We start from the raw sequence: 230,686 nt of genomic DNA, 5'->3' as shown, positions 1-230,686 counted from the left end.
TCGTACGACGACTTGTCGAAGACGAGGGTGCCGACGGCCATCAGCGTGTAGAACCAGCCGCGGGTCTGGTCGATGGCCTCGGAGATGAACTGCGCCGGGTAGCGGCTCTCGAACAGTTCCTTGTTCTTGTACGGGTAGCCCCACTGCGCGAACGGCATCGAACCCGAGTCGTACCAGGCGTCGATGACCTCGGGCACGCGCGTGGCCGTCTTTCCGCAGCCCTCGTGGCGGCAGGCGAAGGTGACCGCGTCGATGTAGGGGCGGTGCGGGTCCAGGTTCGACTGGTCGGTGCCGGACAGCTCGGTCAGCTCCGCGCGGGAGCCGACGACGGTGAGGTGGTCGTCCTCGCAGCGCCAGACGGGCAGCGGGGTGCCCCAGTAGCGGTTGCGGGAGAGCGCCCAGTCGATGTTGTTGTTCAGCCAGTCGCCGTACCGGCCGTGCTTGACCGTCTCGGGGAACCAGTTGGTCTTCTCGTTCTCCTGGACGAGGCGGTCCTTGATCGCCGTCGTGCGGATGTACCAGGACGGCTGTGCGTAGTAGAGCAGCGCGGTGTGGCAGCGCCAGCAGTGCGGGTAGCTGTGCTCGTACGGCAGGTGTCTGAAGAGGAGGTCACGCTGCGACAGGTCCTCGGTGAGCTTTTCGTCCGCCTTCTTGAAGAAGACGCCGCCGACCAGCGGGACGTCCTCCTCGAAGGTGCCGTCCGGGCGGACCGGGTTCACGACCGGCAGGCCGTAGGCGCGGCAGACCTTGAGGTCGTCCTCACCGAAGGCGGGGGACTGGTGGACCAGACCCGTACCGTCCTCGGTCGTCACGTAGTCCGCGTTCACCAGGAAGTGTGCCGGTTCCGGGAACTCCACGAGCTCGAAGGGACGTTGGTACGTCCAGCGCTCCATCTCGGCGCCGGTGAAGGTCTGGCCCGTGGTCTCCCAGCCCTCGCCGAGAGCCTTGGCGAGAAGCGGCTCGGCGACGACGAGCTTCTCCTCGCCGTCGGTCGCGACGACGTAGGTGACCTCCGGGTGCACGGCGACCGCCGTGTTGGACACCAGGGTCCACGGGGTCGTCGTCCACACCAGGAGCGCGGCCTCGCCGGCCAGCGGACCGGAGGTGAGCGGGAAACGGACGTACACGGACGGGTCGACGACCGTCTCGTAGCCCTGCGCCAGTTCGTGGTCGGACAGGCCGGTGCCGCAGCGCGGGCACCAGGGGGCGACGCGGTGGTCCTGGACCAGCAGGCCCTTGGCGAAGATCTCCTTCAGCGACCACCAGACCGATTCCACGTACTCGGGGTCCATGGTGCGGTAGGCGTCGTCCAGGTCGACCCAGTAGCCCATGCGGGTCGTCAGCTCGGCGAAGGCGTCGGTGTGCCGGGTCACCGACTCACGGCACTTGGCGTTGAACTCGGCGATGCCGTACGCCTCGATGTCCTGCTTGCCGGAGAAGCCCAGCTCCTTCTCGACGGCCAGCTCGACGGGCAGGCCGTGGCAGTCCCAGCCGGCCTTGCGGGCCACGTGGTAGCCGCGCATGGTGCGGAAGCGGGGGAAGACGTCCTTGAAGACGCGCGCCTCGATGTGGTGGGCGCCGGGCATGCCGTTCGCGGTGGGCGGGCCCTCGTAGAACACCCACTCGGGGCGGCCCTCGGACTGCTCCAGGCTCTTGGTGAAGATCTTCTGCTCACGCCAGAAGTCGAGCACCGCGTGCTCAAGAGCGGGCAGGTCGACCTGTGCGGGCACCTGGCGGTACGTCGGCGCTGTCATCTGCGAGCATCCTCCAACGGACTTGCTGCCTTCCGTCGGAGGGACGAGAGCCTTCGTTCCTGTCTACGCCGTGTGCGGCGCGCTCCCGCGGTACCACCCTCCTTGGCCCTCCGCCGCGCTGTACGCGTCGGTGAGCCCCCTCATTGGGTCGCGAAGCCGGCTCTACTCGCCGCAGCGCACTGGCTGCGGCTTTCTTCCGGCGGCTCCGGGGTGATCTTCACGTCGCGCTCGCCCCCGGGCTCACACCGTCCCCGGGTCGCTCTGGGCTGCGTACGCCGCTACTCGTCCCCATCCACGCCTTTCGCTCCGCCCAGTGTACGGCGCCGCGCGGACAGTCGCGGACCGGATTTCCGTGGGGCGCGGTCCCGGGCGGTGCGACGGGCCGGGATGACCCGAATGGCGCGAGGCCCGGCGCCCGGGTCCGTGGCGGCCGGGCCCGGCGGCATACCCCGCGGGGAGCTGGGCACAACGGATGCAGGCCCGTTGCGTGGGGGGTGCGGGCGGGCGAATCGGGCGGTGTGCCCCGTTGCCGCGGGACGCAAGTCGATTTATCGTCCCAGAACGATTCGCGAACTAGATCACAATATGTGAAGGGGTCGCGGCCATGGTGGCGAAAAAGACCGCCGTACAGCAGCCGGCGACCGGTCGGCGCGGGGGCGCGGCCGCCTCCGGCGCTACGGCTGCCTCCGGTGGCGAGGCCGAGGGAGCAGCCGGCAAGAAGAAGACCATCGGGGGAAAGGACGCGGCACCGGCCGAGAAGAAGGCGGCCTCGAAGAAGACGGCGGCGAAGGAGACGGCCGCGGGGGAGAAGTCGGCCAGGGGGAAGGCTCCCGAGAAGACCGCGGCCAAGGAGATCAGGGCCAAGAACGCCGAAGTCAGGGAAACCGGAGCCGTGAAGTCCGTGGCCGGGACGGCGGCCGCTGAGAAGACCGGCTCCAGGACCGGCTCCAGGACCGGCACCGGGAAGGCCGCTCCCAAGGAGGCGCCGGGCGAGGAACCCGCGGCGAAGGAGACCGCTGCGAAGGAATCCGCAGCGAAGACCGCAGCGAAGACCGCAGCGAAGGAGACCGTGGCCAAGAAGGCCGTGGCCAAGAAGACTGCCGCGAAGAAGTCCGAGGCGAGGCGAGCCGCTGCCGAGAAGGCGCCGGCCGAGAAGGCCGTAGGGAAGAAGGCGGCGGTGAAGGCGAAGGGGGTGGCGGAGGCGGAGGAGGCGGCCGGCCGGCAGCCGGCGAAGAAGGCCGGCGGCAGGAAGGCGGCCGCCAAGGGCGTCTCCACGGAGACGGCCGACACGAGCACGGCCAAGAAAGCGGGCGCGGCGCGGGCCGCGAAGCAGACGGGAGCCACGACAGTGGTTGCGAAGAAGACTCCTGGCACGGCCACGGCGGAGAGCGCTGTTCCCAAGGCGCGTATCGCCGCGGCGGAACCCGGCGAGCTGGCGGTGCGCCCCGGCGAGGACCCCTGGACCTCGGAGGAGGTCGCCGAGGCCCGTGCCGAGCTGCAGTCCGAGGTGGAGCGGCTGCGCGCCGAGATCAGCTCCTCCGAGGCCTCCATCGTGGGGCTGATGCGGGACTCCGGGGACGGCGCGGGAGACGACCAGGCCGACACGGGCACCAAGAACATCACGCGCGAGCACGAGATGGCGCTGGCCGCCAACGCGCGCGAGATGCTGATCCAGAACGAGCACGCACTGGAGCGGCTGGACGCGGGCACCTACGGTCTGTGCGAGAACTGCGGCAACCCCATCGGCAAGGCCCGGATGCAGGCGTTCCCCAGGGCCACCCTGTGCGTCGAGTGCAAGCAGAAGCAGGAACGCCGCTCCTGACGGTGCCGGGCCGTGCCGTAGTCTCGTCCTCAGTCAGGCACCTAGGTTGAGGGACTCACGTGGCAGAGGCGGAGCGCATCATCAAAACGCCGGACACCCCGGACGACAGCGGTGAGCACACGGCGGCGGGAGCGTCCGCCGGCTCCGGCCCCTCCGCCGTCCCCGGTGCGTCCCGCGCGGGCGAGCGGCAGGCCCCGGCGGCCGCACGGGGCTCCCGCGGGCGCCGGATCGCCCTGCTGTTCGCGGTGGCCTCGTTCGCGTATGCCCTCGACCTGATCAGCAAGACGCTCGTGGTCGCGAAGCTGGAGGGCCGTGCGCCGATCAAGGTCGTCGGGGACTGGCTGGAGCTGAACGCCATCCGCAACCCGGGCGCGGCCTTCGGCTTCGGCGCGGCCTTCACGGTCATCTTCACCCTGATCGCCGCGGCCGTGATCGTGGTGATCATCCGCCTGGCCCGCAAGCTCTACAGCTACCCGTGGGCCATCGCGCTCGGACTGCTGCTCGGCGGCGCCCTCGGCAACCTCACCGACCGGATCTTTCGGTCCCCGGGCGTCTTCGAGGGCAAGGTCGTGGACTTCATCGCGCCCAAGGGCTTCGCGGTCTTCAACCTCGCGGACTCGGCGATCGTGTGCGGCGGCATCCTGATCGTGCTGCTGTCCTTCCGCGGTCTGGACCCGGACGGCACGGTCCACAAGGACTGACGCCAGGGCTCTCGACAGCCGGTTTTCCACAGGCTCGTTCGGGCCTGTTCCGCCCGTCCGGCATACTCGACGGGTGAGCACGATTCCCGAGATCCGTACCCTGCCCGTGCCCGACGGCCTGGAGGGCGAGCGCGTCGACGCCGCCATCTCCCGCATGTTCGGCTTCTCCCGCACCAAGGCGGCGGAGCTGGCCGCGGCCGGCAAGGTCCAGGTCGACGGCGCGGTGGTCGGCAAGTCCGAGCGGGTGAGCGGCGGCGCCTGGCTGGAGGTCGAGATGCCGCAGGCGCCCGCCCCGGTGCAGGTGGTCGCGGAGCCGGTCGAGGGCATGGAGATCGTGCACGACGACGAGGACGTGGTCGTGATCGTCAAGCCGGTCGGCGTGGCCGCGCACCCGTCGCCGGGCTGGAGCGGCCCCACCGTCATCGGCGGCCTGGCCGCCGCCGGGTACCGGATCTCCACCTCCGGCGCCGCCGAGCGCCAGGGCATCGTGCACCGGCTGGACGTCGGCACCTCGGGCCTGATGGTGGTCGCCAAGTCGGAGCGGGCGTACACCTCGCTCAAGCGCCAGTTCAAGGAGCGCACGGTCGACAAGCGTTACCACACCCTGGTCCAGGGCCACCCGGACCCGACGAGCGGCACGATCGACGCCCCGATCGGCCGCCACCCGCACCACGACTACAAGTGGGCGGTCACCGCCGACGGCAAGCCCTCGGTGACGCACTACGACCTCGTCGAGGCGTTCCGCGCCGCCTCCCTGCTGGACGTGAAGCTGGAGACCGGCCGCACGCACCAGATCCGCGTCCATATGTCCGCCCACCGCCACCCCTGCGTCGGCGACCTCACCTACGGTGCCGACCCCACCCTCGCCAAGCGGCTGCGGCTGACCCGCCAGTGGCTGCACGCCGTGCGCCTCGGCTTCGAGCACCCCGGGGACGGCCAGTGGGTGGAGTTCGAGAGCACATACCCCGAGGACCTGCAGCAGGCCCTCGACCAGGTCCGCGAGGAGACGTACGGGTGAGCGCGCCGTACACCGTCCGGGTTGCCGAGGACCCCGCCGACCGCGAGGCCTGCTTCGCCGTCCGCAAGGACGTCTTCGTCGTCGAGCAGGGCGTCGACGAGGACATCGAGTACGACGTCTACGACGCGGTCGCCGTGCATGTGCTGGCGGTCCGCGAGGACGGTGTGCCGCTCGGCACCGGGCGGCTGCTGCACGGCGCGGCCGCGGCGGCGAAGACCGGCGGGGACGCTTCGGTGGGCTCGCTGGGCCGGCTCGCCGTCTCCCGCGCGGCCCGCGGTCTCGGCGTCGGCGTGGCCCTGGTCCGGGCCATCGAGGACGCGGCACGCGCGCGTGGTCTCGCCGCGGTGGACCTGCACGCCCAGACCCAGGCCCTGGGCTTCTACGAACGCCTCGGCTACGCACCGTACGGCCCGGAGTTCCCGGACGCCGGCATCCCGCACCGCGCGATGCGCCGCGCGCTGTAGGCGGCGCAGCGCACCGGGGGCGCGGCAGGCGTCGGGGCCGGTCGGATGGCAGGCTTGAGGCCTGCCGTGTGAGCGTCGACCCCCGGAGCGCCGGCCGTGGACCAGTTGGCTCTGCTGTTCGTCCTGCTGCTCGGGGCCCTGGTGAGCGTCCCGGTGGGCGACCGGTTCGGGGTGCCGGCCCCGGTGCTGATGACGGTGTTCGGCGGGATGCTCGCGGTGGCCGACTTCGTGCCCGATGTCGACATCCCGCCGGAACTGATCCTGCCTGGTCTGCTTCCGCCGCTGCTCTACGCCGCCGTACGGCGCACCTCCTGGCGGCAGTTCGCGGCCAACGTCCGCCCGATCTTCCTGCTGGCCGTCGCCCTGGTGTTCGTGACGACGGTGTGTGTGGCGTTCGTCGCCAACGCGATCGTGCCGGGGCTGCCGATCGCCGCCGCCGTCGCACTGGGCGCCCTGATCGCCCCGCCCGACCCGGTCGCCGCGACCAGCGTCGCCGGGCAGCTCGGGCTGCCGCGCCGGCTGGTGTCGATCCTGGAGGGCGAGGGGCTCTTCAACGACGTCACGGCCATCGTGCTGTACCACGTGGCGATCGCCGCGGTCCTGAGCCGTTCGTTCTCGGTGTGGCAGGCCGGCCTGGACTTCGTGCTGTCCGCGGTCGTCGCGCTGGTCGTGGGCCTGGTGCTCGGCTGGGGTGCGAACAAGCTGATGGACCTGCTGGGCGATCCGACGCTGCAGATCGGCATGACCCTGCTGGTGCCGTACGCCTCCTACGTCCTCGCCGAGAAGCTGCACGGCTCCGGGGTGCTGGCGGTGCTCACCACGGCGCTCTTCCTCGCCGAGTACGCCACCGGCGCCGACGACGTGATGACCCGGCTGGCCGGGCACACCTTCTGGGACATCATCGACACCCTCGTCACCGGAGTCGCCTTCGGGCTCATCGGCCTCGAACTGCACAACGCCATCCGCACGGCCGAGGGGCGCTGGGGCGAGCTGCTCGGCTGGGCCGCCACCGTCGTGGGCGTGGTGATCGTCGTACGGCTGGTGTGGCTGCTGCCCGCGACCTGGCTGACCAAGCGGCTGCACGCGCGGCGGGACTACGACGAGGAGATCCCGGTCAGCTGGCGGGAGACCGTCGTGATGTGGTGGTCGGGGATGCGCGGGGTGGCCTCGGTGGCGCTGGCGCTGGCCATTCCGCTGAGGACCGACGACGGCTCGCCGTTCCCCGACCGGGACGAGATCATCTTCATCGCCTTCGGGGTCATCATCGTCACGCTGGTCCTGCAGGGGCTCACACTGCCGTGGCTGGTGAGGCGGCTCGGGGTGCGGGCCGACTCCGAGCGGGAGAAGGAGTTCGAGAAGGAGCTGGCGGTGCGGGCCGCGAAGGCGGCCAAGCGCAGACTGCGGGAGATCGAGCAGGTGGAGGACCTGCCCGAGGATCTGTCCGAGCAGATGCTGCGGCGGGCCTTCGACATCGGGATCCGGATCAGTCCCGACATGGGCGAGGAGGAGCGGCGGGAGGCACAGCACCAGCGGGTCGGACGGCTGAAGCGGATCCGGAACATCCAGAACGAGATGCTGAGCGCGGCACGGCACGAGGTGCTGGCGGCACGCAGCGAGCCGGGGGCGGATCCGGAGATCGTGGACCGGGTGCTCCGCCATCTCGACGTGCGCAGCCTGCGATGACCTCCACCATGCGGATGAATAGTCATATAAATATGCCGGATCTGTGGATAAATCCCGGCGCCGTCGGCGGCTCGCTCCTACTCTCGGATGCATGACTCGCAACATCGTGATCAGTGGTGGCGGTACGGGAATCGGGCTGGCGACGGCACGGGCGTTCGCGGCGGACGGCGACCGGGTGCTGTTGCTCGGGCGGCGCGCGGAGGTGCTGGAGAAGGCCGGGGTGCCGGGGGCGCTGACCCGCGCGGCGGACCTGTCCGAGCCCGGGGAGGTGCGCGGGGTGGCCCGGTTCGTCGCCGAGGAGCTGGGCACCGTGGACGTCCTGGTGCACAGCGCCGGCGGCGCCGGGCACCTGGAGCCCGCGGGTGGCGGCGAAGACCCCCTGGACCAGGTGGCCCATCGGTGGACCGTCAACTTCCGGCAGAACGTCCTGACCGCCGCGCTCCTCACCGAGGCGCTCAAGGACCGGCTCGCCGCGCCCGGCGGCCGGGTCCTCTTCGTCAGCTCCATCGCCGCCTACCGGGGCTCGGGCACGGGCGCCTACGCGGCGGCCAAGGCCGGGCTGCATCCGTACGCACACGACCTGGCCCGGGAGCTGGGGCCACGCGGCATCACCGTGAACGTGGTCGCGCCGGGGTACATCGAGGACACCGAGTTCTTCGGGGACACCATGGACGAGGCCCGGCGGGCGCGGCTCATCGCCGACACGGTGACGGGCCGCCCCGGGATACCGGGAGATGTGGCCGCGACCCTGCACTGGCTGGCCTCGCCCGGCGCCGGGCATGTCACCTCACAGGTGATCCAGGTCAACGGCGGCGCGGAGCGCGGAAACTGACGGCCCCCGAAGGTCTGTGACGGTCGCTGCGGAGCAGCGGTGCCGGGCGGCAGGAAGCAGCGGTGCCGGGCGGCCGGGAACAGCGGGTCCGGTGTGTTCCCGGGGCCGGCGGGTCCGGTGGTGGCGCACCGGCTGGCACCATGGCCTCATGAACATCATGCTTTTTCACTCGACCTACGGCCTGAGGCCCGCGGTGCGCGAGGCCGCGGACCGGCTGCGCGCGGCCGGCCACGAGGTGTGGACGCCGGACCTCTTCGAGGGGCACACGTTCGACACCGTCGAGGAGGGCATGGAGTTCAAGGAGCGCATCGGCAAGGAGGAGTTGCTGAAGCGGGCCGTGCTCGCGGCGGCGCCGTACTCCGAGCGCGGGCTCGTGTACGCGGGGTTCTCGCTCGGGGCCTCCGTCGCCCAGACCCTGGCCCTCGGCGACGACAAGGCGCGCGGGCTGCTGCTTCTGCACGGCACGTCGGACATCGCGCCGAACGCGGAGGCCGACGAGCTGCCCGTCCAGCTGCATGTGGCCGAGCCGGACCCGTTCGAGACGGACGACTGGCTGAGCGCCTGGTATCTGCAGATGGGCCGGGCGGGCGCCGATGTGGAGGTCTATCGGTACGCCGGGGCCGGGCACCTGTACACCGACCCGGAGCTGCCGGACTACGACGCCGAGGCCGCCGAGGCCACCTGGCGGGTGGCTCTCGGCTTCCTCGACGGTCTGCAGTCCGGGTAGCCGCCGCTACACCGGGTCGTAGGTCCGCTCGACCTTCTGCGTGCCGCTGCGGGTGCGGTACGAACGCTCCCACGCGGACGTCGCGTTCGCGTCGGTGCGGTCGGACAGGACGTAGTAGTCCATCTGCGCGCGGTCGGCGGTGATGTCCAGCACGCCGTAGCCGTGCCGGTCGGTGTCCACCCAGTGGACGTGCCGGTTGGCGGCCTCGATGAGCGGCGCGGCGACCGCGGAGACCACGCCCTCGGGGACCTTCACGATGTCGTCGAGGTTGTCGGAGGTCACCGAGGTGATCACGAACTCGGTGGCCGCCGACGGCGACAGCGGATAGGTGCCCGCGTCCACCGGCACGTCGTTGGCCCAGGACATATGGATGTCACCGGTCAGGAAGACGGTGTTGCCGATGGCGTTCGAGCGCAGATGGTCCAGGAGCTCGCGGCGGTCGTGGGTGTAGCCGTCCCACTGGTCGGTGTTGACGCCGATGCCGTCCTGCGGCAGGTCGAGCAGCTTGGCGAGCGGCTTGAGCAGGTCGGCGGTGAGGGAGCCGATGACGAACGGCGCGATCATCACGGAGTTGCCGACCAGCCGCCACTTGGTGTCGGAGGCCTTGAGCCCCGCCTTCAGCCAGTCGAGCTGGGCGCGGCCGGTCATCGTCCGGTTCGGGTCGTCCACCGAGCCGCTGCCCGCGGACGCCTGCTGGGAGCGGAAGGAGCGCAGGTCCAGCAGCGACAGATCGGCGAGCTTGCCGAAGCGCAGCCGCCGGTAGGTGGTGCCCTCGACGGCGGGCCGGACCGGCATCCACTCGAAGTAGGCCTGCTTGGCGGCCGCCTTGCGGGCGGTCCAGGTGCCCTCGGCGCCCTCGGTGTGGTTGACCGCGCCGCCCGACCAGGCGTTGTCGGCGAACTCGTGGTCGTCCCAGATCGCTATGACCGGCGCCTTCACGTGCAGGGCCTGCAGATCGGGGTCGGTCTTGTACTTGCCGTGCCGGATCCGGTAGTCGGCGAGCGTGATGATCTCGTTGGCGGGCGCGTGCGGGCGGACGACCGTGCCGCGGGCCGCGTACTCGCCGGACTTGTACTCGTAGATGTAGTCGCCGAGGTGCAGCCAGGCGTCCAGGTCGCTCCGGGCGGCGAGGTGACGGTAGGAGGCGAAGTAGCCCGCCTCCCAGTTGGCGCAGGTGACCACGCCGAAGCGCAGGCCCGCGACGGACGCGTCCGCCGCCGGGGCGGTACGGGTGCGGGCCACCGGCGAGTCGGTGCCGCCGGCCGAGAACCGGAACCAGTAGTCGGTCGCCGGCTGCAGACCGCGGACGTCGGCCTTCACGGTGTGGTCGGAGGCGGCAGTCGCTTTGACGGTGCCCTTGGCGACGATGCTGGTGAACGCCTTGTCCTTGGCGACGACCCAGCTCACGTCGGTGTCCGGGCCGATCCCGGAGCCGGGGACGGCCTGCGGGGTCGGGGTCACCCGGGTCCACAGCAGCACGCCGTCGGGCAGCGGGTCGCCGGAGGCGACACCGTGCAGGAAGGCGGGGGCCTGGCCGGCGGCGCGCGCGGGAAGCGCGGCGGCGAGCGGCGCGGCCAGCACAGCGGTCGCCGCCGCGGCCTTGACGACCGTACGGCGGCGGGGCGAGAGGGAGTTGCGGCCTTCGGCGGCCGAAAGTGATCTGCTTCGACTGGTCACAGGCGATCAGGTTACTGACCGGTACGCGCAGAAGAGCGGGCGAACAGCCAATGTTCGCCCGCTCTTCACGCGAAAGTCGAAATCTGACGGAGCGTCAGCTCTTCAGCTCCGCGTCGACCGCCTTGTTGAAATCGGCCACGGTCAAGGGCGGGTTCTTGCCGCCGGGGCCGGTCAGCGTCTTGTCGTCCATCTTCAGGGTCGGCGTGCCCTCGATGCCGTCCTTGTCGAAGATCTTGGACTCCTCCAGCGCCCACCTGTCGTAGGTGCCGTCCTTCACGGCCTTCTGGAACGCCGCGTTGCCCTTCAGGGCGGGGACCGTGTCGGCGATCTTGATCAGATAGGCGTCGTCCTTGAACTTGTCGTCGTTCTCGTCGGGGTGCCACTTCGCCGAGTACATCGAGGACCGGAACTCGAGGAACGCCTCGGGGCTGACGTTGAGCGCGGCGCCGAGGGCGCTCAGCGCGTTCTTGGAGCCCACACCGGGCAGGTTGTTGTCGAGGAAGGTGGCGCCGACGTACCGGAGCTTGTACTTGCCCTCGTCGAGGTCCTTCTTCACGGTCGTACCGACGACCTGCTCGAAATGGGCGCAGATCGGGCAGCGCGGGTCCTCGTAGATGGTGAGGGTCTTCTTGGCGGTGCTCTTGCCGATGATGACGGTCGTGCCGTCCGCGCCCGTGGTGTTGGCCGGCTTCACGAGCTTCTGGTCCTTCGCGGCTTCCCATCCGGTGGGCTTGTTCGCCTGGACGACGGCGTAGCCGATGCCGCCGGCCACGGCCAGCACGGCCACGACCGAGGCGGCCACCATGACCTGCCGCCTGGCCTTGTCCCGCTTGGCCTGGCGCTCGCGCTCCTCGCGCAGCCGCTCTCGGGCCGCCGTCTTCGCCGACTGACTGTTCCGCTTGCTCATACTGATGATCTCCGTGTGGGACGCGCACATGCCGTACGCGGGATACGTGTGGGGGACTGGCTGTGCTCAGATGCCGCCGCCCCGGCGCCGTCCGACGGGGCGCTGCGGAGCCGGCGTCGCTCGGGCGGCGACGCTCAGCAGGGGGCGAGGGCGGATGAGCACGGCGGTCCACGCCGTCCCAGGGAGTGCACGAGAAGCAGATCGCGGGCGGTGGTCCGGCGCGGCGCCGGGCGGGGCAGCCGGCGCACCGGGGTCAGCCGGACGGCGACCGCGGCCGCCGCGAGCAGCAGCGGCCGGAAGGTGGTGGCGGCGACCGCGCGCAGCAGCTGCGTCAGCGCCCGCTCGCCCCGGCGCAGCCAGGCGGCGGCGAGCAGGCCCACGCCGATGTGCGCGGCGAGCAGCAGCCAGGCGGCCGCCGGACTGGTGTGCGCCAGTATCGCCTCGGGGCGGCCGCGGGCGCCGGTCATCTGGGCCAGCGGGGTGCCGACGGCACCGCCCTCGCACAGCACGTTGAAGCCGAACGTGTGCAGCGGGCCGGCGACCGGGCCGCCCGCCCGGCCGTAGCAGGTGTTCTGGCCGGTGGTGAACACCGTGTCGGCGGTCAGCTCCAGCGGGATCAGCAGTACCGCGATCCGGGCGAAGCCGCGCTCGCGGCCCGCCAGCGCGTACGCGCCGGCGAACACGCCCGCGCAGACCGCCAGCACCGTCCCCGTCGGCAGCGGGGCCCGGGACAGCAGCACGTGCGACGCGGTGCTGAGCGTCACGACGACTGCCGTGAACAGCGCCGCGCGCACGGCTCTGAGCTGGGTCCCGGATATGTCCATAGCGGAAAAGAGTCTGTCACGTACGTGAGTAAGAGACCCCTAAAGAGTGCCTGTGATGGTGCGAAGGTCACAGCCCCGGAATTCGGCCGTTGCGGAACAGGTCGACGAAGATCTGGTGGTCGGCACGCGCGCGTGCGCCGTAGCGGTGCGCGAATTCCACCAGGAGGGGCGCGAAACCCTCCTCGTCGGCGGCGAGCGCCGCGTCGATGGCCCGCTCGGTGGAGAACGGCACCAGGGACTCGCCGGAGGTGTCGTCCGCCGCCGCGTGCATCGTCGCGGTGGCCCGGCCCAGGTCGGCGACGACCTGGGCGATCTCCTCCGGGTCGTCGAGCTCGCTCCAGTCCAGGTCGACGGCGTACGGCGAGACCTCGGCGACCAGCTGGCCCGCGCCGTCCAGCTCGGTCCAGCCCAGCCACGGGTCGGCGTGCGCCTGCAGGGCACGCTGGGAGATCACCGTGCGGTGGCCCTCGTGCTCGAAGTAGCCGGCGATGGCGGGATCCGTGATGTGCCGGGAGACGGCCGGGGTCTGGGCCTGCTTGATGTAGATCACGACGTCGTTCTCCAGGGCGTCGCTGTGGCCCTCCAGCAGGATGTTGTACGACGGCAGGCCGGCGGACCCTATGCCGATGCCCCGGCGGCCGACGACGTCCTTGACGCGGTAGGAGTCCGGGCGGGCCAGGGAGGAGTCCGGCAGCGTCTCCAGATAGCCGTCGAAGGCCGCGAGGACCTTGTAGCGAGTGGCCGCGTCCAGCTCGATGGAGCCGCCGCCCGGCGCGAAGCGGCGCTCGAAGTCACGGATCTCGGTCATCGACTCCAGCAGCTCGAAGCGGGTCAGCGACCGGGCGGCCCGCAGGGCGCCCAGCAGCGGGCCCTCGGCGCTGTCCAGGGTGAACGGCGGCACCTCGTCGCGCTTGGCGCCCGTGGCGAGGGCGTGGACGCGCTCGCGGTAGGCGGCGGCGTAGACCGAGACCAGCTCGGTGATCTGCTCGTCGCTGAGTGCTTTCGCGTACCCGATGAGGGCGATCGATGCCGCGAAGCGCTTCAGGTCCCAGGTGAACGGGCCGACGTACGCCTCGTCGAAGTCGTTGACGTTGAAGACCAGGCGGCCGTCCGCGTCCATGTACGTGCCGAAGTTCTCCGCGTGCAGGTCGCCGTGGATCCACACGCGCGAGGTGCGGTCGTCCAGGAACGGGCCGCCGCGCTTCTCGGCGTCGAGGTCGTGGTAGAAGAGGCACGCCGTGCCCCGGTAGAACGCGAAGGCCGAGGCCGCCATCTTCCGGAACTTCACCCGGAACGCGGCCGGGTCGGCGGCCAGGAGCCGGCCGAAGGCGGTGTCGAAGACGGCGAGGATCTCCTCGCCGCGCTGCTCGTCGCTGAGCTGGGGGACCGACATCGCGGGGTGCCTCCTGGTGCAAATACCTGTACGACAGCGTTTCTGCCGTATCAACGGGCGACGCCACGCGGGAGTGCCCGGTTCCCGCATGAAGGTACGGCCGGACTGCCCGCCCGTCTCCCGACCGCCGCCCCTCATCGAGGCGCTTCGCGCCACAGAATCACTCCAGTGTCAGTCCCGGGGCATAGACTTCGACGCTGACCCCAGAACTGTCCGCCCGCCCGTCCCCCAGTGTTTTCCGTTGGAGGCCATACCGTGTCAAAGCCGCCCTTCACGCACCTGCACGTCCACACCCAGTACTCGCTGCTGGACGGTGCCGCGCGGCTCAAGGACATGTTCAATGCCTGCAATGAGATGGGCATGACGCACATCGCCATGTCCGACCACGGCAACCTCCACGGGGCGTACGACTTCTTCCACTCCGCGACAAAGGCCGGAATCACCCCGATCATCGGGATCGAGGCCTATGTCGCCCCCGAGTCCCGGCGCAACAAACGCAAGATCCAGTGGGGCCAGCCGCACCAGAAGCGCGACGACGTCTCCGGCTCCGGCGGTTACACCCACAAGACGATGTGGGCGGTGAACAAGACCGGTCTGCACAACCTCTTCCGGCTCTCCTCCGACGCCTACGCCGAGGGCTGGCTGCAGAAGTGGCCCCGGATGGACAAGGAGACCATCTCCCAGTGGTCCGAGGGCATCGTCGCCTCCACCGGCTGCCCCTCCGGCGAGCTCCAGACCCGGCTCCGCCTCGGCCAGTACGACGAGGCGCTGCAGGCCGCCGCCGACTACCAGGACATCTTCGGCAAGGACCGGTACTTCCTGGAGCTGATGGACCACGGCATCGACATCGAGCACCGGGTCCGCGACGGCCTCCTGGAGATCGGCAAGAAGCTCGGCATCCCCCCGCTGGTCACCAACGACTCGCACTACACGTACGCGCACGAGGCGGGTGCCCACGACGCCCTGCTGTGCATCCAGACCGGCAAGAACCTCTCCGACCCCGACCGCTTCAAGTTCGACGGCACCGGCTACTACCTGAAGTCCACGGACGAGATGTACGCCATCGACTCCTCGGACGCCTGGCAGGAGGGCTGCGCCAACACGCTCCTCGTCGCCGAGATGGTCGACACCACGGGCATGTTCGAGAAGCGCGACCTCATGCCCAAGTTCGACATCCCGGAGGAGGGCTACACCAACGTCACCTGGTTCAAGGAGGAAGTGCGGCGCGGCATGAACCGCCGCTACCCGGGTGGCGTCCCGGAGGACCGCCAGAAGCAGGCGGAGTACGAGATGGACGTCATCATCCAGATGGGGTTCCCGGGCTACTTCCTCGTCGTCGCCGACTTCATCATGTGGGCGAAGAACAACGGCATCGCGGTGGGCCCCGGCCGTGGTTCCGCCGCGGGTTCGATCGTCGCGTACGCGATGGGCATCACCGACCTCGACCCGATCGAGCACGGGCTGATCTTCGAGCGGTTCCTCAACCCCGAGCGCGTCTCCATGCCCGACGTCGACATCGACTTCGACGAGCGCAGGCGCGTCGAGGTGATCAGGTACGTGACCGAGAAGTACGGCGCCGACAAGGTCGCCATGATCGGCACGTACGGCAAGATCAAGGCGAAGAACGCGATCAAGGACTCCGCGCGCGTGCTCGGCTACCCGTACGCGATGGGTGACCGCATCACCAAGGCGATGCCCGCCGACGTCCTCGGCAAGGGCATCGACCTCGACGGCATCACCAACCCCGAACACCCCCGCTACAACGAGGCGGGCGAGGTCCGGGGGATGTACGAGAACGAACCGGATGTCAAGAAGGTCATCGACACCGCGCGCGGTGTGGAGGGCCTGGTCCGGCAGATGGGCGTGCACGCCGCCGGTGTGATCATGTCCAGCGAGCCGATCATCGAGCACGCCCCGATCTGGGTGCGCCACACCGACGGCGTGACCATCACACAGTGGGACTACCCCCAGTGCGAGTCGCTCGGCCTGATCAAGATGGACTTCCTGGGCCTCAGGAACCTCACGATCATGGACGACGCCGTGAAGATGGTGGAGGCCAACAAGGGCGTCAAGCTGCAGCTGCTGGAAGTGCCGCTCGACGACCCGAAGACGTACGAGCTGCTCTGCCGCGGTGACACGCTCGGCGTGTTCCAGTTCGACGGCGGCCCGATGCGTTCCCTGCTGCGCCAGATGCAGCCCGACAACTTCGAGGACATCTCCGCCGTCTCGGCCCTGTACCGGCCGGGCCCGATGGGCATGAACTCGCACATCAACTACGCGGAGCGCAAGAACGGCCGCCAGGAGATCACGCCGATCCACCCGGAGCTGGCGGACCCGCTCAAGGAGACCCTCGGCCTGACCTACGGCCTGATCGTGTACCAGGAGCAGGTGCAGAAGGCCGCCCAGATCATCGCCGGGTACTCGCTCGGCGAGGCCGACATCCTGCGCCGCGTCATGGGCAAGAAGAAGCCCGAGGAACTGGCGAAGAACTTCACCATCTTCCAGGAGGGCGCCCGCAAGAACGGGTTCTCCGACGCGGCGATCCAGGCCCTGTGGGACGTCCTGGTGCCGTTCGCCGGCTACGCGTTCAACAAGGCGCACTCCTCCGCGTACGGCCTGGTCACGTACTGGACCGCCTATCTGAAGGCGAACTACCCCGCCGAGTACATGGCCGCCCTGCTGACCTCCGTCAAGGACGACAAGGACAAGTCGGCGATCTACCTCAACGAGTGCCGCCGCATGGGCATCAAGGTGCTCCCGCCGAACGTCAACGAGTCGGTGCACAACTTCGCCGCCCAGGGCGACGACGTGATCCTCTTCGGCCTCGAAGCCGTGCGCAACGTCGGCACCAACGTGGTGGAGTCGATCATCAGAAGCCGCAAGGCGAAGGGCAAGTACGCCTCCTTCCCCGACTATCTGGACAAGGTCGAGGCGGTCGCGTGCAACAAGCGCACCACGGAATCGCTGATCAAGGCCGGCGCCTTCGACACCATGGGCCACACCCGCAAGGGGCTCACGGCGCAGTACGAGCCGATGATCGACAACGTGGTCGCGGTCAAGCGCAAGGAGGCCGAGGGACAGTTCGATCTCTTCGGCGGCATGGGCGAGGAGACCAGCAGCGAGCCCGGCTTCGGACTCGACGTGGAGTTCACCACCGACGAGTGGGACAAGACCTATCTGCTCGCCCAGGAGCGGGAGATGCTCGGTCTGTACGTCTCCGACCACCCGCTCTTCGGCCTGGAGCACGTGCTGTCGGACAAGGCCGACGCGGGCATCTCCCAGCTCACCGGCGGCGAGCACGCGGACGGCGCGGTCGTCACGATCGGCGGCATCATCTCGGGCCTGCAGCGCAAGATGACCAAGCAGGGCAACGCCTGGGCCATCGCCACCGTCGAGGACCTCGCCGGCTCCATCGAGTGCATGTTCTTCCCGGCGACGTACCAGCTCATCTCGACCCAACTCGTCGAGGACGCCGTGGTGTTCGTCAAGGGACGCCTCGACAAGCGCGAGGACGTGCCCCGGCTCGTCGCCATGGAGCTGATGGTCCCGGACCTGTCCAACGCGGGCACCAACGCGCCGGTCATCCTCACCATCCCGGCCACCAGGGTCACCCCGCCGATGGTCAGCCGCCTCGGCGAGATCCTCAGTCACCACAAGGGCGACAGCGAGGTCCGCATCAAGCTCCAAGGCCCGCGCAAGACGACGGTGCTGCGCCTGGACCGGCACCGGGTCAAGCCCGATCCCGCGCTGTTCGGCGACTTGAAGGTGCTGCTCGGCCCGTCCTGCCTGGCCGGCTGACCCGGCCACCGCACCCGGCCGGGAACACCGGTCACCGCACCAGGTCGTGGACGAAGGGGCGCACCCGCCATGGGTGCGCCCCTCCTGTGTGCCTGGGCTTCAACTGCCCTTTAGTTGTGGCCGAAGGTCTTCTGCTTGCCCTTGCGCGCCACGTCCGAGGGTGTCACGTCGCTCTGCCGGTGCTCGGACTGCGACTCCAGCGACGAACGCTGGGCCTGCTGCTGCGCGTGCTCGGACTGGGACTGCTTACGATCTTGCTTCTTGTTCTTGGCCATGGTGATCTGCCTCCTGTGGGGGATCTAGGGGCCAGGACCGGGACCAGATTCACATACGCTGACATCAGGCGCATGTCGGATAATTACCGTGTGTGACAGGGGTGGTGGGCGAGCGCGAGCCGCAAACGCCACGCCGAAGATCGAGTTCGGGCCGTTAACCTCCGTGCCGTCGGGCAGACTCGAAGGAAGTCCGAAGCAAAACCTCCCGGGAAGAGGGTGAGTCGCGTGGACCGCTGCATCGTCCTGGTGGACGCCGGGTATCTGCTGGGGGCAGCCGCCAGCCTCCTCGCGGGTGAGCCCTCGCGGTCCCGGATCACCGTCGACCACACCGCGCTGATCCAGGCGCTGCGTGAACGCGCCGAGTCGGAGACCGAGCGTCCACTGCTGCGCATCTACTGGTTCGACGGCGCCCCGGACCGGGTTCCCCAGCCGGAGCACCGCCGGCTGCGGGTGATGCCCAGAGTCACGGTCCGGCTGGGCGCCCTCACGCGCAGTGACGGACGCTGGGCGCAGAAGGGCGTCGACGCCGCCATGCACGCCGAGCTGACCGAACTGGCCCGCAATCGCGCCTGCTCCGACGTCGTCCTCGTCACCGGCGACGGTGATCTGCTGCCCGGCATGATGGCCGCCAAGGAACACGGCGTCGCCGTCCACCTGTGGGCCGTACAGGCCGCCGACGGCGACTACAACCAGTCCGAGGACCTGGTCGCCGAGGCCGACGAGCGGCGTGTCCTGGACCGGGCCTGGATCACCCAGGCCGTCCGCGCCAAGGAACTGACCGGCGTCTGCGCCCCGCCGCCCGTGCCCCGGCCAGAGATCGCCGCGATCCTGTCCGCGCCGCTGCCCGAGTCCGCCCTCTCCGCGACGGCCGAGCGGGCCGCCGAGCAGGGCCCGCCCCCGGAGGCCGGCGCGGGGACGGGGAACGGCACCCAGGAGCGGGCCGCCGCCAAGGGCGGCGTTCCCACCCCGAAGGACCTCGCCGGGCTGCGCGCCCCCGGCGCCCAGCCCGTGCAGCACCCCGCGACCGCGACCCTGCGCTGGTCCTCCGACAAGGGCTGGGTGGACCGGCCGGGCGCCGTCGCCGAGCCGCCCGAGGTCGCCTCCATGCCGACGCTCGCCCAGCTCACCACGGCCGAGCAGCGCTGGGCCGACCGCGAGGAGGACATCACCACCGTCGGCGGCGACCCGTACGAGGTGGGGCAGGTCTTCGCCCGCCGCTGGATGTCCCGGCTCGGCGACCAGGGCCATCTGCAGAAGCTGTCGCAGCTGTATCCGCGCATCCCGCACCGCATCGACGGCGAACTGTTGCGGTACGCCGCACGCTTCGGGCTGCTCGCCCACAAGGACGACCAGATCGACGAACACGACCGCTACGCCATTCGGGCGGGGTTCTGGCGGGAGATCGACGTACCGGCCGCGGCGGAGAGCGCGTCGGCGGGGGAGTGAACGGCCCGGGACACGGCGGCGGGGGATTCTTACGGGTCGCGTACGGATGCGCCCCCAAGGGCGGGTAAAGCGCCACCACCCCGTAGTCTCGTCCCTTGTGAGTACGCGCGTGACACCGGCACCTCGGCAGGACGAGGTCGTACGCGTGCGCGGGCTCGGCAAGAGCTATCCGGCCGTGAAGGGCCGGCGTGGCGCGCCCGGCACCCCCGCGGTACGGGCCACCGACGGGGTCGAGCTGGCGGTGCGGCGCGGCGAGGTCTTCGGGCTGCTCGGGCCGAACGGCGCCGGCAAGTCCACCCTCGTACGACAGCTCACCGGGCTGCTCCGGCCGGACACCGGCAGCGTCGAGATCCTCGGGCACGACATCGTCCGCTACCCCGAGCGGGCCGCGCGCCTGCTCGCCTACCTCGGTCAGGAGTCCTCCGCGCTGGACGAGCTGACCGTCTCCCTCGCCGCCGAGACCACCGGACGCCTGCGTGGCCTGGAGGTGACGCGGGCGCGGGCCGAGCGGGACGCCGTACTGGAGGAGCTGGGGCTCACGCCGATCGCCGGGCGACCGCTGAAGAAGCTGTCCGGCGGCCAGCGCAGGCTCGCCTGCCTCGCCGCCGCCCTCGTCGGCGAGCGGCCGCTGCTCGTGCTCGACGAGCCGACCACCGGCATGGACCCGGTCGCCCGGCGCGCGGTCTGGGCGGCCGTGGACCGGCGACGCGCCGAGCGCGGTACGACCGTGCTGCTGGTCACCCACAACGTCATCGAGGCCGAGACCGTGCTCGACCGGGTCGCCGTACTCGACCAGGGGCGGGTCATCGCCTGCGACACCCCCGCCGGACTGAAGGAACAGGTCGCCGGCGAGGTGCGGGTCGAGCTGGTGTGGCGGGAGCGGGCGCCGCTGGAGGTGCCCGAGGTCACCGCGCTGCGCGAGCGCGCGGTCGAGTCCGGCCGGCGCTGGACGCTGCGGCTCGCGCCCGAGGAGGCCCGGGCCGTCGTCGCCACCGTGACCGGCGGGGCCGCCTTCGCCGCCCTGGACGACTTCACCCTCGCCACGCCCAGCCTGGAGGACGTCTATCTGGCGCTCGGCGGTGCGGCCCGGCAGGGGCTGGTGAAGGCGTGAGCGCGGCGGCCGTGCGATGCGTATGGGTCTACGCGACTGCCGTAGGGAGCTACGCGACCGCCGTAGGGAAGAGGAGCAGCTCGACGTGAGTGTCGTACCCGCGGAGGTTCTGCCGGGCGGTGCCCCGGCCGTGACCGAGACGGCACGGGGCGCGGCCGAACTCGGGCCGCCCGCGCGGCTGTGGCCGTCGCTGGCGGCCGTCTACCGGGCGCAGCTGTCCCGGGCCCGGGTGGCGCGGATCCCGCTGCTGTTCGTGGCGACGTTCCAGTCCGTCGGTATCGCCGTGATGATGCGGGGTGTCGTGGACAGCGGCAGTGAGGCCGAGTCCGTGGTGGCGGGCTCGTCGGTGCTGGTCGTCGCGTATGTGGCCCTGAACCTGCTGTCGCAGTACTTCGGCCAGCTGCGGGCCAGCGGCGGGCTCGATCACTACGCCACCCTGCCGGTGCCGCCGGCCGCGGTGGTGCTCGGCGCGGCGGCCGCGTACGCCTCCTTCACGGTGCCGGGAACGCTGGTGACGGCCGCCTTCGGGTGCGCGCTGTTCGGGCTGCCGGTCGCCAACCTGTGGGTCCTGCTGGCCGTGATCCCGCTGGCCGGGGCCGCGCTGTCCGGGCTGGGCGCCGCCTGCGGGCTGCTCGCACCACGGCCCGAGCTGGCCACGCTGCTCGGGCAGCTCGGCATGTCGGCCGCGCTGCTGCTGGGTGTGCTGCCGGCCGACCGGATGCCGGAGATCGTCCGGCTGGCACGGGACCTGCTGCCGTCGACCTACGGCGTCGAGGCCTACGCCCGCACCTTCGAGGCGCACCCGGACTGGGCCGTCGTCCTGGTCGACCTGGGGGTCTGCGCGGGTGTCGGTGTGGTCTCGCTGGCCGTGGCGACCTGGGCGTACCGCCGGGCGGCCGTCCGGTGACGCGGCCCACAGCGCGACCTGGCACGATGTCAGGATGACCGCACCGCTGACTCCGCCACCGCCACCGCACGACGACTCCCCGCACCAGGTCTGGCAGGCGCCGCCGTCCGCCGGGGCCCAGGGCGGGGGCTGGTACGAACAGGACGGCCCCGGGATGAAGACCGAACTGCGGGAGGCCGCCGTCATCACGGTGGCCGTGGCATTGGGCGGGGTGCTGCTGGGGCTGCTGTGGTGGTGGCTGGCGCCGCATGTGCCGCTGGTCGGCGACGAGGTCGACAAGAGCTGGGTCGTCTATCTGAAGGACAGCGAGGGGGAACAGGCGATAGGCGTGGACGGCACGTTCACCCTGTTGGCGCTGGCCTTCGGGGTCGTCAGCGGCGTGGTCGTCTTTCTGTGGCGGCGCGGTGGCGGTGTGCCCGCCGTGGTGGCGCTCGGGGTCGGCGCGCTGCTCGGTTCGGTGCTGGCGTGGCGGCTGGGGGTGTGGCTGGGCCCCGAGTCCGATGTGATCGCGCATGCGAAGCAGGCGGGGAAGGGGGTCGCCTTCTCGGCGCCGTTGAAGCTGGGGGCGAAGGGTGCCCTGCTGGCGTGGCCGCTGGGCGCGCTGGTGGTCCACCTCGGGCTGACGGCGCTGTTCGGACCCCGGGATCCCGAGCCCGAACTGCCGTATCCGCACCAGGCGTAGGACGCACCGGGTGCAGGACGCCGGGCGTAGGACGCACCAGGCGCAGCCCCCTCGGGCGCCTCGGTGGGCGTCCGTCGTCAGCCTCTCCCGATGGGTGCCAGGACGGCGCTCGTCAGCTGTGCCAGGTCTCCCGGCGAGAGCTCCACCTCCAGGCCCCGGCGCCCCGCCGACAAACAGATCGTCCCGTGCGCCTTCGCCGAGTCGTCCAGGACCGTCGGCAGCCGCTTGCGCTGGCCGAGCGGGGAGATGCCGCCCCGCACATACCCGGTGGTGCGTTCCGCCAGAGCCGGGTCCGCCATCGTCGCCCGTTTGCCGCCCACGGCCGCCGCCAGGGCCTTCAGGTCCAGGGAGCCGGAGACCGGGACCACCGCCACCGTCAGGGCGCCGTCGACGTCCGCCACCAGGGTCTTGAAGACGCGGTCGGGGGAGACGCCCATCGCCTCCGCGGCCTCCTCGCCGTAGGAGGGGTGGGAGGGGTCGTGGTCGTAGGAGTGGACCGTGAAGTCCATGCCGGCCGTTGTGAGGGCGACCGTCGCGGGCGTGCCGCCGGACTGCTGCTGCTTCTTCGCCTTCTTCGCCATCCGTCTTCCTCGGCTGTCTTCCCGGACCGTCTTCCTCGGCGCTCTCAGTTCAGGCTCGTCGGTGTCCGGGTCAGTTCGAACGCGGGCAGTGACGGCAGACTACGGATGATCGCCGTCTCGGAGCGAAGGAGTTTCAGCTCGTCGCGGAGGCGGGAGGCGGTGTCGGGTGCCTGGAGCAGCCGCTGCTTGGTCGGGGTGTCGTGCACCATCGCGGCGGCCACCAGATATGACACCACGCTCGGCTCGTCCGGCAGCTCGGCGCTGGTGGACAGCGAACGCTCACGCGCGCCCGCCAGCCGCTTCTGGTACTGGCGGAAGGAGCGCAGCACCCCCTCGGCCAGCGCCCCCGCCTCGTCGCCCGGCTCCTCCGGCAGTTCCTCCAGCTCCGCCGTGAGGAACGGTCCGGACGCGTCGACGGAGAGCAGCCGTACCCGGGTCGTGCCCGTCGCCAGCACCTCGAAGGTGCCGTCGGCGCGCTCCCGGACAGTCGCTGCGTCCGCGACACAGCCCACCCCGTGGAAGGCCTTGAGGGGCTCGGGGCCGAAGCCCGCGGCCGGTCCCCGCGCGGGCTGGGCCGTGGGGTCGGGCATGCCGGGGGCGCTCGGCGCCACTTCGTGGCCGTCGCGGATGGCCACGACGGCGAACCGGCGCGGCTCGTCCTCCGGGGTCTTGAGCAACTCGCGCATCATGGCGCGATAGCGCTCCTCGAAGATGTTCAGCGGCAGCACGAGCCCCGGGAACAGCACGGTGTTCAGCGGGAAGAGCGGGAGACGGACGGTGGTCACGACGCCTCAGCCTAGTGGTCGTCGGCGCGGGCGTGTCCGCCGTGCTCGCCGGGAGGGGGTGCGAGGCAGGCCGCAAGGCCGGTGGGAACCGGCCCGGGGCCGGCCGCCAGGTGCTCGCGCAGCCGCAGGAAGTGGCCGAGCGGATCGTCGGAGAACCGCTCCCACGGGAACGACGTGGCGTACGGGCCGATCAGGCGCAGCTGCGCGCGGGCGTCCTCCCAGCGGTCCAGGCGCAGCAGGACGTACAGGAGCTTGTTGCGGATCTGGGCGGGCCATGGATCGGCCGCCGGGAAGCGCGCGGACAGCGTGAGCGCCCGGTCGGCGGCGGCGTCCAGCCGCTCGCGCGGGATCTCGGGGCCGCAGCCGTCGATCAGATAGCCGAGGACCGCGCGGGCCGGCAGCGCCTGGACGAACGAGTCGGCGGGCGCGTCCTGTGCGGCCCGGTCGGCGAAGTCGAGGCACTCATGGTGCGAGGCACGGGGCCGGTGCGGGGCGTCTCCCCACAGCACACAACAGGAGTCGGCCAGATAGCGCAGCGCGGCCACATGGCAGCCGTAGTGGTGCGGGGCGCGCCGGACGGCCGCCTCCCACAGCTCTTCGAAGTACCGGTGGCCGGCCCGTGAGCCGCGCGCGTGGTCCAGGGCGATCCGCCAGGGCACCGGGTCGCGGTCGTCGGCGCGCGCGGCGGCAGTGATGAGCGGGCTCACCTCGCGGAGCAGCTCGGCGCGGGCCGGCGAGGGCCAGACGCGGTCCACCGCCAGCTGCGCCCCGACCAGCAGGGCGCCGGGATCCTCGGGCGCCCTCGCGCGCCAGGCCTCGAACCACTCGGGCCGGGAGCGGGCGAAGCCGGCGAGATGGAGTGCGTACCGGTCGTGGTTCTCCCACGCCGCTGTGGCGCGGGTGGCGGCCAGCAGGCCGGCCGCGGTCTCGTACTCGCCCCGGCCGGCCGCGACCAGCGCGGGCGAGAGCCGGTCGTCGGGCGCGTCGAGCACGGCCTCGTCCCCGGCCGGACAGAGGCCGGGGACGAGGTGCGCGGAGCGTTTGGCCATCCGCGTGGGGCGGATGAACGAAGGCAGCAGAGCCATGGTGTCGACCATTGAAAGACCGCAGGTCGGGGGCGCGCCAGAGGCTTGGGCGAAGTCGCGGAAAGTTGTACGGCCACAGGTCAAGGACCGGCAAAAGGTGACTGTTCCGGTTTTGTGCCCCCGCTGTGCGGAAAATGCCGCCTATATGCGGAAACCGGGTCGGCCCGGGGCATTCAGCCCCGGCGCAGCAACCGGGTCGCCCCCGCCGCCACCGTCGTCGCCAGTATCCAGCCGATCATGATCATCGCGGCCGCCAGCCACTGCCAGCCCCCGCGCAGCTGCCACTGGCCGGCCTGGCCCAGGTCGATCACCGGCAGCAGCAGATCCAGCGTGAACAGGGCCGGGCTCCAGTACGGGTGGCCGTCGTGGTTCACCGGCGGATGGTCCGCGTGCGCGAACGCCAGCGTGCCCGCCGCCCACAGCACCGCCATCCACACCGCGGCCCGCCCCGGACGGTAGCCGTAGGCCACCGTCCAGTCCTGGACGTACCCCCAGGACTTGGCGGCCAGCGGCAGTGTCTCGCGGCGCCGGCGCTGCTTGGCGAGCAGCACCTCCCGGGCGTCCTCGTCCTCCCCGGCCGCCCGCAGCACCGCCGCCAGCCGCTCGTACGGCTCCGGGGCGTACTCGGCGGTCGCCGCCGCCACCCAGTCCAGCCGGCCGGTCAGCGGGAACGGGCCGCGCGGGACGAGGCTCTCGTAGCCGAAGCCCGCCATGTGCAGATTGCCGGGGCCGGGCCAACTCGCCGCCCGGTCCACCAGGTTGACGACCCGCGCGCCGGACAGCACCACCTTGCCGCGCTGCGGCCTGTCGCAGAGGAAGCGCAGTTCGGGCACGTGGGTCCGGCGCAGCGACAGCTCCTGGTCGTCGGTGAAGGAGAACCGCGCCCGCTCCAGGTCGACGGCGTCCCCGAACCGCCCGTCGTCCAGCCGCAGCCCGCCCCGGCACTCGAACGGCTGGATCCGTGTCCCGCGCGCGGGCGTCGTGCCACTCAGCAGGGGGCTGCCCACACCGGCCGGGGTCAGGTACAGGGTGCGCTCCACGGTCAGCTGGGGCGCGTTCAGGGCGTAGCGGGAGTACGGGTTGTCGAGGACGGCGCCGCGCAGGCTGAGCGAGACCCCGACCTTGGCGCCGCGCAGGCTCAGCTCGCCGTGCGACTCCAGCATCTCCGCCTGGAGGTCCTGGCCGACGGTCATGCCGTCCGCCGCGATCGAGCGCCCGCTGCGGTCGCGGTACACCACCGCCTGGTTGAGCAGCAGATCGGTGCCGATGTGCGCGTCCGTCAGCCGGACCCCGTTCTGGAAGCGGCAGCGCGGCAGATGCAGATCGCCCTCGGTGTGCACCCGGGCCGCCTCCAGCCGGGGCACCGCGCAGTCCACCAGGCGCAGGGTGGTGAACCGGGCCTCCGGCAGCAGCACCTCGTCGTCGAAGCGGCAGCCGCGCAGCTCGACGTACGGCCGTACCGTGCCGCCCGACAGGTCCAGGGTGCCCGTGATCCGCACGCCGGTCAGCTTCAGCGCGGACACCCGGCCCGCGAGCGCGGGCGGGCCGTCCAGCAGCAGCCAGGCCACGATCCGGGCCCGCACCGTGCGCTCCGGGCCCCAGGGATGGCCGCCGTGCGGGTCGTCCACGACGGCGTCGCCGCTGCTCAGGTCGTACACACTGCCGTTGCGGAAGGCCTGCCACATGCCCGCCTCGGCCGCGGTCAGCTCGTCCGGCAGGTCCCCGGCAACCAGGCCGGCCCCCTCGGTCACCGCTCTTCCTCTCCCACTTCTCGCAGCTCAGCCGTTTCGTACAGCCGTTCATGCCCGCTGAGCGACGTCCGGAACACTAGAGGTGAAGGTGATCTTCCGAGTTCGGCCACGTTCTGTATCAGCCATTGATACGTGCCCACGGCTCGCGACGTCGGTCTGCGAGAATTGGGACCGTGATCTCCCGAATCGATCTGCGCGGCGACGCCCTTCCCGAGGGCCCCGCCCTGCGCGACCTGCTGCCCCGAGCCGACTTCGACGTAGCGGCCGCCCTGGAGAAGGTGCGTCCGATCTGCGAAGCCGTGCATCATCGTGGCGACGCGGCGCTGATCGACTTCGCCGAGAAGTTCGACGGAGTACGGCTGGAATCCGTCCGTGTCCCGGCCCGGGCGCTCGCCGACGCGCTCGACGCCCTCGACCCGGCCGTGCGCGCCGCGCTGGAGGAGTCCATCCGCCGCGCCCGCCTGGTCCACCGCGAGCAGCGCCGCGGCGCGCACACCACCCAGGTGGTGCCGGGCGGCTCGGTCACCGAGAAGTGGGTGCCGGTCGAGCGCGTCGGGCTGTACGCACCGGGCGGCCGGTCCGTCTACCCCTCGTCCGTGATCATGAACGCGGTGCCGGCGCAGGAGGCCGGTGTCGCGTCCATCGCACTCGCCTCCCCGCCGCAGAAGGAGTTCGGCGGGCTGCCGCACCCGACGATCCTCGCCGCCTGCGCCCTGCTCGGCGTGGACGAGGTCTACGCCGCGGGCGGCGCCACCGCCGTCGCGATGTTCGCCTACGGCACCGAGTCCTGCGCCCCCGCCAACATGGTCACCGGCCCCGGCAACATCTGGGTCGCCGCGGCCAAGCGGTTCTTCACCGGCCGGATCGGCATCGACGCCGAGGCCGGTCCGACCGAGATCGCGGTCCTCGCCGACGACACCGCCGACCCGGTGCACGTCGCCTCGGACCTGATCAGCCAGGCCGAGCACGACCCGCTCGCCGCGGCCGTACTGGTCACCGACTCCGTCGAGCTGGCCGACGCGGTGGAGAAGGAGCTGGCGCCGCAGGTCGCGGCGACCAAGCACATCGAGGACCGGATCCGCCCGGCCCTCGCGGGCAGGCAGTCGGCGATCGTCCTGGTCGACGGCGTCGACGAGGGGCTGAGGGTGGTCGACGCCTACGGCGCCGAGCACCTGGAGATCCAGACCGCCGACGCCGCCGCGGTGGCCGACCGGGTGAAGAACGCGGGCGCGATCTTCATCGGCCCCTGGGCCCCCGTGTCGCTCGGCGACTACGCGGCCGGCTCCAACCACGTCCTGCCCACCGGCGGCTGCGCCTGTCACTCCTCGGGCCTGTCCGTCCAGTCCTTCCTGCGCGGCATCCACATCGTGGACTACACGAGGGACGCGCTCGCCGAGGTCGCCCACCACGTGGTGACGCTGGCGGAGGCGGAGGACCTGCCCGCGCACGGCGCGGCGATCAAGGCACGTTTTGGCGGAGCCGAACAATGGACTCGCGGCTGGAAGGTACCGACGAGCAAGTGACCGGCATTGACGATCTCCCCGTACGGGACGAGCTGCGCGGCAAGTCCCCCTACGGCGCGCCCCAGTTGGACGTCCCCGTACGGCTGAACACCAACGAGAACCCCTACCCGCTGCCCGAGCCGCTCGTCGAGCGGATCGCGGAGCGGGTGCGCGAGGCAGCCCGCGGCCTGAACCGCTACCCCGACCGGGACGCGGTCCGGCTCCGCACCGAGCTCGCCGCCTATCTGACGAAGACCGGCAAGCACCCCCTCGGCATCGAGAACGTCTGGGCCGCCAACGGCTCCAACGAGGTCATCCAGCAGCTGCTGCAGACCTTCGGCGGACCGGGCCGCACGGCGATCGGCTTCGAGCCGTCGTACTCGATGCACGCGCTCATCGCGCGCAGCACGGGCACCGGCTGGATCTCCGGTCCGCGGCGCGAGGACTTCACCATCGACCTCGCCGCCGCCGAGCAGGCCATCGCCGAGCACCGGCCGGACGTCGTCTTCATCACCACCCCCAACAACCCCACGGGCAACGCGGTTCCGCCCGAGACCGTCCTCGCGCTGTACGAGGCGGCGCAGGCGGCCAAGCCGTCGATGGTCGTCGTCGACGAGGCGTACATCGAGTTCAGCCATGGCGACTCGCTGCTGCCGCTGCTGGCGGGCCGACCGCGCCTCGTCGTCTCCCGGACGATGTCGAAGGCGTTCGGCGCGGCGGGCCTGCGCCTCGGCTATCTCGCCGCCGACCCGGCGGTCGTGGACGCCGTCCAGCTCGTCCGGCTGCCGTACCACCTGTCGGCGATCACCCAGGCGACCGCGCTGGCCGCCCTGGAGCACACCGACACGCTGCTGAAGTACGTCGAGCAGCTGAAGGCGGAGCGGGACCGGCTGGTCGCCGAGCTGCGCGCGATCGGCTACGACGTCATCGAGTCCGACGCGAACTTCGTGCAGTTCGGCCGGTTCGCGGACTCCCACGAGGCCTGGCAGAAGATCCTCGACCGGGGCGTCCTGGTCCGGGACAACGGCGTCCCGGGATGGCTGCGGGTCTCCGCCGGCACCCCCGAGGAGAACGACGCGTTCCTCGCCGCCGTACGTGAAGTCAAGAAGGAGCTGTAGTCATGAGCCGCGTAGGACGCGTGGAGCGTACGACCAAGGAGACCTCGGTCCTCGTCGAGATCGATCTCGACGGCACCGGCCGCACCGACATCGCCACCGGCGTCGGCTTCTACGACCACATGCTCGACCAGCTCGGCCGGCACGGCCTGTTCGACCTGACCGTGAAGACCGACGGCGATCTGCACATCGACTCCCACCACACCATCGAGGACACCGCCCTCGCGCTCGGCGCCGCCTTCAAGCAGGCCCTCGGCGACAAGGTGGGGATCTACCGCTTCGGCAACTGCACGGTCCCGCTGGACGAGTCCCTCGCCCAGGTGACGGTGGATCTTTCCGGCCGCCCCTACCTCGTGCACACCGAGCCCGAGAACATGGCGCCGATGATCGGCGAGTACGACACGACGATGACCCGGCACATCCTGGAGTCCTTCGTCGCCCAGGCGCAGATCGCGCTGCATGTGCACGTGCCGTACGGGCGCAACGCGCACCACATCGTGGAGTGCCAGTTCAAGGCACTGGCCCGGGCACTGCGCTACGCCTCCGAGCGCGATCCGCGCGCGGCCGGCATCCTCCCCTCCACGAAGGGCGCGCTGTAAACCCATGAACGGCCTCTCCACCCTGCTGATCGTCGTCGGCCTCTTCCTGGTCGGCGGCATCATCTCCTTCGTCAAGCAGAAGATGCCCACGAGCCTCATCGTGCTGCTCTCCATCGGCGCGGCCATGTGTCTCGTCGCGGGCGTCCTGCGGCTGGAGGTGTGGAATTGACCTCTTCCACGAACAAGGCTTCCACGAAAAAGGTCTCCACGAAGAAGGTCGTCGTCTTCGACTACGGCTTCGGCAACGTCCGCTCCGCCGAACGCGCCCTCGCGCGCGTGGGCGCCGATGTCGAGATCACGCGTGACTTCGACAAGGCCATGAACGCCGACGGACTGCTGGTGCCGGGCGTGGGCGCGTTCGCCGCCTGCATGCAGGGCCTGCGCGCTGCTCGCGGCGACTGGGTGATCGACCGCCGGCTGTCCGGCGGGCGGCCCGTGATGGGCATCTGCGTCGGCATGCAGATCCTCTTCGCGCGCGGCATCGAACACGGCGTGGAGGCCGAGGGCCTCGACGAGTGGCCCGGCACGGTGGCGCCGCTCGAAGCCGAGGTCGTGCCCCACATGGGCTGGAACACCGTCGACGCCCCCGCCGACTCCCAGCTCTTCGCGGGCCTCGCCCAAGGCGCCCGCTTCTACTTCGTGCACTCCTACGCCGTCCACGACTGGACCCAGGAGTCGCACAACCCGCTGATCGCGCCCCCCAAGGTCACCTGGGCGACGCACGGCAAGCCGTTCGTGGCCGCCGTGGAGAACGGCGCCCTGTGGGCCACCCAGTTCCACCCCGAGAAGTCCGGCGACGCCGGCGCCCAGCTCCTCACCAACTGGATCGGAACCCTGTAGACCATGGCCAAGCTCGAACTCCTCCCCGCCGTCGACGTCCGCGACGGCCAGGCCGTCCGCCTCGTGCACGGCGAGTCCGGGACCGAGACGTCCTACGGCTCCCCGCTTCAGGCCGCGCTCGCCTGGCAGCGGTCCGGCGCCGAGTGGCTGCATCTGGTCGACCTGGACGCCGCCTTCGGCACCGGCGACAACCGCGAGCTGATCGCCGAGGTCGCGCGCGCGATGGACATCAAGGTGGAGCTGTCCGGCGGCATCCGCGACGATGCCTCGCTGGCGGCCGCCCTGGCCACCGGCTGCACCCGGGTGAACCTCGGCACCGCCGCCCTGGAGACCCCCGAGTGGGTCGCCAAGGTCATCGCCGAGCACGGCGACAAGATCGCGGTCGGCCTGGACGTACGCGGCACGACGCTGCGCGGCCGTGGCTGGACCCGCGACGGCGGCGACCTCTACGAGACGCTGGACCGCCTGAACTCCGAGGGCTGCGCCCGCTACGTCGTCACCGACATCGCCAAGGACGGCACGCTCCAGGGCCCGAACCTGGAGCTGCTGCGCAACGTCTGTGCCGCCACCGACCGCCCGGTCGTGGCCTCCGGCGGTGTGTCGTCCCTGGACGACCTCCGCGCCATCGCCGAGCTGGTACCCCTCGGTGTCGAGGGCTCCATCGTCGGGAAGGCCCTGTACGCGAAGGCGTTCACCCTGGAAGAGGCCTTGGAGGCTGTGTCGTCATGACGTCGGATGCCGTGCGGCGCGTGCAGAGCGGAAGCCCCTGGGAAGAGAGTTTCGGTTTCGCGCGCGCGGTGGCGGCCGGCGACCGGGTGTCCGTGGCGGGCACCACGTCCTTCAAGGGCACGGTGCTGTACGGCGAGGGCGACCCGTACGAGCAGACCAAGGTCGCCTTCGGCCACGCCCTCGACGCGCTGAAGGAGTTCGGGCTCGGCATCGAGTCCGTGATCCGCACCCGTATGTATCTGAGCCATGTACGCGACGTCGACGAGGCGGGGCGGGCCCACAAGGAGCTGTTCGACTCCGTGCGCCCGTGCTCGACCCTTCTCGTGGTCGAGGGCTTCGTCGACCCGCGCATCCTGGTCGAAGTAGAGCTTGAAGCATTCAGAGGAGCCTGAGCAGTCATGACCCTGGCGGTCCGAGTCATCCCCTGCCTGGACGTGGACAACGGCCGGGTCGTCAAGGGTGTCAACTTCCAGAACCTGCGCGACGCGGGCGACCCCGTCGAGATGGCCAAGGTGTACGACGCCGAGGGCGCCGACGAGCTGACGTTCCTGGACATCACCGCGTCCTCCGGCAACCGGGAGACGACGTACGACGTGGTGCGCCGCACCGCGGAGCAGGTGTTCATCCCGCTGACGGTCGGCGGCGGCGTCCGTACGGCCGAGGACGTGGACAAGCTGCTGCGGGCCGGCGCCGACAAGGTGGGCGTGAACACGGCCGCGATCGCCCGCCCCGACCTGATCCGTGAGATCGCCGAGCGCTTCGGCCGCCAGGTCCTGGTCCTCTCGGTGGACGCCCGCCGCACCGCGCCCGGCTCCTTCGAGGTCACGACCCACGGCGGCCGCAAGGGCACCGGCATCGACGCGGTGGAGTGGGCGCACCGGGCGGCGGAACTGGGCGCCGGTGAAATCCTTCTCAACTCGATGGACGCCGACGGCACCAAGGACGGCTACGACCTGGAGATGATCGCCGCCGTCCGTGCACACGTCAGCGTCCCGGTGATCGCCTCGGGCGGCGCCGGCAAGCTGTCCGACTTCCCCCCGGCCGTCGCGGCGGGCGCGGACGCGGTGCTGGCCGCGTCGGTGTTCCACTTCGGTGACCTGCGGATCGGCGAGGTGAAGCGGGCCCTGCGGGAGGCGGGGCATCCCGTTCGGTAGTTCGAAGAGTCCCCCCTGGTAGTGAATGCGGTAGTGATCATGGTTGCGTCCCTCTAAGGTGCTCGTATGCCTGGAATCACGATCGAGTTCACCGAGGAAGAGCTGGCCGAGCTGCGCGCGGAGGCCAAGGAACAGGGCGTCGCGATCAAGCGGCTGGCGCACGACATACTGACTGAGGACGTCGTGCGGCGGCGGCAGAAGCAGCGGTTCGTCGAGGGGGCTACGAAGAAGGCTCGGGAGATCATGGCCGACTTCGAGGAGCGATTCCCGGTGGGGCTCCGGTGACGCTTTATGTGGATGCCGGGTGGGTGCTCAACATCCAAGTCAACGTCTCCCCGGCGAATACACCGATCCGTGACTGGGGTGCCCTCAGCTGCATGGTCGAGCGGCACAAATACGAGCGAGTCGCAGGCGAGCCCTACTACGAGGAGGTGCCCGCGCGCGCCGCGACCTTCCTGCACACCGCCTTGAGGCTGAGGCCGTTCAGCGACTACAACGCATCGATCGGCGTGGCGTGTGCCTGGGAGTACATGGAGCAGTCCGGCATGCCGTTCGAGCTGCCGTACGGAGAAATGGCCAAGCTCGTCGCGGACATCCGCAGCGACGAGGCCGACCTGACGGAAGTCGCCCGACTACTGCGCGACTGGGCCGCCTGACCCGGTGACCGACTCCGACATAGGCCTCCCCTGGGCAGGGGCGCTCCACACGCTCCCCGCCCACCGCGACCCCAACATCCTGCGCTGGCTCGCTGCCTACGCCTTCTCCATGCTCGGGGACAGCGTCTACTACCTGGCCCTGTCCTGGGCGGCCGTCCAGGCCGGGACGCCCGCCCAGGCCGGGCTCGTGATGTCGGCCAGTGCGCTGCCCCGGGCCGTGCTGATGCTCGGCGGCGGGGTGATAGCCGACCGGTTCGGGCCGCGGCGGGTCGTCATCGGCAGTGACGCCGTGCGCTGCGCGGCCGTCCTCGCTGTGGCCGTCCTGCTGTTCCTCACCCGCCCCGGACTGTGGCCGCTCGCCCTGCTGGCGCTGGTCTTCGGCACCGTCGACGCCGTCTTCGTGCCCGCTGTGGGCGCCCTGCCGGCCCGCCTCACCGAGAAGGGCCAGCTCGCCCGGGTGCAGGGCCTGCGCGGCCTCGCCGTCCGGTTCGCCGTCGTGGCCGGCGGTCCGCTCGGCGGGCTCGGCGTGGCCCTCGGCGGAGCGGCCGCCGCCTTCGCGCTCGCCGGGGTGCTCATCGCCGTCTCGGTTCCGCTGCTGCTCTGCGTGCGTGTCCGCGACCTGCCGACGGCGGACGGCGCCGGGAACACGACCGCTTGGAGCGACCTCCGCGCCGGCCTCGGCTACATCCGCCGCCACCGCGTCCTCGCCCCGCTGATGCTGGCCATCGCCCTCGGCGACCTCGGCTTCGTCGGGCCGCTGAACGTCGGTCTGACCCTGCTCGCCGACCGCCGCGGCTGGGGCGCATCCGGCATGGGCTGGGTGCTCGCCGGGTTCGGCGTCGGAGCGGGCGCCGCCGCACTGCTGCTGGCCGTCCGGGGCAGGCTGGCGCGCGCCGGATCCGTCGCAGGGTGGACGATCGTCGCGGGCTCCGTGGCCGTCGGTGCCCTCGCCTTCGTGCCCAGCCTGCCCGCGGCCGTCGGCACGGCCCTGCTCGTCGGTCTGCTCACCGGGCTCAGCGGCGCGCTGTGCGGGGCCCTGCTGCAGACCCAGTCCGACCCCGCTTGCCTGGGCCGGGTCACCGCCGTCTCCAGCCTGATCAGCCTCGGCCTCACCCCGCTGAGCATGCCGTTCGCGGCCACCGCCATCGGCGCCTTCGGGCTCGCGCCGGTCTACGCCGTCAGCGCCGGCGTCTGCGGCCTCGGCGGGGTCGTCGCCCTCGTCGTACCGGCGCTGCGCCGCGCCGAGCTTCCCGGGTGAGGGCGGCTCAGTCCTCCGGCTGGACCAGCTGCACCAGATTGCCGCAGGTGTCGTCGAACACCGCCGCCAGGACCGGTCCCTGCCGCCGCGGCCGGTGCGTGAACCGGACACCCCGGCCCCTCAGCCGCTCGTACTCCGCCCCGAGATCCGCCACGGAGAAGACGATGCACGGGATGCCCGCCTCGTACAGTGCCCGGTGGTACGGCTCGGCGACGGGCCCCTGGCCCGGCTCCAGCAGCAGCTGCAGATCGGGCTGGGCACCCTGCGCGGCCCCGACCGTGACGAAGAGCGTGCCATCGCCGAGGTCCATGTGGGTGCGGGTCTCGAAGCCCAGGACATCCGTGTAGAAGGCGTGCGCCGCCGCCACGTCGTCCACGTACACACCGGTCATCGCGACCTTGATCACGGCACGGCCCCTCTCGGACGCTCGACCGCCGGGATCAGAGGCCCAGCTGCCTGGAGTCGCGCAGCTTGGCGATCGCCTCCGTGTCGCCGGCCACCTCCACCGTGGCCGCGCTCTGCCGGCCGAACGCGAACATCAGCAGCTCCGAGGGCTCACCGGTCACCGTCACCACCGGGGCACCCCGGTGCGCCACCGCCGTCTGCCCGTCCGGGCGGCGCAGCACCAGACCCGTCGGCACCCCCCGGGCCACCAGCCGGGCCGTGCGCTCCAGCCGGGACCACAGGGCGTCCTGGAAGACCGGGTCCAGCTCGCGCGGGCTCCAGTCCGGCTGGGCGCGGCGCACATCCTCGGTGTGGACATAGAACTCGACGACGTTGGTCGCCTCGTCGACCTGCTTGAGCTGGAACGGCGAGAAGCGCGGCGGGCCGGTACGGATCAGCTGGATCAGCTCTTCGTACGGCTTCGCGGTGTACTCGGCCATCACCTTCTCCAGACGCGGCACGAGCTGCTTGATCAGCGTGCCCCCGGCCGCGTCCGGACGGCGCTCACGCACGATCACATGGGCGGCCAGGTCCCGGGTCCGCCAGCCCTCGCAGAGGGTCTCGGCATCCGGACCGACGGTTTCCAGGAGGTCGGCGAGCAGCAGCCGTTCACGCTGGGCGAAGGTCGACATGAGAGCAGCCTACGACCCGCCGCCGAGTCCGCCCACCCGCCACCCGGCCACCACCCCTCAACGAGACGCTTCGCGCTGCCGCGACCATCCAGTGGACACGGCACCGGCAGTGTCCGACCCGCGCGGCACAATGGCACTCATGACCAGTACGCCCGGGACGCCCCGGTCCAGCAGCCTCGCCCCGGAGATCGCCGCCCGCCTCAGGCGCAGCGCCGACGGTCTCCTGCCCGCCATCGCCCAGCAGTACGACACCGGTGAGGTGCTCATGCTCGGCTGGATGGACGACGAGGCGCTGCACCGCACGCTGACCACCGGCCGCTGCACCTACTGGTCCCGCAGCCGCCGGGAGTACTGGGTCAAGGGCGACACCTCCGGCCACTTCCAGTGGGTGAAGTCCGTCGCGCTGGACTGCGACGCGGACACCGTGCTCGTCAAGGTCGACCAGGTGGGCGCGGCCTGCCACACCGGTGCGCGCACCTGCTTCGACGAGGACCTGCTCCTCAAGGACGCCGATTCCGCCGCCCAGGGCGCGGATCAGTAAGGTCGGCCGCCATGGACCTCGAGACCTTCCGCAAGCTCGCCGCCGACCGGCGTGTCATCCCGGTCACGCGCAAGCTCCTCGCCGACGGCGACACCCCGGTCGCGCTCTACCGCAAGCTGGCCGCCGAGCGCCCCGGCACCTTCCTCCTGGAGTCCGCGGAGAACGGCCGCTCCTGGTCCCGCTACTCCTTCGTCGGCGTCCGCTCCGCCGGCACGCTGACGGAACGCGACGGCCAGGCCCACTGGCTCGGCACCCCGCCGGTCGGCGTCCCCGTCGACGGCGACCCCCTGGGGGCCCTGCGCGCCACCCTCCAGGCCCTGCACACCCCGCACCAGGAGGACCTGCCGCCCTTCACCGGCGGCATGGTCGGCTACCTCGGCTACGACATCGTCCGCCGCCTGGAGAAGATCGGCCCCGGCGAGCGCGACGATCTGCGCCTGCCCGAGCTGACCATGCTCCTGACCAGCGACCTCGCCGTCATGGACCACTGGCAGGGCTCGGTCCTGCTGATCGCCAACGCGATCAACCACAACGACCTCGACACCGGGGTGGACGAGGCCTACGCCGACGCCGTGGCCCGCCTCGACGCCATGGAGGCCGACCTCACGCGCGCGGTGGCCCAGCCGCCCGCCGTCCTCCCGCCCTCGGAACTGCCCGAGTACACCGCGCTGTGGGGCGGCCCCGACTTCCAGGTGGCCGTCGAGGACGTCAAGGAGCGCATCCGCGCGGGCGAGGCCTTCCAGGTCGTGCCCTCCCAGCGCTTCGAGACCCCGTGCACGGCGAGCGCCCTGGACGTCTATCGCGTCCTGCGCGCCACCAACCCCTCGCCGTACATGTATCTCTTCCGCTTCGAAGGGTTCGACGTCGTCGGCTCGTCCCCCGAGGCCCTGGTGAAGGTCGAGGACGGGCGGGCCATGGTCCACCCCATCGCCGGGACCCGGCCCCGCGGCGCCACGCCCCAGGAGGACCAGGCCCTCGCCGAGGAGCTGATGGCCGACCCCAAGGAGCGCGCCGAGCACCTGATGCTGGTCGACCTCGGACGCAACGACCTCGGCCGGGTCTGCGAGCCCGGCTCGGTCGAGGTGGTCGACTTCATGTCCATCGAGCGCTACTCCCATGTGATGCACATCGTCTCGACCGTCACCGGCCGGGTGGCCGAGGGCCGTACGGCCTTCGACGTGCTCACCGCGTGCTTCCCCGCGGGCACCCTCTCCGGGGCGCCCAAGCCCCGCGCCATGCAGATCATCGACGAACTGGAGCCGTCCCGGCGCGGTCTGTACGGCGGCTGCGTCGGCTATCTGGACTTCGCGGGCGACTCCGACACCGCGATCGCCATCCGTACGGCCCTGCTGCGCGACGGCACGGCCTACGTCCAGGCCGGAGCCGGCATCGTCGCCGACTCCGACCCGGTGGCGGAGGACCAGGAGTGCCGCAACAAGGCGGCGGCCGTCCTGCGCGCCGTACACACCGCCAACCGGCTGGGCGGGTAGGGCGCTTCCGGCACATGGGGCGCTTCTCATACGAACCCCGGGTGACGGTTCGCCCGGGGTTCAGGCGATAGTGGAGTACGTGACTGCTGTTCCTCACCCCCGTACCGAAGCCGCCGCCCCCGCGCGGTCCGGCCGCCGGAGCCTCGCCCTGGCCCTGCTGTGCGGCGCGCTCGGCGCGGCCGTGGCGCTGCTCGCGACCCGGCAGCGCTGGGCGGACGGCACCGCTTCGGTGGCCGGCGGCGCGTTCCCGCTCACCGTCAAGGGCAGCGACGTCACGGGCGTCCCCGCGGCCCTCGCCATAGTGGGCCTCGCCGCGCTCGTCGCCGTCTTCGCCGTCCGCAGGGCCGGCCGGTTCGTCGTCGCCGGACTGCTCGCGCTCTCCGGCGCCGGCATCATGGCCGCCGCCCTCATGGCCGCCTCCGACAACTCCGCGCTCGACGAGAAGGCCGCCCAGGCCAGCGGCGACACGTCCGCGACGGTCACCGCGCTCAGTCACACCGGCTGGCCCTACGTCGCGGCCGTCGGCGGCGCCCTGATCCTGCTGGCCGGTCTGCTGGCGCTGCGCTACGGCAAGCTGTGGCCCGCCATGTCCGGCCGCTACGAGCGCGGCGCCGACCGTCCGCGTCCCAAGGCCCGCCCGGTCGACCCGGAGCGGCCCGAGGAGATGTGGAAGGCCCTGGACCGGGGCGAGGACCCGACCGGAGCCTGAGGCGGGTGTGGCGAACCAGACGCCACCCCCGCGTCCGCCGCACGCGTGCGTACGGGACAATGGACGGTGAGCGTCCGGCTCGGACAGCGACGGGCGGGCTCGCAGCCGTACGACACGTACGACGCCTACTGGACACGTATACAGCAACGAGGAGCACAGACATGGCGGGCAGCAGCCACGGCCACGGGCACACCCCGGCCGCCTGGACCGGCGTCATCATTTCCTTCATCGGTTTCTGCGTCGCAGGCGCCTTCATGGTGATGGCCAACACCGTCGGCTTCTGGGCCGGCATGGTGCTCATTCTCGGCGGTGCGGTGGTCGGCGGCATCATGAAGGCCATGGGCCTCGGCTCCGAGCCGAAGCCCCTCGTGGTGGCCGGTACGCCCGCCGTGACCCCGGAGCCGGCCGGCGCGGAGGCCTGAGCGCGCCGATCGCTTCCCCGAGGGGCGGCCCGGCACCCGTCATGGGTGCGGGCCGCCCCTCACCGCGTTCCGCCCCGGACGGCCGACCCGCGCGCGTGATGCCGGTGCGGAGGAGACAATGCTGGGGTGAACGCCGACAGCCGCCCGGCCCCGTACACCGTGCCGGGGCCCGCCGTCTCCGCAGCCCCCGTGTGGCAGCGGCTCGCCGTCCCGGCGGGGCTCCTCACGGCCGCCGCCGGGGCCTTCGCGTACGTGGGCGCCGTCGACCCGAACGACCCCGGCCACTACCCCGTCTGCCCGCTGTACCGGCTCACCGGCCTGTACTGCCCCGGCTGCGGCGGACTGCGCAGCGCGCACGCCTTCGTCCACGGCGATCTCCTCACCGCACTGCACGACAACGCGCTGGGGGTCGCCGGGTACCTGGGCTTCGCGGTGCTGTGGACCGTATGGGTGGTCCGCACGGTGCGCGGCCGGCCGCCGCGGACGCAGCCGGGACCGGTGCCGCTGTGGGGGCTCGGCGTGCTGGTGCTGCTGTTCACGGTTGTCCGGAACCTGCCGTCGGGAGGCTGGTTGCATCCTTGATCATGGGAGGAATGTCCAGGTAGTGGGACCTGTGTCCACCGGATGCGAGACCTCCGTGCTCCTGCGGATACCATCGCAATGACCACAGGTTTTCGGAACCTGAAGGAAACCCTGAAGGAAACACCGTCTGAAAGGGGGCCGCTCGCGTGAGTGTGCTCGACGAGATCATCGACGGCGTCCGTGCCGACCTCGCGGAGCGGCAGGCACGCGTCAGCCTCGACGAGCTCAAGGAGCGCGCGGCCAAGGCTCCCGCCGCCAAGGACGGGGTGGCCGCGCTCAAGGGCGACGGCGTCAAGGTGATCTGCGAGGTCAAGCGCTCCAGCCCCTCCAAGGGCGCGCTGGCCGCGATCGCCGACCCGGCGGGGCTGGCCGCGGACTACGAGGCGGGCGGCGCGGCCGTCATCTCCGTCCTCACCGAACAGCGCCGCTTCGGCGGCTCGCTGGCCGACCTGGAGGCCGTGCGGGCCCGGGTCGACATCCCGGTGCTGCGCAAGGACTTCATCGTCACGTCGTACCAGCTGTGGGAGGCCCGCGCGTACGGCGCCGACCTCGCGCTGCTGATCGTGGCCGCCCTGGACCAGTCGGCCCTGGAGTCGCTGATCGAGCGGGCGGTGTCGATCGGTCTGACCCCGCTCGTCGAGGTGCACGACGAGGACGAGGTCGAGCGGGCCGTGGACGCGGGCGCCAAGGTCATCGGCGTCAACGCGCGCAACCTGAAGACGCTGGAGGTCGACCGCGGCACGTTCGAGCGGATCGCGCCGGAGATCCCGGACCACATCGTCAAGGTCGCCGAATCCGGTGTCCGGGGCCCGCACGACCTGATCGCCTACGCCAACGCGGGCGCCGACGCCGTCCTCGTCGGCGAGTCCCTGGTCACCGGGCGCGACCCGAAGACCGCCGTCGCCGACCTGGTGGCGGCGGGCGAGCACCCCGCACTGCGGCACGGCCGAAGCTGATCACCCGATAGGCTGCCCCCGATGACTCTGACCGTGACGACCGTGGACCGCTACGCCCGCCTGGCGCGCGGCTGCCGCCCGAGGGGCTGCCGTGCCCCGGCACGGCGCGTCCACGGCCGTCGCGTGCGTTATGTCATCGGTGATGAGCCCGGCCAGGTCAACGGACGTCGATGGCAGCGCGCCCTTTAGGGGCGCGGGGAGCTGCGCGATCAGCCACTGTCGGCCGTCAGCCGACAGGCAACCCCTCGCCCCACGGCGAACAGTGTCTTTCCACGCACTCACCGTGAGGTTTCCGCATGCCCAGCGAGTACTTCTTCCCTGCCCCGGAGGGCCAGGTGCCCACCGCCGAGGGCTACTTCGGCGCATTCGGCGGCAAGTTCATCCCGGAGGCGCTCGTCGCCGCCGTGGACGAGGTCGCCATCGAGTACGACAAGGCCAAGCACGACCCCGAGTTCGCCCGAGAGCTCGACGACCTGCTGGTCAACTACACCGGCCGGCCGTCCGCGCTCACCGAGGTCCCCCGGTTCGCCGCGGAAGCGGGTGGCGTCCGTATGTTCCTCAAGCGCGAGGACCTCAACCACACCGGCTCCCACAAGATCAACAACGTTCTCGGCCAGGCCCTGCTCACCAAGCGGATGGGCAAGACGCGGGTCATCGCCGAGACCGGCGCGGGCCAGCACGGTGTCGCCACCGCCACCGCCTGCGCGCTGTTCGGCCTCGAATGCACCATCTACATGGGCGAGGTCGACACCGAGCGGCAGGCCCTGAACGTGGCCCGCATGCGCATGCTCGGCGCCGAGGTCGTCTCGGTGAAGTCCGGCAGCCGCACCCTGAAGGACGCCATCAACGAGGCGTTCCGCGACTGGGTGGCCAATGTGGACCACACCCACTACCTCTTCGGGACCGTCGCCGGGCCGCACCCGTTCCCGGCCATGGTGCGCGACTTCCACCGCGTGATCGGCGTCGAGGCCCGCCGCCAGCTCCTGGAGCGGGCCGGCCGGCTGCCCGACGCCGCGATCGCCTGCGTCGGCGGCGGCTCCAACGCCATCGGCCTCTTCCACGCCTTCATCCCCGACGCGGGCGTCCGCCTCATCGGCTGCGAGCCCGCGGGCCACGGCATCGAGAGCGGCGAGCACGCGGCCACCCTCACCGCCGGCGAGCCCGGCATCCTGCACGGCTCCCGGTCGTACGTCCTGCAGGACGAGGAGGGCCAGATCACCGAGCCGTACTCGATCTCGGCCGGTCTGGACTACCCGGGCATCGGCCCCGAGCACTCCTATCTGAAGGACTCCGGCCGCGGTGAGTACCGCGCGGTCACCGATGACGCGGCGATGCAGGCCCTGCGCCTGCTGTCGCGCACCGAGGGGATCATCCCGGCCATCGAGAGCGCCCACGCCCTGGCCGGCGCCCTGGAGGTCGGCAGGGAGCTGGGCAAGGACGGCCTGATCGTCGTCAACCTCTCCGGCCGCGGCGACAAGGACATGGACACCGCCGCCCGCTACTTCGGCCTGTACGACACCGACGCCGAGGTCGCCGCCGACGCCACCGACACCGCCGAGATCGAGGGGGACGCCAAGTGACCGGGGCCGCGTTGAACAGCAAGAAGGGTCAGCTGCTGAGCGACACCCTCGCGGCCGCCAAGGCCGAGGGCCGCTCCGCGCTCATCGCCTATCTCCCGGCCGGTTTCCCGACCGTGGACGGCGGTATCGAGGCGGTCAAGGCCGCCTTCGACGGCGGGGCGGACGTCGTGGAGGTGGGTCTGCCGCACAGCGACCCCGTCCTGGACGGCCCGGTCATCCAGACCGCCGACGACATCGCCCTGCGCGGCGGGGTCAAGATCGTGGACGTGATGCGGACGGTCAAGGAGGCCCACGAGGCCACCGGCAAGCCCGTCCTGGTCATGACGTACTGGAACCCCATCGACCGCTACGGCGTCGAGCGGTTCACCGCCGAGCTGGCCGAGGCGGGCGGCGCGGGCTGCATCCTGCCCGACCTGCCCGTCCAGGAGTCCGCGCTGTGGCGGGAGCACGCCGCGAAGCACGGCCTCGCGACGGTCTTCGTGGTCGCGCCGAGCAGCAAGGACGCGCGCCTCGCCGAGATCACCGCGGCCGGCAGCGGCTTTGTCTACGCGGCCTCGCTGATGGGCGTCACCGGCACTCGTGCATCCGTCGGCGCGCAGGCCCAGGACCTGGTCGAGCGCACCCGTGCCACGGGCACCGAGCTGCCCGTCTGCGTCGGACTCGGCGTCTCGAACAGCGCCCAGGCCGCCGAGGTCGCCGGCTTCGCCGACGGTGTCATCGTCGGCTCGGCCTTCGTGAAGCGGATGCTCGACGCGCCCGACGACGCGGCGGGCATCGCGGCGGTCCGCGAGCTGGCCGGGGAGCTGGCGAAGGGCGTGCGCGGCCAGGCGTAACCGCCGGTAATCACCCGGAGTCATGCACAACGGAAGATTCGGTCACTCGAACGAGTGGACCTGAGACCGGGGAGGCGCGCTGCGCCTCCCCGGTTCGTTCTGGGGGTGTGAGCGAGAAGAACCGTGACGGAAAGCGCACCGCCCGGGAGCGGCTGGCGGTCGAGCGCGAGAAGCAGAAGGCCGTGGACAAGCGACGGCGCACTCTGATCGTGGGCGCGAGCATCGTCTGCGTCCTGGGCCTCGCGACGGTGATCGGCGTCCTGGCCGCGAATGCCGGCAAGGACAAAGGCAGCGAGAAAGCGGGCCCGGTCGTGGCGCCCTCGGGCGCGCAGGGCAAGGACAGCCTCGCCATCCCGGTCGGCAAGGACGGCGCCAAGTCCACGCTCACCGTCTGGGAGGACATGCGCTGCCCGGCCTGCCAGGCCTTCGAGGTCGCCTACCGCCCGACGCTCCATGAACTGGCGGACTCCGGCAAGCTCAGAATCGAGTACCACCTGGTCCGCCTGATCGACGGCAATCTCGGCGGCACCGGCTCCCTGCGTGCGGCCAATGCCGTGGCCTGCGCCCAGGACGCCGCGAAGTTCCGCGACTACCACGACGTGCTGTACGCGAACCAGCCCAAGGAGACCGACGACGCCTTCGCCGACAACGCCAAGCTGACCGAGCTGGCCGGCAAGGTCCGCGGGCTGGACACCCCCGCCTTCCAGAAGTGCGTCAAGAACAGCACCCACGACAGCTGGGTGAACAAGTCGCAGAAGGCCTTCCAGAGCGGCGGCTTCACCGGCACACCCACGGTCCTGCTCGGCGGGAAGAACATCTACCAGGACCAGACCATGACCCCGGCCAAGCTCAAGCAGATGGTGGAGGACGCCAACAGAGGGTAAGGGAATCCCTCCGGAGCGTCTGTTTTTCTCACGTCCCCGTTATGGAGCCGTAGCCGGGCTGCTTGCCGTCCCCGCGGCCCGGCACGGTAGCGTCGGACCTGCCATGGAACTTTCCTACATTCCCAGCCCGTCGCGCGGGGTGCTGTATCTCGGCCCCATCCCGCTGCGCGGCTACGCCTTCTGCATCATCATCGGCGTGTTCGTCGCCGTCTGGCTCGGCAACAAACGCTGGATCGCTCGTGGCGGGCGGGCCGGCACGGTCGCCGACATCGCGGTCTGGGCTGTGCCGTTCGGCCTGGTCGGCGGCCGGCTGTACCACGTGATCACGGACTATGAGCTGTACTTCAGCAAGGGCCGTGACTGGGTGGACGCCTTCAAGGTGTGGGAGGGCGGCCTGGGCATCTGGGGCGCGATCGCGCTGGGCGCGCTCGGCGCGTGGATCGGTGCGCGGCGCCGGGGCATCCCGATGCCGGCGTACGCCGACGCCGTCGCCCCCGGTATCGCCTTCGCCCAGGCCATCGGCCGCTGGGGCAACTGGTTCAACCAGGAGCTGTACGGCCGTGAGACCCATGTTCCCTGGGCACTGCACATCACCTCCTCCGAGGGCGGCCGGGTGCCGGGGTACTACCACCCGACCTTCCTGTACGAGTCGCTGTGGTGCGTCGGTGTCGGCTTCCTCGTCATCTGGGCCGACCGCCGCTTCAAGCTGGGCCACGGCCGGGCGTTCGCCCTGTACGTCGCGGCGTACTGCGTGGGCCGCGGCTGGATCGAGTACATGCGCGTGGACGACGCGCACCACATCCTGGGCCTCCGGCTGAACGACTGGACCGCGATCCTCGTGTTCCTGCTGGCGGTGGCGTACATCGTGGTGTCGTCGAAGAAGCGGCCCGGACGTGAGCCGGTGGTGGAGCCGGGTGTCTCCGACGGTTCGGCCGACGGTACGGAGGCTGTTGCCGAGGCCGCCGACGACGCCGGCGCCAAGGCTGAGGACAAGGCCGAGCCCGAGCCCGTGGAGGCGAAGGACGAGGCCGAGTCGGCGACGAAGAAGAGCTGACGGCCGACGGTACGGCCCCGAGGGCGCCCGGATCCCTTCCGGGCGCCCTCGTCGTATGCGGGGATTCAGGTCCTTCGGGCCAGTGACAAGGTCCGCCGGGCCAGTGCCACCACCGCCGTGTCGACGAAGTGGCCGCCGGGGAGGGCTTGGGCGCCTTCGTGGACGGCCGCTGCCTCCAGGACCGTCTCCGCGTGTTCGATCTCCGCCGGTGTGGGCAGATAGGCCCGTTCGATCACCGGCAGCTGCCGGGGGTGGAGCGCGGCGCGGCCCAGGAAGCCGAGGGCGCGGCCGTGCGCGCAGGAGGCGGCGAGGCCGTCCAGGTCACGGATGTCGGGATGGACCGACTGGGGCGGTGGGGCGAGGCCCGCCGCGCGGGCGGCGACGATCACCCGGGAGCGCGGCCAGTCGAGGCCCGCGTCGGCCCGCACCCCGAGATCGGCCCGGAGATCCGCCTCGCCGAGGGCGATGCCCCGCAGGCTCGGGTGGGCGGTGGCGATGGCGTAGGCGTGCTCGATGCCGAGGGCCGTCTCCAGCAGGGCGTACAGGGGGACGCGGGCGGCGCCGGCGACCCGCCTGATCTCGTCCGGACCGGTCACCTTCGGCAGTCGCAGGCCTGCCAGGCCGGGCAGCGCGGCCAGGGCGGCCAGGTCCGCGGCGGCCCAGGGGCTGTCCAGGGCGTTGACGCGGACATGGATCGGGACACGGACCGGGACATGGACCGGGACATGGACCGGGACATGGACCGCGCCATGGACCGGGACCGTCGGCCGGGCGTCGGCGAGGAGGTCGGCCGTGGCCGCGCGGGCGTAGTCCTTGCGGTCCGGGGCGACCGCGTCCTCCAGGTCGATCACCACCACATCGGCGCCCGCCTCCAGTGCCTTGGCGACCACGGGTGGGCGGTCGCCGGGGACGTAGAGCAGGGTGAGCGGGGTCCGGTTCACAGGGCGCCCTCGGCGCGCAGCGCGGCGATGTCCGCGGGGGCGAGGCCCAGTTCGGTGAGCACGGCATCGGTGTCGGCGCCGTGCGGGCGGCCGGCCCAGCGGATCGCACCGGGGGTCGAAGAGAGCCGGAAGAGGACGTTCTGCATACGCAGCGGCCCCAGTTCGGGATCGCCGACCGTGGTGATCGTGTCCAGCGCCTGGTACTGGGGGTCCGCCAGGACGTCCCGGACGTCCTGGACCGGGGCCGCCGCGGCCTCGGCCTTCTCGAAGGCCGCGAGGACCTCGGCGCGGGTGCGGGCGGCGATCCAGGAGGCGACGGCCTCGTCCAGGACGTCGGCGTGCACGGCGCGGTCCGCGCCGGTGGCGAACCACGGTTCCTCGATCAGCTCGGGGCGGCCCACCAGGCGCATCACCCGCTCCGCGACCGACTGCGCGGAGGTGGAGACGGCGACCCAGCGGCCGTCGGCGGTGCGGTAGGTGTTGCGCGGGGCGTTGTTCGCGGACCGGTTGCCGGTGCGTTCCTGGACATGACCGAGCTGGTCGTACCAGGTGGCGTGCGGGCCGAGGACCGACAGGATCGGTTCGATGATCGCCATGTCGACGACCTGCCCGGCGCCGGTGTGCTCCCGGGCGGCCAGCGCGGTGAGCACGGCGTAGGCGGTCGCGAGGCCCGCGACCGAGTCCGCGAGTCCGAAGGGCGGCAGCGTGGGCGGCGCGTCCGGCTCACCGGTGAGCGCGGCGAAGCCGCTCATGGCCTCGGCGAGCGTGCCGAAGCCGGGGCGGTGCGCATACGGGCCGAACTGGCCGAAGGCCGTGACCCGGGCGAGGACCAGCCGGGGGTTGGCGGCCGCCAGTTCCGCCCAGCCCAGATCCCACTTCTCCAAGGTTCCCGGGCGGAAGTTCTCGATCACCACATCGGCGCCGGCGGCGAGCCGGAGCAGGGTGGCACGGCCGCCGGGCGTGGACAGGTCCAGGGTGATGGCGCGCTTGTTGCGGCCGAGCACCTTCCACCACAGGCCGACGCCGTGCCTGGCCGGGCCGTGCCCGCGCGACGGGTCGGGCCTGCGCGGATGCTCGACCTTGATCACCTCGGCGCCGAAGTCACCGAGCAGCGTGGCGGCCAGCGGGCCCGCGAAGAGTGTCGCGAGGTCCAGCACCCGCAGACCGGCGAGGGCCGGTGCCGTCGTCGTACTCATGGGAGGTGTCTCATGCGCGGTTCCTCATGGGGGTTCCTCATGCGGTGGGTCTCATGCCGTGGGTCTCATGCAGTGGGTCTCATGCGGTGCACTGGGCGTCGATCTCCGGGCGGTACGGCATCGAGGCCGACGCTCCGGCCCGCTGGACGGAGATCGCCGCGGCGGCCGCCGCCCAGGACAGGGCCTCGCGTACCGGCTTCTCCTCGGCGAGGGCCACGGCGAGCGCGCCGACGAAGGTGTCGCCGGCGCCGGTGGAGTCGACGGCGGTGACCTGCGGCGCCGGGATCACGAGCGGCTCGGTGCCCCGGGCGAGATAGAGGCTGCCGGTCGCGCCCAGGGTGACGACGACCTCGGGCACCAGCTCCAGCAGGGCGGCGGCGGCCTCGCGCGGGTCGGTGCGGCCGGTGAGGGTGACCGCCTCGTACTCGTTGGGCACCAACAGGTCGGTCGCGGCGAGGAGTTCGGGCGGCAGTGGCTGGGCGGGCGCGGGGGTGAGGACCGTACGGACGCCGTGCCGGCGCGCCGCCTGGGCGCCCGCGACGACCGCGGCCAGGGGGATCTCCAGCTGGAGCAGCAGGGCGTCGGCGGTGGCGATCACGCCCTCGTCGCCGGGGGAGAGATGGTCGACGGTGCCGTTCGCACCGGGGATGACGACGATGGAGTTGGCGCCCTCGTCGTCCACCACGATGTGCGCGGTGCCGGACGAGCCCTCGACCGTACGCAGGAAGTCCGTGTCCACACCGGAGTGTTCGAGGGTGTCGCGCAGCCGCAGTCCGAAGGCGTCGTTGCCGACCGCGCCGATCATCGAGACCGTGGCTCCGGCGCGGGCCGCCGCGATCGCCTGGTTGGACCCCTTGCCGCCGGGGATCGTGTGGAACTCGCGTCCCGTCACGGTCTCGCCGCGCTGGGGGGCCTTGGCGACATAGGTGACGAGGTCCATGTTCGTGCTGCCGAGGACGGCGATGTGGGTCATGGGCGGGTCGCCTCCAGATGGGTGAGCTGGGCGAGGGTGTCGAAGCCGGTGCCGTCGAAGTCGGCGACGGTGGTGGTGAGCCGGTTCTTGAGCGGGGACCGCCAGCGCTCGGGGAGGGCGGCGGGGGCGCCCGCGAGCAGGCCCGCGACACTGCCGGCCGTCGCGCCGACCGAGTCCGTGTCCCAACCGCCCGACACGGCAGCGCAGATGGAGCCGCTGAAGTCGCCGTCGGCGTGGGTGAGGGCGGCGGCGAGCAGGGCGGTGTTGGGGATGGCGTGGACCCAGTGGTGGGCGGGGGAGTAGACGGCGTGCAGTTCGTCCACGACCTCGTCGAAGTCCTCGTGGGACTCGGCCAGCCGGACCGCGTGGTCGATCGCCCGCGCCAGCCGGGAGCGGGGCGGGACCACCCGGCGGCCGGCCCGCAGACAGGCGTGGACGTCATGGCTGCCGCAGGCCGCGGTGGCGATGACGGCGGCCGCGAACATCGCCGCGTAGACGCCGTTGGCGGTGTGGGTGAGGACCGCGTCGCGGTACGCCTGTTCGGCCGCGGCGGCCGGGTCGCCGGGGTTGGTCCAGCCGTGCACATCGGCGCGGATCAGGGCGCCGATCCACTCGCGGAAGGGGTTGCGGTGGCGGGCGGTGTGCGGGGGCTCGATACCGCTGAGGAGATTGCGGTGGGCGAGGCGTTCGGCGGTGAAGGTGCGGCCGGGCGGGAGTTCGTCCAGCCACAGCCGGGCCACGTCGGCGGTGCTGAAGCTCTTTCCGTGCCGGCGCAGGAGCAGCAGGTTCAGCAGGGGGTAGTCGAGGTCGTCGTCCTCGGGCATGCCGTCGATGTTCTCGGCGAGGCAGGTGGCGGCCGAGCGGCGGTTCCAGGGGTGCGCGGCAAGGAGGTCCCCCGGGACGCCGACGGCGGTGAAGTAGCCGGTGAGGGGCCAGTTGCCGGCGGCTCGGGCGAGGGCGCGGACGGCGTCGAGGGGGAGCTTCTCGACGGGCTTGCCGAGAAGACAGCCGATGGCCCGGCCGAGCCAGGCGGCTTCGAGGGCGGCGGGGGCCGGCGCGGCCGCGCACCGCCCGTGGCCGGACGCCGGCCAGTCCGTGCACAGGGACTTGATCCGCTCCAGCCCCGTCGGCTCGTCCTCGGACAACGCGCTCGGGAGGTCGGCCAGTTCGTCGAGCAGGTCCTCCGCGAGGAGACGCAGATAGCGGGATGCCCGGTGCAGTGACGCCCCCGCGCGGGGCGGTGCGTCCGGGCCGCCCGCCGCTCGCCAGCGTGCCTCGATCGCCGCGGGCGACCGGCCGTCCAGGCGGGCCTGGCGGAGTTCGTGGCCCAGCAGGTCCTCCGGCTGGACCCAGGTCAGTCGGAGCATGCGACGCCTCCGAGTGCCGCGAAGGCCCGCTCGTGCGCCCGGCGGCGGCGCACGTCCGCCGCGTAGATCTCCCGCGTGACCTCGGTGAGCGTGCGGGCCGGCGCCCACAGGTCCAGCCGGCTGGCCTCCGCCACCGTCCTCGCCCAGTCCTGCGGGACCGGCGAGCCGAGGGCGCCCGCGAGAGCACCGGCCATCGTGGCGATCGAGTCGCAGTCACGGCCGTAGTTGACCGCGCCGAGGACGGCATGCCGGTAGTCGCCGCCGGAGACCAGCAACATGCCGAGGGCGATGGGCAGTTCCTCGATCGCGTGCAGCCGGGAGGGACGGCGCGCGGCCAGGGAGGGCGCGCGGCAGTCCGGGCCGACAGTGTCGTACGGGGCCACCGCCGCACGCAGGGGCCGTAGCGCCGACTCGACGTCACAGTGGCCGCGGGCCACCTCGCAGACCTTCTCGATCGCCTCCCGCGTGCCGTCCTTCGCCAGGGACAGACAGACGGTGACGACCGAGTCCGGGCTCGCGCCGGGCGTCATGGCGGCCGCGACGGCGGCGGCGAGGACACCGGCCGCCTCCCGGCCGTACGACGACTGGTGCGCACCGGCGATGTCCAGCGCCTCCGCGTAGGCGGCGGCCGGATCGGCCGCGTTGACCAGGCCCACGGGGGCCATGTACATCGCCGCGCCGCAGTTGACGATGTTGCCGACGCCCGCCTCCCGGGGATCGGCGTGGCCGTAGGCGAGCCGGGCCACGAGCCACTTCTCGGCGAGGAAGAGCCGGTGCAGCGGCAGCGCCTCGGTCTCCAGTTCCGGGATCCAGCGCGGGGTCGTCATCAGGTCCGGGACCAGGTGCTCGGCGATCGCGTACGCGTCGAGGTGGTCGCGGACCCGGGCGTAGACGCGGATCAGCGCGTGGGTCATCAGGGTGTCGTCGGTGACGTGGCCGTCGCCCTTGTGGTACGGGGCGATGGGGCGCGCGGTGCGCCAGGCGGCACCGTGCCAGGGGCCGACGATGCCCTGGACGCGGCCGCCGTGGCGCTCGGCGATCCGCTCGGGGTCGTACCCCTCGACCGGGCCGCCGAGGGCGTCGCCGACGGCGGCCCCGACGAGGGCGCCGGTGATCCGTGCGGCGAGTCCGTCAGCGACTGTCCCGCCGTTTTGTTCTTCTTCAGGTCGTGCGGGGCATTCGGGCTCTGTGGACGTCATGCCCCGAATCATCCTCCTGGGCGGGCCGGTTGCGCGGCTTCCAGGAGTCCGGCGAGTTCCACCAGGTCGGTGCCGGTGAGGCGGGGCAGGGCGCAGCCGGACAGGGTGCGGCAGGCGTCCCGCCAGGCCGTCGGGACGGTCGCGCCGCCGCCGAGGGCTCCGGTGAGCGCGCCCGCGAGCGCGGGGGCGGAGTCGGCGACGCGGGACAGACAGACGGCGGCGGGTACGGCCTCGGCGATCCGGCCCCCGGCCGCGGCGGCGAGGGCCAGGGCGACCGGGACGGTCTCGGCGGCGGCGATGCCGTAGCTGTAGACGTGGTCGACGATCTGGTGCTCCAGGAGCGGGACGAGGGCGAAGGCGGACTCGCTGTCCTCGGCGAGGGCGAGCGCGTGGCGGGCGTTGCGGCCGATCTCCGTGTCGGCCGGGAGTTCGGCGAGCGCGGCGGCCACGCAGGTGTCCGGGCCGGCGTCGGCGAGGGCCAGCGCGAGCGCCGCGGCCATGGCGCGGGCGCCGTGCACGCCGTCGCCGTCCTGGGTGTAGCGGGCGTCGAACTCGGCGAGGGCGGCGGCGCGTTCGGGGTCACCGGGGTGGGCGACGGCGAGGACACAGGCGCGGACGCAGGCGGCGTCGTCGAAGTAGTGCGGGTTGTCGTGGCCGGTGGCGGGCGGGCGCAGGCCGGTGGCGAGGTTGCCGAGCCCGGCGCGGACGGAGATACGGGCGCGCAGGGGGAGCACGGCGGACTCGATCTCGGGCGCGCGGTCCGCCGCCGCGGCGACCTCCGCGGCCACGGCGGTCCAGGTGAGGTCGATGGCGGCACGGGTACGACGCTCCCGGCTGAGGTCGCCGAGGACGTCGTCGTCACCGGCCCGCAGCACCGCCTCCGCGGCGAAGGCCGCCCACTCGGCGTCGTCGGAGGGGCCGAGGCGGAGGGGTTCGGGGGGTTGGTTGAGGGCGATCGGTACGGGGAGGGTGGTGGTGGCGTTCTGCTCCGCGAAGGTGTCCAGCTCGCGGGTGAGGCGGCGGGTCCACTCGGGCATACGGGCGGCGCGGTGCCGGGCGGCGGGCCAGCCGGCGGCGTCGCCCGCGGCGAGGCCGAGCAGGAGTCCCTCGATCCGGCGGGCCGTCATGGCCGGCCTTCGCCGTCGACCCCGACCAGGTCGACCCCGACCGGGTCTACGCCGGCCGGGTCTACGTCGGCCAGATCCGCGCCGACCGGGTCCGCTCCGGCCAGATCCGCGCCGGCCGGGTCCGCTCCGGCCGGGTCTACGCCGACCGGGTCCGCTCCGGCCAGGTCTACGCCGACCAGATCCGCTCTGGCCAGGTCTACGCCGGCAAGGTCGACCCCGACCAGGTCCGCTCCGGCCACGTCTACGCCGACCGGGTCCGCTCGGGCCGGGTCTACGTCGGCCAGATCCGCGCCGGCCGGGTCCGCTCGGGCCGGGTCTACGTCGGCCAGATCCGCTCCGGCCAGGTCCACGCCGACCGGATCCGCTCCGGTCAGATCCACTCTGCCCAGGGGGCTTCGCCCTCTGGGCCCCCTTCGGCTCGTCCGTTCCACGCCTGCTGTCTCCTGCGCCACGCCCGGATCCACCACCCCCGCCCCCCACTTCCCGCCCTCCCCCGGGACGAGGAGTTCGGCCACGTCCAGGATGTGGTGGCCGGCCATGGACGGCAGGCAGCGGCCCCGGGCCGGGCCGATCGCGGCGGCCCAGGGGGGCGGGATCGCGGAGATGCCGCGCGTCGCGCCGGCCAGGGCGCCGGCCACCGCCGCCGTGGTGTCCGCGTCGCGCCCCATGTTGACCGCCGTCAGGACCGCCTCCGCGAAGTCGCCGTCGGCCGCCGCGTACGCGCCGAAGGCGAGGGCGACCGCCTCGGGGGCCAGGTCGGTCCAGGGATAGCCGCCGACGACGACCGCGGAGCGGACCGCGCGTTCGCCGCGATGGGCCATGGCCACCGCGCGGCGCAGCGAGCGCGCCGTCCAGGAGTCGTCCGGGACGACCGCGAGGGCCGCGGCGATCACCACCGGGACCGGCGCGCCGGTCATCGCCGCCGCCACGCCCGCCGCGACCGCCTGACCGCCGTAGATGCCCTCGCCCTCATGGCTGATCGAGCCGTCGACCGCCACCAGGCGGGCCGCCTCGGCGGGGCGGCCCGCCGCGAAGACGCCGAAGGGGGCCGCGCGCATCGCCAGGCCGTCGCTCCAGGCGTGGCGGTGCTGGGCCGAGATGGGGGCCGCGAGGCCACGGCGCAGGTTCTCCAGGGTGCCGCGCTCGCTGAAGCCCGCGCCCCGGAAGGGGCCCTCGGCGCGGTCGGCGATCCACTCGTGCCAGGCCGCCTCCACATGGGCCGGCGCGAGCGCCGAGCCGTGCCGGGCGAGGAGCAGCCCGGAGAAGATCGCGTACTCGGTGTCGTCCGTGCCGCAGGGCGTGTCCGTGACGTACCCCGTGATCCGGCCCCAGCGGGCTCGGATCTCGGACGGCTTGAGGTTCTCCGCGGGCGCCCCGAGCGCGTCCCCGACGGCCAGGCCGAGCAGCGCGCCGCGGGCCCTTTCGCGCAGTCCGGCGGCGTCGGCGGGCGCCGGGACCGGGGGAGTGCAGGCGATCGATGTCATGAGCGGCCTCCTTCAGCGGGACCACGAAGACGCTTTGCGGATGTGTGCCACGGCGCTCGGCCGGAGCAGCCTCTGCGGGGTTCGCATCACCCGCTTGGCATCTGAGCAAGCCTATGCACGGATGAGCAATAAAGGTAAAAGTGCAGGTTAGCCCAGCCTTTCCTTGGTGGCGAGGAGGGCTGAAGGGGCGTACCTTCTGTGGTGTCGAAAAGTAGAACAAGTCCAAAGTTAGCTTTGGCTAAGCTATCCAGGGGTCCGCATGGCCGTCATCGAAACCCAGGCCGCGCTGCACGAGGCGCACCGTGACAATCACACGCACCGCGATGTCAACGGCGGCTGGCTGCGCCCCGCCGTCTTCGGTGCCATGGACGGTCTGGTCTCCAACCTCGCCCTGATGACCGGCGTGGCCGGCGGGGCCGTGGGTCAGCAGACCATCGTCATCACCGGTCTCGCGGGCCTCGCCGCCGGCGCCTTCTCCATGGCGGCCGGTGAGTACACCTCCGTCGCCTCCCAGCGGGAGCTGGTCGAGGCCGAGCTGGATGTCGAGCGCCGTGAGCTGAGCAGGCACCCGCAGGACGAGGAGGACGAGCTGGCCGCCCTGTACGTCGCCCGCGGGGTGGAGCCCGACCTGGCCCGCGAGGTGGCGCGACAGCTGTCCAAGGATCCCGAGCAGGCGCTGGAGATACACGCCCGGGAGGAGCTGGGCATCGACCCGGGCGACCTGCCGTCGCCGCTGGTCGCCGCCGTGTCGTCGTTCGGGTCCTTCGCCCTCGGTGCCCTGCTGCCCGTGCTGCCGTATCTGCTCGGTGCGACCGTGCTGTGGCCCGCCCTGCTGCTCGCTCTCGCCGGGCTCTTCGGCTGCGGTGCCGTCGTGGCCAGGGTGACCGCGCGGAGCTGGTGGTACAGCGGCCTCAGGCAGCTCGCGCTCGGTGGTGCCGCGGCCGGTGTGACGTACGCCCTGGGCAGCCTGTTCGGAACGGCCGTAGGATAGCGACGTCGGTACTTATGCGTCAGGATGCATAAGTACCCGCCATCGCTCGTTACTCGCTGGTTTCGACCGCGTGACCACCGGGCATGAGCCGTAAGCGCCGCAAGCAATGACGCCTGCCGCACCCCCGCGGGGTGAGTGAAGACGCTCCCCCCGCCCCTCCTTGGGCCGCCGGACACCGATCCGATCGATCGTGTCCGCAACGGTCCCTTTGACGCGTTCGCCGCCACCGCGCGGCACCCCCGGGCCGCCACGCGCGGCACTCGCCGCCCTGGTGCGGTACCCCCGCCGCCCCGTGCGGCGCCCCCGCCGTCACCGCGCGGCACTATCGCCACGGAGCCCGTGGCGTCCGCATGTTGGAACGGGGTATCCGCTTCCCGAGAACCGCTCCATCATGTAACCTGCACGAAATTTTGATCTCACGCAGAGGGCCAACGTCGTCCCTCGGCACCTGCCACATGCCACATGACGACGACGGGAGAGCCGATGCGTACGCCGCGCCAGCCGTCCCAGCATTCCGCGAATGGCCAGAACTGGTCGTTCATGGATGCTCGCCCTGCTGCCCAGGGTATGTACGACCCCCGCAACGAACACGACGCGTGCGGCGTCGGTTTCGTCGCCACCCTTACCGGCGAGGCGTCCCACACGCTGGTCGAGCAGGCGCTCACCGTGCTGCGCAACCTGGAGCACCGCGGTGCCACCGGCTCCGAGCCCGACTCGGGGGACGGTGCCGGCATCCTGTCCCAGGTGCCCGACGCCTTCTTCCGTGACGTGGCCGGTTTCGACCTTCCCGCGGCGGGTGCCTACGCGGTAGGCATCGCCTTCCTGCCGGGGGAGGGCACCGAGGACGCCGTCTCACAGATCGAGACGATCGCCGGCCAGGAGGGCCTCACCGTCCTCGGCTGGCGTGCGGTCCCCGTCGCCCCGGAGCTGCTGGGCGCCACCGCCCGCTCCACCATGCCGGTGTTCCGCCAGGTCTTCGTCGCCGACCACACCAGCGAGGGCATCGCGCTGGACCGCAAGGCATTCGTGCTGCGCAAGCGCGCCGAGCGCGAGGCCGGTGTCTACTTCCCGTCGCTCTCCGCGCGCACGATCGTCTACAAGGGCATGCTGACCACAGGCCAGCTGGAGCCCTTCTTCCCGGACCTGTCCGACCGCCGCTTCGCCTCCGCGATCGCGCTCGTGCACTCCCGGTTCTCCACGAACACCTTCCCGTCGTGGCCGCTCGCGCACCCCTACCGCTTCGTCGCGCACAACGGTGAGATCAACACCGTCAAGGGCAACCGCAACTGGATGCGCGCCCGTGAGTCGCAGCTGGCCTCCGACCTGTTCGGCAACGGCGACCTGGACCGTGTCTTCCCGGTCTGTACGCCGGACGCCTCCGACTCGGCCTCCTTCGACGAGGTCCTGGAGCTGCTGCACCTGGGCGGCCGCTCGCTGCCGCACTCCGTGCTGATGATGATCCCGGAGGCGTGGGAGAACCACGCGTCCATGGACCCGGCCCGGCGCGCCTTCTACGGCTTCCACTCCACGATGATGGAGCCCTGGGACGGCCCGGCCTGTGTCACCTTCACCGACGGCACCCAGGTCGGCGCGGTGCTCGACCGCAACGGCCTGCGCCCCGGCCGCTACTGGGTCACCGACGACGGCCTCGTCGTCCTCGGCTCCGAGGTCGGCGTCCTCGACATCGACCCGGCCAAGGTCGTCCGCAAGGGCCGGCTGCAGCCCGGCAAGATGTTCCTCGTCGACACCGCCGAGCGCCGCATCATCGAGGACGACGAGATCAAGGCGACCCTCGCCGCCGAGCAGCCGTACGCCGAGTGGGTGGAGGCGGGCGAGATCGAGCTGGGCGACCTGCCCGAGCGCGAGCACATCGTCCACACCCACGCCTCGGTCACCCGCCGCCAGCAGACCTTCGGCTACACCGAGGAGGAACTGCGCGTCATCCTCGCGCCGATGGCCCGCGCCGGCGCCGAGCCGATCGGCTCCATGGGTACCGACTCGCCGATCGCGGCCCTCTCCGCGCGGCCGCGTCTGCTCTTCGACTACTTCACTCAGCTGTTCGCGCAGGTCACCAACCCGCCGCTGGACGCGATCCGCGAGGAACTCGTCACCTCGCTGCGCTCCTCGCTGGGCCCGCAGGGCAATCTGCTCGACCCGACCGCCGCCTCCTGCCGGTCCGTGACGCTGCCCTTCCCGGTGATCGACAACGACGAGCTGGCCAAGCTCATCCACATCAACGCCGACGGCGACATGCCCGGCTTCAAGGCCGCGACCCTCTCCGGCCTGTACCGGGTCTCCGGCGGCGGTGACTCCCTCGCCGCGCGTATCGCCGAGATCTGCGCCGAGGCCGACGCCGCCATAGACAACGGCGCCCGCCTGATCGTCCTGTCGGACCGGCACTCCGACGCCGAGCACGCGCCGATCCCGTCGCTGCTGCTCACCGCGGCCGTCCACCACCACCTCATCCGCACCAAGCAGCGCACCCACGTGGGCCTGCTGGTCGAGGCCGGCGACGTCCGCGAGGTCCACCACGTCGCCCTGCTGATCGGCTTCGGCGCCGCCGCCGTCAACCCGTACCTGGCGATGGAGTCCGTCGAGGACCTGCTGCGCGCGGGCACCTTCCTGAACGGCATCGAGCCCGAGAAGGCCATCAAGAACCTGATCTACGCCCTCGGCAAGGGCGTGCTGAAGGTCATGTCGAAGATGGGCATCTCCACCGTCGCCTCCTACCGCGGCGCCCAGGTCTTCGAGGCCGTCGGCCTGGACGAGGCCTTCGTCGAGAAGTACTTCAACGGCACCGCCACCAAGATCGGCGGCGTCGGCATCGACGTCATCGCCGAGGAGGTCGCCGCCCGCCACGCCAAGGCCTACCCGGCCTCCGGCATCGCCCCGGCGCACCGCGCCCTGGAGATCGGCGGCGAGTACCAGTGGCGCCGCGAGGGCGAGCCGCACCTGTTCGACCCGGAGACGGTCTTCCGCCTCCAGCACGCCACGCGCACCGGCCGCTTCGACATCTTCAAGAAGTACACCGAGCGGGTGAACGAGCAGTCCGAGCGGCTGATGACGCTGCGCGGGCTCTTCGGCTTCACCTCCGGCCGCGCCCCGATCTCCATCGACGAGGTCGAGCCGGCCGGCGAGATCGTCAAGCGCTTCTCCACCGGCGCGATGTCGTACGGCTCCATCTCCAAGGAGGCGCACGAGACCCTCGCCATCGCCATGAACCAGCTGGGCGGCAAGTCCAACACCGGTGAGGGCGGCGAGGACCCGGAGCGCCTGTACGACCCGGCGCGGCGCAGCGCCATCAAGCAGGTCGCCTCCGGCCGCTTCGGTGTGACCAGCGAGTACCTGGTCAACGCCGACGACATCCAGATCAAGATGGCCCAGGGCGCCAAGCCCGGCGAGGGCGGCCAGCTGCCCGGCCACAAGGTCTACCCGTGGGTCGCCAAGACGCGGCACTCGACGCCGGGCGTCGGCCTGATCTCGCCGCCGCCGCACCACGACATCTACTCCATCGAGGATCTGGCCCAGCTGATCCACGACCTGAAGAACGCGAACCCGCGGGCGCGGATCCACGTCAAGCTGGTCTCCGAGGTCGGCGTCGGCACGGTCGCCGCGGGTGTCTCCAAGGCGCACGCGGACGTGGTCCTGATCTCCGGCCACGACGGTGGCACGGGCGCCTCCCCGCTGACCTCGCTGAAGCACGCGGGCGGCCCCTGGGAGCTGGGCCTCGCCGAGACCCAGCAGACGCTGCTGCTCAACGGCCTGCGCGACCGGATCGTCGTCCAGACCGACGGCCAGCTGAAGACCGGCCGTGACGTGGTCATCGCCGCGCTGCTCGGTGCCGAGGAGTTCGGTTTCGCGACCGCGCCGCTCGTCGTCTCCGGCTGCGTCATGATGCGCGTCTGCCACCTGGACACCTGCCCGGTCGGCATCGCCACCCAGAACCCGACCCTGCGCGACCGCTTCGCCGGCAAGGCCGAGTACGTCGTGAACTTCTTCCAGTTCATCGCCGAGGAGGTCCGCGAGCTCCTCGCCGAGCTGGGCTTCCGCTCCATAGAGGAGGCCATCGGCCACGCCGAGGTCCTCGATGTGGCGCGCGCCGTGGACCACTGGAAGGCCCAGGGCCTGGACCTGGAGCCGCTGTTCCATGTGCCGTCGCTGCCCGAGGGCGCGGTCCGCCACCAGGTCGTCGCCCAGGACCACGGCCTGGAGAAGGCCCTGGACAACGAGCTGATCAAGCTCGCCGCGGACGCCCTGGCCGCTTCGGACGCCACCGAGGCCCAGCCGGTGCGCGCCCAGGTCGCCATCCGCAACATCAACCGCACGGTCGGCACCATGCTCGGCCACGAGGTGACGAAGAAGTTCGGCGGCGCGGGCCTGCCCGACGAGACCATCGACATCACCTTCACCGGCTCGGCCGGCCAGTCCTTCGGCGCGTTCCTGCCGCGCGGCGTCACGCTGCGCCTGGAGGGCGACGCCAACGACTACGTCGGCAAGGGCCTGTCCGGCGGCCGGATCGTCGTCCGACCGGACCGCGCGGCCGACCACCTCGCCGAGTACTCGACCATCGCGGGCAACACCATCGGCTACGGCGCCACCGGCGGCGAGCTGTTCCTGCGCGGCCGTACCGGTGAGCGGTTCTGCGTCCGCAACTCCGGCGCGCTGGTCGTCTCCGAGGGCGTGGGCGACCACGGCTGTGAGTACATGACCGGCGGTCACGCCGTCGTCCTCGGCCCGATCGGCCGCAACTTCGCGGCGGGCATGTCCGGCGGTGTCGCCTACGTCATCGACCTCGACCGCGACAGCGTCAACGTCGGCAACGTCGAGTCGATCGAGGCGCTGGACGAGACGGACAAGCAGTGGCTGCACGATGTGGTGCGCCGCCACGCCGAGGAGTCCGGCTCGACGGTCGCCGAGAAGCTGCTGGCCGACTGGGACACCGCCGTGGCCCGCTTCAGCAAGATCATCCCCAGCACCTACAAGGCAGTGCTCGCCGCCAAGGACGCCGCCGAGCGAGCCGGTCTGACCGAGACCGAGATCACCGAGAAGATGATGGAGGCGGCGAGCAATGGCTGACCCGAAGGGCTTCCTGAACCACGGCCGCGAGGTCGCCCGGACCCGTCCCGTCGGTGAGCGCGTCAAGGACTGGAACGAGGTCTACGTCCCCGGCTCCCTGCTGCCGATCATCAGCAAGCAGGCCAGCCGCTGCATGGACTGCGGCATCCCGTTCTGCCACAACGGCTGTCCGCTCGGAAACCTGATCCCCGAGTGGAACGACTACGCCTACCGCGAGGACTGGGGCGCCGCCTCCGAGCGCCTGCACGCGACCAACAACTTCCCGGAGTTCACCGGTCGCCTCTGCCCGGCCCCCTGCGAGTCGGCGTGTGTGCTCGGCATCAACCAGCCGCCGGTCACCATCAAGAACGTCGAGGTCTCGATCATCGACAAGGCGTGGGACGCGGGCACCGTCGCCCCGCAGGCCCCCGAGCGCCTGTCGGGCAAGACGGTCGCGGTCATCGGCTCGGGCCCGTCGGGTCTGGCCGCCGCCCAGCAGCTGACCCGGGCCGGCCACACGGTCGCCGTCTACGAGCGCGCGGACCGCGTCGGAGGCCTCCTCCGGTACGGCATCCCCGAGTTCAAGATGGAGAAGCGGCACATCAACCGCCGTATCGAGCAGATGCGCGCGGAGGGCACCCGCTTCCGCACCGGAGTCGAGATCGGCCGCGACATCAACGCACGCGACCTGAAGAAGCGGTACGACTCGATCGTGATCGCCGCCGGCGCGACCATGGCCCGCGATCTGCCGGTCCCCGGCCGCGAGCTCAAGGGGATCCACCAGGCGATGGAGTACCTGCCCCTGGCCAACAAGGTCCAGGAGGGCGACTACGTCACCGCGCCCATCTCGGCCGAGGGCAAGCACGTCGTCGTGATCGGCGGCGGTGACACCGGCGCGGACTGCGTGGGCACCGCACACCGGCAGGGCGCGGCCTCCGTCACCCAGCTGGAGATCATGCCCCGCCCGAACGACGAGCGGCACCCGACCGGCCAGCCCTGGCCGACCTTCCCGATCCTGTACAAGGTCACCTCGGCCCACGAGGAGGGCGGCGAGCGGATCTACTCCGCCTCGACGACCCACTTCGAGGGCGACGAGGACGGCAATGTGCAGTGGCTGCACCTGGCCGAGGTGGAGTTCGTCGACGGCAGGCTGACGTCCAAGCCGGGCACCGAGCGCAAGATCCCCGCCCAGCTGGTCACCCTCGCCATGGGCTTCACCGGCACCGACCGGGAGAACGGCCTGGTGGAGCAGTTCGGCCTGGCACTCGACGAACGGGGTAATATCGCTCGCGACGCCGACTTCCAGACCAACGTGCCGGGTGTGTTCGTCGCCGGTGACGCCGGCCGCGGACAGTCCCTGATCGTGTGGGCGATCGCGGAGGGCCGCTCGGCCGCCCGCGGTGTCGACCGGTTCCTGACCGGTGCCAGCGACCTGCCGGCCCCGATCCGCCCGACCGACCGCGCCCTGGCGGTCTGACGGCACCCCTGAACGTCCCGTACAACGGCGTACGGAACACTGACGGCGCCTGCCCACTGTCCCCGACCGGACGCCTGGGCAGGCGTCGTTGCATGTCCGAATCGTCGAGGGGGAACCATGGCCGCGATCAGCCTGCGCAAGGTGGAGGAGACCGCGCCCACGCTCGTCGGCGCCTACCGCTCCGCCGGAGTGTCGCTGACCAAGCACGGCCTCGACGGACTGCGCGCCGCCGTCTACCTGGTGATCGACTACTCCGGTTCGATGAGGCCGTACTACAAGGACGGCAGTGTGCAGGCGCTCGCCGACCGGGTGCTGGGCCTGTCCGCGCACCTGGACGACGACGGCCGGGTGCCGGTGGTGTTCTTCTCCACGGACGTCGACGCCGTCACGGACATCGCGCTCGCGAGCCACGCGGGCAGCGTCGAACGCATCGTGGCCGGACTCGGGCACATGGGAAAGACCGGCTACCACCTGGCGATGGACGCCGTCATCGACCACTACCTGGACACCGGCTCCACCGCTCCCGCCCTGGTCGTGTTCCAGACCGACGGCGGCCCCGTCGACAAGCGCGCCGCCGAGCGCTATCTGTGCAAGGCGGCCAGGCTGCCGCTGTTCTGGCAGTTCGTCGGCTTCGGCGACCCGGACAGCCGGCAGTTCGAGTTCCTGCGCAAGCTGGACGAGCTGGCCGTACCGGGCAAGCGGATCGTGGACAACGCGGGCTTCTTCCACGCCGGCCAGGACCCGCTGCGCATCTCCGACACCGAGCTGTACGACCGTCTCGTCGGCGAGTTCCCGCAGTGGCTGGCGGCCGCGCGCGCCGCGGGGATCGTCGAGCCTTCCTGAGGCACACCCGGCGCCGGGGCTCAGGGCGCTGCCGGTCTCCTGAGGGCGTCGTCGAGCACCAGCTTCCGGCACTCCTCGGGTGTGCCCCACGCCGTCCGCAGCGCGCGGGCCTTGGTCAGCCACAGGGACAGGTCGAACTCCGCGGTGTAGCCGATCGCGCCGTGCAGCTGAAGCGCCGTACGGGCCGCGTCGTACGCCGCCTCGCAGGCCTTGAGCTTGGCGGCGGCCACATCGGCGGGGCGGAGCGACACCGCCGCGCCGAGGACCAGGGGGCGGGCGAACTCCAGGGCCGTCGTGGCGTCGGCGAGGCGGTGTTTGACCGCCTGGAAGGAGCCGACGGGGACACCGAACTGGGTGCGCCGGCGGACGTGGGCCACCGTGCGGTCGAGCAGGGCGAGTCCGACGCCGAGGGCCTGGGCGGCGGCGGCCAGACGGGCCCAGGAGAGGGCGAGGCGGTACGGAGGGTGGCGGGTGAGGAGTTCGCCGTCCGCGGTGAGCGGGGTGAGGCGGCGGGCGGGGTCGAGAGAGCGGCGCACCGGGCCGGTGACAGACGCCAGGCGCAGACCGACACCGAGGGGGAGGGCGAGGCGGAGGGTGGCCGCGTCGCCGTCCAGTGCGAGGGGAACGGCACCGGCGTCGACGGCGGATCCGGTGGGCACTGCGAAGGTCGCGAGGTCCGTGCCGGCCAGGAGTCCCGGCAGGAACCGCTTCGCGAGCGGGGGGTCGGAAAGGAGCACCGCCGCCGCGACCGTCTCCACCAGCGGGCCCGGCACCCCGTGCCGCCCCAACTCCACGAAGGCCAGCGCCAGTTCCACGGGATGCGGCCCCAGTCCGCCGTACTCCTCCGGCACCGCCAGGCCGAACACCCCAGCCTCGGCGATACGGCGCCACAGCGCACGCCCGCGGGCGTGGTCACCCTCGCTCCAGTCCCGGATCACCGCCGGGGTGTCCGCGGCCGACAGCATCGCGTGCAGCGACTCGGTGAAGGCGCGCTGCTCGGCGTCGGGCAGGAAGCGCATCAGCGGCGTCCCTTCGGCAGGCCGAGCAGCCGCTCGGCGACGATGTCCCGCTGGATCTCGTTCGTGCCCGCGTAGATCGGGCCCGCGAGCGAGAACACATACCCCTCGGACCAGTCGGTGTCGGCCGACTCGCTGTCCTCTCCCAGCAGATCGAGCGCCGTCTCGTGCAGCGCGAGGTCCAGTTCGGACCAGAAGACCTTGTTCATGCTGGACTCGGGACCGAGCCGCTCACCCTCCAGGAAGCGGGCGGCGGCCGCGTAGGTGAACAGCTGATAGGCGCGGGCGCCGATCAGGGCGTCGGCCACGCGCGCGCGGGCGTGCTCCGGGCAGCCGCGCGAGCGCCACAGCTCGACCAGCCGGTGCGCCGAGGCGAGGAAGCGGCCCGGCGAGCGCAGGGTGAGCCCGCGTTCGTTGCCCGCCGTGGACATCGCGATCCGCCAGCCCTGGCCGGGCGCGCCGATCACGTCCTCGTCCGGCACGAACACATCGTCCAGGAACAGCTCGGCGAAGGCCGGCTTGCCGTCCAGGCGGCCGATCGGGCGGACGGTGACCCCGGGCGCCCGCAGGCCGAACATCAGGTAGGTCAGCCCCTGGTGGGGTTTCGGCGCGTCCGGATCGCTGCGGAACAGTCCGAAGGCCCGGTCGGCGAAGGCCGCCCGCGACGACCAGGTCTTCTGCCCCCGCAGGAGCCAGCCGCCGTCCGTCCGGACCGCCCTGGAGGTGAGCGAGGCGAGGTCGGAGCCCGCCTCCGGCTCGGACCAGGCCTGCGCCCAGACCACCTCGCCGGTGGCCATCGGCGGCAGCACACCCGCGCGTTGTTCCTCCGTGCCGTGGTCGAGGAGGGCCGGGGCGAGCAGGCTGATGCCGTTCTGTCCGACACGGCCCGGCGCGCCCGCCGCCCAGTACTCCTCCTCGAACACCAGCCAGCGCAGCAGCCCCGCGTCCCGGCCGCCGTACTTCTGCGGCCACGACACCACCGACCAGCGGTCCGCTGCCAGTTCGGCCTCCCAGGCGCGGTGGGCCGCGAAGCCCTCCGCCGTCTCCAGGGACGGCAGCGGCGTGCGCGGGACATGCGCGGCCAACCAGCTCCGGGCCTCGGCGCGGAACTCCTCGTCGGCCGGGGAATGGGACAGATCCACCACCGCCACCTTCCTCCCTCGGCCTTCCCTAACAAGTGTTTGGTAGGTTAGCGTGACCCTATGACAGGCGTCGAGAGCCCGGCCTACGTACCCGGGCACGGACTGCTCAGGGGCCGCACCGCCGTCATCACCGCGGCGGCCGGCGCCGGGATCGGCGGAGCGACCGCGCGCCGCTTCCTGGAGGAGGGTGCGCGCGTGCTCATCAGCGACGCGCACACCCGCCGGCTGAAGGAGCACGAGACCGAGCTGGGCCGGGAATTTCCGGGCGCGGTGGCGGCGCTGCCGTGCGATGTCACCGACGAGGGCCAGGTGCGGACCCTGTTCGAGACGGCCGTGGCCGAGCACGGCCGGCTGGACATCGTCGTCAACAACGCGGGCCTGGGCGGCACTTCGGACCTGGTCGACATGACCGACGAGCAGTGGTCGAAGGTGCTGGACGTGACCTTGAACGGCACCTTCCGGTGCACCCGCGCCGCCCTGCGGGCCATGCGGGGGACCGGAGGCGGAGTGATCGTCAACAACGCCTCCGTCGTCGGCTGGCGCGCCCAGGCCGGACAGGCGCACTACGCCGCCGCCAAGGCCGGGGTGATGGCGCTGACCCGGTGCGCGGCGATCGAGGCCGCAGCCTACGGCGTACGGATCAACGCCGTGGCACCGAGCCTCGCCATGCATCCGCACCTGGCGAAGGTCACCTCGGCCGAACTGCTCCAGAAGCTGACCGAGCAGGAGGCCTTCGGGCGCTACGCCGAGCCCTGGGAGGTCGCCAACGTGATCGTGTTCCTGGTCTGCGGCTACTCCTCGTATCTGACCGGCGAGGTCGTCGCCGTGAGCAGCCAGCATCCCTGACCCCGGACAGACCACAATGAATGCGTGCCGACCAAGAAGAAGCCCCAGATGACCGCGGCAGCGGCCCGGCGCGGCGAACTCCTGACCACCGCTGCCGAGGTCTTCGCCGAGCACGGCTACAACGCCACCACCGTCCGCCGGATCGCCGACCACGCCGGGATGCTCGCGGGCAGCCTGTACTACCACTTCGACTCCAAGGAATCGATGCTCGAGGAGATCCTGCGGACCTTCCTCGACGAACTGTGGGACGGCTACGACACCGTCCTCGACGCGGGACTCGGGCCCCGCGAGACGCTGGAGGCGCTCGTCACCGAATCCTTCCGGGAGATCGACCGGCACCGCGCGGCCGTCGCGATCTACCAGAAGGAGAGCAGACAACTCGTCGCCCAGGACCGGTTCGCGTTCCTCGCCGACTCCCAGCGCCGCTTCGAGAGGGCCTGGCTGTCGACCCTGGAGCGCGGCGTGGCCGAGCACGCCTTCCGCGCCGACCTCGACGTCCGTCTCACCTACCGGTTCGTGCGCGACACCGTGTGGGTCGCCGCCTCCTGGTACCGGCCCGGCGGACAGCACAGCCCCGAGGAGATCGCCCGCCAGTATCTGTCGATGGTGCTGGACGGGATCGCCGTACGCGAGTGACACCTTTTGCATAACACCCTTTTCCTGTGAGGGAGTTGCCATGACCGAGGCCTACATCGTCGAAGCGGTCCGCACGCCCGTCGGACGGCGCGGGGGAGGGCTCAGCGCCGTCCACCCGGCCGATCTGGGCGCGCATGTGCTGACGGCGCTGGTGGAGCGGTCCGGGATCGACCCGGCCGCCGTGGCGGACGTCGTCTTCGGTTGTCTGGACGCGGTCGGGCCGCAGGCCGGGGACATCGCCCGCACCTGCTGGCTGGCCGCGGGCCTCCCCGAGGAGGTGCCGGGCGTGACCGTCGACCGGCAGTGCGGCTCCTCGCAGCAGGCCGTGCACTTCGCCGCGCAGGCCGTGCTCTCCGGCACCGAGGACCTGGTGATCGCGGGCGGGGTGCAGAACATGTCCCAGATCCCCATCGCCTTCGCCTCCCGGCAGGCCGCCGAACCGCTCGGTCTGACCGACGGCCCCTTCCTCGGCAGCACCGGCTGGCGCGCCCGCTACGGCGACCAGCCCGTCAACCAGTTCGCCGGCGCCGAGATGATCGCCGCCAAGTGGGGCATCAGCCGCGCGGAGCAGGAGGAGTTCGCCCTGCGCTCGCACCGGCGGGCGATCCACGCCCTCGACTCCGGCCGCTTCGACCGCGAGACCGTCCCCTACGGCGCAGTCACCGCCGACGAGGGCCCGCGCAGGGACACCTCCGCGGAGAAGATGGCCGCCCTGGACCCCGTCCTCGACGGCGGCACCATCACCGCGGCCTGCTCCTCCCAGGTCTCCGACGGCGCCGCGGCCCTGCTGCTCGCCTCCGAGCAGGCGGTGCGCGACCACGGGCTGCGCCCCCGCGCCCGCGTCCACCACCTCTCCGTACGCGGTGAGGACCCCATCCGGATGCTCTCCGCTCCCATCCCGGCCACCGCACACGCGCTGAAGAAGACCGGCCTGACCATCGACGCCATCGACCTCGTGGAGATCAACGAGGCCTTCGCACCGGTCGTCCTGGCCTGGCTGAAGGAGACCGGCGCCGACCCCGGCAAGGTCAATGTCAACGGCGGCGCGATCGCCCTCGGCCATCCGCTCGGCGCGACCGGCGTCCGCCTGATGACGACCCTGCTGCACGAACTGGAGCGCACCGGCGGCCGCTACGGCCTGCAAACCATGTGCGAGGGCGGCGGCCAGGCGAACGTGACGATCATCGAACGCCTCTGAGTCTCTCCAGCTCCGCCAGCACCTGCTCCGCCTCCTTCACGATCCGCTCCACCAGCTCCGCGCACGACGGCAGGTCGTCGATCACCCCGGCGACCTGCCCGGACGCCATCACCCCGAGGTCCGTACGGCCCTCCACCATCGCCGACTTCAGCAGCATCGGCGTGTTCGCGGCCAGCAGCACCTGGCTCCAGGACAGCTCCTTGCCGTGTCTGAGCGCGAGACCGTCGCGGATCAGCTGCGGCCAGCCGAGCCCCGACAGCCGCCGGAATCCGGCCGCCTTCCGCAGCGCGTGGACCAGCACCCGTATCCGGCCCGACCGCTCCAGCGTGTCCACCAGCTCCGTGCGCAGCATGCGGTGCGGCAGGCCGTCCACCGCCCGGGTCACCGTCACATCCCGGACCGTCGCCGCCAGATACCGGGCCTTCACCGCGTCCGGCACGGTCGAGTCGGAGGTGAGCAGGAACCGTGTGCCCATCGCCACCCCGGCCGCCCCGTACGCCAGCGCCGCCACCAGACCCCGTCCGTCGAAGAAGCCGCCCGCCGCCACGACCGGGATGTCCACCGCGTCCACCACCTGCGGCAGCAGCACGCTCGTCGCCACCTCACCGGTGTGCCCGCCGCCCTCACCGCCCTGCACGATCACCGCGTCCGCACCCCACGCGGCCACCTTCTCGGCATGGCGGCGCGCCCCGACCGACGGGATGACGACCACCCCGGCCCCCTTGAGGCGGGCGATCAGCTCGCGCGAGGGCGCCAGGGCGAAGGAGGCCACCCGGACACCCTCCGCCAGCATGATCTCCACCCGGTCGGACGCGTCGCCCGCGTCGGCGCGCAGATTCACCCCGAACGGCGCGTCGGTACGGGACCGCACCTCCCGTATCGCCTCGCGCAGCCGGTCCGGTGTCATCGTCGCGGAGGCCAGGATGCCGAGCGCGCCCGCGTTCGCCGCCGCCGAGACCAGGCGTGGGCCCGCCACCCAGCCCATCCCGGTCTGCACGACCGGATGGCGCACCCCGGCCAGCCGGGTCAGTGCCGTGTCCATCAGACCGGGACCTCCCCGGCCCGGGTGTTCCCCGGATCGATCACCTCACGGATCAGCCGCAGTTCGGCGGCGGTCGGTTCGCGCGTGTACGGCACCTCGTCCCCGATCACCAGGTCGAACCCCGTCGCCGCCCGGACCTGGTCCACTGCCACCCCCGGATGCACCGAGACCAGCCGCATCGTGCGGTCCGGCGTGGCGAAGTCGAAGACGCCGAGGTCGGAGACGACCCGCGGGACACGGTGGTACGGCGCGCCGGCCGCGTGGTCGTACCCCACCCCGCACACCATGTCGACCTTCTCGACGAAGACCCGCCGGGAGTGCCTCGGGATCCAGTAACTCGTCGGGTTGTTGAGCGTGTTGACCGGTGCTCCGCGCACCCCGAGCAGCTGCCGCGCCGGCTTCGCCCAGTCGCCGACGCAGGAGATGTTCTGGTTGCCGTACCGGTCGATCTGGCTCGCGCCCATCATCACGTGGCGCCGGCCTCCGGTGACCAGTTCCAGATGCTTGCGGTACGGCAGCCAGCCCTCGACCGTGCCGTCGAGGTCCACGATCATCGCCTCGCCGTCGGTGAGCAGCAGATCGGGTGCGAAGGTCCGCTTGGCGAGGCGGGCGCCGGCGGACGGGATCAGGCCCATCGGACTCGCCAGGATCTCGCCCCCGTCCCGCCAGGCCTCGGCGCAGGCGATGACGCAGTACTCGGCGCGGGACGGGACGCCGGGCCCTGGTGATGTGGTCCCGCTCATGACTCCTCCTTGACCGCGGCCCGGTAGGCACGCTCGTCCCCGGCCAGAAAACGCGCCGCGAACTCGGGCCAGGGCGTGCCGGCGTACCGCTTCTGGAACGCCTCGTCCCTCCCGTAGTCGGGGGCGCAGGACGTGAAGTGCGCGCCGCCCGGGGCCTCCACGACCCCCGTCACCACATGGCGCCTCAGCAGCAGGGTCTGCGGCGCCGCATCCTTCGTCAGCTCGGCCGTGTCCACGATCCGTTCGCAGGAGACATAGGCCGCGTCCGCCGCCTCGCAGAACAGGTCGTCGAAGTACGGGTCCGGGCCCAGATACCGGCCGTTGCCCAGCCGGTCGGCGCGGTTGACGTGCACCAGCGAGGCATCGAGGCGCAGAGCCGGCATGGCCACGAACGTCTCCCCGTCCTCGTACGGCGAAGTGATCGTCCGCAGGCCGGGGTTGACCCGCATCACGTCCGAGCCCAGGCCTGCCCGCACCGGCAGGAAGGGCAGCCGGTTCGCGGCGGCGCGCAGCCCCCACATGAACATCGCCTCGTCCACCTCCGTCAGCTCGAAGTCGCCCCGCTCGCGCGCCGCCCGGTAGTGCGGCTCCAACGGGATGGAGTCGAGGGTGACGAAGGCGGTGACCAGCTTGCGGATCCGGCCGGCCGCGGCCAGCATCCCGACGTCGGGGCCGCCGTACGACACCACCGTCAGATCGCTGACCGACGTCCGCAGCAGCGCTCTGACCAGGGCCATCGGCTTGCGGCGGGAACCCCAGCCGCCGATGCCGAGCGTCATGCCGCTCTCCAGCCGGGAGACCGCCTCGTCGGCGGTCATCGTCTTGTCGCCCATCTAGGCGCCCTCCTTCCCGAACGTGTCGCGGACCTGGTCGGCCAGTCCGCTGAGGTTGGCCTCGAAGGTGAAGCCCTGCTCGAAGCGGTAGCTGCGGCGGACGTCCACCGGGTCGATGCCGTTGATGGCGGCCTTGGCCATGCGCAGCAGCTGGCCGTCCTTGGCGGCGATCTCACGGGCCAGCTCCAGCGCCGCCGTCCGCAATTCCGCACGCGGCACCACGCGCCACACCGAGCCGTGCCGGTGCAGCTCCTGTGCGCTCGCCGTGCGCCCCGTGTAGTACAGCGCGCGCATCAGATGCTGCGGGACCAGCCGGGCCAGATGGGTCGCGGCCCCCAGCGCGCCCCGGTCCAGCTCGGGCAGCCCGAAGACGGCGTCCTCGCTCGCCACGATCGCGTCCGCGTTCCCCACCAGGCCTATGCCGCCGCCCAGACAGAAGCCCTGCACCGCCGCGACGACCGGGACCGCGCACTCGTAGACCGCCGCGAAGGCCTCGGCGCAGCCGTGGTTGACACCGATCAGCGCCTCCCGTCCCCGCGCCTGTATCTCCTTGATGTCCACCCCCGCGTTGAACCCGCGTCCCTCGGCGGCCAGCACCACACACCGCACCTCGGTGTCCTGGCCGGACTCGCGCACGGCGTCGGCCAGGTCGAACCAGCCGCGCACCGGCAGTGCGTTCACCGGCGGGACGTCGACGGTGACGACAGAAATCCCTTTTTCCGGGGACGAACGGGAGACACCCATGGACGCATCAGCTACCTTTCCACCAAACATTTGTTAGGTGCGAGGCTTCGAAGCTAGCAGTCGGCGCAGACGAGCGGGAGAGCCTGTGGACAACGTGCCGCGCGACCGAACCGTCGTCGTCACCGGCGGCACCCGGGGTGTCGGGGCCGGGATCGCCCGCGCGTTCGCCGAGACCGGCGCCCGGGTCGTCGTCTGCGCTCGCAGACCGCCCGAACAGCCCCTGGACGGCACCGAGTTCAGCCCGCTCGACCTGCGCGACCCGCCCGCCGTCCGGGCCTTCTTCGGCGCGCTGCCCCGGCTCGACGTGCTCGTCAACAACGCGGGCGGCACACCGTACCGGCGGCTGGCTGACGCCGACGCCGAACGGCATGCCAGGGTCGTCGAGTTGAACCTGATCACCCCGCTGACCGCGTCCCTCGCCGGGTACGAGCAGTTGCGCCGCAGCCGCGGCTCGGTCGTGATGGTCGGCAGTGTCAGCGGCAGCCGGCCCTCGCCCGGTTCGGCCGCGTACGGCGCGGCCAAGGCCGGCCTGGCGAACCTGGCCGCCTCCATGGCCGTGGAGTGGGCGCCGGACGTCCGCGTCAACACGCTCGTGGTCGGCATGGTCCGCACCGAGCTGTCCCATCTGCACTACGGCGGGCAGGACGGCATCGACGCCGTCTCCCGCACCGTCCCGCTCGGCCGGCTGGCCGCCCCCGCCGACGTCGGTGCCGCCGCCGTCTTCCTCGCCTCGGACGCGGCGGCCTACATCAGCGGAGCCAGTCTGCACGTGCACGGAGGCGGGGAGCGGCCCGCCTTTCTGGACGCCACGACCGTCAACCGTCAACCGGGAGCAGCGGGAGAAGCCACATGAGCGGAATCTGCGACGGCCGGGTCGTCGCCGTCACCGGAGCGGGCCGTGGGCTCGGCCGCGCCCATGCCCTCGCCTTCGCGGCCGAGGGCGCCCGGGTCGTCGTCAACGACCTCGGAGTCGGGCTGGACGGCGCGCCGGGCGTACGGAACCCGGCCGAGGCCGTCGTCGCGGAGATCCGGGCCACCGGCGGCGAGGCGGTGGCCCACGGCGGCGACATCGCCACGACCGACGGCGCGGGCTCCCTGGTCCGTACGGCGCTGGAGACGTACGGCCGGTTCGACACGCTCGTCAGCAACGCCGGGTTCCTGCGCGACCGGATGCTGGTCAATCTCGACGAGGACGACTGGGACGCGGTGATCCGCGTCCACCTCAAGGGCCACTTCCTGCCCCTCAAGCACGCCGCCGCGCACTGGCGGGCCGAGGCCAAGGCCGGGCGCGCCCCGCAGGCCCGGATCGTCCACACCAGCAGCGGGGCCGGACTGCTGGGCTCGGTCGGGCAGGGCAACTACAGCGCCGCCAAGGCCGGGATCGTCGGGCTGACCCTGGTCGCGGCCGCCGAACTGGCCCGCTACGGCGTCCAGGTCAACGCCGTCGCGCCCGCCGCGCGCACCCGTATGACGGAAGGCGCCTTCGCCCAGGCCATGGCGGCACCGGCCACCGGTTTCGACGCCATGGCCCCCGAGAACGTCTCGCCGCTCGTGGTCTGGCTGGGCTCCGCCGCGAGCGCGGGGGTCACCGGCCGGGTCTTCGAGGCGGAGGGCGGCCGGATCACCGTCATGGAGGGCTGGCGCCCCGGCCCGACCACCGACAAGGGCACCCGCTGGACACCGGCCGAGGCCGGGGAACGGGCCCGCGAACTGCTGGCCGCCTCGGAACCACCGGGAACGGTCTACGGCGTGCGGTGAACCTACGTGTCGCACTCCAGCACCGTCCGGCACAGGCCGCACCGCGCCCGTACGCGGCCCTTCACCGGTACCCGGATCCGCTGCTGGCAGGTCGGGCAGGGGAAGGTCACGCGGAGCCGGCCGGCGGGGTCGGGGGTGAAGGCGTAGGGCGCGCCCGGCACCACGGAGGGTGCGTGCCGGCGGTCGTGGGCGTAGCGGCGCCGGCCCGCCCAGCCGGCCCCGGTCAGCGGCGGCTGCTGCGCGTCCCGGCGGGCTCGGGCCATCCCCTGGACGTACGCGTCGTAGGCCTGTGGGCTGGTGAACCACACCGAGGGGTCCTCGTCGAAGAGCAACGCCCGCTTGGCCAGGACGTACCCGAACTCCTCAGGGGTGAGATAGCCGAGCTTCTGCGAGGAGACCGCGTCCTGCCGGAAGGCGTCCAGCAGCAGCCAGCCCGCGCCCAGATAGGCCGTCACCGTGTCCGTGAGGATCTCGTTCTCGGCCGTGGTCGGGAAAGTGAGGTCCAGACGGTGCAGATAGACGTGCGCCACCTCGTGGGCGAGCGCCGCGCCGATGTCCCGGCGGTGGGCGCGGAAACGGTCGTTCAGTTCCACGAAGTACTCGGGGCCCGCCGCCAGTTCCACGTGCGCCGCGTGCGTCATCTCACGGAAGCCGACGATCAGCCGCGCGTCCGGCAGCCGGAAGTGCCGCACGATCTCGCGGGCCACCCGCTGCGCGCCCAGATGCAGATCGTCGGTGTCGCAGAAGGCCACGTCGGCCGGGGCCAGGCTGGCCGAGAACGTCTGGACGGTGTCGTAGGACAGGCGCTTGTACAGCGCGGTGATGGCGGCCCGCACCGTCTCCAGATGCGGGTAGCCGTGCTGGACCGGTCCGCCGTTCGCCACGTCCGCACCCCCAATGACGCCGGAACTCCTCTCCACTGTAGGCGGCACGCACGGCAGGTCACACCGGCAGCAGCCGGGGTGCCGGCCGGTCCGGGCCGGTCTCCTGCAGCTCCAGCACCCACACGTCGTTCGCGCCCTCCCGCAGCACCGGGCCGGGGACGTACAGGGACCGCTGGGGGCCCACCGACCAGTAACGGCCCAGAGCGAAGCCGTTGATCCAGACGAAACCGCGGGTCAGCCCGGGCAGCTCCAGCCGGGCGTCCCCGGCCCCGCGGACCACGGCAGTGCCCCGGTACAGGCCCGCCGCGCCCTCCTCGGGCAGCGCGCCGAACGGCACCCGCGCCACACCGTCCGAGAAGGCGTCCAGATCCAGCCCACGCGCGCGTACCCCGTGCAGATACTGCCGCTCGTGCAGGATGCCGCCGGTGATCCCCTTCGCCTCACCGAAGCGCGGCCCGTAGTTCACCCGTCCGAGAGACTCCACCCACGCCACCACGCGCGCGGGACCCGCGACGGGCTCCTTCAGCCGCGGCTCCTCCTCGGTGAGCACCCCGGCCCGCTCGCCGTCCACGTACACCACCGCGAGATCCCGCAGCCCGCGCAGGGTCAGCGGGTACGGCTGCCGCGGACCGGGCACGTCCACCTCGTAGCGCACCAGTCCCCGGGTGACGCGCAGGTCCTCGAACGCGGGCGGGAGCGGGGCCACCGTCTCCTCGCCGCCCAGGGCCCGAAGGACGTCGTCCAGGGATGCCCAGCCGTCGAGTGTCACCTCGGCCGGGCGGCCCAACGAGGCGGGCGGCGGCGGCAGTTCGGGCAGCGGCCCGTCATGGTGGCCGGCCAGTACCTCGCGAAAGCGCCAGAACTTCTCCGTGGCGCGGCCGTACTCGTCCACGGGGGCGTCGTAGTCATAGGAGGTCACATCCGGCTCCAGCGGGCCCTCGTGCGGCGCGCCGCCGCCCCGGTTGGCGCCCGCCCAGCCGCCGAAGCTCGTGCCGCCGTGCGCCATGTAGAGGTTCACCGACGCCCCGCACTCCAGGATCTCCCGCAGCACCCCGGCGGCCTCCTCCGGGTCCCGTACGACATGCTCGCCGGCCCAGTGGTCGAACCAGCCGCACCAGAACTCCATGCACATCAGCGGACCCTCGGGGCGGTGCCTGCGCAGCGCCGCGAAGGCCTCGCGCGCGTGGGAGCCGAAATTCACCGTGGCGAGCACCCCGGGCAGCGAACCTCCGCTCAGCATGTGGTCCTCGGGGCCGTCCGAGGTGCACAGCGGGACGGCGATCCCCTCGGCGCGCAGCAGATCCGCCAGCTGGCGCAGATAGCCGGTGTCGCTGCCGTAGCTGCCGTACTCGTTCTCGACCTGCACCAGGACCACCGGGCCGCCGCGGTCGATCTGCCGGGGCACGATCTCGGGCATCAGGCGGTGGAACCAGTGCTTTACAGAGGACAGATAACGCTCGTCACGCGTGCGTACACGCGTTCCCGGCTCGCCGGTGATCCAGGGCGGCAGACCGCCGTTGTCCCACTCGGCGCAGATGTAGGGGCCCGGCCGCACGATCGCCCACAGACCGGCCTCCCGGACCGCGTCCAGGAAGCGGCCGAGCGCGTGCACGTCCCGGTGGCCGCCCGGGACCGGCCGGTGCAGGTTCCAGGGGACGTACGTCTCCACGCAGTTCAGGCCCATCGCCCGCAGCATCGCCAGCCGGTGCCGCCAGTGCTCCTCGTGCACCCGGAAGTAGTGCAGCGCCCCGGACAGCAGCCGCACCGGCCTCCCGTCCAGCAGGAAGTCGGCTTCCCCCACCGTGAACTCGCTCATGCGCCCCAGCCTCACCCCTTCCGGCCATGCGTGCCATGGACGAAGATCGGCGCTGCTTGGACAAACGTCCGCGGCCGCCGACGCCGGGAGGAGCACCGATGTACCAGACCTGGATGCGGTTCTTCAGCCCCGGCCCCGCACACCACCGCCTCGGCCTGGTCTGCCTCGGCGTCGGACTCCAGCACGGCGCGCTGCCCACGGTCGGCCCGCGCACCCTCGATCACCATGTGGCCGTCGTGATCAGCGCGGGCCGCGGCTGGTACCGGGGCGCCGACGGCCGTCGCACGGCCGTCACCGCGCCCGCGCTGCTCTGGCTCACCCCCGGTGTGCCGCACCACTACGCGCCCGATCCGGACACCGGCTGGGACGAGGGCTTCGTCGACTTCGCCGGGCCCGCCACGACGACGTACACCGACCTCGGTTACATCGAGCCCGAGCGGCCCGTCGTGCCGCTCTCCGACGCCTCGGGGCCCCGCGCGGTGGTCGCCCGCATCGCCCGCGCCGCCCGCCGCGGCAACCCGCTGCTGGAGGTGGAGACCGGCGCCGCCGTGCACGAACTCCTCGTCGCCCTGCGCCGTGCGCGCGCCGACCTCGCCCCGGACGGCGACCAGGTGCTCCAGGCGCTCGCGCGCGACGCCTGCACGCCGATGAGCGTCGCCGACCACGCCGCCCGGCACGGGATGACCGCCGCCGAGCTGCGCGGCGCCGTGCGCCGGGCCGCGGGCTGCAGCCCCAAGGACTATCTGCTCGGCATCCGCCTCGGCCGGGCCAAGGAACTCCTGGCCGCCACCGAGCTGCCCGTCGCCGCCGTCGCCCGCCGCGTCGGTTACGACGACCCCGCCTACTTCTCCCGGCTGTTCACGCGCCGCGTGGGCCTCGCGCCGGTCCGCTTCCGCGCCCAGCAGGGCCGCAGCGTGCCCGGCGGCTGGAGCGACCGCGTCCCGGACCCGGACGATCCGCCGGTGATCCACTCTCCGGACACCCCGCAGACCGGGCCCGGCGAACCCATAGGGTGATGTCATGACCACCAGGAACACCGCAAACGGAGACGTGGACCCCGAGGTCCGCCGGGAACTGGACCGGCTGCGCGAGAGCATCGACAACATCGACGCGGCCGTCGTCCATCTGCTCGCCGAGCGTTTCAAGGCCACCCAGCAGGTGGGCCGGCTCAAGGCGGCGCACCAGCTGCCGCCCGCCGACCCGGCCCGCGAGGCACGCCAGATCGAACGGCTGCGCCGCCTCGCGGAGAACGCCAAGCTCGACCCGGCGTTCGCCGAGAAGTTCCTGAACTTCATCATCGCGGAGGTGATCCGGCACCACGAGCGCATCGCCGAGGACACGGCCAACGGCCTGCAGGCGGGCGACTGACACCGGTGTGACTCCCGGGGCCGGTGAGTCGGACATATGCCGTGAATCCGCCCACCCCCTGTGCGCTGTCAGTGGCATCGGGCAGCATGGCCTGCATGTCCGTTCTCACGCGCGATGAAGCGCAGCTCCGAGCACAGCTCCTCGACGTCCACCGCTACACGGTCGAACTGGACCTGACGACCGGGGACGAGACCTTCGACTCGCGGACCGTGATCCGGTTCACCGCGCTGTCCGACGGGGACACGTTCGTGGAGCTGAAGCCCGCGGAGTTGCGCGCCGTCACGCTCGACGGAGCGCCCCTGGACCCCGAGTCGCTGCACGACGGCCGGCTGGCGCTGAAGAACCTCGGCGCGGGGGAGCACGAGCTGAGTGTCGAGGCCGCCATGCGCTACTCCCGCACCGGCGAGGGCATGCACCGCTTCACCGACCCGAGCGACGGCGAGACGTACGTCTACACCCAGATGTTCATGGACGACGTCCAGCGTGTCTTCGCCGCCTTCGACCAGCCCGACCTGAAGGCCGTCTTCGAGGTCTGCGTCAAGGCGCCCGCGGGCTGGACCGTGCTCGCCAACGGCGTCACCGCACAGCGCGCCGACGGCGTGTGGCAGGCCGCGCCCACGCCGCCGATCTCCACGTACCTCGTCGCCGTCGCCGGCGGTCCCTGGCACTCGGTGCGCACCGAGCACCGGGGACTGCCCTTCGGGATCCACTGCCGCCGCTCCCTCGCGCCGTATCTCGACACCGACGCCGAGGAGATCTTCGACGTCACGCGCGCGTGCTTCGACCGCTACCACGAGAAGTTCGACGAGCCGTACCCCTTCGACTCCTACGACCAGGCCTTCGTCCCCGAGTTCAACGCGGGCGCCATGGAGAACCCGGGCCTCGTCACCTTCCGCGACGACTTCGTCTTCCGCTCCGCCGTCACCGACACCGAGCGCGAGACCCGCGCCATGGTGATCGCGCACGAGATGGCCCACATGTGGTTCGGTGACCTCGTCACCCTCAAGTGGTGGGACGACATCTGGCTGAACGAGTCCTTCGCCGAGTACATGGGCTACCAGACCACCGCCGAGGCCACCCGCTTCACCGGCCCCTGGACCGAGTTCGCGGTCGCCCGCAAGGCCTGGGGCTACGACGCCGACCAGCGGCCCACCACCCACCCGGTCGCCCCCGAGAAGGTCGACGACACGGCCTCCGCACTGCTCAACTTCGACGGCATCTCCTATGCCAAGGGCGCCTCCGCGCTGCGCCAACTGGCCGCCTGGCTCGGCGAGAAGGACTTCCTCACGGGCATCAACACCCACTTCGCCCGGCACAAGTTCGCCAACGCCACCCTCGCCGACTTCATCGACTCCCTCGCCTCCGCCACCGACCGGGATGTGCCCGCCTGGGCCGACAGCTGGCTGCGCACCATCGGCGTGGACAAGCTCACCCCCGTCCTCGCCTCCGGCGACGGCACCAGCAACCTGACCGTCGACCGCGCGGGCAGCCGCCCGCACCGCCTCACCGCCGGTGTGTACGACCACGCGGTCGCCGACGAGGGCCGGCTGGTGCTGCGCACACGCCTCGACCTGGACGTCCCGCAGACCGCCCCGCTGCCCGTCGGTAAGCGCCCCGCACTGCTCCTGCTCAACGACGGCGACCTCACCTACGCCAAGGTCCGCTTCGACGACGAGTCCTTCGCCACGGTCCGGGCCGCCCTCTCCGGCCTGCCCGACCCGCTGACCCGCGCGGTCGTCTGGAACGCGCTGCGGGACGCCGTACGCGACGGCGAACTGGCGCCCGCCGCCTACCTGGAGACGGCCCGCGCCCACCTCCCGCGCGAGACCGACCTCGCCGTCCTCCAAGGTGTCCTCGCCTTCGCCTGCGGCCAGATCACCGACCAGTACCTGCGGCCCGAGGACCGCCCGGCCGCCCTGTCGACCCTCACCGCCCTGTGCCGCGACCTGCTGCGGCGCACCGAGGACGGCGACCACCCCGGCCGACGCCTGATCGCCGTGCGGTATCTGATCACCGTGGCCGCCCACCCCGACGCCATCGCCGCCTGGCTCGCCGAGGGCACGGTGCCCGGCGGGCCGGAACTCGACCCCGAGCTGCGCTGGCGCATCCTCGGCCGGCTCGCCGTGCTCGGCGCCACCGACGAGGCCGCCATCGCGGCCGAGCTGGAGCGCGACCCGAGCGCCACCGGCCAGGAGGGCGCCGCCCGCTGCCGGGCCGCCCTGCCCGACCCGGAGGCCAAGCGCGCGGCCTGGGAGGCGATGTTCGCCGGCGACGAGCTGTCCAACTACCTCTTCACGGCCACCGCGCAGGGCTTCTGGCAGCCCGAACAGGCCGATCTGGTACGGGAGTACGTGCCGCGTTTCTACCCGGACGCCACGGCACTCGCGGCCCGGCGCGGCCCCGCGATAGCGGTCGCCGCCGGCCGCTGGGCCTTCCCGGCCCATGCCGTCGACACCGGGAACCTGCGGCTCGGCGAGGCCGCCCTGCATGACGCCGACCTCACCCCGGCGCTGCGCCGTGCCCTCGCCGACCGCCTCGACGACCTGACCCGGGCCCTGCGGGTCCGCGGCGAGCCGGGCGAGCGCCGGGAACCGCTGGAAGAGAGCGAAGAGACGGAAGAGCCGGAAGAGACAGCGCGGGCGGAGTAGGTCCAGCGGACCAGGACTTGGCTCGTCCCTTGTGACGATGCCGGGGGTCCGGGTGCCTTCCTAGGCTCGGGAGGGTCAGGAACGATCAGCCGATCCTTCGGAGGCACCTTCGTGATCGTAGTGACCGGCGCGACCGGCAATGTCGGCCGTGCCCTCGTCCACCGTCTCCTCGCCGCGGGCCGGCCCGTGCGGGCGCTCACCCGCGACCCGCAGCGGGCCGCTCTGCCCGACGGCGCCGAGGTGGTGCGGCTCCGGTCGGACGACCCGGCCGCCCTGTTCGGCGGCGCGACGGCCGTCTTCCTCTACGCCCACCCCGAAACGGCCGACCTGCTGACGGCGGCCCGCGCCCACGGGGTGCGGCAGGTCGTGCTGTTGTCCAGCGCCATCATCGAGGAGGGCGCCGACGAGACCCACCCCATCCATGTCATGCACGCCACCGTCGAGCGGCAGATCCGCGACAGCGGGCTCGACTGGACCTTTCTGCGCCCGGGCGGCTTCGCCACCAACGCCCTGCAGTGGGCCCCGCAGATCCGCGCCGGGGACACCGTCCGCGGAGTGTTCGCGGGCGCGCTCTCCGCGCCGATCCACGAGGACGACATCGCGGCAGTCGCCGAGCGGGCCCTGCTCGACGGCGGACACGAGGGTGCCGCGCACCGGCTGACCGGGCCCGTGGCGACCACCAACGCCGAGCAGGTCGCGGCGATCGGCGCGGCCGTCGGCAGAGAGCTCACGTTCGTGGAGGCGGACCCCCGCGAGGCGGGCACCGAGCTGTACCCGCACGTCCCGCCGCAGATGCTCGAACGGCTGCTGCGGACCTTCGAGGAGAGCGTCGGGGTGCCCCCGGAGATCACCGACACCGTGGAGAAGCTCACCGGCACCCCGGCCCGCCCCTTCGCCCGCTGGGCCCGCGACCACACCGCGGACTTCGGCGGAGCGGCCTAGGGCCTAGCCACCCCCTCGGTCCCCCGGCCGGGGGCGGCAGCGAACGGTCCGTTCCTCAACCCGACACGCTTTCCCCGCACGGAGATACCCCCTTTCGGGTGTGATCGTTGGGCTTTTTGGACGCACAGGACTCTTTCCGTACAAGCTGGAAGTCCAGCTACAAGCCGGGAGACCACCGGCGCCGGAGACTCCCCGCGGGCCTGGCCCGCGGGGAGCAGAGCCCCTGAGCGGAGGACAGCCGATGAGCGGTGCCGAACCTCTGCGTACGCCGCCCCTCGCCTCGGGCCCGCACGGCCCCGCCGCCCTGCGCCCCCTGCTCGGCACTGTCCTGGAGGCGCTCGCGGCCGGCGGCCGGGCGCGCGGCGGGCCGCTGCCCGCCGGGGGACCCGAGGCCGTCGCCGCGCGCGTCGCCGAGATCCTCGGGGACGTCCTGCCGGAGCAGGGCGACCCCGAGGCCCTGCGCACCCTCGTGTACGCCCTGGCGGAGGGCGCCGCCGACCCCGCGGAGCCGCTGTGCGCGGCCCATCTGCACTGCCCGCCCCTCGCCGTGGCCACCGCCGCCGACCTCGCCGTGAGCGCCCTCAACCCCTCCCTGGACTCCTGGGACCAGGCCCCGGCCGCGTCCGCCCTGGAGGCCGCCGTCACCCGCGCGCTCGCCCACGCCGCCGGGCTCGCCGACGCCCTCGTCACCACCGGCGGCACCGAGTCCAACCAGCTCGCCCTGCTGCTCGCCCGCGAGGCACACGGCGCCGGCGTACGGCTCGTGTGCGGGACCAACGCCCACCACTCGCTGCCGCGCGCCGCCTGGCTGCTCGGCCTGCCCGAACCGGTGGTCGTCCCGGCCGCGGCCGGCACCCTCGACCTCGCCGCCCTCGACGAGGCCCTCACCACGCTCTGCGGCCCCCTGCTGGTCGCCGCCACCGCCGGCACCACCGACGCCGGACTCATCGACCCGCTGCCCGAGATCGCCGGACTGTGCTCCGCCCACGGAGCCCGGCTGCACATCGACGCGGCCTACGGCGGGGGCCTCCTCTTCAGCGACCGGCACCGCGACAGACTCGCCGGACTCGAAGCCGCCCACACCGTCACCCTCGATCTGCACAAGCTCGGCTGGCAGCCGGTCGCCGCCGGTCTGCTCGCCGTCGCCCGCCCCCGCGAACTCGCCGTACTCCACCAGCGCGCCGACTATCTGAACGCCGGCGACGACACCGAAGCCGGCCTTCCCGACCTGCTCGACCGCTCCCTGCGCACCACCCGCCGCCCCGACGTCCTCAAGATCGCGGTCACCCTGAGGGCCCTCGGCCGCGGCGGTCTCGGCGCCCTGGTCGACCAGGTCTGCGCCCGCGCCCGCGAGTTCGCCGAGCTGGTCCGGGACCACCCCGGCTTCGAGCTGTACGACCGGCCCGTGATCAGCACGGTGCTGTTCCGGCCCCAAGGCGCCGCCGACGACGCCGTGGCAGCCGTACGCCGCGGGCTGCTGCGCGAGGGCCGGGCCGTCCTCGGGCGCGCCCGGCTCGACGACCGTCTCTGGCTCAAGGCCACCTTCCTCAACCCCCACACCCGGCCGGACGACCTGGCCCAGCTCCTGAAACTCGTGGAAGAAGGCTCCCTCGTATGACCAACCCCCCACACCACGACGCCACTTCCCCCCGCGACCTCGTGGGCGTCGGCATCGGTCCCTGCAACCTCTCGCTGGCCGCCCTCGCCGACCCGCTCGCCGAACTCGACGCCGTCTTCTACGACCAGCGCCCCGGCTTCGACTGGCACCCGGGCCTGCTCATCGAGGGCGCCACCCTCCAAGTTCCGTTCCTGGCCGACCTGGTGACCCTCGCCGACCCGACCAGCCCCTGGAGCTTCTTGAGCTACCTCAGATCCCGCGAGCGGCTCTTCCCCTTCTACTTCTCCGAGCGCTTCCACATCCAGCGCGCCGAGTACGACGCCTACTGCCGCTGGGTCGCACAGAACCTGCCCGCGCTGTCCTTCCGCCACCAGGTCGACGCGGTGCGCTGGAATCCCGAACGGGATGTGTTCGAGGTCGACTTCACCCAGCTCGACGCCGAGGGCGAGGCCGAGGCCCTGGGCCGTACCTACTGCCGTAACGTCGCCCTCGGCGTCGGCACCGCCCCCTATGTGCCCGACCCGCTCAAGCCACTGGTGGACGCCCCGGGCGTGCCCGTCATCCATGCCGCCGACTATCTGGACCACCGGTCCGTCCTCCTGGCCGCCGACCATGTCACCGTCGTCGGCTCCGGACAGTCCGGCGCCGAGGTCTTCCTCGACCTGCTGCGGCACCGGCCCGCCGGCCGGGAGAAGCTGCACTGGATCGGCCGCAGCGAGGCGTTCGCCCCGATGGAGTACTCCAAGCTCGGCCTGGAGCACTTCACCCCCGACTACACCCGCTATTTCCACGGGCTGCCCGAGCCCGTCCGGGACCGGCTGATCGCCGCGCAGTGGCAGCTGCACAAGGGCATCGACGCCGGCACGCTCGCCGCCATCCACGACGAGCTGTACCGGCGCACCCTGCACGGCGGCTGGCCCGACGCCGTCCTCACCCCGGGGGTGCGGGTGCGCACCGCCGGCCGGATCGCCACCACCAAGGTCGAACTCCATCTGGAACACATCCAGCAGGGCGGCCGCTCCCGGCTCACCACCGGCGCCGTCGTCCTCGCCACCGGCTACCGCGAGCGCCCGCTCAGCCGCATCCTCGCCGGTCTCGACCCTTATATGCGCCGCGACAGCAGCGAACGGCCCCGCATCGACAACGAGTTCCGGCTCGTCCTCGACCCGTGTGTGACCGGCTCGGTGTACGTCCAGAACGCCGAGCGGCACACCCATGGCGTGGGCGCGCCCGACCTGGGCCTCGCCGCCTGGCGCAGCGCCACCATCCTCAACTCCCTCACCGGGAAGGACCCTTATCCGCAGGCCGCCCGGACGGCCTTCACCACGTTCGGCCTCCCGGAGGGCCGGCCCCAGATCCCGCGGGCCCGGCAGGCACCACGCCTCATCCCCCTGGTCGAAGGACGCTGACAGGGAATTCGCTCATCGGAGCGAACGGCCGCACAATTCAACACTTGTCAATGACGCTTCACGCAAAGGTTGTTGAGTGGACATGTGCGGCCGATTCTCTACCCGCCGGTAAGCCCTAGGCTCGACGTATGCGCCGAGCAAAGATCGTCTGTACTCTGGGGCCCGCCACCGACTCGTACGACCAGATCAAGGCACTGGTCGACGCCGGAATGGACGTCGCCCGTTTCAACCTCAGCCACGGCACCCACGCCGAACACGAGGAGCGCTACCGGCGGGTGCGCAAGGCGGCCGACGAGACCGGCCGCAGCGTCGGAATCCTCGCCGACCTTCAAGGCCCGAAGATCCGGCTCGGCCGTTTCGCCGAAGGGCCGGTACTCCTTGAACGCGGCGACACCTTCACCATCACCGTGGAGGAGGGCGTCGAGGGGGACCGCCACCGGTGCGGCACCACGTACGCCGGCCTCGCGAGCGACGTCTCGCCCGGTGAGCGCGTGCTCGTGGACGACGGCAAGGTCTGCCTGGAGGTCACCGCCGTCGACGGTCCCCGTGTGCGCACCCGGGTGGTCGAGGGCGGTGTGATCTCCGACCACAAGGGGCTGAACCTCCCGGGTGTCGCCGTCTCCGTCCCCGCCCTCTCCGAGAAGGACGAGGACGACCTGCGCTGGGCGCTGCGCACCGGGTTCGACGTCATCGCCCTCTCCTTCGTACGCAGCGGTGACGACGCCAGGGACGTGCACCGGATCATGGCCGAGGAGGACCGCCGCCTCCCGCTGATCGCCAAGGTCGAGAAGCCGCAGGCCGTGGAGAACCTCGACGGCATCGTGGCCGCCTTCGACGGGCTCATGGTCGCGCGCGGCGACCTGGGCGTGGAGATGCCGCTGGAGCAGGTGCCGATCGTGCAGAAGCGCGCGATCAAGCTGGCCAAGCGCAACGCCAAGCCGGTCATCGTCGCCACCCAGATGCTCGAATCGATGATCGCGAACTCCCGGCCGACCCGCGCCGAGGCCTCCGACGTGGCCAACGCGGTCCTCGACGGCACGGACGCGGTGATGCTCTCCGGCGAGACCAGCGTCGGCACGTACCCGATCGAGACCGTGCGCACCATGGCGAAGATCGTCGCGGCCGCCGAGGAGGACATGCTGGCCAAGGGGTTGCCGCCGCTGACCGAGCGGAACAAGCCGCGCACCCAGGGCGGTGCGGTCGCCCGTGCCGCCGCGGAGATGGGCGACTTCCTCGGCGCGAAGTTCCTCGTGGCCTTCACCCAGTCGGGAGACACCGCCCGACGGCTGTCCCGCTACCGCTCGCCGATCCCGCTGCTCGCCTTCACCCCGGAGCAGGCCACCCGCTCCCAGCTCAGCCTGACCTGGGGTGCCGAGACGTTCCTCGGCCCGCATGTCGACTCCACCGACGCCATGGTCGACCAGGTGGACGAGCTGCTGCTGAAGTACGGCCGCTGCAAGCGGGGCGATGTCGTGGTGATCACGGCGGGTTCCCCGCCCGGAGTCTCGGGCTCGACCAATATGGTCCGGGTCCACCACATCGGTGAGGACGACAGCCCGAAAGCATGAGACGACAGCCCGAAAGCATGAGAAAGAGGGCGTGAAAAAGGGCCCCTCACCCGAGGGGCCCTCCAGGGCGCCGACCTTGGAATCCAAGGATAAGTGCCCCGGGTCGGACTCGAACCGACACTGTACGGGTTTTGAATCCGTTGCCTGCTGCCAATTGGGCTACCGGGGCTCGCAGAATCCAAGGTTTCCCCCGACCCTCCGCGCGTCCACCATACCGTAGCTAGGTAGGCTCTTGTCAGCAGTACCCCTGCCTGAACGAGGAGCCCCTGTGACCGCCGAGTCGCCCCAGCCCGTAGACGCGCCCGACGACGACAAGTCGCACGTGCCTCCGCTGACGACCCGCGTCGTCATCGCCGAGGACGAGGCCCTGATCCGGCTCGATCTGAAAGAGATGCTGGAGGAGGAGGGGTACACCGTCGTCGGTGAGGCCGGGGACGGTGAGCAGGCCGTCGAGCTGGCCCGCGAGCACAAGCCGGACCTGGTCATCCTCGATGTGAAGATGCCCAAGCTGGACGGCATCTCCGCGGCCGAGAAGATCGCCGAGGAGTCCATCGCGCCGGTCCTGATGCTCACCGCGTTCTCACAGCGCGACCTCGTCGAGCGTGCCCGGGACGCGGGTGCCATGGCGTACCTGGTCAAGCCGTTCAGCAAGAGCGACGTCGTCCCGGCCATCGAGATGGCCGTCTCCCGCTTCACCGAGCTGAAGCAGCTGGAGCAGGAGGTCGCCGACCTCACCCAGCGCCTGGAGACCCGCAAGCTGGTCGACCGCGCGAAGTCGATCCTGCAGACCGAGTACGGCCTGACCGAGCCGGCCGCCTTCCGCTGGATCCAGAAGACCTCGATGGACCGCCGTATGTCGATGCAGCAGGTCGCCGAGGCGGTCATCGCGGACAACGAGGAGAAGAAGTCCACGAAGAAGCCCTGACTCTTCCGGCCGACGTTCCCCGCGCCGGGCAAGGGCGCGGGGAACCAGCGTTGCGTCTAGTCCTCGCCGAGATACGCCTTCCGCACGGACTCGTCATGCAGCAGGTCCCGCCCGGTGCCGGACAGCACGATGGTGCCCACCTCCATGACATGACCGTGGTCGGCGAGCGAGAGCGCCGCCTGGGCGTTCTGCTCGACCAGCAGAATCGTCGTGCCCTGTGACTTCAGCTCGGCGATCGTCGCCATGATCTTCTGCATCATGATCGGCGACAGACCCATCGACGGCTCGTCCAGCATCAGCAGCTTCGGCTGGGACATCAGCGCCCTGCCCATCGCCAGCATCTGCTGCTCACCGCCGGAGAGGGTGCCGGCGGCCTGCTTGCGCCGCTCGCCCAGGATCGCGAAGAGGTCGTAGGCCCGCTGGATGTCCTTCTCGATGCCCGGCTTGTCGGTGCGCAGGAACGCGCCGAGGCGCAGATTGTCCTCGATCGACATGCGCGGGAAGATGTGCCGGCCCTCGGGGGAGTGGGCGAGGCCGAGTTGGACGATCTCGTGCGCGGGGACCTTCTTCAGGGACTTGCCGTTGAACCTGATCTGGCCGCCGACCGGCTTGAGCAGGCCTGAGAGCGTGCGCAGGGTCGTGGTCTTGCCGGCGCCGTTGGTGCCGATGAGGGTGACGACCTCGCCCGCCTCGACCTTGAAGGAGATGCCTTTGACGGCCTCGATCTTGCCGTAGGCGACCCGGAGGTCCTCGACTTCGAGCAGTGCGGTCATCGGTCGCTCTCCTTGCCGGGCGCGGCGTCCGTGCTGGGTTCGGCCTGGGCCTCAGCCGCTTCGGTCTCGGCCTCAGTGGCCTCAGCGGCCTCAGCGGTCTCGGCCTGGGCGGCCTCCGCGGCCTCGACCTCGGCGACCTCCTCGGCGCCGGGGGCGTTCTCGAAGGGTTCGCCGAGGTAGGCGGCGATGACGCGCTCGTCGCCCTGGACGGTGGCGCTGTCCCCCTCGACCAGCTTCGCGCCCTGCACGAGCACGGCGACGCGGTCGCAGAGGTTGAAGATGAACCTCATGTCGTGCTCGATGACGAGGACGGCGATGCCCTGGTCACGGATGGCGAAGACGAGTTCCTCGGTGGCCCGGGTCTCCTGCGGATTCATTCCGGCGGTGGGCTCGTCCAGCAGGAGCAGACCCGGTTCGCTGGCGAGCGCGCGGGCGATCTCCAGCTTGCGCTGCTCGCCGTAGGGCAGGTTGCGGGCCAGGTGATCGGCCTTCGGCGCGAGGCCCACGAACGCCAGCAGCTCCATGGCGCGTTCACGGGAGGCCTTCTCCGCCCGGTGGAACCCCGGGCCGCGCAGTACGGCGGACCAGAACCCCTCCTTGGTCCGGGTGTGCCGGCCCACGAGGACGTTCTCCAGGACCGTCATGTTGGCGAACAGCCGGATGTTCTGGAAGGTGCGCGCCACGCCGGCCGCGGTGACCTTGAACGACTTGGGCGGAAGGACGGCGCCCTTGTAGCGGACCTCGCCCTCGGTGGGGATGTACAGGCCGGTGAGGCAGTTGAAGAAGGTCGTCTTGCCGGCGCCGTTGGGGCCGATGAGGCCGACGATCTCACCGCTGCTGACGGTGAGGTCGACATCGCGTACGGCGGTGAGACCGCCGAAGCGCATGGTGACGCCGCGTGCGTCGAGGATGGTCTCACCGCGGGTGGTGGTTTCGGTGGTCATGGTGGTCAGGCCCCTGTCGGCTCAAGGACTGTGGGCGCTTCGGCCTCTTCGTGGAACTCCAGTTGACGGCGCCGGTTGGGCACGAGGCCTTCCGGCCTGAAGCGCATCAGCAGGATCAGCGCGACACCGAAGGCGAAGAGCTGGTAGTCGCCGAGGAACTGAAGCTTGTTGGGGATGAGGAAGAGCAGCGAGGCACCGATGAGGGGGCCGCCGATGGTGCCCATGCCGCCGAGCACGACCGCGGCGAGCAGGAAGGCGGAGTTGGGTGGGATGGGACCGGCGAACAGGTACTGCTCGGGGGTGACGGTGTAGGTGACGTGGGCCTGGACGGTCCCGGCGAGTCCGGCGAGGGAGGCGCCGACGGCGAAGGCGATGAGCTTGACCCTGAAGCCGTTGATGCCCATCGCGAGGGCCGCCGTCTCGTCCTCGCGGATGGCGACCCAGGCGCGGCCGATGCGGGAGTCACCGCTGCGCCGGAAGACGAGTACGACGACGGCGGTGATGACCAGCATCAGGAAGAAGTAGTTGGCGAACCGGCCGATGGTGAATCCGCCGACGTCGTGCTGGGCGCCGAGGTCGAAGCCGAGGATGTCGAGGTTCGGGATCGACGAGACTCCGTTGGAGCCGTTGGTGACATCGGGTCCGGAGGTGCCGTCGAGGTTGTTGGCCGTGATCCGGAAGATCTCACCGAAACCGAGGGTGACGATGGCCAGGTAGTCGCCGCGCAGGCGCAGGGTCGGGGCGCCGATGAGCACACCGAAGACGAGCGAGGCGGCAGCGCCCACCAGGACGGCGGCCCAGAAGGGGAAGTGCACATGGAAGGGCGAGCTGGGCGAGCCGGACACCAGGGACGCGGCGTAGGCGCCGACGCCGAGGAAGGCGACGTAGCCGAGGTCGAGAAGGCCGGCGAGGCCGACGACGATGTTCAGTCCGAGGGCGACGGTGGCGAAGATCAGGATGTAGACGCCGAGGGTCGCGTACTGGTCGTCGGTCTGGGTGAAGGGGAACAGCGCCGCGGTGACGAACGCCCCGCAGACGGTGATGTTCTGGTGGCGGGAGGTGATCTGGGAGGCATGGGCGATGAGGCCCGACTTGCTCAGGGCGCCGAAGCCGAAGCCGGCCGTGATGAGGAAGCCGATGAACAGCTCGTCGTAGGCGGTGCCGATGCCGTAGGTGAAGACCGTGAGCGCGAGCGCCAGGACGACGACGATGACGAGGATCTCGGCGTAGGCGGGGAGCCGGCGCACTGCGGGCGGCGCGTCCGCGGAGAAGGCCGCCTTGACGGTCTCCCAGCTGTGGGCGGCCCGGTGCCTGGTGTGCTCCCAGCGGCTGTCGTCGGGGTCGATGGGGTCGGGTTCGGGCCGCCGGAAGGGCAGGGCGAGGGCGCCGAGCAGGGTGGCGAGGCTGGTGACGGCGACGAGGTAGCCGCCGGGTTCGAGGTTGACGAGGCCGCCGAGTTCGACGCTGATCGCTATGACGGTGTACCAGACGGTGCCGAAGGTGGCGAGGGCGGCGAACTTCAGCGCCGCGTCGGCACCCGCGGGGACGAGCCAGCGCAGGCCCTTGACGCCGAAGGAGGCGAGGCCGAGCAGTGTGGTGAGGGCGCCGCCGATGAGGACGAGGACCTGCAGACCGCCCGGGTAGCCGTAGACGGTCAGGTCGCCCGGGAAGTCCGAGGTCCAGGTCCAGGCCAGGAAGGTGGAGATGACGGTGAGGGCGCCGCCGGCGGTGGCGAGGGCGCGGCCCAGGAGCGGTGGGATCCCGATGAGGCCGGTCTGGGTCCCGGCGGCGGGTGCGCTCGGGGTGTCTGATGCGGTGGTCTGTGTGGTCATCGGTGTCACGCCCTGTCCGCGACGCGCTCGCCGAGCAGACCCTGTGGCCTGAACAGCAGAACGAGGATGAGGAGTACGAAGGCCCAGACGTCGGCCCAGGACTGGGTGCCGAACTTCGCCATGCCGGGGAGATCGGCGATGTAGGCGGTGGCGAGGGTCTCGGCGATGCCGAGGACGACTCCGCCGATCATCGCGCCGTAGATGTTGCCGATGCCACCGAGGACGGCGGCGGTGAAGGCCTTCAGACCGAGGATGAAGCCCATACGGAAGTCGATCTGCCCGTACTTGAGGCCGTCGGCCACGCCGCCGACGGCGGCGAAGGCGGCACCGAGGGCGAACGCGATCACGATGATGCGGTCGGTGTTGATGCCCATGAGCCTCGCGGTGTCGGGGTCCTGGGCGGTGGCCTGCATACCGCGTCCGGTGCGCGTCTTCATGACGAAGTAGGCGAGGAACGCCATGCTGATGGGGGCGGCGATCAGCAGGAAGATGTCACCGGTCTGGATGGTGACATTGCCTATCTGGAAGGGGCCGCCGCCGATCTGCGGGAAGGTGCGCGCGGACTTGGCCTCCGGGTACCAGGCCCAGACCGCCTGCTGGAGGGCGAGGGACAGGCCGATGGCCGTGATGAGAGGGGCCAGCCGGGGCGCGTTGCGCAGGGGGCGATAGGCGAATCGTTCCGCTCCTACGGCGACCAGAACGGCGACGAGGATGCCGCCGATGAGCATGAGGGGCAGGGCGACCCACATGGAGGTGCCGTCGGGCAGGACGTACGCGTAGACCGTGAGGGCGCCGAAGGCGCCGGTCATGAAGATCTCGCCGTGGGCGAAGTTGATGAGCTGGACGATGCCGTAGACCATCGTGTAGCCAATGGCGACCAGCCCGTACATGGATCCCAGTAGCAGGCCGTTGACCAGCTGCTGCGGCAGTTCGTTCACCGCAAGTCCTCCGAGACTTTCGGATGTTCGACGGGAGTGCCGGATGTCCGGATGCGAGACCGCGCGGGGCGCCAGTGGAACAGCGCCCCGCGCGGCTCATGAGTGGTGCGGGTGAAGGGCGGTCTCAGCCGCCGTTGTACGTACCGGACTCCACGGTCTTCCAGGCGCCGCTCTGGACGGAGTAGACGGTGAGCTGCTTGTTGGTGGTGTCGCCGTATTCGTCGAAGGAGACCTTGCCCGTCACGCCGTCGAAGGAGACGTTCTGCACGGCGGCGGTGATCTTGGCGCGGGCGTCGGAGGGCAGCTTGCCGCTGTTGTCCTCGACCACCTTCTTCACGGCCTGGATGATCGCCCAGGCGGAGTCGTAGGCGTAGCCGCCGTAGGCGCCGTACTCCTGCGCGTAGCCGCCGGCCTTGTAGTTGGCGAGGAAGTCCTTGGCCGAGGGCAGCTGGTCCAGCGGGGCGCCGACGGAGGTGACCATGTCGCCGTTGCTGGCCGGGCCGGCGAGCTTGATGTAGGTGGGGTCGTAGACGGCGTCGCCGCTGACCAGAGGCGCCTTGGTGCCGGCGGCCTTGATCTGCTTGCTGAGCGGGCCGGCCTGCGGGTATTCGCCACCGTAGTAGACGACGTCGGCGCCCGAGTTCTTCACCTTGGTGGCGACGGCCGAATAGTCCTTGGTGTCGGGGTTGATGTGCTCGGTGCCCACGATGGAGCCGCCGAGCTTCTTGAACTCCTCACTGAAGGTGCTGGCGAGGCCGGCGCCATAGGTCTTCTTGTCGTCGATGACGAAGACCTTCTTCTTCTTGGACTTGTTGAAGACGTACTGCGCGGCGAACGGGCCCTGGATGGCATCCGTGGTCGCCGTGCGGAAGTACGACTTGTACGTGCGGACCTTGCTCTTCTGCCAGTTGTCACCCTGGGTGAGCGTCGGGTTGGTGTTGGCCGGGGATACCTCGACCAGCTTGGCGTCGTCGAAGACCTTCTGCATGGACTGGGCGACGCTGGAGTTGAGCGGGCCGACGACCCCGTAGACGTCCTTGTTCGACACCAGTTTCGAGGCGTTCTGCTGGCCGGAGGACGGCTGCGCCTGGTCGTCCAGTGCCTGCGTCTGGAAGGTCACACCGTCGACGGCCTTCTGCTTGTTGGCCTGCTTGACCGCGAGATCCACCGAGTTCTTGATGCCGAGGCCGATCGCGGACAGATCGCCGGTGAGCGGGGCGTCGACGCCGATGATGACGGTGGTGCCGCCCTTGGAGTCCGAGCCGCCGCTGTCACGCGAGCCGCAGGCGGTGAGGGTAAGTGCACCCGCCGCCAGCGCGGCGGTGATGGCGATGAGCGAACGTTGACGCACGATCAGTCCTTTCCCTGGACAACCGCATCCCGATGGAAACGGTCGAGCCGCACGCCTGGCCGCAGTTGACAAACCAACGGCGCGGTGACTGGCCGTGACTCTAAGCGTGTGTGGGGAAGGTGGAGGAGAGTCTGGCCGATGCTGTGACGCTCTTGTTATGACACGAGGTAATGCAGAGCGGTACACCGTGGGGAGAACGCCGGAATTACTGATGATTCGCCCCGTCCGAATCATGAGAACCTGCAGTACACCCATGATCGTTCCAGGTGTCTCGGGGGTTTTGGTGATTACCTGGACCGGTTGCTGTGAGCGGCTTCGCAGGCCGGTGTGATGCTCTTTGCGCAAAGGCGGCTCGTATGGAAACCGCTCATCCATATTGCGCGCGCATTACGCAGTGTTACGCCCGGGAAGTTTTTATGTATTTCGCAGCGACTTTCCCTCGTACGTGATCTGCGCGGCCCGCAGCACCTCCGTCAGCCCGTCCGCCACAGCCGGCACGTGATCCCACAGGAACCAGTGGCCGCCCGGGAAGAGCCGCAGGTCACCGGTGCCCACACCGTGCCGCAGCCACCCGGCCGTCTCCTCATGGGCGGCCAGCGGGTCGTCGCGCCCGCCGAGGGCGAGAACGCGCACCGGCAGCGGCGGTCGCCCCCGGTGGGCGTGCTCGGCGCCGAGCCGCACATCGTCCCGCAGCCGCTCGCGGACGAGTTCGACGAACTCGGGGTCCTCGGCGGCCTGCGCCAGTGCGCCGCCACAGGAGCGGAGGTACTCCGCCGTGCTCTCCGGCTGGTCGAGATCGACCGCCGGCCGGAAGCCGTACTGCGGCGCCACCCGGCCGGAGACGGCGAGGACCGCGGGTGACGGACACCCGAGGCCGATCAGCGCGGCGGTCGTCTCGTACGCCACGAGCGCACCCATGCTGTGCCCGAAGAGGCCGTAGCAGTCCACCGGCCGCAGCGCCAGGTCGTCGGCGATCCGGCGGGCCAGGTCGTCGGCCAGGCCGCGCAGGCCGCCTCCGTCTCCGTCTCCGTCGAGATACCGCCCGGACTCCCAGGCGAGCGGCACCGCCGCCGGGGACACGTCGGGCCGGGCGGCCCAGTGGTCGGTCAGCGGACGGTAGGCCGCGGGGCCGCCGCCCGCGTAGGGCAGCAGGTAATAGCGGCCCGGCGCCCGGCCGTTCGAGTGGCCGGGCGGGCGTGCGTCCGGCACGCCCGTCACCGCCCCGTCCCGCACCACCGCGCCGGTCATCGCCGCGCCCGTCATCGCCGTACCCGTCACCTTCGCGTCCGCCTCAGCCACGGCTGGGTCCGTTCTCCGTCGCGGTGGTATGTTCCGCCGCCGCGGCGCCGGCCGTCCGTGTGCCGGAGCCCGGGGACAACCTGCCCAGCAGGGCCCGCAGTTGGGGTCCGGCGAGGATGAACGCGTTGGCCACGAGGACGACCAGTACGCCGAGCACGGCCAGCGCGTTCCACCGGTAGTGCTCGAAGACCGTCGAGAGGGAGAGAGAGACGACCGGGAACGCCACCGTGGCGAAGGCGGCGCGGTCGGGGCCGATGCGCGACAGCAGCGTCAGGTAGGTGACGAAGGCGATCGCCGAGCCGCAGACCGAGAGATACACCAGGCCCGCCACATACTTGAACGACGGCTCGACCGTGAACGAGTTCCCCGCGAACAGGCATCCGATGGTCGTGAAGAGCCCTCCGTACAGCATGCTCCACGCCGTGGACTGCACGACGGGCAGGCCGCCTTGGGACTGGTTCCACGAGGACGTGATGTTGCCGAACGAGAACAGCAGGGTCGCCCCGAGGCCGAGCAGGACGCCGGTCAGCAGGCCCGACGAGGCCTTGGTGTGGGCGATGTCGTCGCCGAACACCATGGCGAGCCCCACCACACCGGCGATCGCGCCGAGCACCACGGTCCGGGAGATGGGCCGCTTCAGGAAGATCCGGCCGTTGAGGATGTTGAAGCCGACCGAGAGGCAGAAGATGATCGAGACCAGTCCGGAGACGAGGTGTTCGGAGCAGTAGTAGAAGAGCACGTAGTTGACCGAGTACATGAGCAGTCCGACCAGCGCGAGCCGCAGATGACTGCGGACGGGGAAGCGCATGGGCAGCTTGCGCACACCGGTCCAGATGAACATGCAGAGGGCGGCGAGCAGGAAGCGGTACGCGACCGACACGGCCGGATCCACACTGCCCAGCTGTAACTTGATGCCGATCCAGGTGGTGCCCCAGAACAGCACGATCACCGCGTACAGCACGATGTTCACGAAAGCTCTTTCCTTCGGTACTCGCTCCTGAGGGTGCGGGCCCGTGCGGGCCCGCACCGGTTCCGGCTCCCTACCAGCCGGGGGTGGCCACGAGGGCCGGTGGCGCAAGGGCCGCGCCGTCCGTGGGATCGGTCATGGTGACCAGGATCCGGCGCCTGCCCCGATAGGGCCTGCGGCCGTGGGCGACCGCGATGTTGTCCACGACCATCACATCGCCGGCCTGGTAGGGCTCGGCGACCGTCGCCGCGTCGTAGGCCGCACGGATCTCCTCGATCACCTCCCGGGTGATCGGACTGCCGTCCCCGTGCAGCGTGTTGTACGGCAGTGCCGACTCGCCGAGTTCGTCGGCGAACTCCTGCAACTCCGGTTCGAGATTCCAGCGGTTGAAGAAGACACCGTGATTGAACCAGCTGTCCTCGCCCGTGTCAGGGTGGCGCATGGTCGCCCAACGGCGGTAACGCACCTGGACGTTGTCCCCGTCGCGGCGTACGGCCGTGTGGTTGCGGGCGCAGTACTCCTCCAGTTCGGCGAAGGTCTCCACCCCGTAGACCGACTGCCAGCTGAAGCCGATGCCCGTGCCGAAGTTCCGCTGGTAGATCCAGCCCTCGGCGGCGAACCGGTCGCGCAGCCCAGGGTCGAGTTCGCGGTACACCCGCCGGGTGTCGCAGACGGGCGTCTCGCCGCCCTCGGCCGCGGGGGTGTCGCACCAGAAGTACAGATGGCGCGGCCAGCGCAGCACATGGGAGCTCTCGTTGTGCACGAAGATCGACCGGTCGGCCGGGTACTCCGTGGAGGTGAACACGGCGCCCGACACATGGGAGCGGGGCGTGGCCCGTTCCTGGTACTCGGCCCAGGTGCCGCCGCTCAGCGCGCCGACGACCTCCTGGAAGACACCCTCGTCGGGTACCGGGAAACCGCGCAGGACCACGGCTCCGTGGTGGTGCAGCGCGGCCCGCAGCGGCTGTGCGTGCCGGGCGGCCCATCCTTGTGCGTCGCGGACGCCGGCGGAGGTGACGATCAGCGGGAACGTCCCGTGCGTCGTGCAGTCCTCAAGCGCGGCAGTGACGTCGTCGACCGTGCGGTCGTGGCTGGTCATGAGGCGCACTCCTCGTCGAGCCGGGCGGTGTAGTCGGTGAACCGGGGCGCGGTGAACAGCAGCTTCAGCGGCACGTGCCGCCCCAGTGCCTCGCGCAGCCGCACGGTCGCCTGGAAGGCCAGCAGTGAGTTGCCGCCCAGGTCCTCGAAGAAGTGCTGGTCCCCTTCCGGTGGCGGGCAGCCGAGCACGTCCGTCCAGATCTGGCCGACCCGGGCCTTGGTGTCCGCGGTCACGGCGTTGTTCGCGGGGTTCAACGTGTCTCCTCGTTCACAGGTACGGGTGTGGTGTTCTCGCTGTCGGGACGGGCCAGGCCGAGCGCCTGGGACCGGTCGACCTTGCCGCCGGGCGTGCGGGGCAGGGAGGGGACGACGCGCAGCCGGCGCGGTGCCACCGGCCCCATCAGCCGCTCCGCCAGGGCGGCGCGCAGTTCCCGCAGGTCCAGCGTGTCGCCGTGGCTCTCCACCACGAGGTCGATCACCGGGCCGCCCGGCCCGTCGACCGCGCAGGCGATCGCCGCGGACACCCCGGGCACGGTGGCGGCCACCGCCTCGATCTCGCCCAGTTCCACCCGGACACCGCCGACCTTCAGCTGGTCGTCGCGGCGCCCCAGGAAGACCAGGTCGCCGCCGGGCAGCCGGCGTACCAGGTCGCCGGTGCGGAAGGTACGGCCGTGCCGGCCGTAGCCGAAGCGGTCGCCGGCCGGTTCGCCGGAGTCGAGGTAGCCGAACGCGACGCCGGGGCCGCAGATCACCAGCTCGCCCGAGTCGGAGCCGAGGCCGTCGACCGGGAGGAGGGACAGCCGGGTGCGGTCGATGGCCTGCCCGATCGGCACCGGCCCCTCGGCCACCGGGGCCGTGCAGGGGTGGTGGGTGGAGTCGACGCAGGTCTCGGCGGGTCCGTACTGGTTGACCAGACGTGTGTGCGGTGCCTGCCGCAGCACCCGGTCCGCCACCGCGCCCTGCAGTTGTTCCCCGCCCGAGTACAGCAGCCGCAGGGAGGTCCAGTCCGTCAGCAGCCCGGACATCTCCACCAGGGACAGCACGGACGGCGCGAAGTGGGCGACGGTGGCCCGGTGCCGGACCGCTGCCTGCACGGCCTCCTCCGGGTCCGCGTACGGACCGTCCTCGGTGAGCAGCAGCGTGGCTCCGTGCAGCAGCGCCGCCGTCGTCTCCCACACCGCGAAGTCGAAGGAGACGGCGGTGTGTTGCAGCAGGACGTCGTCCCCGGTGAGCGGGTAGGCGCGCTGGCTCCAGTCGACCCGGTTGGCGAAGCCCGCAACGGACAGCACCGTGCCCTTGGGCGTGCCGGTGCTGCCGGACGTGAAGACCAGATAGGCGGCTTGGCCGGTGGGCCAGCGCAGCGGGTCGGACAGCTCCCCGTGCGTACGCGGATCCACCCGGCTGATCCGGGCCGTCCGGGCGTCGCCCGAGACGAGCAGCGCGCGCCCGCCGAGCTGGCGGAGCACATGCCTGCGGCGCGCCGGTGTCTCGTGGTGGCGTACGGGTACGTAGGCCAGTCCGAGCCGCCAGCCGGCCAGCATGGCGGCGAGGTGCCGCGGCGAGCGCTCGACCTCCACCGCCACCACCGTGTCCGTACCGGACGTACGGGCGCTCAGGGCGCGGGCGGCGGTGTCGGCGAGGGCGGCCAGTTCCCCGTAGGTCGTCCGCTCGCCGTCGGCGCCGATGACCGCCGGCCGGTCGGGTGCGGCGGCGGCGACGGCACGGAACCTCTCGTACAGTTCCTCGGCGTGCTGTGTCATCGCACCCCTCGGGCCAGCAGCGGGTGCAACTCGTCGAGTGCCGCGAAGGTGTGCGCGATCTCGCCCTCGGTGTTGTACAGGTACGGCGCGATCCGCAGCCCCGCGCTCTGCCGGTGTGCCGCGAAGTACGGCTGGGCGCAGAAGTACCCGGAGCGGCACATCACTCCGTACGAGTCGCTGAGCGCGCGGGCGACCGCGGACGGATCGGGTACGCCCCGCAGGGTCACCGTCAGCACGGGCAGCCGGTTCTGCTCGGACAGGCCGCCGAGGACTGTCAGATAGGGGCGGGCCTTCGCCTCCCGGAGCAGCGCGTCGACCAGAGACGCGTCGCGCGCGGCCAGTTCGGCCGGGCCGATCGCGTCCAGGTACTCCAGGGCGGCGCCCAGTCCGTAGACACCGCTGATGTTCGGGGTGCCCGGCTCGAAGCGGTAGGGCGCGCGGCGCAGCCGGAACTCGTGCTCGTCCGCCCAGTCGACGGTGCCGCCGCCGAGCCGGGACGGAGTCAGCGCCTCGATCAACCGGTCGCTCAGGTACAGCACACCGATACCGGTGGGGCCGAGCATCTTGTGCGCGGAGAAGGCCAGCGCGTCGACGGATTCCCCGACCTGCGGCAGCCCGTGCGCGGCCAGTTGCGCCGCGTCCACCACGGTCCAGGCACCCGCCTCGCGGGCGAGCGCGGCCAGCCGGTCGACGTCGGCGGTGTGTCCCGTGACGTTGGAGCAGGCGGTGAGGACCACGACCTCGGGGGAGCGGTCCAGCACCGAACGCAGGGCTTCCTCGTCCACGGTGGCGTGCTCGCTCGCCGCGAGCCAGGCCGTGCGGCACCGTTCCCGCCAGGGAAGCTGAGCCGAGTGGTGCGCGTCGAGCGGGAGCGCGACGAGATCACTGTCCGTGAGCGCCAGACCGGTGGCCACCAGATTGATGCCGTCGGTGGCGTTGGCGGTGAAGACGATGTTGCGCGGTGGTACTCCGAGGCGGGCGGCGATCCTGGCCCGCACCTGTTCATAGCGTTCGGACGCCTCCTCGGACAGGATGTGCTTGCCCCGGTGGATGTTGGCGCTGACGGAGTCGTAGTAGCGCGCCATCGCGTCGATCACCGACCGCGGCTTGAGGGAGGTGGCGGCGTTGTCGAGGTAGACGAGGGGGCCCGCGTCCACGGTGCGCTGCAGGACCGGGAAGTCGGCGCGGAGGTCCATGGCGGTGGTCACAGCAGGACTCCCTCGGGTACCCGGCCCGGTCCGGAGCAGGTGCTGAACTTGCCCGAGCGTTCCGCTTCGATGTGGGTGACGGCGGTGCCCTCCACGCGCCGCACACGGGGGAGCAGGGCGCGCAGCCGGTCCTGTACGGCCGGCACGGTGTCGGCAGGAGCGTCCTCGCCGGTGATGATCCGGCAGATGGCGCTGTCGGGCGTTGCCTGGTCGATCCGGTAGTGACGGATGCCGGCGATGTCGGCCAGCGCGTCATCGGCCTGGCGAGCCGTCACCAGGCGTCCCTCCGCGCCGTCGACGAGGCCCGTCGAGGCGCGGCCGTGGTGGACCACGGTGCGTCCCGCGGCCCCGCAGGGACATCGGCCGCCTGGTTCGACGAGATCCCCGGTGCGGTAGCGGACGTGCGGGGAGAGCTGGTCCCCGACGCTGGTGATCACGAGTTCGCCGATCTCACCGGGGCCGGCCTCGTCGCCGGACTCCAGGAGGATCTCGTGGTGGAAGGTCTCCTCGTTCAGATGGCGTGCCCCGGCGGGGCATTCGATGCCGAGCCAGCCGAACTCGGACATGGAGAGGACCTCGGCCACCGGTGTCCCCTCGGGCAGCGCGTCGGTGATGATCCGGCGTGCGGCGTGGGTGAGCAGCGAGTAGGTGAGGACGACGGCCCGGGCGGGCAGCGCGGTCAGGCCCCGGCTGCGCATCTGCCCGCAGAGGAAGGCCAGGTGGGTGGGGTCGGCGTAGAGCCATGCCGGCCGGTAGGCGGCCAGCTCGTCGAAGATCTTGTCGATCATCGTCCGGGGAGTGGCCAGCACGTCGTGCGCGATGGACAGCACCAGCGTGCCGTCGGGCAGGGTGCGGTCGGCGAGGGTGGACAGCGGCGTCGCGCATTCCACGTCCGAGCAGTTCGGGGCGGCCAGGCGGGCCACCTTGCGATGGGCCGCGCCGAGCAGCCGCTCGCTCAGGGGCGGGTTCGCGGCGGCGGTGACGGCCATGCGCTCGGCCAGCAGGGGGCGGTGCACCACGGTGACCAGCCGATCGCCGGTGGTCCCCGAACTGCTGCTGGTGTACGTCAGTTCCGGCAGGGATTCCTCGTGATTGACGACGCGGGCGGGAAAGCCTCGCCGGAAATCCGCCTTGCTGGTGAACGGGAGCTTCCGGAACGCGTCCGGTCCGTCGACGTGCAGTCGGCCCGAGGGCGCCAGACCTGCCCGGTCGATGAGTTCTCGATAGAAAGAAAGGGAGCGGTATGCGAATTCCGCTTCTGCGCAGGCCGCGGAGAGCGACCCGCGTATGTCTGACAGCACTTTTCCCCCTAGGAAGTGAAAACGGGCTTCGTGCTCACACCGGTGTGGCGAGCACGGACGCGATCACCGCGGGATCCACATTTCCGCCGGACACCACGGCAACCACGGGTCCCGCCCCGGTCGGCGGGATGTAGCGCCCACAGAGAAAAGCCGCCGGGGCGACAGCTCCCGACGGCTCGACGACCTGCTTTCCGTGACAGGCGAGACAGTGCAGCGCACGGTCGATGTCGTCTTCCGAGACGGTCACGATGTCGTCCACGAGCCGACGTATGTGAGCCCACGGCAGGGTGCCGAGCGAGGTGGCGCGCAGGCCGTCCGCCCGCGTCCGGTACACGTCCTCGGTGGGCCAGACCGCACGCTCGCCGGCGCGCAGGCTCGCCGCCGCGTCTCCCGCCAGCTCGGGTTCCACGCCGACGACCTTGACGTCGGGGCGCAGCGTCTTGATCGCGACGGCCACTCCGCTGATCAGCCCGCCCCCGCTGACGGGCACCAGCACGGCGGACAGGGCGGGTGTCTGTTCCAGGATCTCAAGACCGGCCGTGCCCTGGCCGGCGATGACGTCCCGCGCGTCGAAGGGGTGCACCACCTGCGCACCCGTCCGTTCGGCGAGTTCGTAGGGGTACACGTCCCGCCGCTCGGGGGGTACCAGCTCCACGGTGGCGCCGAGTGCCCGCACCCCGTCGACCTTCACGTCGGGAGCGGTCCTCGGCATCACCACGGTGGCCTTGACACCGTGCAGGGCGGCGGCATGGGCGACGGCCTTGCCGTGATTGCCGCTGGAGAAGGTGATCACTCCTCGGGCCCGGACCTCCTCCGGCAGCGAGGCGACCGCGTTGTAGGCGCCGCGGATCTTGAACGAGCCGAGCAGTTGCAGGTGTTCGGACTTGAGCAGCAGCTCCGGCGGCCGGCCGCCGGACGCGGTGACGGCACCGTCCAGGGGCAGTACGGGTGTGCGGCGGATCAGCCCGCCGAACCGCCGGCCGGCGGCCACGATCTCACTGATCCCGACCAGGGGTAATTCTGATTCAAGGGACATCGTCACTCCAGATCTTCCTGACCGTTTTCGGTGTGGACTGTCCGGATGAAGACTGGTCTCGCTGAAAAATAGCTGACCGCGGTCGAAGGCCGAGTCTACTCCAACCCGCCGCTGTATATCGGAACTTAAATCAGTGTACCGGTCAACTGCAAGGTCCGGCCTGCGGTTTTGCTCATGATTGACGGTCGTCGTGCCGTGCCGACGAAGTTTTCTGGACTATTTCGCGCGTATTTCACGATCATGGAAAAGAGTGCGGGATAGCCAGTTGGCGTGAACAGGGTGCCTGTTGGCGTGCGGAAATCGGAAAACCGGGGTGTTTCGCCGCCCGCGGTGTGCGCCAAGTGGCTGGAAGTGTGCGCAGGGCCGTGGCCGCGGGCGGGTTCCGGGCGGGGCGCGGCGGCCCGCGGGGATACGGCCGGACGCTGGTGGGCCGCGGTTCGCGCGGCCCGCCGGCCTCGCCGCGCAGGGCGGGCGGCCGCCACGGAATGGCCGGTTCGCGGTGAACGGATCTGCGCAGTCGTGCGTCGCCGCCGGGTCATGCGAAGACGGCCTGTACCGCGCGGGTACAGGCCGTCAGCCGGACGACCGGGACACCGGCTCGGGTCGGTGCGCGGGCGTGCGGCCGGTGGGTCGCTGTGGGGTCAGCTCGCCTGCTCGACGTCCCGCAGCAGACAGGTCAGCCGGGCGCTGCACACCCGGCGGCCCTCCTCGTCGCTGATCACGATCTCGTACGTCGCCGTCGAACGGCCCCGGTGCACCGGCGTGGCCACACCGGTCACCAGGCCCGAGCGGACCCCGCGGTGGTGCGTGCAGTTCAGGTCCACGCCGACGGCGATCTTCGAGCTGCCGCCGTGCAGCATGGAGCCGACCGAGCCCAGGGTCTCCGCCAGCACCGCAGAGGCGCCGCCGTGCAGCAGGCCGTACGGCTGGGTGTTGCCCTCCACCGGCATCGTCCCGACGACCTTCTCCGGCGAGGCCTCCAGGACCTGCACTCCCATGCGGGTGCCCAGGTGTCCGGCCGAGAACAGGGCGGGCAGGTCCACACCGAGTGCCGCGTACTCGTCGATGATCTCCTGCGGGAACTTCACGTGCTGCTGCTCACCCATGGGCCCGGCTCCGTCCTTCGTCACCTGTCTGCTCGCTGAGCAAACGCTCAGTCGGCCGCCGATTGTTCCAGACGGCCCGCCGGGCTCCCCGCGTGGTCCTCAAGTCGTACGACGACGGACTTGCTGGCCGGGGTGTTGCTGGTGTCGGCGGTCGCGTCGAGCGGGACCAGGACGTTCGTCTCGGGGTAGTACGCCGCCGCGCACCCCCGGGTCGTCGGGTAGTGCACGACCCGGAACCCGGGCGCCCGCCGCTCCACGCCGTCCTTCCACTCGCTCACCAGGTCGACGTACGCCCCCTCGGCGAACCCGAGCGCCCGCGCGTCCTCGGGGTGCACCAGCACCACCCGGCGGCCGCCCCTGATGCCCCGGTAACGGTCGTCCAGGCCGTAGATGGTGGTGTTGTACTGGTCGTGCGAGCGCAGGGTCTGCAACAGCAGCCGTCCCTCGGGCAGTTCGGGATACTCCACCGGCGCCGCCGTGAAGTTCGCCTTGCCCGTGGCGGTCGGGAAGCGGCGCTCGTCACGCGGGGCGTGCGGCAGCGTGAAGCCGCCCGGCCGGGCCACGCGCGCGTTGAAGTCCTCGAAACCGGGGACCACGCGCGCGATGCGGTCACGGATCGTCGCGTAGTCCTTCTCGAACTCCTCCCACGGCACGACGCTGTCCGCGCCGAGCACCCGGCGCGCGAGGCCGCAGACGATCGCGGGCTCGGAGCGCAGTCGCGGGCTCGCCGGCGCGAGCCGCCCGCGCGAGGCGTGCACCATGCCCATCGAGTCCTCGACGGTCACGAACTGCTCGCCGCCGCCCTGCAGATCCCGCTCGGTGCGGCCCAGCGTGGGCAGGATCAGCGCCCGTGCGCCCGTGACGACATGCGAGCGGTTGAGCTTGGTCGACACATGCACCGTCAACCGTGCGCGGCGCATCGCGGCCTCGGTCACCTCGGTGTCGGGCGAGGCGGAGACGAAATTGCCGCCCATGGCGAAGAACACCTTCGCCTCGCCGTCGCGCAGCGCGCGGATGGCCCGTACGACATCGAAGCCGTGCTCGCGCGGCGGCGCGAACCCGAACTCCTTCTCCAGCGCGTCCAGGAACGCCGGTGCGGGCCGCTCGAAGATGCCCATCGTGCGGTCGCCCTGCACGTTCGAGTGGCCGCGCACCGGGCACACGCCCGCCCCCGGCCGGCCGACGTTGCCGCGCAGCAGCAGGAAGTTGACGACCTCGCGGATGGTCGGCACGGCGTGCTTGTGCTGGGTCAGGCCCATGGCCCAGCAGACGATGGTCCGCTTCGAGGCCAGCGCCATGCCGAGCGCCTGCTCGATCTCCGCGCGCGTGAGTCCCGTCGCCCTGAGCGTCTCGTCCCAGTCGGCGCCGCGCGCGGCCGCGGCGAACTCCTCGAAGCCGTGGGTGTGTTCGCGCACGAACTCCTCGTCGACCGCGCCGTCCGTCTCCAGGATCAGCTTGTTCAGCAGCCGGAAGAGCGCCTGGTCGCCGCCGATGCGGATCTGCAGGAACAGATCGGTGAGGGCGGCGCCCTTCAGCATGCCCTGCGGCGTCTGCGGGTTCTTGAACCGCTCCAGGCCCGCCTCGGGCAGCGGATTGACGCTGATGATCCTCGCGCCGCCGGCCTTGGCCTTCTCCAGCGCGGAGAGCATGCGCGGATGGTTCGTCCCCGGGTTCTGGCCGGCGACGATGATCAGATCGGCCTGGTAGAGGTCCTCCAGCAGGACGCTGCCCTTGCCGACGCCGAGGGTCTCGTTGAGCGCCGAACCGGACGACTCGTGGCACATGTTCGAGCAGTCCGGCAGGTTGTTCGTGCCCAGCTCGCGCGCGAAGAGCTGGTACAGGAACGCGGCCTCGTTGCTGGTGCGGCCCGAGGTGTAGAAGACGGCCTCGTCGGGGGAGGAGAGCGCGGCGATCTCCTCGGCGACGATGTCGAAGGCGCGCTCCCAGGTGACCGGCTCGTAGTGCGTGCCGCCCTCGGCGAGGTACATGGGGTGGGTGAGCCGCCCCTGCTGGCCCAGCCAGTAGCCGCTGCGGCCGGCCAGGCCGGCGACGGAGTGCGCGGCGAAGAACTCCGGGGTGACGCGGCGCAGGGTGGCCTCCTCGGCCACCGCCTTCGCGCCGTTCTCGCAGAACTCCGCCTTGTGCCGGTGGTCCGGCTCCGGCCAGGCGCAGCCGGGGCAGTCGAAGCCGTCCTTCTGGTTCACCCGCAGCAGCGTCAGCGCCGTGCGCCGCACGCCCATCTGCTGCTGGGCGATACGCAGCGTGTGCCCGATGGCGGGCAGCCCCGCGGCCGCGTGCTTCGGCTCCGCGACCTGCGGCGCGTCCTGAACCGGATCGCCCTTGGGCGGCTTCGTCGCCATCGCCCGCTCCCCTTCGACTGGGTGTGCCCTGTGCACGGTCGATCCTCCCACGCGCCACCGACAACGGTGCCGTCGCCTTCTTCGCCATCCGCTCCCCGTCCCCGCCGGTCCTCGTCGCCGCCGCAACGGTGCTCAGCCGTGACGGAGGCAGTCGACGGCGCCGAACCCACCGAGATCACCGCGGCGACACCGCCCGCACACCGAGTGACCGAGCCGCGACCTTCGGCTGCCCCGCAACGGAGTGTCAGTGCGGCGTGGCAGGATCGGGGACGTGGCAGAGACAGCATCGAAGAAGACCGACAAGACCCCCGGCGGTACCCGTCCCCGGCTGATGCTCATGGACGGGCACTCGCTGGCCTACCGCGCGTTCTTCGCGCTGCCCGCGGAGAACTTCACGACCGCGACCGGCCAGCCGACGAACGCGATCTACGGCTTCGCGTCGATGCTGGCCAACACCCTGCGTGACGAGGAGCCCACGCACTTCGCCGTGGCCTTCGACGTCTCGCGCAAGACCTGGCGCTCCGAGCGGTTCACCGAGTACAAGGCGAACCGCTCCAAGACCCCGGACGAGTTCAAGGGCCAGGTCGAGCTGATCGGCGAGCTGCTCGACGCCATGCACGCCCCGCGCTTCGCCGTCGAGGGGTACGAGGCGGACGACATCATCGCCACCCTCGCCACCCAGGCCGAGGCCGAGGGCTTCGACGTGCTGATCGTCACCGGTGACCGCGACTCCTTCCAGCTGGTCACCGACCACGTCACCGTGCTCTATCCGACGAAGGGCGTCTCGGAGCTGACCCGGTTCACCCCGGAGAAGGTTCTTGAGAAGTACGGCTTGACGCCCGCCCAGTACCCCGACTTCGCGGCCCTGCGCGGCGACCCGTCCGACAACCTCCCCGGCATCCCCGGCGTCGGCGAGAAGACCGCCGCGAAGTGGATCAACCAGTTCGGCTCCTTCGCGGAGCTGGTCGAGCGCGTCGAGGAGGTCAAGGGCAAGGCCGGGCAGAACCTCCGCGACCACCTGGAGTCGGTCAAGCTCAACCGGGTCCTCACCGAGCTGGAGCGCCAGGTCGAGCTGCCGAGGTCCGTCCCCGACCTGGAGCGGGCCCCGTACGACCGCACGGCCGTCGCGATGGTCCTGGACACCCTGGAGATCCGCAACCCGTCCCTGCGCGAGCGCCTCTTCGCCGTCGACCCCGGCGACGAGGAGGCCGCGGCCACGCCGGTCGCGGCGGACGGTGTGGAGATCGACGGCACCACCCTGGGCACCGGCGAGCTGGCCCCCTGGCTCGCCGAGCACGGCGCCGAGCCCCTCGGCGTCGCCACGGTCGACACCTGGGCGCTGGGCGCCGGCTCGGTCGCCGAGGTGGCCCTGGCCGCGGCCGGGGGAGCGGCCGCCTGGTTCGACCCGGCCGAGCTGGACGAGGCCGACGAGAACGCGTTCGCGGCGTGGCTCGCCGACGCCGGCCGCCCCAAGGTGTTCCACAACGCCAAGGGCGCCATGCGGGTCTTCGCCGAGCACGGCTGGACCGTCGAGGGCGTGGCCATGGACACGGCGCTCGCCGCCTATCTGGTCAAGCCGGGCCGCCGTTCCTTCGACCTGGACGCGCTGTCCTTGGAGTACCTGCACCGCGAGCTGGCGCCCGCCGCCACGGCCGACGGCCAGCTGGCCTTCGGCACCGACGACGGCGCCGAGGCCGAGTCCCTGATGGTCCAGGCCCGCGCGGTCCTCGACCTCGGCGGGGCCTTCGAGACCCGCCTGGCGGAGGTCGGCGCGGCGGACCTGCTGCGCGACATGGAGCTGCCCACGTCCGTCCTGCTGGCCCGCATGGAGCGGCACGGCATCGCGGCCGAGCGCGCGCACCTGGAGGCGATGGAGCAGACCTTCGCGGGCGCGGTGCAGCAGGCCGTGAAGGAGGCCCACGCCGCCGCCGGCCACGAATTCAACCTGGGCTCGCCCAAGCAGCTCCAGGAGGTGCTCTTCGGCGAGCTGGGCCTGCCCAGGACGAAGAAGACCAAGACCGGCTACACCACGGACGCCGACGCCCTGGCCTGGCTCGCCACCCAGACCGACAACGAACTGCCGGTGATCATGCTCCGCCACCGGGAGCAGGCCAAGCTCCGCGTCACCGTGGAGGGCCTGATCAAGACCGTCGCGGGCGACGGCCGTATCCACACCACCTTCAACCAGACGGTGGCCGCGACCGGCCGGCTGTCCTCCACGGACCCGAACCTGCAGAACATCCCGGTCCGCACGGACGAGGGCCGGGCGATCCGCCGCGGCTTCGTGGTCGGCGAGGGCTTCGAGTCCCTGATGACCGCGGACTACAGCCAGATCGAGCTGCGCGTGATGGCCCACCTCTCCGAGGACGAGGGCCTGATCCGGGCCTTCACCTCCGGCGAGGACCTGCACACCACGGCCGCGTCCCAGGTGTTCGGCGTCGAGCCGGCGGCGGTGGACGCGGAGATGCGCCGCAAGATCAAGGCGATGTCGTACGGCCTGGCCTACGGCCTCTCCGCCTTCGGCCTCTCCCAGCAGCTGAACATCGAGGCGGCGGAGGCACGCGCCCTCATGGACGCCTACTTCGAGCGCTTCGGCGGTGTCCGGGACTATCTGCGCCGCGCGGTCGACGAGGCGCGGGCGACGGGCTACACGGCGACACTCTTCGGCCGCCGCCGCTATCTCCCCGACCTCAACAGCGACAACCGCCAGCGCCGCGAGGCGGCCGAGCGCATGGCCCTCAACGCGCCCATCCAGGGCACGGCGGCCGACATCGTCAAGATCGCCATGCTCAAGGTGGACAGCGCGCTGCGGGCAGCGGACCTGAAGTCCCGCATGCTCCTGCAGGTCCACGACGAAATCGTCCTGGAGATCGCCCCCGGCGAGCGCGCGGCCGTGGAAGACATCGTCCGCCATGAGATGGCCAACGCCGTCCAGCTCCGCGCCCCGTTGGACGTCTCGGTCGGCGTGGGCCCGGACTGGGAGTCGGCGGCGCACTAGCCTGCGGCGCCTGAGCGGGGGGAGCGTGCGGAGCTTGAGTGGGGAGCGTGCGGCGTTTGAGCGGAGAGAGCGGTGCGGCCAGGCTCGGCTGCACCGCCACCGCGCCCTCGCACCACCGGACCACCGGACCACCGTGCCGCCGCACCAGCGGACCACCGTGCCGCCGTGCCCCCGCGCCGTCGCACCGGCGCCCACGACGCAACGTCGGCCGAATCCCCGCAGGGACCGTCACTCACGTGGCCCCCGCCAAAACGCCCCCCACCCCCCACAGCCGCAAAACTGCGAGCATGGGTATACGCATGCTTCACCGCCGGACGCCCGAGGCAGCCACCCGGGCCTGGGCGGACACCGCCTCGGCGCAGGCCATGCCCGCCTCGCCGGTCCCGGCCCTCGCGGCCGACGCAAGCACCGCCCGCTTCCCCGCCGACGCGTCCGCGACCGTCCGCAGAGCCGCCACGGACCTCCGGCACGGACTCACCGGCCGGCCCGCCCCCACGGGCCACCAGGCCCCGGACTGGCGCCAGTGGGCCGACCTCGCCCGCGGCTACCTCGCCCTCGCGCTCACCACGATCCCGAGATCGCGCCCCCGGCCGAAGCTCACGGTCTTCGTCGTGTCCCTCACCGACCGACCGGCCGCTCCCGGTCGGCACCGACCACCCCACGGCGATCACCGGGACCAGGATCACGGAGACCGGGACCACCGGGACCACCGGGACCACGGGGACCCGCAGGGCCGTCCGGAGCCCGGTCCGGACGCCACAGCCTGACCCCGGCGGCGTACAGCACCACCCCCAGGACCAGCCCGGCCCCCGCCCCGAAGCACAGCGCGGGCACCAGGTCCCACAGCCTGCGTGGCGCGCCCATGACGGCCCACGAACGGGCCGCCCGCTGCACCGCCCCGGCCGCCGCGGCACCGCCGATCACCACCCCGGCGACCCACCGGTCCCGCGCGGACAGCATGGGCACACTCGGCGCAGCCCCCAGGGAAACCCCCGGCGGAGCCCCCGTCGGCCCGCCCACCGCCTCTTCGCCCGGCCCGCGCCGCAGCGCACGCGCGGTGAACACCGCGATCACGACCACGCCCACCACGGACGAGCCGTACTGCAGCCACGCGAACAGCGGCAGTCCCGCCGGACGGTCCCGTTCGATGGCCGGAATCAGCCGGGTCCCCCACCGCCCCTCATGGGTGAACGCGTCCCACACCACATGCGTCAGCGCACCCAGCACAGCGGAGACGTACCACCACACCACGCAGACGGCCCGTACACGCGCGCGTGGCGCACCGCAGCGGAGCAGCACGGCCGGCCGTCCCTGCAGACCCCGGGGCAGCAGCGCCGTCAGCGGCTCGCGCACGAGCAGCCACAGCCCCACCAGCGCCCAGGAGATGAGCACGTCCACCGTGAAGACCCCGGCGAACGCGTGGGTGAACGTGCCGAACTCCATCCCGCCGGGCAGGACGTTCGCCGCGTAGAAGGTCATGTCGGGCGCGAAGGAGCCCGCGACGAGCACCGCGGGCACCAGCGGGCCGCGGCCGGTCCCGTCCCGGCGTACCGCGGGCAGGACGGCTGCCGCATGGCTGAGCGTGAACGGCAACAGAACTCCCCGCAACGGTCGTCGGACGCGGCGTCGGGCCGCTGATCCAGTTCCGTCCAGTATGCGGAACCCCGGCCCGGGGCCGTTCGCGCCAACCAGAGTCGGCCAACCGGTGAACAACGGCCTGGAACCGGTCCCGACGCACAGCAAGTTGCCGTAGGGTCACCTGGGTCGCCGTGCCCATCGCACGGTCGTACACGAATCGCACGGACGGAAGGACGCCACAGGCGCAACCGGAGCACCGGGTCAACCGTCACACCAGAACGAGGCAGTTCGACGGAGGCGGGCGCGGGGCGTCCACGGGAGGGGTTCTTCGATGGCGGCGCATTTCGGAAGGCGGCTGCGCAAGGGGGCGGCGACGACCGCCGTGGCCGCGGCGGCGGTCGCGGCCCTGTCCGCGTCCCAGGCTCCGGGCGCGACCGGTGAGGACCAGGCCAGACCGGCGACGGCCGGCGCCGCCACCCCGGCTCCCGAGGTTCCCGACGCGACCTCCGACGGCAACGCCACCGGCAACTCGCCGTACTACACGGACCTGCCGCCGCTCAACAGTCCCAAGCCCAGCCCCTCGCCGACCGCCGGCACCCCCGTGGCGCAGGGCGACGCCGAGGCCGGCATACCGGCCACGGTCCTCGACGCCTACAAGAGGGCCGAGGCCGAACTGCGCGCCGGCAAGCCCGGCTGCAACCTGCCCTGGCAACTGCTCGCCGCCATCGGCAAGGTCGAGTCGGACCAGGCCCGCGGCGGTGCCGTCGATGCCCACGGCACCACGCTCGGCCCCATCCTGGGCCCGGCGCTCGACGGCAACGGCTTCGCGCTCATCAAGGACACCGACCACGGCGAGTACGACGGCAACACCGAGTACGACCAGGCCGTCGGGCCCATGCAGTTCATCCCGTCGACCTGGGCCTGGGCCGGCCGGGACGGCAACGGCGACGGCAAGAAAGACCCCAACAACGTCTACGACGCCGCTCTCGCCGCCGGTCACTACCTGTGCCGCAACGGCTGGGACCTCGCGCGCGAGGGCGACCTGCACAGCGCGATCCTCAGCTACAACGACTCGCAGGACTATCTGAACACCGTCCTGTCGTGGCTGGAGTACTACCGCAAGGGCATCCACTCCGTGCCCGACGGCACCGGCGGCCTGCCCGGACACCGCAGCGACGACGGCACCCCGGGCACTCCGTCCGCAAAGCCCTCGGACCCGCCGAAGACCAAGCCCGGCAAGAAGCCGGCGCCGAAGCCCGGCAAGACGGGCAAGCCCGGTGGCGGGAGCGGGGACCCCAGCCCGAAGCCCCCGAAGCACCCCAAGCCGCCCGTCCCGCCGACGACCCCGCACACCCCCACCGACACGGTGGACCATCTGCACGACGCGGACACCGCCACGCTCACCGCGATGGCCGGCCACGACTTCGCCGAGCGGATCGGCACCCGCGCCGAGACCAAGGCCGACAAGACGGTCGCCAAGGTGCGGATCAGGTTCACGATCAGCGGTGACACCGACGCCACCTTCGCCGGCGGCGAGAGCGTGGCCACGGTCGTCACCGACGCCAAGGGCGTAGCCCTCGCCCCGGCGCTCCAGGCGGGTGAGAAGACCGGCGACTTCAAGGTCACCGCCACCGTCGTGGGCCGCAAGGTCAAGGGCGTCGACTACGCCGCCACCGTCACCGAGCGCGTCGCCGACACTTTGACCCGCACCAGTGACACCCCGCTGACCTGCACCCCGGGCGGCGAGTTCGCCGACCGGGTCCAGGTGAAGGCGACGTACAAGGGTGCCGTCGCGGACAAGGTCGCGGCCACCGCCACCCTGATCAAGTCGCCTCTCGACACCACGGAGAACGACAAGGGCCCCTACTTCAAGGACAAGAAGGGCAAGCCCGTCCGCACCCTCACCGACCTGCGGACGGACGCCAAGGGCCTGCTGACGCTGCCGAAGCTGTACGCGGACGACACCACCGGCACCTTCCTGCTGCGGATCACCACCGCCGGGGGCAAGACGCTCACCGTCGAGTTGAACGTCGCCCCCGACGACACCTCGGCGACCCCGACGCCGAGCCCCTCGGCGAGCGGCTCCACGGACCCCTCCACGAGCGCGTCGCCGAGTCCGTCCGCCTCGTCCTCCTCCTGACACCACACGCACTGGCAGGGCGCCCTCCCCGCACCGGCGGGGAGGGCGCCCTCGTTCGTCCGTGCACCGCTGTTCTCATCTCACCCGCCCGTTGCTACGGTGCCCGGACCTGACGCTCCATCAGGAATCGTCAGGGCAACGAACGTCAGGAACCCCGTCGGGAGGCCCGTATGCGCGCTCTGATCGCCGCAGCGACCGGTCTCGCCCTCGCGCTCGCCCTGGTCCTGGCGATGACCGCCATGGGTACGCCGTCGGGCCGGACGTCCCCCGAGCCGCTGCTGTCGACCGTGCCCTCGCACCCGTAGCCGCGCCCGTCCGGGAGGGAGGCCTTCCATGCGCCGCAAGGCAAGCCTGGTCCTGCTCGCCTGCGCCGTCTTCTGCGCGGCGCTGGCCCCGCTCATGCGCTGGTACGCCTTCCCGCGCCTGGCCAGGATCCCCGCGAACCAGTACCAGGACATGGTCCTGGAGGCCAAGGGCGCCACCCTCCTCGACTACGGCTCGTTGCACGCGAGGAAGGTCTCCAAGGTCACCATCGTGCAGACCCTCAAAGGCAACGTGGAGGCGGCCAAGAAGATCGAGAAGACGGCGGGACGGCCGGTCGTGGTCTGGGACAGCCTCTCCTACGTCCAGGGCCCCGACGGCAAGATGGTCTCCCGCGTCCCCGAGCGCTACATCTTCGACGCCCACAGCCAGGACCCCGTGCACGCCACCGGCGAGATGGTCGACGGCGACCCCGTCACCCGCCAGGGCATCGAGTTCAAATGGCCCTTCCTGACACAAAAACGCGACTACGAATACTTCGACGCGCAGACCCGCACCACCGGCCCCATCCACTACAAGGGCACACAGACCTTCCGCGGCCTGAAGGTCTACTACTTCGAACAGACCATCCCCTGGACCAAGGTCCCCATGCCGAAGACGATGCCCGTCCAGGGCATCACACCGGAGACGGTCGCCAGGACGGGCACGACCCGCTGGTACAGCACGGTCCGCAGGTTCTGGGTCGAACCGGTCACCGGCGCACCCGTCTACGGCGAGGAACTCCACCAGGAGGAACTGCGCGGCGGCACCCTGCTCGGCGGCCGCGCCAAGGTCACGGCGTTCGCCGGGGACGTGAAGATGCGCGAGGACTACATCGAGCACACGGTCGCCCTGGTCAAGCACAACCGCACCCTGGTCCTGACGCTCACCTCCTACGTCCCCTGGGGCTCCCTGGCCGCGGGTCTGCTGCTCCTCGCCCTCGCCCTGTACCTGGAAGCCCGCGCACGCCGCCCCCAGGACCCGACCCCGACTCAGGCCACAGAACCCGAACCGGTCAGCGCCTGAGGCGCGCGCTGGTGTGCCGGGTGGGCTCGGCGGTCGCCGGGTCCTCGGGCCACGGATGCTTCGGATACCGCCCGCGCAGCTCCGCGCGTACGCCCTTGTAGCCGTCCTTCCAGAAGGAGGCGAGGTCGGCGGTGACGGCGGCGGGCCGCCCGGCGGGCGAGAGCAGATGAACGAGCAGCGGCACCCCCGCCACCGCCGGCGTCCGCGCCAGCCCGAACATCTCCTGCAGCTTCACCGCGAGCACCGGCCGCTCCGGATCCCGATAGTCGATCCGGATCCTGGACCCGCTCGGTACGGTGATCCGCTCCGGCGCCAGTTCGTCCAGCCGGTCGGCCTCCCCGCTCGCCCAGGGCAGCAACCGCGCGAGCGTCTGCCCGGCGTCGATCCGGCCGAGATCCGCCCGGTGCCGTGCCCGGCTCAGCTCCGGTTCCAGCCACTCGTCCACGCGCGCGTGCAGCGCATCGTCGGACACATCCGGCCACGGCTCCCCGAGACGCGCCCGTACAAACGCCAGCCGCTGCCGAAGCGACTCGGCGTCGGGCGTCCACCGCAGCAGCCCGAGCCCTTCCTGCCGCAGCCCGTCCAGGAGGGCCGTGCGTACGAGGGGCGGCTCGACGTTCTTCAGCGGCCGCACGGTCAGCTCGATGGCCCCGAGCCGCTCGACATGCCGGGCCACGACGTCCCCGCCGGCCCAGTGCACCTCGTCCCGTTCGGCGAGCAGAGGTCCGGCGGCGCCGAGCGCCACGTCCTCGTGAACGGCGGCTCCGAGCAGCACTCGCGCGTGTCCTTGCCCGGAGGGCCGGTCGGCGACGGCGACGACGATCCACGGCGAACCCCGCAACGCGGACCCCTCCACCAGCTCGGCCCGAGTCCCGGAGGCCATGAGGTACGACCCACCGTCGAACCTGGCAACCCGCTCGGGGAACGCGAGCCCGGCGACGAGGCCGGCAAGCCGCTCATCACCGGCGCCCGGCCCGGCCTCGGGGGCGCCTGCTGTCCGACAGTCACGGGCGGGCGGGTGCGAAACCTCCTGGGAGACGGCCCGCAGCCGCCGTACTTCCGCAGCCCATCGCCCCGCATAGGCGTCACTCCCACGCCGAGCGCGACGCAGCGCACCGGCAAGATCATCCCCGTAGTCCCGCGGCACCTCTTCAGAGAGCAGAGCGACAACCTCGGCACCCGCACCAGCCGTATCCAACAAGGCCCGCCCCAGCCGAGGGTGCACACCCAGCCGAGCCAGCCGCCCACCGACCTCCGTGGCCCGCCCGGCGGAGTCCACCGCCCCCACCGCTGTCAGCACGGAGCGCGCCGCCGCCATCGCCCCGCCCGGCGGCGGATCGAGCAGTGCCAGTCCGGAGGCGTCCGGATCGCCCCAGCAGGCCGTCTGCAGGGCGAACGCGGTCAGGTCGGCCACCCTGATCTCCGGCGCCGGAAACGCCGGCAGACGCCCGTCCTCGGCCTCCGTCCAGCACCGGTACACCGTCCCCGGGGCCTCGCGCCCGGCGCGTCCCGCCCGCTGCCGGCCGGCCGCCCGCGAGGCCCGTACCGTCGTCAGGCCGCTCAGCCCGCGCGCGTGGTCCACCCGCGGCTCCCGCGCGAGTCCCGAGTCCACCACCACCCGCACCCCGGGCACCGTCAGGGACGACTCCGCCACCGAGGTCGCCAGCACCACCCGGCGGCGCGCCCCGGGCGCCAGCACCGCGTCCTGCACGGCGGCCGGCGCCCGCCCGTGCACCTGGAGCACATCGATGTCACCGAGCCCACCGAGCCGGCCCGCCACGCGCGTGATCTCGCCCACACCGGGCAGGAAGCACAGGACGTCCCCGGCCCGCTCGGCCAGCGCCCGCCGCACCACCGAGGCCACGTGCGCCAGCAGCGCCGGATCGACCCGCATCCCGTGCGGCGGCCGCACCGGCCGCACCGCAGGCGCCCACACCACCTCCACCGGGTGCGCGACGCCCGTCGCCTCGACCACCGGTGCCCCGCCCAGCAGCCGCGCCCAGCCCTCCGCGTCCGTCGTCGCCGACGCCGCCACCAGCCGCAGCTCCGGCCGCAGCGTCTGCCGTACGTCCCACAGGAACGCGGCCGCCGTGTCGGCGTCCAGATGCCGCTCGTGGCACTCGTCGAGGACGACGGCGTCGACGCCCGGCAGCTCCTGGTCGCGTTGTAGCCGCTGCAGCAGCACGCCGGTCGTCACGACCTCCACGCGCGTGGACCGTCCCACGGCCCGTTCGCCGCGCACCGTGAAGCCCACGCTCTCGCCGGGCTTCTCGCCCAGCAGCCACGCCATCCGGCGGGCCGCCGCCCGTGCCGCGATCCGCCGCGGCTCGGCCACCACGACCCGCCGCGCCGGCCCGTCCCCGACCAGCCCCGCCAGCACAAGCGGCACCAGCGTCGTCTTGCCGGTGCCGGGCGGCGCCACCAGCACGGCGGTGCCGGCGCTCTCCAGGGCATCGGTGAGGGCGGGCAGGGCGGAGCGCACGGGCAGCGCGTCCAGGGCGTCGTAACGGATCACGCCCCTAGTGTCGTGGCTCAGTCGCGCTCGCACACGAAGACGGCCGTGCCCGGGATCAGACCGCCGCGCAGGGGCGACCAGCCGCCCCACTCCGAGGTGTTCCAGGACGGCCACTCGGGCTCGACCAGATCCACCAGCCGGAAACCGGACACCGCGATGTCCCGGACGCGGTCGCCGAGCGTCCTGTGGTGCTCGACGTAGACCGCGCGGCCCTCCTCGTCCTGCTCCACGTACGGAGTGCGGTCGAAGTAGGAGGAGGACACCGACAGGCCCTCGGGGCCCGGCTCGTCCGGGAACGCCCAGCGGATCGGATGCGTCACCGAGAACACGAACCGGCCACCCGGCCGGAGCACCCGGCGCACCTCGCGCAGCACCAGCCGCGGGTCGGCGACGAACGGCAGCGCCCCGTAGGCCGAGCAGGCCAGGTCGAAGGAGCCGTCCGCGAAGGGCAGCGCGCCGGCGTCCGCGCAGACCAGCGGAAACGACCCGCCGATCCGCAGGGCGTGCTGCAGCTGGCGGTGCGAGAGGTCCAGCGCCACCGGGCGGGCGCCCTGGGCGGCCAGCCAGCGCGCGCACTGCGCCGCGCCCGCGCCGATCTCCAGGACGTCCTTGCCCTTCAGCTCCTCCGGCGGGCCGAGCAGCTCGGCCTCCACCTCGTCCAGTCCCTCGGGACCCCACACGAAGCGGTCGTCGCCGAGGAACGTGCCGTGCTCGACCTGGTACTCGTCCGCGTTGCGGTCCCACCAGCCCCGATTGGCCCGTGAGCTCTCCGCGACGCCGGCATCACGTCGCGTGGCCTCCGGCTCGTACGCCTCGGGTCCTTCGGGCTCGTGTGCTTCCGGCTCTTGGATGATCGGCTCCCTCGTCGTACTCTTCCGTCCAACCCGTACAGGGGTCCGGCTCGGAAGCGGTCCCACAGGCCCGCGTGGCCTCAAGGGACGTTTTCTTCTGCCGGAAATGCGGCGATCCGCCCCGGGTGTGCGCCTTCGCGCATTGACCCTGTCCGGCTGCCCCCGTATGCTACAAGTTGCGCTGCGGGCCTGCGCACCTCAGACGTAGCAGGCTGCGCTCGCATCTGTTGTATGTCCCCTCGGTTCTCGAGGCGCCACCGGGCACCCGGTGTCCATTAGGTGGCGCTTCCTTGGCTGTCCGGCTTCTGCAGAGCGAAACGGGCTCCCGGCGTAAGCAGTACCTACGACTTCAATGTCCGTACCGGAGCCCTTTCCCACATGACGAGCAGCACCGAGACCACCGCCACCACCCCGCAGGTTGCGGTCAACGACATCGGTAACGAGGAAGCCTTCCTCGCCGCGATCGACGAGACGATCAAGTACTTCAACGACGGCGACATCGTCGACGGCGTCATCGTGAAGGTCGACCGGGACGAGGTCCTGCTCGACATCGGTTACAAGACCGAAGGTGTCATCCCGAGCCGCGAGCTCTCGATCAAGCACGACGTCGACCCGAACGAGGTCGTCGCCGTCGGTGACGAGATCGAAGCCCTTGTTCTCCAGAAGGAGGACAAGGAAGGCCGCCTGATCCTCTCGAAGAAGCGCGCCCAGTACGAGCGTGCCTGGGGCACCATCGAGAAGATCAAGGAAGAGGACGGCATCGTCACCGGTACCGTCATCGAGGTCGTCAAGGGTGGTCTCATCCTCGACATCGGCCTCCGTGGCTTCCTCCCGGCCTCCCTGGTCGAGATGCGCCGCGTCCGCGACCTCCAGCCCTACGTGGGCAAGGAGCTCGAGGCCAAGATCATCGAGCTGGACAAGAACCGCAACAACGTGGTCCTGTCCCGCCGTGCCTGGCTGGAGCAGACCCAGTCCGAGGTCCGCCAGACGTTCCTCACGACCCTCCAGAAGGGTCAGGTCCGTTCCGGCGTCGTCTCATCGATCGTCAACTTCGGTGCCTTCGTGGACCTGGGTGGCGTCGACGGTCTGGTCCACGTCTCCGAGCTGTCCTGGAAGCACATCGACCACCCGTCCGAGGTTGTCGAGGTCGGCCAGGAGGTCACCGTCGAGGTTCTCGACGTCGACATGGACCGCGAGCGTGTCTCCCTGTCGCTGAAGGCGACCCAGGAAGACCCGTGGCAGCAGTTCGCCCGCACCCACCAGATCGGCCAGGTCGTGCCCGGTAAGGTCACGAAGCTGGTTCCGTTCGGTGCGTTCGTCCGCGTCGACGAGGGCATCGAGGGTCTGGTCCACATCTCCGAGCTGGCCGAGCGCCACGTGGAGATCCCGGAGCAGGTCGTCCAGGTCAACGACGAGATCTTCGTCAAGGTCATCGACATCGACCTCGAGCGTCGTCGCATCAGCCTCTCGCTGAAGCAGGCCAACGAGTCCTTCGGTGCCGACCCGGCCTCGGTCGAGTTCGACCCGACCCTGTACGGCATGGCCGCGTCCTACGACGACCAGGGCAACTACATCTACCCCGAGGGCTTCGACCCCGAGACCAACGACTGGCTCGAGGGCTACGAGACCCAGCGCGAGGCGTGGGAGCACCAGTACGCCGAGGCGCAGCAGCGCTTCGAGCAGCACCAGCAGCAGGTCATCAAGTCCCGCGAGGCCGACGCCGCTGCTGCGGCCGAGGGCGGCGAGGCTGCGGCTCCGGCCGCGTCGGGTGGCGGCTCGTACTCCTCCGAGGGCGCGGACACCTCCGGTGCGCTGGCCTCGGACGAGGCGCTTGCCGCGCTGCGCGAGAAGCTGGCCGGCGGTCAGAGCTGAACGGCTGCCGCTGAGGCTTAGCCGATAGCTGGCTGAGGGGCCGCACCCTTTCGGGGTGCGGCCCCTCAGACGTTTTTGGGGGACTGCGAGTCGTTCTTCGGGTGCGGGGCGTCTGTGGCCTTGTCGCGCAGTTCCCCGCGCCCCTAGCGCGGCGCCCCCAGAGGGTTGCCCTGTCGGCCTCAGGGAGTGACCGGGATGTTCGTCAGGCCCTTGCCGCCCGTCACCGTGTTGCTGCTGTAGACCGTTGTCTTGCAGCTCGTGCTGAAGTTGGTGACGTTGATCGCGAGCCGCGTCGCGCCGGTCGCGCCCGCCAAAGTCGACTTGTTGCCCTTGAAGACCGTGCCGCAGCCCCAGCCGGACTGTTGGGTGCGGGTCTGGTAGCCGTCGTTGCTGGTGTTCTTGCCGGTGTTGTCCTGGACGAGGACGCCGTCGCCCTTCACGTCGACCCAGGAGTCGTCGTAGTTGGCGCCGGTCAGGCCGCTGCCGTCGAAAGTGTTCCCGATGACCTGCGTGCCGGTCGTGCCCTCCTTGATGTCGACGTTCTCGCCGCCCACGTCCGGGCCGATCGTGTTGTCCAGGATCCGGATGCGGTCGCTCTTGTCGGACAGGGTGTTCGCGGTGCCCACGTAGACGCCCTCGCCCATACCGCTGCCGTCGTTGCCGGTGTCGTAGATCTTAGAGTTCCTGATCACGCCGTCCGTGCTGGAGTCACGGAAATGCACGCCTTCCATGGCGAGGCCGTGGACCGTGACGCCGTCCACGATCACCCCCTTGGCCGCGTCGATCATGATGCCTTTCTGGCCACCGGTCACGGTCAGCCCGCTGACCGTCCAGTAGGAGGCGCCGTTCAGATGCAGGCCGTAGCCGCCGCCCGCGGTGAGTACGGCCCCGGCGGAGCCGGCGAGGGTGATGCGGGCCGACGATGTGCCCGGCGCGGTCACTTTGAAGTTCCCCGTGTAGGTGCCGTCCGCGAGGCGGATCGTCTCGTCGGGCTGTGCGCCGGCGAGCGCCGTCTTCAGCTGGGCCGCGGTCGTCACCTCGACCGTCGCGGCGGCGGAGGCCGCGACCGGCGTGGCGAGGAGCAGCCCGCCGGTGGCGATGGTCGTGGCGAGCAGGGAGGTGGGCAGCGTGCGGGTGCGCATGGATGCCTCCAGTCGTGCCAGCCGTACGCGTGCCGGTCGTACGGTCGCCTGTCGTTCTCGCCGTACGGGCACGCTTGGTTTCCTATGTGAATCTGGGGCGCCTACATGAACGACAACCTCTCGCGAAGGTACGGACCAACTGACGGGGCGTCAAGGCGCCTGAGGTGACGGCCCTGATCAGTGACCGGTTTCGGGAATGCCCGCGTTCCGGGGCGCGTTGTCCATGACGAACACGAGGAGGAGCGGTCACAGTGCTTGATCCGCAGGGTTTGTACGCATGGGAGCCGAAGGGCCTCGCCGTTGTCGACATGGCGCTCGCCCAGGAGTCGGCCGGCCTTGTCATGCTCTACCACTTCGACGGATACATCGACGCGGGCGAGACCGGGGACCAGATCGTCGACCGGCTGCTCGACTCGCTGCCCCACCAGCTCGTCGCCCGTTTCGACCACGACCGGCTCGTCGACTACCGGGCCCGCCGGCCCCTGCTGACGTTCAAGCGGGACCGCTGGACCGAGTACGAGGTGCCCGCCATCGAGGTACGCCTCGTCCAGGACGCCACGGGCGCCCCCTTCCTGCTGCTGTCCGGTCCGGAGCCGGACGTGGAGTGGGAGCGCTTCACGGCGGCCGTGCAGCAGATCGTCGAGCGGCTCGGTGTCCGTCTGTCGGTGAACTTCCACGGCATCCCCATGGGCGTGCCGCACACCCGTCCGGTGGGCCTGACCCCGCACGGCAATCGCAGCGACCTCGTGCCCGGTCACCGCAGCCCCTTCGAGGAGGCCCAGGTGCCCGGCAGCGCCGAGTCGCTGGTGGAGTTCCGCCTGATGGAGGCCGGACACGACGTCCTGGGCGTCGCCGCGCACGTCCCGCACTACATCGCCCGCTCGCTGTACCCGGACGCCGCCCTGACCGTCCTGGAGGCCATCACGGCCGCCACCGGGCTGGTCCTGCCGGGCGTCGCGCACTCGCTGCGCGCGGAGGCGCACCGCACCCAGACCGAGATCGACCGGCAGATCCAGGAAGGCGACGAGGAACTCACCGCGCTCGTCGAGGGACTTGAGCATCAGTACGACGCGGTCGCGGGCGCCGAGACCCGGGGCAACATGCTCGCCGAACCGGTGGAGATCCCGTCGGCCGACGAGATCGGGCGCGAGTTCGAGCGCTTCCTGGCGGAGCGGGAGGGCGACAACTGACGTCTGCCGGTCCCGCTGTCAGTGGCAGGGCCTAGGCTACCGCTCATGCTGAAAGTGGGCCTGACCGGCGGGATCGGCGCCGGCAAGAGCGAGGTGTCCCGGCTGCTCGTGGAGCACGGGGCGGTGCTGATCGACGCCGACCGCATCGCGCGCGAGGTCGTGGCACCGGGCACCCCCGGCCTCGCCGCGGTGGTCGAGGCCTTCGGTGCGGACGTCCTCACCGCGGACGGCAGCCTGGACCGGCCCAGACTCGGCTCGATCGTCTTCGCCGACCCCGAGAGACTCGCCGTCCTCAACTCGATCGTGCACCCCCTGGTGGGTGCCCGCTCCCGCGAGCTGGAGGAGACCGCGACCGCCGGCTCCGTCGTGATCCACGACGTTCCCCTCCTCACCGAGAACGGCCTGGCACCGCTCTACGACCTCGTGGTCGTCGTGGACGCGAGCCCCGAGACCCAGCTCGACCGGCTGGTCCGGGTGCGCGGCATGACCGAGCAGGACGCACGCGCGCGTATGGCCGCACAGGCCACCCGAGAGCAGCGCCGGAAGATCGCGGACATCGTGATCGACAACGACGTACCTCTGGAAGCGCTGCGCAAGCGCGTCACCGAAGTATGGGAGGAGCTGGTACGGCGGGCGCGCGAGGGTCGCGAGGGTTCCGCGGAATAGCGGCCCCCTTCGCGGGCGTTGAAAGGCTGCAGCGAGGGAAGGACTCTGCCGTGCCCGAGATCAGCGGTTCCACCGGACGTTCTCCGGAGACGCATGTCATCGACTTCCGTGCAGCCGAGCACCTGCTCAACTCGCGGGACCCGCGGGGCGCGGTGAAGCTGCTCGACGGCGTCATCGCCGCGCACCCCGAGAACACCGCGGCCCGGCTGCTCCGCGCGCGTGCGTTCTTCGCCGCCGCGCAACTGCGCCCCGCCGAGCTGGAGTTCACGATCGTGCTCGAACGCGAGCCGGACAACGCGTTCGCGCACTTCGCCCTGGCCCGCACCTATGAACGCCAAGGCCGTTCCGACCAGGCAAAACGCCATTTCCGCCTCGCGGCCGCGCTGGACCCCAACCCGGAGTACCTGCAGGCGGCTCGCTTCGACGACTGAGCTTCGACGACTGAGCGTCGACGACGGCGCCTCGGCGGCTGAGCGCCGCGCGTCTTCGTGCGGCGGTCGTCTACGGATGACGGTGCCTCGGTGGCCCGGGGAACGGCGGTCCGCTCTCCGGCGGCCGGTACGGCGGTATGTCACGGCCCGGCTGGTAGTGCGGGCCCTGCCGGATGTGTCTGAGGATCACGGCCATGTCGACCGTGGCCACCAGCCACAGCACCCCGCAGGCCGCCGCCCAGCCGGGGCGCCCGACGAGCGCGAACGCCGCCGTGCCGAAGACCGCCCAGACCAGTCCCCACACGGACAGCCAGAACCGCGCCCGCAGAGCACTGCGCGCGGTCGCCGGTTCACTGCCCGTACGCATCGGATCACCGTTCCTCCCTGCAACGTACTCTTCGGTGACGACGTTCATCAACGGCGCTCGCCCGTACCCGTAGCCCGTAGCCCGTAGCCCGTAGCCCGTAGCCGGTGGCCCGTGGCTTGTTGCCCGTGGCCCGTCGGCCGTCGGACTCGGCCGCCGTTCGTCAAAGGGGGATCCATTGCTGCCGCACGCCGACGACCTGCCCGAGCTGCTCCTCGACCTGGCCGTGCCGCACGAGGACATCAATGAACTGGTGAACCGGCGGCACGGCGTGACCGACGATCCCCGCACGCGGGGGCTCCTGCGGGAGTGCGTCGAGGAGCTGTTCCGCGACCCGGGCGAGACCGGCCGCACCCCCGACCTGGCCGGACTCTTCGACGCGGCGCCGGCCGAGCTGAGCGACATCTTCGCCGCGTACGTCTTCCTCGCCGCGGTGCCGCGCACGCTCGCCCGGCACCGGGAACGCGGCATCCCGCCCGAGATCTCCCGGCGAACCCTGGCCGATCTGGGCCGACACATGGCGGTGCACCGCAGACGGCACGGCACGACCGGCGTCCACGCGCGGCGCTGGCTCGTCCGTCATTTCCGAGGCGAGCTGTACCAGCTGGGCCGGCTCCAGTTCGAGCGGGCGCGGCTCGGGCAGCGGACCGGGCCTGTCCTCGCGGCGGCGGGACTGGACGCCGCCCCCGGCACGCCCTGTCTGAACCTCCACATCCCCGACTTCTACGGCCCGCTGACCCCGGCCGCCTGCGACCGCTCCCTGGCCCTGGCCCGCGAGTTCTTCGCCCGGCACTTCCCCGAGGAGCGGCCGGTGGCCGCGTTGTGCCATTCCTGGCTGCTCGACCCGCAGTTGAAGCGGTATCTGCCGGCCGACTCCAACATCATCCGCTTCCAGGAACGGTTCCGCACCGCCCGCGAGGACACCGAACCGGCCGACACCGAACCCGTCCAGTTCGTCTTCGGCGACCCCGGTCTGCCGGTCGCAGAGCTGCCGCGCCGTACGTCCGTGGAGCGGGCCGTGGGGGATCATCTGCGGGCGGGCGGCCACTGGTTCATCGGGCACGGGTGGTTCCCGTTCCGGACCGAGCCGAATCCTGGTGCATAGCTGTGGTTGACACGATGCCGCGAAGTACCTCGAACGAGTGAACCGATGTCGGACGGGAACGGGTGTGCGGAGACCAGCCGTTGTTCGGGCATGACAGTCGAAATGCGTGAGGGATACGAGGGCACGGGACCCGGTGCGATCACCCCGGACGGCTGCGCGGTCGAGCTGTACGAGCGCCTGTCGGTGGGCGACGAGCCCGACATCATCGCCGCGGCGGTGCCCGCCGGGGCGCACATCCTGGAGCTGGGCAGCGGAGTGGGCCGCATGACCCACCCCCTGCTGGAGCGAGGCTTCACGGTCACGGCGGTGGACGAGTCCGCCGACATGCTGAACCGGGTCCGCGGGGCGCGCACGCTGTGCAGCTCCATCGAGGACCTGGACATGGGCGGCGAGACGTTCGACGTGGTGATGCTCGCGTCGTTCCTCGTGCACAACGGCGACGAGGAAGTCCGCCAGGGCATGCTGCGCACCTGCGCTCGGCATGTGGCGGACGGCGGCTGTGTCCTCATCCAGCGGGAGGGCGAGGACTACCACACGAATGTGCCCAGGGAGCGCGTCGACCCGAACGGCTTCACCATACGGATCGCCTCGGTGGAGCCCGCAGGGGACGGGGTGAACTCCGTCCGCGCGGAGTATGTCTTCCCGGACGTGGTCTGGACCCAGACGTTCCTCGCCCGTCCCCTGACCAAGGAGCAGTTCGAATCGGCACTGGAGGAAGCGGGACTGGAGGTGGACGCCTATCTGACACCGGACGGCACATGGGTGCGGGCGGTGCGCACGTCATAGCGGCGACGCTCTCGCATCGGGCGGCCGAAGAGCGATGAGTTCCCGGGCCATGCCGGGTCTACCTCGGTGTAAGCAATCGGCACCGCTTCCCCCAGGAGACCCACATGTCCGAGACCACCGCCTCCGTCGCCCCCACCGCTGCTGGCGCTTCCGTCGCCTCCACCGGCTCTCTCGGCCGCAGGAGGCGCGCGGCCCGGATCGCACTGCGGTCCGTGCAGGTGCTGCTCGCGCTGTTCTACGGCATCGCCAGCGCGTTGCCCAAGCTCATCGCGCACCCCACGGCCGTCGAGGCCTTCGACAAGATCGGCTGGGGCAGCGGGGCCATGTACACCATCGGCGCGCTCGAACTCGCCGGAGCCGTCGCGCTGTTGATACCGGTCCTGCAGTCCGTGGCGGCGACCGCGCTCAGCGCGCTCATGGTGGGAGCGTTCATCGTGCAGCTCACGGTCTTCGACGGCCAGAACGCAGCGACACCGCTCATCCTGATGGTGCCGCTCGCCCTGATCGCCTGGGCCCGGCGCGGGCACAACGGGGAACTGCTGCGGCTGGTGCGGCGGCGGTGACCCTGGTCCGCGGCACCGGTGCCGCCGGCCGGGCGCGGGGACCTGGCCGACGGCACCGGACATGGATCAGTTGGTCCTGCCGGGCGTGTAGCCCGCTGGGCGTGCAGCCGCCGATGCCGCTGGACGTGGCTCAGCCGTGCCCGGCGGACCCGGGGCCGCGGCGCTTGCCGGTGCCGGTGGATCCACCGCGCCCGCCTGGCCCGGAGCCGCCCCGGCCGGTGGATCCACCGGGCCTGCCGAGCCCGGCGAAGCCGCCGGGGCTTGCGGGACCGCCGAAGGCACCGAAGCCGCCAGGGCCGCCCGGACCCCCGAGGCTGCGCAGGCGTTCCATTTCGCGGCGGTCGCGCTTGGTGGGGCGGCCGGTGCCCGGGTCGCGGAGACCGACAGGGGCGACGGGCTCGCGGGGCGGCGGCGGAGGCGAATTGTCGATGTAGCACTGGGTGGCCACGGGGGCGCCGACCCGCTTGCGGATCAGCCGCTTGACGATCACGATCCGCTCGCGGCCCTCGTGCCTCAGACGCACCTCGTCTCCGATGCGCACGGAGTAGGCGGGCTTCACTCGCTCGCCGTTCACATGGACATGGCCGCCCCGGCAGGCGGTGGCGCCCAGGGAACGCGTCTTGATCAGACGTACGGCCCAGATCCAGCTGTCGATCCGGACCGTCTCGCCATTGGCCGGCCCCGCGGCCTCGGCGGCGGCCACCGCGGCGGCGACCTTCGGGTCGACGGGCTGGTCGGCGGAGGCGGCGGAGCCCTGAGCGTCCTGGGCGGTCCGGGCATCGTGGGCGGTCCGGGCGTCCTGCGCATCCTGGGCGGGGCGGGGCCCGTCCGGTCCGCCGGTGTCACGGTTCACGTTCTCGCCCGCATCCTCGGAAGCCATGCCCCGACCTTAACGCCCTCGGCCGGATGGACCGGAGGGGTTTTCCCGGGGCTGGGCGCGGGCGGCGCGGCCGCGTGGAGGTCGGTCGGCTTGGTGGAGGAGGCTCTGTCGGAGCTACGCAACACGGTGGTGGCGATGTGTGCGTTCGTCGGGACGTACGCGGCCTACGCGGCCGCGCTCACCTGAGGAGTCCCTTCGGCGCACCAGGCGTTTGCCGGGCTCGGCCGGGCATACGGTGGCCGTATGGACGACCGCAGCGCTCTCACCCGGCTCGACCGGTGTGTCGCGGGCTGCCGGGCCTGCCCCCGGCTGGTCGAGTGGCGCGAGGAGGTGGCCCGTACGAAACGGGCGGCGTTCGCCGACTGGACGTACTGGGGGCGGCCGGTGCCCGGCTTCGGTCCGGCCGACGCCCGGCTGGTGATCATCGGACTCGCCCCCGCCGCGCACGGCGGCAACCGCACCGGCCGGATGTTCACCGGTGACCGTTCCGGAGACGTGCTCTACCAGGCGCTGTACGACGTGGGGCTCGCCTCGCAGCCCACCTCCGTCAGCGCCGATGACGGGCTGGAACTGTACGGCGTCCGCGTCACCGCGCCCGTGCACTGCGCCCCGCCCGCCAACAAGCCGACCCCCGGTGAGCGCGACACCTGCCGCCTCTGGCTGGTCCAGGAGCTGAGGCTGCTGCGCCCGACGCTGAGAGCCGCGCTCGTCCTCGGCGCCTTCGGCTGGCAGGCCGCGCTGCCCGCGTTCGCCGAGGCGGGCTGGGCGGTGCCCCGGCCCCGCCCGGCCTTCGCCCACGGCACCCGGGTCCCCCTCGACGGACTCGACCTCTTCGGCTGCTTCCATGTCAGCCAGCGCAACACCTTCACGGGCCGGCTCACCCCGGAGATGCTCCGTGCGGTGCTGAGCGCGGCGGCGGACGCGGCCGGGCTGCGACAGCCGTCCCTCAGGAGCCGACGCCCGCTCCTTCACCCATCACCGGCCGGTTCACCTCCGCCTCCGCCCCCTTCGCCGTCGGCATCGGCCGGGTCCGCTCCGAACAGGTGCCGTACCGTCGAGCGGTAGGTGGCGCGGACGTGGCCGAGTGCGTGGGCGCGGGCCCGGTCGGGGTCGCCGGAGGCGATCGCCTCGTACAACTCGCGGTGTTCGGCGAGGAGTTGGGGCCATTCCTCGTTCCGTCTCGTGAGCCAGCGAAGGCGGCCGTCGACCGGCTCCATGACCGAGATCAGCAGGCTGTTGCCGGCCAGGGCGCGGATGCGGTCGTGAAAGCGGGTGTTGATGTCCGTGATCGCCTCGGCATCGCCCTCCCTCGTCGCCCGCGCGGCCTGCTCCAGCAGCTCGCGCAGCTCAGCCAGGGCCTCGGGTGTCACGCGGGACGCCGCCAGCCCCGCCGCGTACACCTCCAACGCCTCGCGCAGCTCGAAGAGTTCCCGGACGTCGGTCGGGGTCAGCCGGCGTACGACCGTGCGGCGGGCCGACTCGAAGTGGACGAAGCCCTCGGCGACCAGCGCGCGGATCGCCTCCCGCACCGGCACCCGCGAGACACCGAACCGCTCGGCCAGCTCCCGTTCGACGAGCCGGTCACCCGGCCCCAGGTGCCCGGCGATGATGTCCTCCCGCAGGCTCGCCAGGACCCGCTCGCGCACCGCGCCCAGGGGCTCGATCTTCGTCATGGGCCCATCTTCGCCGACACGGGGCGACTTTTACGGGGCCGTAACGGCAACGACATCGGTCCGAACGCTTGACGACGGCACCATATCGGCAGTTTGGTATACCAAAGGCCGTCCAGGAGGTCCCATGTCCCTCGCTGACCGCGCCGAAGCCGCCGGCGCCACCGTGTTCGTCCCCGACCCCCGCCTCGTCAACGAGGACCTCGCCCCCGCCGAGGAGCGGAACTGGAAGGTCTTCGACCTCTTCGCCCTGTGGATGTCCGACGTCCACAACCTCGGCAACTACACCTTCGCCGCCGGTCTGCTGGTCCTCGGCATGAACGTGTGGCAGGTCTTCACGGCCCTGCTCGTCGGCTTCGTGCTCATCTACGTCGGCATGAACCGGATGGGCCGCATCGGCCAGCGCCACGGCGTGCCGTTCCCCGTGGTCAGCCGAATCAGCTTCGGCGTCTGGGGCGCCAACGTCCCCGCGCTGATCAGGGCCGTGATCGCCATCATGTGGTACGGCATCCAGACCTATCTGGCCTCCGTCGCCGTCAATGTGATGCTGCTGGCGGCCTGGCCCGGCCTCGCCTCCCTCACCCATCACTCCTTCCTCGGCCTGGACGCGCTCGGCTGGATCTCCTTCGTCTCGCTCTGGCTGCTCCAGTGGGTGATCATCAGCCAGGGCATGGAAGCGGTGCGCAAGTTCCAGGACTTCTGCGGCCCGGTGATCTGGCTGGTGATGATCGCACTGGCGGTCTGGGTGCTGGCCAAGGCCCACTGGAGCATCTCGCTCACCGCCACCCCGCACCCCGTGTCCACGGGCGAGCAGTGGCGGCAGTGGTTCGGCGCGATCGGCCTCATCCTCGCCACCTACGGCACGCTGATGCTCAACTTCTGCGACTTCTCCCGCTTCGCACCCGACTACCGGACCGTCCGGCGCGGCAACTTCTGGGGCCTGCCCATCAATTCCACCGCCTTCGTCGTCGTATCGGTGATCGTCACGGCCGGTTCGCTGAAGGCGTTCGGGCGGGCCATCACCGACCCGGCGGAACTGGTCGCCAGGGTGGGCAACACCTGGGTGCTGGTCGTGGCCGCGCTCGCCTTCGCGGTGGCGACCATGGGCGTCAACATCGTCGCCAACTTCGTCTCACCGGCGTACGACCTGGCCAACGTCTGGCCGCAGAAGATCACCTTCAAGATCGGCGGCATGATCAGCACGGTCGCCGCGCTGGTCGTCACCCCCTGGAACCTCTTCTCCGATCCGACCGTCGTCAACTACTTCCTCGGCGGCCTCGGCGCGTTCCTGGGCCCGCTGTTCGGCGTGATCATGATCGACTACTACTGGGTCAAGCGCGGCAAGGTCGACGTCGAGGCGCTGCTCGACGCCCGGCCGGGCACCCCGTACCACTACCGCGGGGGCGTGAACCCGAAGGCACTGTGGGCGTTCCTGCCCGCCGCCGCGGTCGCCGCCGTACTGGCCCTGGTGAAGAGCTTCAGCGATGTGGCGCCGTACTCCTGGTTCATCGGCACGGCACTCGGCGCCGCCCTGTACGCGCTGCTGAGCCGCCGGGAGCGGACGGACCGCACGGCGGAGGAGGTCTGACGGCGTTGCGGATCATCGTCACCAACTGCAACACCACACGGAAGATGACCGACGAGATCGTCCTCGGCGCGCGCTCCGCCGCCGCAGCGGGCACCACCGTGACCGGTCTGACCCCCGCCTGGGGCCCGGCGTCCGCCGAGGGCTGGCTCGACAGCTATCTCTCCGCCGCCGCCGTCCTCGACACACTGCGCACCTACGACGGTCCCCGCTACGACGCCGTCGTCCTGGCCGGCTTCGGCGAACACGGCCGGGAAGGCGTACGGGAGTTGGTGGACGTCCCTGTCGTCGACATCACCGAGGCCGCCGCCCACCTCGCCTGTCTTCTCGGCCGCCGCTACGGCGTCGTCACCACCCTCGACCGCTCCCGCGGTCAGATCGAGGACAGCCTGGAGACGGCCGGCGTGGCGCGCAACTGCGCCGCCGTCGTCGGCACCGGGCTCGGTGTCCTCGACCTCGCCGACGATCCCGGCCGCACCGAGTCCGCGTTCCTGGCGGCGGCCGAGCGGGCCCGTGACGCCGGCGCCGAGGTGCTCGTCCTCGGCTGCGCCGGGATGACGGGACTGCAACGGGCGGTGGGGGAGAAGCTCGGGCTGCCGGTGGTCGACGGGGTCGCGGCGGCGGTCAAGCTCGCCGAGTCCCTGGTCGCCCTGGGCCTGGCCACCAGCCGGGCGGGCAGCTACGAGAAGCCCCTGCCCAAGGGGAGGAGGTGGGGCCGGCCGGCGCGGTGAGCCGTGATCACCGCGGTGGCCGCCAGACGTACCGCACGTCCGGCTCCCGCTCCTCGTTCCCGCTCCCGTCGGTGGACTCGACGGCCGTGAATCCGTGCCGCTCGTAGAAACGGTGGGCGGGCTTGTTGACCTGGAAGGTCCACAGGCTCAGCCCGCCCGGGCTGCGCTCCTTGGCCGACGGTGGGCAGGGCCGTGCCGAAGGACCGCAGATACACATCGGCGGCGGCGCGCGCGGCCGCCGCCACGGCCCGGCGCAGCACGACCTCGTCCGGCACCGGTTACTCCGCTTCCCCCGCCGGCTCCGGTACGACGGCCGTGGCCGTGATCTCCACCAGCTGCCCGGGGTAACCGAGGCAGGCGACGCCGAGCAGTGTGGACGAGTGCGGACCCGTGCTCAGCCCCGAGGCCTGGACGACCTCCCACACGGCGGACAGCACCGAGGGCTCACCGCTCACCACGTACACCTCGGTCACGATCACATGCGCCAAGTCGCTCCCGACGGCGCCCAGTTGCCGTCGGAGATTGGCGATCACCTGCTCGGCCTGCCGCACGGGGTCGCCCGGACCGACGATCTCCCCCTTCTCGTCGAGCGGCACGGCCCCGGCGAGGAAGGCGAGCCTCGTGCCCGCTTCCACCACCGAGGCGTGTGCATAGGCGGGCGGAGGGAAGAGGCCTGGAACGGTCACACGTCGGATCATGCGGGCGGCTCCTGCGACGACTGTGGACGACTTCCCCATGATCGGTGCCTCTCTGCCCTGCCCGCATCTGAATTCTCGGCACCCCCTATGGCCGTACGGGTGCGACGCGCATTGCGTTCATAAAGAACCCAGGCCTCCCAGGCATCTTTCACCTGCCGGAAACGTGATCGCCGTGTTTGCTCGGTGAACCCGGCCTACTGTTGGACCCGCCCGACCGTCGAGGCACAGCCCATCCGGCCACCGTCGTCCGAAGGCCCACCCCGCCCTCGTATGAACAGGAGCCCCGTGTCCTGGCCCGCCGCACCCACCGCACCTCTCTGGCTCGACCACGCCCTGCGCGCCCAGCGCGGCCCCGTTCCCTGGGGCGCGGTGATCCGGGGCGCTCTCGCCGCGGGGCCGCTGCTGCTCGGCGGTGTGCTGGCCGGGCGGACGCCGCTCGGGGTGCTCGCCGCGATCGCCGCGATGCTCGCCGGCATCAACGACCGGCCCGGCAGCCGGCGGGCCTCCGTCAAACGGCTCGGGGTGCCCGCGTCGGCCGGCGCCCTCGGGCTGCTCGTGGGCACGTACGCCGGGCAGGGGCTGGCCGGCGTACCGCTCACCCTGGTGCTCACCGGGCTCGGGCTGGTCGCCGGCGGAGTCAGCGCGGTCGGACCCGTCGCCTCCGCCGCGGGGACGCAGTTGCTCGTCGGGGCCGCGCTCGGCGCCGGGATGCCGGCGGCGGAGAACGGCCTGCTGCGGGCGCTCGCCTTTCTCACCGGAGCCGGGTGGCTGCTCCTGCTGCGGCTCGCCCTGCCCACGCCCGGTTCGCTCGCCGGCGACTTCCGGTTCGACGGGGAACGGGCGGCGGTCGCGGACGTGTACGACGCCGTCGCCGACCTGGTCGAGGCCGTGGGCGGGACGCACGCCACCACGCGGCGGGCCGCGCTCACCGCCGCACTCGACCACGCCCAGGACGCACTCGCCGGGCCCCGGCTGCGCCGGTACGCCGGCTCCGCCGCCGAGCGCCGGCTGCACGCCCAGTACATGGCCGCCCTGCCCCTCGCCGAGGCCGCCACCGCCCTGTTCTGGGCGGCGGAGCCGGTCGCGGCGCGGGCCGCGACCGGGCCCCGACGACTCGCGGCCGCCGTCCGCGGCAACACCGGCACCGGGCCGCTGCCCGCACCCAGCCGCTCCCTTCCCGCCCTGCGCGCCCTGGACGACGCCCTGTTGCGGGCCGCCGAGACCTTCGACCGGGCGGACGGCGCGCGACAGCGGTTGTTCGCCCGGCGCCGCGGCGCCAAGGACGCCCTGCGCGCCGCGCTCGGCACCGGCGGCCGTGAGTACGGGCTGCGCGTCGCGCTCTGCTTCGGGGCCAGCGCCGCCATCGCCCAGGCGCTGCACCACACCCGCTGGTACGGCCAGCACCAGCACTGGTACTGGCTGCCCGCCACCGCCGTCTTCCTCGTCAAACCCGATCTCGGGCCGCTCGCCTCCCGGGTGCTGTGCCGGGCCGCCGGGACCGTGCTGGGCGCCCTGGTGTTCGCCGGGTTCGCCGCGCTGCTGCCCCGGCCCGCCGGGCTCATCGCGCTGGTCGCGGTCTGCGGGGCGCTCGTTCCGGTCGCCACCCGGCACTTCGCCGCGCAGACCGCCGTCGTCACCGTCCTCGTCCTCGCCCTGGTCATGGCCGGCGGCGAGCCGCAGGCCTCCGTCAGCCGGATCGGCGAGACCCTGCTGGCCTGCGCGCTCGTGCTGGTCGTCGGGCATCTGCCGATGCCGGGGGAGCGCGGCGGCGGGGTACGGGCGCGGCTCGCGGCGGCCGGAGGCGCCGCGCACGCCTATCTCGTACACGTGCTCGGCGAGTCCGGCGGCCGAGCCGGTGAATCCGGCAACCTCCTCGGCGAGCCCGGCAACCTCCTCGGCGAGTCCGGCGAGTCCGCCGAGCCCGGCGAGGTCAGCGCGTCCGGGTCGTCCGGCGTGTCCGGCGTGTCCCACAACCACGCCGAGCGCTGGGCGCTGCGCCGGGAGGCCTACCGCACCCTCGCCGAAGCCCGTACCGCCATCGCGCTCGCCGCTGCCGAACTGCCCGCGCTCGCCCGGCACACCGCGGGCACCGCTGCCGTCGCCGACGTCCTGGAGCGACTTGTCGACACGACCACGGCCTGCGCCGTCCACCTCGACGACACCGGCCGGCTCACGCCCCGGCACCTCGCACAATTGCGCCAAGCGCTGAGGGAGTTGGAGACCCAAGGAGTCGAGGTACCGCTGCCGGCCGCCGCGTAGCCGTACGGTGGGCGCATGCGTGCCTCCCCCGCCGACCTCGTCATCACCGGTTGCACCGTCCTCGTCCACGAGGAGCACGAGGAGCACGAGGAACACGAGGAACACGAGGGGCACGACCAGGACGAGCGGATCGGGTTCCGCACGGACGCGGCGATCGTCGTACGCGACCGGGTCATCGAGTCCGTGACGACGGCCGCCGAGGTGCGGGACCTGCCGGCCGTGGAGCGGATCGAGGCGCACGGGCAGGTCGCGATGCCGGGGCTGATCAACTGCCATACGCACGCCCCGATGACGGTGCTGCGCGGCCTCGCGGAGGATCTGCCGATCGAGGAGTGGTTCAACGGCGTCGTCTGGCCCGTCGAGTCCAACCTCACCGCCGCCGACGTGGAGCTGGGCGCCCGGCTCGCCTGCGCCGAGCTGATCCGGGGCGGGGTGACCTGCTTCGCCGACCACTACTTCCACATGGACACGGTCGCCGCCGTCGTCGCCGAGTGCGGGCTGCGCGCCCACCTCGGCGAGGCCTATTTCTCCAGCCAGGGCCCCGAAGGGCGGGAACGTTCGGCGGAGTTCGCGCTGCGCCACCGCGGTACCGCCGACGGCCGTATCACCACCGCCCTCGCCCCGCACGCCCCCTACACCGTCACCGACGCCGACCTCGCCGCCACCGCCGAACTCGCCCGCGCGCACGGCCTGCCCGTCCACATCCACGCCGCCGAGAACCGCGACCAGAGCGAAGCCGGCCTCGCCCGGCACGGCCGTACCCCCGTCGAGGTCCTGGAGCGGACCGGACTGCTCGACACCGATCTGCTCATCGCGCACGGCACCGGCATCCTGGAACGCGACCTTCCGCTGCTGGCCCGCACCGGCGGCCGTACGGCCGTGGCGACCGCGCCCCGCGGCTACCTCCGGTTCGCCTGGCCGGACACCACTCCGGTACGGGCCCTGCGCGCGGCCGGCGTCCCCGTCGGCCTCGCCACCGACGGCGCCGCCTCCAACAACTCCCTCGACGTCTGGGAGTCGATGACGCTGACCGCCCTGGTCCAGAAGTCCACCGAGGGCGATCCCCGCTGGCTGACCTCCCGTCAGGCCCTGCACCACGCCACCCTGCAGAGCGCCCGCGCGGTCGGCCTCGGCGACAGCGTGGGCAGCCTCGCGCCCGGCCGGCGCGCCGACATCGTCCTGGTCGACCTCACCGGCCCGCACACCCAGCCCGTCCACGACCTCGCCGCCACCCTCGTGCACAGCGCCCGTGCGTCGGACGTCCGCACGACCGTCGTCGACGGCCGGATCCTGATGCGTGACCGCGTCCTGCTCACCCTCGATCTCCCGTCCGTCATGGGCGAGTTGACGCGGCGCCTGCCCGCACTGACCGACCGCGGCCACGGCCGGCGCATCCAGCAGTACGACACCTGAGCCCGCGTAGGCTGAAGATCATGGATCTCGCGGACGGCCTCATCGACCACCCCTACGACGTCTACCGGCGCCTGCGCGACACCGCGCCCGTGCATCGCATCGCCGGACCCGACGGCAGCCCCGCCTGGCTGGTGACCCGGTTCGACGACGTCCGGGCCGCGCTCGCCGACCCGCGGCTCTCGGCGGACCGGCGGCACGCCACGGCCGGCACCTACAAGGGGCTCTCCCTGCCGCCCGCCCTGGACGCCAACCTCCTCAACATGGACCCGCCGGACCACACCCGCATCCGGCGGCTGGCCGGCCGCGCGTTCACTCCGCGCCGCGTCCAGCAACTGCGCGAGCCCATCCGCCGTACCGCCGACCGGCTCCTGGACGCGCTCGGCCCGCACGGCACCACCGACCTGATCGCCGCCTACGCGGCCCCGCTGCCGATCACCGTCATCTGCGACCTGCTCGGCGTGCCGGAGAGCCATCGGCTGGACTTCCGGACCTGGACGGACAGCCTCATCGCCCCGGACCCGGCACGGCCCGAAGCCGCCCGGGAAGGGGTGGCCGCCATGCTGGGCTTCTTCACCCGGCTCCTCGCCGCCAAGCGCGCCGAACCCGCCGACGACCTCCTCTCCGACCTGATCGCCGTACGCGACGAGGACGGCGACCGGCTCAGCGAGGACGAGCTGATGTCGCTGGCCTTCGTCATCCTCTTCGCCGGCTACGAGAACACGGTCCAGCTCATCGGCAACGCCGTCCTCGCCCTGCTCCAGCACCCGGACCAGCTGGCCGCCCTGCGCAAGGACCCGGACCGGCTGCCCGCCGCGGTGGAGGAACTGGCCCGCTACGAGGGTCCCGCCCTGCTCGCCATCCGCCGGTTCCCCACCGAGGACGTGACCATCGCCGGCGTCACCGTCCCGGCGGGGGAGACGGTGCTGGTGTCCCTGTCCGCCGCGGACCGCGACCCCGCCCGCTTCCCCGACCCCGACCGCCTCGACCTCTCCCGCGACGCCGCCGGACATCTCGCCCTCGGTCACGGCATCCACTACTGCCTCGGCGCGCCCCTGGCCCGCGCGGAGACGGAGATCGCCCTGGCGGCCCTGCTGGAGCGGTTCCCCGACCTGGCCCTGGGCGACGGGGAGTTGAAGTGGCGCCCGTCCCTGCGCGCGCGGGGGCTGCTGGCCCTGCCGGTGAGGTACTGAGCGACGGGGGCGGGGGAGCCGGGCGGGAGGAGTCCGGGCGGGAGGAGTCTGGGCGGAAGCCGCGCTCCGGAAGTCCTGCCGGAAGCCGCCCTCCGGGAGTCCTGCCGTAAACCCTCCTGGAAGCCCCTCCTGAAAACCGACCGGAAACAATTTCCGTGCGCGGCGATGAGTTCCGTATCCACCGACGGTCACCTCTTGCGAACCGACCGTGGACAGGAGAGCCCATGTCGTTCCCGGAGATCGTCTCGCGCGAGCGGTGGCGCGCCGCGCGTGAGGAGTTGCTGCGCAGGGAGGAGGCGGTCAGACGGGCGCGCGAGGTCCTCGGCGCGGAGCGGCGCCGGCTGCCGATGGTCGAGGTCGACACGGAGTACGTCTTCGAGGGCGGCGACGGCAAGGCCACCCTGCTGGACCTCTTCGAGGGCCGGACCCAGCTTGTCGTCCACCACTTCGTGTTCGCGCCGGAGCAGGAGACCGGCTGTCCGTGCTGCTCGGCCTTCCTGGACCAGGTCGGCCACCTCGCCCATCTGCGCTCCCGGAGCACTTCCTTCGTGGCCGTCTCCCGGGCGCCGTTCACCCGGATCCTGCCGTTCAAGGCGCGGATGGGCTGGGCGGTGCCCTGGTACTCGGCGTCCTCCGCGTCCCACGGCGACTTCAACCTCGACTTCAACCTCGACTTCGAGGCCACCGTGGCCTCGGACGGCGGCCTGGCCGAGCGCCCGGGGGTCAGCTGCTTCCTGCGCGACCACGACCGGGTCTTCCACACCTACTCGGTGTTCGACGAGGGGCTGGACGGCCTCGGTACCGTCGCCGGCCTGCTCGATCTCACCGCGCTCGGCCGCGGTCCGGTCGGCTGCGACCGGCTCCGCCTGCACGACGAGTACGACGAGTACGACTTCTGACACGGAGGGTGCGGGTTCGTGTCACACGGTGAACGGATTGTCACGGTCCGCGCCGAAATGGTGTAGGCAATGTCTCAGTCCCGTCACCGGGCGAGGTGTTTGCCTGCTCCAGGGCGTTAACTCCCATAAGGATGACGCTTTCTGGAGGTGCGAGATGGTGAACGGGCGAACCGTGCTCGAACGCTTTCCCGCCGGTGGACCGCGAGGGTCCCGGCCCGCCGAGGAGTTCGCGCACGCCCGGCGGCAGGAGGGCCTGCCCGCCGAGGTCGTCATGGACCTCGCGACGGACATGTTCCTGGTGATCGTGCGGGGCGTCGACGGCGCGGAGTGAGCGGGCCGGCGCCGGCCTGTACCTGTTGGGCGCCCCGGCCGACCTGTGGGCACCCCGGCCGAAGCCGGGCCCGGCGGTCGAGGCGGGCCGGGCGGTCGAAGCGGGCCGGGCGGTCGAAGCGGGCGAGGCGGTGTCTACGCCGAGACCGCCCGCGACCAGTCCGGGGCCGTGCCGAGCACTCGGCACAGGGCCAGGTACAGCGGGATCGGCGGGGTGTACGGGACCGCGCCGTCCGGGCGGTGGATCAGCCGGGCGGTGTCGTTGACCAGGGCGCCCGGGGCGTAGTGGGCCGGGGAGGGCCAGGGCAGGGCGTAGTCGGAGTCCGACGGAACGATCCACCACCAGCGGGCGCCGTCGGTGTACACGCAGCCCAGCCGCGGCAGCCGGGGTACGACGAGCGGGCCGAGGCGGTCGGGCACGGCCACGGCGTCCCAGCCGAGCGAGGCGGTCATGCCGTCCGGCAGCGTGAGCCGACGCGGCGTGTCCGGGACCGGCCTGCGGCGCTGCAGCCGCACCAGGGTGTCCAGGCCGAGAGCCGCTTCGGAACCCTGACCGCGGCGGGTGAACCGGCCGGCGTCGGTGACCGGTCGCCGGTCGGGGTCGGTGACGCCGTGTGGCTCGGTGCCCTGGCCGCCGGAGTCATGGCCTCGGGTCACAGGTGCTCCCCGGCGCGGCGCTGTTCGGGGGCCCGGTGCAGCGGCTGCTGCGCGGGCCGGTCCGGGGCGCGGCGCCGGTGCGGCTGATCGCCGGCCCGGCGGACGGGATGCCCGGAACCCGGGTGCCGACCCTCCGGCGACTCGTCCTCGTCGGAGTCTCCGGGGCGCCCCGGCTTGGTGCGGGCGCCCCAGCCCAGGTCGTTGCGCGGGGCGAACGGGACGTGAGCAGCGCTGTCGTGAGCGGTGGTGCCGTGAGCGGTGGTGCCGTGAGCCATGGCTTCGTCGGCCATGCCAGCCATGTCGGCCATGTGAGGCATGTCGGCGATATCCGCGATGTCGGCCCGGCGGGCCAACTCGGCCCAGACCAGCAATCCCGGCCCGTACTCTTGCGCACCCCAGGCTCGGCACAGCGCGTCGACGAGAAACAATCCCCTCCCGTGCTCCTCGTCGGGGCGCTGCGGGGACGGGTGGGGTTCGCCGGGGGCACAGCCCCAGTCGCGCACGGCGATGCGCACGGTGTCGTCATGGTCGTGCAGCTCGCACACGACTCGGCTGCTCGCGGTGTGCACGATCGCGTTCGTGACCAGCTCGGACACGACCAAGGCGGCGTTGTCGCAGGTGTCCGCGCACACCGACCAGCCGCTCAGCCGGGCATGCGTCAGGCGTCTGGCCTGGGCGACGGAACCCGGGTGTGCTGCCAGCTCGAAGCGGAACCGGCGCCCGGCAGCGACCCCTTGAGGGGCTGCTCCCGTGGCTGCGCCGCGACCGGGACGGTCTGCGGCGGCGTCTGTTCCTAAGGGCGCGGACGGAATCACGCTTGCCACTATCTCCCCGCCGTGAACACTTGGCAAGTGTCACTCTGAAAAATGCAGAGTGCTGTGTGACTCGGTCAGAGGCCGTGGCACACTGCTCGCAACAGCACGTCGAACGGCGCCAATTGGGGTCATCGGAGAACCGCCCCGGTCTTCGAATGCATCTTCGAATGGCGCCGTAGGGCTGTCGGGAAACATTTCGGTGCAGCCTCTGGGCGCGGTGCGGCTTTCGGTGGAGTCTTCGGTGGAGGTGGGAGCGTGAGCGAACCGCGGTCCGCGCCGACGGTGGGCCAGGTGGTCCTCGGCCGGCGCCTGCTGGACCTGCGGGAACGCGCCGGGCTCAAGCGTGAGGACGCCGCCCGCGTCCTGCGCGTCGCGCCCGCCACCGTGCGCCGTATGGAGATGGCCGAGGTCGCCCTCAAGATCCCGTACCTGCAACTGCTGCTCAAGGCCTACGGTGTGCCCGACGACGAGGCCGACCTCTTCGTCCGGCTGGCCGAGGACGCCAACCGGCCCGGCTGGTGGCAGCGTTTCCATGACATCCTGCCCGGCTGGTTCTCGATGTACGTCAGCCTGGAGGGCGCGGCCAGCCTCATCCGCTCCTACGAGCCGCACTTCGTCCCCGGCCTGCTGCAGAGCGAGGACTACGCGCGCGGTGTGCTCCGGTCCGGTGCCATCGGCCAGACCAGCCCGGACGACATCGAGCGGCATGTCGCGCTGCGCATGCAGCGCCAGCAACTGCTCACCCGTGCCGATGCCCCGCGGTTCTGGGCGGTGATGGACGAGACGGCCCTGCGCCGCCCGGTCGGCGGCCCGGAGGTGATGCGTGCGCAGATCGACAAGTTGCTCGAGGCCACGAAGCTGCCCCATGTGACGCTCCAGGTCGCCCCGTTCGCGAGCGGGCCGCATCCGGGGACGTACGGGCCGTTCGTGCTGTTCCGATTCGCCATGCCGGAGCTGCCGGACATGGTCTACAGCGAGTACCTGACCGGCGCCGTCTACCTGGACGCGCGCACCGAGGTGGCCACCCATCTGGAGGTCATGGACCGCATGGCGGCGCAGGCCGCTACGGCACAACGCACGAAGGAGATCCTCCAGGATCTCCGCAAGGAGCTGTGAATGGATCGCATCGAGCCGCGCGGCCGTGTCTACAACGGCATGCCCGCGCGGGAGCTGGGCAGCGAGGGCTGGCACAAGCCCTGGAGCGGCGGCAACGGCGGAAACTGCCTGGAGGCGATGAAGCTGGCCGACGGCCGGATCGCCGTGCGCCAGTCCACCGATCCGGACGGCCCGGCACTGATCTACACCGCGGACGAGATGACCGCGTTCATCGAGGGCGCCAAGGCGGGGGAGGCCGACTTCCTGCTGTCATGACCTTGACCGTGCGGTGATTTCCGCCGGACTTCCCTGTCCTGCCCGTCCTGCCTGTGCTCAGCCGGGAGGCAGCACCCCGCACAGTGCCTCCAGCGCCGCGCCGTAGGCGTGTTCGGCTGCCGTCGCGTATCCCACGACCAGTCCGTCACCCGCCGTCGTCTCCGCCTCCGGATGCCGGAACGCGGCGAGGCCGTCCAGGGCGACACCCTGCCATGCGGCGGCCTTCAGCGTGGACCGCTCCGTGCCCGGCGGCAGCCGCAGCACCGCGTGCAGCCCGGCCGCGATGCCCGTGACCTCGATCTGCGGCGCGTGCGCGGCGAGCGCGGCCACGAGCCGGTCCCGCCGGTGCCGGTAGCGCTGCCGCATACGCCGCACATGACGGTCGTGCGACCCGGAGACGATGAACTCCGCCAGCGCCAGCTGGTCCAGGACGCTCGCCCAGGCCTCCCGCTCGCCCTTCGCCGCGAGCACCGGCCCGACGTAGCGCTCCGGCAGGACCATCCAGCCCAGCCGCAGCGCCGGCGACAGGCTCTTGCTGACCGAGCCGAGGTGGATCACCCGCTCCGGATCGAGGCCCTGGAGCGCGCCGACGGGCTTGCGGTCGTAGCGGAACTCGCCGTCGTAGTCGTCCTCCAGGACGACCGCCCCCCGCGCGCGTGCCCAGCCGATCACGGCCGCCCGGCGCTCGGGGTGCAGCGGGCCGCCGGTCGGGAACTGGTGCGCCGGCGTGAGCAGCACCGCCCGCTGTCGCCCGAGTACGTCCACGCGCGCGCCGTGCTCGTCCAGCGGCAGCGGCACCGTCCGTACCCCGGCCGTGACGAGCAGCCCCCGGTGGAAGTCCAGCCCGTACGCCTCCACGCCCAGCGGACCGCGCAGCACCCCGCCCGCGCCCTGGCCGAACAGCAGCCGCAGCGCGTGCGCGAAGCCCGAGCAGATGACGATCCGGTCCGGCTCGGTCCGCACACCACGCGCGCGTGCCAGGTATGCGGCGAGCGCCTCCCGCAGCTCCCGCCGCCCGGCCGGATCGCCCGGCCCGAACGCCTCGCTCGGCGCCTGCTGCAACGCCCGCCGGTAGCAGGCGGACCAGGCCGCCCGCGGGAACGCCGAGGCGTCCGGCGCGCCCTGCCGCAGATCGTGTCGTGGACCACGCGCGCGTGGTGGCGCCTTTACCGGCTTCACCGGTGTCCGCACGGCGTGTCGCGGTGGCTCCGCTCTCCCCGACTGCCCGAACGGCGTGGGAGGTACCCCCATGGCGACCCGGGTGCCCGAGCCCTGGCGGGCGGTCAGCCAGCCCTCCGCGACCAACTCCGCGTAGGCGTCCGCCACCGTGTTGCGGGCCACGCCGAGATCGGCGGCGAGCGACCGGTACGGGGGCAGACGGGTGCCCGGCGCCAGCCGGCCGCTGCGCACGGCCTCCCGCAGCGCCCGGGTCAGCGTCGCCCGCCGACCGCCCGGACCCGACAGCTCCAGATGTAGATCGGCACCGATCCGCTCCGCGGAATTGACCCACGATTCCGTCATGGAAATGCACCCTACAGTCGGTCTGTCGCACCCGTAGGTTGAAGCCATGACGACGAACACCACCGCCACCGCCACCGACTTCACCAGCGCGATCGCCGCGGCCGAGGCCTCCCACAGCCGACTGGACTTCGCGAGGTCCGCGCCGAAGGCCTTCCGCGCTGTCATCGGCCTCGACGCCGCCGCCCGCGCCGGCCTCGATCCCACGCTGGTCGAGCTGATCCAGATCCGCGCCTCGCACCTCAACCACTGCGCCTATTGCCTGCACATGCACACGGGCGACGCCCGCAAGGCCGGCGAGAGCGAGGAACGGCTGCACATGGTCGCCGTCTGGCGCGAGGCGCGGCACTTCTTCACCCCGAAGGAGCAGGCCGCCCTGGCACTCACCGAGGCGCTGACCCTCGTCGCCGGCGCGGGCGTCCCCGATGCCGTCTACGCCGAGGCCGCCGCATGCTTCGAGGAGGCGGAACTGGCCCATGTCATCGCCCTGATCTGCACGATCAACACATGGAACCGGGTGGCCCTGGCGACGGGGAAGGTGGCGGGCACGGACGAGAGGAAGGGCTGACCCGAGCACGGGCCGGTGCCGATCACCTGATCTCGCCGGCTGGGAGAACCATCGCCACACCTAGACCCTCATCGGCCGATCCCTCGGAGAGACCGGCGTCGGCAGCTGTGAACTCCCGGTCAGATAACGGTCGACGGCCGCCGCCACCGCCCGTCCCTCCGCGATCGCCCACACGATGAGCGACTGTCCGCGCGCCGCGTCCCCGGCGGCGAACACCCCGGGGACGTTGGTCGCGAAACCGTCGTCCCGCGCGATCGTGCCACGCGGGGCGAGCCGCAGCCCCAACTGCGCGATCAGCCCGTCCTCCTGGTCCGGTCCGGAGAACCCGAGGGCGAGCAGCACGAGATCGGCGGGAAGCGTCCGCCCGGTGCCCGGCAGCGGACGGCGCGACTCGTCGACCTCCACCAGATGCAGCGACCGCACCCGGCCGCCGTCGTCGCCGGTGAAGCGGAGCGTGGAGGCCGCGAACAGCCGAGCGTCCGCGTCCGCCGCCGGTGCCGTACGCAGGTCCCGGGCCTCCTCGTGCGCGGCCGACAGCCGATAGATCTTCGGGTACGTCGGCCACGGCTCGGTGTCCTCGTCGCGCTCGGCGTCCGGCTGACCGTAGATGTCCAGCTGGGTCACGGACGCGGCCCCTTCGCGCACCGCGGTCCCCAGACAGTCCGCCCCGGTGTCCCCGCCACCCACGATCACCACGTGCTTGCCGGCCGCCGACAGCGGTGAGACCTCCAGATCCCCCTCACATACGCGATTCGACAACGGCAGATACTCCATCGCCTGATGTATTCCGTTCAACTCCCGGCCCTGCACCGGAAGTTCCCGCCACGCCGTCGCGCCCGTGGCGATCACCACCGCGTCGTACCGCCCCCGCAGCTCCACCGCTCCGACATCCCGCCCGACCACGGTCGATGTCCGGAACTTCGTCCCCTCGGCCCGCATCTGCTCGATCCGCCGCTCCAGATGCCGCTTCTCCATCTTGAACTCGGGGATCCCGTACCGCATCAGACCGCCGAGCCGGTCGTCCCTCTCGTAGACGGCGACCGTGTGTCCGGCCCGGGTCAGCTGCTGTGCGGCGGCGAGCCCGGTGGGCCCGGAGCCGATCACGGCGACCGTCCTCCCGGACAGCCGCTCGGGCGGCCGGGCCGCGGTGAAGCCCTCCGCCCAGGCCCGGTCGGCGATCGCGCACTCGACGTTCTTGATGGTGACGGCCGGCTGGTTGATCGCGAGGACGCAGCCCGCCTCACAGGGCGCCGGACACAACCGGCCGGTGAACTCGGGGAAGTTGTTCGTCGCATGCAGCCGGTCGCTCGCCGCCCGCCAGTCCTCCCGCGAGACCAGGTCGTTCCACTCCGGGATCAGGTTGCCCAGCGGACAGGCGTCGTGGCAGAACGGGATCCCGCAGTCCATGCACCGGTCGGCCTGCTTGCTGACGATGGGCAGCAGCGCCCCGGGGACGTACACCTCGTCCCAGTCCCGCACCCGCTCCTCCACGGGCCGCCGCGGCCACTCCTGGCGTGGCGTGGTCATGAACCCCTTGGGATCGGCCATGGTCGTCTTCCTCGCGTACGGGTACCGCGCGGGTACCGGGTGTACGACGGGCCGTGCGCCGGCGGCGGCAGCCAGGTCAGCGACGGCAGCCTTCAGCGCTCTTCCGGCCACGATACGTCCGCGTCGACCACCGCGCAGAGCGGCGGGGAACGCGCTGAAGAGCGCTTTCCGCAGGTGGGGGCGTCGGGGGCGCCAGGGGTGCTGGGGGCGCCAGGGGTGCTGGGGGTCTTCTGAGGCGTTCCTGGGACGGGTCTGGGACGGGGTTCGGGACGGGTTCGGGACGGGGCGAGGCGGGGCGGGCGGAGGCGCCCGGGGAGGTCATGTGAGGGCCAGTACATAGATCAGGGCCGCGGTGGCGGCGGCGACGCCCCGGAGGTGGTTCCAGAACGTCCACTCGCGCACGTACGCCGGCCAGTACACGGTGGCCTCCGGCGCGCCCGGGGTCAGCCGGGCCAGCCGGTCGTTGCGCGGGACATTCGCGACCACCGTCAGCCCGAACGCGCCGAAGAGATACAGCGCGCTGCCCAGCAGCAGTTCGAGCTTCCCCTCGTCCGGCCACACCACGAACGTCACCACCGCGATCATCGCGCTCAGCACCGCCGAGCCGGTGAACACCGTCATGAAGGCGGGCCGCACCGCGGCGCCATTGATCGCGTTCATCGCCGCGACGCCCTGCGCGGGCGGCAGCGTGGCGAGCCCCCGCATGACAAAGGTCGAGAACGCGCAGAACACCCCGGCCATCAGCCCGGTGCCCACAATCCCCACCACGATCAGCACGAAGAACGGCCCCTCGATCATCGCCACGCCCCATCTCGTCTCGCTCCGCCCGGTACGGGCCCGGCATCTCTCGCCTCCAGTCAATGCCCAGCAAGGGGCGCCGACCATGGCCGAGGAACGCGACGACATACGCAAACGTCTCTATCTCTCCTCTGTTTGTCTCTTTCTCCCCCTGGTCTCTTTCTCCTCTCGCTGCACTCAGCCCACATCCGCCCCGGCGTCCTGCCAGGCCCGCAGCACGCTCTCCACGGCCGGGGCGATCCGGCGCCTCGCCTCGTACCGTGACACCCCACTCATCAGCAGCTGGTCGTACGGCGTGTCCACATGCCGTACAGCCGCCACGACCGCCGAGATCACCGCCCCTTCGGACAGCGCCCGCCCGGCCGCGCTGCGCCCGACCCGTCCGCTGCCCCGCGCGGAGGCGTGTGCCGCGATGGCCCGCGCACGGTCGGCCGGGCAGCCGGGCAGCAGCCGGAGGATCTCGGCCCCGAACGCCGCCGCGAACTGCTCGTCCGCCGCCGCCCTGCGCCGCGCGTCCCGCGCCCGCCGCCGGCGCCGCGCCTCCGCGTCCGCCAGACAGCGGGCCTCGGCGCGAGCCAGCGCCGCCTCCTCCACGAGCACGCCCTGCCGCTCGTAACGGCTCTTGCGCCGGTTGAACCGCACCACCACGACCGACAGGCCGCTCTCCTCCCTGGACCTGCGGGTCAGCGCGGTGTCCCCGCGGGGCAGGAACACCAGGTGCCCGAGGTCGGCGCAGCGCAGGCAGCGTGGTGCCCCGTCCTCCAGCACCAGCAGTGACACCGGCCCGCGCCGGCACGCGGCACACCGCTTGGGCTTCAGGGCCTGGATGACGACAAGCCGACCAGGGGAGTGGGGAGTTGAAGGAAGCGCCATACGCGGTACTTTCCCCGTCACCGCCCGCGCGTCCCTTCCTCCCGGCAGGCTCGGTCAGCCCGGCCCACCGCCACCCGGCATCATGGGCCTGTGCGACTCGAAGCGATCACCTGGGACCGGCTCGCCGAGCTGCTCGCCGACCGGCTGGCCGGCCTGGAGCCGACCGACGGCGGCGCCTGGCCGCGGGTCGGTTTCGACGGTGCCCCGGCCGCCCGGCCCGGCGATCTCGCCGAGCGTGTCGGCGAGGCACTGCGGGTACGTGGCCGGCCCGCACTCGTGGTGGGCGCCGAGGGCTTTCTGCGTCCCGCCTCGCTACGCCTTGAACACGGGCGGCGGGACGCGGAGTCGTATTTCGCCGGATGGTTCGACACCGGCGCCCTGTGGCGCGAGGTCTTCGGCCCGCTGGACCCGGGCGGCAGCGGTCGGGTCCTGCCCGACCTGTGGGATCCGGTCACCGACCGGGCCACCCGCAGCCCCTACTCCCAACTCCCGCCCGGCGGGATCCTGTTGCTCCATGGTCCCCTCCTGCTCCGCCATTGGTTCCCCTTCGATCTGACCGTGCACCTCCTTCTCTCCCCGGGTGCCCTGCGCCGCCGTACCCCGGAGGCCGACCACTGGACGCTCCCCGCCTTCGAGCGCTACGAGCACGAGACCGACCCCGCAGGCACGGCCGACGTCCTGGTACGCGCCGACGACCCGCGTCATCCCGCCTGGAGCGGCTGAGCCGCACCGCCAGGCCACGGACCCCCCGGGGCTCAGAGCCAGCCGTTCCGCCGGAAGCCCCGGTACAGCACCAGACACGCGCCCCCCATGACGGCCATGACCAGCGGATAGCCGAACCGCCAGTGAAGCTCCGGGATGTGGTCGAAGTTCATGCCGTACACCCCGCACACCATCGTCGGCACGGCGATCACCGCGGCCCAGGCCGTGATCTTCCGCATGTCCTCGTTCTGCGCGACGGTCACCTGCGCGAGATGGGCCTGCAGGATCGAGTTGAGCAGTTCGTCGAACGCGGCGATCTGTTCCTTGGCCCGGATCAGATGGTCGAGCACATCCCGGAAGTAGGCCTGTATCTCCGGTGCGATGACCCGGATCGGCCGGGTGGCCAGGTCCTCCACCGGGCGGCCCAGCGGCACCACCGCCCGCTTCAGCTCCAGCAGTTCGCGCTTCATCTGGTAGATGCGGCCGGGATCGACCCGTGCGCCGGTCTCCGTGAACACCTCGGTCTCGACCTGGTCGATGTCCGCCTGCACCGCGTCCGTGACGGTCAGATAGTCGTCGACGACATGGTCGGCGATCGCGTGCAGCACCGCCGCCGGGCCCTTCGAGAGCTGATACGGATGAGCCTCCAGCTCCTCGCGCAGGGGACCCAGCGAGCCGTGCCGGCCGTGTCGGACCGTGATGACGAAGTCCTTGCCGACGAACACCATGATCTCGCCGGTGTTCACGACCTCGCTGGTCGCCGTGAGTTTCTCGTGCTCCACATAACAGACGGTCTTGAACACCGCGAAGAGCGTGTCCCCGTAGTGCTCCAACTTCGGGCGCTGATGGGCCTCGACCGCGTCCTCCACCGCCAGCGGATGCAGGTCGAACAACTCGGCGATGCCCGCGAACTCGCGGTCCGTCGGCTCATGCAGCCCCAGCCAGACGAACCCCTCGCCGGTCTTGCGCACCATCCGCACGGCGTCCACCAGATCCGTGCACTGCGGCACCCGCACGCCGTCCTGATACGTCACACAGTTGACCACCGACGAGCCCAGCGGTGACCTGGCGGGATGGCTCAGGTCCACACGCGGGCGCCGTCGGGCGAGCCGCGCCACCTTGCGAAGGCCGCCGACCCGGCTCAGCCCCGTGACCTTTCGCAGATTCCCCGCCATGGACATCTGGATCTCCTTGCATGGATCCCCTCGCGTAACGCTTCCGCGTCTTGCCGGGCAAGTCTGCCAGCCGAGAGCAAAGCGCGGGTAAGCCTGTGGGAACGGGAGGTTCCGTTTGGTTCCCGCCTGTGGAGGACCGACTCCCGCTGGACAGACGGGCTCCCGCATGTCGACAGGGCGCACGGGGATGATCGCGGTATGACGCAGCCTGACAGGTACCTCCTGGACAACCGGCAGAACGAGGCCGGCCGCCGCTTCGACGCCTTCGCCACGCTCTTCGATCCCACGACGTTCCGGCACATCGAGGCCCTCGGCATCGGGCCCGGCTGGCGCTGCTGGGAAGTCGGGGCCGGCGGCACCTCCGTGGTGTCCTGGCTCGCCGAGAGAGCGGGACCCACCGGAAAGGTCGTCGCGACCGACATCGACACCTCGCTGGTCGCCGCTGCCGCCGCCCGACCGCCGCTGGAGGTCCGTGTCCACGACGTGGGCACCGAGGAACCGCCGGGCGAGGGCTTCGACCTGGTCCATGCCCGGCTCGTCCTCGTCCATGTCCCGGACCGGGAAAGGGCGTTGCGGTCCATGATCCAGGCGCTGCGGCCCGGCGGATGCCTGCTGGTCGAGGACGCCGACCCCGCCCTCCAGCCCCTGCTCTGCCCCGACGCGTACGGACCCGAGCAGCGGCTGGCCAACCGGCTGCGCCAGGGCTTTCGCAAGCTGCTCGCCGAACGTGGCGCCGATCTGTCGTACGGCCGCAAACTCCCGCGGCTGCTCCGTGAAGCCGGTCTGAGCGGTGTGCAGGCGGACGCGTTCTTCCCCGTGACCTCGCCCGCCTGCACCGCCCTGGAAGCCGCGACGGTCCGTCAGATCCGGGACCGGCTCGTCACCGCCGGGCTCGCCACCGACGAGGACATCGACCGGCACCTGGCCAACGTCGAGGCCGGGGGCATGGACCTGGCCACCGCGCCGATGATCTCGGTGTGGGGGAGGAAGGCCGCCTAGGGCCTGTCCGGGCAGGGCGGTCTGCCGCCCACCCGTTGTACGGCCTGCGCGCCTGCCCGGCAGCCCTCTGCCGCCGCCTTCTCCGGGTCCGCGCCCGCGAGCAGGGCGGCGAGGAACGCCCCCGTGAAGGCGTCCCCGGCGCCCGTGGTGTCCCGAGGGACCGCCGGCGCCGCGGGGACCCGGACCGGTGTGCCGCCAGAGCGGGCCACGAGCGCACCGTCCGCGCCCGCCTTGGCCACGACCAGCGGAACGAGACGGCTCAGCTTGGCCGCCGCGTCCACCGGGTCCGGCAGCCCGGTCAGCAGACACGCCTCGGCCCGGCTGGGCAGCAACACATCCAGCCGCTGCGCGAACGCGAGGAAGCGGTCCACGCCCAGCCGTACCAGGAAGCCGGCCGACGCCGGATCCAGGCTGACCGGCACGCCACACCTGCGTGCCGCCGCGAGCGCCGTCTCGGCCAGCTCCCGGCTCGGCTCCGTGAACAGCAGATAGCCCGACAGATGGAGCCGGGCCACGCCGTCGAGCAACCCGTCCGACCAGTCGGCCGGTTCGAGCCGCAAAGACGCACCACTGTCCGTGAGGAACGTGCGCTCCGCCGCCGCACTCGTGTCGACGAGGCAGATCACCGTCCCGGTCGGCGCCGTCGGATCGACCACCAGTCGGGGCCGCACCCCGGCCGCGACCAGCTCACGCTCGTGCCACGCGGCCGCGTCCACGCCCACCCGTGCGAGCAGTCGTACATCCGCACAGCCTGTGTGCGCGGCCCAGCAGGCCACGTTCGCGCCCGCGCCGCCCGGCAGCGTCCGGATCGCGGCGGCCGTGTCGGTACCAGCCGCCAGCGGCCCCTGGTGCCGGGCGACCACATCCGTGACCACATCACCGACGACCAGCAGCGCCCCGTTCCGGCCCGCGGTCACCTCCTGGCCCACGCCGTGGCGATCCGCGCCGCCAGCCGTACGTTGCCGCGCACGGCCGCCAGATTGGCGCTCAGGGAGGCGCCGTCGGTGTGCCGGACCAGGTAGTCCAGCAGGAACGGGGTCACCGCCTGCCCGGTGACGCCCTGCTCGGCACAGGCGCGCAGCGCGTCGGCGAGCACGCGTGCGTGCAGCCCGGGATCGAGCTGCTCCGCCTCGGGGACGGGGTTGGCGACGATCAGGGCCGACTCGGGCGCGCCGAGGTCGTCCTGGGCCCGTATGACGTCGGCGACCTGATCCGGGGTGTCCAGCCGCCAGTCGACCGGATGCCCCGAGTCCGACAGATAGAAGCCGGGGAACCGGTCCGTGCCGTACCCGGCGACGGCCACGCCCAGCGTCTCCAGCCGCTGCAGGGTCGCCGGCACGTCCAGGATCGACTTCACGCCCGCGCAGACCACGGTGATCCTCGTGCGTGCCAGCAGACCCAGGTCGGCTGACTCGTCCTGCGTCACCGTCCACTCCCGGTGCACCCCGCCCAGCCCGCCGGTGGCGAACACCCGGACGCCCGCGAGCGCGGCCAGCTGCGCCGTCGCCGACACCGTGGTCGCCCCGCTCACGCCGGAGGCCACGGCGAGCGGCAGATCACGGTGGCCCAGCTTGCGGATGCCGTCCTCGTTCGCCACCCGCTCCAACTGCTCCTTGTCCAGGCCGACACAGGGGCGTCCCTCGAGCACGGCGATGGTCGCCGGTACGGCGCCCTCCCGCCGCACGACGTCCTCCAGCTCCAGCGCCACCTGCAGGTTGCGCGGGCGGGGCAGACCGTGCGCGATGATCGTTGACTCCAGGGCCACCACCGGCCGCCGGGCGCCGAGCGCATCCCGGACCTCTTCCGACACCACCAGCACCACGCGTCGCCTCCTGTCGTCGGCCTTTCCTGATCTCTGGCGGGCCCCGGCGGCCGTTAAACGCTCGCGGCGTGTGGGGCACGACACCAGCCGGCCGCGGTGAGTGGACCAGCCCCCGGACAACCCGTCAGGAATCCAGGCCGGGCCCGGGACGAGCGGTCGACGGGGCCGGATCAGAACAGTGGCTCGGGCAGCACACCCTCCAGGGCGAGCAGCTTCCGTTTGGTCTCCAGCCCGCCCCCGAAACCGCCGATGCCGCCGTCGCTCTCCACCACGCGGTGGCACGGCACGACCAGCGGCAGCGGATTGGCCCCCATCGCCGCGCCGACCGCCTGCGCCCCGCCGGGCTGCCCGACCCGCCCGGCGAGATCGCCGTACCCCACCACCGTGCCGTACGGCACACCGGCCGCCAGCTCGCGCAGCACCTGCCGGTTGAAGCCGGAGATCAGCGACCAGTCCAGCGGCAGGTCGAAGTCATGGCGCTCGCCCGCGAGGTACGCCCGCAGCTGGTGTGTCGCCTCCGCCAGCAACGGCGAGTCCGGATCCTCCACGAGAGCGCCGCCCAGCCGGGCCGCCAGCCGGTCCAGGCTGCGGTCGCGCACCGCGTCCGTGGCGTGGAAGACCACGTTGACCAGGCCGTCCCGGGTCGCCGCCAGCATCAGCGGCCCGATGTCGGTGCCCACCACGGCCCATACGACCTGCTGCTCATCCTGCCCATGGCTGTCCATGCGCCCACGGTACGACCCGCCACTGACAACGCCCGCCGTGATCAGTCCGACCCCAGCGCGGCCCGCACCACGTCCGGTTTGTTGGTGATCATGCCATCGACGTCGTAGCCCGCCACCTTGTGGGCCGTGGGCGCGTCGTTCACCGTCCAGGCGAACACCCGGAGCGGTTTGCCGTGCGGCCCCTCGAAGGAGTGCACGGCCGAGACGTACGCCTTGGAGAGCGATCCGTACGACGGGTTGATCAGATCGGTGAAGCGCGCGTACTGGTGCAGCTCCGCCACGTCGGGCGCCCCGAGGTAGGCGGTGGTGACCGCGGGCTTCAGCTCGTGCACGGTCCGGATGCTGCCGGCGCTGAAGCTCTGCACGACAAGCCGCTCCAGATGCTTCTGGTCGAGCCAGCCCTGGTTGTCGAGCATCTTCAGGGTCTGCTGCTCGATGCCCGGGTACAGCTCCGGGTTCTTGATCTCCAGGAGCAGCTTCTCGTGGTTGTGCTCGATCTGGCACATGTAGTCCTTCAGCGTCGGCACGCGTGTGCCCGCGTAGGCGGGGGAGTACCAGCTGCCCGCGTCCAGCCGGGCGATCTCGGCCGCGGTGAAGTCCTTCACCTTCCACGGTGCCCGTCCGGGAAAGACCTGCTCGACGTTGGTGGTGCGCGGCAGGCTGTCGTCGTGGATGACGACCAGCTCTCCGTCCTTGGTGCGCTGGACGTCGTTCTCGACCCAGGAGAAGCCCAGCTGCGCGGCCTTGTCGATGGAGGCCAGCGTGTTCTCGGGAGCGTAGGCCGAAGCACCCCGGTGGGCGATCACCGTGATCTCGCCGACGTCTCCGGCCCGGGCGTCGGAGGCGGGGCTGAGCAGGACCGCCACCCCCAGGACCGCGGCGGCCGTGGCGGCAACTACGCGTGCGTGCATGCAGACTCCTGGCGTCGAGCGAATACGGACAGCAACCACACTGACAGCAGACGGTCAACGACACCCGGGCGCACGACGACCACACACTCAATGGAGATGTCCAGGCCTGCTCACCGGTGCCGCACAAGTGCGGCAAGGCCGTGTTTCTTTGCCGGAAAATCGTTCGACCATTCCGGTGGGGGTCATACTCTCTGCGACAACCCTGACCGCCCGCGCGGTCCTGGGCCGGGGGAACATTTCGAGGATTCCGGGACGCAAGAGGGCGGAAGGGCAGCCGCGGATGCAAGGCACGGTCGACGGATTCAGTTACGGGGCCGTCACCCCATTGGTGGCCTATCTGATGGCCTGCCTCGGTGGCGCCCTCGGCCTGCGCTGCACCACACGGTCCCTGCTGGTCACGCACTCCTGGCGACCCGCCTGGCTGGCCCTCGGCTCGGCCGCGATCGGCTCCGGCATATGGACCATGCACTTCGTCGCCATGATGGGCTTCGCCATCGAGGAGACGCCGATCCACTACGACAAGCCCATCACCTACGCGAGCCTCGGTCTCGCCATCGTCATGGTCGGCATCGGGATCTTCATCGTCGGCTACCGGGGCGCGACCGGCACGGCACTGTTCACCGGCGGCACGATCACAGGTCTGGGTGTCGCCTCGATGCACTACCTCGGCATGGCCGGCGTCCGCTTCCACGGGCATTTCACCTACAACACGCTCACCGTCGCCGCCTCCGTCGTCATAGCGGTCGTGGCCGCCACCGCCGCCCTGTGGGCCGCAGGACGTGTCCGGGGATTCATGTGGAGCGTGGGGGCGAGCCTCGTCATGGGGCTCGCGGTCAGCGGAATGCACTACATGGGCATGGCGGCCCTGGGCGCCCACCTCGACGGCCCGTCCCATGCCGCCGGAGGCGCGCCGGAGCCGTCCGTGCTCGCGCCCATGCTGATCGGCCCGCTCGCCTTCCTGCTCCTCGCGGGCATTGTGGTGATCTTCGACCCGCTGATGGTGATGGGTCGCCCCGTCCGGATGCCCGTCGAGGGGAAACCGGGTGTCCCCGCCGCCTCCGTCGCCGCCCACCCGGACCACCGCCCCGCCCTCCACGAGGGACGCCTGTCGGCCCGTACCTCCGAGCACCACGCGTCCCGGACCCCGCAGAACCGCTGATCCGGACCCGTTGTCAGTGGGGGGTCGTACGGTGGATGACATGCGGCCCGTTTCCCACATCGAACGCACGGTGGCGCCCTTCGAGGTCGTCAGCCCCTACCAGCCCAGCGGCGACCAGCCGGCGGCCATCGCCGAGCTGGCCAAACGCATCGAGGCCGGTGAGAAGGACGTCGTCCTGCTGGGCGCGACCGGCACCGGCAAGTCCGCCACCACGGCGTGGATGATCGAGAAGCTCCAGCGCCCCACGCTCGTGATGGCGCCGAACAAGACACTGGCCGCCCAGCTGGCCAACGAATTCCGCGAACTGCTGCCGAACAACGCGGTCGAGTACTTCGTCTCGTACTACGACTACTACCAGCCCGAGGCCTACGTCCCGCAGTCGGACACCTACATCGAGAAGGACTCCTCGATCAACGAGGAGGTCGAGCGGCTGCGTCACTCGGCCACGAATTCGCTGCTCACGCGCCGTGACGTCGTCGTGGTCGCCTCGGTGTCCTGCATCTACGGCCTCGGTACTCCGCAGGAGTACGTCGACCGGATGGTCCCCCTCCGGGTCGGCGACGAGATCGACCGGGACGATCTGCTGCGCCGCTTCGTCGACATCCAGTACACGCGCAACGACATGGCCTTCACCCGTGGCACCTTCCGGGTCCGCGGCGACACCATCGAGATCTTCCCGGTCTACGAGGAGCTGGCCGTCCGCATCGAGATGTTCGGCGACGAGATCGAGGCGCTGTCCACCCTGCACCCGCTCACCGGCGAGATCATCAGCGACGACCAGCAGCTGTACGTCTTCCCCGCCTCGCACTACGTCGCCGGCCCCGAGCGCATGGAGCGGGCCGTCAACGACATCGAGAAGGAGCTGGGGGAGCGCCTGGCCGAGCTGGAGAAGCAGGGCAAGCTCCTGGAGGCCCAGCGTCTGCGGATGCGCACGACGTACGACATCGAGATGCTCCGCCAGATCGGCAGCTGCTCCGGCGTGGAGAACTACTCGATGCACTTCGACGGCCGCTTGCCCGGCTCCCCGCCCAACACTTTGCTGGACTACTTCCCGGACGACTTCCTGCTCGTCATCGACGAGTCGCATGTCACCGTCCCCCAGATCGGCGCCATGTATGAGGGCGACGCCTCCCGCAAGCGCACCCTCGTCGACCACGGCTTCCGCCTGCCCTCCGCGCTCGACAACCGCCCTTTGAAGTGGGAGGAGTTCCAGGAGCGCATCGGCCAGAGCGTCTATCTGTCGGCCACCCCGGGCACGTACGAGCTGTCGCGATCCGACGGCGTCGTCGAGCAGATCATCCGCCCGACCGGTCTGGTCGACCCGGAGGTCGTCGTCAAGTCCACCGAGGGGCAGATCGACGACCTGGTCCACGAGATCCGCAAGCGCACCGAGAAGGACGAGCGCGTCCTCGTCACCACGCTGACCAAGAAGATGGCCGAGGACCTCACCGACTACTTCCTGGAACTCGGCATCCAGGTGCGCTATCTGCACAGCGACGTCGACACCCTGCGCCGTGTCGAGCTGCTGCGCGAGCTGCGCTCCGGTGAGTACGACGTCCTGGTCGGCATCAACCTCCTGCGTGAGGGTCTCGACCTGCCGGAGGTGTCCCTGGTGGCGATCCTGGACGCCGACAAGGAGGGCTTCCTGCGTTCGGGCACCTCGCTGATCCAGACCATCGGCCGCGCGGCGCGCAATGTCTCCGGCCAGGTCCATATGTACGCCGACAAGATCACCCCGGCGATGGAGAAGGCCATCGACGAGACCAACCGCCGCCGGGAGAAGCAGGTCGCCTACAACAAGGCGAACGGCATCGACCCGCAGCCGCTGCGCAAGAAGATCAATGACATCGTCGCGCAGATCGCCCGCGAGGAGGTCGACACCGAGCAGCTCCTCGGCTCCGGCTACCGCAAGAACAAGGACGGCAAGAGCGCCAAGGCACCCGTCCCGTCGCTGGGCGACAAGGCGGCCAAGAGCGCGAAGGCGGGCAAGGCGGCCAAGGGCGCGGCCGTGCCCACGGACCGGCCGGCGGCAGAACTCGCCGAGCAGATCGAGGAGATGACCGAGCGGATGCGCGCCGCCGCCGCGGAGCTGCAGTTCGAGATCGCGGCCCGGCTGCGCGACGAGGTCTCGGAGATGAAGAAGGAACTGCGCCAGATGCGCGAAGCCGGACTCGCCTGAGCCCCTGTCACCCGCCGGACCTCGGCATATACGCAAGTGTTGCAACACCGACACAAAGCGCGGGCCGGGGTTCGGCACTGTCGGTGCCCCTGCGTAGGGTTCTGCACAACCGCGTACTGCGCGGCAACAGGGGACCATCGAGAGGGGAATCAGCGGTGTCCGTCAACTTGAGCAAGGGTCAGGCCATCAGCCTGGAGAAGCAGGACGGGGGCACCCTGACCGCGGTCCGTATGGGGCTCGGCTGGCAGGCCGCGAAGCGGCGCGGTCTGTTCGGCTCCCGTACCCGGGAGATCGACCTGGACGCCTCGGCCGTCCTCTTCGCCGAGAAGCAGCCGGTCGACGTCGTCTTCTTCCGTCACCTGGTGAGCGACGACGGCTCGGTCCGCCACACCGGCGACAACCTGGTCGGCGGCGTCGGCCAGGGTGGTGACGACGAAGCGATTCTGGTGGACCTGCAGCGCGTTCCGGTCCACATCGACCAGATCGTCTTCACCGTGAACTCCTTCACGGGCCAGACCTTCCAGGAGGTGCAGAACGCGTTCTGCCGCCTCGTGGACGAGACCAACGGCCAGGAACTCGCCCGCTACACGCTGGACGGCGGCGGTGACTACACCGCCCAGATCATGGCGAAGGTGCACCGCGCGGGCTCGGGCTGGACGATGACCGCCCTGGGCTCCCCGGCCAACGGCCGCACCTTCCAGGACCTGATGCCGACGATCCTTCCGCATCTGTAGGACCGCCCGGCCGACCGGCAGCGCGCACGACACAACGACACAGGGGGGCGACGGCGATGACGGCCGAGCTGGTGCGGGGGCAGAACCACCCGCTGTCCCAGAACCGGCTGGTGATCCGGATCTCGGCCGGGGTACCGGTCCTGGCCGGAGCCACGCTCGGCGACGAGAACGGCACGGTGCACGGCGCCCAGTGGGTGGTTCATCCCGGCGCCCCCGCTCTGCCCGGCATAGAGGTGCCCCGGCAGGCCGCCGGCGAACACCGGCTGGCGGTCGACCTGGGCGCGCTGCCCGAGGCCGTGCACCGCGTCGATGTCTTCCTCGCTCTGCCCACCGGGGCCGAAGGACCGCTCCGGTTCGGTGCCGTCGCCTCCCCGCACACCGCCGTCGAGGGCCTCGACGGCGCCGAACTCGCCTGCTTCACCCTCACCGGCCTGGACAGCGAGACGGCCGTGTTCGCCCTGGAGCTCTACCGCAGACAGGGCGCCTGGAAGGTGCGCGCGATGGGCCAGGGCTACGCGGCCGGGCTCCCCGCACTCCTCGCCGACCGGGGCCTGCCCGACGCCGTCGACCTCGCGGCCGGCGTCCACGAGGCGTCGGCCCACGGCCCGTCCCGCGCACAGTCGACCCCGCCCGGACCGTCGTCACCGCACGGCACTGCGGCTCGCGACCCGCACGACACCTCCGCGACCGTGCGGGCCGACGCGCCCGCTGCCACGACGCGCGACACCCCGCCCGCCCCGCCGTACGACCTTTACGTGTCCGAACCACAGGACACCCCGGCCTCCGGGGCGACGAGGCAGCCGCCTTCGTACGCCCCCGAGCGGTCGGAGCCGGCGCCCTCGAACGACGCGCGGAACCCGTACGACGCCCAGGCGCCCGGCACCACTGCTCAAGAACCCGCCGCCCGGGTCGACTACACCCACCCCCGCCGCCGCCCGCACGGCACACCGCCGGCAGAGGCTCCGGCCGCCGACGACCGGCCCGCACAGCCCGTCGCGGGCGACGCCGCGGGCTGGTCGATGGAGGAACGGCTGTACAACCAGGTCTGGGGCATGTTCGAGGACCTGGCGCGGACGACGGCCGCGTACCGCAGCGCGGTCGACTTCGCGGACTCCCGTCTGGAAAAGGATCTCGACCAGGCCCTCAGCGACCCCCGCGGCCGGCTCGGCACCGCCGGTGACGCCGCGCGCGAGGCGGCCCGCGCCCGCCGGACGCAGCTGGTGGACCAGGCGCGCGCGGTCCTCGACCGCGACCTCGCCCAGCTCACTGCCGAGTCCGACGTGGTCGAGCCCGCGCTTCCGCCCGCCTACGCCCGCTGGGACAACCCGGTCTGGCACGGATATCGCGTGCCGGACGAGCCACCGATGGCCCTGCGCCTCGGCGACCTCCGTCTGCCGGAGAGTGCGTCGCTGAGTATCCCCCTGCTGGTCAGGCTGCCGCTTGAGCGCGGCCTGTGGCTCGACAGCGGAGCGCCCACCGCCGACGGTTCGGACTCCGTCGAGCTACGGCACCGGGCTCTGGAGGCGGCGGTGGCGCTCGCGGCGCGACTGCTCGCGATTCATCCGGCGGGGGACTTCGCCCTGCAGGCCATCGACCCGGCCGGCGCCGGGGCCACGGCGTTCGGCCCGCTCGTGCGGACCGGCGTGCTGGCAGCGCCTCCCGCGACCGGCGCGGCGGGGGTGACGGAGCTGCTGGAGCGGCTGACCCGGCGGGTCGACCTGGTGCAGATGGCGTTGCGCGCCGGCGCGCCCGAGTCGCTGCCGGCCGATGTCGACACCGCCCGGCAGCTGCTGATGGTCAACGACTTCCCGCACGGTTTCGACGACCGGGCGGTGACCCGGCTGCGTTATCTGGCCGACGAGGGGCCCGACGTCGGCGTGCACCTCCTGCTGGTGGCGGACCGTGCGGACGCCGCCGCCTACGGCCCTCTGCTCGATCCGCTGTGGCGTTCGCTGATGCGACTGACACCCGTCCCCGACGACCACTTCGCCGACCCCTGGGTCGGGCACGCCTGGATCTATGAACCCGCGCTGGTACCGGCCGGTAGCCAGATCCTGCACCAGGTCCTCACCGAGGTGGCCCGAGCCCTGGCCAAGCACAGGTAAAAGCCACCGACCAGGGACTTTGGTCCTTATTTTACTTTTCCCTTTACCTTTCCTTGGTGATTGAGGTACTGTCTTCCGTGCGGAGGGGAGTACTCCCTGACTGCGACGCACCCGTCAGTACGGACCGGTTCCGGTCCCGGGGCGTCGGCCCGACCCGGGTGGAAGAGACCTCCGGCAGCGACGACGCTGATGTTTGCCGCTATGTAATGCCGGAGGTGCAGTGGACGTTTCCGTGACCCTGTGGGTCCTGACCATCGCGGGGCTCGCCGCCCTGATCGCGGTCGATTTCTTCATCGGGCGCAAGCCGCATGAGGTGTCGATCAAGGAAGCCGGTATCTGGACCGTCGTCTGGATCGTCCTGGCCGGACTCTTCGGCCTCGGTCTCCTTGTCTTCGGCGGCGGACAGCCGGCCGGTGAGTTCTTCGCCGGATTCATCACCGAGAAGTCGCTGAGCGTCGACAACCTCTTCGTCTTCGTCCTGATCATGGCGAAGTTCGCGGTGCCGACCCAGTACCAGCAGCGCGTCCTGCTCGTCGGCGTGCTCATAGCCCTGGTCCTGCGGGCCATCTTCATCGCCGCGGGGGCCGCGATCCTCGCCAGCTTCTCCTGGGTCTTCTACCTCTTCGGCGCCTTCCTGATCTGGACCGCCTGGAAGCTCATCCAGGAGGCCCGCGCCGACGAGGAGGACGAGGAGTTCGAGGAGAACAAGCTGCTGAAGGCGGCGGAGCGCAGGTTCGGCGTGGCCGACGGGTATCACGGCACCAAGCTGTGGATCCAGCAGAACGGCAAGCGGGTCATGACCCCGATGCTCGTCGTGATGCTCGCCATCGGCACCACAGACGTCCTGTTCGCCCTGGACTCCATCCCCGCGATCTTCGGTCTGACCCAGGACCCGTACATCGTCTTCACCGCCAACGCCTTCGCCCTCATGGGTCTGCGGCAGCTGTACTTCCTCATCGGCGGCCTGCTGAGGAAGCTGGTCCACCTCTCGTACGGCCTGTCGATCATCCTCGGCTTCATCGGCGTCAAGCTGGTGCTGCACGCCCTGCACGAGTCCGGCGTCCACGTCCCCGAGATCAGCATCCCGGTCTCGCTCGGCGTGATCTGTGCCGTCCTGGTCGTCACCACCATCACCAGCCTGATGGCCGGCAAGAAGCAGGCCGCCGTCGAGGCGGCGCGCACCGGCGACGAGGCCGCCTCGAAGGGCAGCGTCGACGTCTGACCGAGCCGGCGAGCGGCACGGCCCCGGCGGGAGCGGTTACGCGCAGTGCGTACCCGCTTCCGCGGGGCCCGGCCCCGCCGCAGAAAGGACGCAAGGTATCCGAAAAGAACGGAATGCGAATCCTGTACCTCTCTGCGACCATCGCGGCATGATCACTCGGCTTCGGTCGCTCACCCGGCAATGGACGTTCCTCGTGCCCGGCCTCGCGGTCGTCCTCCTGGCCTTCACCTGGGGCCGTGACCTGCCGGGCGCGGTCGTCGCCCTGGTGACCCTGGTGCTCGCCGGCTCCGTCCTCGCGGCGGTGCACCACGCCGAGGTCGTCGCCCACCGCGTGGGCGAGCCCTTCGGCTCGCTGGTGCTCGCCATCGCCGTCACGATCATCGAAGTGGCCCTGATCGTCACCCTCATGGCCGACGGCGGTGACAAGAGTTCCACGCTCGCCAGGGACACCGTCTTCGCCGCCGTGATGATCACCTGCAACGGCATCGTCGGCGTCTGCCTGCTCGCCGCCTCCCTGCGGCACGGCACCGCGGTCTTCAATCCCGAGGGCACCGGCGCCGCCCTGGCGACCGTCGCGACGCTCGCCACGCTCAGCCTGGTCCTGCCGACCTTCACCACCAGCAAACCCGGACCCGAGTTCTCCTCGGTGCAGCTGACCTTCGCCGCACTGACCTCACTGATCCTGTACGGCCTGTTCGTGGCCACCCAGACCGTGCGCCACCGGGACTACTTCCTGCCGATCACCCGGCAGGGCGAGGTCATCACGGCCGACGACCACGCCGTACCGCCCTCCGCGCGCACCGCCTGGATCAGCCTCGGCCTGCTCGGCCTGGCCCTGATCGGCGTGGTCGGCCTGGCCAAGGGAGTGTCGCCCACCATCGAGTCGGGAGTTGAAGCGGCCGGCCTGCACCACGCCGTCGTCGGTGTGATCATCGCCCTGCTCGTCCTGCTGCCGGAGACGATCGCCGCGCTGCGCTCCGCACGCCGCGACCGGGTGCAGACCAGCCTCAACCTCGCACTCGGCTCGGCCATGGCCAGCATCGGCCTGACCATCCCGGCCGTCGCACTCGCCTCCGTCTGGCTGTCCGGACCGCTGGTCCTCGGCCTCAGTTCGACGCACATGCTGCTGCTCGCGCTCACCGTCGTCGTCAGCTCCCTGACGGTCGTCCCGGGACGGGCCACACCCCTGCAGGGCGGAGTCCATCTGGTGATCTTCGCGGCCTACCTGGAACTGGCGATCAACCCGTAGCCGCCCGGTCCGGTCAGCCCGTCGCCGGTTCCACCGCCGGTGCGGGCACCGGGCGGGTCTCGGGCAGCAGGGCGAAGCAGGCGAGGCTGAACAGCGCGACGCCCGTGAGGTAGACGCCCACGCTCCAGGGGACCCGCCCGCTGTGTTCCGCGAGTGCCGTGGCCACGATCGGGGTGAGGGCGCCACCCACGACTCCGCCGAGGTTGTAGCCCACCGCGGCGCCCGTGCAGCGCACCCGCGCCTCATAGAGCTCCGGCAGATAGGCGGCGATCACCGCGAACATGGTGATGAAGGAGATCAGGGCGCCCAGGATGCCGAGGAACATCAGCAGCGGCTGGCCGGTGGCCAGCAGCGCGACCATCGGGAGCATCCACAGACAACAGGCCGCACACCCCGTCAGACACATCGGCCGACGGCCGTAGCGATCGCCGAGCACGGCCATGAACGGTGTGAGAGAGGCCTTCACCACCACCGCGGCCATGACACAGGTCAGCATCACCGTCCGGCTCACCCCGAGCCGCTCCGTCGCGTACGCCAGCGACCAGGTCGTCACCGCGTAGAAGACCGCGTACCCCGCGGCCAGCGCCCCCGCCGTCAGCAGCACCAGCCGTCCGTGATGCCGTACGACCTCGACGAACGGCACGCGCGCGAAGTCGTCGATCTCCAGAAACCGAGGACTCTCGGCGAGTGACGAGCGCAGCCACAGCCCGGACAGCGCCAGCACTCCCGCCCCCCAGAACGGCACCCGCCACCCCCACGCGGCGAACTCCGCGTCGGACAGCCCCGCCGACAGCGCGAGCATCACTCCGTTGGCGAGCACGAATCCGAGCGCGGGTCCCACCTGCGGAAAGCTGGACCACAGAGCGCGTCGCCCGGGTGGCGCGTGCTCGGCGGTCAGCAGCACCGCCCCGCCCCACTCGCCACCGAGGCCGAGACCCTGCAGGAAGCGCAGGACGAGCAGCAGCGCGGGCGCGGCCACACCGATCGACCCGTACGACGGCAGGCAGCCCACCGCGACCGTCGAGGCGCCCGTGAGCAGCAGCGAGAGAACCAGCACCGGTCGCCGGCCGCGCCGGTCGCCGATGTGCCCGAACAACACCGAGCCCAGCGGACGGGCCAGGAACCCCGCCCCGAACGTCACGAACGCCGCAAGCGTCCCCGCGAGCGGCGAGAACGTCGGGAAGAACAGCGGCCCCAGGACCAGGGCGGCCGCTGTGCCGTAGACGAAGAAGTCGTAGAACTCGATCGCGGTCCCCGCCAGGGAGGCCGCAGCGAGCCGCAGCATCGACGGTGGGCTCACGGTGCGTGCAGGTTCCATGCAGCGTCAACTACCCACGGTGATCACGGGTTACGGGGGGCGTGTAGAGGTGACGAAGCGACCGGAGTGTGCGCCGAGGCGACGGCGTGCGCGGCTCGTCGTCCGCTCCGGCCACCGTGATAGACCGGGTGCGAGCGGCGGTCGTCGGCGTACCGCCCCCAACGGACCGGAGGAAACGTGCCCCGCACCCTGGCCAACGCCCCGATCATGATCCTCAACGGGCCCAACCTGAACCTGCTCGGCCAGCGCCAGCCCGAGATCTACGGCAGGGACACTTTGGCCGACATCGAGGCGCTGTGCGCCAGGGCCGCGGCCGCGCACGGCGGCACGGTGGACCTCCGGCAGTCCAACCACGAGGGCGAACTGGTCGACTGGATCCACGAGGCGCGCCTGAACCACTGCGGCATCGTCATCAACCCCGCCGCCTACTCCCACACGTCGGTCGCGATTCTGGATGCACTCAACACCTGTGACGGCATGCCCGTGGTGGAAGTGCACATCTCCAACATCCACCAGCGCGAAGCGTTCCGGCACCACTCCTACGTCTCACTGCGCGCCGACGGCGTGATCGCCGGCTGCGGAGTGCAGGGCTATGTGTTCGGCGTGGAGCGCGTGGCCGCCCTGGTGGGCGCGGCGCGGGCCGACGCGTAGGTACAACCGGTGGCGCGGCCGACGCCTAGAGGCAGGCGGCGGCCGAGCTCGCGTCCGGCTACAACCGGCCCGCCTCCACGATCCGCCGCAGGAAGCGCCGCGTGCGCTCCTGCTGCGGATCGCCGAAGACCTGTTCGGCGGTGCCGCGCTCCAGGACGACGCCCCCGTCGAGAAAACAGACCTGGTCGGCGACGTCCCGCGCGAAGCCCATCTCGTGGGTCGCCAGCACCATGGTCATGCCGTCGTCCTTCAGGCCCCGGACCACCTCCAGCACCTCGCCCACGAGTTCGGGATCGAGCGCGGCCGTGATCTCGTCCAGCAGCAACAACCGGGGGCGCACGGCAAGCGCTCGTACGATCGCCACACGCTGCTGCTGGCCGCCGCTGAGCCGGTCCGGGTAGGCATCCGCCCTGGCACCCAGTCCGAGGCGCTCCAGCAGCTCCCTGGCCCGTTCCTCGGCCTCCGCGCGCGAGACGCCGTGCACCCGGCGCGGCGCCAGCGTGATGTTGTCCAGCACGCTCATGTGCGGGAAGAGGTTGTACGCCTGGAAGACCACACCGATCCGTCGCCGCACCGCGTCCTGGTCGGCACGGGGATCGGTGATCTCCTCGCCGTCCAGCCAGATCGCACCGTCGTCGATCTCCTCCAGAAGGTTGGCGCAGCGCAGCAGCGTGGACTTGCCCGAGCCGGACGCGCCGATCAGCGCGGTCACCGTGTGCGGGGCGACCTCCAGATCGACGTCCCGCAGCACGACGGAGCCGCCGAAGGTCTTGCGGACGGACTCCAGACGCAGGACGGGCGCGTCCGTGCCGTTCATAGCGATCCTCCCTGGGCCCGCCGGTCCATCCGGGCCGTCACCCAGTCCGTGAAGCGGGTCATCGGAATGGTCAGCGCCACGAACACCAGCCCCGCGACGATGTACGGCGTGTAGTTCAGACTGCGGCCCACGATGATGTCGGCGGCCCGCACGGCGTCCACCGCGCCGCCGATCGACACCAGACCGGTGTCCTTCTGTAGCGACACCAGGTCGTTCAGCAGCGGCGGCACCTGACGCCGTACCGCCTGGGGGAGGACGACGTAGCGCAGGGCCTGGCGGTTGGTCAGGCCCAGTGAGCGGGCGGCGGCGCGCTGCGAGGGGTGGATCGACTCGATGCCGGCCCGGAACACCTCGGCCACGTACGCCGAGTACGTCAGAGTCAGCGCCGTGCCGCCGAGGAGCACCGGATCGACGGTCACGCCCTGCAGCCGCAGCGCCGGTACGCCCAGGACCACGATCATGAGGTTGATGATCAGCGGCAGGCCGCGGAAGAAGTCGGTGTACGCCGCGGCCAGCACCCGCAACGGGAAGAACACCGGTCCGCGCAGGGTGCGCGCGATCGCGATCAGCATGCCGAGGACCAGGACGGCGACCCCGCAGACCGCGAGCAGGCGGATGTTCAGCCACAGCCCTTCGAGGACCTTCGGCAGCGCCTCGCGCGCGTACTGCGCGCTGAAGAACGTCTCCTTGGTGCGCGGCCAGCCCGGCGCGTTGACCACGACCAGATACAGCACGACTGCCGTGGCCAAGGTCGACAGTGCCGCGATGGCCGTGGCTCGGCGGGCACGCGCGCGTCTGTAGCGCTCGCGTTCCAGCCGCCGCGCGGAGGGCGCGTAGCCCTCACCGGTGACGCCGTCGTCGGCGCCGCCGGTCATGCCGGTTCCGGCGTCGGCCTCCTCACGGGCCGAATCGTCCTTGGCGAGCGTCACTTGAGCACCGGAGCGTCGACGGCGTCGGAGAGCCACTGCTTCTCCAGCCTGGCCAGCGTCCCGTCCTTGCGCAGGGCGTCCACGGCGCCGCTCACGCACGACGTCAGCGCGCTGCCCTTGTCCAGCACCAGCCCGAACTGCTCGGGCGCGCCGCCCTGGTTCTCGAACTGGCCGACGATCCTGGCGTTCGTCACCTCGGCCGAGGTGATGTAGAACGCGGTCGGCAGATCGACGACGATGGCATCGACCTGACCGTTCTTCAGCGCCGACTTGGCCTGGTCGTTCTTGCCGTAGACGGCGGCCTCCTGCTTCGGCTTCACCACATCGGAGATGTAGTCGAGGCTGGTGGTGCCCACTTGGGCCCCCAGCTTGAGGTCCTTCAGAGCCGCGATGCTCGTCGCCTTGGCGGCCTTGCTTCCCTTCAGCGCGATGACAGCCTGACGCACGTCGTAGTAGCCGGACGAGAAATCGACGGCCTTCTTGCGCTCGGTGCTGATCGACACCTGGTTGATGTCGAAGTCGAAGGTCTTCACACCGGGCGCGAACGCCTTGTTGAACGGCACGCTCTGCCAGACGACCGCGCTCTTGTCGTAGCCCAGCTGCCGGGCCACGGCGTAGGCGACCGCCGACTCGAAGCCCTTGCCGTTCGCGGGCTTGCCGTCCTTGAACCAGGGCTCGTACGCCGGTTCGTCCGTCGCGATCGTCAGCTTTCCGGATGTCCTGGTGGCCAACTTGCCCTGGGCGCAGCTCTTCGCGGCTGAGCCGGACGGGGCGGCCGACGCTTTGTCCTCGGGCTGCGGAGCGCAGCCGACAGCGGTGGCGAGCAGGGCTACGGTGGCGGCGGCCAGCGCACGACGCAGGGTGCGAGGGGCAAGGTACATGGCGGGAGATTGGCAGCGGACCCCAACGTTTGTCCAGGTCACGACCGTAACTGTCCGAATACTGGGAGCGGGTGTTGCAGTCGTGTGAACGCTGTGCACCGTGGGGGTCTTTGGCCAGGGCCGCCGGCCGAGGGCGGGTTGGGGACCGGCGGCCCTACCGCACAGGAGCCGTCATCCTCTGCGGGGCTGCTCCCAGTTGACTACGTGAGACGGCGCGCCGGGAGCGCGCACGCGCCCCCAGCGTGTGTGAAACCTTCGCACGGGGCGCGCGCGATGAAAGACGCGCTCGGTATCCGCCCCCCACGCCCAGCGCTCGCCACGCGTGCCGACGTTCACCACCCGCGCCCGGCACCCGCTGTCCGCGCCCGGCGCTCACCACCCGCGCGCGTGCCACTCCGGCAGATGCGGCCGCTCCGCGCCCAGAGTCGTGTCGTTGCCGTGTCCGGGGTACACCCAGGTCTCATCGGGCAGCATGTCGAAGATCTTCGTCTCCACGTCGTGGATCAGGCTGGCGAAGGCCTTCGGATCCTTGCGCGTGTTGCCGACGCCGCCCGGGAAGAGACAGTCGCCGGTGAAGACGTGCGGGTGGCCGTGCGGATCGTCGTAGACCAGCGCGATCGAACCCGGGGTGTGCCCGACGAGATGCCGCGCGGTGAGCTCCACCCGCCCCACCGTGATGACGTCGCCGTCGCTCACCGGAACATCCGTGGGCACCGGGATGCCCGGGGCGTCCTCCCGGCCGGCGTACGTCCGCGCGCCCGTGGCGGCGACGACCTCGGCGAGCGCCTGCCAGTGGTCGCCGTGTTGATGCGTGGTGACGACGGACGCGATGCCGTCGTCACCGATCATGCCGAGGAGCGTCCCCGCCTCGTTGGCGGCGTCGATCAGGAGCTGCTCGTCGGTGGCCCGGCAGCGCAGCAGATAGGCGTTGTTGTCCATCGGGCCGACCGCGATCTTCGTGATCATCAGGTCTTTCAGCTCGTGCACATCCGCCGGTCCGCCGACCTTGACCTCTCCGGTGTACGTCATGGCGATCAGCCTATAGCGGGGAGGGGCCCGCGGACCGTCGACGGCCTACAACGGAGGCAGCTTCGGCAGCGGGCCGTTCGTGGTCAGGGCGGAGCCGTCGCGCCGTCCGGCGAGCCAGCCGAGGAGGTCGGCGGCCGTACCCTCGACCGCGACCGGTCCGCCCTCCGCGCCGCCGCCCGTGGTCCAGGTCCGCCCGTCGCCTGCGGCCAGGCCGGTCGAGGGCACCTCCTTGTGCCCGGCGAAGCGGTCCGCCAGGAAGTCGATCTCCCGCTCCGCGAATTCCGCCGGAAGATCCTCCAGGTCGTACCCGATGCCGAGATCCACATGGTGCAGCGCGACCTCGGCCCACCGCCGGAACGGCACCCGGGACGCGGAGTCGGTGACCCCGTTGCGCAGTTCCACCGTGCGCGTCCAGTCCGCTGGCGCGGCGCCGGCCGCCTGGAAGCGGGCAGCGCTCTCGCGCAGGTCGGCGAGCTGGGCGTCGAGGGGACGGGGGGCGTCCCGCTCGATGTCGGCGTCGCGGACCTCGGTGCTCGCGTACATGGGGCGGCCCTCGAGAACGTTCACGAGCGCGTCCGCGTTGCGGGCGAGATGGGCGACGACGTGTCCGCGGGTCCAGCCCGGGAGCCGTGACGGCTCGGAGAGAGAGGCGTTGTCCAGGTCGGCGACCGCGTTGAGGAGCCGTTCGGTCGCGTCACGTACACATGCCAGGTCATGAGCGTGATCAATCATGGGCCTGACACTAGCCCCGCCACACCTTTGGGTGAAGGTGGTGAACCTCGCCCGCTAATCGAAAGCACGTGCTATATCGTCGGAGGCGGCGTCGGGCATGCTGGATGGCTGCGGGTTGTTATGCAACCGGGCAATCCGACCGGCGTTGTCAGTGGCTCCCCCTAGTCTGAAAAAGCACGGGGGCCCCGCCCCTGTCACTTCTCTCAAGAAAGGTGCGGACCGGCGTGGCCGACCGTCTCATCGTCCGTGGCGCGCGCGAGCACAACCTGAAGAATGTCTCGCTCGACCTGCCTCGTGACTCGCTCATCGTCTTCACGGGCCTGTCCGGGTCGGGCAAGTCCTCCCTGGCCTTCGACACGATCTTCGCGGAGGGCCAGCGCCGCTACGTGGAGTCGCTCTCCTCGTACGCCCGGCAGTTCCTCGGCCAGATGGACAAGCCGGACGTCGACTTCATCGAGGGCCTGTCCCCGGCGGTGTCCATCGACCAGAAGTCGACCTCGCGCAACCCGCGCTCGACGGTCGGCACCATCACCGAGGTCTACGACTATCTGCGTCTGCTCTTCGCGCGCATCGGCAAGCCGCACTGCCCCGAGTGCGGCCGCCCCATCTCGCGCCAGTCGCCGCAGGCCATCGTCGACAAGGTGCTGGAGCTGCCGGAGGGGAGCCGCTTCCAGGTGCTGTCGCCGCTGGTGCGCGAGCGCAAGGGTGAGTTCGTCGACCTCTTCGCCGACCTCCAGACCAAGGGCTACTCCCGCGCGCGCGTGGACGGCGAGACGATCCAGCTCTCCGACCCGCCGACGCTGAAGAAGCAGGAGAAGCACACCATCGAGGTGGTCGTCGACCGCCTCACGGTCAAGGGCTCCGCCAAGCGCCGCCTCACCGACTCCGTGGAGACCGCCCTCGGTCTGTCCGGCGGCATGATCGTGCTCGACTTCGTCGACCTCCCCGAGGACGACCCCGAGCGCGAGCGCATGTACTCCGAGCACCTCTACTGCGCGTACGACGACCTGTCCTTCGAGGAGCTGGAGCCCCGCTCCTTCTCCTTCAACTCGCCCTTCGGCGCCTGCCCCGAGTGCACCGGCATCGGCACGCGTATGGAGGTCGACCCGGAGCTGCTCGTCCCGGACCCGGACAAGTCGCTGGACGAGGGCGCCATCCACCCCTGGTCGCACGGACACACCAAGGACTACTTCGGCCGCCTGATCGGCGCCCTCGCGGACGCCCTCGGCTTCCGCACGGACATCCCGTTCGCGGGGCTGCCCCAGCGCGCGAAGAAGGCCCTGCTCTACGGCCACAAGACCCAGATCGAGGTCCGCTACCGCAACCGGTACGGTCGCGAGCGCGTGTACACCACGCCCTTCGAGGGTGCGCTGCCCTTCGTGAAGCGCCGGCACAGCGAGGCCGAGAGCGACGCCAGCCGTGAGCGCTTCGAGGGCTATATGCGCGAGGTGCCCTGCCCCTCCTGTGAAGGCACGCGTCTGAAGCCGATCGTCCTCGCGGTCACGATCATGGAGAAGTCGATCGCCGAGGTCTCCGGGATGTCGATCAGCGACTGCGCGGACTTCCTGGGCCGGCTTCAGCTGAACGCCCGTGACAAGAAGATCGCCGAGCGGGTCCTGAAGGAGGTCAATGAACGACTTCGCTTCCTGGTCGACGTCGGCCTGGACTACCTCTCGCTGAACCGAGCGGCCGGCACGCTCTCCGGCGGCGAGGCCCAGCGCATCCGCCTGGCCACCCAGATCGGCTCCGGCCTCGTCGGCGTGCTCTATGTCCTCGACGAGCCGTCCATCGGACTGCACCAGCGGGACAACCACCGGCTGATCGAGACCCTGGTCCGGCTGCGCGACATGGGCAACACCCTCATCGTCGTGGAGCACGACGAGGACACCATCAAGGTCGCCGACTGGGTGGTGGACATCGGCCCCGGCGCCGGTGAGCACGGCGGCAAGGTCGTGCACAGCGGTTCCCTGAAGGAACTGCTCGCCAACACCGAGTCGCAGACCGGCGCGTATCTCTCGGGCCGCAAGGAGATCCCGGTTCCGGACCTCCGCCGTCCCCTGGACCCGTCCCGGCGGCTCACGGTGCACGGCGCCCGCGAGAACAACCTCCAGGACATCGACGTGTCCTTCCCGCTGGGAGTGTTCACGGCCGTCACAGGCGTATCCGGATCCGGCAAGTCGACGCTGGTCAACGACATCCTCTACACCCACCTGGCCCGCGAGCTGAACGGCGCGCGGAACGTCCCCGGACGGCACACGCGCGTGGACGGCGACGACCTGGTCGACAAGGTCGTGCACGTCGACCAGTCGCCCATCGGCCGCACCCCGCGGTCCAACCCGGCGACGTACACCGGCGTCTTCGACCACATCCGCAAGCTGTTCGCCGAGACCACCGAAGCGAAGGTCCGTGGCTATCAGCCCGGCCGCTTCTCCTTCAACGTCAAGGGCGGCCGCTGCGAGAACTGCGCGGGCGACGGCACGATCAAGATCGAGATGAACTTCCTCCCGGACGTCTACGTCCCGTGCGAGGTCTGCCACGGAGCCCGGTACAACCGGGAGACCCTGGAGGTCCACTACAAGGGCAAGTCCATCGCCGACGTGCTGAACATGCCGATCGAGGAGGCCACCGACTTCTTCGAGGCCGTCCCGGCCATCTCCCGGCATCTGAGGACGCTGAAGGACGTCGGCCTCGGCTACGTCCGCCTCGGCCAGTCCGCCACCACCCTCTCCGGCGGTGAGGCCCAGCGCGTGAAGCTGGCCAGCGAACTGCAGAAGCGGTCCACCGGGCGCACGGTCTATGTGCTGGACGAGCCGACCACCGGTCTGCACTTCGAGGACATCAGCAAGCTGCTGACGGTCCTCGGCGGCCTGGTCGACAAGGGCAACACAGTCATCGTCATCGAGCACAACCTCGACGTGATCAAGACCGCCGACTGGATCGTGGACATGGGTCCGGAGGGCGGTGCCGGCGGCGGCCTCGTGGTCGCCGAGGGCACGCCCGAGGAGGTCGCCGGGGTCCCGGCCAGCCACACCGGCAAGTTCCTGCGCGAGATCCTCGGCGCCGACCGCATCAGCGACGCGGAGCCGGTGAAGGCGCCGCGTGCCACCACGGCCAGGAAGACGGCCGCGGCGAAGACGGCGGCGAAGAAGACGGTGACGGCCAAGGCCAACAACACGGCGACCAAGAAGGCCGCCACGCCCACCAAGAAGGCGACGCCCGCGAAGAAGACGACGCGGACACGCAAGGCCTGACACACCACCAGAAAAGCGGCGCCCCGCGGGAACTCCCCGTGGGGCGCCGCTCGTTCCACCTCAGACGCCCCGGTTCTGCGGACGGACAAGTCACGGCACACCGCGGTTCCGGCTGCACCTTGTCAACAGCACAGGGAAGAAAGACCGTTCACCACGCACCCAGCTCGGCTGCGTACGGCGGCTCCGCCCCCGCCCGCGAGCACGTGATCGCCGCCGCGCGTGCCGCGAAGCGCAGCAGCCGCGTCCAGCCCTGTGTCCCGAGGGCGGTGAGCGCGTCCGCGGACAGCGCGTCCAGGGCGGAAAGCCCATGCAGCAGGGCCGCGTTCACCGTGTCACCGGCGCCGATGGTGTCCACCACGGCGACCTTCTCACCCGGCACGGAGTACTCCGCGCGGTCCTGGGTGAACACGGTCAGTCCCTCCCCGCCCCGGGTCACCACGACGGCCGCCGGTCCCGCGGCCAGCCACTCCTGAGGGGTGCCGCCCAGCCACTCGGCGTCCTCCGCGGAGAGCTTCAGCAGCGTCACCGAGGGCAGCCAGCTCTTGAAACGCGCCCGGTAGGCGTCCGCGTCCGGGATCAGCCCCGCCCGGATGTTGGGGTCGAGCGCGGTGAACAGCCCCTGACGCGCGGCTGTGCGCATCAGCTCCTCATAGGCGCTCGCCCCCGGTTCCAGGACGAGCGAGCAGGTACCGAAGGACACCGCGCGCGTGCCGGCGGGGAGTGTGGCGGGGGCGGTGAACAGCCGGTCGGCGGTGCCTTCGACATAGAAGGAGTAGGCGGCCGAGCCGCTGCCGTCGATCGTGGCCACCGCCAGGGTCGTCGGCTCCGTCCCGCGCTGCACACCGGACACCTCCACCCCTGCTCGTCGCAGCCCGTCGAGCAGGGCCTCGCCGAACGCGTCGCGCGATGTCCGGGAACAGAACGAGGTGCGGGAGCCGAGCCGACCGAGGGCCACGGCGGTGTTGTACGGGCCGCCGCCGAGCGCCGGCTTCAGATCCGCGAGGGCGCCGGAGCGCTGCGGTACCAGATCGATCAGTGCTTCACCGGCGACGACGATCACGAGGCGGTTCCCTTCTGCGGCTGCGTGGATGATGCGGTGCTCTCGGGCTCCTCGGGCGCTCCCGGCTCTTCCGGGCACCCGCAGGATGTGCGATGGACGAACGCGCAGGGCAGCCGCACCGTCCGGGTCGGCCGGCATGGCTCGTCGAGGCGGTCCAGGAGCACCTGGACGGCCTGCGCGCCGAGTTCCCGGCTGGGCTGGGCGATCGCGGTGAGCCGAGGGGAGAACAGGTCGGCCCAGGCGAAGTCGTCGAAGCAGCACAGGGCGATGTCGCTCGGAACGGACAGGCCGTGCCGGCGCAGGGCGCGCAGGGCGCCGATGGTCATCGCATTGTTCGCGGTGACCAGTGCCGTGGGCGGGTCCTGCAGGGCGAGCAGGGCGGCCGTGGCCTGCTCGGCACCCGCGGACTCGGAGTGCCCCGACACCAGAAGCCGCTCGTCGTGGGCCAGGCCGGCGATGGCCAGGCCGTCCCGGTAGCCGGCCACCCGCTCACCGGTGGTACTGAGCCCCGGCAGACCCGCGACCAGACCGATCCGGCGGTGGCCCAGCTCGGCGAGGTGGGTGACGAGCCGGGCGGTCGGTCCGGCGCTCTCGGCGCAGACCTGGTCGTACCAGGGCACGGCCTCGCCGGGGGCGGCGCCCGCCGGACCACCGGCCGCGGTGCCGTCCCTCACGCCCGCATCGATCACCCGGTCCAGGAACACGGTCGGTACGGCGTGGCGGCGCAGATAGCCGACCAGGTCCTGCGGGTGTGCGGAAGGCGCGACGATCATGCCGTCCACCCGTCGTTCATGGAGGAGCTGTACGACCTTGCGTTCGTGCCCGGGGTCGTCGTGGGGGTCCGCGATGAGCAGGCTGTAGCCGGCGTGCAGAGCGGCGGCCTCGACGCCCTGGAGGATCTCCGTGAAGTAGGGGTTGCTGATCGCCGACACCGCCAGCCCGATGGAGCGGGTGCGGGAGGTCACCAGGGAGCGGGCCAGGGTGTTGGGGGTGTAGCCGAGGGCGTCGACGGCATCCAGCACCGCCTGGCGAGTGTGGGGCGACACCGGGCGTGTGCCGTTCAGGACATGGGAGACGGTCGCCACGGAGACCCCCGCGCTGCGCGCGACATCGGCCATGGTGGGCATCGTGACTCCCTCCCGGAACCGATCGAGCGCAGCCTTTCGGCCGGGACGGTATCCCATCGGCCGCCTCGGCGTAAACGTTTGCGTAAGCGTTTACGTCCACCCGACAGCTTTCCAGCGGCACCGCCTCGCCCCCACGCTGCTGCTCCCCGGCACCCCTGCACCGTGGTCGGCACCCCGGCCCGGGGCCGACCCTTCTGCCCGGGTATCGTCGCTCCGCACACCCCTTGAGCAGTGGAGTTCCAGATGCCTGCCCGACCCTCCGCGAGCCGTCGTACCCTCCTTCGAGGGGCCGCCGTGACCCCGGTCGCCGGGCTCGGCCTGGCCGCCTGCTCGGCACCGGGCCAGGGCGGCGCGGCCGCGGCCACGCCGACGGCGCCCGTCGACCTCGGCGCCGACAGCGAGGTGGCGAAGGGCGGTGCCAAGCTCTACCGGGACCACAATGTGGTGGTCAGCCGCGACGGGAGCGGCGAGCTGAAGGCGTACAGCACGATCTGCACGCACGCGGGGTGCCCCATCAACAAGCTGCAGGGCACGATCCTGATCTGTCCCTGCCACGGCAGTCAGTTCGACGCCGTGACGGGCAAGGTGGTCCAGGCACCGGCCACCGAGCCCCTGGCCGAGCTGCCGGTGAAGAACACGAACGGCAGGATCATCGCCGGTCCGGGCGCCTGACGGCCGGCCTCCGCGGACCAGCTGCGCGCCCGTCCCCGTGCCACCGGGCGGCCGTGTGCCCGCGCATCGACGCGTCCGCGTGAATGCCTCAACCGAGCTGCTACAGCAGCGACTTCACTCCCACTGCCATGCGATGCCGACGATGCCCGGACGTATCCGAGGCTCGACCACATGGACGCAGCGGTGCGGGCCGGTGACCGGCAGTTCGTGCCGGCCGCTGCGGGGGGCCGCCGTCGAGTGCTGGGTGAAGCGATGGCAGCGGACCGGCAGCGCGGCCGCGTCGAAGCGCACCTGGAGTGCGTACTGGCCGCCTGGCGAGCCGAAGCGGTGGAGGTACTCACGGGAGGGCCCGGCGGTGCCGTCCTCGATGCCGTACCGGAAGAGGAAGGTGTCCCCGGAGCGCAGCCGGGTGCCGAAGAGCAGCTCCGCCGCGAGCACGCCGGTCTCCCGGTCCCAGCGGACGCGTCCCGTGCGGCAGTTCTCCAGCGCCCGCACTCTGATGTCGTGCGGCCGGCAGCCCGGGTCGCCGTGGTGCACGGCGACGAAGCGGTCGACGCCGTCGAGGTGGGCCCGCACGATGTGGTGGGCCTCGCGGGTCGCCAGCTCGCGCCGGGCGCCGATGCATACGCATTCGTGGTGGCCCAGGGTGTGCAGCCCGCCGTCGAGGGACGAGCCCAGCTCGGTCCGGAGCCGGTCCAGGACGTCCGAGGCCTCGATCAGAGAACGGTAGGAGCGTCCTGCGGGGCGGCAGGTCGCCGAAGGGTCGTCGACCTCGGCGAGCAGCCGGATCAGCGACTCGTCCGGCAACTGGAGGATCTCCTCCAGTGCCCGTACGGCGCGCAGCGACTCGGGGCGCTGTGGGCGGCGGGCGCCCTGCTGCCAGTAACTCAGGCTGGTGACACCGACCTTGACCCCGTGCCGGGACAGATGGTGCTGGACGCGCTGGAGCGGCAGCCCGCGTGCGGCGATCGCGGCGCGCAGCGCCACATGGAAGGGGCCGCCCCGCAGGGCCGTATCCAGTTCCGCGGTGGGGAGATGCGCGTGCTCTGTGGCATGCCGCATGCCGGGGCGCCTTTCTGTGAAGTGTCGCTACGGCTGGTCAGACCGTCTGCGCTGCTGTGCGGGGCCACCCCCGTGGGCGCCGTTGACGCCCGTACCCGCGCACGCCGCCCCCGTACGCGTGCGTGCACCGGCCCCGAGTTCCCCCGCATTGAAGCGTGTTGACCAGACCCCGACAACACCTCGAACCCGCCACGACCGAAGCCGACCGGCTTGCGACGTCGTGCCGGAGCGGTCCGGCACGGGCCGTCCCCCCGCCCGCGCCGCCGAAGGGAAGACAGGCGCGTGACGGAGACCGTGACGGAGAGCTGGACATCCGCCGGTGATCACATGACGGTGACGGCCGAGAGAAGGTGGTCATCGCCCTGCGGCGGCGGATCACCGAGGGCCGTCCCGAAACCTGGCCGGCACGTGATCGGTAGGGGCCTTCCGCTGGTGGGCACGGCAGGACGCGTGGACGGGTGAGCGGCACGGGGGTGGGGGTTGTCCACAGGCCCGACGCGGTGTCGGTGCTCGCCAGTAGGGTGTGAGACATGGCCGACCCCTCCAGCTACCGCCCCAGGCCGGGCGAGATCCCGGACTCTCCCGGGGTGTACAGGTTCCGTGACGAGCACCGCCGGGTGATCTACGTCGGAAAGGCGAAAAGCCTGCGCCAGCGCCTGGCGAACTACTTCCAGGACCTGGCGAACCTGCACCCGCGCACCCGGACGATGGTGACCACCGCCGCGTCCGTGGAATGGACCGTGGTGTCCACGGAGGTCGAGGCGCTCCAGCTGGAGTACTCCTGGATCAAGGAGTACGACCCCCGGTTCAACGTCAAGTACCGCGACGACAAGAGCTACCCGTACCTCGCGGTGACGATGAGCGAGGAGTTCCCGCGCGTGCAGGTGATGCGCGGTCACAAGAAGAAAGGCGTCCGGTACTTCGGGCCGTACGGGCACGCGTGGGCCATCCGGGACACCGTCGACCTGCTGCTGCGCGTGTTCCCGGTGCGCACCTGCTCGGCCGGCGTGTTCAAGAACGCCGCCCGCACCGGCCGCCCCTGCCTGCTCGGCTACATCGGCAAGTGCTCCGCTCCCTGCGTCGGCAGGATCACCCCCGAGGACCACCTGGAGCTGGCCGAGGAGTTCTGCGACTTCATGGCCGGCCGCACCGGCACCTACCTCCGCCGTCTGGAGAAGCAGATGACCCAGGCGGCCGAGGAGATGGAGTACGAGCGGGCCGCCCGGCTGCGCGACGACATCGAGGCCCTGAAGAAGGCCATGGAGAAGAACGCCGTCGTGCTCGCCGACGCGACCGACGCCGACCTCATCGCCGTCGCCGAGGACGAGCTGGAGGCGGCCGTGCAGATCTTCCATGTGCGGGGCGGCCGGGTGCGCGGCCAGCGCGGCTGGGTGACCGACAAGGTCGAGGAGATCACCACCGGCGCGCTCGTCGAGCACGCCCTGCAGCAGCTCTACGGCGAGGAGAGCGGGGACGCGGTCCCCAAGGAGGTCCTGGTTCCGGCGCTGCCCGAGCCGGCCCTGCCCGTCCAGGAGTGGCTGACCGGCCGCCGAGGGGCCAATGTCTCGCTGCGCATCCCGCAGCGCGGCGACAAGAGGGCACTCATGGAGACCGTGGAGCGCAACGCCCAGCAGGCCCTCGTGCTGCACAAGACCAAGCGTGCCTCCGACCTGACCACGCGCTCGCGCGCCCTGGAGGAGATCTCCGAGGCCCTCGACCTGGACAGCGCCCCGCTGCGCATCGAGTGCTACGACATCTCGCATCTCCAGGGCGACGACGTGGTCGCCTCCATGGTCGTCTTCGAGGACGGCCTCCAGCGCAAGAGCGAGTACCGCCGCTTCCAGATCAAGGGCTTCGCGGGCCAGGACGACGTCCGCTCCATGCACGAGGTGATCACCCGCCGCTTCAAGCGCTACCTCGCCGAGAAGGAGAGGACGGGGGAGTGGGCCGAGGACCCCGGCACCGAGGACGCCCTCACCGACGGCGACAGCGCGCTCACCGGCACGGACGTGATCACAGACTCCCTCAAGGACGACGAGGGCCGCCCCAAGAAATTCGCCTACCCGCCCCAGCTGGTCGTCGTCGACGGCGGACAGCCCCAGGTCGCCGCGGCGAGCCGCGCCCTCGACGAGCTGGGCATCGACGACATCGCCGTCTGCGGCCTCGCCAAGCGCCTGGAGGAGGTCTGGCTGCCCGGCGACGACGACCCGGTGGTCCTGCCCCGCACCAGCGAAGGCCTGTATCTGCTCCAGCGCGTGCGGGACGAGGCCCACCGGTTCGCGATCACCTACCAGCGTGCCAAGCGCGCCAAGCGCTTCCGGGCCGGCCCCCTGGACGACGTCCCCGGACTCGGCGAGACCCGTAAACAGGCGCTCATCAAGCATTTCGGCTCGGTGAAGAAGCTGCGGTCCGCCACAATCGAACAGATCCAGGAGGTACCCGGGATAGGCCGGAAGACGGCCGAGACCATCGCCGTGGCCCTCGCCCAGGCGGCCCCGGCCGCACCCGCCGTGAACACGGCGACCGGAGAGATCATTGAAGACGAGGAACCGGACACGACGGGCGGTTCCTCGGGGGAGCCCGTAACCGCGGGCCTTCCGGACGAACGACGGGGGCAGGAGACATGACCGAGCACAAGGAACAGCCCACAGCGGAGCGAGATCGGGCCCATGAGGAAGCGGGCCAGGACCAGCCGCGTGCCGCGGCCGGCGAGCAGCCCGCGGCCCAGGAAAACGGAGCACAGGTGAGCACGGACGGTACGCCGGCCGGAGGACCCGAAGCGGCCATCCCCGAGCTGGTGATCATCTCCGGTATGTCCGGAGCGGGACGGTCGACGGCGGCCAAGTGTCTGGAGGACCTCGGCTGGTTCGTCGTGGACAACCTCCCGCCCGCCCTCATCCCCACCATGGTGGAGCTGGGCGCCCGCTCACAGGGCAATGTGGCGCGGATCGCGGTCGTCGTGGACGTACGCGGCCGGCGCTTCTTCGACAATCTGCGCGAGTCCCTCGCCGACCTGGACACCCGGGGCGTCACCCGGCGCATCGTCTTCCTGGAGTCCTCCGACGAGGCCCTGGTGCGTCGCTTCGAGTCGGTGCGCCGCCCGCACCCGCTGCAGGGCGACGGCCGTATCGTCGACGGCATCGCCGCCGAGCGTGAGCTGCTGCGTGAGCTGCGCGGCGACGCCGACCTGGTGATCGACACCTCCAGCCTCAATGTGCACGAGCTGCGCGCCAAGATGGACGCCCAGTTCGCCGGCGACGAGGAACCCGAGCTGAGGGCCACCGTGATGTCCTTCGGCTTCAAGTACGGCCTCCCGGTAGACGCCGACCTGGTCGCGGACATGCGCTTCCTGCCCAACCCGCACTGGGTCCCGGAGCTGCGGCCCTTCACCGGTCTGAACGAGGAGGTCTCCGACTATGTGTTCAACCAGCCGGGCGCGAAGGAGTTCCTCGACCGGTACGCCGAACTGCTGCGGATGATCGCGGCCGGCTACCGGCGCGAGGGCAAGCGGTATGTGACCATCGCCATCGGCTGTACCGGCGGCAAGCATCGCTCGGTCGCGATGTCGGAGAAGCTCGCCGCGCGCCTCGCGGCCGAGGGCGTGGAGACGGTGCTTGTACACCGGGACATGGGACGGGAATGACGGAACGTACACCGCGGCTGAGCCGGCTGCGCCGCATGGTGCCCGAGGCCCGGGCCGGACGCCCGGCCGAGGCCCGCGGCGGCCGGCCCCGCCGGCGCGGCGCGCAGCCCAAGGTGGTCGCACTCGGCGGCGGCATGGGCCTGTCCGCCTCGCTCGCCGCGCTGCGCCGGATCACCGGCGACCTCACCGCCGTCGTCACCGTGGCCGACGACGGCGGTTCCAGCGGCCGGCTGCGTGACGAGCTGGGCGTGCTGCCGCCCGGTGACCTGCGCAAGGCGTTGGCCGCGCTGTGCGGCGACGACGACTGGGGCCAGACCTGGGCCCGGGTCATCCAACACCGCTTCCAGTCCCAGGGCGATCTGCACGAGCACGCGGTCGGCAATCTGCTGATCGTCGCCCTGTGGGAGCAGCTCGGCGACCATGTGCAGGCCCTGGACCTGGTCGGCAGGCTGCTCGGCGCGCACGGCCGCGTGCTGCCCATGTCTGCCGTACCGCTGGAGCTGCAGGCCCTGGTCAAGGGGCATGACCCGGAGCGTCCGGAGGCGGTGGACACGGTGCGCGGGCAGGCGACGGTCGCGCTCACGCCCGGCGAGGTGCAGTCGGTGCATCTCGTGCCGAACGACCCGCCGGCGGTCCCGGAGGCCGTGGCGGCGGTCCTGGACGCGGACTGGGTGGTGCTCGGTCCCGGCTCCTGGTTCTCCTCGGTCATCCCGCATCTGCTCGTCCCCGAGCTGCTGGACGCCCTGACCGAGACCAAGGCGCGCAAGGTGCTGTCCCTGAACCTCGCCCCGCAGCCGGGAGAAACCGAGGGCTTCTCCCCGCAGCGTCATTTGGAGGTTTTGGGGCGACACGCCCCTAAACTCGCCCTGGACGTGGTGCTGGCCGACGAGGCCGCCGTGCCCGACCGCGACTTGCTCACCGAGGCCGCCAAAAGGCTGGGAGCCGCGGTCGAGCTGGCTCCGGTGGCCCGGACCGATGGATCACCCCGGCACGATCCGGAGCTGCTGGCCGCCGCGTACGACCGTATTTTTCGGATGCATGGAAGGATCGGCCCATGGCGATGACGGCAGCGGTGAAGGACGAGATCTCTCGGCTCCCCGTCACCCGGACCTGCTGCAGGAAGGCGGAGGTCTCCGCCATTCTGCGGTTCGCCGGCGGCCTTCACCTGGTGAGCGGGCGCATCGTGATCGAGGCGGAGCTGGACACCGCGATGGCGGCCCGCCGGCTCAAGCGGGACATCCTGGAGATCTTCGGGCACAGTTCCGAGCTGATCGTGATGGCTCCCGGCGGGCTGCGCCGCGGCTCGCGGTATGTCGTCCGGGTCGTCGCGGGCGGTGACCAGCTGGCCCGCCAGACGGGGCTCGTGGACGGCCGGGGGCGTCCGATCCGTGGCCTGCCCCCACAGGTGGTCTCCGGGGCCACGTGCGACGCCGAGGCGGCCTGGCGCGGGGCCTTCCTGGCGCACGGTTCGCTGACCGAGCCGGGCCGTTCCTCCTCCCTGGAAGTGACCTGCCCGGGTCCGGAGGCCGCGCTCGCGCTGGTCGGCGCCGCCCGCCGGCTGTCGATCGCCGCGAAGGCCCGTGAGGTGCGGGGCGTGGACCGGGTGGTGGTCCGGGACGGTGACGCGATCGGCGCGCTGCTGACCCGGCTCGGTGCGCATGAGTCGGTGCTGGCCTGGGAGGAGCGCCGGATGCGCCGCGAGGTGCGGGCGACGGCCAACCGGCTCGCCAACTTCGACGACGCCAACCTGCGCCGTTCGGCCCGTGCCGCCGTCGCCGCGGGCGCCCGCGTGCAGCGGGCCCTGGAGATCCTGGGCGAGGAGGTGCCCGAGCACCTCGCCGCCGCGGGCCGGCTGCGCATGGAGCACAAGCAGGCCTCCCTGGAGGAGCTGGGCGCGCTCGCCGACCCGCCGCTGACCAAGGACGCGGTCGCGGGTCGGATCCGCCGGCTGCTGGCGATGGCCGACAAGCGCGCCGCCGACCTGGGCATCCCGGGCACGGAGGCGAACCTCTCGGAGGAGCTGGCGGACAACCTCGTCGGCTGACCCACCACGTCGACGAGCCTGTGCCGGAGCCCAGTCGGGGCTCCGGCACAGGCCTTCGCGTGTCTGACGCCTCTTCATTTGCGTGGCTGTCAGGCGCTCTTGACTCGATCATGGACTGACATGAGCCTGGCAACCTGTTCGCCGCTGTGGCGGACCACCGCTAGGGGGGTTCATGAGACACAGAGCGAGATCGATCCTCGCTGTCGGCGCGCTCCTGATCGGCGGAGCGAGCCTCGCACCCGTGGCCCAGGCGCAGAGCGGACGTCCGGTGACGTCCGACCCGGACCAGATCAAGGTCTTCCGCGCCGATGTCACCAAGCAGCAGATCCCGCTGCTTCTCAAGGCCGGTCAGGACGGTGACGAACTCGGCGAGCAGGTCACCGGAAGCGGACGGTCCGAGGTCGAGGTCTATCTCACCGACCGTCAGGCCGCCAAGCTCCGCGGACAGGGCGTCGACCTCACCGAGCACACCGTCCCGGCCAAGGCGCTGGCACGGGTCGAGAAGGCGTCCCAGGGCGTGTTCCGCCCCTACGGTGGCAGCGGCGGGCTCAAGGAGGAGATCCTCCGGACCGCCCAGGCCAACCCCGGCCTCACCAAGGTCGAGTCCATCGGGAAGACGGTGGACGGCCAGGACATCCTCGCGCTCAAACTGACCAGGAACGCGGCGCGGACGAGGGACGGCGCCAAGCCGTCCGTGCTGTACCTGTCCAACCAGCACGCGCGCGAGTGGATCACGCCCGAGATGACCCGGCGGCTGATGCACTACTACCTGGACCACTACCGCACCGACCGGCAGATCCGGAAGATCGTCGACTCGACGGAACTGTGGTTCGTGATCTCGGCCAACCCCGACGGCTACGACTACACGTTCAAGAACTCCGGGACCCGCCTGTGGCGCAAGAACCTGCGCGACGTCAACGGCGACGGCGTCATCGGCCCGGGCGACGGCGTCGACCTCAATCGCAACTTCCCCTACAAGTGGGGCTACGACGACGAGGGTTCGTCCCCCAATCCCACCAGTGAGACCTACCGGGGCGCGAGCCCCGAGTCCGAGCCCGAGACCAAGGCGCTGGACGGCTTCGAGAAACGCATCGGGTTCAGATACGCCGTCAACTACCACTCGGCCGCCGAACTGCTCCTCTACGGCGTCGGCTGGCAGGTCGCCACGCCCACCCCGGACGATGTCCTCTACAAGGCGCTCGCCGGCACCCCGGACAACCCGGCCATCCCCGGCTACCGTTCACAGCTCTCCTCGGAGCTGTACACCACCAACGGCGAGGCGGACGGACACGCGTCGAACGTCAACGGCGTCGCGATGTTCACGCCCGAGATGTCGACCTGCGCGACCGCGGCGAACGTCGACCCGAACGACGCGTGGCGGCCCGAGGACTGCCGGTCGGTGTTCGAGTTCCCCGACGACGAGAAGCTGATCCAGCAGGAGTTCGCCAAGAACATCCCGTTCGCGCTCTCCGTCGCCGAGACCGCCGCACACCCCGACCGGCCCCGTTCCTCGGTCGGGCTGAGCGCCGCCGACTTCACCCCGGCCGCGTTCCCCACGTCGTACTCCCGGGGGGCGGACCAGGAGGTCTCCGTCGTCGTCCGCAAGGCGGTCCGTGACAAGGAGCTGAAGTACCGCGTCAACGGCGGCCGCGTCCTCGACCAAGCGCTGCGGCACTGGAGGGGCGGCGAGACCTACGGCGGCGAGGACGACCTGTACTTCGACGCGTACCGGGCCGAGGTGCGGGACGGCCGGCCGGGCGACAAGGTCGAGGTGTGGTTCACCGGCGAGACGGAGAGCGGTAAGAAGGTCTCCAGCTCGCACTTCACCTACACGGTGGCCCAGCGGCCCGAGGCCGACACGCTCGTCGTCGCCGAGGAGGGCGCGGCGGCCACGCAGGCGCAGAAGTACGTGGACGCTGCCGGGGCGGCCGGGCACAAGGCGATCGTGTGGGACGTCGCCACGCAGGGCGCGCCGGACGCGCTCGGCGTGCTGAAGCACTTCCGGACCGTCATGCACTACTCCGGCGCGAACGGCCCCGGCAACGCCACCCAGCTGCAACTGCGCGCCTATCTGAACGAGGGCGGCAGGCTGATCGAGGCCGGTGAGCGGGCCGGCGGCAGCGTCGACCTGGGCGACGGGACCCCCTCGGACGACTTCAGCCAGTACTACCTGGGCGCCTACAGCCGTACGTCGACCAAGGGCGCCACCGGCTTCACCGGCTCCGGAGCCCTCGACGGCTACTCCGGCGCCCTCAGCGACACGCCCGGCAATCCGCTGGACGCGGCCGGCACCTACGGCGTCACCTCCGACGCGTTGCCGGCCGCCACGTATCCGCAGTTCAAGAGCGTGGGCGCGGGCCGGTTCGCGGGGACGGTCAATCCGTACGGGCCCTACTCGGGGTCGTACATGGCCGCTGCCGTGCACACCGACGACGCCTATAAGCGCCTTGCCCGCACCATCGACCTCACCGGTGTCAGCGCCGCCGACAAGCCGGCCCTGAGCGCCCGGCTGCTGTGGGACACCGAACCGGGGTACGACCACGCGGTGATCGAGACGCACACCGTGGGCGCCGACGACTGGACGACCCTGCCGGAGGCCTCAGGGGCCACGAAGAACGCCGTGCCGGCCGACTGCGGGCAGGGGTTCCTGATCGCGGAGCACCCCTGGCTGAAGCACTATCTGACGCTCGCGGACAACGCCTGCACCGCGAGCGGCACGAGCGGCACCTTCAACAGCCTCACCGGCAGCTCCGGCGGCTGGCGGCAGGTCTCCTTCGATCTGAGCGCCTTCGCGGGCAAGTCCGTCGAGGTGTCGATCAGCTACATCACCGACCCGGGCACGGGCGGACACGGCGTCCTCGTCGACGACGCCTCGCTCGTGGCCGGCGGCGTGGCGAAGGAGACCGAGGGATTCGAGTCGTCCCTCGGGGCCTGGCACGTGGCGGGGCCGCCCGCGGGCAGCCCCGCCGTCCAGAAGGACTGGGCGCGCTCGGGGACGCTGTTCCAGACGTACGGCGCGGTCACCACGGACGACACCGTGCTGCTGGGCTTCGGTCTGGAGCAGGTGCCGTCGGCGGCGGACCGGGCAGCCCTGGCGAGGAAGGCGTTCGCGGCGCTCGGCCGGTGAGGGCCGTCACGTTGACAGATCCCGCCCGCCTTGTTCCAACAGGTGAGCGGGAGGCCTCTCAGCAGTGCATGAAAGGGGCCCTGATCAAGTGAGCCGACCCGCTCACGAACGAGTGAAGTCGGCGTAAAAACCGCCCGATATTCCGTACCAAATACGGGTGAATCCACTGTCGATCCGGGACGGTCCGTACCCCTACTGGCGGGTACGGACCGCCTGCCCGTGTATGGGCCATCTCGATGTCACCCCGGGGCCCGCAGGGAGGTAGGGTCGGTGGTGGTCGGGGACATCCCAAACAGAGCTCGCCGGCACCGCATGGCCGGCGTACCACGAGGAGATCGGTTCGTGACGATCCGCGTAGGCATCAACGGCTTCGGCCGCATCGGTCGCAACTACTTCCGCGCGCTGCTCGAGCAGGGGGCGGACATCGAGGTTGTTGCTGTCAATGACCTGGGTGACACCGCGACCACCGCGCACCTGCTCAAGTACGACACGATCCTGGGTCGCCTCAAGCAGGAGGTCTCCCACACCGCCGACACCATCACCGTGGACGGCCACACCATCAAGGTGCTCTCCGAGCGCAACCCGGCCGACATCCCCTGGGGCGAGCTGGGCGTCGACATCGTCATCGAGTCGACCGGCATCTTCACCAAGAAGGAAGACGCCGCCAAGCACATCGCCGGCGGCGCCAAGAAGGTCCTCATCTCGGCTCCGGCCAAGGACGAGGACATCACCATCGTGATGGGCGTCAACCAGGACAAGTACGACCCGGCGAACCACCACGTCATCTCCAACGCCTCCTGCACCACCAACTGTGTGGCGCCGATGGCGAAGGTCCTCGACGAGAACTTCGGCATCGTCAAGGGTCTGATGACCACGGTGCACGCGTACACGAACGACCAGCGCATCCTGGACTTCCCGCACAAGGACCTGCGCCGCGCCCGTGCCGCCGCCGAGAACATCATCCCGACCACCACCGGTGCCGCCAAGGCCACCGCGCTGGTCCTGCCGCAGCTCAAGGGCAAGCTGGACGGCATCGCCATGCGCGTCCCGGTCCCGACCGGCTCGGTCACCGACCTGGTCGTCGAGCTCGGCCGTGAGGTCACCAAGGAAGAGGTCAACGCCGCCTTCCAGAAGGCCGCCGAGGGCGAGCTGAAGGGCCTTCTGGAGTACACCGAGGACGCGATCGTCTCCTCCGACATCGTCAACGAGCCGGCCTCCTGCACCTTCGACTCCTCCCTGACCATGGTCCAGGAGGGCAAGAACGTGAAGGTCATCGGTTGGTACGACAACGAGTGGGGCTACTCCAACCGCCTCGTGGACCTCACGGTCTTCGTCGGCAACCAGCTCTGATCGTCGCAGCAAGACCTTGAAGTGAGAGCAGGGCTCGGGCAGCGCACCGTCGCGTTGCCCGAGCCCTGCTCTCGCGTCCGGACCACGTCCTCATACGATCAGGTGCACCACGAGCCCTCCTATGGAGTCCACTCAATGAAGACGATCGACGAACTACTCGCCGACGGCGTGAGCGGCAAGCGGGTCTTCGTCCGCGCCGACCTCAACGTGCCGCTGGACGGGACCACGATCACCGACGACGGCCGGATCCGCGCCGTCCTGCCCACCGTCAAGGCCCTCGCGGACGCCGGCGCCAAGGTGATCGTCGCCTCACACCTGGGCCGCCCCAAGGGCGCCCCGGACCCCGCCTTCTCGCTGCTGCCCGCCGCCGAGCGCCTCGGGGAACTCCTCGGCGCCCCGGTCGCCTTCGCCCAGGACACCGTCGGCCCGGCCGCCCACGACGCCGTCGACGGCCTCCAGCCCGGCCAGGTCGCGGTCATCGAGAACCTGCGCTTCAACGCGGGCGAGACCGCCAAGGACGACACCGAGCGCGGCGAGTTCGCCGACCGGCTGGCCGCTCTCGCCGACGTCTACGTCGGTGACGGCTTCGGCGCGGTGCACCGGGGGCACGCCTCCGTCTACGACCTGCCGAAGAGGCTGCCGCACTACGCCGGCTACCTCATCGCCACCGAGGTCGGCGTCCTGAAGAAGCTCACCGAGGACGTCAAGCGCCCCTACGTCGTCGCGCTCGGCGGCGCCAAGGTCTCCGACAAGCTCGCCGTGATTGACGAACTGCTCGGCAAGGCCGACCGCCTGCTCATCGGCGGCGGCATGGCCTACACCTTCCTCAAGGCCAAGGGCTACGAGGTCGGCATCTCCCTCCTGCAGGAGGACCAGGTTCCGACCGTCACCGAGTACATGGAGCGCGCCGAGAAGCAGGGCGTGGAACTGGTGCTCCCCGTCGACGTCGTGGTCTCCCGGGAGTTCCCGGACCTGAAGGCCAAGAAGCCGACCGAGCACACCACGGTCGACGCGGACAAGATCCCCGCCGACCAGGAGGGCCTGGACATCGGCCCGAAGACCCGAGAGCTGTACGCCTCGAAGCTCGCCGACGCCGCGACCGTCTTCTGGAACGGTCCCATGGGCGTCTTCGAGCACCCCGACTACGCCGAGGGCACCAGCGCGGTCGCCCGGGCACTCGTCGACTCGGACGGGTTCAGCGTCGTCGGCGGCGGTGACTCCGCCGCCGCCGTGCGCACGCTCGGCTTCGACGAGAATGCATTCGGCCACATCTCGACCGGTGGCGGCGCCTCCCTCGAATACCTCGAGGGCAAGACGCTCCCCGGTCTCGCCGCACTGGAGGACTGACCTTTGGCAGCATCGAATCTTTCCGGGCGCACGCCGCTGATGGCGGGCAACTGGAAGATGAACCTCAACCACCTTGAGGCCATCGCGCACGTCCAGAAGCTCGCCTTCGCCCTGGCCGACAAGGACTACGAGGCCGTCGAGGTCGCCGTCCTGCCGCCCTTCACCGACCTGCGCTCTGTGCAGACCCTGGTCGACGGCGACAAGCTCAAGATCAAGTACGGTGCCCAGGACATCTCGGCGCAGGACTCCGGTGCCTACACCGGCGAGATCTCCGGCCCCATGCTGGCCAAGCTGAAGTGCACGTACGTGGCCATCGGCCACTCCGAGCGCCGCCAGTACCACAACGAGACCGACGAACTGGTCAACGCCAAGGTCAAGGCCGCCTACAAGCACGGCCTCACCCCGATCCTGTGCGTCGGCGAGGAGTTGGACGTCCGCGAGGCGGGCAACCACGTCACCCACACCCTCGCCCAGCTGGAGGGCGGTCTGAAGGACCTGTCCGCCGAGCAGGCCGAGACCGTCGTGATCGCCTACGAGCCCGTGTGGGCCATCGGCACCGGCAAGGTCTGCGGCTCCGAGGACGCCCAGGAGGTCTGCGCCGCCATCCGCGCCAAGATCGCCGAGCTGTACTCGCAGGACGTGGCCGACAAGGTCCGCATCCAGTACGGCGGCTCCGTGAAGTCGGGCAACGTCGCCGAGATCATGGCCCAGGCCGACATCGACGGTGCCCTGGTCGGCGGCGCCTCGCTGGACGCCGACGAGTTCGTCAAGATCGTGCGATTCCGCGATCAGTAGGACGAGCTGTGAGTAGGCGGTAGCGGCGATACGTCGTACCCTTGCGGGGGCACAGCCGATGTGCTGTGCCCTTGTCGTCCATCCGAATCCGAGGAAGTTGGTCCAGCCGTGGTTTTGGGGTTCTCGATCGCCCTGATCGTCTTCAGCCTGCTGCTGATGCTGCTGGTGCTGATGCACAAGGGGAAGGGCGGCGGCCTCTCCGACATGTTCGGCGGCGGTATGCAGTCCTCCGTCGGCGGCTCCTCGGTCGCCGAGCGCAACCTCGACCGCATCACCATCGTGGTCGGTCTGCTGTGGTTCGCGAGCATCATCGTCCTCGGCATGCTGATGAAGACGAACAGCTGATTCTCCGTTCAGCACACACATCACGCATATTCGGTACGTAAGGCCCCATGTTCGGTACGTGCTCCTGAGCGCGGCCTATCATGGGGCTTGCGTCTGGGTGTGGGGGTTGTAACTCCAATGACTGGACGCGCGTTGGGCCTTACGTAGACTGAGGCGCTCGCAGCGAAGCGGAACGCCGACTCGCTTCGCGGCACCATCACGCAGGGAGTTACGACCGTGGCAAGTGGCAACGCGATCCGAGGAAGCCGGGTCGGGGCGGGGCCGATGGGCGAGGCCGAGCGCGGCGAGTCCGCGCCGCGTCTGCGCATCTCCTTCTGGTGCTCCAACGGGCATGAGACCCAGCCGAGCTTCGCCAGCGACGCACAGGTGCCCGAGACCTGGGACTGCCCGCGCTGCGGCTTCCCAGCCGGCCAGGACCGGGACAACCCGCCGGACCCACCGCGCACCGAGCCGTACAAGACGCACCTCGCGTATGTGCGGGAGCGGCGCAGCGACGCGGACGGCGAGGCGATCCTCGCCGAGGCGCTCGCCAAACTGCGGGGCGAGATCTAGGGCCTGTCCTGCGGATCCTGTCGCGGACGCGGGGGCTGGTGCGCGCATCTGCGGCGTTGTCGTCACTCGCCGACTCCCCCACGCTCGACAGCTCCCCCACGCTCGACTTCGCTCGCGCGGGGGGACCCCCACCGCGGGGGCACCCCCATCGCGTCGACTCATTCCTCCGCCTTGCAGCCGGACGCACCAGCCCCCGCTCACCTGCGCCGATGAGGCACCGTCACTTTCCCGCGACCTGATCCGCCGGACAGGCCCTAGGACTTGACACCGGCCGGGCGTGTGAAGCTGCCCGGCCGGAGCCGTATCCGCCCGCGGGCCCGGCCGATTGTCAGTGGCGACCTCTACGGTTTTTCGTGAAGGCGAGAACCGTGAGGGGGAGCCATGGCCGCGGTGGGGGAGAAGAGCGGGACCGCACCTGCGTGGCGCGGGGGATTCGGGCGGCTGTGGACCGCCGCCGACCGGGTCGACCAGCGGCGGGCGATGTGGGCCGTGGACACGGTGCGCGGCCTGCTCGTGGCCGGGTTCGCCCTGCTGGTGGGGCTGGGCCAGGCATCGATCCCGCTGCTGCTCGCCCTCGCCTTCGCCCTGACCACGCTCCAGACGCTCTTCGACAACGCCGCCACGGCCCTGCTGCCCTCACTGGTGGACCGTGCGGACCTCGGCGGCGCCAACGCCCGATTGGTGACCGGACAGCAGATCTCCGCGGACCACGCCCCGCGGGCAGCACCCTCAGGACGGAGATCGGCGCGGGCCTGCGCGCGCTGTGGGGCGACCGGGCGCTGCGGGCGACCTGTCTGGCCACGCTGCTGTGCAAGATCGGGATGGGCGCCCTGATCGCCACCCTGGCCCTGCATGTGACGCGCTGGCTCGGGGCGGGCGACGCCGGATACGCGGCCGCGATGACGGCGTACTCGGCGGGCAGCATCACCGGCGGCTTCGTCGCCCAGCGGCTGGCGCGCCGCACCGGGAGAGTGCGGGCCCTGCTGGTCGCCGGCACCGTGCAGACGGGGTCGCTGCTGCTCATCGGATCCGTCCGGCACCTGGCCGCGCTCATCACCGGCATGCTCCTGCTCGGCGCGATGAACATGGTGTGGAACGTCAACCAGGTCACGCTGATGCAGCAACGCAGCCCCGCCTCGATGACGGGCCGGATCGCCGCCGCCTTCCGTACGTCCTCGACCTCCGGCGCTCCGCTCGGCGCGATCCTCGGCGGGGCCGCGGCCCGGCTGTACGGCCTCCAAGCCCCCGCGTTGTTCGCGGCCGCCCTCTTCGCCCTGGCGGTCACCTCGCTGACACCGGCGCGCAAGCCGGACGTACCTGTTGTTGCCCCGGAGGACGGCGCCACGACGGCTCCCGTCCTCCGGTGATCAATTAGGTTGGAACAGCTGGGACAGGCACGAAAGAAGGCGGAAGTCGGAAATGAACGCAGACGGCCGGACCAGGCTCAACCAGACGCCCGAATGGACCGCTCTCGCCAAGCATCGGGAGGAGCTGGCCGACACCCGTCTGAGGGAGCTGTTCGCCACCGATCCCGGGCGCGGCGCGGGGTACACCCTCCAGGTCGGCGATCTGTACATCGACTACTCGAAGCACCTGGTCACCGACGAGACGCTGCGGCTGCTGCGCGAGCTGGCCGCCGCCACGGACGTGTTCGGGCTCAGGGACGCCATGTTCCGCGGCGAGAAGATCAACGTCACCGAGAACCGCGCGGTCCTGCACACCGCGCTGCGCGCCCCGCGCGACGCGGTGATCGAGGTCGACGGCGAGAACGTCGTCCCGAAGGTCCACGCCGTGCTGGACAAGATGAGCGACTTCGCGGGCCGCGTCCGCTCCGGCGCCTGGACCGGCCACACCGGCAAGCGCATCAAGAACGTGATCAACATCGGTATCGGCGGCTCCGACCTCGGCCCCGCGATGGCCTACGAGGTGCTGCGCAGCTTCACCGACCGCGACCTCACGGTCCGCTTCGTCTCCAATGTGGACGGCGCCGATCTGCACGAGGCCACCCGTGACCTGGACCCGGCCGAGACGCTGTTCGTCATCGCCTCCAAGACCTTCACCACCATCGAGACGATCACCAACGCCACCTCCGCCCGCAGCTGGCTGGTGGACGCCCTCGGTGACAACTCGGCGGTGGCCAGGCACTTCGTCGCCCTGTCGACCAACGCCGAGAAGGTCGCCGAGTTCGGTATCGACCCGGACAACATGTTCGAGTTCTGGGACTGGGTCGGCGGCCGGTACTCGTACGACTCCGCGATCGGCCTGTCCCTGATGATCGCGATCGGGCCCGACCGGTTCCGCGAGATGCTCGACGGCTTCCGGCTGGTCGACGACCACTTCCGCACCGCTCCCGCCGAGGCCAACGCGCCGTTGCTGCTGGGCCTGCTGGGCATCTGGTACGGCAACTTCCATGACGCCCAGTCGCATGCCGTCCTGCCGTACAGCCACTATCTGTCGCGGTTCACCGCCTATCTCCAGCAGCTGGACATGGAGTCCAACGGCAAGTACGTGGCGCGCGACGGCAGGCAGGCCGACTGGCAGACCGGGCCGGTCGTCTGGGGCACGCCGGGCACCAACGGGCAGCACGCCTACTACCAGTTGATCCACCAGGGCACCAAGCTGATCCCGGCGGACTTCATCGGCTTCGCCGAGCCGGTCGCCGAGCTGCGGGGTGAACTGAAGGCGCAGCACGACCTGTTGATGGCCAACTTCTTCGCCCAGACCCAGGCGCTCGCCTTCGGCAAGACCGCCGAGGAGGTCCGTGCGGAGGGGGTGGCGGAGGAACTGGTCGCGCACAAGACCTTCCAGGGCAACCGGCCGACGACGACCGTCCTGGCGAAGGAACTGACCCCGTCCGTCCTCGGCCAGCTGATCGCCCTCTACGAACACAAGGTGTTCGTGCAGGGCGCGGTGTGGAACATCGACTCCTTCGACCAGTGGGGCGTCGAACTCGGCAAGGTCCTCGCCAAGCGCGTGGAGCCCGCCCTGACCGAGGGCGCGGAGGTGCCCGGACTGGATGCCTCGACCCAGGCGCTGGTCGGCACGTACCGGAAGCTGCGCGGCCGGAGCTGACCGCCAAGGGAGCGGGGCATCGGACGAGGCGAGCCCGTCCGGTGTCCGTCCGGTGCCCCGTACACCCCCTGCGGCCTGCGGTCGAGGCCGGTCGGGAGGCCGGTCAGGCCACCGCGCTGAGTGTGTCCGCGAGCCGTCCGCGGGCGGCGCGGCCCGCGGGCAGCGCGGACAGCAGCGCGGCACCCAGCACCGCGGCCAGGCCGACCGACAGGAGCAGCACCGGCGACGGGTACTGCGCGATACCGGCCCCGATGCCGCTGGAGCCGCCCTGGGCGTCGATCAGCCGGCGGCCCAGCGGCAGCCCCAGCGCCGTACCGGCGAGCACCGCGGCCAGGGCCGTACAGCTCGTCGCCGTGACGGTGATCGCGGTGATCTGCCGCGGGGACATGCCGATCGCCTTCAGCGCGAGCACATCACGCTCGCCCTCGCGGACGCCGCCGCCGATGGCGGTGAGCAGTTCGACGAGCCCGATCAGGGCCAGTACGGCGATCAGTCCGGCGACGACCGCGCGCAGCGGGGACAGGCCGTCGGCGGGGTTCGTCATGCGGTGCACGTCCAGATGGCCGTGGCCGGCCCGGGTCAGCGCGCCGGCCACCTGCCGTGGATCGACGCCGGGGCGCAGCCGCAACTGGTAGAAGGCGCCGGTCAGTTCGGGGTCGTTGGCGCGGAGGGTGTCCAGGGAGGTGGTCACGACCCGGCCGGCGTTCTGCGGTTCGATGCTGCGGCCCACGATGTGCAGGATCTGCGGCCGGTCGCCCACGGTCATCCGCACCCAGTCGCCGACCCGGGCGTCCAGCAGATCCAGCAGGCCCTGCCCGGCCACCGCCTCGTCCGGTCCGCGTGCGGCACGGCCCTCGGCGAGGGCGTAGGGGTAGGGCTCGGCGCGGGTGCCGATGCCGCGCAGCGCGATGGTGCCGGTCTGGCCGGGGACCAGCGCGGCGACCTCGACCCCGGGATAGGCGGCGGCGACCCGGTGATCACCGGCCAGCAGGGCCCCCACGGCGGATGCGTCCAGCGCGCCGTCGGAGCGGACCGTGAGAGCTGTGGGCAGACCCATGCGGTCCGGGTGGCTGTGGAAACGGTCGATCGTGGTCCAGGCGCTGAGCGCCACCACGATCAGCAGCAGCGGCAGGGTGAGCCGGGCCACGGTGGCCAGGGACCGGCCGCGTCCCGCGCATGCCTTGTGGACGCCGAGCACCAGCGGGGCCGGCAGCCGCAGCCCGAGCGCCCGCCGGGCCGCTCCGGTCAGCCGCCCGCCGACCGGTGCGGCCGGGCGCGGCACCGGAACCGGTGGCACCCGACCGGCCCGCCAGGCCGCGAGAGTCGTGGTCAGCCCGATGAACAGCACCGCGCCCAGGGGCACCACGGACAGCGCCACGGTGTGCCCCGGCAGCCCCTGCCACACGCCCACGGCGTCGCCGAGCCGGCCGGGGATCCGGCGGCCCAGCGCCTCGGTGAGCGCCGCGGCGGCCATCGAGCCGAGCAGCGCGTACGCCAGGTGCTGGAGAAGGAAGATCCGGACGACCTGGCCGGGTGTGAAGCCGATCGCCTTCAGCACCGACAGGTCCCGCAGATGCCCCCGGATGCGGGTGGCGATCGCCCCGTGCACGGCGAACCCCGCGGCGATCAGCGCGCCGAGACCGAACAGCCCGAGCACCTGTCCCAGCAGCCGGTTGTCGCCCTGGGCCGCGGAGCGCGCCTGCTGCCAGGTGGAGACCTCGCCGACCGCGCCCGCGCCGAGCACGGTGACGGCACGCTGCACCGCGTAGTCCGTGTCGGCCGGGTCGGCCAGCCGCAGTCCGATCACCTGGCCGCCGGGAGAGCGCACGGCGGACGGCAGCGCCCAGACCAGCCCGGGCTGGTCTGGGCTGTAGTGGGGCTCGGCGCTGTCCGCGATGCCCTCGACGGTCAGGGTGCGGGCGCTGCCGGGCAGGGTCAGGTTGTCCCCGGGCTCGGCCAGCAGGGCCCGGGCCAGACTGCTCTCCAGCACCACGCCGTCCGGTTCGGCCGGGTCCAGCCAGTGCCCGGCGGTGAGCAGCGGCCGGCCGACGGAGGGCAGCCGGGGGGTGCCGCGCAGCTCCACGGAGGCGCGGGTGCCGCGTACGGCGACGGTGGCGGACTCGGTGCGGTAGGGGCCGGCCACCGCCGCGACGCCGTCCAGCCGGGCCGTCGCGCGCGCGTCGGCGGACGGCACGGTGTGGATCCACACATGCGCCCCGCGAGCCTGGGTGAAGATCCGCTGCCAGGGGTTGGTGGCGTACCCGAACAGGGCGGTGGCCAGCAACAACGAGGCGACGATGCCGGCGGTGGCGAGCACCAGGAACAGCACCTCGCCGCGATGGGCCCGCAGATCGGAGTGCGCCCAGCGCAGGCTGCCCCGTACGCCGGATCCCCTGCCCAGCGGCCCCGCCGCCATCAGTCCCTCAGCTCCAGCACACCCGAGATCCCCGATCTCCGGGACACCGGCACGCCGTCCAGGGTGGCGTCGTCGGCTATACGCCCGTCGAAGAAGCTGATCACGCGGTCGGCGGCGCTCGCCAGCCGGGCGTCGTGGGTGACGAGGACGATGCTCTGCCCGCGTCCGTGGAAGCGGGACAGCAGCCGCATCACCTCGCGCGTGCCCTTGCTGTCCAGGCTCCCGGCGGGCTCGTCGGCCAGCAGCAGCGGGGGATGGTTGACCAGCGCGCGGGCGAGCGCGACCCGCTGCTGCTCGCCGCCGGACAGCTCGCCCGGCATGCTGCGCTCCTTGCCTTCCAGCCCCAGCTCGGCGAGGAGCGTCGCGCGTTCGGCGCGGGCCTTCTTCGGCGGGACTCCGGCGAGCAGGGCGGGCAGCTCGACGTTGTCGGCGACGGACAGGTTCGACACCAGGTTGAAGAACTGGAAGACGATGCCGATGGCCCTGCGGCGCTCCACCGCCCAGCGCGCCTCGCTGAAGGCGTCCGTGCGGCGGCCGTCGAGCCAGATGCTGCCCTCGTCCGGGCGCTGCAGCCCACCGAGCAGATGCAGCAGGGTGGACTTGCCGGCGCCCGACGGGCCGGTGATCGCCACGAACTCGCCCCGTGCCACGGACAGGTCGACCCCGCGCACGGCGTGCGCCGGCGCGCCCTCGCCGTGATGCGTCTTCACCAGGCCCTCGGCGCGCAGCACCGCAGTGCTCACCGGTGCCGGAGCGGTGTCCTCGCTCATTCCAGTTCCTCCTGGCACCGCTCCAGCCAGTCGAGGTCGGCCTGCAGATGCAGCATCGCGCCCTCGATGAGCAGGTGGGCGATGCGGTTGTCCCGGTTCTCGGCCGCGGCCAGCTTCGACAGATTGCGCATGGTGGTGAGGTACTGGCGCCGCTGTCTGTTGATGAGGGCGATCTGCTCGGCGAGACCGGTCTGCGGGGCGAGGGCGAGCTTCATGAAGAACTCGTCCCGCACCCGCGGCTCGTCCTCGGTCTCCTCGAACCAGGCGTGCAGCGCCTCCCGCCCGGCGTCGGTGAGGTGGTAGACCTTTTTGTTGGGCCGGCTGGACTGCTCGACGTCCTCGCCCTCGATCAGTCCCGACTTCTCGAGGCGGCCGAGGGTGACGTAGATCTGGCCGACGTTGGGCTGAGGGTACGCGGAGCCCAGCAGTTGCTCAAGGTCCTGCTTCAGCTCGTAGCCGTGGGCCGGGCCGCGGGCGAGGAGTGCCAGGAGGGGCAGGCGCACGCGTGCTGTCCTCCTGTTCTCGTAATGTGCTCCAGGCCCTAGTATCGCCCATACCTAACAGGTATACATGGCCTCTGACTCCCGGCGAGGATGCCGAAGTCGTGTGTACGTGTTCAGGGAGGAACCTATGCGGTGGATACGTGCCGCCGGTAGGGGCCTCCTCGTACTGGTCGTGATCATGGCCGGGTACGTGGCCTCCGGTGCGCGGGCCGACGAGGGCGGTGTCCCGGGCCGCGGCCCGCTCACCCTGGCCACCGCCGGCGACCTCACGGGCTATCTCGCCCCGCTGCTCCAGGGCTGGAACCGCACCCACCCCGGCGAGAAGGTCACCCTGGTCGAGCTGCCGGACTCCGCGGACGAGACCCATGCGCAGATGACCACCGATCTGCGCGGCGGCGACCGGGGCCGGTTCGACGTCCTCAACATCGACGTCAACTGGACCTCGGAGTTCGCCGCGGCGGGCTGGATACGGCCCCTTCCGAGACAACGGTTCCCCCTCGGCACCTTCCTGCCGCCGGTCGTCGGCACCGCCACATACGAAGGGCGCCTGTACGCCGTCCCGTATGTCACGAATGCCGGACTGCTCCTCTATCGCAAGGACATCCTCGACAAGGAGGGCGTGCCCCCGCCGCGCACCTGGGCCGAGCTGGAGCGCGATGCGCGGACCATCGCGCCGAAGTACGGGCTCGACGGCTACGCGGGCCAGTTCCTGCCCTACGAGGGCCTCACCGTGAACGCCGCCGAAGCCGTCTACTCGGCGGGCGGCAGCATCCTCGGCGACGAGGGCACCCGCGTCACCGTCGACTCGGCCGCCGCCCGCGAGGGCATCGGTTTCCTCGCCCGCGGCATCCGCCGGGGCTGGATCCCGAAGGCGGCGCTGACCTGGAAGGAGGAGGAGTCCAAGCAGGCCTTCCAGGACGGCGGACTGCTCTTCCTGCGCAACTGGCCCTACGCCTACGCCGTCGCCTCCGCCAAGGGCTCCGCGGTCGCCGGGAAGATCGGCGCCGTACCGCTGCCCGGCCCCGGCGGGCCGGGGACCAGTGTGCTCGGCGGCTCCGATCTCGCGGTCAACTCCCATGCCCGGCACCCCGATTCGGCCGCGCGTCTGATCGCCTACCTCGCCAGCGCGCCCGTCCAGCGCCAGGTGCTCACCCGGGGTGCGCTGCCGCCCGTACGCGCCGCGCTGTACGAAGATCCCGCGCTGGTGCGGCGGTTCCCCTACCTCCCGACCCTGCGCACCGCCGTGCTCAGCGCCGCCCCGCGCCCCAAGAGCGCCCACTATGACCAGGTCAGCCTGGTGGTGCAGGCGGTCGTGCATGACGCGCTGACCGGGCGCGAGACGCCCGCGGCGGCGGTACGGCGACTGGCCCGGGAGCTGGCGGCCATCTCCGGTCGCTAGTTACTTGTTAGGTAACGCGGAAATCTCATCTGACTGAAGTGTGCCCGATTAGATCCTGATTTATCACCCCAACTCTTCGGTAGCTTCTGTTCTCTTCATTGACACCCTCGCGACATGGCTACCTAACATGCATGCATGTTGAGTAAGTACCACTGGTGGCGTGACGCGGTGATCTACCAGGTGTACGTCCGCAGCTTCCTGGACAGCACCGGCGACGGCATCGGCGATCTGGCCGGTGTCCGGGCCGGTCTGCCGTACCTGAAGAAGCTCGGCGTCGACGGCATCTGGCTGAGCCCGTTCTATCCCTCGCCGCAGCACGACCACGGCTACGACGTGGCCGACTACTGCGGGGTCGACCCGCTCTTCGGCGACCTCGCCGAGTTCGACCTGCTGATGGCGGCCGCCCGGCGGCTCGGCATCCGGGTGCTGCTCGACATCGTCCCCAACCACTGCTCCAGCGAGCACCCGTGGTTCCGTGCGGCGCTCGCCGCGGAGCCCGGCAGCCCGGCCCGCGCACGCTTCCACTTCGCCGACGGCCGCGGCCCGGACGGCAGCGAGCCGCCCAACAACTGGCACGCCATGTTCGGCGGCCCGGCCTGGACCAGGGCCGATGACGGCCAGTGGTACCTGCACATGTTCACCCCCGAACAGCCCGACTGGAACTGGCGCGATCCCGAGGTCGCCGCCGAGTTCGACCGCGTGCTGCGCTTCTGGCTCGACCGGGGCGTCGACGGCTTCCGCATCGATGTCGCGGCCGGCCTCTACAAGCACCCCGAACTGCCCGACTCCGACGACCCCGAGGCCGACGCCCGCACCCGCGACTCGGTCAACCCGCTCGCCTGGAACCAGCCCGAGGTGCACGACGTGTGGCGCTGGTGGCGCGCCGTGTGCGAGGAATACACCGTCCGCGACGGCCGCGAACGGCTCCTCGTCGGCGAGGTCTCCGTCCCCACCGCCCGCGAACACGCCCTGTACGTCCGCCCCGACGAACTCCACCAGGCCTTCTTCTTCGACCTGCTCGGCGCCCCCTGGGAGGCCGACGCCTTCCGCAAGGTCATCTCCGAGGCCATGGAGGACATCGCCGGCACGGGCTCCACGGTCACCTGGGTCCTCAACAACCACGACCAGGTCCGCACCGTCACCCGCTACGGCGAACCCGCCACGGAAGGCAGTGGCCTCGGCCCCGCCCGCGCCCGTGCCGCCGCGCTGCTGATGCTGGCGCTGCCCGGAGCCGCGTACATCTACCAGGGCGAGGAACTGGGCCTTCCCGAGGTCGTCGACCTGCCCGACGACGTCCTCACCGACCCGATATTCCGCCGCACCGGCAGCCGCGCCCGCATCCGCGACGGCTGCCGGGTGCCGCTGCCCTGGTCCGGGCAGGCCTCCCCGTTCGGCTTCACCTCCGGCGCGGAGTCCGCCAAGCCATGGCTGCCGCAGCCGGAGTACTTCGCCGAGTACGCCACCGACCGCGCCCTCGCCGACACCCGCTCCTTCTGGCACCTCTACCGCGACGGACTCCAACTGCGCGCCTCGCTGCCCCAGTTGGGCGAGGGAACGCTCCGCTGGCTGGACACCCCGCCCGGCGTCCTCGCCTTCACCCGCGGCGACGGCCTCGTCTGCGCCGTCAACTTCGGTACGGCGCCCACCCCCGCGCCGGTCTCCGGCACCCCGCTGCTCTCCAGCGGCCCCTGCCCGCCCGGCGTCCTGCCCGCCGCCACCGCGGGCTGGTGGCTCGCCGACACCGGCCTCTGATTCCCCGTCAACTCCCGTTCTCCGAAGGGCCATCAACGATGATGAGACGACGCACCACCCTGCTCACGAGCTGCACCGCCCTCGCCCTCGCGCTCGGCGCCACCGCCTGCGGCGGCGGACCGGTCTCGGCCGGCGGCGGCGACAAGGCGCTGAGCGGCCAGACCGTCACCGTGGCCGGCGTCTGGTCCGGCAGCGAACAGAAGAACTTCCAGAAGGTGCTGGACGCCTTCACCGCCAAGACCGGCGCCAAGACCCAGTTCGTGTCCACCGGCGACAATGTCTCCACCGTCGTCGGCAGCAAGATCGAGGGCGGCAACGCGCCCGACGTCGTGATGGTCCCGCAGGTCGGCGTCCTCGACCAGTTCGCCGAGAAGGGCTGGCTCAAGCCGCTCTCACCGACCGCCCGGCAGACCATCAGCGCCGACTACGCACCCGTGTGGAAGAAGTACGGCAGCGTCGACGGCACCCTGTACGGCCTGTACTTCAAGGCCGCCCACAAGTCGACCGTCTGGTACGGCCCCGACGCCCTCGCCCAGGCCGGGGTCAAGCCCCCGAAGACGTACGACGAGATGCTGAAGGCCGGCCACACCGTCTCCGACTCCGGGCTCGCCGCGTTCGCCGTCGCCGGCCAGGACGGCTGGACCCTCACCGACTGGTTCGAGAACATCTACCTCTCCCAGGCCGGACCCCAGAAGTACGACGCCCTCGCCGCGCACAAGCTGAAGTGGACCGATCCGAGCGTGGTCAAGGCGCTCACCACCCTCGGCAAGCTGTTCAAGGACAAGCAGCTCATCGCGGGCGGCCGGCAGGAGGCCCTGAACACCGACTTCCCCAGCTCGGTGGAGAAGGTGTTCGGACCCAAGCCCGAGGCCGGCATGGTCTACGAGGGCGACTTCGTGGCCGGTGTCGCGCACGACCAGTTCGGCAGGACCATCGGCAAGGACGCGGACTTCTTCCCGTTCCCCGCGGTCGACGGCGGCACCGCACCGGTGGTCAGCGGCGGTGACGCGGCGGTCGTCCTCAAGGACGGCAAGAACGCCACGGCCGGTATGAAGCTCCTGGAGTACCTGGCCAGCCCCGAGGCCGCCGCCGTCTGGGCCAAGGCGGGCGGCTTCCTCTCCCCGAACAAGAAGCTCGACCCCGCCTCGTACGGCGACGATGTCTCCCGCGCCATCGCCAAGTCCCTGGTCGGCGCCGGGGATTCGGTCCGCTTCGACATGTCCGACCAGGCCCCGGCGGCCTTCGGCGGCACCAAGGGCGCGGGGGAGTGGAAGCTCCTGCAGGACTTCCTGCGCGACCCCTCGGACCCGAAGGGCACCGCGGCACAGCTGGAGTCCGCCGCCGCCAAGGCCTACCAGGGCTGAGCATGACCACGACCACTGTTGTGAAACAGCAGGCGGGCCCGCGGGCCGCCGGTGCGGCGCCCACGCGCCGCGGCCGGCGGCGCGCCCGGCTGATCGCCCTGCTCTTCGTCCTCCCCGCGCTGCTCCTGCTCGGCGCGCTCGTCGTCTACCCGGTGCTGTTCTCCGTCGGCCGCAGCTTCTTCGACGCCTCCGGCGCCCGGTTCGTGGGCGGCGACAACTACACCGGGATGTTCCGCGACCCGGCCACCCTCAAGGCCATCCGCAACACCACCATCTGGGTCGTCGTGGCCCCGGCCCTGCTCACCGGCCTCGGCCTGATCCTGGCCGTCCTGGTGGAGAAGGTCCGCTGGGCCACCGCCTTCAAGTTGCTGCTCTTCATGCCGATGGCGGTGTCCTTCCTCGCCGCCGGCATCATCTTCCGGCTCGCCTACGACCAGGACCCGGACAAGGGCGTGCTGAACGCGGCCGCGGTCTCCGTCCACGACGCCTTCCAGGGCACGGCCTCGTACCCGACCGCCCGGGGCCGCGAGGGTCTGCTGACCCAGGACCGGGACGGCTCGTACCGGACGACCGCCTCCAGCGGCCACTCGGTGATGCTCCCGATGGTCGGCGTGCTGCCGGCGGACCTGCCCAAGAACGCCTCGCCCGCCTACCCGGCGGCCGGCCGCAAGGCCGCGCCCGGTGAGCTGCGCGGTGTCGCCTACCTGGACTTCACCCCCGGCGGTGGCGGCCGGCAGGGCAAGGTCGACCCGAAGGAGAGCGGGCTGCCCGGCATGAAGGTCGAGGCGGTACGGGACGGCGGCACCGTCGCGACCACGACGACCGCGGCCGACGGCTCCTTCACCTTCTCCGGGCTGCACGCGGGCTCGTACACGGTGAGGCTCCCGGAGTCGAACTTCGCCCCGCCCTACCAGGGCATCTCCTGGCTCGGACCGACGCTCGTCACCCCGGCGATCATCGGCGCCTACCTGTGGATCTGGACCGGCTTCGCGATGGTCCTGATCGGCGCGGGCCTGTCCACGCTGCCCCGGGACGCGCTGGAGGCCGCGCGGATGGACGGCGCGAACGAGTGGCAGATCTTCCGCAGGATCACCGTGCCGCTGCTCGCGCCCGTGCTCACCGTGGTCTTCGTGACCCTGGTGATCAATGTGATGAAGGTCTTCGACCTCGTCTACATCATCGCGCCCGGACCCGTGCAGGAGGACGCCACGGTCCTCGCCACCCAGATGTGGCTGGTCTCCTTCGGCGGCGGCAACAACCAGGGCCTCGGCAGCGCCCTCGGCGTGCTGCTCCTGCTCCTGGTGGTCCCCGCGATGGTGTTCAACGTCCGCCGCTTCCGGCAGAGCCAACGATGAGGAGTCAGCGATGAACGCGATCAGGCGGGGCCTGGGCAACGGCCTGGTGCAGGCCTTCCTGGTGGTGATCGGCCTGGTCTGGCTGACCCCGCTGGCGGGCCTGTTCCTCTCCTCCCTGCGCTCGGCCCAGGACACCGCGAAGGGCGGCTGGTGGACCGCGCTGTCCGGTCCCGGTCAGCTGTCCTTCGACAACTACACGGCACTGCTGAAGAACTCCGGCATGACCCAGGCCTTCTGGAACACGGTCCTGATCTCGGTGCCGGCGACCACCCTCGTCGTGGTCATCGCCGCCCTCGCCGGATACGCCTTCGCCTGGCTGGACTTCCCGCTCCGCGAACCGCTCTTCCTGCTGGTGGTGGCCCTGTTGGTGGTGCCGGTGCAGATCGGTCTGCTGCCCGTGGCCAAACTCTTCGGCGCGCTCGGCCTGTTCGGCACGATCCCCGGCGTCGTCCTCTTCCACGTGGCCTACGGGCTGCCCTTCGCCGTGTTCCTGCTGCGCAACTACTTCGCGGAGATACCGAAGGAGATGCTGGAGGCGGCGCGGATGGACGGCGGCGGCGAGTGGCGCATCTTCACCCGGCTGGTCCTGCCGGTCGGGCGTCCGGCGATCGCCTCGCTCGCGATCTTCCAGTTCCTGTGGGTCTGGAACGACATGCTCGTCGCCCTGCTCTTCGCCGACAGCTCCTCCCAGCCGCTCACCGTGGAACTCCAGTCCCAGATCCGGCAGTTCGGCAGCAACATCGACGTGCTGGCGCCGGGCGCGTTCCTGTCCCTGATCGTGCCGGTGGCGGTGTTCTTCGCCTTCCAGCGGCACTTTGTACAGGGCGTGATGGCGGGGTCGGTGAAATGAGAGCGGCGGCGGGAACCGAAGTCCCCGCCGCCGCTACGCACCGTCGGGTGTCACGGCGACGCGGGCGGATACAGCGACCTCGGCAGCTGCGAGGCCGCCGCGGAGTCCAGCAGCCACAGGGTCCGGCTGCGGCCGTACGCCCCCGCCGCCGGTGCCTGGATCTCACCCGCGCCCGACAGGGCGATGGCCGCGGCCTCCGCCTTGTCCGCGCCGGCCGCGAGCAGCCACACCTCGCGCGCCGAACGGATCGCCGGCAGGGTCAGGCTGATCCGGGTCGGCGGCGGCTTGGGCGCGCCGTGCACGCCGACCACCGTGCGCTCGGTCTCCCGCACGGCCGGCAGCTCCGGGAAGAGCGAGGCCACATGGGTGTCCGGGCCGACGCCCAGCATGAGCACGTCGAAGGTGGGCACCGGGCCATGGTTCTCCGGCCCGGCCGCCTTCGCGAGCTCCGCCGCGTACGCCTCGGCGGCCGCGTCGACATCCTTGCCGTACGGGCCGTCGGAGGCGGGCATGGCGTGCACCCGCTCCGGGTCCAGCGGCACGGAGTCCAGCAGGGCCTCGCGGGCCTGGGTGACATTGCGCTCCGGGTCACCCTCGGGCAGATAGCGCTCGTCGCCCCACCACAGGTCGAGGCGGGTCCAGTCGATGGCGTCCCGCGCGGGCGCCGCCGCCAGCGCGGCCAGCAGACCGTTGCCGTTGCGGCCGCCGGTGAGGACCACGGACGCGGCGCCCCGGGAGGCCTGCGCGTCCACGATCTTCGTGATCAGGCGGGCCGCGGCGGCCTGCGCCATCAGCTCCTTGTCGTGGTGGACGACCAGCTGCGGAGTGCTCACTTCGCCGCCTTCCTCGCCGGTGCCTTCTTCGCGCTCCTGGCCGCGGCCTTCTTCGCGGGCGCCTTCGCCGCGTCCTCGGCCGGTTCCGGCTCGGCGCGGGCCGGCTCCTGCTCCGGGACCGTGTTCAGCCGCTCCACGCCGTAGCGCAGCGCCGACGCGTAGGTGTCGTCCGGGTCGAGCCGGCGCAGCTCCTCCGCGATCAGCTCGGCGGTCTCCCGTCGCTTCAGCGCCACCGCGCGGGCCGGCTGGCCCTCGATGGACAGCGTGGCCAGCGAACCGTCCGCACGGTCCAGCACGATCGGGCCGCAGCTCGTGTTCATCCGGACGGCCGTGAGACCGGGACCGGACGACAGGGAGCGCCGGACCGGGACGTCCAGCCGCTCCGCGAGCCACATCGCCAGCAGCTCACAGCTCGGGTTGAACTCCTCGCCCTCCACCTCGACGGCCCGCACCTCGCAGGTGACCTGGTCCAGGGCGGCCGCGAGCATCGAACGCCACGGTGTGATCCGGGTCCAGGACAGGTCCGTGTCGCCGGGCGTGTAGGTCTCGGCGCGGGCGGACAGCTCCCGCACCGGCTGTTCGGCGGCGTAGGTGTCGGTGACCCGGCGCTGGGCGAGTGCGCCCAGCGGGTCCTTCGCCGGGTCCAGCGGGGCGTTCACCGGCCACCACACGACGACGGGCGCGTCCGGCAGCAGCAGCGGCAGCACGACGGAGTCGGCGTGGTCGGCGACCTCGCCGTACATCCGCAGGACGACCGTCTCGCCGGTGCCCGCGTCCGCGCCCACCCGCACCTCGGCGTCCAGCCGGGACGCCGTACGGTCACGCGGGGAGCGCGAGACCCGCTTGATGACCACCAGCGTGCGCGAAGGGTGCTCGCGCGACGCGTCGCCCGCGGCCTTCAGCGCGTCATAGGCGTTCTCCTCGTCGGTGACGATGACGAGGGTGAGGACCATGCCGACGGCAGGCGTGCCGATGGCGCGGCGGCCCCGTACGAGTGCCTTGTTGATCTCGCCGGCGGTGGTGCCGGTCAGGTCGATCTTCATGGGCGGCGCCAGCTCCGTCCGTCTCGTGCGAGCATCTCGTCCGCCTCGGCGGGACCCCAGGTGCCCGACGGGTACTGCGCGGGCCTGCCGTGCTTGTCCCAGTACTCCTCGATCGGGTCGAGGATCTTCCAGGACAGCTCGACCTCCTCCGTGCGCGGGAAGAGGTTGGCGTCGCCCAGCAGCACGTCCAGGATGAGCCGCTCGTACGCCTCCGGGCTGGACTCCGTGAAGGACTCGCCGTAGGCGAAGTCCATGGAGACGTCCCGGATCTCCATCGAGGTGCCCGGCACCTTGGAGCCGAAGCGGACCGTGATGCCCTCGTCCGGCTGGACGCGGATCACGATCGCGTTCTGGCCCAGCTCCTCCGTGGCCGTGTGGTCGAAGGGGGAGTGCGGGGCCCGCTGGAAGACGACCGCGATCTCCGTCACGCGCCGGCCGAGGCGCTTGCCGGTGCGCAGATAGAAGGGGACACCCGCCCAGCGGCGGTTGTCGATCTCCACCTTGACCGCCGCGTAGGTGTCGGTCTTCGACTTCGGGTCGATGCCGTCCTCTTCGAGGTAGCCGATGACCTTCTCGCCGCCCTGCCAGCCGCCCGCGTACTGACCGCGCACGGTCGACCTGCCGAGGTCCTTGGGCAGCCGTACGGCGCCGAGCACCTTCTCCTTCTCCGCGGCCAGCGCGTCCGCGCCGAAGGAGGCGGGCTCCTCCATGGCCGTGAGGGCCATGAGCTGGAGCAGATGGTTCTGGATGACGTCACGGGCGGCGCCGATGCCGTCGTAGTAGCCGGCGCGGCCGCCGATGCCGATGTCCTCGGCCATGGTGATCTGTACGTGGTCCACGAAGGACCGGTTCCAGATCGGCTCGAACATCGTGTTGGCGAAGCGCAGCGCCAGGATGTTCTGGACGGTCTCCTTGCCGAGGTAGTGGTCGATCCGGAACACCTGGTCCGGCTCGAACACCTCGTGCACGACCTTGTTCAGCTCCTCGGCCGACTTCAGATCGTGGCCGAAGGGCTTCTCGATGACCGCGCGCCGCCAGGAGCCGCCGGTCTGGTCGGCCAGCCCGTGCTTCTTCAGCTGCTGGATGACCACCGGGAAGGAGCGCGGCGGCACCGACAGGTAGAAGGCGAAGTTGCCGCCCGTGCCCTGTGCCTTGTCCAGCTCCTCGATGGTGGCGCGCAGCCGCTCGAAGGCCTCGTCGTCGTCGAAGGTGCCCTGGACGAAGCGCATCCCCTGGATGAGCTGCTGCCAGACCTCCTCGCGGAACGGCGTGCGCGCGTGCTCCTTGACCGCGTCGTGCACGACCTCGGCGAAGTCCTCGTGCTCCCAGTCGCGGCGGGCGAAGCCCACCAGCGAGAAGCCCGGCGGCAGCAGGCCCCGGTTGGCGAGGTCGTACACCGCGGGCATCAGCTTCTTGCGGGACAGGTCGCCCGTGACACCGAAGATGACCAGACCCGACGGCCCCGCGATACGCGGGAGCCGTCGGTCGGCCGGGTCACGAAGCGGGTTCGCTCCGGAACCGGAAAGGGGTGACAACTCAGCCCTCCGAGGGGGCGAGGCGCTTGAGCTCCGCCTCGGTCGACTTCAGTAGATCGATCCAGGACGCCTCGAACTTCTCGACGCCCTCGTCCTCCAGCACCTGCACCACGTCGTCGTACGAGATCCCGAGCTTCTCGACGGCGTCGAGGTCGGCGCGGGCCTGCGCGTAGGTGCCGGTGATCGTGTCGCCGGTGACCTCGCCGTGGTCCTCGGTGGCCTCCAGCGTGGCCTCCGGCATGGTGTTGACCGTGTTCGGCGCGACCAGCTCGGTGACGTACAGCGTGTCCGGGTACGCCGGGTCCTTCACACCCGTCGACGCCCACAGCGGACGCTGCTTGTTGGCGCCCGCGCCCGACAGCGCGTTCCAACGGTCGGAGGAGAAGACCTCCTCGTACGCCTCGTAGGCGAGACGGGCGTTGGCGACGGCGGCCTTGCCGCGCAGCGCCTTGGCCTCGTCGGTGCCGAGCGCGCCCAGGCGCTTGTCGATCTCGCTGTCCACACGGGACACGAAGAACGACGCCACGGAGCGGATCAGCGACAGGTCCAGGCCGCGCTCCCTGGCCTTCTCCAGGCCGGCCAGGTAGGCGGCCATGACCTCGCGGTAGCGCTCCAGGGAGAAGATCAGCGTGACGTTGACGCTGATGCCGAGGCCGATGACCTCGGTGATCGCCGGCAGGCCCGCCTTGGTCGCCGGGATCTTGATCAGCGTGTTGGGGCGGTCGACCAGCCAGGCCAGCTGCTTGGCCTCGGCGACGGTGGCCGCCGTGTTGTGCGCGAGGCGCGGGTCGACCTCGATGGAGACCCGGCCGTCCTGACCGCCGGTGGCGTCGAAGACGGGGCGCAGGATGTCGGCGGCGTCGCGGACGTCCGCCGTGGTGATCATGCGGATGGCCTCGTCCACGGTGACCTTGCGGGCGGCGAGGTCGGCGAGCTGCTGCTGGTAGCCGTCACCCCCGCTGATCGCCTTCTGGAAGATCGTCGGGTTGGTGGTGACGCCCACGACGTGCTGCTGGTCGATCAGCTCGGCGAGGTTGCCGGACGTGATCCGCTTGCGCGACAGGTCGTCCAGCCAGATCGCGACGCCTTCCTCGGAGAGGCGCTTGAGTGCGTCTGTCATGGAATTACATCTCCTACGTGTCGTATGTGAGCGTCAGCGCTGGGCGGCGGCGAGCCCCGAAACAAATTCAAGCGAGTCCCGGGCCTTGGCGGCCACGTTCTCGGCAGTGAAGCCGAACTCGCGGAAGAGCACCTTGCCGTCGGCGGAAGCACCGAAGTGCTCCAGGGAAACGATGCGGCCGGCGTCTCCCACATAGCGGTGCCAGGTCAGCCCGATGCCCGCCTCCACGGCCACGCGGGCTTTGACGGACGGCGGGAGCACGGCGTCCCGGTACCCCTGGTCCTGCTCCTCGAACCACTCGACCGACGGCATCGACACGACACGCGTCGCGACGCCCTCGGCCTGCAGCTGCTCACGCGCCTCGACGGCCACGTGCACCTCGGAACCGGTGGCGATCAGGATCACCTGCGGCGTGCCGCCCTCGGCCTCGAACAGGACATAGCCGCCCTTGGCCGCGTCCTCGTTGGGCTCGTAGGCCGGCACGCCCTGGCGGGTGAGCGCGAAGCCGTGCGGCTGGCCCTTGCCGAACTCCTTGGTGTGGCGCTTGAGGACCTCGCGCCAGGCGATCGCGGTCTCGTTGGCGTCCGCCGGGCGGACGACGTTCAGGCCCGGGATCGCGCGCAGCGAGGCCAGGTGCTCGACCGGCTGGTGGGTGGGGCCGTCCTCGCCGAGGCCGATGGAGTCGTGCGTCCACACATACGTCACGGGCAGGTGCATCAGGGCCGACAGCCGCACCGCGTTGCGCATGTAGTCGGAGAAGACGAGGAACGTACCGCCGTAGACACGGGTGTGGCCGTGCAGCGTGATGCCGTTCATCTCCGCGGCCATGGCGTGCTCGCGGATGCCGAAGTGGATCGTGCGGCCGTACGGGTCGGCCTCCGGCAGCGGGTTGTCCGCCGGCAGGAAGGAGCTGTCCTTGTCGATGGTCGTGTTGTTCGACCCGGCGAGGTCGGCGGAGCCGCCCCACAGCTCGGGGATGACCGCGCCGAGCGCCTGCAGCACCTTGCCGGAGGCGGCACGCGTGGCGACGCCCTTGCCGGGCTCGAAGACCGGGATCTTCTCCTCCCAGCCGGTGGGCAGCTCGCCCTTGCTGATGCGGTCGAACTCGGCGGCACGCTCCGGGTTGTCGTCCCGCCACAGCTGGAGGGACTTCTCCCACTCGGCCTTGGCCTGGGCGCCGCGCTCCAGGGCCTTGCGGGTGTGGGTGATCACCTCGTCCTCGACGGCGAAGTTCTGCTCGGGGTCGAAGCCGAGGACGCGCTTGGTGGCCGCGACCTCTTCCTCGCCGAGCGCCGAGCCGTGCGCGGCCTCGGTGTTCTGGGCGCTCGGGGCCGGCCAGGCGATGATCGAGCGCATCGCGATGAAGGACGGCCGGTCCGTGACCGCCTTGGCCTTCTGGACGGCGTCGTGGATGGCGGCCGGGTCCAGGTCGCCGTTGTCCTGGGCCTCGACGCGCTGCACATGCCAGCCGTAGGCCTCGTACCGCTTGACGGTGTCCTCGGAGACGGCCGTCTCGGTGTCACCCTCGATCGAGATGTGGTTGTCGTCCCACAGCAGGATCAGGTTGCCGAGCTTCTGGTGGCCGGCGAGCGAGGAGGCCTCGGCGGAGATGCCCTCCTGGAGGCAGCCGTCGCCGGCGATGCAGTAGATGAAGTGGTCGAAGGGGGACTCGCCCTGCGGCGCCTCCGGGTCGAACAGTCCGCGCTCGTAGCGGGCGGCCATCGCCATGCCCACCGCGTTGGCGACACCCTGGCCGAGCGGGCCGGTGGTGGTCTCGACGCCCTTGGTGTGCCCGTACTCCGGGTGGCCCGGGGTCTTGGAGCCCCAGGTGCGGAAGGACTCCAGGTCCTCCAGCTCCAGGCCGAAGCCGGCCAGGTAGAGCTGGGTGTAGAGGGTCAGGGACGAGTGGCCGGCGGACAGCACGAAGCGGTCACGCCCGACCCACTCGGGGTCGGCGGGGTCGTGCCGCATCACCTTCTGGAAGAGGGTGTAGGCGGCCGGAGCCAGGCTCATCGCCGTACCGGGATGGCCGTTGCCGACCTTCTGTACGGCGTCGGCGGCCAGAACGCGGGCGGTGTCCACGGCCCGCTGGTCCAGGTCGGTCCACTCAAGGTCTGTGGTGGTCGGCTTGGTGCTCACCCTGGGTCAGGGCTCCTCTCCACATGTCGGTCGCCGGTCGTCGGGGCATACGCCCACCCGGCCGCCGGCGTGCTTCTGCCCACCGGCCGCTGTCGAGCCTACCCCCGTAAACACGTGCGTTTTTTCGCCTCGTTCCAGACTGCCGGGACTCTGTCAGATCCGCCTCCCGACTGGCCGACACGGCATTCGGCACATGAATACGGATGCGCTCATCTGACCGCTCAAACGAGGGGTGGCAGCCCTCGGATGGGACGTGGGTCAACACGACCCCACCCCCGCGAAGGCCGGGGTATGGGCAACGTCTAAAGTGGCGTGGTACGCGCGAGCCTTTACCGGTACTTCACACGGGGAGGCTTGCTGGGATGTCTCTGTCAGGGGTGTGCGTGACGGCCGTCGAATCACGTCCAGCGGGCGTGCTGGGTGGTGCGAGCCAGGGCCCGGTCCACCGGCCGTTCGGGGCCCGTGTCAAGGCGTTCGTGGCGCTGACCAAGCCGCGGATCATCGAGCTGCTGCTCATCACCACCGTTCCGGTGATGTTCCTGGCGCAGCAGGGTGTGCCGGACCTGAAGCTGGTCCTCCTCACCTGCGTCGGCGGCTATCTCTCCGCGGGCGGCGCCAACGCCCTGAACATGTACATCGACCGGGACATCGACGCCCTGATGGACCGCACCGCGCAACGGCCGCTGGTGACCGGCATGGTCAGCCCGCGCGAGTGCCTGGCCTTCGGCATCACCCTCGGGGTCGTCTCGACGCTGCTGTTCGGACTCACCGTCAACTGGCTGAGCGCCTGGCTCTCGCTCGGTGCGCTCCTCTTCTACGTCGTCGTCTACACGATGATCCTCAAGCGGCGTACCTCGCAGAACATCGTGTGGGGCGGCATCGCCGGCTGCCTCCCGGTCCTCATCGGCTGGTCCTCGGTCACGAACTCGATGTCCTGGGCGCCGGTCATCCTCTTCCTCGTCATGTTCTTCTGGACGCCGGCGCACTACTGGCCGCTGTCCATGAAGGTCAAGGAGGACTACGCGCGCGTGGGCGTGCCGATGCTCCCGGTCGTCGCCTCCAACAAGGTCGTCGCCCGGCAGATCGTCATCTACAGCTGGGTGATGGTCCTGGTCTCGCTGCTCCCCACCCCGCTCGGCTACACCGGCTGGTTCTACACGGTGGTCGCCGTCGCGGCCGGCGGCTACTGGCTGTGGGAGGCACACGGTCTGCAGAACCGGGCGAAGGCCGAGGTGACCGGCGTGAAGCTGAAGGAGATGCGCCTCTTCCACTGGTCGATCACCTATGTGTCGATCCTCTTCGTCGCGGTCGCGGTGGACCCGTTCCTGCGCTGACGTACGTCACAGGGCCCTGCCCTCGCCAGCCGGGCTACCGGTGAGTAGCATCCTGGTCATGGCAGACACGCAGCAGGTTGACGCGCGGGCCGAGCGCAAGGTGTCCCGGCTCGCCCACCAGATCAGCGCCTTCGCCAAGGCCCACGGCGGCGCCGAGGGCCAGGTGGCCCACATCGGCGAGCGCGGCGCCCGCATCGTCCTCGTGGGCGAGGACGGCGGCTGGGGCGACCTGGTGGCGCCCAGCACGGAGATCGCCGAGAAGGCCGTCGAGAAGTCCGGCATCACCGTCCACGAGTCCTTCGACGGCGAGTTCGCGGCGAAGGTCAAGACGGGCCCGTACGAGTGGAAGCGCATGGCCGGCATCCAGGTAGGCGGCTGACCAGCCGACCTGAAGGGGCGCGGGGCCGTATCCACGTGCAGTCCCGAACTGACCCGCGACCTTCGACCCCGTTCACCCGTTAGGCCGGTCAAGCCAGCGCACGCGGGGAGGCGGGGAGCCCGGATGATCGAAACGCCGTCCCTCGTGGACCAGTACTGCCACGGCGTGCTGCGCACGGAACTGGGCCTCGGCACCTTCGAGGCCCAGCTCGCCCGCACCGAGGGCCCACCGGCGCCCGGCACGACGCTCTTCGACACCCAGACGGGATTCGCCGTACGGCGCTGGTGCCCGCCCCTGCTCGGCCTGGAACCGCACTGCGCGCCCGCCCGCTATCTGGCCCGGCGCCGCGAACTGGGCGTCCTTGAAACGGGCCGCCGGCTTCTCCGGGGCAGCGGCATCACCACCTACCTCGTCGACACCGGCCTGCCCGGCGACCTCACCGGCCCTACCGAGATGGCCTCCACCGGCGAGGCCGAGGCGCGTGAGATCATCCGGCTCGAACTGCTCGCGGAACAGGTCGCCGACACCTCCGGCACCGTCGAGTCCTTCCTCGCCAACCTCGCCGAGTCCGTGCACGGCGCCGCCGCGAACGCGGTCGCCTTCACCTCTGTCGCGGGTCTCAGACACGGGCTCGCCCTCGCGCCCGAGCCGCCGGGGCCGGGGGAGGTGCGCGGCGCGGCGGGCCGCTGGCTGGCCGGCCGGCGGGTCGGCGGGACGCTCTCGGACCCGGTGCTGCTGCGACACCTGCTGTGGAACGCCGTCGCCTCGGGCCTGCCCCTGCAACTGCACGCCGGGCTCGGCGAGCCGGGCTCCCGCATCGACCGCACCGACCCCGTGCTGCTCACCGACTTCGTACGGGCCACGGCCGGCCTCGGCACCGATCTGATCCTGCTGCACGGCTACCCGTACCACCGCCACGCCGCCCACCTGGCCGGCGTCTTCCCGCACGTCTACACCGACTCCGGTGCCGCGCTCGTGCGCACCGGTGCCCGCGCGGCCACCGTCCTCGCCGAGATCCTGGAGCTGGCCCCCTTCGGCAAGATCCTCTTCTCCACCGGCGCCCACGGCCTGCCCGAGCTGCACGTCGTCGGCGCGCGTCTGTTCCGCGAGGCCCTCGGCCGGGTCCTCGGCACCTGGGTCGCCGAGGGCGCCTGGTCCCTGGAGGACGGCCAGCGGGTGGCCCGGATGGTCGCGGCGGGCAACGCACGCAGGGTGTACGGGCTGGACTGAGCTGTCCGGACCGGGCAGACGGCGACGACGGCCCGGACGGTGAGCCGACGGCGCCTACGCGCGCGTGCCCACCGTCACCTCGGGCGCCGGACCGGGCAGGTCCACCCCGGACGCCGGGCGTTCCCGGAGCGCCAGCAGGACCCGCAGCGCGCCGATCCACACCAGACACGAGCCGAACATGTGCAGGGCGACCAGTGCCTCGGGCAGGTGGGTGAAGTACTGGACATAGCCGATGACACCCTGACCGAGCAGGATCAGGAAGAGGTCCCGGGTGCGGTCCTGCGGGCCCTTGGGGGCGTCTACCGCCTTGAGGACGAACCACAGCGCGAACGTCAGTGTCACCACGATCCAGGCGAGCACGGCGTGCAGCTTGGCGACGGTCTCCCAGTCGATCGGGATGCGCTTGACGTCGCTGGAGTCGCCCGCGTGCGGGCCCGCGCCGGTGACGACCGTGCCGGCCGCGATCAGCAGGAGGGAGGCGACGACGAGGACCCACACCAGCTGCTGCACGGCCTTGCCGACCAGCGGCCGGGGGGCTTCGTCGCCCTCGCGGGTGCGCTGCCACATCACCCCGGCGACCGTGATCAGCGCGGTCGCGAGCAGGAAGTGCGCCGCGACGGTGTAGGGGTTGAGGCCGACGAGCACCACGATGCCGCCCAGGACGGCGTTGCTCATCACCAGCCAGAACTGTGCCCAGCCCAGCCGGGTCAGGCCACGCCGGTACGGCTTCTCGGCGCGGGCGGCGATGATCGCCCAGCCGACCGCGGCGCACAGCACGTACGTCAGCATGCGATTGCCGAACTCGATGGCGCTGTGATAGCTCAGCGCGTTCGTCGGCGTCAGCGAGCCGTCGGTGCACTCGGGCCAGGTCGGGCAGCCGAGGCCCGAGCCGGTCAGCCGGACGGCACCGCCGGTGACGACGATGACCACCGACATCACGAGCGCGGCGAGAGCCGCCCGCTGGACGGTCCCCGGTCGCGGGGTCCAGCGGTCGGCGATGAAGGCGAGCGGGTTGCGCAGGGCCGCTGCGGCGTCGGCGGCGTTCAGCTTTGGCACGCGCACCATCGTAGGCCGCCGCTTGTGCATGCGTTCACGAGGGTCCCGTGTCCGCCCCCGGCGGCTCACTCCCAGCGGAAGAACTTCCCGGCCGCGGCCAGTGCGAGGACCGCCCACACCGCGAGGATCCCCAGGTCGCCCCAGGGCATCCCGGCCCCGTGCTGGAGCACGTCCCGCAGGCCGTCGGAGAGCGCCGAGATCGGCAGCAGGCCCAGCACATGCTGCGCGGCCGGGCCGAACTTCGTCAGCGGCACGATGACCCCGCCGCCGACGAGCAGCAGCAGGAAGACCAGGTTGGCGGCGGCCAGGGTCGCCTCCGCCTTCAGCGTGCCCGCCATCAGCAGCCCGAGCCCGGAGAAGGCGGCCGTGCCGAGGACGAGGAGGAGCAGGACGGCGGCGGGGTCGCCATGCGGGGACCAGCCCAGCGCGAACGCGATCACCGTCAGCAGAATGACCTGGAGAACCTCGGTGACCAGCACGGACGCGGTCTTCGCGGCCATCAGGCCCCAGCGCGGCAGCGGCGAGGAGGCGAGCCGCTTGAGCACGCCGTAGCGCCGCTCGAAGCCGGTCGCGATGGCCTGCCCGGTGAACGCCGTGGACATCACCGCGAGGGCCAGGATGCCCGGGGCGAGGAAGTCCACCGCCTTGCCCCTGCCGGTGTCGACGATGTCCACGGAGCTGAAGAGCGCCAGCAGCAGGGTCGGGATGACGACCGTCAGCAGCAGCTGCTCGCCGTTGCGCAGCAGCATCTTGGTCTCCAGCGCCGCCTGCGCCGCGATCATGCGGGGCAGGGGCGCCGCGCCCGGCTTCGGGGAGTAGGTACCCGTGGCGGTGGTCATGAGCGCAACTCCTTGCCTGTGAGCTCCAGGCTGTGCTTTCCCGGGGGGTAACCCCCGGACCCCCGGCCGATCTCTGTGTGAGCCGGAATCATGAGCGCAACTCCTTGCCTGTGAGCTCCAGGCTGTGCTTTCCCGGGGGGCAACCCCCGGACCCCCGGCCGATCTTCGTGTGAGCCGGAATCATGAGCGCAACTCCTTGCCTGTGAGCTCCAGGCTGTGCTTTCCCGGGGGGCAACCCCCGGACCCCCGGCCGATCTCTGTGTGAGCCGGAATCATGAGCGCAACTCCTTGCCTGTGAGCTCCAGAAAAACGTCCTCCAGGGTGTGCCGTTCCACCGAGATCCGGTCCGGCATCACTCCGTGCTGGGCGCACCAGGAGGTGACCGTGGCCAGCAGCTGCGGGTCGACCTTGCCGACGACCCGGTAGCTGCCCGGGGTCAGCTCGGCGGCCGTGCAGTCGGACGGCAGCGCCTTGAGCAGGGAGCCGACGTCGAGGCCGGGGCGGCCGGTGAAGCGCAGGGTGTTCTCGGCGCCGCCCTTGCACAGCTCCTCCGGGGAGCCCTGGGCGATGACCCGGCCGCCGTCGATGATCGCGACGTCGTCGGCGAGCTGCTCGGCCTCTTCCATGTAGTGGGTGGTGAGGATCACCGAGACACCGTCGGCGCGCAGGTCCTTCACCAGGTCCCAGGTGGCCCGGCGGGCCTGCGGGTCGAGCCCGGCCGTCGGCTCGTCGAGGAACACCAGCTCCGGGCGTCCGACGACGGCCATGGCGAGCGCGAGCCGCTGCTGCTGGCCGCCGGAGAGCCGACGGTAGGAGGTACGGCCGCAGGAGCCGAGCCCCAGCCGCTCGATCAGCGCGGCCACGTCGAGGGGATGCGCGTGCAGCCTGGCCACGTGCCGCAGCATCTCGTCGGCGCGGGCGCCGGAATAGACACCGCCGGACTGGAGCATCACACCGATACGGGGCCGCAGCTCGGCGGATTGGCGTACCGGGTCGAGGCCCAGGACGCGCACCGTGCCGGAATCCGGCCTCCGGTACCCCTCGCAGGTCTCGACCGTGGTCGTCTTTCCCGCCCCGTTGGGGCCGAGGACCGCGGTCACGCCCGCCTCGGCCACCAGGTCGAGGCCGTTCACCGCGGTCTTCGTGCCGTACCGCTTCTCCAAGGCCTGGACTTGGACCACAGGCTCACTTCGCATGGATCCAGAGTCTAGGGAGACCGCTTGCCGTTCAGACGGGCGGGTGCAGGAACTCCTCCTCACGGGGACGGTGCAGGGGCAGCCAGCGCTCGGCGTAGGCCACCGCGTCCGCCACCGGGAACAGCCGTACGTCGGCCGCGCCGACCTTGCCGCGTACGACGGGCCGGTCCCGCTCGAAGTCGTGGCCCAGCTCGTCGAACCGGTCGGAGGTGATCGCGACCTCGGTCACCGTCTCCCAGCCGCCGCCCGGCGCCGGGCGGCCGACCGCCACGAGCGGCCCGGGTATCCGGTACTCCGCGAGGTGGAAGCTGGTGCAGGCGGCGTAGCCCGCGCCCAGCAGCAGGACCCGGGCGCCCAGCTTCTCCAGCCGGGCCAGCGGGCTGCGCTCACCGAGCCGGCAGTCGGTGGCGTGGCCGTCGGTGATCTCGCGCGCGCGTGCGCCGACGGCCGCGAAGGAGGTCTGCGGGTGGGCGCTGCGCAGCGCGCCGGGCCAGGTCCGCACGGTCTCCGGGATCACCCCGACCCCGCGGGTGGGGGTGAGCAGTGGGTCGTAGGCGGGCATGGTGGCCCGGATCCGGTCCCACCACTCCTCGGGCACCGGCGGGTTCGACCACACCGCCGGATCGGAGAGGTCGCCGGTCTGGCTCGGGACGACGAGCGTGCCGTCCGGGCCGAGGGCGTCGAGGAGACCCTGGACGACGGCGACCGCTGCGCCGTTGACCCAGCCGAGCGAGCTGAGCGAGGAGTGCGCCAGGAGGATCTCGCCGGTTCTGACCCCCAAGAGGCGTAGCTGTGCGGCCACGGTGTCCCGGGTGACAAGAGGGCCGGTCGGAGGGGGTGTGGGCATGGTCAGGAAGTCTTCCGGACGGACCCTCGCGGCGCCACCGAATTGCTGCTCAGAGCCCCGACGGATGATCGATCAGAAGATCGTTTCCGCAGGTCAGATTAGGTATGCCTAAGTGACGCAGCGCACCGCTCGATGATCCGGACGGCGCTTGTCAGGCTCCGAGGAATTACGCAACAATGGCGTTGTGAAAAACGTCGACGAGGCTCGGGAGACCCCCCTGGGGGCCCCGCAGGAGGAACTCGCGACCGGTGAGCGCTCCACGCGCAACCGCGTCGCGCGCTCCATCCTGGACCACGGCCCATCGACCGTCGCCGAACTCGCCGGCCGGCTGGGACTGACCCAGGCCGCCGTCCGGCGCCATCTGGACGCCCTGGTGGCCGACGACGTCGTGGAGGCGCGCGAGCAGCGCGTGTACGGCACGCGCACGCGCGGCCGTCCCGCGAAGGTCTTCGCGCTCACCGACTGCGGCCGCGACGCCTTCGACCAGTCGTACGACAAGCTGGCCGCGGACGCGCTGCGCTGGATCTCCGAGCAGGGCGGCGGCCCCGAGGCGGTCCTCGCCTTCGCCCGCGCCCGGATCGCCGCCCAGGCCAGCGCCTACCGCAAGGCGGTCGAGGCCGTCACCCCGGACAAGCGCGCCGAAGCACTGGCCAAGGCCTTGAGCGTCGACGGGTACGCTGCTACGGCGCGCAGCGCACCGGTCGGCGAGCAGCTCTGCCAGCACCACTGCCCGGTCGCCCATGTCGCGGAGCAGTTCCCGCAGCTGTGCGAGGCGGAGACGGAGATCTTCGCCGAGCTGCTGGGCACGCACGTCCAGCGACTGGCGACCATCGCGCACGGCGACGGCGTCTGCACGACGTTCATTCCCAAGACATCCACTGACGCACCTGCAAACACGGCCGGGAGGAACCCCGCATGACTCTCCCCACGGAGACTGCCCACCCTGAGCTCGAGGGCCTGGGCAAGTACGAATACGGCTGGGCCGACTCCGACGTGGCCGGTGCCTCCGCCAGGCGCGGCCTGAACGAGGATGTCGTCCGCGACATCTCCGGCAAGAAGTCCGAGCCGGAGTGGATGACCAAGCTGCGCCTCAAGGGCCTGAAGCTCTTCGAGAAGAAGCCCATGCCGAACTGGGGCTCGGACCTCTCGGGCATCGACTTCGACAACATCAAGTACTTCGTGCGCTCCACGGAGAAGCAGGCGGAGTCCTGGGAGGACCTGCCCGAGGACATCAAGAACACCTACGACAAGCTGGGCATCCCCGAGGCCGAGAAGCAGCGCCTGGTCGCCGGCGTCGCCGCCCAGTACGAGTCGGAGGTCGTCTACCACCAGATCCGCGAGGACCTGGAGGAGCAGGGTGTCATCTTCCTCGACACCGACACCGCCCTGAAGGAGCACCCGGAGCTCTTCAAGGAGTACTTCGGCACGGTCATCCCCGCCGGTGACAACAAGTTCGCGGCCCTGAACACCGCTGTGTGGTCGGGCGGCTCCTTCATCTACGTGCCGAAGGGCGTGCACGTCGAGATCCCGCTCCAGGCCTACTTCCGCATCAACACGGAGAACATGGGCCAGTTCGAGCGGACCCTGATCATCGTCGACGAGGACGCCTACGTCCACTACGTCGAGGGCTGTACCGCCCCGATCTACAAGTCGGACTCCCTGCACTCCGCGGTGGTCGAGATCATCGTGAAGAAGGGCGCCCGCTGCCGCTACACGACCATCCAGAACTGGTCGAACAACGTCTACAACCTGGTCACCAAGCGCGCCGTGGCGTACGAGGGCGCGACCATGGAGTGGATCGACGGCAACATCGGCTCCAAGGTGACGATGAAGTACCCGGCCGTCTACCTCATGGGCGAGCACGCCAAGGGCGAGACCCTGTCCATCGCCTTCGCGGGCGAGGGGCAGCACCAGGACGCCGGCTCCAAGATGGTCCACATGGCGCCGAACACGTCGTCCAACATCGTCTCCAAGTCCGTGGCGCGCGGTGGCGGCCGTACGTCCTACCGCGGTCTGGTCGAGATCGGCGAGGGCGCCGCCGGATCCAAGTCGAACGTGCTGTGCGACGCGCTGCTCGTCGACACCATCTCCCGCTCCGACACGTACCCGTACGTGGACGTCCGCGAGGACGACGTGTCCATGGGCCACGAGGCGACCGTCTCCAAGGTCTCCGAGGACCAGCTCTTCTACCTGATGAGCCGCGGTCTGAGCGAGTTCGAGGCGATGGCCATGATCGTGCGCGGCTTCGTCGAGCCCATCGCCAAGGAGCTGCCGATGGAGTACGCCCTTGAGCTCAACCGGCTGATCGAGCTCCAGATGGAGGGTGCGGTCGGCTAAACGCCCACCGCCTTCCCCATCAAGCCACTGACCTGAGAAAGCGAGCAAGACGACAGCCATGGCTGAGGCTCAGAACATCCCGGTGGGCTCCACCACCGCCGGCCAGATCGCGGTGGCCGCCGAGTCGACCGTCGCCACGCGCATGAGCGCGCCCCCGTCCTTCGACGTGGCGGACTTCCCGGTTCCGCACGGCCGCGAGGAGGAGTGGCGGTTCACCCCGCTGGAGCGGTTGCGCGGGCTGCACGACGGCACCGCCGTCGCGACCGGCGACGGCGTGAAGGTGGACGTCCAGGCGCCCGAGGGCGTGACCGTCGAGACCGTCGGCCGCGACGACGCCCGGATCGGCAAGGCCGGCACCCCGGTGGACCGCGTCGCCGCCCAGGCGTACTCGGCCTTCGAGAAGGCCGGCGTGGTCACCGTCCCCAAGGAGACGGTGCTCACCGAGCCGATCCGCATCGCCGTGCACGGTGCGGGCGGGGTCGCCTACGGCCACCAGGTCGTCGAGCTGGGAGCCTTCGCCGAGGCCGTCGTCGTCATCGACCACACCGGTGACGCCGTACTCGCCGCCAACGTCGACTACGTCCTGGGCGACGGGGCCAAGCTCACCGTCATCTCCGTCCAGGACTGGGACGACAAGGCCGTCCACGTGGCCCAGCACAACGCGCTGATCGGCCGGGACGCCACGTTCAAGTCCTTCGTGGTCACCTTCGGCGGCGACCTGGTGCGTCTGCACCCGCGCGTCGCCTACGCCGGCACCGGCGGCGAGGCCGAGCTGTTCGGGCTGTACTTCACGGACTCCGGCCAGCACCAGGAGCACCGCCTCCTGGTCGACCACAACACCCCGCACTGCAAGTCCAACGTCATGTACAAGGGCGCGCTGCAGGGCGAGAGCGCGCACGCGGTCTGGATCGGCGACGTGCTCATCGAGGCCAAGGCCGAGGGCACGGACACCTACGAGATGAACCGCAACCTGGTCCTCACGGACGGCGCGCGCGTCGACTCGGTGCCGAACCTGGAGATCGAGACCGGTGAGATCGTCGGCGCCGGCCACGCCTCCGCCACCGGCCGCTTCGACGACGAGCAGCTCTTCTACCTGATGGCCCGCGGCATCCCGGAGCACGAGGCCCGCCGTCTGGTGGTCCGCGGCTTCTTCGCCGGGCTGGTCCAGCAGATCGGTGTCACCGACATCGAGGAGCGCCTGCTCGCCAAGATCGAGGAGGAGCTGGAGGCGTCGGTCGCATGACCACCTTCGTACGCGCCTGTGGGCTGAGCGAGCTGGCCGAGGACACCCCGAAGCGGGTGGAACTCGACGGCACGCCGGTCTCGGTCGTGAAGACCGAGGGCGAGGTCTTCGCGATCTACGACGTCTGCTCCCACGCGAACGTCTCCCTCTCCGAGGGCGAGGTGGAGGACTGCCAGATCGAGTGCTGGCTGCACGGCTCCGCCTTCGACCTGCGCACCGGCAAGCCGTCCGGCCTCCCGGCCACGCGCCCCGTCCCTGTATACCCCGTAAAGATCGAAGGGGACGACGTGCTCGTCTCCCTCACCCAGGAGTCCTGAGGCACCCATGGCAACGCTTGAAATCCGAGACCTGCACGTCACCGTCGAGGCCGACAACGCCACGAAGGAGATCCTCAAGGGCGTCGACCTCACCGTGAAGCAGGGCGAGACGCACGCCATCATGGGCCCCAACGGCTCCGGCAAGTCGACCCTCGCCTACTCCCTCGCGGGTCACCCGAAGTACACGATCACCGGCGGCACCGTGCTGCTCGACGGCGAGGACGTCCTGGAGATGTCCGTCGACGAGCGCGCCCGCGCGGGCCTGTTCCTGGCGATGCAGTACCCGGTCGAGGTCCCCGGCGTCTCGGTCTCCAACTTCCTGCGCACCTCCGCCACCGCGATCCGCGGCGAGGCCCCCAAGCTGCGCACCTGGGTGAAGGAGGTCAAGGAGACCATGGAGCGTCTCAACATGGACCCGTCCTTCGCCGAGCGCAATGTGAACGAGGGCTTCTCCGGCGGTGAGAAGAAGCGCCACGAGATCCTCCAGCTCGAACTGCTCAAGCCGAAGGTCGCGATCCTCGACGAGACCGACTCGGGTCTCGACGTCGACGCGCTCCGCATCGTCTCCGAGGGCGTCAATCGCGTCCGCGAGACCGGCGAGGTCGGCACCCTGCTGATCACGCACTACACGCGCATCCTGCGCTACATCAAGCCCGACTTCGTCCACGTTTTCTCCGGCGGCCGGATCGTCGAGTCCGGCGGTGCCGAGCTCGCCGACAAGCTGGAGGACGAGGGCTACGAGGCGTACACGAAGGGTGGCGTATCCGCGTGACACAGCTGCCGGGCCTCCTCGACACCGAGGCGATCCGCAAGGACTTCCCCGTCCTGGACCGACAGGTCCACGACGGCAAGAAGCTCGTGTACCTGGACAACGCGGCGACCTCGCAGAAGCCGCGCCAGGTGCTGGACGCCCTGAGCGAGTACTACGAGCGCTACAACGCCAACGTCCACCGCGGTGTGCATGTGCTCGCCGAGGAGGCCACGGCGCTGTACGAGGGCGCGCGCGACAAGGTCGCCGAGTTCATCAACGCGCCGAGCCGCGACGAGGTGATCTTCACCAAGAACGCCTCCGAGTCGCTGAACCTCGTGGCGAACATGCTGGGCTGGGCCGACGAGCCCTACCGCGTGGACCATGAGACCGAGATAGTCATCACCGAGATGGAGCACCACTCCAACATCGTGCCGTGGCAGCTGCTCGCGCAGCGCACCGGCGCGAAGCTGAAGTGGTTCGGCCTCACCGACGACGGCCGCCTGGACCTGTCCAACATCGACGAGGTCATCACCGAGAAGACGAAGATCGTCTCCTTCGTGCTGGTGTCGAACATCCTGGGCACGGTCAACCCGGTCGAGGCCATCGTGCGCCGCGCCCAGGAGGTCGGCGCGCTGGTCTGCATCGACGCCTCCCAGGCCGCCCCGCACATGCCGCTGGACGTGCAGGCCCTGCAGGCCGACTTCGTGGCCTTCACCGGTCACAAGATGTGCGGCCCGACCGGCATCGGCGTCCTCTGGGGCCGCCAGGAACTCCTGGAGGACCTTCCGCCCTTCCTGGGCGGCGGCGAGATGATCGAGACCGTCTCGATGCACTCCTCGACGTACGCCCCGGCGCCGCACAAGTTCGAGGCGGGCACGCCCCCGATCGCGCAGGCGGTCGGCCTGGGCGCGGCGATCGACTACCTCAACGCGATCGGCATGGACAAGATCCTCGCCCATGAGCACGCGCTCACCGAGTACGCGGTCCGCCGCCTGGCCGAGGTCCCCGACCTGCGGATCATCGGCCCGACCACGGCCGAGGACCGCGGGGCGGCGATCTCCTTCACCCTGGGCGACATCCACCCGCACGACGTGGGCCAGGTACTCGACGAGCAGGGCATCGCGGTCCGCGTCGGCCACCACTGCGCGCGGCCCGTCTGCCTGCGGTACGGAATTCCTGCGACCACGCGAGCGTCGTTCTATCTGTACTCCACGCCGGCCGAGATCGACGCACTGGTCGACGGCCTGGAGCACGTACGGAACTTCTTCGGCTGAGGGGCGTGCTGAAACGGTGAAGCTGGATTCGATGTACCAGGAAGTCATCCTGGACCACTACAAGAACCCGCACGGGCGTGGTCTTCGGGATGGCGACGCCGAGGTGCACCATGTGAACCCGACGTGTGGCGACGAGATCACCCTCCGTGTGAAGTACGACGGCACGAAGATCGCGGACGTCTCGTACGAGGGCCAGGGCTGCTCGATCAGCCAGGCATCTGCTTCCGTACTCAACGAACTGCTGGTCGGCAAGGACGTGTCCGACGCGCAGAAGATCCAGGAGACCTTCCTGGAGCTGATGCAGTCCAAGGGCAGGATCGAGCCGGACGACGCGATGGAGGAGATCCTGGAGGACGCGGTCGCGTTCGCCGGTGTCTCCAAGTACCCCGCGCGGGTCAAGTGCGCCCTCCTGAGCTGGATGGCGTGGAAGGACGCGACGGCCCAGGCGCTGGGTGGCGCCGAAGCCGAAAGGAAGACCGCATGAGCGACACCGTTGAGATGAAGCCCGCCTCGGAGGAGGAAGTCCGCGAGGCCCTGTACGACGTCGTGGACCCCGAGCTGGGCATCGACGTCGTCAACCTCGGCCTGATCTACGGCATCCACATCGACGACGCGAACATCGCGACGATCGACATGACCCTGACCTCGGCGGCCTGTCCGCTGACCGACGTCATCGAGGACCAGGCCAAGTCCGCCACGGACGGCCTCGTCAACGAACTGCGCATCAACTGGGTCTGGATGCCCCCGTGGGGCCCCGACAAGATCACGGACGACGGCCGCGAGCAGCTTCGGGCGCTGGGGTTCAACGTCTGAGACAGAGCCTGCCAAAGGGCCACGGCCGATTGCCGTGGCCCTTTTGCCTGCGCACCTGCGCACGCCCCCTGGTGTACGCCTGTTTGTGTACGCCCGTACACACACGATGTGTACCCTCGTACACATGGGATACCTGACGCTCGCCGGCGCCATAGCCGCCGAGGTCGCCGCGACGACGGCGATGAAGTACAGCGAGGGCTTCAGCCGGCTCTGGCCCTCGGTCGTGACCACGCTCGGCTACCTCGTCTCCTTCGCGCTGCTCGCCCATACGCTGAAGACCGTGCAGATCGGCACGGCGTACGCGATCTGGTCCGGGGTGGGCACCGCGGCCATCGCCGTCCTCGGGCTGCTGCTGTTCGGGGAGGGGCTGAGCGCCGCCAAGGTCGGCGGGATCCTGTTGATCATCGGGGGAGTGGTCGTGCTGAACCTGGGCGGGGCGAGCCACTGATGCCCCGCCGCTACGACCCCGACCGCCGCCGGCGCCTCATCGACGCGGCGATCCGCGTGGTCGGCCGGGACGGCATCGCCGGGCTGAGCCACCGTACGGTCGCCGCCGAGGCCGATGTCCCGCTCGGCTCCACCACCTATCACTTCGCCACCCTGGAAGAGCTGATGGTGGCCGCGCTGCGGCAGGCGAACGAGAACTTCGCCCGGGTGCTGGCCGAGCGGCTGCCGGAGGACGACAGCGGTGATCTCGCCGCGGACCTCGCCCGTGCGCTGGGTGAGTGGCTGGGCGGCGAGCGCACCGGTGTGGAGCTGGAGTACGAGCTGTATCTGGCGGCGCTGCGCCGTCCCGCGCTGCGCCCCGTCGCCGCCGAGTGGACCGAGGACGCGGCGGCGCTGCTGGCCCGGCGCACCGACCCGGTCACGGCCCGCGCGCTGCTCGCGCTCATGGACGGGATCTGTCTGCAGGTGCTGCTGACGGGCGGTTCGTACGACGAGGAGTACGCGCGCGTGGCGCTCGCTCGGCTGATCCCCTGAACCCACGCCCGGCAGATGAGACGCGGTTCGCCCCGAGCGCCCCGGCCACGTTAGGTTTGCCCGCATGACCGACTCTGCTTCCCGCACCACCGGCGCCGTCGCCGCCGGCCTCGCCACCCTCACCGAAGACGGCACCGTTCTCGACACCTGGTTCCCGGCCCCCGAGCTGGCCCGGGAGCCGGGCCCCGCCGGCACCGAGCGGCTGACCGCCGAGCAGGCGGCCGAGCTGCTGGGTGAGGGCGCGCTCAAGGCGGTCGGCCCGGACCCCCGCCGCGGTGTCGAGGTGGTCGCGGTCCGCACGGTCATCTCCTCGCTGGAGGAGAAGCCGGCCGACGCGCACGACGCCTATCTGCGTCTGCACCTGCTCTCGCACCGCCTGGTCAAGCCGCACGGCCAGAGCCTGGACGGCGTCTTCGGCCTGCTCGCCAACGTCGCCTGGACCTCGCTCGGCCCGGTCGCCGTGGACGACATCGAGGAGGTGCGGCTGAACGCCCGCGCGGACGGCCTGCATCTGCAGGTCACCTCGATCGACAAGTTCCCGCGGATGACGGACTACGTCGCCCCCAAGGGCGTGCGCATCGCCGACGCCGACCGGGTCCGTCTCGGCGCGCACCTCGCCGAGGGCACCACGGTCATGCACGAGGGCTTCGTCAACTTCAACGCCGGCACGCTCGGCACCTCGATGGTCGAGGGCCGCATCTCCGCGGGTGTCGTGGTCGGCAACGGCTCCGACATCGGCGGCGGCGCCTCCACCATGGGCACCCTGTCCGGCGGCGGCAACGTCATCATCTCCATCGGTGAGCGCTGCCTGATCGGCGCCGAGGCGGGCGTCGGCATCGCGCTCGGCGACGAGTGCGTGGTCGAGGCCGGCCTGTACATCACCGCGGGCACCCGGGTCACCATGCCCGACGGCCAGATCGTCAAGGCCCGCGAGCTGAACGGCGCCTCCAACATCCTCTTCCGCCGCAACTCGGTCACCGGCAAGGTCGAGGCCCGCCCGAACAACGCGGTCTGGGGCGGCCTGAACGACATCCTGCACAGCCACAACTGACCCACGGCAGCTGACGAGAGTGCCCTCCACCGTCTGGTGGAGGGCACTCTCGTCATACGGGCGCGGCCCGGGCGAACTCCCGCAGCGCAGCGAAGTCGCCCGCGCGCAGGCCGAGTCGCGGATCGACGTGGTGGAGCAGGGCGGGCCCGGGATGACGGGCCCGGACATAGAGCGTGTCCGCCGGGCTCTGCTCGTCGTCCACCCAGGCGAACGGGCGGCCCTCGGCGTACGCCACGATCGCCTCCGTCTTCCAGTGGACGCCGTCCGGGCGCTCGGCGAACAGGCCGCTGCCGAAGTCGACGTAGGGCAGGTCGGTGGGCAGGCCGACGACCGGTGCGATCCAGACGTTCGCCTCCTCCATCCAGCTCGTCGCCCAGACCAGCTCGTAGCCGAGCCGCAGCAGCGCCGGGCCGTGCTCCGGGTTCAGCCAGACCTGCAGGGGACGCCGGTAGCCGAGGGGCACCCGGATCGTCGTATAGCCCTCGGGCCGGCGTTCCGCCTGGGCCGCGTACGGGTTGAGGGGGCCGTCGATGTCCAGGAACAGCAGGGGGCGGCTCACAAGGACACCGTACGGCAGGGCGGACGGCCGCCGATCAGGCCGCCATGAGCGTCTCGTACCGGGCCAGCAGTTCCTCGGCCGGCTCCTGGCCGGCGGGCAGCAGCGGTGCGCGCACCGGGCCTGCGGGCAGGCCCAGCCGGGTGAGGAGTGTCTTGGCGGTGACCGTGCCCGGCAGGCCCGCGCCCATCATCGCCTCGATCAACGGCGTGGCCCGCAGCTGGAGTTCGGTCGCACGGGCGGTGTCGCCCGCGTCGAAGGCGTCGAGGATCGCGGCGATGCGGCCGGGTACGGTGTTGGCCACCGTGCTGATACAGCCCGCCGCGCCGACCGCGTACAGCGCCAGTACGTGCTCGTCGCACCCCGCGTAGTACGCCAGGTCCGTGTGTGCCAGCACCTTCTGGGTGCCGAGGAAATCGTAGGAGCAGTCCTTGACGGCGACGATCCCCGGGTGCGCGGCGAGGCGGATCATCGTCTCCGGCTCGATCCGGGTGCCGGTGCGGCCCGGGATGTCGTAGAGCATCACGGGCAGGCCGCTCGCGTCGGCGACCTCACGGAAGTGCGCCTCGACCGCGTCCTGCGGCGGCCTGCTGTAGTACGGCGTCACGACCAGCACACCGTCGGCGCCCGCCGCCCCGGCCGCGCGGGCCAGTTCGACGGTGTGCCGGGTGTCGGCGGTGCCCACGCCCGCGACCAGGGACGCCCGGTCGCCGACCGCCTCCCGTACGGCCGCGATCAGCTCCGCCTTCTCGGTGTCCGAGGTGGTGGGTGATTCGCCCGTGGTCCCGCTGAGCACCAGGCCGTCGCAGCCCTCGGTGACCAGCCACGCGGCCAGCTTCCGGGCGCCGTCCAGATCGAGGGCGCCCGCCTCGGTGAACGGCGTGATCATCGCGCAGAGGGTGCGGCCGAAGGGCCGGGCGGCGGTGCGTGTACTCATGAGAGTAGTCTCGGCAACGCCTCGATGAAGCTCTACTTAATTCTCCTAAGAGATATTGCTAAGCATTGCTGATATTTCTGTGAGGCGACCGAAGGCCCTGTGTCCAACTGGCCCCCTCATGGGTCACTATGGCCCAAGGGTCACCGACGTCCGTCATGGGAGGCGCCATGAAGCTCGGCAAGGCACTGGCCACCGGAGTCGCCGAGGAGCGGCCGCTCGTCCGCGAAGAGACCGTCCGCGATGAGGCCGTCCGTGAAGAGCAGGCCCCGCTCGCCGAGGAGGCCGCCCGCGTCGAGGCGGCCGAGCCCGCCCGCGAAGAGGTTCCGGCCGCCCGATGAGACTGCGGCTCCCGGCGGAACGCCCGACGGAGCCGCCGACCGGATACAAGATCGCCCACCCGGTGCTGTCCCAGGACGGCATCCGGGCCGCCTTCACCGGTGTGTCACTCGGCGGCGCGCTGCCGTACGGCGTGCTCGACGACGCCGCCTGTGTCTACGGCAGGCGGCACCGCTCACCCGCGCGCCTGTGCGACTGCGGCTTCCACTGTGTCCATGACCGCGCGGCCGCCGAGGCCATGCTGTGCACCGCCGAGCACCGGACGGCACTCCTGCTGGAGGTCTCCGTCCTCGGCGCCTACATCCGCTTCGAGCGCGGCTTCCGCTGTGCCCGGCAGCGGGTGCGCACGGCCACCGCCGGCCCGTGCGCCTGTGGCGCCACCGCCGTCGCGCTGGCCGACGCCGGCTGGGGCAGGCCCGGTTGGCGGGCCCTCGCCCCCTCGTGCGCAGGTTGTGTGCGGGGCCGTCCGGCCGTCTCGCTCGCCGGCTTCGCCCGGCTGGCAGGGGAGGGTTTGGTGGTGAGGGCGCAGGGCGGCGGTACGTCGCTCCCGGTCGCCGGGGAACCGGGCGAAGCGGAACTCGGGGTGCCCGAACTCGTCGCGGAAGCAGCCCTGTTGCAGGCGCGCCTCGACTGGTTCCAGAGCCGGCTCGCCCGCCTCGGGGAACGCGGGACCGGGGGAGCGGGGCAGGGCTGAGGTCCGGGCCGGGGCTGAGGCCCAGGCCTCGCCCCCCTCAAAGCCTCGGGCTGAGCCGCCCGCAAGGAAAGGCCGCGCCCATGACGCGCGGAATCCCGCACCGCTCCGGCGCCAAGTCCCCCGCCGAGCTGCGGCAGCGGACACCACTGAGCCCGACGGGCCGGAGGGCCGTCCACGGTCCGCCGCCAGCCCTCACCGACAACTGAGCCCGTCTGGACAAAAAAAGTTTTCGGTGGGAGGGTGGGCGCATGCTGGACGTCACCGTGATCGAGGACCCCGAGGCCGCGGCCGTGTCGCTGGACCCCATCAGGGCCCGGCTGCTCGCCGAGCTGGCCACCGAACCCGCCTCGGCGGCGATGCTGGCCGGCAAGGTCGGACTGCCCCGGCAGAAGGTGAACTACCACCTCAAGGCGCTGGAGCGGCACGGCCTGATCGAGCTGGCCGGAGAGCGCCGCAAGGGCAATGTCACCGAGCGGCTGATGCGCGCGACCGCCGCGTCGTACGTCATCTCGCCGGCCGCCCTGCCCGCCGTACAGCCGGACCCGGACCGCTTCCGCGACCAGCTCTCCGCGCGCTGGCTGCTCGCGCTCGGCGCCCGCCTGGTGCGGGATGTCGGCGAGCTGATCACCGGCGCCGCCAAGGCCCGTAAGCGGCTGGCGACCTACGCCCTGGACGGCCAGGTCCGCTTCGCCTCCGCCGCCGACCGCGCGGCCTTCGCGCAGGAGCTGACGGCGGGCGTGAGCGCGCTGATCCGCAAGTACGACGCCCCAGGCGCCGAGGGCGGCCGCGATCACCGGATCGTCGTCGCCCTGCACCCCACGGTCAAGGCCCCCACGGTCAAGGCCCCCGCGGCCGAGGGCCCCGCGGCCGAGGGCCCCGCGGCCGAGGGCCCCGCTGTCGAGGACCGGCCCATCCCCGAATTGCCCCAGTGAGCAGGAGCACCACCATGTCCAAGGAATTCGAGATCGTCCGTGAGTTTGAGGTCGACGCGCCGCCGGAGAAGGTCTGGGAGGCCGTCACCACCGGAACCGGTGGCTATCTGTGGCCGATGGAGCCGCCCGAGCCTCGGGTCGGCGGCTCGGGACCCTTCGGATCCACCGTCACCGCCTGGGACCCGCCCCACCGCTACACCAACCGCTCCGAGGACGTCGGCTTCCCGATCCAGTCCCTGAACCAGCTCGACTACACCATCGAGCCCCGCGACGAGGGCCGCCGCTCCTGGGTGCGCTACGTCCACAGCGGCATCTTCACCGACGACTGGAACAACCAGTACGACGGCGCGAGCAAGCACACCAACTTCTATCTGCACACCCTGTGCGAGTACCTCACGCACTTCGCGCCCCGCCCGGTCACCTTCGCCCAGCTGAACGGGCCCGCGGTCTCGGCGACCCAGGAGGCGCTCGCCGCCGCGGCCCACGCCCTCGGTCTGGCGGACGACGCGGCCGCCGGCACGAAGGTCGCCGTCCAGGGGCCCGGCGGGCGGACCCTGGACGCCGTACTCGACTACCGCAACCCGTATTTCATCGGGCTGCGCACCGGCAGCGCCCTCGTCCGCTTCTTCGGGCGCGGCCACTGGGGCGCCCCGCTCGGCATCAGCGTCCACGACTTCGCGCCGGACGCCGACGCCGAGGCGAACGAGGCCGCCTGGCAGGACTGGCTGAACGGGGTCTTCAGCCGGTCCTGAGGCGGGGCGATGCTCACGGGCGGAAGCGCAGCACCTGCGGGTCGTGGTCGCTGATCTGGTCGTTGAACTCCGCGTTGACGTGCACGCTGTCGTAGTCGAAGTCGCCGGCGCACCGGATCGCCGGGCTGATCAGGATCTGGTCCAGGACCTGCTCGTTGCCCTGGTAGTCATAGGTGTAACGCTCGCTCCTCGGCAGCGACTTGATCGCCGACCACAGCTCGCCGTCCCCTTCGAGGGTCTTGGCGGTGCCGGAGAACTCGAAGTCGTTCATGTCGCCGAGCGCGACGACGTTCGCGTTCTTCTGGACCTTCAGGATGTCCTTGACGAACGCGTTCACCTCGGCCGCCTGCGCATGGCGCTGGATCTCCGAGCTGCGCGTCGGCGGCTGGTACTGCGAGGTCAGACCCTGGTCGCCGCCCTTGGAGACCAGGTGGTTGGCGATCACGAAGACCGTCTTGCCGCGGAAGACGAACTCGCCGGCCAGCGGCTTGCGGCTGTCCTTCCAGGCCGAGTTCGCCGGGTCGATCCGGCCCGGCGAGGCCGTCAGCTGGGCCTTGCCGGCCACCTTGGTGACACCGACCGCGGTGGTGGAGTCGCCGCCCGCGCGGTCCACGAAGGAGACCCGCTCGGGGTTGAAGAGGAACACCTGGCGGATGTTGCCGCCCGGCTGGCCGCCGTCCTGGTCGTTGACCGGGTTGATGGAGCGCCAGTCGTACTTCGGGCCGCCCGCCGCGACGATCGCGTCGATCAGCTTGTTGACGGTCACGCTCGCGTCGACCGTGCCGTCGTCCGTGGCACCGTTGTTGTCCTGGATCTCCTCCAGGGACACGATGTCCGGCGACTGCAGGTTGTGCACGATCGCGGCGGCGTGCTGGTCGAAGGTGGCGTCCGACGGGTCGAGGTTCTCGACGTTGTACGTCGCCATCGCCAGCTCGCGGCCGGACTGCCGGCGCGTGGTCTCCCGCTGCAGCCCGCCGCTCTTCAGCGTGCCGAGTTCGCTCGCGACCAGCGTGTAGCCGCCGAACTGGTTGAAGTCCAGCGGCCCGGTGGTGGTGCCCGCCAGGGTGTCGCCGACGTTCGCCTTCGGGAAGTCGGCGGTCGGGCCGAGCGACTGTATCTGGAGCCGGCCGGTGTTCTGCGCGTCGTAGGAGCCGTAGACCGTGCCGCCGCGGCGGTTTCGGTGCTCGTGCGGCTTCACCGTCACCCACAGCTCGCTGTAGGGGTCGGTGCCGGTGACCACGCGGGCGTCGGCGACCTGGACGTTCATGCCCTCCAGGGACTCGTAGTAGTCCAGGGCGTACGTCGAGGGGTCGAGGGTCAGGCCGTTGATCGAGCCGTTCGCGGCGGTGTCGCCGGAGGGGGTGTACTCGTCCGGCACCGCGTCCTCGTCCACGACGACCGGCGCGGGGACCGCGTTGCCCGTCGAGACGGTGGTGACCGTCGGCTTGGTGATCTCCGTCACCGACTGGTTGCCGGAGGAGGTCCCGCCCGGGACGTACTCGGAGACCGTGCCCGTCACCGTCACCGAGTCGCCGACCGCGGCCTTCGGCGCGGAGCCGGTGAAGACGAACACGCCCTCGCTGGTGCGCGGGTCGGCGTCCGGGTTCGGGTCCTGGATCCAGAAGCCCTTGGAGGAGCCGTATGCGCGGGTGGCCGTGACGATGCCGGGCACGTCCGTCACCTGCTGCCCGGCGAACGGCGAGATCCGGGTCGTGCCCTGGATGTCGTGGATGCGCACCGCGTCGGCGTGCGCGGGCGAGGTGAGGACGACAGCCGACGCGGCGGAACAGACAGCGGCGACGGTGAGCGCGGCGAGACGCGCGGAAGACCTGCTCGGCAAGGGAGATCCCTCCAGGGACATGACAAAGTGCCGGGACGAGGTGGAACGGGAACACGGGAGGGCTCGTCGCCCTCCGTGATGCGCGTAGAGCCGAGTGAACAGTTGTCCCCCCAACTTCTACGCGCGTCAATCTCCAGCTTGTGTAGGGGAGTTGTCAAGGTTTCGGCCATGTCCGGCGGCTGACGGGGAGATGAACCGGGCGGCATGGGTGGAAATCCGTCTAGGCTGAGCGGCTGAGCCCGTTCACGGTCCGAGGAGAACCAGCCGATGTCAGACAGCTCCCCCCTGCCGCCCGTACGGCTGCACCCCGAAGCGGAGCTGGCACGCGCCGCGCTGTCCACGCCGCTGCTCTCCCGCGCCGCCCGCCTCGCCCGCTGGGCCGGACCCGACACCCGTGTGGACGCCGGCGGCGGACTGGCCGAGGAGCAGCTTCCGGCCGCCGCCGAACTGCTCGCACTGGACGGGGACGACGCCGTCGCGTACGCCGCCGAGGCCTGGCGGGTCGCCGTCGACGCCGGGCTGGTCGAGATCGTGGACGAGGAGGCCGGGACCGTCCGGGCGGGCGAGGAGCTGAAACTGCTCACCGGGGGCTCTCCGGCCGAGGTGCTCGCCGTGTGGCTCGCCGCGCTGGAGACCGTCATCGCCGACGCGGGCGTCCCCGATCTGGATGATCTGGTCGGCGCCCTGGACGAGGGCGGAGAGATCGATTTCTCGTCACTCGACTGGGACCCGGAGGCCGAGGCCGACTTCCTCGACGGCGTCCTCGGCAACCTCTATCTGCTGACGGTGAGTGAGGACGGCGCCGGCGAGGGCCCGGTCCCGCTGCCCGCCCTGGCCGCCTCCATGATCGTCCCGGACGACATGGGCGAGCCCACCAACGACGTCCTGGAGCAGGTCTCCGACGCGATGATGCGCCTCGACGACCAGTTCCGGATGCTGGAGCCGGTCGGCCTGGTGGAGTACCAGCCGGTGGACGAGGCGTTGATGGCCGACGCTGACGAGGAGCCCGCGGCGCCGGTCGACGACACCGACGTCACGCGCTACGGCATGGTCCGGCTCACCCCGCTCGGTGTGTACGGACTGCGGGCCCGGCTGCTGGAGGCCGGGTTCGAGGCACCGGCCGTCGGTGAACTCGCCGACAAGGGGGCGGACGCGCTGCTCGACGGCACGGCGCGGTTCGGGCAGGCGGCGGCGCACGCCGAGACCGAGCAGTGGCTCGCCCGGCGTGAATCGCCCGATGCCGCACGGGAGTTGCTGGCCGCTGCGCGCGGCGCCGACGCCGGTGCGCCGCTGCGCCGGCTGCGCTGCCAGCAGGCCCTGTCCCTGATCGGCGCGGAGGCCGAGCCCGCCCTGCGCGAGGTGCTGGACGATCCGGAACTGGGCGGCCTGGCCCGGGTCTGGCTGACCGAGCGGGGCGCGGCCGGGGTGCCGGCGCCGTCCGAGGAGCTGGTCTTCTGGCTGACCATCGACACGGTGGCCGCGCAGCTCGCCGCCGAGGGCAACTCCGAGGAACTCCAGGCCCTGGTGGAGGGGCTGGCGGCGCAGCACGGCGGGTTCTTCTCGGCGGCCTGGCGGGTGGAGCACCCGGCCACCGCCGATGTGCTGGAGGCTATGGGCCGGCTGCACCCGGACAAGAAGGTGGCCAAGGAGGCACGGAAGGCGGCCTTCAAGGCCCGCTCCCAGCACAGCGGTTGAACGTCTCTTGAGCCGGTCATGGGGCAGTGCATACGGATTCTTGAATGAGGGCCTCTGAAGTAGGCCCTCGTTCAACTCCCGTTCAAGGCGCGGCGGGAGTGTGTGCGCCGAACGAGGTCCGCCACCCTCCACGGCACTCCCACCGTCTCAGGAGACACACCATGTCGCTCACCCGCAGGGACTTCGCCAGAACATCCGCGATCACCGGTGCCGGGATCGCCCTGGCGGGCAGCGTCGGCGCGCTCGCCTCCGCGCCGAACGCCCTCGCCGCGACGGACGGTAGCGAGAACGCCGGGACGGAGTCGGCGCACGGGGGCCACCACGGCGTCGGCTACGGCCCGCTGGTCCCCGACCCGGACGGCATCCTCGCCCTGCCCGCGGGCTTCGCCTACAAGATCATCACCTACAGCGGCAGGACCACACTGGAGTCCGGCGAGTTCACGCCGTCCCACCACGACGGCACCGCCGCCTTCGAGGGCCCCCGCGGCACCACCCTCCTCGTCAACAACCACGAGCTGGCCGGCGCCCGCGCCCAATGGCCGCACCCGGTGCCGCTCACCGAGGGCCTCGTCTACGACCCGGCGGCGGCCGGCGGCTGCACCGTCGTCGAGGTCCGCCGCGGCGGCGAGAGCGCCGAGTGGGTGGGCATCGCCGGCACCGCCACCAACTGCGCTGGCGGCAGCACCCCCTGGGGCACGTGGCTGACCTGCGAGGAGACCGAGGACAAGGCCGGCAAGAACGGCTTCACCAAGGATCACGGCTACGTCTTCGAGGTCGACCCCGAGGACCGTCACGCCAACCGCGACCCCAAGCCGGTCAAGGCCCTCGGCCGCTACGCCCACGAGGCCGTCGTCGTCGACCCGAGGCGCGGCCACCTCTACCTCACCGAGGACGCGGCGGGCCCCAACGGCCTGCTGTACCGCTGGACCCCGCCGCAGGGCTTCCGGCACGGCCGCGGCCGGCTGCGCACCCTCGCCGACGACGCGGGCGTGCTCCAGGCCTTCAGGTGCTTCGACTCCGGCGGCACGTTCGTGGACGACCTCTCCCGCGCCACGCGGATCGGCACCGTCTACGGCGTCGACTGGGCGGACGTCCCCGACCGCGACGCGCGGACCGTCTCGGTGCGCAAGCAGTTCACCGACGGCCAGATCACCCGGGCCCGCAAGCTGGAGGGCATGTGGTGGGGCGACGGCGGTGCCTACATCGTCTCCTCCTACGCCCGTGCGGAGAGCCCGGTCCAGCACGACGGCCAGGTCTGGTTCTACGACCCGTCGCGCCGCACGCTGACGTTGAAGGTCCTGCTCGGCGTGAACCCCGACCCGTCGAAGGACGGCGCCTTCGACGGCCCGGACAACATCACCGTCTCCCCCTACGGCGGCCTCGTCATCGCCGAGGACGGCGAGGGCGTCCAGCACCTGTTCGGCGCCACCGAGAGCGGCCGCACCTACCCGATCGCCCGCAACGAGCTGAACATCGGTACCGCGGACGCCCCGGAGTACGGTGAGTTCACCGGTGTCACCTTCTCCCCGGACGGCCGCACCCTGTTCGCGAACATCCAGACCCCCGGCATCATGCTGGCCATCACGGGACCGTGGAAGCGGCACAAGCGGTAACTAATTCGCTCGCATCGCCGATGCTGCGCCTCCTACAGTGAGATCACAACGTCACGCACCTCCCGGTGCGATGGCAGCGGCTCCTTCCCTTTCCAGGAACGAAACAACGGCCGCAGCCGACTTGATCTCGGGAGGCGCAGCTCATGGTGGGTGTCCGGTGCGCAGGCAGCGGTTACTTCATCGGATCGGATGGTTGCGGGTTCGAATCCCGTCATCGACCTCGGGTCGATGTAGCTCAAGGGCAGAGCATCTGACAAAAGTCCGTCGCCGACCCCTGACCTCGGACACCTTCCTTTTGCTGCGCCTCCCTCCGAAACGCATCTGAATTCGGGGGAATTCACCATGGCGCGGTTCAACACGCGTGCCACGAAGGCCCAGGCGGCCTCGCCCGTCACCACCACCGGCCGCACCCTGCGGACGTACGAGGGCGGCCCGGGCCAGGAGCGCGAGTCGCGTTCCGAGCTCTTCCTGCTCGCGGTCTCCAACCTCGTCACACAGAACACCTTTTACGAGTCCGGCACCGATCGCGACGAGCGGTTCGCCCGGCTCGTGCGCGATCTCGCCGTCAGCGACCCGGACTGGACGGCCGGACTGCTCGGCTGGCTGCGTGGTGAGGGGCAGCTGCGGACGGCGTCGATCGTGGGCGCCGCCGAGTACGTGCACGCCCGGCTGGCGGCCGGCGCCACCGACGGCCCGTCGAACCGGCAGGTCGTCGACTCCGTTCTCCAGCGCCCGGACGAGCCCGGCGAGTTGCTCGGGTACTGGACCTCCGTCCACGGCCGCGCCGTCCCCAAGCCCGTCAAGCGCGGGGTCGCCGACGCCGTACGACGGCTCTACCACGCCAGGTCGCTGCTGAAGTACGACACCGCGTCCAAGGGTTACCGCTTCGGCGACATCCTCAACCTCGTGCACGCGGCACCGGACCCGGACAAGCCGTGGCAGGGCGAGCTGTTCCGGTACGCGCTCGACCGGCGGCACAACCCCGACACCGCCGTACCGCCCGCATCGCTGCCGGTGCTCTGCGCGCACCGGGAGCTGATGGCGCTGCCGGTGGCGGAGCGGCGGGCGGCCGTCACCGCACCCGGCGGCGCCGAGCGGCTCGCGGCGGCCGGCATCACCTGGGAGGCGCTGGCCGGCTGGCTCCAGGGCCCGATGGACAAGGCGGCCTGGGAGGCCGTGATCCCCTCCATGGGCGCGATGGCGCTGGTCCGCAACCTGCGCAACTTCGACGAGGCGGGCGTCTCGGACGAGGTCGCCGCCCAGGTCGCGGCGAAGATCAGCGACCCGGAGCAGGTGGCGCGCTCGCGGCAGTTCCCGTTCCGCTACCTGGCCGCGTACCGGCACGCGCCCTCGCTGCGCTGGTCGTACCCGCTGGAGCAGGCGCTCGGCCACTCGCTGGCCGATGTGCCCGCGCTGCCCGGCCGGACGCTGGTCCTGGTCGACCGGTCGGGCTCGATGTTCTGGTCGCAGGTCGCGGAGCGCTCGCAGCTCAACCGGGCCGACGCGGCGGCGATCTTCGGCACGGCGCTCGCGCTGCGGGCGGCCGACGCCGACCTCGTCGAGTTCGGCACGAACAGCAACAAGGTGCCGTTCCGCAAGGGGGAGTCGGTGCTGAGAATCCTGGAGCGTTTCGGCGACCTGGGCGGCACCGACACCACCGACGCGGTGCGCCGGCACTACAAGAAGCACGACCGGGTGCTGATCGTCACCGACGAGCAGTACGCCCCGAACCGGCACGGCGACCCGACTGCCCAGATCCCGGCGCACGTGCCCGTCTACACCTGGAACCTGGAAGGCTACCGGGCGGGCCACGGACCGTCCGGAAGCGGGAACCGGCACACCTTCGGGGGCCTGACCGACGCCGCTTTCCGGATGGTGCCGCTGCTGGAGGCGGCCCGCGACACCCGGTGGCCGTGGCAGGCCTGAGCGGCATCCGGTGCCGGGCGCGCCGGCCTCACGGCCGACACGGCGCGCGCCCGGCCGTAGATCGCACATTCCTACGATCCGTGCGTCTACTCTCACTCTGAGTAGCCAGCCAGTCTTCACGCTCAGGTGAGAAAGGTTCAAACCATGCGCAAGTTCCAGCGCGCCGCACTCGTGGCCGCAGTGGTCGCGGGGCTGTCCTCCTACGGCGTCGGCGTCGGCTTCGCGGACGACGACAACGACGGTCAGCACCCGATCACCGCGGTGGCTTCCTCGCAGGCCAACGCCGTGGTCGTGGTGGGCCATGAGCAGGAGGGGGCGAAGCCGGGCCACGACGAGGAGGGCACCAAGCCCGGCCATGAGCAGGAGGGCTCCAAGCCGGGCCATGAGCAGGAGGGCACCAAACCTGGGCATGACGAGCAGGGGTCCCAGTCCGGGGACGATCAAGAGGGGTCGAAACCGGGCCATGAGCAGCAGGGCTCGAAGCCGGGGCATGACGAGGAGGGGTCCCAGTCCGGTGACGATCAAGAGGGGTCGAAACCGGGCCATGAGCAGCAGGGCTCGAAGCCGGGGCATGACGAGGAGGGGTCCCAGTCCGGT

At 71.2% G+C, this 230,686-nt stretch carries 207 protein-coding genes, 1 tRNA gene and 4 pseudogenes (1 of these 212 cut by a window edge); 124 read left to right on the top strand and 88 right to left on the bottom strand.

What is annotated here, in order from left to right; translation table 11 throughout:
• Positions 1-1,754, bottom strand: partial view of an isoleucine--tRNA ligase gene (gene ileS, locus IE277_RS01050; protein WP_189947554.1) — the 5' portion only. The gene continues 1,390 nt to the left of window position 1, outside the view; 1,754 of the gene's 3,144 nt are visible here — the first part of the coding sequence; its start codon is at positions 1,752-1,754; the stop codon falls past the left edge of the window.
• A gap of 604 nt (positions 1,755-2,358) precedes the next feature.
• Here ileS and IE277_RS01045 point away from each other — a divergent pair.
• From IE277_RS01045 to IE277_RS01015, 7 genes are all read left to right on the top strand, one after another.
• Positions 2,359-3,576, top strand: a complete 1,218-nt coding sequence (locus tag IE277_RS01045) for a TraR/DksA family transcriptional regulator (protein WP_189947552.1) — start codon at positions 2,359-2,361, stop codon at positions 3,574-3,576.
• A gap of 59 nt (positions 3,577-3,635) precedes the next feature.
• A complete protein-coding gene (lspA, locus tag IE277_RS01040) occupies positions 3,636-4,277 on the top strand; it encodes a signal peptidase II (protein ID WP_189947550.1) in 642 nt (213 codons plus the stop codon).
• Between the two features lie 73 nt (positions 4,278-4,350).
• Positions 4,351-5,295: an RluA family pseudouridine synthase gene (locus IE277_RS01035; protein ID WP_189947548.1), complete on the top strand. Its 945-nt coding sequence runs from the start codon at positions 4,351-4,353 to the stop codon at positions 5,293-5,295.
• Complete coding sequence (locus tag IE277_RS01030) at positions 5,292-5,759, top strand: GNAT family N-acetyltransferase (protein ID WP_189947547.1); 468 nt, start codon at positions 5,292-5,294, stop codon at positions 5,757-5,759. The genes IE277_RS01035 and IE277_RS01030 overlap by 4 nt, the downstream gene beginning before the upstream one ends.
• Before the next feature lie 96 nt (positions 5,760-5,855).
• Positions 5,856-7,442 (top strand): Na+/H+ antiporter, encoded by a 1,587-nt coding sequence (locus tag IE277_RS01025; protein WP_189947545.1) that lies wholly within the window; start codon positions 5,856-5,858, stop codon positions 7,440-7,442.
• Positions 7,443-7,533: 91 nt separating this feature from the next.
• Positions 7,534-8,274, top strand: a complete 741-nt coding sequence (locus IE277_RS01020; RefSeq protein WP_189947543.1) for an SDR family NAD(P)-dependent oxidoreductase — start codon at positions 7,534-7,536, stop codon at positions 8,272-8,274.
• A 148-nt stretch (positions 8,275-8,422) separates the two neighbouring features.
• Positions 8,423-9,001 carry a dienelactone hydrolase family protein gene (locus IE277_RS01015; RefSeq protein WP_189947541.1) on the top strand — a complete coding sequence of 193 codons (579 nt, stop codon included), beginning with the start codon at positions 8,423-8,425 and terminating at the stop codon, positions 8,999-9,001.
• Positions 9,002-9,007: 6 nt separating this feature from the next.
• Here the strand turns inward: IE277_RS01015 and IE277_RS01010 are convergent, their stop codons facing one another.
• The 4 genes from IE277_RS01010 to IE277_RS00995 all read right to left on the bottom strand — a co-directional run bounded on the left by IE277_RS01010 (position 9,008) and on the right by IE277_RS00995 (position 13,802).
• The gene (locus IE277_RS01010) at positions 9,008-10,678 is read right to left on the bottom strand and encodes an alkaline phosphatase D family protein (RefSeq protein ID WP_189947540.1); all 1,671 of its coding nucleotides are present in this window, start codon (positions 10,676-10,678) and stop codon (positions 9,008-9,010) included.
• 94 nt (positions 10,679-10,772) lie between these two features.
• The gene (locus IE277_RS01005) at positions 10,773-11,585 is read right to left on the bottom strand and encodes a thioredoxin domain-containing protein (protein ID WP_189947538.1); all 813 of its coding nucleotides are present in this window, start codon (positions 11,583-11,585) and stop codon (positions 10,773-10,775) included.
• A gap of 134 nt (positions 11,586-11,719) precedes the next feature.
• Positions 11,720-12,409, bottom strand: a complete 690-nt coding sequence (locus IE277_RS01000; protein ID WP_189947536.1) for a hypothetical protein — start codon at positions 12,407-12,409, stop codon at positions 11,720-11,722.
• Positions 12,410-12,476: 67 nt separating this feature from the next.
• A complete protein-coding gene (locus IE277_RS00995) occupies positions 12,477-13,802 on the bottom strand; it encodes a DUF2252 domain-containing protein (RefSeq protein WP_189947534.1) in 1,326 nt (441 codons plus the stop codon).
• A gap of 255 nt (positions 13,803-14,057) precedes the next feature.
• Here IE277_RS00995 and dnaE point away from each other — a divergent pair, with 255 nt between their 5' ends.
• On the top strand, positions 14,058-17,600 hold the full coding sequence (gene dnaE / locus IE277_RS00990) for a DNA polymerase III subunit alpha (RefSeq protein ID WP_189947532.1): 3,543 nt from the start codon (positions 14,058-14,060) through the stop codon (positions 17,598-17,600).
• A gap of 110 nt (positions 17,601-17,710) precedes the next feature.
• Here dnaE and IE277_RS00985 read toward each other — a convergent pair whose 3' ends face one another.
• Positions 17,711-17,875 (bottom strand): hypothetical protein, encoded by a 165-nt coding sequence (locus tag IE277_RS00985; RefSeq protein WP_189947530.1) that lies wholly within the window; start codon positions 17,873-17,875, stop codon positions 17,711-17,713.
• A 225-nt stretch (positions 17,876-18,100) separates the two neighbouring features.
• On the opposite strand from IE277_RS00985, the gene IE277_RS00980 reads away from it, so the two are divergent.
• From IE277_RS00980 to IE277_RS00965, 4 genes are all read left to right on the top strand, one after another.
• The gene (locus IE277_RS00980) at positions 18,101-19,321 is read left to right on the top strand and encodes an NYN domain-containing protein (RefSeq protein ID WP_189947528.1); all 1,221 of its coding nucleotides are present in this window, start codon (positions 18,101-18,103) and stop codon (positions 19,319-19,321) included.
• A gap of 97 nt (positions 19,322-19,418) precedes the next feature.
• Entirely contained in the window at positions 19,419-20,432 is a 1,014-nt protein-coding gene (locus tag IE277_RS00975; RefSeq protein WP_189947526.1) for an ABC transporter ATP-binding protein, read from the top strand.
• A gap of 85 nt (positions 20,433-20,517) precedes the next feature.
• On the top strand, positions 20,518-21,339 hold the full coding sequence (locus IE277_RS00970) for an ABC transporter permease (protein WP_189947524.1): 822 nt from the start codon (positions 20,518-20,520) through the stop codon (positions 21,337-21,339).
• Positions 21,340-21,373: 34 nt separating this feature from the next.
• The gene (locus tag IE277_RS00965) at positions 21,374-22,021 is read left to right on the top strand and encodes an AAA family ATPase (RefSeq protein WP_189947522.1); all 648 of its coding nucleotides are present in this window, start codon (positions 21,374-21,376) and stop codon (positions 22,019-22,021) included.
• A gap of 77 nt (positions 22,022-22,098) precedes the next feature.
• Here IE277_RS00965 and ybaK read toward each other — a convergent pair whose 3' ends face one another.
• The 4 genes from ybaK to IE277_RS00945 all read right to left on the bottom strand — a co-directional run bounded on the left by ybaK (position 22,099) and on the right by IE277_RS00945 (position 26,223).
• Positions 22,099-22,602 carry a Cys-tRNA(Pro) deacylase gene (gene ybaK / locus IE277_RS00960; protein ID WP_189947520.1) on the bottom strand — a complete coding sequence of 168 codons (504 nt, stop codon included), beginning with the start codon at positions 22,600-22,602 and terminating at the stop codon, positions 22,099-22,101.
• A 44-nt stretch (positions 22,603-22,646) separates the two neighbouring features.
• The gene (locus tag IE277_RS00955; RefSeq protein ID WP_189947518.1) at positions 22,647-23,387 is read right to left on the bottom strand and encodes an LON peptidase substrate-binding domain-containing protein; all 741 of its coding nucleotides are present in this window, start codon (positions 23,385-23,387) and stop codon (positions 22,647-22,649) included.
• An 11-nt stretch (positions 23,388-23,398) separates the two neighbouring features.
• Positions 23,399-24,484, bottom strand: coding sequence for a hypothetical protein (locus tag IE277_RS00950; protein WP_229880430.1), 1,086 nt, complete (start codon positions 24,482-24,484; stop codon positions 23,399-23,401).
• 161 nt (positions 24,485-24,645) lie between these two features.
• Positions 24,646-26,223, bottom strand: a complete 1,578-nt coding sequence (locus tag IE277_RS00945) for an oxidoreductase (protein ID WP_189947514.1) — start codon at positions 26,221-26,223, stop codon at positions 24,646-24,648.
• Positions 26,224-26,396: 173 nt separating this feature from the next.
• On the opposite strand from IE277_RS00945, the gene hisD reads away from it, so the two are divergent.
• From hisD to IE277_RS00890, 11 genes are all read left to right on the top strand, one after another.
• Complete coding sequence (gene hisD / locus IE277_RS00940) at positions 26,397-27,746, top strand: histidinol dehydrogenase (RefSeq protein WP_189947512.1); 1,350 nt, start codon at positions 26,397-26,399, stop codon at positions 27,744-27,746.
• Positions 27,710-28,843 (top strand): histidinol-phosphate transaminase, encoded by a 1,134-nt coding sequence (locus tag IE277_RS00935; RefSeq protein WP_189947511.1) that lies wholly within the window; start codon positions 27,710-27,712, stop codon positions 28,841-28,843. The genes hisD and IE277_RS00935 overlap by 37 nt, the downstream gene beginning before the upstream one ends.
• Before the next feature lie 2 nt (positions 28,844-28,845).
• Entirely contained in the window at positions 28,846-29,439 is a 594-nt protein-coding gene (gene hisB, locus IE277_RS00930; protein WP_030783530.1) for an imidazoleglycerol-phosphate dehydratase HisB, read from the top strand.
• A gap of 4 nt (positions 29,440-29,443) precedes the next feature.
• Complete coding sequence (locus IE277_RS00925; protein WP_189947509.1) at positions 29,444-29,608, top strand: CG2302 family histidine operon protein; 165 nt, start codon at positions 29,444-29,446, stop codon at positions 29,606-29,608.
• Positions 29,599-30,279, top strand: a complete 681-nt coding sequence (hisH, locus tag IE277_RS00920) for an imidazole glycerol phosphate synthase subunit HisH (protein ID WP_189947508.1) — start codon at positions 29,599-29,601, stop codon at positions 30,277-30,279. Before IE277_RS00925 ends, hisH begins: the two co-directional genes overlap by 10 nt.
• Positions 30,280-30,282: 3 nt before the next feature.
• Complete coding sequence (gene priA / locus IE277_RS00915; protein ID WP_189947507.1) at positions 30,283-31,008, top strand: bifunctional 1-(5-phosphoribosyl)-5-((5-phosphoribosylamino)methylideneamino)imidazole-4-carboxamide isomerase/phosphoribosylanthranilate isomerase PriA; 726 nt, start codon at positions 30,283-30,285, stop codon at positions 31,006-31,008.
• Positions 31,005-31,400: a RidA family protein gene (locus tag IE277_RS00910; RefSeq protein WP_189947505.1), complete on the top strand. Its 396-nt coding sequence runs from the start codon at positions 31,005-31,007 to the stop codon at positions 31,398-31,400. The genes priA and IE277_RS00910 overlap by 4 nt, the downstream gene beginning before the upstream one ends.
• 6 nt (positions 31,401-31,406) lie before the next feature.
• A complete protein-coding gene (gene hisF / locus IE277_RS00905) occupies positions 31,407-32,162 on the top strand; it encodes an imidazole glycerol phosphate synthase subunit HisF (protein ID WP_189947504.1) in 756 nt (251 codons plus the stop codon).
• A 66-nt stretch (positions 32,163-32,228) separates the two neighbouring features.
• On the top strand, positions 32,229-32,447 hold the full coding sequence (locus tag IE277_RS00900; RefSeq protein WP_189947500.1) for a hypothetical protein: 219 nt from the start codon (positions 32,229-32,231) through the stop codon (positions 32,445-32,447).
• A gap of 23 nt (positions 32,448-32,470) precedes the next feature.
• Positions 32,471-32,818, top strand: coding sequence for a hypothetical protein (locus IE277_RS00895; RefSeq protein ID WP_308433331.1), 348 nt, complete (start codon positions 32,471-32,473; stop codon positions 32,816-32,818).
• 4 nt (positions 32,819-32,822) lie between these two features.
• Positions 32,823-34,076 (top strand): MFS transporter, encoded by a 1,254-nt coding sequence (locus IE277_RS00890; protein WP_189947497.1) that lies wholly within the window; start codon positions 32,823-32,825, stop codon positions 34,074-34,076.
• Positions 34,077-34,083: 7 nt separating this feature from the next.
• Here IE277_RS00890 and IE277_RS00885 read toward each other — a convergent pair whose 3' ends face one another.
• Positions 34,084-34,482, bottom strand: coding sequence for a VOC family protein (locus IE277_RS00885; protein ID WP_189947495.1), 399 nt, complete (start codon positions 34,480-34,482; stop codon positions 34,084-34,086).
• 34 nt (positions 34,483-34,516) lie between these two features.
• On the bottom strand, positions 34,517-35,152 hold the full coding sequence (locus IE277_RS00880) for a TIGR03085 family metal-binding protein (protein ID WP_189947493.1): 636 nt from the start codon (positions 35,150-35,152) through the stop codon (positions 34,517-34,519).
• A gap of 139 nt (positions 35,153-35,291) precedes the next feature.
• Between IE277_RS00880 and hisI the strand changes: the two genes are divergently transcribed.
• The 11 genes from hisI to lgt all read left to right on the top strand — a co-directional run bounded on the left by hisI (position 35,292) and on the right by lgt (position 44,203).
• Positions 35,292-35,693, top strand: coding sequence for a phosphoribosyl-AMP cyclohydrolase (gene hisI, locus IE277_RS00875; protein ID WP_189947491.1), 402 nt, complete (start codon positions 35,292-35,294; stop codon positions 35,691-35,693).
• Positions 35,694-35,704: 11 nt separating this feature from the next.
• Positions 35,705-37,183, top strand: coding sequence for an anthranilate synthase component I (locus IE277_RS00870; protein ID WP_189947489.1), 1,479 nt, complete (start codon positions 35,705-35,707; stop codon positions 37,181-37,183).
• 70 nt (positions 37,184-37,253) lie between these two features.
• The gene (locus tag IE277_RS00865) at positions 37,254-37,892 is read left to right on the top strand and encodes a TIGR02234 family membrane protein (protein WP_189947487.1); all 639 of its coding nucleotides are present in this window, start codon (positions 37,254-37,256) and stop codon (positions 37,890-37,892) included.
• A gap of 161 nt (positions 37,893-38,053) precedes the next feature.
• Positions 38,054-38,314 carry an HGxxPAAW family protein gene (locus tag IE277_RS00860; RefSeq protein ID WP_189947485.1) on the top strand — a complete coding sequence of 87 codons (261 nt, stop codon included), beginning with the start codon at positions 38,054-38,056 and terminating at the stop codon, positions 38,312-38,314.
• 159 nt (positions 38,315-38,473) lie between these two features.
• Entirely contained in the window at positions 38,474-38,896 is a 423-nt protein-coding gene (locus IE277_RS00855; RefSeq protein ID WP_189949141.1) for a DUF2752 domain-containing protein, read from the top strand.
• A gap of 146 nt (positions 38,897-39,042) precedes the next feature.
• Positions 39,043-39,852, top strand: coding sequence for an indole-3-glycerol phosphate synthase TrpC (gene trpC, locus IE277_RS00850; RefSeq protein WP_189947483.1), 810 nt, complete (start codon positions 39,043-39,045; stop codon positions 39,850-39,852).
• 21 nt (positions 39,853-39,873) lie between these two features.
• Positions 39,874-40,041, top strand: coding sequence for a tryptophan biosynthesis modulator TrpM (gene trpM / locus IE277_RS00845; RefSeq protein WP_189947481.1), 168 nt, complete (start codon positions 39,874-39,876; stop codon positions 40,039-40,041).
• 107 nt (positions 40,042-40,148) lie between these two features.
• Positions 40,149-41,432, top strand: coding sequence for a tryptophan synthase subunit beta (gene trpB / locus IE277_RS00840; RefSeq protein ID WP_189947479.1), 1,284 nt, complete (start codon positions 40,149-40,151; stop codon positions 41,430-41,432).
• Positions 41,433-41,443: 11 nt separating this feature from the next.
• The gene (gene trpA / locus IE277_RS00835) at positions 41,444-42,265 is read left to right on the top strand and encodes a tryptophan synthase subunit alpha (protein WP_229880427.1); all 822 of its coding nucleotides are present in this window, start codon (positions 41,444-41,446) and stop codon (positions 42,263-42,265) included.
• A 107-nt stretch (positions 42,266-42,372) separates the two neighbouring features.
• Entirely contained in the window at positions 42,373-43,149 is a 777-nt protein-coding gene (locus tag IE277_RS00830; protein ID WP_189947475.1) for a DsbA family protein, read from the top strand.
• 103 nt (positions 43,150-43,252) lie between these two features.
• On the top strand, positions 43,253-44,203 hold the full coding sequence (gene lgt, locus IE277_RS00825; protein ID WP_189947473.1) for a prolipoprotein diacylglyceryl transferase: 951 nt from the start codon (positions 43,253-43,255) through the stop codon (positions 44,201-44,203).
• Positions 44,204-44,268: 65 nt separating this feature from the next.
• Here lgt and IE277_RS00820 read toward each other — a convergent pair whose 3' ends face one another.
• The 7 genes from IE277_RS00820 to IE277_RS00790 all read right to left on the bottom strand — a co-directional run bounded on the left by IE277_RS00820 (position 44,269) and on the right by IE277_RS00790 (position 52,490).
• Positions 44,269-45,144 carry an HpcH/HpaI aldolase/citrate lyase family protein gene (locus tag IE277_RS00820; protein ID WP_189947471.1) on the bottom strand — a complete coding sequence of 292 codons (876 nt, stop codon included), beginning with the start codon at positions 45,142-45,144 and terminating at the stop codon, positions 44,269-44,271.
• Positions 45,141-46,340, bottom strand: coding sequence for a CaiB/BaiF CoA transferase family protein (locus IE277_RS00815; RefSeq protein ID WP_189947469.1), 1,200 nt, complete (start codon positions 46,338-46,340; stop codon positions 45,141-45,143). The genes IE277_RS00820 and IE277_RS00815 overlap by 4 nt, the downstream gene beginning before the upstream one ends.
• Before the next feature lie 79 nt (positions 46,341-46,419).
• Positions 46,420-47,313, bottom strand: a complete 894-nt coding sequence (gene rbsK / locus IE277_RS00810; RefSeq protein ID WP_189947468.1) for a ribokinase — start codon at positions 47,311-47,313, stop codon at positions 46,420-46,422.
• Complete coding sequence (locus IE277_RS00805) at positions 47,310-48,680, bottom strand: ADP-ribosylglycohydrolase family protein (RefSeq protein WP_189947466.1); 1,371 nt, start codon at positions 48,678-48,680, stop codon at positions 47,310-47,312. The genes rbsK and IE277_RS00805 overlap by 4 nt, the downstream gene beginning before the upstream one ends.
• The gene (locus IE277_RS00800) at positions 48,668-49,879 is read right to left on the bottom strand and encodes an ADP-ribosylglycohydrolase family protein (protein ID WP_189947464.1); all 1,212 of its coding nucleotides are present in this window, start codon (positions 49,877-49,879) and stop codon (positions 48,668-48,670) included. The genes IE277_RS00805 and IE277_RS00800 overlap by 13 nt, the downstream gene beginning before the upstream one ends.
• Positions 49,880-49,887: 8 nt before the next feature.
• Positions 49,888-51,006 carry an ADP-ribosylglycohydrolase family protein gene (locus IE277_RS00795; protein WP_189947461.1) on the bottom strand — a complete coding sequence of 373 codons (1,119 nt, stop codon included), beginning with the start codon at positions 51,004-51,006 and terminating at the stop codon, positions 49,888-49,890.
• Positions 51,003-52,490, bottom strand: a complete 1,488-nt coding sequence (locus tag IE277_RS00790; protein ID WP_189947459.1) for an ADP-ribosylglycohydrolase family protein — start codon at positions 52,488-52,490, stop codon at positions 51,003-51,005. Before IE277_RS00790 ends, IE277_RS00795 begins: the two co-directional genes overlap by 4 nt.
• A gap of 259 nt (positions 52,491-52,749) precedes the next feature.
• Between IE277_RS00790 and IE277_RS00785 the strand changes: the two genes are divergently transcribed.
• The 4 genes from IE277_RS00785 to IE277_RS00770 all read left to right on the top strand — a co-directional run bounded on the left by IE277_RS00785 (position 52,750) and on the right by IE277_RS00770 (position 60,856).
• A complete protein-coding gene (locus tag IE277_RS00785) occupies positions 52,750-53,481 on the top strand; it encodes a VIT1/CCC1 transporter family protein (RefSeq protein WP_189947458.1) in 732 nt (243 codons plus the stop codon).
• 483 nt (positions 53,482-53,964) lie between these two features.
• Entirely contained in the window at positions 53,965-58,557 is a 4,593-nt protein-coding gene (gene gltB, locus IE277_RS00780) for a glutamate synthase large subunit (RefSeq protein WP_189947456.1), read from the top strand.
• A complete protein-coding gene (locus tag IE277_RS00775) occupies positions 58,550-60,013 on the top strand; it encodes a glutamate synthase subunit beta (protein ID WP_189947454.1) in 1,464 nt (487 codons plus the stop codon). Before gltB ends, IE277_RS00775 begins: the two co-directional genes overlap by 8 nt.
• Positions 60,014-60,130: 117 nt before the next feature.
• Positions 60,131-60,856, top strand: coding sequence for a vWA domain-containing protein (locus IE277_RS00770; protein ID WP_189947452.1), 726 nt, complete (start codon positions 60,131-60,133; stop codon positions 60,854-60,856).
• Positions 60,857-60,876: 20 nt separating this feature from the next.
• On the opposite strand, the gene IE277_RS00765 is transcribed toward IE277_RS00770, so the two are convergent.
• Together IE277_RS00765 and IE277_RS00760 are read right to left on the bottom strand one after the other, a co-directional pair.
• Complete coding sequence (locus tag IE277_RS00765) at positions 60,877-61,875, bottom strand: acyl-CoA dehydrogenase family protein (protein ID WP_189947450.1); 999 nt, start codon at positions 61,873-61,875, stop codon at positions 60,877-60,879.
• On the bottom strand, positions 61,875-63,014 hold the full coding sequence (locus IE277_RS00760; protein WP_189947448.1) for an acyl-CoA dehydrogenase family protein: 1,140 nt from the start codon (positions 63,012-63,014) through the stop codon (positions 61,875-61,877). Before IE277_RS00760 ends, IE277_RS00765 begins: the two co-directional genes overlap by 1 nt.
• 60 nt (positions 63,015-63,074) lie before the next feature.
• Here IE277_RS00760 and IE277_RS00755 point away from each other — a divergent pair, with 60 nt between their 5' ends.
• From IE277_RS00755 to IE277_RS00745, 3 genes are read left to right on the top strand one after another with little or no spacing between them, the layout of a single operon-like run.
• Complete coding sequence (locus IE277_RS00755) at positions 63,075-63,860, top strand: SDR family oxidoreductase (RefSeq protein ID WP_189947446.1); 786 nt, start codon at positions 63,075-63,077, stop codon at positions 63,858-63,860.
• 24 nt (positions 63,861-63,884) lie between these two features.
• Positions 63,885-64,496 (top strand): TetR/AcrR family transcriptional regulator, encoded by a 612-nt coding sequence (locus IE277_RS00750; RefSeq protein ID WP_308433328.1) that lies wholly within the window; start codon positions 63,885-63,887, stop codon positions 64,494-64,496.
• Positions 64,497-64,536: 40 nt separating this feature from the next.
• Positions 64,537-65,694 (top strand): acetyl-CoA C-acetyltransferase, encoded by a 1,158-nt coding sequence (locus IE277_RS00745; protein ID WP_189947444.1) that lies wholly within the window; start codon positions 64,537-64,539, stop codon positions 65,692-65,694.
• Here IE277_RS00745 and IE277_RS00740 read toward each other — a convergent pair.
• From IE277_RS00740 to IE277_RS00725, 4 genes are read right to left on the bottom strand one after another with little or no spacing between them, the layout of a single operon-like run.
• Positions 65,678-66,736 (bottom strand): NAD(P)H-dependent flavin oxidoreductase, encoded by a 1,059-nt coding sequence (locus IE277_RS00740; RefSeq protein WP_189947443.1) that lies wholly within the window; start codon positions 66,734-66,736, stop codon positions 65,678-65,680. The two genes, IE277_RS00745 and IE277_RS00740, sit on opposite strands and share 17 nt — an antisense overlap.
• Positions 66,736-67,479: a CoA-transferase subunit beta gene (locus IE277_RS00735; RefSeq protein WP_189947441.1), complete on the bottom strand. Its 744-nt coding sequence runs from the start codon at positions 67,477-67,479 to the stop codon at positions 66,736-66,738. The genes IE277_RS00740 and IE277_RS00735 overlap by 1 nt, the downstream gene beginning before the upstream one ends.
• On the bottom strand, positions 67,476-68,312 hold the full coding sequence (locus IE277_RS00730) for a CoA transferase subunit A (RefSeq protein ID WP_189947439.1): 837 nt from the start codon (positions 68,310-68,312) through the stop codon (positions 67,476-67,478). Before IE277_RS00730 ends, IE277_RS00735 begins: the two co-directional genes overlap by 4 nt.
• Positions 68,313-69,056 carry an enoyl-CoA hydratase family protein gene (locus tag IE277_RS00725; protein ID WP_189947436.1) on the bottom strand — a complete coding sequence of 248 codons (744 nt, stop codon included), beginning with the start codon at positions 69,054-69,056 and terminating at the stop codon, positions 68,313-68,315.
• A gap of 85 nt (positions 69,057-69,141) precedes the next feature.
• Here IE277_RS00725 and IE277_RS00720 point away from each other — a divergent pair, with 85 nt between their 5' ends.
• Both IE277_RS00720 and IE277_RS00715 read left to right on the top strand, forming a co-directional pair.
• Positions 69,142-69,909 carry an SDR family oxidoreductase gene (locus IE277_RS00720; RefSeq protein WP_373310686.1) on the top strand — a complete coding sequence of 256 codons (768 nt, stop codon included), beginning with the start codon at positions 69,142-69,144 and terminating at the stop codon, positions 69,907-69,909.
• The gene (locus IE277_RS00715; RefSeq protein WP_189947434.1) at positions 69,906-70,814 is read left to right on the top strand and encodes an SDR family oxidoreductase; all 909 of its coding nucleotides are present in this window, start codon (positions 69,906-69,908) and stop codon (positions 70,812-70,814) included. The genes IE277_RS00720 and IE277_RS00715 overlap by 4 nt, the downstream gene beginning before the upstream one ends.
• Before the next feature lie 2 nt (positions 70,815-70,816).
• Here the strand turns inward: IE277_RS00715 and IE277_RS00710 are convergent, their stop codons facing one another.
• Together IE277_RS00710 and IE277_RS00705 are read right to left on the bottom strand one after the other, a co-directional pair.
• A complete protein-coding gene (locus IE277_RS00710) occupies positions 70,817-71,698 on the bottom strand; it encodes a hypothetical protein (protein WP_189947432.1) in 882 nt (293 codons plus the stop codon).
• A gap of 58 nt (positions 71,699-71,756) precedes the next feature.
• Positions 71,757-73,514 (bottom strand): glycoside hydrolase family 35 protein, encoded by a 1,758-nt coding sequence (locus IE277_RS00705; protein WP_189947430.1) that lies wholly within the window; start codon positions 73,512-73,514, stop codon positions 71,757-71,759.
• Positions 73,515-73,612: 98 nt separating this feature from the next.
• Here IE277_RS00705 and IE277_RS00700 point away from each other — a divergent pair, with 98 nt between their 5' ends.
• From IE277_RS00700 to pyk, 7 genes are all read left to right on the top strand, one after another.
• Positions 73,613-74,530, top strand: a complete 918-nt coding sequence (locus IE277_RS00700) for a helix-turn-helix domain-containing protein (protein WP_189947428.1) — start codon at positions 73,613-73,615, stop codon at positions 74,528-74,530.
• A gap of 4 nt (positions 74,531-74,534) precedes the next feature.
• The gene (locus IE277_RS00695) at positions 74,535-74,882 is read left to right on the top strand and encodes a chorismate mutase (protein ID WP_189947426.1); all 348 of its coding nucleotides are present in this window, start codon (positions 74,535-74,537) and stop codon (positions 74,880-74,882) included.
• A 95-nt stretch (positions 74,883-74,977) separates the two neighbouring features.
• The gene (gene pepN / locus IE277_RS00690; protein ID WP_189947424.1) at positions 74,978-77,530 is read left to right on the top strand and encodes an aminopeptidase N; all 2,553 of its coding nucleotides are present in this window, start codon (positions 74,978-74,980) and stop codon (positions 77,528-77,530) included.
• Positions 77,531-77,641: 111 nt separating this feature from the next.
• A complete protein-coding gene (locus IE277_RS00685; RefSeq protein WP_189947422.1) occupies positions 77,642-78,472 on the top strand; it encodes an SDR family oxidoreductase in 831 nt (276 codons plus the stop codon).
• Positions 78,473-78,713: 241 nt separating this feature from the next.
• On the top strand, positions 78,714-80,090 hold the full coding sequence (locus IE277_RS00680; protein WP_189947421.1) for a pyridoxal phosphate-dependent decarboxylase family protein: 1,377 nt from the start codon (positions 78,714-78,716) through the stop codon (positions 80,088-80,090).
• On the top strand, positions 80,087-81,499 hold the full coding sequence (locus IE277_RS00675) for a lysine N(6)-hydroxylase/L-ornithine N(5)-oxygenase family protein (RefSeq protein WP_189947419.1): 1,413 nt from the start codon (positions 80,087-80,089) through the stop codon (positions 81,497-81,499). The genes IE277_RS00680 and IE277_RS00675 overlap by 4 nt, the downstream gene beginning before the upstream one ends.
• A gap of 128 nt (positions 81,500-81,627) precedes the next feature.
• On the top strand, positions 81,628-83,067 hold the full coding sequence (gene pyk / locus IE277_RS00670; protein WP_189947416.1) for a pyruvate kinase: 1,440 nt from the start codon (positions 81,628-81,630) through the stop codon (positions 83,065-83,067).
• A 94-nt stretch (positions 83,068-83,161) separates the two neighbouring features.
• On the opposite strand, the gene IE277_RS00665 is transcribed toward pyk, so the two are convergent.
• A tRNA-Leu gene (locus tag IE277_RS00665) sits at positions 83,162-83,236 on the bottom strand.
• A gap of 99 nt (positions 83,237-83,335) precedes the next feature.
• On the opposite strand from IE277_RS00665, the gene IE277_RS00660 reads away from it, so the two are divergent.
• Entirely contained in the window at positions 83,336-83,992 is a 657-nt protein-coding gene (locus IE277_RS00660; RefSeq protein ID WP_189947414.1) for an ANTAR domain-containing response regulator, read from the top strand.
• Between the two features lie 56 nt (positions 83,993-84,048).
• Here IE277_RS00660 and IE277_RS00655 read toward each other — a convergent pair whose 3' ends face one another.
• From IE277_RS00655 to IE277_RS00585, 15 genes are all read right to left on the bottom strand, one after another.
• The gene (locus IE277_RS00655) at positions 84,049-84,765 is read right to left on the bottom strand and encodes an ABC transporter ATP-binding protein (protein WP_189947412.1); all 717 of its coding nucleotides are present in this window, start codon (positions 84,763-84,765) and stop codon (positions 84,049-84,051) included.
• A complete protein-coding gene (locus IE277_RS00650) occupies positions 84,762-85,709 on the bottom strand; it encodes an ABC transporter ATP-binding protein (RefSeq protein WP_189947410.1) in 948 nt (315 codons plus the stop codon). Before IE277_RS00650 ends, IE277_RS00655 begins: the two co-directional genes overlap by 4 nt.
• Before the next feature lie 5 nt (positions 85,710-85,714).
• Positions 85,715-87,541, bottom strand: coding sequence for a branched-chain amino acid ABC transporter permease (locus IE277_RS00645; RefSeq protein ID WP_189947409.1), 1,827 nt, complete (start codon positions 87,539-87,541; stop codon positions 85,715-85,717).
• A gap of 5 nt (positions 87,542-87,546) precedes the next feature.
• The gene (locus IE277_RS00640) at positions 87,547-88,479 is read right to left on the bottom strand and encodes a branched-chain amino acid ABC transporter permease (RefSeq protein ID WP_189947407.1); all 933 of its coding nucleotides are present in this window, start codon (positions 88,477-88,479) and stop codon (positions 87,547-87,549) included.
• 124 nt (positions 88,480-88,603) lie between these two features.
• Entirely contained in the window at positions 88,604-89,830 is a 1,227-nt protein-coding gene (locus tag IE277_RS00635; RefSeq protein WP_189947405.1) for a branched-chain amino acid ABC transporter substrate-binding protein, read from the bottom strand.
• A gap of 414 nt (positions 89,831-90,244) precedes the next feature.
• Positions 90,245-91,129 carry a thioesterase II family protein gene (locus IE277_RS00630; protein WP_189947404.1) on the bottom strand — a complete coding sequence of 295 codons (885 nt, stop codon included), beginning with the start codon at positions 91,127-91,129 and terminating at the stop codon, positions 90,245-90,247.
• A complete protein-coding gene (locus tag IE277_RS00625) occupies positions 91,122-92,099 on the bottom strand; it encodes a DMT family transporter (protein WP_189947402.1) in 978 nt (325 codons plus the stop codon). The genes IE277_RS00630 and IE277_RS00625 overlap by 8 nt, the downstream gene beginning before the upstream one ends.
• Before the next feature lie 70 nt (positions 92,100-92,169).
• Positions 92,170-93,195, bottom strand: coding sequence for a TauD/TfdA family dioxygenase (locus IE277_RS00620; RefSeq protein ID WP_189947400.1), 1,026 nt, complete (start codon positions 93,193-93,195; stop codon positions 92,170-92,172).
• On the bottom strand, positions 93,192-93,449 hold the full coding sequence (locus IE277_RS00615; RefSeq protein ID WP_189947398.1) for a phosphopantetheine-binding protein: 258 nt from the start codon (positions 93,447-93,449) through the stop codon (positions 93,192-93,194). The genes IE277_RS00620 and IE277_RS00615 overlap by 4 nt, the downstream gene beginning before the upstream one ends.
• Positions 93,446-94,954 (bottom strand): amino acid adenylation domain-containing protein, encoded by a 1,509-nt coding sequence (locus tag IE277_RS00610; RefSeq protein ID WP_189947397.1) that lies wholly within the window; start codon positions 94,952-94,954, stop codon positions 93,446-93,448. The genes IE277_RS00615 and IE277_RS00610 overlap by 4 nt, the downstream gene beginning before the upstream one ends.
• Entirely contained in the window at positions 94,951-96,162 is a 1,212-nt protein-coding gene (locus IE277_RS00605) for an aminotransferase class V-fold PLP-dependent enzyme (protein ID WP_189947395.1), read from the bottom strand. Before IE277_RS00605 ends, IE277_RS00610 begins: the two co-directional genes overlap by 4 nt.
• Positions 96,159-97,463 (bottom strand): phenylacetate--CoA ligase family protein, encoded by a 1,305-nt coding sequence (locus IE277_RS00600; RefSeq protein WP_189947393.1) that lies wholly within the window; start codon positions 97,461-97,463, stop codon positions 96,159-96,161. Before IE277_RS00600 ends, IE277_RS00605 begins: the two co-directional genes overlap by 4 nt.
• A 34-nt stretch (positions 97,464-97,497) precedes the next feature.
• Positions 97,498-98,499: a threonine ammonia-lyase gene (locus tag IE277_RS00595; RefSeq protein ID WP_189947391.1), complete on the bottom strand. Its 1,002-nt coding sequence runs from the start codon at positions 98,497-98,499 to the stop codon at positions 97,498-97,500.
• A 641-nt stretch (positions 98,500-99,140) separates the two neighbouring features.
• Positions 99,141-99,605: a hotdog fold thioesterase gene (locus IE277_RS00590; protein ID WP_189947390.1), complete on the bottom strand. Its 465-nt coding sequence runs from the start codon at positions 99,603-99,605 to the stop codon at positions 99,141-99,143.
• A 47-nt stretch (positions 99,606-99,652) separates the two neighbouring features.
• On the bottom strand, positions 99,653-101,965 hold the full coding sequence (locus IE277_RS00585) for an FdhF/YdeP family oxidoreductase (protein WP_189947388.1): 2,313 nt from the start codon (positions 101,963-101,965) through the stop codon (positions 99,653-99,655).
• Positions 101,966-102,236: 271 nt separating this feature from the next.
• Between IE277_RS00585 and polA the strand changes: the two genes are divergently transcribed.
• Positions 102,237-104,963, top strand: a complete 2,727-nt coding sequence (polA, locus tag IE277_RS00580) for a DNA polymerase I (protein ID WP_189947386.1) — start codon at positions 102,237-102,239, stop codon at positions 104,961-104,963.
• Between the two features lie 304 nt (positions 104,964-105,267).
• Here polA and IE277_RS00575 read toward each other — a convergent pair whose 3' ends face one another.
• Together IE277_RS00575 and IE277_RS00570 are read right to left on the bottom strand one after the other, a co-directional pair.
• Positions 105,268-105,420, bottom strand: coding sequence for a hypothetical protein (locus tag IE277_RS00575; protein WP_189947385.1), 153 nt, complete (start codon positions 105,418-105,420; stop codon positions 105,268-105,270).
• 161 nt (positions 105,421-105,581) lie between these two features.
• Positions 105,582-106,556 (bottom strand): DUF4184 family protein, encoded by a 975-nt coding sequence (locus IE277_RS00570; protein WP_189947383.1) that lies wholly within the window; start codon positions 106,554-106,556, stop codon positions 105,582-105,584.
• Between the two features lie 316 nt (positions 106,557-106,872).
• Between IE277_RS00570 and IE277_RS00565 the strand changes: the two genes are divergently transcribed.
• The 3 genes from IE277_RS00565 (at position 106,873) to pgfA (ending at position 110,007) form a co-directional block, all read left to right on the top strand.
• Positions 106,873-108,681 (top strand): lytic transglycosylase domain-containing protein, encoded by a 1,809-nt coding sequence (locus IE277_RS00565; RefSeq protein ID WP_189947381.1) that lies wholly within the window; start codon positions 106,873-106,875, stop codon positions 108,679-108,681.
• Positions 108,682-108,851: 170 nt separating this feature from the next.
• The gene (locus IE277_RS00560) at positions 108,852-108,986 is read left to right on the top strand and encodes an SPW_0924 family protein (RefSeq protein ID WP_189947379.1); all 135 of its coding nucleotides are present in this window, start codon (positions 108,852-108,854) and stop codon (positions 108,984-108,986) included.
• A 28-nt stretch (positions 108,987-109,014) separates the two neighbouring features.
• Positions 109,015-110,007 (top strand): cell envelope lipid trafficking protein PgfA, encoded by a 993-nt coding sequence (pgfA, locus tag IE277_RS00555; protein WP_189947377.1) that lies wholly within the window; start codon positions 109,015-109,017, stop codon positions 110,005-110,007.
• On the opposite strand, the gene hrpB is transcribed toward pgfA, so the two are convergent.
• Positions 109,997-112,522 carry an ATP-dependent helicase HrpB gene (gene hrpB / locus IE277_RS00550; RefSeq protein ID WP_189947375.1) on the bottom strand — a complete coding sequence of 842 codons (2,526 nt, stop codon included), beginning with the start codon at positions 112,520-112,522 and terminating at the stop codon, positions 109,997-109,999. The two genes, pgfA and hrpB, sit on opposite strands and share 11 nt — an antisense overlap.
• 17 nt (positions 112,523-112,539) lie before the next feature.
• Positions 112,540-113,376: a class I SAM-dependent methyltransferase gene (locus IE277_RS00545; protein ID WP_189949138.1), complete on the bottom strand. Its 837-nt coding sequence runs from the start codon at positions 113,374-113,376 to the stop codon at positions 112,540-112,542.
• 375 nt (positions 113,377-113,751) lie between these two features.
• Here IE277_RS00545 and rpsA point away from each other — a divergent pair, with 375 nt between their 5' ends.
• The gene (gene rpsA, locus IE277_RS00540) at positions 113,752-115,245 is read left to right on the top strand and encodes a 30S ribosomal protein S1 (protein WP_189947373.1); all 1,494 of its coding nucleotides are present in this window, start codon (positions 113,752-113,754) and stop codon (positions 115,243-115,245) included.
• 179 nt (positions 115,246-115,424) lie between these two features.
• On the opposite strand, the gene IE277_RS00535 is transcribed toward rpsA, so the two are convergent.
• Positions 115,425-116,387 carry a right-handed parallel beta-helix repeat-containing protein gene (locus IE277_RS00535; RefSeq protein WP_189947372.1) on the bottom strand — a complete coding sequence of 321 codons (963 nt, stop codon included), beginning with the start codon at positions 116,385-116,387 and terminating at the stop codon, positions 115,425-115,427.
• Positions 116,388-116,638: 251 nt separating this feature from the next.
• Between IE277_RS00535 and IE277_RS00530 the strand changes: the two genes are divergently transcribed.
• Genes IE277_RS00530 through IE277_RS00520 form a run of 3 tightly spaced genes read left to right on the top strand, consistent with a single transcriptional unit; the run spans position 116,639 to position 118,674 of the window.
• Positions 116,639-117,577 carry a PAC2 family protein gene (locus IE277_RS00530; protein ID WP_189947370.1) on the top strand — a complete coding sequence of 313 codons (939 nt, stop codon included), beginning with the start codon at positions 116,639-116,641 and terminating at the stop codon, positions 117,575-117,577.
• Positions 117,578-117,622: 45 nt separating this feature from the next.
• Positions 117,623-118,243 (top strand): dephospho-CoA kinase, encoded by a 621-nt coding sequence (gene coaE / locus IE277_RS00525; RefSeq protein WP_189947368.1) that lies wholly within the window; start codon positions 117,623-117,625, stop codon positions 118,241-118,243.
• Positions 118,244-118,293: 50 nt separating this feature from the next.
• A complete protein-coding gene (locus IE277_RS00520) occupies positions 118,294-118,674 on the top strand; it encodes a tetratricopeptide repeat protein (protein WP_189947365.1) in 381 nt (126 codons plus the stop codon).
• Between the two features lie 70 nt (positions 118,675-118,744).
• Here IE277_RS00520 and IE277_RS00515 read toward each other — a convergent pair whose 3' ends face one another.
• Positions 118,745-119,041 (bottom strand): DUF6343 family protein, encoded by a 297-nt coding sequence (locus IE277_RS00515; protein ID WP_189947364.1) that lies wholly within the window; start codon positions 119,039-119,041, stop codon positions 118,745-118,747.
• 175 nt (positions 119,042-119,216) lie between these two features.
• Between IE277_RS00515 and IE277_RS00510 the strand changes: the two genes are divergently transcribed.
• The 3 genes from IE277_RS00510 to IE277_RS00500 all read left to right on the top strand — a co-directional run bounded on the left by IE277_RS00510 (position 119,217) and on the right by IE277_RS00500 (position 121,492).
• Positions 119,217-120,143 carry an acyltransferase domain-containing protein gene (locus IE277_RS00510; RefSeq protein ID WP_189947362.1) on the top strand — a complete coding sequence of 309 codons (927 nt, stop codon included), beginning with the start codon at positions 119,217-119,219 and terminating at the stop codon, positions 120,141-120,143.
• Positions 120,144-120,233: 90 nt separating this feature from the next.
• Positions 120,234-120,929 (top strand): class I SAM-dependent methyltransferase, encoded by a 696-nt coding sequence (locus tag IE277_RS00505; protein ID WP_229880424.1) that lies wholly within the window; start codon positions 120,234-120,236, stop codon positions 120,927-120,929.
• Between the two features lie 104 nt (positions 120,930-121,033).
• Complete coding sequence (locus tag IE277_RS00500; protein WP_189947361.1) at positions 121,034-121,492, top strand: DoxX family protein; 459 nt, start codon at positions 121,034-121,036, stop codon at positions 121,490-121,492.
• Between the two features lie 130 nt (positions 121,493-121,622).
• Here the strand turns inward: IE277_RS00500 and IE277_RS00495 are convergent, their stop codons facing one another.
• Complete coding sequence (locus IE277_RS00495; protein WP_189947359.1) at positions 121,623-122,372, bottom strand: RNA-binding S4 domain-containing protein; 750 nt, start codon at positions 122,370-122,372, stop codon at positions 121,623-121,625.
• Positions 122,373-122,615: 243 nt separating this feature from the next.
• Here IE277_RS00495 and IE277_RS00490 point away from each other — a divergent pair.
• Positions 122,616-123,305 (top strand): annotated as a pseudogene (locus IE277_RS00490) (uracil-DNA glycosylase); the annotation flags it as partial.
• Positions 123,306-123,340: 35 nt separating this feature from the next.
• On the opposite strand, the gene IE277_RS00485 reads toward IE277_RS00490, so the two are convergent.
• Complete coding sequence (locus IE277_RS00485; protein ID WP_189947358.1) at positions 123,341-124,045, bottom strand: GntR family transcriptional regulator; 705 nt, start codon at positions 124,043-124,045, stop codon at positions 123,341-123,343.
• Positions 124,046-124,169: 124 nt separating this feature from the next.
• On the opposite strand from IE277_RS00485, the gene IE277_RS00480 reads away from it, so the two are divergent.
• Together IE277_RS00480 and IE277_RS00475 are read left to right on the top strand one after the other, a co-directional pair.
• Entirely contained in the window at positions 124,170-125,630 is a 1,461-nt protein-coding gene (locus tag IE277_RS00480; protein WP_189947355.1) for an NCS1 family nucleobase:cation symporter-1, read from the top strand.
• Between the two features lie 5 nt (positions 125,631-125,635).
• Entirely contained in the window at positions 125,636-126,358 is a 723-nt protein-coding gene (locus IE277_RS00475; protein WP_189947352.1) for an aspartate/glutamate racemase family protein, read from the top strand.
• A 7-nt stretch (positions 126,359-126,365) separates the two neighbouring features.
• Here IE277_RS00475 and IE277_RS49385 read toward each other — a convergent pair.
• Positions 126,366-126,533: pseudogene (locus tag IE277_RS49385) on the bottom strand (GNAT family N-acetyltransferase); the annotation flags it as partial.
• A gap of 103 nt (positions 126,534-126,636) precedes the next feature.
• Positions 126,637-127,056, bottom strand: a complete 420-nt coding sequence (locus IE277_RS00465) for a RidA family protein (protein ID WP_189947351.1) — start codon at positions 127,054-127,056, stop codon at positions 126,637-126,639.
• A gap of 270 nt (positions 127,057-127,326) precedes the next feature.
• Between IE277_RS00465 and IE277_RS00460 the strand changes: the two genes are divergently transcribed.
• The 5 genes from IE277_RS00460 to IE277_RS00440 all read left to right on the top strand — a co-directional run bounded on the left by IE277_RS00460 (position 127,327) and on the right by IE277_RS00440 (position 133,148).
• Positions 127,327-129,315 (top strand): FUSC family protein, encoded by a 1,989-nt coding sequence (locus IE277_RS00460; protein ID WP_189947349.1) that lies wholly within the window; start codon positions 127,327-127,329, stop codon positions 129,313-129,315.
• Positions 129,316-129,330: 15 nt separating this feature from the next.
• Positions 129,331-130,728: an amidohydrolase gene (locus IE277_RS00455; protein ID WP_189947346.1), complete on the top strand. Its 1,398-nt coding sequence runs from the start codon at positions 129,331-129,333 to the stop codon at positions 130,726-130,728.
• Positions 130,729-130,748: 20 nt separating this feature from the next.
• Positions 130,749-131,918: a cytochrome P450 family protein gene (locus IE277_RS00450; RefSeq protein WP_189947344.1), complete on the top strand. Its 1,170-nt coding sequence runs from the start codon at positions 130,749-130,751 to the stop codon at positions 131,916-131,918.
• Between the two features lie 224 nt (positions 131,919-132,142).
• Positions 132,143-132,817 (top strand): DUF899 domain-containing protein, encoded by a 675-nt coding sequence (locus tag IE277_RS00445; RefSeq protein WP_189947343.1) that lies wholly within the window; start codon positions 132,143-132,145, stop codon positions 132,815-132,817.
• A gap of 154 nt (positions 132,818-132,971) precedes the next feature.
• The gene (locus IE277_RS00440; protein ID WP_189947341.1) at positions 132,972-133,148 is read left to right on the top strand and encodes a DUF8839 family protein; all 177 of its coding nucleotides are present in this window, start codon (positions 132,972-132,974) and stop codon (positions 133,146-133,148) included.
• Between the two features lie 134 nt (positions 133,149-133,282).
• On the opposite strand, the gene IE277_RS00435 is transcribed toward IE277_RS00440, so the two are convergent.
• A complete protein-coding gene (locus IE277_RS00435; RefSeq protein WP_189949136.1) occupies positions 133,283-133,675 on the bottom strand; it encodes a hypothetical protein in 393 nt (130 codons plus the stop codon).
• Between the two features lie 125 nt (positions 133,676-133,800).
• Positions 133,801-134,628 carry an ATP-binding protein gene (locus tag IE277_RS00430; RefSeq protein ID WP_189947339.1) on the bottom strand — a complete coding sequence of 276 codons (828 nt, stop codon included), beginning with the start codon at positions 134,626-134,628 and terminating at the stop codon, positions 133,801-133,803.
• A 246-nt stretch (positions 134,629-134,874) separates the two neighbouring features.
• Between IE277_RS00430 and IE277_RS00425 the strand changes: the two genes are divergently transcribed.
• Positions 134,875-135,735 carry a Sco1979 family transcriptional regulator gene (locus tag IE277_RS00425; RefSeq protein ID WP_189947337.1) on the top strand — a complete coding sequence of 287 codons (861 nt, stop codon included), beginning with the start codon at positions 134,875-134,877 and terminating at the stop codon, positions 135,733-135,735.
• On the top strand, positions 135,736-135,990 hold the full coding sequence (locus IE277_RS00420; RefSeq protein WP_189947335.1) for a DUF397 domain-containing protein: 255 nt from the start codon (positions 135,736-135,738) through the stop codon (positions 135,988-135,990). It abuts the gene before it with no gap.
• 57 nt (positions 135,991-136,047) lie between these two features.
• Here the strand turns inward: IE277_RS00420 and pdxR are convergent, their stop codons facing one another.
• Entirely contained in the window at positions 136,048-137,511 is a 1,464-nt protein-coding gene (gene pdxR / locus IE277_RS00415) for a MocR-like pyridoxine biosynthesis transcription factor PdxR (RefSeq protein WP_189947333.1), read from the bottom strand.
• Between the two features lie 46 nt (positions 137,512-137,557).
• Here pdxR and IE277_RS00410 point away from each other — a divergent pair, with 46 nt between their 5' ends.
• Positions 137,558-138,076, top strand: coding sequence for a carboxymuconolactone decarboxylase family protein (locus tag IE277_RS00410; RefSeq protein WP_189947331.1), 519 nt, complete (start codon positions 137,558-137,560; stop codon positions 138,074-138,076).
• A 60-nt stretch (positions 138,077-138,136) separates the two neighbouring features.
• Here the strand turns inward: IE277_RS00410 and IE277_RS00405 are convergent, their stop codons facing one another.
• From IE277_RS00405 to IE277_RS00395, 3 genes are all read right to left on the bottom strand, one after another.
• Positions 138,137-139,624 (bottom strand): glutamate synthase subunit beta, encoded by a 1,488-nt coding sequence (locus tag IE277_RS00405; RefSeq protein WP_189947330.1) that lies wholly within the window; start codon positions 139,622-139,624, stop codon positions 138,137-138,139.
• A gap of 318 nt (positions 139,625-139,942) precedes the next feature.
• Positions 139,943-140,422, bottom strand: coding sequence for an anthrone oxygenase family protein (locus IE277_RS00400; RefSeq protein WP_189949135.1), 480 nt, complete (start codon positions 140,420-140,422; stop codon positions 139,943-139,945).
• A 177-nt stretch (positions 140,423-140,599) separates the two neighbouring features.
• Complete coding sequence (locus IE277_RS00395) at positions 140,600-141,295, bottom strand: DUF2293 domain-containing protein (RefSeq protein ID WP_189947328.1); 696 nt, start codon at positions 141,293-141,295, stop codon at positions 140,600-140,602.
• A 90-nt stretch (positions 141,296-141,385) separates the two neighbouring features.
• Between IE277_RS00395 and IE277_RS00390 the strand changes: the two genes are divergently transcribed.
• Positions 141,386-142,018 carry a nucleoside/nucleotide kinase family protein gene (locus IE277_RS00390; RefSeq protein WP_189947326.1) on the top strand — a complete coding sequence of 211 codons (633 nt, stop codon included), beginning with the start codon at positions 141,386-141,388 and terminating at the stop codon, positions 142,016-142,018.
• Between the two features lie 32 nt (positions 142,019-142,050).
• On the opposite strand, the gene IE277_RS00385 is transcribed toward IE277_RS00390, so the two are convergent.
• Positions 142,051-143,178: a magnesium and cobalt transport protein CorA gene (locus IE277_RS00385; RefSeq protein ID WP_189947324.1), complete on the bottom strand. Its 1,128-nt coding sequence runs from the start codon at positions 143,176-143,178 to the stop codon at positions 142,051-142,053.
• Positions 143,179-143,370: 192 nt separating this feature from the next.
• Here IE277_RS00385 and IE277_RS00380 point away from each other — a divergent pair, with 192 nt between their 5' ends.
• Entirely contained in the window at positions 143,371-144,171 is an 801-nt protein-coding gene (locus tag IE277_RS00380) for a class I SAM-dependent methyltransferase (RefSeq protein WP_189947322.1), read from the top strand.
• Here IE277_RS00380 and IE277_RS00375 read toward each other — a convergent pair.
• The 4 genes from IE277_RS00375 to IE277_RS00360 form a co-directional block, all read right to left on the bottom strand.
• On the bottom strand, positions 144,168-145,100 hold the full coding sequence (locus IE277_RS00375) for a carbohydrate kinase family protein (RefSeq protein ID WP_189947320.1): 933 nt from the start codon (positions 145,098-145,100) through the stop codon (positions 144,168-144,170). The two genes, IE277_RS00380 and IE277_RS00375, sit on opposite strands and share 4 nt — an antisense overlap.
• Positions 145,085-145,993: a pseudouridine-5'-phosphate glycosidase gene (locus IE277_RS00370; protein WP_189947319.1), complete on the bottom strand. Its 909-nt coding sequence runs from the start codon at positions 145,991-145,993 to the stop codon at positions 145,085-145,087. The genes IE277_RS00375 and IE277_RS00370 overlap by 16 nt, the downstream gene beginning before the upstream one ends.
• Before the next feature lie 170 nt (positions 145,994-146,163).
• Complete coding sequence (locus tag IE277_RS00365) at positions 146,164-146,718, bottom strand: methylated-DNA--[protein]-cysteine S-methyltransferase (protein ID WP_189947317.1); 555 nt, start codon at positions 146,716-146,718, stop codon at positions 146,164-146,166.
• A 41-nt stretch (positions 146,719-146,759) separates the two neighbouring features.
• Positions 146,760-147,629, bottom strand: a complete 870-nt coding sequence (locus IE277_RS00360; RefSeq protein ID WP_189947315.1) for a glycerophosphodiester phosphodiesterase — start codon at positions 147,627-147,629, stop codon at positions 146,760-146,762.
• A gap of 280 nt (positions 147,630-147,909) precedes the next feature.
• On the opposite strand from IE277_RS00360, the gene IE277_RS00355 reads away from it, so the two are divergent.
• From IE277_RS00355 to IE277_RS00330, 6 genes are all read left to right on the top strand, one after another.
• On the top strand, positions 147,910-148,788 hold the full coding sequence (locus IE277_RS00355; RefSeq protein WP_189947314.1) for an MHYT domain-containing protein: 879 nt from the start codon (positions 147,910-147,912) through the stop codon (positions 148,786-148,788).
• 40 nt (positions 148,789-148,828) lie between these two features.
• Entirely contained in the window at positions 148,829-150,967 is a 2,139-nt protein-coding gene (gene uvrB / locus IE277_RS00350) for an excinuclease ABC subunit UvrB (RefSeq protein WP_189947312.1), read from the top strand.
• Between the two features lie 155 nt (positions 150,968-151,122).
• Entirely contained in the window at positions 151,123-151,701 is a 579-nt protein-coding gene (locus IE277_RS00345; RefSeq protein ID WP_189947310.1) for a TerD family protein, read from the top strand.
• 56 nt (positions 151,702-151,757) lie between these two features.
• Positions 151,758-153,806, top strand: a complete 2,049-nt coding sequence (locus IE277_RS00340) for a TerD family protein (RefSeq protein ID WP_189947308.1) — start codon at positions 151,758-151,760, stop codon at positions 153,804-153,806.
• A gap of 220 nt (positions 153,807-154,026) precedes the next feature.
• Positions 154,027-155,028, top strand: coding sequence for a TerC/Alx family metal homeostasis membrane protein (locus tag IE277_RS00335; RefSeq protein WP_189947306.1), 1,002 nt, complete (start codon positions 154,027-154,029; stop codon positions 155,026-155,028).
• Between the two features lie 148 nt (positions 155,029-155,176).
• A complete protein-coding gene (locus tag IE277_RS00330; protein ID WP_189947304.1) occupies positions 155,177-156,277 on the top strand; it encodes a calcium:cation antiporter in 1,101 nt (366 codons plus the stop codon).
• A gap of 13 nt (positions 156,278-156,290) precedes the next feature.
• Here the strand turns inward: IE277_RS00330 and IE277_RS00325 are convergent, their stop codons facing one another.
• Entirely contained in the window at positions 156,291-157,562 is a 1,272-nt protein-coding gene (locus IE277_RS00325) for an MFS transporter (RefSeq protein WP_189949134.1), read from the bottom strand.
• A gap of 210 nt (positions 157,563-157,772) precedes the next feature.
• Here IE277_RS00325 and aroQ point away from each other — a divergent pair, with 210 nt between their 5' ends.
• Positions 157,773-158,246 carry a type II 3-dehydroquinate dehydratase gene (gene aroQ / locus IE277_RS00320; RefSeq protein ID WP_189947302.1) on the top strand — a complete coding sequence of 158 codons (474 nt, stop codon included), beginning with the start codon at positions 157,773-157,775 and terminating at the stop codon, positions 158,244-158,246.
• Between the two features lie 58 nt (positions 158,247-158,304).
• On the opposite strand, the gene IE277_RS00315 is transcribed toward aroQ, so the two are convergent.
• The 5 genes from IE277_RS00315 to IE277_RS00295 form a co-directional block, all read right to left on the bottom strand.
• Entirely contained in the window at positions 158,305-159,063 is a 759-nt protein-coding gene (locus IE277_RS00315; RefSeq protein WP_189947300.1) for an amino acid ABC transporter ATP-binding protein, read from the bottom strand.
• Positions 159,060-159,992 carry an amino acid ABC transporter permease gene (locus tag IE277_RS00310; protein WP_189947298.1) on the bottom strand — a complete coding sequence of 311 codons (933 nt, stop codon included), beginning with the start codon at positions 159,990-159,992 and terminating at the stop codon, positions 159,060-159,062. Before IE277_RS00310 ends, IE277_RS00315 begins: the two co-directional genes overlap by 4 nt.
• Entirely contained in the window at positions 159,989-160,873 is an 885-nt protein-coding gene (locus IE277_RS00305; RefSeq protein WP_189947296.1) for an ABC transporter substrate-binding protein, read from the bottom strand. The genes IE277_RS00310 and IE277_RS00305 overlap by 4 nt, the downstream gene beginning before the upstream one ends.
• 372 nt (positions 160,874-161,245) lie before the next feature.
• A complete protein-coding gene (locus IE277_RS00300) occupies positions 161,246-161,902 on the bottom strand; it encodes an MBL fold metallo-hydrolase (protein ID WP_189947294.1) in 657 nt (218 codons plus the stop codon).
• Between the two features lie 45 nt (positions 161,903-161,947).
• Positions 161,948-162,634 carry a maleylpyruvate isomerase family mycothiol-dependent enzyme gene (locus IE277_RS00295; protein WP_189947292.1) on the bottom strand — a complete coding sequence of 229 codons (687 nt, stop codon included), beginning with the start codon at positions 162,632-162,634 and terminating at the stop codon, positions 161,948-161,950.
• 224 nt (positions 162,635-162,858) lie between these two features.
• Between IE277_RS00295 and uvrA the strand changes: the two genes are divergently transcribed.
• Positions 162,859-165,885, top strand: coding sequence for an excinuclease ABC subunit UvrA (gene uvrA / locus IE277_RS00290; RefSeq protein ID WP_189947290.1), 3,027 nt, complete (start codon positions 162,859-162,861; stop codon positions 165,883-165,885).
• Between the two features lie 148 nt (positions 165,886-166,033).
• Here the strand turns inward: uvrA and IE277_RS00285 are convergent, their stop codons facing one another.
• Together IE277_RS00285 and IE277_RS00280 are read right to left on the bottom strand one after the other, a co-directional pair.
• Positions 166,034-166,945 (bottom strand): carbohydrate kinase family protein, encoded by a 912-nt coding sequence (locus tag IE277_RS00285; RefSeq protein ID WP_189947288.1) that lies wholly within the window; start codon positions 166,943-166,945, stop codon positions 166,034-166,036.
• Positions 166,942-168,072, bottom strand: a complete 1,131-nt coding sequence (locus IE277_RS00280; RefSeq protein ID WP_189947286.1) for a LacI family DNA-binding transcriptional regulator — start codon at positions 168,070-168,072, stop codon at positions 166,942-166,944. Before IE277_RS00280 ends, IE277_RS00285 begins: the two co-directional genes overlap by 4 nt.
• A gap of 243 nt (positions 168,073-168,315) precedes the next feature.
• On the opposite strand from IE277_RS00280, the gene IE277_RS00275 reads away from it, so the two are divergent.
• Positions 168,316-168,744 (top strand): Rieske (2Fe-2S) protein, encoded by a 429-nt coding sequence (locus IE277_RS00275; RefSeq protein ID WP_189947284.1) that lies wholly within the window; start codon positions 168,316-168,318, stop codon positions 168,742-168,744.
• Positions 168,745-168,858: 114 nt separating this feature from the next.
• On the opposite strand, the gene IE277_RS00270 is transcribed toward IE277_RS00275, so the two are convergent.
• Entirely contained in the window at positions 168,859-169,806 is a 948-nt protein-coding gene (locus tag IE277_RS00270; protein ID WP_189947282.1) for a hypothetical protein, read from the bottom strand.
• A gap of 530 nt (positions 169,807-170,336) precedes the next feature.
• Between IE277_RS00270 and uvrC the strand changes: the two genes are divergently transcribed.
• The 12 genes and pseudogenes from uvrC (at position 170,337) to pgi (ending at position 186,081) form a co-directional block, all read left to right on the top strand.
• The gene (uvrC, locus tag IE277_RS00265) at positions 170,337-172,433 is read left to right on the top strand and encodes an excinuclease ABC subunit UvrC (protein ID WP_189947280.1); all 2,097 of its coding nucleotides are present in this window, start codon (positions 170,337-170,339) and stop codon (positions 172,431-172,433) included.
• On the top strand, positions 172,430-173,449 hold the full coding sequence (gene rapZ / locus IE277_RS00260) for an RNase adapter RapZ (protein ID WP_189947278.1): 1,020 nt from the start codon (positions 172,430-172,432) through the stop codon (positions 173,447-173,449). The genes uvrC and rapZ overlap by 4 nt, the downstream gene beginning before the upstream one ends.
• Positions 173,446-174,513 carry a gluconeogenesis factor YvcK family protein gene (locus IE277_RS00255; RefSeq protein ID WP_189947276.1) on the top strand — a complete coding sequence of 356 codons (1,068 nt, stop codon included), beginning with the start codon at positions 173,446-173,448 and terminating at the stop codon, positions 174,511-174,513. The genes rapZ and IE277_RS00255 overlap by 4 nt, the downstream gene beginning before the upstream one ends.
• Positions 174,504-175,493, top strand: coding sequence for a DNA-binding protein WhiA (whiA, locus tag IE277_RS00250; protein ID WP_189947274.1), 990 nt, complete (start codon positions 174,504-174,506; stop codon positions 175,491-175,493). Before IE277_RS00255 ends, whiA begins: the two co-directional genes overlap by 10 nt.
• A gap of 172 nt (positions 175,494-175,665) precedes the next feature.
• Positions 175,666-178,620 (top strand): M14 family metallopeptidase, encoded by a 2,955-nt coding sequence (locus tag IE277_RS00245; protein ID WP_189947272.1) that lies wholly within the window; start codon positions 175,666-175,668, stop codon positions 178,618-178,620.
• A gap of 342 nt (positions 178,621-178,962) precedes the next feature.
• Entirely contained in the window at positions 178,963-179,970 is a 1,008-nt protein-coding gene (gap, locus tag IE277_RS00240; RefSeq protein ID WP_030347989.1) for a type I glyceraldehyde-3-phosphate dehydrogenase, read from the top strand.
• 135 nt (positions 179,971-180,105) lie between these two features.
• On the top strand, positions 180,106-181,317 hold the full coding sequence (locus IE277_RS46895) for a phosphoglycerate kinase (protein ID WP_229880418.1): 1,212 nt from the start codon (positions 180,106-180,108) through the stop codon (positions 181,315-181,317).
• Positions 181,318-181,356: 39 nt separating this feature from the next.
• Positions 181,357-182,112, top strand: a complete 756-nt coding sequence (tpiA, locus tag IE277_RS46890; protein ID WP_229880729.1) for a triose-phosphate isomerase — start codon at positions 181,357-181,359, stop codon at positions 182,110-182,112.
• A gap of 114 nt (positions 182,113-182,226) precedes the next feature.
• The gene (gene secG, locus IE277_RS00230) at positions 182,227-182,457 is read left to right on the top strand and encodes a preprotein translocase subunit SecG (protein WP_189949133.1); all 231 of its coding nucleotides are present in this window, start codon (positions 182,227-182,229) and stop codon (positions 182,455-182,457) included.
• 216 nt (positions 182,458-182,673) lie between these two features.
• Positions 182,674-183,009, top strand: coding sequence for an RNA polymerase-binding protein RbpA (locus IE277_RS00225; protein WP_003976875.1), 336 nt, complete (start codon positions 182,674-182,676; stop codon positions 183,007-183,009).
• 381 nt (positions 183,010-183,390) lie between these two features.
• Positions 183,391-184,376: pseudogene (locus IE277_RS00220) on the top strand (MFS transporter).
• A gap of 52 nt (positions 184,377-184,428) precedes the next feature.
• Positions 184,429-186,081 carry a glucose-6-phosphate isomerase gene (pgi, locus tag IE277_RS00215; RefSeq protein WP_189947270.1) on the top strand — a complete coding sequence of 551 codons (1,653 nt, stop codon included), beginning with the start codon at positions 184,429-184,431 and terminating at the stop codon, positions 186,079-186,081.
• 103 nt (positions 186,082-186,184) lie between these two features.
• On the opposite strand, the gene IE277_RS00210 is transcribed toward pgi, so the two are convergent.
• The 3 genes from IE277_RS00210 to IE277_RS00200 are packed head-to-tail and all read right to left on the bottom strand — an operon-like array spanning position 186,185 to position 189,770.
• Positions 186,185-188,497 carry an ABC transporter permease gene (locus IE277_RS00210; protein ID WP_189947268.1) on the bottom strand — a complete coding sequence of 771 codons (2,313 nt, stop codon included), beginning with the start codon at positions 188,495-188,497 and terminating at the stop codon, positions 186,185-186,187.
• The gene (locus IE277_RS00205) at positions 188,497-189,267 is read right to left on the bottom strand and encodes an ABC transporter ATP-binding protein (protein WP_189947266.1); all 771 of its coding nucleotides are present in this window, start codon (positions 189,265-189,267) and stop codon (positions 188,497-188,499) included. Before IE277_RS00205 ends, IE277_RS00210 begins: the two co-directional genes overlap by 1 nt.
• Positions 189,264-189,770: a PadR family transcriptional regulator gene (locus IE277_RS00200; RefSeq protein ID WP_189947264.1), complete on the bottom strand. Its 507-nt coding sequence runs from the start codon at positions 189,768-189,770 to the stop codon at positions 189,264-189,266. Before IE277_RS00200 ends, IE277_RS00205 begins: the two co-directional genes overlap by 4 nt.
• A 127-nt stretch (positions 189,771-189,897) precedes the next feature.
• Here IE277_RS00200 and IE277_RS00195 point away from each other — a divergent pair, with 127 nt between their 5' ends.
• The 5 genes from IE277_RS00195 (at position 189,898) to IE277_RS00175 (ending at position 196,490) form a co-directional block, all read left to right on the top strand.
• On the top strand, positions 189,898-191,169 hold the full coding sequence (locus IE277_RS00195; protein WP_189947262.1) for an ABC transporter substrate-binding protein: 1,272 nt from the start codon (positions 189,898-189,900) through the stop codon (positions 191,167-191,169).
• A gap of 135 nt (positions 191,170-191,304) precedes the next feature.
• A complete protein-coding gene (locus IE277_RS00190; protein WP_189947260.1) occupies positions 191,305-192,921 on the top strand; it encodes a glycoside hydrolase family 13 protein in 1,617 nt (538 codons plus the stop codon).
• A 38-nt stretch (positions 192,922-192,959) separates the two neighbouring features.
• Positions 192,960-194,285: an ABC transporter substrate-binding protein gene (locus tag IE277_RS00185; protein WP_189947259.1), complete on the top strand. Its 1,326-nt coding sequence runs from the start codon at positions 192,960-192,962 to the stop codon at positions 194,283-194,285.
• Positions 194,286-194,287: 2 nt separating this feature from the next.
• Positions 194,288-195,640, top strand: coding sequence for a carbohydrate ABC transporter permease (locus IE277_RS00180; RefSeq protein ID WP_189947257.1), 1,353 nt, complete (start codon positions 194,288-194,290; stop codon positions 195,638-195,640).
• A 10-nt stretch (positions 195,641-195,650) separates the two neighbouring features.
• Positions 195,651-196,490, top strand: a complete 840-nt coding sequence (locus IE277_RS00175) for a carbohydrate ABC transporter permease (RefSeq protein ID WP_189947255.1) — start codon at positions 195,651-195,653, stop codon at positions 196,488-196,490.
• A gap of 50 nt (positions 196,491-196,540) precedes the next feature.
• On the opposite strand, the gene pgl is transcribed toward IE277_RS00175, so the two are convergent.
• Genes pgl through tkt form a run of 5 tightly spaced genes read right to left on the bottom strand, consistent with a single transcriptional unit; the run spans position 196,541 to position 203,160 of the window.
• Complete coding sequence (pgl, locus tag IE277_RS00170; RefSeq protein ID WP_189947253.1) at positions 196,541-197,323, bottom strand: 6-phosphogluconolactonase; 783 nt, start codon at positions 197,321-197,323, stop codon at positions 196,541-196,543.
• Positions 197,320-198,366, bottom strand: coding sequence for a glucose-6-phosphate dehydrogenase assembly protein OpcA (gene opcA / locus IE277_RS00165; protein ID WP_189947251.1), 1,047 nt, complete (start codon positions 198,364-198,366; stop codon positions 197,320-197,322). The genes pgl and opcA overlap by 4 nt, the downstream gene beginning before the upstream one ends.
• The gene (zwf, locus tag IE277_RS00160; protein WP_189947249.1) at positions 198,363-199,901 is read right to left on the bottom strand and encodes a glucose-6-phosphate dehydrogenase; all 1,539 of its coding nucleotides are present in this window, start codon (positions 199,899-199,901) and stop codon (positions 198,363-198,365) included. Before zwf ends, opcA begins: the two co-directional genes overlap by 4 nt.
• Position 199,902: 1 nt before the next feature.
• A complete protein-coding gene (gene tal / locus IE277_RS00155) occupies positions 199,903-201,021 on the bottom strand; it encodes a transaldolase (RefSeq protein ID WP_189947247.1) in 1,119 nt (372 codons plus the stop codon).
• Positions 201,022-201,054: 33 nt separating this feature from the next.
• On the bottom strand, positions 201,055-203,160 hold the full coding sequence (gene tkt / locus IE277_RS00150) for a transketolase (RefSeq protein WP_189947245.1): 2,106 nt from the start codon (positions 203,158-203,160) through the stop codon (positions 201,055-201,057).
• Positions 203,161-203,537: 377 nt separating this feature from the next.
• On the opposite strand from tkt, the gene IE277_RS00145 reads away from it, so the two are divergent.
• The 3 genes from IE277_RS00145 (at position 203,538) to IE277_RS00135 (ending at position 206,103) form a co-directional block, all read left to right on the top strand.
• Positions 203,538-204,494, top strand: coding sequence for a heme o synthase (locus tag IE277_RS00145; RefSeq protein ID WP_189949132.1), 957 nt, complete (start codon positions 203,538-203,540; stop codon positions 204,492-204,494).
• Positions 204,495-204,552: 58 nt separating this feature from the next.
• The gene (locus tag IE277_RS00140) at positions 204,553-204,873 is read left to right on the top strand and encodes a hypothetical protein (protein WP_189947242.1); all 321 of its coding nucleotides are present in this window, start codon (positions 204,553-204,555) and stop codon (positions 204,871-204,873) included.
• Positions 204,874-204,996: 123 nt separating this feature from the next.
• The gene (locus IE277_RS00135; RefSeq protein WP_189947241.1) at positions 204,997-206,103 is read left to right on the top strand and encodes an amidohydrolase family protein; all 1,107 of its coding nucleotides are present in this window, start codon (positions 204,997-204,999) and stop codon (positions 206,101-206,103) included.
• Positions 206,104-206,157: 54 nt separating this feature from the next.
• On the opposite strand, the gene IE277_RS00130 is transcribed toward IE277_RS00135, so the two are convergent.
• The 4 genes from IE277_RS00130 to IE277_RS00115 form a co-directional block, all read right to left on the bottom strand.
• On the bottom strand, positions 206,158-207,168 hold the full coding sequence (locus IE277_RS00130; protein ID WP_189947238.1) for a COX15/CtaA family protein: 1,011 nt from the start codon (positions 207,166-207,168) through the stop codon (positions 206,158-206,160).
• Positions 207,169-207,224: 56 nt separating this feature from the next.
• Complete coding sequence (locus tag IE277_RS00125) at positions 207,225-207,998, bottom strand: ABC transporter permease (RefSeq protein WP_189947237.1); 774 nt, start codon at positions 207,996-207,998, stop codon at positions 207,225-207,227.
• Between the two features lie 272 nt (positions 207,999-208,270).
• On the bottom strand, positions 208,271-209,194 hold the full coding sequence (locus IE277_RS00120; RefSeq protein ID WP_189947235.1) for an ABC transporter ATP-binding protein: 924 nt from the start codon (positions 209,192-209,194) through the stop codon (positions 208,271-208,273).
• 31 nt (positions 209,195-209,225) lie between these two features.
• On the bottom strand, positions 209,226-210,041 hold the full coding sequence (locus tag IE277_RS00115; RefSeq protein ID WP_189947233.1) for an AAC(3) family N-acetyltransferase: 816 nt from the start codon (positions 210,039-210,041) through the stop codon (positions 209,226-209,228).
• A gap of 184 nt (positions 210,042-210,225) precedes the next feature.
• Between IE277_RS00115 and IE277_RS00110 the strand changes: the two genes are divergently transcribed.
• The 11 genes from IE277_RS00110 (at position 210,226) to dapD (ending at position 218,808) form a co-directional block, all read left to right on the top strand.
• Positions 210,226-210,960 (top strand): helix-turn-helix transcriptional regulator, encoded by a 735-nt coding sequence (locus IE277_RS00110; RefSeq protein ID WP_189947231.1) that lies wholly within the window; start codon positions 210,226-210,228, stop codon positions 210,958-210,960.
• Complete coding sequence (gene sufB, locus IE277_RS00105) at positions 210,957-212,378, top strand: Fe-S cluster assembly protein SufB (protein ID WP_133922277.1); 1,422 nt, start codon at positions 210,957-210,959, stop codon at positions 212,376-212,378. Before IE277_RS00110 ends, sufB begins: the two co-directional genes overlap by 4 nt.
• A gap of 58 nt (positions 212,379-212,436) precedes the next feature.
• Positions 212,437-213,621: a Fe-S cluster assembly protein SufD gene (gene sufD / locus IE277_RS00100; protein WP_189947229.1), complete on the top strand. Its 1,185-nt coding sequence runs from the start codon at positions 212,437-212,439 to the stop codon at positions 213,619-213,621.
• The gene (locus IE277_RS00095; protein WP_189947227.1) at positions 213,618-213,938 is read left to right on the top strand and encodes a non-heme iron oxygenase ferredoxin subunit; all 321 of its coding nucleotides are present in this window, start codon (positions 213,618-213,620) and stop codon (positions 213,936-213,938) included. The genes sufD and IE277_RS00095 overlap by 4 nt, the downstream gene beginning before the upstream one ends.
• 7 nt (positions 213,939-213,945) lie before the next feature.
• Complete coding sequence (gene sufC / locus IE277_RS00090; protein WP_189947225.1) at positions 213,946-214,710, top strand: Fe-S cluster assembly ATPase SufC; 765 nt, start codon at positions 213,946-213,948, stop codon at positions 214,708-214,710.
• The gene (locus IE277_RS00085) at positions 214,707-215,963 is read left to right on the top strand and encodes a cysteine desulfurase (protein ID WP_189947224.1); all 1,257 of its coding nucleotides are present in this window, start codon (positions 214,707-214,709) and stop codon (positions 215,961-215,963) included. Before sufC ends, IE277_RS00085 begins: the two co-directional genes overlap by 4 nt.
• A gap of 16 nt (positions 215,964-215,979) precedes the next feature.
• A complete protein-coding gene (gene sufU / locus IE277_RS00080; RefSeq protein ID WP_189947223.1) occupies positions 215,980-216,447 on the top strand; it encodes a Fe-S cluster assembly sulfur transfer protein SufU in 468 nt (155 codons plus the stop codon).
• On the top strand, positions 216,444-216,776 hold the full coding sequence (locus IE277_RS00075; RefSeq protein ID WP_055636909.1) for a metal-sulfur cluster assembly factor: 333 nt from the start codon (positions 216,444-216,446) through the stop codon (positions 216,774-216,776). The genes sufU and IE277_RS00075 overlap by 4 nt, the downstream gene beginning before the upstream one ends.
• Before the next feature lie 124 nt (positions 216,777-216,900).
• Positions 216,901-217,224 (top strand): DMT family transporter, encoded by a 324-nt coding sequence (locus tag IE277_RS00070; protein WP_189947222.1) that lies wholly within the window; start codon positions 216,901-216,903, stop codon positions 217,222-217,224.
• Complete coding sequence (locus IE277_RS00065; protein WP_189947221.1) at positions 217,224-217,757, top strand: TetR/AcrR family transcriptional regulator; 534 nt, start codon at positions 217,224-217,226, stop codon at positions 217,755-217,757. The genes IE277_RS00070 and IE277_RS00065 overlap by 1 nt, the downstream gene beginning before the upstream one ends.
• A gap of 64 nt (positions 217,758-217,821) precedes the next feature.
• Positions 217,822-218,808 (top strand): 2,3,4,5-tetrahydropyridine-2,6-dicarboxylate N-succinyltransferase, encoded by a 987-nt coding sequence (gene dapD, locus IE277_RS00060; protein ID WP_189947220.1) that lies wholly within the window; start codon positions 217,822-217,824, stop codon positions 218,806-218,808.
• Between the two features lie 52 nt (positions 218,809-218,860).
• Here dapD and IE277_RS00055 read toward each other — a convergent pair whose 3' ends face one another.
• Both IE277_RS00055 and dapA read right to left on the bottom strand, forming a co-directional pair.
• Complete coding sequence (locus IE277_RS00055; protein WP_189947219.1) at positions 218,861-219,367, bottom strand: HAD domain-containing protein; 507 nt, start codon at positions 219,365-219,367, stop codon at positions 218,861-218,863.
• Between the two features lie 34 nt (positions 219,368-219,401).
• Entirely contained in the window at positions 219,402-220,301 is a 900-nt protein-coding gene (gene dapA, locus IE277_RS00050; RefSeq protein ID WP_189947218.1) for a 4-hydroxy-tetrahydrodipicolinate synthase, read from the bottom strand.
• A gap of 167 nt (positions 220,302-220,468) precedes the next feature.
• Here dapA and IE277_RS00045 point away from each other — a divergent pair, with 167 nt between their 5' ends.
• From IE277_RS00045 to IE277_RS00030, 5 genes are all read left to right on the top strand, one after another.
• The gene (locus tag IE277_RS00045; protein ID WP_189947217.1) at positions 220,469-220,639 is read left to right on the top strand and encodes a hypothetical protein; all 171 of its coding nucleotides are present in this window, start codon (positions 220,469-220,471) and stop codon (positions 220,637-220,639) included.
• Positions 220,636-221,331, top strand: coding sequence for a hypothetical protein (locus tag IE277_RS00040; protein ID WP_189947215.1), 696 nt, complete (start codon positions 220,636-220,638; stop codon positions 221,329-221,331). Before IE277_RS00045 ends, IE277_RS00040 begins: the two co-directional genes overlap by 4 nt.
• Positions 221,332-221,411: 80 nt before the next feature.
• Complete coding sequence (locus IE277_RS48715) at positions 221,412-221,537, top strand: hypothetical protein (RefSeq protein WP_268252134.1); 126 nt, start codon at positions 221,412-221,414, stop codon at positions 221,535-221,537.
• A gap of 42 nt (positions 221,538-221,579) precedes the next feature.
• Positions 221,580-222,263 (top strand): ArsR/SmtB family transcription factor, encoded by a 684-nt coding sequence (locus IE277_RS00035; protein ID WP_189947212.1) that lies wholly within the window; start codon positions 221,580-221,582, stop codon positions 222,261-222,263.
• A gap of 14 nt (positions 222,264-222,277) precedes the next feature.
• On the top strand, positions 222,278-223,015 hold the full coding sequence (locus tag IE277_RS00030; RefSeq protein ID WP_189947210.1) for an SRPBCC family protein: 738 nt from the start codon (positions 222,278-222,280) through the stop codon (positions 223,013-223,015).
• Positions 223,016-223,028: 13 nt separating this feature from the next.
• Here IE277_RS00030 and IE277_RS00025 read toward each other — a convergent pair whose 3' ends face one another.
• Positions 223,029-224,855, bottom strand: coding sequence for a DUF8508 domain-containing protein (locus IE277_RS00025; RefSeq protein WP_189947208.1), 1,827 nt, complete (start codon positions 224,853-224,855; stop codon positions 223,029-223,031).
• A 267-nt stretch (positions 224,856-225,122) separates the two neighbouring features.
• Here IE277_RS00025 and IE277_RS00020 point away from each other — a divergent pair, with 267 nt between their 5' ends.
• The 4 genes and pseudogenes from IE277_RS00020 to IE277_RS00005 form a co-directional block, all read left to right on the top strand.
• A complete protein-coding gene (locus IE277_RS00020; RefSeq protein WP_189947206.1) occupies positions 225,123-226,550 on the top strand; it encodes a hypothetical protein in 1,428 nt (475 codons plus the stop codon).
• A gap of 161 nt (positions 226,551-226,711) precedes the next feature.
• Entirely contained in the window at positions 226,712-228,163 is a 1,452-nt protein-coding gene (locus IE277_RS00015) for an alkaline phosphatase PhoX (protein WP_189947204.1), read from the top strand.
• A 342-nt stretch (positions 228,164-228,505) separates the two neighbouring features.
• Positions 228,506-230,089 (top strand): TROVE domain-containing protein, encoded by a 1,584-nt coding sequence (locus IE277_RS00010; protein WP_189947202.1) that lies wholly within the window; start codon positions 228,506-228,508, stop codon positions 230,087-230,089.
• A 144-nt stretch (positions 230,090-230,233) separates the two neighbouring features.
• Positions 230,234-230,686: pseudogene (locus IE277_RS00005) on the top strand (hypothetical protein); the annotation flags it as partial.

The sequence above is a fragment of the Streptomyces alanosinicus genome (genome assembly GCF_014650595.1).
In the GTDB taxonomy this organism is placed as follows: Bacteria; Actinomycetota; Actinomycetes; order Streptomycetales; family Streptomycetaceae; genus Streptomyces; species Streptomyces alanosinicus.
This window is presented reverse-complemented; position numbering and strand designations above follow the sequence as displayed.

Coding starts and splice junctions, on each gene's coding strand:
- IE277_RS00255 (WP_189947276.1), top strand. CDS start 173,446: ATGACGGAACGTACACCGCGGCTGAGCCGGCTGCGCCGCATGGTGCCC.
- IE277_RS00765 (WP_189947450.1), bottom strand. CDS start 61,875: ATGCGCTTCCTGCCCGACGCCGAGCAGCGCGCCTTCACCGAGTCGCTG.
- IE277_RS00035 (WP_189947212.1), top strand. CDS start 221,580: ATGCTGGACGTCACCGTGATCGAGGACCCCGAGGCCGCGGCCGTGTCG.
- IE277_RS00730 (WP_189947439.1), bottom strand. CDS start 68,312: ATGGGCGACAAGACGATGACCGCCGACGAGGCGGTCTCCCGGCTGGAG.
- IE277_RS00010 (WP_189947202.1), top strand. CDS start 228,506: ATGGCGCGGTTCAACACGCGTGCCACGAAGGCCCAGGCGGCCTCGCCC.
- rapZ (WP_189947278.1), top strand. CDS start 172,430: ATGACCGAGCACAAGGAACAGCCCACAGCGGAGCGAGATCGGGCCCAT.
- IE277_RS00735 (WP_189947441.1), bottom strand. CDS start 67,479: ATGAGCGGGACCACATCACCAGGGCCCGGCGTCCCGTCCCGCGCCGAG.
- IE277_RS00130 (WP_189947238.1), bottom strand. CDS start 207,168: ATGGTGCGCGTGCCAAAGCTGAACGCCGCCGACGCCGCAGCGGCCCTG.
- IE277_RS00815 (WP_189947469.1), bottom strand. CDS start 46,340: ATGAGTACGACGACGGCACCGGCCCTCGCCGGTCTGCGGGTGCTGGAC.
- IE277_RS00620 (WP_189947400.1), bottom strand. CDS start 93,195: ATGACCAGCCACGACCGCACGGTCGACGACGTCACTGCCGCGCTTGAG.
- IE277_RS00140 (WP_189947242.1), top strand. CDS start 204,553: ATGGCAGACACGCAGCAGGTTGACGCGCGGGCCGAGCGCAAGGTGTCC.
- IE277_RS00585 (WP_189947388.1), bottom strand. CDS start 101,965: ATGGCGACGAAGCCGCCCAAGGGCGATCCGGTTCAGGACGCGCCGCAG.
- hisB (WP_030783530.1), top strand. CDS start 28,846: ATGAGCCGCGTAGGACGCGTGGAGCGTACGACCAAGGAGACCTCGGTC.
- IE277_RS00015 (WP_189947204.1), top strand. CDS start 226,712: ATGTCGCTCACCCGCAGGGACTTCGCCAGAACATCCGCGATCACCGGT.
- IE277_RS00995 (WP_189947534.1), bottom strand. CDS start 13,802: ATGTCGGTCCCCCAGCTCAGCGACGAGCAGCGCGGCGAGGAGATCCTC.
- IE277_RS46895 (WP_229880418.1), top strand. CDS start 180,106: ATGAAGACGATCGACGAACTACTCGCCGACGGCGTGAGCGGCAAGCGG.
- trpB (WP_189947479.1), top strand. CDS start 40,149: ATGCCCAGCGAGTACTTCTTCCCTGCCCCGGAGGGCCAGGTGCCCACC.
- IE277_RS00065 (WP_189947221.1), top strand. CDS start 217,224: ATGCCCCGCCGCTACGACCCCGACCGCCGCCGGCGCCTCATCGACGCG.
- IE277_RS00910 (WP_189947505.1), top strand. CDS start 31,005: ATGACGTCGGATGCCGTGCGGCGCGTGCAGAGCGGAAGCCCCTGGGAA.
- IE277_RS00205 (WP_189947266.1), bottom strand. CDS start 189,267: ATGAGCGAGGACACCGCTCCGGCACCGGTGAGCACTGCGGTGCTGCGC.
- IE277_RS00460 (WP_189947349.1), top strand. CDS start 127,327: ATGAACAGGAGCCCCGTGTCCTGGCCCGCCGCACCCACCGCACCTCTC.
- IE277_RS00190 (WP_189947260.1), top strand. CDS start 191,305: ATGTTGAGTAAGTACCACTGGTGGCGTGACGCGGTGATCTACCAGGTG.
- IE277_RS00465 (WP_189947351.1), bottom strand. CDS start 127,056: ATGATCCGACGTGTGACCGTTCCAGGCCTCTTCCCTCCGCCCGCCTAT.
- IE277_RS00655 (WP_189947412.1), bottom strand. CDS start 84,765: ATGACCGCACTGCTCGAAGTCGAGGACCTCCGGGTCGCCTACGGCAAG.
- IE277_RS00870 (WP_189947489.1), top strand. CDS start 35,705: ATGGACCTCGAGACCTTCCGCAAGCTCGCCGCCGACCGGCGTGTCATC.
- trpM (WP_189947481.1), top strand. CDS start 39,874: ATGACTCTGACCGTGACGACCGTGGACCGCTACGCCCGCCTGGCGCGC.
- IE277_RS00775 (WP_189947454.1), top strand. CDS start 58,550: ATGGCTGACCCGAAGGGCTTCCTGAACCACGGCCGCGAGGTCGCCCGG.
- IE277_RS00485 (WP_189947358.1), bottom strand. CDS start 124,045: ATGACGAAGATCGAGCCCCTGGGCGCGGTGCGCGAGCGGGTCCTGGCG.
- ybaK (WP_189947520.1), bottom strand. CDS start 22,602: ATGGCGAAGAAGGCGAAGAAGCAGCAGCAGTCCGGCGGCACGCCCGCG.
- IE277_RS00120 (WP_189947235.1), bottom strand. CDS start 209,194: ATGCGAAGTGAGCCTGTGGTCCAAGTCCAGGCCTTGGAGAAGCGGTAC.
- IE277_RS00935 (WP_189947511.1), top strand. CDS start 27,710: ATGGACTCGCGGCTGGAAGGTACCGACGAGCAAGTGACCGGCATTGAC.
- IE277_RS00695 (WP_189947426.1), top strand. CDS start 74,535: ATGACCACCAGGAACACCGCAAACGGAGACGTGGACCCCGAGGTCCGC.
- tpiA (WP_229880729.1), top strand. CDS start 181,357: ATGGCGGGCAACTGGAAGATGAACCTCAACCACCTTGAGGCCATCGCG.
- IE277_RS00680 (WP_189947421.1), top strand. CDS start 78,714: ATGAGCGGTGCCGAACCTCTGCGTACGCCGCCCCTCGCCTCGGGCCCG.
- IE277_RS00785 (WP_189947458.1), top strand. CDS start 52,750: ATGGCCGTCATCGAAACCCAGGCCGCGCTGCACGAGGCGCACCGTGAC.
- IE277_RS00590 (WP_189947390.1), bottom strand. CDS start 99,605: ATGGGTGAGCAGCAGCACGTGAAGTTCCCGCAGGAGATCATCGACGAG.
- IE277_RS00790 (WP_189947459.1), bottom strand. CDS start 52,490: ATGACATCGATCGCCTGCACTCCCCCGGTCCCGGCGCCCGCCGACGCC.
- gltB (WP_189947456.1), top strand. CDS start 53,965: ATGCGTACGCCGCGCCAGCCGTCCCAGCATTCCGCGAATGGCCAGAAC.
- lgt (WP_189947473.1), top strand. CDS start 43,253: ATGGAACTTTCCTACATTCCCAGCCCGTCGCGCGGGGTGCTGTATCTC.
- IE277_RS00650 (WP_189947410.1), bottom strand. CDS start 85,709: ATGACCACCGAAACCACCACCCGCGGTGAGACCATCCTCGACGCACGC.
- IE277_RS00805 (WP_189947466.1), bottom strand. CDS start 48,680: ATGCTCCGACTGACCTGGGTCCAGCCGGAGGACCTGCTGGGCCACGAA.
- IE277_RS00385 (WP_189947324.1), bottom strand. CDS start 143,178: ATGTCCATGGCGGGGAATCTGCGAAAGGTCACGGGGCTGAGCCGGGTC.
- IE277_RS00125 (WP_189947237.1), bottom strand. CDS start 207,998: ATGACCACCGCCACGGGTACCTACTCCCCGAAGCCGGGCGCGGCGCCC.
- IE277_RS01020 (WP_189947543.1), top strand. CDS start 7,534: ATGACTCGCAACATCGTGATCAGTGGTGGCGGTACGGGAATCGGGCTG.
- IE277_RS00355 (WP_189947314.1), top strand. CDS start 147,910: ATGCAAGGCACGGTCGACGGATTCAGTTACGGGGCCGTCACCCCATTG.
- IE277_RS00645 (WP_189947409.1), bottom strand. CDS start 87,541: ATGACCACACAGACCACCGCATCAGACACCCCGAGCGCACCCGCCGCC.
- uvrC (WP_189947280.1), top strand. CDS start 170,337: ATGGCCGACCCCTCCAGCTACCGCCCCAGGCCGGGCGAGATCCCGGAC.
- IE277_RS00800 (WP_189947464.1), bottom strand. CDS start 49,879: ATGACGTCCACAGAGCCCGAATGCCCCGCACGACCTGAAGAAGAACAA.
- IE277_RS00270 (WP_189947282.1), bottom strand. CDS start 169,806: ATGCGGCATGCCACAGAGCACGCGCATCTCCCCACCGCGGAACTGGAT.
- IE277_RS00705 (WP_189947430.1), bottom strand. CDS start 73,514: ATGAGCGAGTTCACGGTGGGGGAAGCCGACTTCCTGCTGGACGGGAGG.
- IE277_RS00740 (WP_189947443.1), bottom strand. CDS start 66,736: ATGGACACGGCACTGACCCGGCTGGCCGGGGTGCGCCATCCGGTCGTG.
- pgfA (WP_189947377.1), top strand. CDS start 109,015: ATGCGCCGCAAGGCAAGCCTGGTCCTGCTCGCCTGCGCCGTCTTCTGC.
- sufB (WP_133922277.1), top strand. CDS start 210,957: ATGACTCTCCCCACGGAGACTGCCCACCCTGAGCTCGAGGGCCTGGGC.
- IE277_RS00420 (WP_189947335.1), top strand. CDS start 135,736: ATGGATCGCATCGAGCCGCGCGGCCGTGTCTACAACGGCATGCCCGCG.
- IE277_RS00095 (WP_189947227.1), top strand. CDS start 213,618: ATGACCACCTTCGTACGCGCCTGTGGGCTGAGCGAGCTGGCCGAGGAC.
- IE277_RS00715 (WP_189947434.1), top strand. CDS start 69,906: ATGAGCGGAATCTGCGACGGCCGGGTCGTCGCCGTCACCGGAGCGGGC.
- IE277_RS00400 (WP_189949135.1), bottom strand. CDS start 140,422: ATGATCGAGGGGCCGTTCTTCGTGCTGATCGTGGTGGGGATTGTGGGC.
- IE277_RS00560 (WP_189947379.1), top strand. CDS start 108,852: ATGCGCGCTCTGATCGCCGCAGCGACCGGTCTCGCCCTCGCGCTCGCC.
- IE277_RS00405 (WP_189947330.1), bottom strand. CDS start 139,624: ATGGCCGATCCCAAGGGGTTCATGACCACGCCACGCCAGGAGTGGCCG.
- whiA (WP_189947274.1), top strand. CDS start 174,504: ATGGCGATGACGGCAGCGGTGAAGGACGAGATCTCTCGGCTCCCCGTC.
- IE277_RS00535 (WP_189947372.1), bottom strand. CDS start 116,387: ATGCGCACCCGCACGCTGCCCACCTCCCTGCTCGCCACGACCATCGCC.
- IE277_RS00180 (WP_189947257.1), top strand. CDS start 194,288: ATGACCACGACCACTGTTGTGAAACAGCAGGCGGGCCCGCGGGCCGCC.
- opcA (WP_189947251.1), bottom strand. CDS start 198,366: ATGAAGATCGACCTGACCGGCACCACCGCCGGCGAGATCAACAAGGCA.
- IE277_RS00880 (WP_189947493.1), bottom strand. CDS start 35,152: ATGTCGACCTTCGCCCAGCGTGAACGGCTGCTGCTCGCCGACCTCCTG.
- IE277_RS00360 (WP_189947315.1), bottom strand. CDS start 147,629: ATGCACGCACGCGTAGTTGCCGCCACGGCCGCCGCGGTCCTGGGGGTG.
- IE277_RS00275 (WP_189947284.1), top strand. CDS start 168,316: ATGCCTGCCCGACCCTCCGCGAGCCGTCGTACCCTCCTTCGAGGGGCC.
- IE277_RS00900 (WP_189947500.1), top strand. CDS start 32,229: ATGCCTGGAATCACGATCGAGTTCACCGAGGAAGAGCTGGCCGAGCTG.
- IE277_RS00565 (WP_189947381.1), top strand. CDS start 106,873: ATGGCGGCGCATTTCGGAAGGCGGCTGCGCAAGGGGGCGGCGACGACC.
- IE277_RS00070 (WP_189947222.1), top strand. CDS start 216,901: ATGGGATACCTGACGCTCGCCGGCGCCATAGCCGCCGAGGTCGCCGCG.
- IE277_RS00795 (WP_189947461.1), bottom strand. CDS start 51,006: ATGACGGCCCGCCGGATCGAGGGACTCCTGCTCGGCCTCGCCGCGGGC.
- pyk (WP_189947416.1), top strand. CDS start 81,628: ATGCGCCGAGCAAAGATCGTCTGTACTCTGGGGCCCGCCACCGACTCG.
- IE277_RS00610 (WP_189947397.1), bottom strand. CDS start 94,954: ATGACACAGCACGCCGAGGAACTGTACGAGAGGTTCCGTGCCGTCGCC.
- IE277_RS00135 (WP_189947241.1), top strand. CDS start 204,997: ATGATCGAAACGCCGTCCCTCGTGGACCAGTACTGCCACGGCGTGCTG.
- IE277_RS00500 (WP_189947361.1), top strand. CDS start 121,034: ATGTCCGAGACCACCGCCTCCGTCGCCCCCACCGCTGCTGGCGCTTCC.
- sufD (WP_189947229.1), top strand. CDS start 212,437: ATGGCTGAGGCTCAGAACATCCCGGTGGGCTCCACCACCGCCGGCCAG.
- priA (WP_189947507.1), top strand. CDS start 30,283: ATGGCCAAGCTCGAACTCCTCCCCGCCGTCGACGTCCGCGACGGCCAG.
- IE277_RS00325 (WP_189949134.1), bottom strand. CDS start 157,562: ATGCTGCGGCTCGCTGCGGCCTCCCTGGCGGGGACCGCGATCGAGTTC.
- IE277_RS00860 (WP_189947485.1), top strand. CDS start 38,054: ATGGCGGGCAGCAGCCACGGCCACGGGCACACCCCGGCCGCCTGGACC.
- tal (WP_189947247.1), bottom strand. CDS start 201,021: ATGACAGACGCACTCAAGCGCCTCTCCGAGGAAGGCGTCGCGATCTGG.
- uvrB (WP_189947312.1), top strand. CDS start 148,829: ATGCGGCCCGTTTCCCACATCGAACGCACGGTGGCGCCCTTCGAGGTC.
- pgi (WP_189947270.1), top strand. CDS start 184,429: ATGAACGCAGACGGCCGGACCAGGCTCAACCAGACGCCCGAATGGACC.
- IE277_RS00675 (WP_189947419.1), top strand. CDS start 80,087: ATGACCAACCCCCCACACCACGACGCCACTTCCCCCCGCGACCTCGTG.
- IE277_RS00395 (WP_189947328.1), bottom strand. CDS start 141,295: ATGGCGCTTCCTTCAACTCCCCACTCCCCTGGTCGGCTTGTCGTCATC.
- IE277_RS01000 (WP_189947536.1), bottom strand. CDS start 12,409: ATGGACATATCCGGGACCCAGCTCAGAGCCGTGCGCGCGGCGCTGTTC.
- rbsK (WP_189947468.1), bottom strand. CDS start 47,313: ATGACCCACATCGCCGTCCTCGGCAGCACGAACATGGACCTCGTCACC.
- IE277_RS00295 (WP_189947292.1), bottom strand. CDS start 162,634: ATGATTGATCACGCTCATGACCTGGCATGTGTACGTGACGCGACCGAA.
- IE277_RS00175 (WP_189947255.1), top strand. CDS start 195,651: ATGAACGCGATCAGGCGGGGCCTGGGCAACGGCCTGGTGCAGGCCTTC.
- dapA (WP_189947218.1), bottom strand. CDS start 220,301: ATGAGTACACGCACCGCCGCCCGGCCCTTCGGCCGCACCCTCTGCGCG.
- IE277_RS00305 (WP_189947296.1), bottom strand. CDS start 160,873: ATGTACCTTGCCCCTCGCACCCTGCGTCGTGCGCTGGCCGCCGCCACC.
- IE277_RS00505 (WP_229880424.1), top strand. CDS start 120,234: ATGACAGTCGAAATGCGTGAGGGATACGAGGGCACGGGACCCGGTGCG.
- IE277_RS00725 (WP_189947436.1), bottom strand. CDS start 69,056: ATGGGTGTCTCCCGTTCGTCCCCGGAAAAAGGGATTTCTGTCGTCACC.
- IE277_RS00450 (WP_189947344.1), top strand. CDS start 130,749: ATGGATCTCGCGGACGGCCTCATCGACCACCCCTACGACGTCTACCGG.
- IE277_RS00595 (WP_189947391.1), bottom strand. CDS start 98,499: ATGTCCCTTGAATCAGAATTACCCCTGGTCGGGATCAGTGAGATCGTG.
- IE277_RS00950 (WP_229880430.1), bottom strand. CDS start 24,484: ATGGTCGACACCATGGCTCTGCTGCCTTCGTTCATCCGCCCCACGCGG.
- IE277_RS00330 (WP_189947304.1), top strand. CDS start 155,177: ATGATCACTCGGCTTCGGTCGCTCACCCGGCAATGGACGTTCCTCGTG.
- IE277_RS00495 (WP_189947359.1), bottom strand. CDS start 122,372: ATGGCTTCCGAGGATGCGGGCGAGAACGTGAACCGTGACACCGGCGGA.
- IE277_RS01005 (WP_189947538.1), bottom strand. CDS start 11,585: ATGAGCAAGCGGAACAGTCAGTCGGCGAAGACGGCGGCCCGAGAGCGG.
- IE277_RS00040 (WP_189947215.1), top strand. CDS start 220,636: ATGAGACTGCGGCTCCCGGCGGAACGCCCGACGGAGCCGCCGACCGGA.
- IE277_RS00195 (WP_189947262.1), top strand. CDS start 189,898: ATGCGGTGGATACGTGCCGCCGGTAGGGGCCTCCTCGTACTGGTCGTG.
- IE277_RS48715 (WP_268252134.1), top strand. CDS start 221,412: ATGACGCGCGGAATCCCGCACCGCTCCGGCGCCAAGTCCCCCGCCGAG.
- dapD (WP_189947220.1), top strand. CDS start 217,822: ATGACCGACTCTGCTTCCCGCACCACCGGCGCCGTCGCCGCCGGCCTC.
- IE277_RS00280 (WP_189947286.1), bottom strand. CDS start 168,072: ATGCCCACCATGGCCGATGTCGCGCGCAGCGCGGGGGTCTCCGTGGCG.
- IE277_RS00445 (WP_189947343.1), top strand. CDS start 132,143: ATGTCGTTCCCGGAGATCGTCTCGCGCGAGCGGTGGCGCGCCGCGCGT.
- IE277_RS01015 (WP_189947541.1), top strand. CDS start 8,423: ATGAACATCATGCTTTTTCACTCGACCTACGGCCTGAGGCCCGCGGTG.
- IE277_RS00440 (WP_189947341.1), top strand. CDS start 132,972: ATGGTGAACGGGCGAACCGTGCTCGAACGCTTTCCCGCCGGTGGACCG.
- IE277_RS00925 (WP_189947509.1), top strand. CDS start 29,444: ATGAACGGCCTCTCCACCCTGCTGATCGTCGTCGGCCTCTTCCTGGTC.
- coaE (WP_189947368.1), top strand. CDS start 117,623: ATGCTGAAAGTGGGCCTGACCGGCGGGATCGGCGCCGGCAAGAGCGAG.
- pepN (WP_189947424.1), top strand. CDS start 74,978: ATGTCCGTTCTCACGCGCGATGAAGCGCAGCTCCGAGCACAGCTCCTC.
- IE277_RS00300 (WP_189947294.1), bottom strand. CDS start 161,902: ATGACGTACACCGGAGAGGTCAAGGTCGGCGGACCGGCGGATGTGCAC.
- hisI (WP_189947491.1), top strand. CDS start 35,292: ATGACCAGTACGCCCGGGACGCCCCGGTCCAGCAGCCTCGCCCCGGAG.
- IE277_RS00410 (WP_189947331.1), top strand. CDS start 137,558: ATGACGACGAACACCACCGCCACCGCCACCGACTTCACCAGCGCGATC.
- IE277_RS00075 (WP_055636909.1), top strand. CDS start 216,444: ATGAGCGACACCGTTGAGATGAAGCCCGCCTCGGAGGAGGAAGTCCGC.
- sufC (WP_189947225.1), top strand. CDS start 213,946: ATGGCAACGCTTGAAATCCGAGACCTGCACGTCACCGTCGAGGCCGAC.
- IE277_RS00755 (WP_189947446.1), top strand. CDS start 63,075: ATGACAGGCGTCGAGAGCCCGGCCTACGTACCCGGGCACGGACTGCTC.
- IE277_RS00340 (WP_189947308.1), top strand. CDS start 151,758: ATGACGGCCGAGCTGGTGCGGGGGCAGAACCACCCGCTGTCCCAGAAC.
- IE277_RS01045 (WP_189947552.1), top strand. CDS start 2,359: ATGGTGGCGAAAAAGACCGCCGTACAGCAGCCGGCGACCGGTCGGCGC.
- IE277_RS00045 (WP_189947217.1), top strand. CDS start 220,469: ATGAAGCTCGGCAAGGCACTGGCCACCGGAGTCGCCGAGGAGCGGCCG.
- IE277_RS00480 (WP_189947355.1), top strand. CDS start 124,170: ATGTCCCTCGCTGACCGCGCCGAAGCCGCCGGCGCCACCGTGTTCGTC.
- IE277_RS00380 (WP_189947322.1), top strand. CDS start 143,371: ATGACGCAGCCTGACAGGTACCTCCTGGACAACCGGCAGAACGAGGCC.
- IE277_RS00365 (WP_189947317.1), bottom strand. CDS start 146,718: ATGGACAGCCATGGGCAGGATGAGCAGCAGGTCGTATGGGCCGTGGTG.
- hisF (WP_189947504.1), top strand. CDS start 31,407: ATGACCCTGGCGGTCCGAGTCATCCCCTGCCTGGACGTGGACAACGGC.
- IE277_RS00185 (WP_189947259.1), top strand. CDS start 192,960: ATGATGAGACGACGCACCACCCTGCTCACGAGCTGCACCGCCCTCGCC.
- IE277_RS00115 (WP_189947233.1), bottom strand. CDS start 210,041: ATGCCCACACCCCCTCCGACCGGCCCTCTTGTCACCCGGGACACCGTG.
- IE277_RS00315 (WP_189947300.1), bottom strand. CDS start 159,063: ATGAACGGCACGGACGCGCCCGTCCTGCGTCTGGAGTCCGTCCGCAAG.
- IE277_RS00210 (WP_189947268.1), bottom strand. CDS start 188,497: ATGGCGGCGGGGCCGCTGGGCAGGGGATCCGGCGTACGGGGCAGCCTG.
- IE277_RS00245 (WP_189947272.1), top strand. CDS start 175,666: ATGAGACACAGAGCGAGATCGATCCTCGCTGTCGGCGCGCTCCTGATC.
- IE277_RS00515 (WP_189947364.1), bottom strand. CDS start 119,041: ATGCGTACGGGCAGTGAACCGGCGACCGCGCGCAGTGCTCTGCGGGCG.
- pdxR (WP_189947333.1), bottom strand. CDS start 137,511: ATGACGGAATCGTGGGTCAATTCCGCGGAGCGGATCGGTGCCGATCTA.
- IE277_RS00985 (WP_189947530.1), bottom strand. CDS start 17,875: ATGGCCAAGAACAAGAAGCAAGATCGTAAGCAGTCCCAGTCCGAGCAC.
- IE277_RS00700 (WP_189947428.1), top strand. CDS start 73,613: ATGTACCAGACCTGGATGCGGTTCTTCAGCCCCGGCCCCGCACACCAC.
- IE277_RS00455 (WP_189947346.1), top strand. CDS start 129,331: ATGCGTGCCTCCCCCGCCGACCTCGTCATCACCGGTTGCACCGTCCTC.
- rpsA (WP_189947373.1), top strand. CDS start 113,752: ATGACGAGCAGCACCGAGACCACCGCCACCACCCCGCAGGTTGCGGTC.
- IE277_RS00770 (WP_189947452.1), top strand. CDS start 60,131: ATGGCCGCGATCAGCCTGCGCAAGGTGGAGGAGACCGCGCCCACGCTC.
- IE277_RS00745 (WP_189947444.1), top strand. CDS start 64,537: ATGACCGAGGCCTACATCGTCGAAGCGGTCCGCACGCCCGTCGGACGG.
- IE277_RS00030 (WP_189947210.1), top strand. CDS start 222,278: ATGTCCAAGGAATTCGAGATCGTCCGTGAGTTTGAGGTCGACGCGCCG.
- IE277_RS00020 (WP_189947206.1), top strand. CDS start 225,123: ATGTCAGACAGCTCCCCCCTGCCGCCCGTACGGCTGCACCCCGAAGCG.
- IE277_RS00965 (WP_189947522.1), top strand. CDS start 21,374: ATGACCGCACCGCTGACTCCGCCACCGCCACCGCACGACGACTCCCCG.